The following is a 225,593-nucleotide window of genomic DNA, read 5'->3' on the forward strand; positions in this document are numbered from 1 at the left end:
ACCTTGCTCCACCTCTCCACGCGTGCCGTGATCCGGTACCGCACGGGCACCTCGGTCGAAAGGTAGCAGCCGGGCCGCTCCACGACCGGCCGCGAGGCCCTCCGCCCCCGGAGTCGTAGGCTGTTCGCGTGCTCTTGCTCGCTGTAGATACCGCCACGCCCGCCGTCACCGTCGCCCTGCACGACGGCGAGTCCGTCCTCGCCGAGTCGAACCAGGTCGACGCCCGCCGCCACGGGGAGCTCCTGCTGCCCTCCGTCGACGCCGTCCTCGCCCGGGCCGGGGTCAAGCTCGAAGCCGTCACCGGCGTCGTCGTCGGCGTCGGCCCCGGCCCCTACACCGGGCTCCGCGTCGGCCTCGTCACCGCCTCCACCTTCGCCGCCGTCCTCGGCGTCCCCGTGCACGGCCTGTGCACCCTCGACGGGCTCGCGTACGCCGCGGGCGCCGCCGGGATCGAGGGCCCCTTCACCGTCGCCACCGACGCGCGGCGCAAGGAGGTCTACTGGGCCCGGTACGAGGACCCGCGCACCCGGGTCGGGGAGCCCGCGGTCGACCGCCCGGCCGACATCGCCGAGCGCGTCGCCGGCCTGCCCGCCGTCGGCCAGGGGGCCCGCCTGTACCCCGAGGTCTTCCCGGACGCCCGCGACCCCGAGCACCAGTCGGCCGCCGCCCTCGCCGCGCTGGCCGCCGAGCGACTGGCCGCCGGGGCGGAGTTCCTCCCGCCGACCCCGCTCTACCTGCGCCGGCCCGACGCCGAGGTGCCGAAGAACTACAAGGTGGTCACCCCGCAGTGACAGCGGTACTGCGCGAGATGCGCTGGTGGGACATCGAGCCCGTGCTGGAACTGGAACACGAGCTGTTCCCCGAGGACGCCTGGTCCGCGGGCATGTTCTGGTCCGAGCTCGCCCACGCGCGCGGCCCCGGGGCCACCCGCCGCTACATCGTCGCCGAGACCCCGGACGGCCGCCTGGTCGGCTACGCCGGGCTGTCCGCCGCCGGCGACCTGGGCGACGTACAGACCATCGCGGCCGCGCGCGACCAGTGGGGCACCGGGCTCGGCGCCCGGCTGCTCACCGACCTGCTGCGCGCCGCCACCGCCTTCGAATGCGCCGAGGTGCTCCTGGAGGTACGGGTGGACAACACCCGCGCCCAGAAGCTGTACGAGCGCTTCGGCTTCGAGCCCATCGGCTTCCGGCGGGGCTACTACCAGCCCGGCAACGTCGACGCGCTCGTGATGCGCCTTTCCGATCCCGCAAGCTCCGTACCCGTACAAGGTGAGACCCATGGCTGACGAACCGCTCGTCCTCGGCATCGAGACCTCCTGCGACGAGACCGGCGTCGGCGTCGTCCGCGGCACCACCCTCCTCGCGGACGCGATCGCCTCCAGCGTCGACGAGCACGCGCGCTTCGGCGGGGTCGTGCCGGAGGTCGCCTCCCGCGCACACCTGGAGGCGATGGTCCCGACCATCGAGCGCGCCCTGAAGGAGGCCGGGGTCAGCGCCCGCGACCTCGACGGCATCGCGGTCACCGCCGGGCCGGGCCTCGCGGGGGCGCTGCTGGTGGGCGTCTCGGCGGCGAAGGCGTACGCGTACGCGCTGGGCAAGCCGCTGTACGGGGTGAACCACCTGGCCTCGCACATCTGCGTCGACCAGCTGGAGCACGGGCCGCTGCCGGAGCCGACGATGGCGCTGCTGGTCTCCGGCGGGCACTCCTCGCTGCTGCTGGCCCCGGACATCACCTCCGACGTCCGCCCGCTCGGCGCGACCATCGACGACGCGGCCGGCGAGGCCTTCGACAAGATCGCGCGCGTACTCCAGCTGGGCTTCCCCGGCGGCCCGGTCATCGACCGGCTCGCGCGCGAGGGCGACCCGAAGGCGATCAACTTCCCGCGCGGGCTGACGGGGCCGCGCGACGCGGCGTACGACTTCTCCTTCTCCGGCCTCAAGACGGCGGTCGCCCGCTGGATCGAGGCGAAGCGGAAGGCGGGCGAGGAGGTGCCGGTGCGCGATGTGGCGGCGTCCTTCCAGGAGGCCGTGGTGGACGTGCTGACGCGCAAGGCGATCCGCGCGTGCAAGGACGAGGGCGTCGACCACCTGATGATCGGCGGCGGTGTCGCGGCCAACTCCCGGCTGCGTTCGCTGGCGCAGGAGCGCTGCGACGACGCGGGGATCATCCTGCGGGTGCCGCGGCCGAAGCTGTGCACCGACAACGGCGCGATGGTGGCGGCGCTGGGCGCGGAGATGGTCAAGCGGAACCGCCCGGCCTCGGACTGGGACCTCTCGGCCGACTCCTCCCTCCCGGTGACGGACCCGCACGTGCCGGGCACGGCGCACACGCACGAGCACGAGCACGATCACGGCCACGCGCACGACCACGACCACGTCCACGAGATGAGCAAGGACAACCTGTACTCATGAGCACCGTCGCGCTGATGTGGGAGGCCCGGGCCGTCGGCGGGCGGGGCAACGAGCTGCTGGAGTGGGCCCGTTCGCAGGTGCTGGCCGAAGAGCCGGTGCGCCGTGAGGTGTTCCGGGCCCCGCAGGACCGGGTGCTCGTCATCACCTGGTGGGAGGCGGCCGAGGGGGTGGCGGCGGAGCTGCCCGAACTTCCGGAGCCCGCCGCCGACTTGATCGCGCGGGCCGTGCACCGCTGGCGCTTCGAGTCGGTGGAGGTCGGCGAGGGCTGATGCCCGGGTGCGGATATCGTCATGGGCATGCCTCGCCGTGACCTGCCGCCCCCGCCTCCGCCCGCGCACCTGCGCGCCTGGATGGACGAGCGCGCGGTACGGGCCGACCGGGCCCGGTTCCTGCGGGAACTGGGGCGCCGGGCCCTGGGTGTCGGCCAGTTGCTGCTGCTGTGGGCGGTCTCCGCGGTGTTCGCGCTCGGCTGGTCCTTCGTCGGCATGGCCCTGATGGCCTTCGAGCAGGGCGACGCGGGCTCGAACGTCCTCGGCCTCGTCTTCGCCGTGCTCGGCGTGGGCGTCCTGGTCCCGGCCGGGATCTGGTTCGCCTGGGGCGCCCGCCGGGACCGCGCGGTGCGGCAACTGCAGTGCGCCTGGGCGGAGACGGACCGGGATCCGGCCACCGACGGCCTGCTGCGGGCTCCCTGGCTGAGCCTGGCCTGGCTGCTGGCCTCCCTGGGGCCGGCCGCGCTCGGGCTCTGGCTCACCTTCGGCGTCGCGGTGTCGGCCCGGCCGGGCTCCGACACGTACAGCGAGGTCGCGTACTGCATGGGCCTCGGCATGATCCTGTGGATCACCGGCCTGCTGGGCCTCGGGAAGGCGGGCGCCCACTACCGCTGGGCGCTCCGCCTCGGCCGCACCCCTACGGCGCGGTAGTACCGGGCTCGGGCGAGGGCGCGGCCGCCGGTTCGGCCGCCGGCTCGGGCGAGGGCGCTGGCGACGGCGCCGGCGACGGTTCGGGCGCCGGCGAGCCGATCAGCATCGACGGCGCTCCCGCCACCCGGGTCAGGAACACGGTCGCGGAGTTCGGGCCCTGCGGCTTGACCTTCCTGCGCAGTTCCTCGGGCTCGATCGCGGAGCCCCGCTTCTTCACCGTCAGGATGCCGACGCCGCGCTCGCGCAGCAGGGCCTTCAGCTTCTTCAGGCCGAAGGGCAGGACGTCGGTGATCTCGTACGCCGTCGCGTACGGCGTCGCGCGCAGCTCGTCGGCGGTGACGTAGGCGATGGTCGGGTCGATGAGCCGGCCGTCGAGCTGCTCGGCGACCTCGGCGACCAGGTGGGCCCGGATCACCGCGCCGTCGGGCTCGTAGAGGTAGCGGCCGACCGGCCCGGCCTCGGGGTCGGGCAGCGGGTCGGCGGTCTCCAGCGCGCGCGGCCCGGGGAGCAGGGTGGCGCGGACGGTGCCGGGGGCGGTGCCGAACCAGAGCACGGCCTCCTTGACGTCACCGGTGTCGGAGATCCATTCGGCCTCGGCCTCCTTCGGCACCGCCTCGTGCGGGATGCCGGGGGCGATCTTGATCGCGGCGTACCGGGCCGTCAGGGCGGTCCGGACGGCCCAGGACAGCGGCGGGGAGTAGCCCTCCGGGTCGAAGACGCGGCCGCGCCCGCCGCGCCGGGCCGGGTCGATGAACACGGCGTCGTACGCGGAGGTGTCCACCTCCGTCACGTCCGCCTCCCGGACCTCGATCAGGTCCGCCAGGCCCAGCGCCTCGGTGTTGGCGCGCGCGACGGCGACGGTGAGCGGGTCGCGGTCCACCGCCAGCACCCGGATGCCGAGCCGGGCCAGGGCGAGGGCGTCCCCGCCGATGCCGCAGCACAGGTCGGCGACGCTGCGCACGCCGAGGGCCGCCAGCCGCCCGGCGCGGTAGGAGGCGACCGAGGCGCGGGTGGCCATCTCGCCGCCGCCGGGCGTGAAGTACATCCGGTACGCGTCCTCGGCGCCGAACTTCGCCACCGCCCGCTGCCGCAGCCGCGCCTGCCCGAGCGCGGCGGAGACCAGCGCGGCGGGGTGCTCGCGGCGGAGCCGGGTGGCGACGGCGAGCTCCTGGGCGGGGTCGTAGGCGCGGAGCGAGTCGAGGAGGGCGCGGCCCTCGGGGGCGAGGAGGGCGGCGAAGTCTTCGGGGGTCACCGGTTCATTGTGGGCCAGTCGGTGGAAGGTCGGCGTCCGCTCGCGGTGTCGCCCGGGCGGCGCGGGCCGCCGGTGCAAGGATCCGCTGTTATGCAGCTAGTAGGACAAAAGGGAAATCGGAAGCAATACGGTCACCGGTCCGCGGGGCGTGCGCGCGGCCGGTTCGGGGTGGTCTTGGCCGCGCTGCTGGTCGCCGGCCTGGGAACGGCGTGCGGCTCCTCGGAGTCCGCGGCGCCGGACAAGACCGAGAAGACGAAGGCCGGCAAGGGCGCCGAGTCGGGCGCGGCCGGCGCACTCGCCCAGGCGGAGAGGGCGAAGGCGGCCCAGCAGGCCCGCGTCGCCGCCGCCAAGCGCTGGGGCCTGGTCAAGACCCCGCTCATGGCTCCGGCCGCGCCGAAGGAGAAGCCGGAGATCAGCACCCGCGAGGGCTTCGAGGTGGAAGGCGGCGACGAACTGCCGCACGTCTTCACCACCGTCCCGACGGAGGACAAGGTCGTCTTCCTCACCATCGACGACGGCGCCGAGAAGGACCCCGAGTTCCTGAAGATGATGCGGGAACTGAAGATCCCGTACACCGCGTTCCTCAGCGACTACCTGGTACGGGACAACTACCCGTACTTCAAGGAGATGCAGGCCGCCGGGGTCACCCTCAACAACCACACCCTCAACCACCGGTACATGCCCGGGCTCTCCTACGACCAGCAGCGCGAGGAGATCTGCGGCCAGCAGGACACGATCCAGAGGGTGTTCGGCAAGCGCCCGACCCTCTTCCGGCCGCCGTACGGGAACTACAACCAGGACACCCTCAAGGCGGCCAAGTCCTGCGGCATCAAGGCGGTCCCGCTGTGGAACGCCGAGGCGTTCGTCAACCGCATGGACTACCGGGAGTGGGACCGGGACCTGCACCCCGGTGACATCATCCTCACGCATTTCCGCGGTAAGGACGATTGGAAGGGGTCGATGCCTGACATGATCCGTCATGTCATGAAGACCGTCACGGACAAGGGGTACGCCGTGGCTCGGCTGGAGGACTATCTGTGAAGTACGCGCGCCGGTTGGTAGCCGGAACGCTGGCGGCCGGTGCGCTCGCGCTGTCCCTGTCGGGGTGCGGGAAGAGCGCGGACCCGATCGAACGGATGGGCCGCAAGGCCTCGCAGGAGGCGAGCCCGCAGGCCGCGGGCTCGCCCTCGGCGTCCGCCCGGCCGTCCGCGGGGGCGGGGGCGGACACGGGAGACGCGTACAAGCGCTGGGGGCTCTCGGAGCCCCTCAAGTTCGCCCCGAAGCCCGACCGGAAGCCCGCCCTGCCCCCGGCGGCGCCGGGGAAGGTCCCGGTGGTGGACCGAATACCCGTCCCGCCGGGCGAGAAGGTCGTCTTCCTGACCTTCGACGACGGCGCCGAGAAGGACCCCGAGTTCCTGAAGATGGCGGCCGAACTGAAGCTGCCCATCTCCATGTTCCTGACGGACAGCGTGGCCTCGTCGGACTACGGGCACTTCGAGAAGCTCCGCGACAACGGCAGCGGCAGCACGATAAACAACCACACCCTGACGCACCCGAACCTGCGCACCCTCTCCTTCGCGGCGCAGAAGAAGGAGATATGCGGCCAGCAGGACCGGCTGGAGAAGCGCTTCGGCCACCGCCCCCCGATGTTCCGCCCGCCGTTCGGCAACTACAACGCCGACACCCTCAAGGCCGCTTCGGAGTGCGGGATCTCGTCGGTGGTGCTGTGGCGGGTGTCGATGCAGATCAACAACTTCCAGTACGCCGAGGGCTCGGCGCTGAAGCCGGGGGACATCGTCCTGGCCCACTTCCGCGGCAAGGCGGAACTCAAGGGCTCGACGGAGATCGAGATGACGACGCGCATGCTCCGCCGCATCCAGGAGCAGGGCTACGCGATAGGCCGCCTGGAGGACTACCTCTGATCCCGCGCCCCTGACGACGGCCCGCGGCCACCGCGGCCACCGCGGCTACGGCGGCTACCCCGGGGGTCCGCTGGGCAGGGCGTTCTCGGGGTGCGGCGTTACCACCACCGGGGTGATCGTCGTTTCCGCCGGGCCGCGGGCGTCCGCCTGGCGGCCGCGTTCCGCGCTGTCGCTGATGCGGAGCAGCAGGGCGATCATGATCCAGTTGGCCAGGAGGGACGAGCCGCCCTTCGCAAGGAACGGGAGGGCCTTGCCGGTCAGGGGGATCAGGCCCGTCACGCCGCCCGCGACCACGAAGACCTGGAGGGCCAGCGCCGCCGAGAGGCCGACCGCCAGCAGCTTGCCGAACGGGTCGCGCGCGCCGAGGGCCATGCGCAGGCCCCGCTGCACCAGCAGGGCGTAGAGGATCAGGACGGCCATGACGCCGGCCAGGCCCAGTTCCTCGCCCACCGTGGTCAGGATGAAGTCGCTGCGGCCCGCGAACTTGATCAGCTCCGGGTGGCCCATGCCCAGCCCCGTGCCGGACATCCCGCCCGTGCCGAAGCTGAACAGCGCCTGCGCCGACTGGTCCGAGGTGACGCCCGGCGGCCGGTCCTTCCAGTAGTAGGACAGCGGGTTGAGCCAGGCGGCCACGCGCGCCTTGACGTGCGGTTCGGTCGAGCCCACCGCGAAGGCGCCCACCGCCGCCATGAACAGACCGCACACGATCCAGCTGGTGCGCTCGGTGGCGACGTACAGCATCACCACGAACACGCCGAAGAAGATCAGCGACGTGCCGAGGTCGCGCTCGAAGACGAGCACCAGCATCGACACGATCCACACCGTGACGATCGGCCCGAGCTGACGCATCGGCGGCAGCCGCATGCCCAGGAACCTGCGGCCGGTCAGGGACAGCGAGTCGCGGTGGACGACCAGGTAGCCCGCGAAGAAGACCGCGATCATGATCTTCACGAACTCGCCGGGCTGGAGTGAGAAGCCGAACAGGATGATCCAGCGCTTCGCGCCGTACGTGTCCGCGCCGAAGAACACCGGCGCGATCAGCAGCACCAGCGCCACCGCCATGGTGATGTAGATGAACCGCTGCAGCAGCCGGTGGTCGCGCAGCAGCGCCAGCACCAGCAGGCACGCGGCGAACCCGACCACCGTCCACAGCAGCTGGTCGGGGGCGTTCGGGGCGCCCCCGTACCGCTCGATGTAGCTCTGGTCGAGCCGGTGGATCAGCACCAGCCCGAGCCCCGTCAGCAGCATGGCCAGCGGCAGGATCAGCGGGTCCGCGTACGCCGCGAACCGGCGCACGCCCAGGTGTCCCACCAGCGACAGCAGGGTCATGCTGAGCGTGAAGCCGGCGAGGTTCGGCGGCAGCTCGCCGTTCATCGCCAGGCCGGCGCTCACGTGGCCGAAGACGGCGATGGCGATGACGAAGAGGAGGAGCAGCGCTTCCGTGCGGCGGCGCGCGCCGGCCGCCGTCAGGGGCCTCAGTCCACGCACGGGATGCCGCCACCGTCCGCGGCGCCCTTCCCGGGGGAGCCGGGGGAGGGCGACGAGGCGGGCGCCCCGGGAGGCGCCGCCGATGACGCCTCACCGGATGCCGGCGGGGTGCTCGGGCTGCCCGGGCCTTCGGAAGCCTTGGGTCCGATCTGCTCGGCAATGAGGCGCTTTATCTTCATATCATCTACGACGTTGATGTCCTCCCCATGGTTCCTTCCGAAGCGCTCTATGGGGAGCGTCACGAACCTCGTTTTACCTCCGGACAGGTTTTTGGCCTGTTTCACGAAGGACAGCAGATCCCATCCGGCGTCGGTCACCACGTCCTCCTTCGCCGAGTCGATCAGCTTCATCAGCTTCGTCGGATCGGTGAAGGTCCCGACCGAATTCAGCTTGTGCGTCGCGCCCGCGAGGAAGGCCTGCTGCCGTTTCGTCCGGTCCAGGTCGCCCGCCTCCAGACCGTGCCGCTGCCGTACGAAGGCCAGCGACTGCTGCCCGTTCAGGTTCTGGCGGCCCGCCCGGAAGTCCGCTCCCGAGTACTTGTCCTTCACCGGCTTGTTCAGGCACACCGGTACGCCCTTCAGCGCGTCGGCCAGGTGGTAGAAGCCGGCCAGATTGAGCTCGGCGAAGTGATCGACCGGGACGCCCAGGAAGTTCCGTACGGTCTCCAGCTGCGCCTTGCGGCCCGCCTCGCGGCCCTTCCGCTCCAGCTCCCGCTGGTCCTTGACGCCCTGCGCGGTGAGGGCGTCCTCCCTGGCCGCCTTCGCCAGCCCGTACGCCTTCTTGACCTTGTCCTTCCCGTGCCCGGGGATCGCCACGAAGTCGTCGCGCGGGACGGAGAAGGCCGTCGGCCGCCCGCCGTCGCCCGGTACGTGCAACAGGATCAGGGTGTTCGCGTTGTAGCCGCCGATGTCGGAACTCCCGGCGTGCAGCTTGTCGAGGACCTCCTCCGGCAGTTTCTCGCCGTTCTGGTCGCGGCGGCTGTCCAGGCCCATGAGCAGGATGTTCGTATCTCCGAACTTCGACTTCTCGGCGCCCTCCAGGGCCTTCGAGCTGCCGATGCTCCCCGCCAGGTCCTGGTACGCGTACCAGGCGGTGCCGCCCGCGATCGCCGTCACCGCGCAGCCGGTGATCAGCAGCTTGCGGCCGAGCCGGCGGGACGGGTGCCGGCGCCTGGTCTTCCTGCGATGCGCGCTCATGCCAGTCGATGCTGGGGGAGCGGTGCTGAAGGAACCCTGAGGATCCTGAAACCGCCCTCAGGAGCCCAGGGGCCCGGGCACGCGTCCCGGCACGCGTTCCGGCATGCCTTCCGCCGCGCGCCCCGGCACGCGCAGCACCAGCCGCGCGCCCCCGGCGGACGAGGCGAGCGCGTGGACGTCGCCGCCGTGCGCCCGCGCGATCTCCCGGGCGATGGCCAGGCCCAGCCCGGTGCCGCCGGCGGCCCGGCTCCGGTCCGGATCCAGCCGTACGAAGCGCTCGAACACCCGGTCCCGGTCCGCCTCCGGGATGCCCGGGCCGTCGTCCGTGACCTCCAGCAGCGCCCAGCCCCCGGCCGGGTCCGCCCCGGCCCGGACGGTGACCCCGGCGCGGGCGTGCCGCAGCGCGTTGTCCACCAGGTTGGCCAGCGCCCGCTCCAGCCGCGCCGGATCCCCGGACGCCGGTACGGGCGCCCGCGCCACCAGCCGTACCGGAACCCGGGGATCCGGGCGCCGCGCCACGTCCTCCGCGGCCAGCAGCGCCAGGTCCACCGGCTCGGAGCGGCCGTGACCGGCCCCGCCCCCGCCCCGGCCGTCGGCCCCGGCCCGGCCGGCGGCCCGGTCCCCGTCGCCGTCGCCGTCGAGCCGGGCCAGCAGGAGGAGGTCCGCCGCGATGCGCTGGAGCCGCTCGGTATCGGCCAGGGCCGCCGCCACCGACTCCCGGTCGGGCCGCTCCAGCGCCACCTCCAGCCGGGACCGGACCGCCGCCAGCGGATTGCGCAGCTCGTGCGAGGCGTCCGCCGTGAACTGCCGCTGGCGGGCGTCGCTGCGCTCCAGCCGGTCGAGCGTGTCGTTGACGGTCCGGGCCAGCTCGGCGATCTCGTCCGCCCCGCCCGGGTCCGGAACCCGCCGGTCCAGCTCGCTCGCCGTGACCGCCGCCAGCCCGGTCCGGATCGCCGTCACCGGGCGCAGCGCCTGCCCGGTCACCCACCAGGCCAGGGCCGCCGCGAAGCCGATCAGCGGGGGCGCGCCGGCCAGCATCCCGACCGCGACCGCCCGGGTCGCGTCGTCGACGTCGCCGAGCACGGTGACCGCGTACACGGCGTACACCTCGCGCCCGTCGGGCGCCGTCACCACGACCACCGCGCGCCGTTCCGCGCCGGGGCGCGCGGGCGGCAGTACGGCCGAGTGGGAGTCCACCCCGGCGGCGGGACGCAGCCGGCCGAGCTCCGGGGTGTCCTTCGGGTCCCCGCTGGTGGCGACGGTCCGGCCCCGCGCGTCCTTGACGAGGACCAGGTCGACGCCGCCCTCGGGCGCGGGCAGCCGCCCGCCGGGCGGCAGGGAGCCGGTGTCGAGCTGCGCGGCGACCTTGCGGGCGGCGAGCTCGGTGCGGCCGGTGGTGTTGTCGAGCAGGTTCGCCCGCAGCAGCGTGTACAGCCACAGCCCGCCGGCGCCGAGGACGGCCGCCATCGCGAGGGCGGCGGCCAGCGCGGCGCGCCGCCGGAGCGGGCCCATCCGTGTCCGGTCAGCCACCGTCGGGGGCCATCCGGTAGCCGGTGCCGTGGACGGTGAGGATCGAGCGGCGGCCGAAGGGGGCGTCGATCTTGCGGCGGAGGGAGGAGACGTACACCTCCACGATGTTCGGGTCGATGGCCTGCGGGCCGTCCCAGACCCGGTCGAGGATCTCCTGCTTGGCGACGGCCTCGCCGGGGCGCTCCAGCAGACAGGCGAGGACGCCGAGCTCACGGGCGGTCAGCTCGATCTCCCGGTCGCCGCGGCGGCAGCGGCGGGCGGGCGGGTCGAGGACGAGGTCCCCGGCCTGGAGCACCCGCCCGGGATCGGGCGCGCCGGCTCGGCGGGCCAGGGCGCGCAGCCGCGCGGCGAGGACGACGAAGGAGAACGGCTTGGTGAGGTAGTCGTCGGCGCCGGCGTCGAGACCGTCGGCCTCGTCGCGTTCGCCGTCCTTGGCGGTGAGCATCAGGACGGGCGTGGGGTCGCCGTGGGCGCGCATGCGGGTGCATATCTCGTGGCCGCCGAGGCCGGGGAGCATCAGGTCGAGCACGACGACGTCGTAGCCGGCGGCCCCTCCGGCCGTTCCGGCGGCGGCCCCGTCGACGGCCCCGCCGGTGAGGGCGAGGTCGAGGCCGCGGTGGCCGTCGTGGGCGACGTCGACCCAGTGGCCCTCGGCGCAGAGGCCCCGCCGCAGGGACTCGGCCAGGCCTTCTTCGTCTTCGACCACCAGGATGCGCATCGCTCAAGCGTCACATATCGGGCCGTGGAGCCTCCGGGCCGCACCCGCCCGCGGGCCGGAAACAGGCGGGGTGACGTGGCCGGATCACGACCCGAACGGAGTTGGATTGGCACTCCGCTTGACCGAGTGCTAATCGCCGGAATAGTCTCGGGCCTGGCACTCGCCACTGGTGAGTGCCAACGCAGCGACAGGTAGGTCCGGCACCCGCGACGACGGAACCACCTGGTCGCCACCCCAAAACAGTTAACCCCGTGAGATCTCCGAAGGGGGAGACCGGATCGTGACGACCACCAGCTCCAAGGTTGCCATCAAGCCGCTCGAGGACCGCATTGTGGTCCAGCCGCTCGACGCCGAGCAGACCACGGCCTCCGGCCTGGTCATCCCGGACACCGCGAAGGAGAAGCCCCAGGAGGGCGTCGTCCTCGCGGTGGGCCCGGGTCGCTTCGAGGACGGCCAGCGTCTCCCGCTGGACGTCACCGTCGGCGACGTCGTGCTGTACAGCAAGTACGGCGGCACCGAAGTGAAGTACAACGGCGAGGAATACCTCGTCCTCTCGGCCCGCGACGTGCTCGCGATCGTCGAGAAGTAAGTCACTTCTCCAGTTTTGCTTTGAGCTACGCCCCTGGTCACCCCTGCTGATGCCGGGCGGCGAGGGGCGTAGTTCGTTCTAGGCGGTCGCGGTGAGCGGCCGGGGATCGCAACGAGAGGGCTGAACCGCTCCCATGCCGAAGATTCTTAAGTTTGACGAGGACGCCCGTCGCGCTCTTGAGCGCGGCGTCAACAAGCTTGCCGACACGGTCAAGGTGACGATCGGTCCCAAGGGCCGCAACGTCGTCATCGACAAGAAGTTCGGCGCCCCCACCATCACCAACGACGGTGTCACCATCGCCCGCGAGGTCGAGCTGGACGACCCGTACGAGAACCTGGGCGCGCAGCTCGTGAAGGAGGTGGCGACCAAGACCAACGACATCGCGGGTGACGGCACCACCACCGCCACCGTGCTGGCCCAGGCGCTCGTCCGCGAGGGCCTGCGCAACGTCGCCGCGGGTGCCTCCCCGGCCGCCCTGAAGAAGGGCATCGACGCCGCGGTCAAGGCCGTGTCCGAGGAGCTCCTCGCGACCGCCCGCCCGATCGAGGACAAGTCCGACATCGCCGCCGTGGCCGCGCTCTCCGCGCAGGACCAGCAGGTCGGCGAGCTCATCGCCGAGGCGATGGACAAGGTCGGCAAGGACGGTGTCATCACCGTCGAGGAGTCGAACACCTTCGGCCTGGAGCTGGAGTTCACCGAGGGCATGGCCTTCGACAAGGGCTACCTCTCGCCGTACATGGTCACCGACCAGGAGCGTATGGAGGCCGTCCTCGACGACCCGTACATCCTGATCAACCAGGGCAAGATCTCGTCCATCCAGGACCTGCTGCCGCTGCTGGAGAAGGTCATCCAGGCGGGTGGCTCCAAGCCGCTGCTGATCATCGCCGAGGACGTCGAGGGCGAGGCGCTCTCCACCCTCGTCGTCAACAAGATCCGCGGCACGTTCAACGCCGTGGCCGTCAAGGCCCCGGGCTTCGGCGACCGCCGCAAGGCGATGCTCCAGGACATGGCCACCCTCACCGGTGCCACCGTCATCGCCGAGGAGGTCGGCCTCAAGCTCGACCAGGCCGGTCTGGACGTACTCGGTTCCGCGCGCCGCGTGACCATCTCCAAGGACGACACCACCATCGTCGACGGTGGGGGCGAGTCCTCCGAGGTCCTCGGCCGCGTCAACCAGATCAAGGCCGAGATCGAGTCCACCGACTCGGACTGGGACCGCGAGAAGCTGCAGGAGCGCCTGGCGAAGCTCGCCGGCGGCGTCTGCGTCATCAAGGTCGGCGCCGCCACCGAGGTGGAGCTCAAGGAGAAGAAGCACCGCCTCGAGGACGCCATCTCGGCGACCCGCGCCGCGGTCGAGGAGGGCATCGTCTCCGGCGGTGGCTCCGCGCTCGTCCACGCCGTGAAGGTGCTGGAAGGCAACCTGGGTCTGGCCGGCGACGAGGCCACCGGTGTCGCGGTCGTCCGCCGCGCCGCCGTCGAGCCGCTGCGCTGGATCGCGGAGAACGCCGGTCTTGAGGGTTACGTCATCACCTCGAAGGTCGCCGAGCTCGACAAGGGCCAGGGCTTCAACGCCGCCACCGGCGAGTACGGCGACCTGGTCAAGGCCGGCGTCATCGACCCGGTCAAGGTCACCCGCTCCGCGCTGGAGAACGCCGCTTCCATCGCCTCCCTGCTGCTCACGACCGAGACCCTGGTCGTCGAGAAGCCGGCCGAGGAAGAGGGCGACGCCGGTCACGGCCACGGTCACGGCCACAGCCACTGATCGCGTCCCACGCCGAGAAGGCCCCGTTCCGCAGCCGCGGAACGGGGCCTTCCCCGTTCTTCCCGGATTTCTCAGGATCCGTACGGGGATCCCGACCCGCCCATCTGGCGTTGCAGTTGTCCGGGGTTGTAGTGCCACCAGCCCTCGGTGATCTCCCCGCCCTGGCAGCGGAAGGTGGTGCTCCCCGACATCTCGTACGTCTTCCCGGTCGAGGCGACCCCCATGAACTCGCCCTTCTGGGTGCCGCGCCAGTTCCACACCGTCGTGACCAGGTTGCCCTCGGACAGCTGGGCCACCGGCTCGAAGGTCATGTCGAAGGCCTTGCTCCAGGTCTCCACGTCCGACCGCATGGCGTCGCGCCCGATGACGGTCGACTCCGCCTTGCTGGCGTCGTGGTCGATGTAGTTCACCGCGTAGCACTCGTCCAGGACGCGCATGTCGCCGCCCATGAGCACTTCCCGGAACACCCGGTCGACCAGCTGCTTGTTGAGGTGCTCGTCGCGGACCACGTCGAGGTTCACGAACTTCGGCATTCCCTCGCAGAGGGCCACCATCTGCTCGAACATCCGGTCCGTCTCGGGGAGGTGAGAGTTCCTCATGGCGTCCTCGTACGAGGCGAATTCCACCATGTCCACGTAGTGGTTCCGGGCTTCGCGGTCCTGGCCGATCATCGTGTGGGTCGCGGTGCGCTTCCCGCGGCTCTGCTCCGCCCAGCGGTCGATGAGCGCGTTCATCTCGTCGAACCGCCTGGTCTCGTAATCGATCACTTGTACGAATGTCATCGCGTCGCCTCCCGCTGGAGATGGGACATGTCCAGTTTAGGGAGTCAATGCCTTTTTGTTACTGGGGGCCGTACTTGCGGCCCGTACGCGAGGACATCCCGCCCAGCAGACCGCGCGGCGTCAGCTTCACCACGCCCATCAGCGCCTTGTAGCGCGGGTCCGGGACCGACACCGTCTTGCCCCGCGCCAGGTCGGCCAGCGCCGAGGCCACCAGCTTGTCGGCGTCGAGCCACATCCAGCCCGGGATGTTGTCCGTCCCCATGCCCGCCCGCTGGTGGAACTCCGTGCGCACGAAGCCCGGGCACAGCGCCATCAGCCGCACGCCGGAGCCCGACAGGTCCCGCGCCGCGCCCTGGGTGAACTGCACGACCCACGCCTTGCTGGCCCCGTAGGTGCCGCGCGGTACGAAGGCGGCGACCGAGGCCACGTTGATGACCCCGCCGCGGCCGCGCGAACGCATCGACGCGGTGGCCGCCGAGGTCAGCCGCAGCACCGCCTCGACGTGCACCTTCAGCATGGTCAGCTCGTCGGCCATCGGGACTTCGAGGTAGCGCCCCTTGTTGCCGAAGCCCGCGTTGTTGACCAGCAGGTCCACCGGGTGCGTGCGGTCGTCGAGGCGCTGCTCGACCGCGGCGATGCCCTCCTCGGTGGCGAGGTCGGCGGCCAGCACCTCGGCCTCGATGCCGTGCCGGTCGTGCAGCTCGGTGGCCTGTTCGGCGAGCCGCTTTGTATCGCGGGCCACCAGTACGAGGTTGTGCCCCTGGGCGGCGAGCCGCCGGGCGAAAGCGGCGCCGATGCCCGCCGTGGATCCCGTAATCAACGCAGTCGTCATGTGCGCAACCTAGCCGCCCGGGCTGACGGCGCCGAGCGGGCCCGGCCCGTGGCCGCGTCGGCCGTACTTCGCCGCGCCGGCCGCAATTTCTCCGCGTACCGCGAGGATCACGGACCGTGTCGTCCCCGGCGGCGACTCAAAGAGCCGGGCGGACATTCGCGCCGCGGTCAAAGCGGGGCTTATGCTCGAAGGGTGATCGAGGCACGTCATCTCCGGGTTCTGCGCGCTGTCGCCGGGACCGGGTCCTTCTCCGCAGCCGCCCGCGAGCTCGGCTGCACCCAGCCGGCCGTCTCCCAGCAGATGAAGGCGCTGGAGCAGTCGGCCGGCACCCCGCTGCTCATCCGTACGGGGCGCGAGATGCGGCTCACCCAGGCGGGTGAGGCGCTGGTCCGGCACGCCGCCGGGATCCTCGCCGGGCTGACGGCCGCCGAGGAGGAGGTCGCGGCCATCGCGGGGCTGCGCGCGGGCCGGGTCCGGCTGGTGTCCTTCCCGAGCGGGAGCTCGACCCTGGTGCCGACCGCGCTCGCGGCGATGCGCGCCGAGCACCCGGGCACCCGTATCTCCCTGGTCGAGGCCGAGCCGCCGCGCTCCGTGGAGATGCTGCGCGAGGGCGACTGTGACGTGGCGCTGGCGTTCCGGTACGGCGGGGCGGCCCATTCCGCGGCGGAGTGGGAGGATCTCGTGGTGCTGCCGCTGCTGACCGACCGGCTCGTGGGGCTGGTTCCCGACGGGCACCGGCTGGCCGGTGCGGAGCGGGTGGGCATGGCGGAACTCGCCGACGAGCCGTGGATCGCCGGCTGTCCGCGCTGCCGCCGCCATCTGGTGGAGGTGTGCGAGGTCGCGGGCTTCACCCCGCGGATCGACTTCGCCACCGACGACTACCCGGCCGTGGTGGGCCTGGTGGGCGCCGGTCTGGGCGTCGCGGTGCTGCCGGAGCTCGCGGTGGAGTCCGTACGGGCCAAGGGCGTGAGCACCCTGAGCGTGGAGCCGGCGGTGGAGCGGGAGGTCGTGGCGCTGACGCTGCCCGATCTGGCCCGCGTGCCGGCCGTGGCCGCGACCCTGGCCGAGCTGGAGCGGGCCGCCGCGCGCTGAGCGCGCGCAGGGCCCTCGCCGTGCGCAGGGCCGGACGCGGGACGGCGCGAGCTGTTCCGGGAGACGCGCGAGGAAACGTTCCTTCAGGCGTCTCCCGGCCGCCGGTCAGTGGGGCGCGATCGGTCCGATCGAGGTCGAGGCGGGGATCAGGCGGTGCCGCGCGCGGCCCATCAGCTCTTCTCGTTCGTCTTCGGTGAGGCCGCCCCACACCCCGTAGGGCTCGCGGACGGCCAGGGCGTGAGCGGCGCATTCAGAGCGCACCGGGCAGCGCATGCAGACCTCTTTAGCCGAGGCCTCGCGCGCGCTCCTGGCCGCGCCCCGCTCGCCTTCCGGGTGGAAGAACAGGGAGCTGTCGACTCCCCGGCAGGCAGCGAGCAGCTGCCAGTCCCAGAGGTCGGCGTTCGGTCCGGGGAGGCGGGAGAAATCTGCCATGGGTAGTCCTCTTGGTGCCGGTACTGAGGCGGATACGGTCCATGTCTCCAACGGGTCTCCACACCTACTGTCGTAGTAGATGTAAATATGACTCATTGGGAATCTAGCCTCAGACACGTGCCAAACGGAAGGAAAGCCGCCAAATAGGGCATAGCTCCAGATGGAGGACAGATGACTTGCGCCTCCGGCGTTGTGATCGGGTCCTCACGTAGAGTGCCGAAGGTGTCCGTCGAACCCGTAACTCTTTCGAGTGACCATCGTTGAGAGTGCGAAGGCGGTTGAAAGAAGAAGTTCTCGGACATGTGTCCGAGAGCATCGACCGCACAGGTGACGATACGTACCAGCCTGGAGGCTCAAGGTGACGCGCATCAGCAGCTGCGGAGGGCGGTCATGACATCCGTCCTCGTCTGCGACGACTCCCCGCTTGCCCGAGAGGCGCTCCGTCGCGCGGTTGCCACCGTGCCCGGCGTCGAGCGTGTGACGACGGCTGCCAACGGCGAGGAAGTCCTCCGCCGCTGGGGTGCCGACCGCTCCGATCTGATTCTGATGGATGTACGGATGCCCGGGCTGGGCGGTGTGGAGACGGTGCGCCGGCTGCTCTCGGCCGACCCGGGCGCCCGCATCATCATGCTGACGGTCGCCGAGGACCTGGACGGCGTGGCCCTCGCGGTCGCCGCCGGCGCCCGGGGTTACCTGCACAAGGACGCCTCGCGCGCCGAACTGCGGGCCACGGTCACCCAGGCCCTGGCCGACCCGACCTGGCGACTGGCCCCGCGCCGGCTCCGCTCGGCCGAGATGGGCGCCGCGCCCACGCTCACCGCGCGCGAGATCCAGGTCCTGGAGGGCATGAGCCACGGCCGGTCCAACGCGGAGATCGGGCGCGAGCTCTTCCTCTCCGAGGACACCGTCAAGACGCACGCCCGCCGGCTGTTCAAGAAGCTGGGCGCCTCGGACCGGGCACACGCCGTGGCGCTCGGTTTCCGCTGGGGCCTGGTCCGCTGACCGTCCGCTGACCGCACGCCCACCGGCCGGCCACCGCCCCTGACCGGGGCAGACCGGCCGCGGGCCGGCATCCGGGAGCGGTCCCGCCCGCCACCGGCGGGCGGGGCGGCGCACCGCCCCTTCCGGCCGGCCGGAAGGGTCCCGTCGTACCCGGTGCGCGGCCGGGGATTGGCGGGGCACAATCCGGGGGACGTGTCGCTTCGTGCGCGATGCCGCATCCTTGAGTGTGTGGCCGCGTTTTTCGGAGATGGGGCCGCGGGGATGATTCGGGCCGAGCGGAGGGGAGGGCGCAGACGATGAGTACCGGCGCACCCGCTCACAACGCTTCGATGCACAACAGTGACGACCGCGGTGCCACGAATGCTCCGGCGTCAAGGCACCATGGATTGATGCGTGACGACGACGCCCAGGGGTCACCCGCGGCCGCAGGCCCGAGCGGCGCCGCCAAGGGCGGCAGTGCCGCCGGTGTCAGCGCACTCGTACGCCGGGCGGTGGAGGGCGACGAGCAGGCGACGCACGATCTGCTCGCCTTCGTGCACCCCCTCGCCATCCGCTACTGCCGCACCCGGCTCTCGCGGCTCCCCGGTGACGCCCGTCACTTCGTGGAGGACCTCGCGCAAGAGGTCTGTGTCGCCGTCCTGATGGCGCTGCCGCGGTACCGGGACACCGGGCGGCCCTTCGAGGCCTTCGTCTTCGCCATCGCCGCCCACAAGGTCGCCGACCTCCAGCGGGCCGCCATGCGGCACCCGGGGAGCACGGCCGTGCCCTCGGACGAGATGCCGGAGCGGCCGGACGACTCGCTGGGCCCGGAGGAGCGGGCGCTGCTCAGCAGCGACGCCGCCTGGGCCAAGAAGCTGCTGGCCAACCTGCCGGAGAACCAGCGCGAGCTCCTCGTCCTGCGCGTGGCCGTCGGGCTGACCGCCGAGGAGACCGGGCAGATGCTCGGGATGTCCCCCGGCGCGGTGCGGGTGGCGCAGCACCGGGCCCTCAGCAGGCTCCGCGCGCTCGCCGAGCAGTAGTTCCCCTCGTAGGAACAGACGAAACTTCTCCTTGACCTTGGTCGTGGAATGAGACGCGGCGGTATCCCGTTAGCATGGACATCCGCGCTGAGCAAGACCATTTGGGAAGGTGTCATGACCGACAGCGGTTCGACCGGAGTACCCGACAAATTCGCCACGCTCGGACTGACCTACGACGACGTGCTGCTGCTGCCGGGCGCGTCGGACATGTCGCCTGACGCGATCGACACCTCTTCCCTCATCTCGCGCAACGTGCGCGTGAACGTCCCGCTGCTCTCCGCCGCCATGGACAAGGTCACCGAGGCCCGCATGGCCATCGCGATGGCCCGCCAGGGCGGCGTCGGCGTCCTGCACCGCAACCTCTCCATCGCGGACCAGGCCAACCAGGTCGACCTGGTCAAGCGCTCCGAGTCCGGCATGGTCACCGACCCGATCACGGTGCACCCGGACGCGACGCTGCGCGAGGCCGACGAGCTGTGCGCCAAGTTCCGCATCTCCGGCGTGCCCGTCACCGACACCGCCGGCAAGCTGCTCGGCATCGTCACCAACCGTGACATGGCCTTCGAGTCGGACCGCAGCCGCCAGGTGCGCGAGGTCATGACCCCGATGCCGCTGGTCACCGGCAAGGTCGGCATCTCCGGCGTGGACGCCATGGAGCTGCTGCGCCGCCACAAGATCGAGAAGCTTCCGCTGGTCGACGAGGCGGGCCTCCTCAAGGGCCTCATCACGGTCAAGGACTTCGTCAAGGCCGAGAAGTACCCGAACGCCGCCAAGGACAAGGACGGCCGCCTCCTGGTCGGCGCCGCGGTCGGCGTCGCCGGCGACGCGTACGACCGCGCGCAGGCCCTGATCGAGGCGGGCGCCGACTTCATCGTCGTCGACACCGCGCACGGCCACTCCCGCCTGGTCGGCGACATGGTCGCCAAGATCAAGTCGAACTCCTCGGTCGATGTCATCGGCGGCAACATCGCCACCCGCGACGGCGCCCAGGCCCTCATCGACGCCGGCTGCGACGGCATCAAGGTCGGCGTCGGCCCCGGCTCGATCTGTACGACCCGCGTCGTCGCCGGCATCGGCGTCCCGCAGGTCACCGCGATCTACGAGGCCTCCCTCGCCGCCAAGGCCGCGGGCGTCCCGGTCATCGGCGACGGCGGCCTCCAGTACTCCGGCGACATCGCCAAGGCCCTGGTCGCGGGCGCCGACACGGTGATGCTCGGCTCGCTGCTCGCGGGCTGCGAGGAGTCCCCGGGCGAGCTGCTCTTCATCAACGGCAAGCAGTTCAAGTCGTACCGCGGCATGGGTTCGCTCGGCGCGATGCAGTCCCGCGGCGACCGCAAGTCCTTCTCCAAGGACCGCTACTTCCAGGAGGGCGTGGGCGGCGACGACAAGCTCATCCCCGAGGGCATCGAGGGCCAGGTCCCCTACCGCGGCCCGCTCTCCGCGGTCGTGCACCAGCTCGTCGGCGGCCTGCGCCAGTCGATGTTCTACGTCGGCGGCCGCACCGTCCCGGAGCTCCAGGACCGCGGCCGGTTCGTCCGCATCACCTCGGCGGGACTCAAGGAGAGCCACCCGCACGACATCCAGATGACGGTGGAAGCGCCGAACTACTCCCGTAAGGGGTAACCAGGCAGGCGGTGCCGAGCGCATGAGGGCGGGTCCGGAGCAGCCGGGCCCGCCCTTCGGCCGCCCGGCGGCCGGCGCCCGGGAGCCCCGGCGCTGCGCGCCGCGCCGGGGCTCCGCCCCGGACCCCGCGCCTCGAACATCGGCGGGGCTGAACACGGCGTCCGTACAGCGGTCACCGGAACGCGGGTCCCCGGCCTTCGGGGATACTGGACAGGCAGACCCAGAGGAAAGGCCACCACACGTGACTGAGATCGAGATCGGGCGCGGCAAGCGCGGCCGCAGGGCGTACGCGTTCGACGACATCGCCATCGTCCCGAGCCGGCGTACGCGGGACCCGAAGGAGGTCTCGATCGCCTGGCAGATCGACGCCTACCGTTTCGAGCTGCCCTTCCTCGCAGCCCCCATGGACTCGGTCGTCTCCCCGCAGACCGCCATCCGCATCGGCGAGCTCGGCGGCCTCGGCGTGCTGAACCTCGAAGGCCTGTGGACCCGGTACGAGGACCCGCAGCCGCTGCTCGACGAGATCGCGGAGCTGGACGAGGAGACGGCCACCCGCCGCCTCCAGGAGATCTACTCCGCGCCGATCCAGGCCGACCTGATCCGGCAGCGCATCAAGGAGGTGCGCGACTCGGGCGTCGTCACCGCCGCCGCGCTCTCCCCGCAGCGCACCGCCGAGTTCTCCAAGGCCGTCGTCGACGCGGGCGTGGACATCTTCGTCATCCGCGGCACCACGGTGTCGGCGGAGCACGTCTCCGGCGCCGCCGAGCCGCTGAACCTGAAGCAGTTCATCTACGAGCTCGACGTCCCGGTCATCGTCGGCGGCTGCGCCACCTACACCGCGGCCCTGCACCTGATGCGCACCGGCGCGGCCGGTGTCCTGGTCGGCTTCGGCGGCGGCGCCGCGCACACCACGCGCAACGTGCTCGGCATCCAGGTCCCGATGGCGACCGCCGTCGCGGACGTGGCCGCGGCCCGCCGCGACTACATGGACGAGTCCGGCGGCCGCTACGTGCACGTCATCGCCGACGGCGGCGTGGGCTGGTCCGGCGACATCCCGAAGGCCGTCGCCTGCGGCGCCGACGCCGTGATGATGGGCTCCCCGCTGGCCCGTGCCACCGACGCGCCCGGCAAGGGCAACCACTGGGGCATGGAGGCCGTCCACGAGGACGTGCCGCGCGGCAAGAAGGTCGACCTGGGCACGGTCGGCACCACCGAGGAGATCCTCACCGGCCCGTCGCACTCCCCGGACGGCTCGATGAACATCTTCGGCGCGCTGCGCCGCTCGATGGCCACCACCGGCTACAGCGAGCTCAAGGAGTTCCAGCGGGTCGAGGTCACCGTCGCGGACTCGCAGCACAGCCGCTGACGCCCCGTACGGCGCACGTACGACGCCGGAGGGCCGGCACCCCGCTCGGGGTGCCGGCCCTCCGGCGTGTGTCACAGCCCGAGGTACAGCGTGACGGCTTGTTCGACCTGGGCGAGCTCGTACCGGTCCAGATAGTGCACCGGGTCGCCGTGTACGAACGACACGTCGACCGTGCGGATCTGGTCGACCAGCAACCGGGTGAGCCTTCCGGCGATCTCCAGCTCGGGACGGAAGGGGGATTCCTGGGCGCTGGTCGAGGTGGGGACGATCGTCACCACGCTCCAGGCCATGCCGCTCGGGCTCAGGACGAGGCCGTAGCGCTTACCTCGCTGCTCGTGCCCGCGCTTGGCGTCGCCCAGGTCCACGCGGTAGACGGCACCCCGGATCACCAGGCGTCCGGTTCGCCGCTCAGGTCCTCGTCAACCAGCCGCTCGGCCGCCGCCCGGGCCTGTTCGAGCCACGCCTCCCGCTCCAGCAGCCGCAGGGCCCGTCTGATCACGTCGCTGGTCCGCTCGCCGTCGCGCATGGCCGCCGCGATGATGCGCTCGTCCTCTTCGGTGGGCCGAAACCCTATGGTCGTCGCCATGCCTCCAGACTACTCTCGGTGCAACATCTGTGCAACGAATGTTGCACGCCATTGCCCGGCCGGGTGAGTGTGGCGGTCACAGCCGGTGGGCGGCGCCGACGGGGCTCGCGCCGCGCGTGTCCAGGAGCAACTGGGCCTTCACCGCCAGGCCTTGGAGGTCGTACGTGCGGTGGTGCTGGAGCAGGATCGTCAGATCGGCGTTGGCGGCGGCCTCGTAGAGCGACTCGGCGCGCGGCACCGGCTGGTCGCGCACCCTCCACCCGGCGATGTACGGGTCGTGATAGCTGATCAGGGCGCCGAGGTCGAGGAGGCGGTTGGCGATCTCGCCGGCCGGGGAGCCCTCCTGGTCGGCGAGGTCGGGCTTGTACGTGACCCCGAGCAGCAGGACCCGGGCGCCGCGGGCGGATTTGCCGTGTTCGTTCAGCAGGGTGGCCGAGCGCTGGATGACGTACTGGGGCATCCGGTTGTTGATCTCCTGCGCCAGGCCGACCATGCGCAGGGGGTGCCCGGGGGTGCGGGTGGTGTGGGGGAGGTAGTTGGGGTCGAGCGGGATGCCGTGGCCGCCGACGCCGGGGCCGGGGCGGAAGGCCTGGAACCCGTACGGCTTGGTCTCGGCGCAGCGGATGACGTCCCAGAGGTCGACGCCCAGGTCGTGGCAGAGGACCGCCATCTCGTTCATGAGGGCGATGTTGACGTGCCGGTAGTTGGTTTCGAGGAGCTGGACGGTCTCGGCCTCGCGCAGGCCGCGGGCGCGGACGACCTTCTCGGTGAGCCGGGCGTAGAAGGCGTGGGCGGACTCGGTGCAGGCGGGGGTGAGGCCGCCGATCACCTTGGGGGTGTTGGAGACGCCGTGCGTGCGGTTGCCCGGGTCGAGGCGGCTGGGGGAGTAGGCCAGGTGGAAGTCCCGGCCGGCGCGCAGTCCGGAGCCCTCTTCGAGGATCGGCCGCAGGTAGTCCTCGGTGACGCCCGGGTGGACGGCGGATTCGAGGATGACGGTGGTGTGCGGGCGCAGCCGGGCGGCGAGGGTGCGGCCGGCCTCGCCCACGGCGGTCAGGTCGAGCGCGCGGTCGGCGCCGAGCTGGGTGGGGGCGCAGATGACGGCCGTGCGGACCCGGCCGAGTTCGGCGGGGTTGGTGGTGATCCGGAAGCCGGCCGCCGACATGCGGCGGATCTCGGCGGCGGTGAGGGTGCTGTCCGTGGCCGGACCGCTGTCGTAGCCGACGGTCTCGATCCTGGCGGCGACGGCCGCCTGGGCGAGGGGGAGGCCGAGGTGGCCGAGTCCGATGACGGCGAGATCTGCGGGCATGGGGGGCCGTCCCTTCCCTTCCCTGACATGCATGAGGGGGCGGTGCGCGCAAGTCCTGTGGACCGGGGGAGCGGACTGGAGCTGGCGCAATGTCAGACTAGGCGTATATATGACAGAAATGTCGCATTGCGTGGCGGTGGTCGCCCTTGTGTTGTCCACAGGCGGTGGCCGATGCGGGTGCGGGCGGTCAGAATCAGGAGAACGGGGGATGTGAGAGGGATCACCAACGGGAGGCAGTCGTGAGGACAGCGGCACTGGGACCGGTCCAGCGCGCCGAGGCGCTCGCACGGATGGCCGAGCGGGAACTGGACGTACTGGTGGTGGGCGCGGGCGTGGTGGGAGCCGGAACCGCGCTGGACGCCGTGACCAGAGGACTGTCGACCGGCCTGGTGGAGGCGCGGGACTGGGCCTCGGGCACCTCCAGCCGGTCCAGCAAGCTGATCCACGGCGGCCTGCGGTACCTGGAGATGCTCGACTTCGCCCTCGTGCGGGAGGCGCTCAAGGAGCGCGGGCTGCTGCTGGGGCGGCTGGCGCCGCACCTGGTGAAGCCGGTGCCGTTCCTGTACCCGCTCCAGCACCGGGCCTGGGAGCGGTTCTACGCGGGCTCCGGCGTCGCGCTGTACGACGCCATGTCGCTCTCCAGCGGGCACGGGCGCGGGCTGCCGGTCCACCGCCACCTGTCGCGCACCCAGGCCCTGCGGGTGGCTCCGGCGCTGCGCAAGGACGCGCTGGTGGGCGCCCTGCAGTACTACGACGCCCAGATGGACGACGCGCGGTACGTCACCACGCTGGTGCGGACGGCCTCGGCGTACGGGGCGCACTGCGCCAACCGGGCGAGGGTGGTCGGGTTCCTGCGCGAGGGCGAGCGGGTCGTCGGCGCGACGGTGCGCGACGTGGAGGGCGGCGGGGAGTACGAGGTCCGCGCGAAGCAGGTCGTGAACGCGACGGGGGTGTGGACGGACGACACCCAGGCACTGATCGGGGAGCGGGGGCAGTTCCACGTACGGGCGTCGAAGGGCATCCACCTCGTCGTCCCGAAGGACCGGATCCACTCCTCGACCGGGCTGATCCTGCGCACGGAGAAGTCGGTGCTGTTCGTGATCCCGTGGGGGCGGCACTGGATCGTGGGGACCACGGACACGGACTGGGACCTGGACAAGGCGCATCCGGCGGCCTCCAGCGCGGACATCGACTACCTGCTGGAGCACGTGAACTCGGTGCTGGCGGTGCCGCTCACGCGGGACGACGTCCAGGGGGTGTACGCGGGCCTGCGGCCACTGCTCGCCGGCGAGTCGGACGCGACGAGCAAGCTCTCCCGGGAGCACACGGTGGCGCACCCGGTGCCGGGGCTGGTGGTCGTGGAGGGCGGCAAGTACACGACGTACCGGGTCATGGCGAAGGACGCGGTGGACGAGGCGGTGCACGGGCTGGACCAGCGGGTGGCGGAGTGCGTGACCGAGGACGTGCCGCTGGTGGGGGCGGAGGGGTACCGGGCCCTGTGGAACGGGCGGGCCCGGATCGCGGCGCGGACGGGGATCCATGTGGCACGGGTGGAGCACCTGTTGAACCGGTACGGGTCGATGACGGAGGAACTGCTGGAACTCATCGCGGCGGACCCCGGGCTGGCGGAGCCGCTGGGCGGGGCGGAGGACTACCTGCGCGCCGAGGTGGTGTACGCGGCCTCGCACGAGGGGGCGCGGCACCTGGACGACGTCCTGACGCGGCGGACGCGGATCTCGATCGAGACGTTCGACCGGGGGACGCGGTCGGCGCGGGAGGCTGCGGAGTTGATGGCTCCGGTTCTGGGGTGGGACAAGCAGCAGATCGAGAAAGAAGTGGAACACTACGAGAAGCGGGTGCAGGCGGAACGGGAATCCCAGCGCCAGCCGGACGACCAGACGGCGGACGCGGCGCGGCTGGGGGCGCCCGACATCGTTCCGTTGTAACTCCGGGATCTGGAACGGGGAACCGTAGACCCGGGGCGCCCGTCCGTTGCGGAGTGAGGAACAATGAGGGTTCTGCCGGGGCGGGTTCTGCCGGGGTTGGTCACCTGACACCCCGGCCGCCGGGGCTGCCGGGGCGGCCTGAGCAGGCGGCACGATCGCAGAGGGGACGCATGTCGAAGCCGGAGCACACCGAGTCGCCGGAGCCGTCTGTCGGAGCCGGATCGCCTGCGGCGAAGCCGGGCCCGGCTCCGACGGCTCCGGGGCCCGCCGATCCCCCCGCGCCCGCGTCAGCGGCCGGGGACCCGGATCCGGCCAAGCCGACGGCCGCCAAGCCCGGGGCGAAGGGTCCGGATCCGGCCAAGCCGAAGGCCGCCAAGCCTGCGGCGAAGGGTCCGGATCCGGCCAAGCCCGCGGCCGGCAAGTCGTCCGCCGCCGCGGACGCCTCCGCCGAGCCCGAGCCCGAGGATGCGAAGCCGGTGGCCGCAGCCAAGGCCGCCGCCGAGCCCGAGGACGCGAAGCCCGCGGCTTCCAAGGGCGCGGGCACGCCCGCGGCCGCGCCGGGCAAGTCGTCCGCCGAGGCCGAGGACGCGAAGCCCGCGGCTTCCAAGGGTGCGGGCAAGGCCGCTTCCGGGGGGCTGGATCTGGCCAAGCCCGCAGCCGGCAAGTCGTCCGCCTCCGCCGAGGCCGAGGACGCGAAGCCGGTGGCTTCCAAGGGTGCGGGCAAGGCCGCGCCGGCCGCGCCGGTGAAGGCCAAGGCGAGCAACCCCGTGACCGAGAAGGCCGACGCCGTGGCCGCCGAGGTCAAGGCGCGGGCCGAGGCGGCGAAGGCCGCCGGGAACGGCCAGGACAAGGGGCGGCTGCTCGCGGGCCGCTACCGGCTCGGCGCCGTCCTCGGCAAGGGCGGCATGGGCACCGTCTGGCGCGCCGAGGACGAGACCCTCGGCCGGACGGTCGCCGTCAAGGAGCTCCGCTTCAGCACCGGGGTCGACGAGGACGAGAAGCGCCGCCTCATCACCCGTACCCTCCGCGAGGCCAAGGCCATCGCGCGGATCCGCAGCGGCGGCGCCGTCACCGTCTACGACGTCGTCGACGAAGACGGCCGCCCGTGGATCGTCATGGAGCTCATCGAAGGCCCCTCGCTGGCCGAGTTCATCCGCGAGCGCGGCACGCTGACGCCCCGTCGCGCCGCCGAGGTCGGCCTCGCGGTGCTCGACGTGCTCCGTGCCGCGCACGGCCAGGGCATCCTGCACCGCGACGTGAAGCCCTCCAACGTGCTCATCGCCGGCAACGGCCGCGTCATCCTCACCGACTTCGGCATCGCGCAGGTCGAGGGCGACCCCTCCGTCACCTCCACCGGCATGCTCGTCGGCGCCCCCTCCTACATCTCGCCCGAGCGCGCCCGCGGCCAGCGGCCCGGTCCGCCCGCCGACATGTGGTCGCTCGGCGGTCTGCTGTACGCCGCCGTCGAGGGCGTGCCCCCGTACGACAAGGGCTCCGCCCTCGCCACGCTCACCGCCGTGATGACCGAGCCGGTGGACCCGCCCAAGAACGCCGGCCCGCTGACCGAGGTCATCTACGGCCTGCTGGTCAAGGACCCGGCCCGGCGCCTCGACGACGAGCGCGCCCGCGCGATGCTCACCGCGGTGATCAACGCCCCCGACGAGCCCGAGCCCGCCCCCGAGCCGGTCCCCTCCGCGGAGGAGACCCGGCAGATCTCGCTCGTCGAGGCCAAGCAGGCCGCCGAGAAGATCACCGAGGCGAAGGCAGAGAAGAAGGAGCGCGAGCGCCGCGAGCGCGAGCAGCGCGAACGGGCCCGCGCGGTACTGAAGGCGACCCGCAAGGCCGCGGGGGTCCCGGCCGCCTCGGCGGCCGCGCCGCCCGCCGCCCGCCCCGGCGGCCCGGTCGCGGCCTCGCTGACCGATGTCATGCCGCGCCGCACCATCGCGCTCGCGATAGCCGGCGTGATCGTCGTACTGGCCGTCATCGGCTCGCTGGTCGTCTACGCGTTCAGCGGCGACGACAAGGACGGCGGCAAGAACGAGGGCAAGGGCGGTGCGACCCCGAGCGCCTCCGCCAGCGCCTCCACGGGCGCCGCCGCGGGCGGTACGGCCAAGGGCGGCGACGCCAAGGCCAGCGCGGACCCCAAGGGCGGCGGCGGGGAAGCCTCCCCGGGCCAGTCGCCGGGCAACCAGCAGAGCAGCCAGGGCCAGACGCAGGGCCAGACCCAGGGGCAGACGCAGGGACAGGGAGAGGGCGGCGACAGCCAGGGCCAGGGGGCCGCGCCCGGCACCCCCGGCGGCACCCTCCCGGCCGGCTACGCCACGGTGACGGACCCCCGGTTCCACTTCACCATGGCGATGCCCGAGGGCTTCCACCAGACCGACACGGCGGGTGAGAACTCCGGCGCGATATACAGCCGCGACGGTGGCTTCCCCCGCATCCAGGTCGACTTCAACGGCAGCCCGCTCGACGACGCGCGCGCCGCGTGGGCCTCGCTGGCCCCGGCGGTGGCGGGCAGCAGCAAGAACTACAAGGTGATCCGGATCGAGTCGGTGAAGTACCGGGACTATCCGACCGTCGCCGACTGGGAGTTCGAGCGCGACCAGAAGGGCATCCGGGTCCGGGTGCTCAACCGCGGCTTCAAGGCGGACTCGAAGCACGGCTTCGCCATCATGATCAGCTGCCCCGCCGCCGACTGGGACGGCCCGGAGTGCACGCAGTTGCGCACGACGGCATTCGAGACGTTCCAGATACTGGGCTGACGCGGAACACCCCACCCGTACGGACGGGCCTCGTCAGGCCCGGGACGCGGGCGGCCCCGGCGACGTATCGTGTCAGAGGGGCCAAGGGGAGCCCAGCCGCACTCGGGGGAGGCGATGTGGAGGACTACGCGGGCCGGATCCTCGCCGACCGCTACCGTCTGCCGCTGCCGCCGTCGGACGAGTACGAGCTGATCGAGACCCGGGCCTTCGACACGCGCAGCGGCCAGGAAGTCCTCGTCCGGCAGGTGCCGTTACCGGAGGTCGTGGACGCGGAGCTGCTGGACGGCTCGCGGACCCGGCCGGCCGGGCGCGCCGCGGCCGGGGAACTCCCGGCGGTGCGGCGGGCGATCGCGGCCGCTCAGGCGGCGGCGTCGGTACCGGACCATCCCCGGCTGGACCAGGTCTTCGACGTGTTCGCCGAGGGCGGTTCGCTGTGGATAGTGAGCGAACTGGTCCCCGCGAGGCCGCTGGCCGCGCTGATCGCCGACGAACCGCTGAGCCCGTACCGGGCGGCGGAGGTCGCGGCCGACGTGCTGACCGCGCTGCGGGTGTTGCACGCCCACGGCTGGACGCACCGGAACATCACGGTGCGGACCGTTCTGGTGTGCGACGACGGGCGGGTGGTCCTGACGGGCCTGGCGGCGGGAGCCGCCGAGGAGGCCCTGTGCGGGTACGACCCGGTCCCGCCGGACGGCTCCGCCGATGAGCCGGGGCCGGGGTCAGGGTCAGGTCCCGGGCCCGGGGACCCGTGGGGCACCCCGCAGCCCGCGCCCGGCGCCGGCCGCGTCCCGCTCGCGGGTCCGCCCGGTCCCACCGCCGCCCTGGACCCCGGGTCCGACGCCGGGCTCCCCTCCGGGGACGGCGTGGGGCTCAACCCCGGGTCTGATGCCGGGCTCGACCCCGGATACGGCGCCGGGTTCGATCCCGGGCCCGACGCCCGGTTCAACCCCGGGTCCGGCGCCGAGTTCGGCCCGGGGTCCGATGCCGGGTCTGATGCCGGGTTCAACCCCGGGTCCGGCGCCGGGTTCGAACGGGGGGCGGGCGCCGGGAGTTACGCGCCGCTCGTCGCGCCCGGGTACGACACCGGGCCGCGCTACTCCGACCACATCACCCCCGGGCGGCCCGCCGAGGAGCCCGACCCCAAGGCCGCCGCGCGCGCCGGGGCAATCGCCGCCTACCGGGCCGGGGCGCAGGCCGCCGCCGCCCGCAAGGCGCAGGCGCGGCCCGAGGGGTCGAACCTGCCGGAGGGCTACTCGTACCCGTACGGCGGCCCGGACGCCAACACCGCTCAGGCGGAGCTGCCCTGGCCCGGCATCACCCCGCGCGACCAGCCGCTCCCCGCGGCAGAACCGGAGCCGGAGCCGGAGGGGGAATCGCAGGGGGAACCGGAGCCGTCGGCCCGCCCCGCGCTGCCCGCGCAGCTGGCCCTCCCGCAGGGCTACCGCCAGGCCGAGGCGGACCTGCCCCGGCCGCTGCCGCGCGCCGCCGAGGACGGCTGGGGCGGCGGTGGCCCCCGTACCGGACTCGACGCCGAGCGGGCGCGCCAGACCCGGATGGCCGTCGTCGGGGCCGTCACCGAGCGCTGGGCCCCCGAACAGGCCCGCTCCGTACAGGGCCCCTGGCAGCTCGCCGCGCCCGTCGGGCCCGCCACCGACCTCTGGGCGCTCGGCGCGCTGCTGTACCGCGCCGTCCAGGGGCACGCCCCGTACCCGGAGGACAGCGCGGCCGAACTCGTCGAGATGGTCTGCGCCGAGGCGCCCGCCTTCGCCGAGGAGTGCGGCCCGCTGCGCCCCGTCGTGGAGTCGCTGCTGCGTCAGGACCCCACCGAGCGGCCCGACTTCGAGGAGCTGCGCGGCTGGCTCCGCTCGCTCGTCCGGTCGGCGCCCGAGCCCGACGGCGGCATGGGCATCGGCATGCTCCCGATGCCGGAACCGGACCCCGCGAAGCTGCCCGTCGTCCGCAGGCGCGGCGACCTCCACGGCCGGCACCGCAACCCGGCCGCCCCGCGCCGCCGTCGGCCCCTGGGACGGACCCTGCTCGTCGGCGTCCTGGCCCTGCTCGCCGGGGCGGTCGCGTACGCGATGGTGTTCATGCCCCGGTCCGGCGGGGCCGAGGAGCCGCAGAACGCGGGCAAGCCCGTACCGCAGCAGTCCCCGTCGCGCTCCCCGGCGGCCACGAAGCCGCAGCCGCAGCCCGAACAGAGCGGCGGCACGCCGCAGTCCAAGCCCGCCCCGCAGACCGCCCCGGAGGGCTACACGATCCAACAGGACCCGGAGCACTTCGAGATCGCCGCACCCAAGGGCTGGGAGCGCCACGGCGTCAACGAGGCCGGCCAGGTGCGCTACACCGACGGCGCGTTCACCCTGACCGTCGTCCCGGGCCGGGACAAGGTGCGGGGCAATCCGGATCCGGCGACGTACCAGAAGGACACGGAACCGGAGTTGAACGCCTACCGCAATTCCACCTGGACCACCAGCGGAGACATCAAATCCACCACGGTGGGCCAGCAGCTCCGTGTCACGGGCCGCTACACCTGGCACGATGCCAATGGCCGCAGCGTGTTCGCCCGCAACTTCGTCGTCGCGCTCGGCAACAGTTACCACGTCGTCATGGTCACGGGTCCGGAGGACGAGCAGGACAAGGTGACCGAAGTCTTCGAGAAGGCCACGGGGAGTTACAAGTCGGGCGGGTGAACGCCGCCTGACGGGCGGTCAAGTACGGTAATTGCGTCACAGTGCGGTCTCACCGACCCCGCGCGGTTCCGGCTTCGCCCGCAGGCTCCGTAATCTGGCCGCAAGTGCAAAGGGTGGCGGGGATCAGTGGAACAGCAGACAGGCGCGGGTGCGGTGCTCGCGGGCCGGTACCGGCTCGTCGAGCCCATCGGCAGTGGCGGCATGGGCAAGGTGTGGCGCGCACACGACGAGCTGCTGCACAGGACGGTCGCCGTAAAGGAACTGACGGCGGGTCTGTACGTCGCTCAGGCCGACCGGGACGTCCTGCACGCCCGGACGCAGAAGGAGGCCCGGGCCGCCGCCCGGATCCAGCACCCCGCGGTGGTCACCGTCCACGACGTGCTGGAACACGACGACCGGCCGTGGATCGTCATGGAGTACATCGACGGTCCCTCCCTCGCCGACGCGGCCAAGTCGGCCGGCCGGATCGAGCCCCGCGAGGCGGCCCGCATCGGGCTGCACGTCCTGGGCGCGCTGCGCGCCGCGCACGCGGTGGGCGTGCTGCACCGGGACGTGAAGCCGGGCAACGTGCTGCTGGCCAAGGACGGCCGGGTGCTGCTGACGGACTTCGGGATCGCCGCGATCGAGGGCGACTCGTCCATCACGCGCACCGGTGAGATCGTCGGCTCCATCGACTACCTGGCCCCGGAGCGGGTCACGGGCGGCACCCCGGGGACGGCGTCGGACCTGTGGTCGCTGGGCGCGACCCTGTACACGGCCGTCGAGGCCCGCTCGCCGTTCCGCCGTACCTCGCCGATCTCCAGCCTCCAGGCCGTGGTCAACGACGAGCCGCCGCCGCTGAAGCAGTCGGGGGCGCTGGGGCCGGTCATCACCGCCCTGCTGCGCAAGGACCCGGCGGAGCGGCCCGCGGCGCAGGAGACCGAGCGGATGCTGCTGGAGGCGATGGAGGGCCGGGAGCCGAAGGCGGCGCACGCGTACGTGCCGACGCGCGCGATGACCGCGCGGGAACTGGCCACCGCCGAGTCCGGCCCGGACCCCCGCGCCCCGCACCCCTACGATCCGCACGCCCAGGACCCGCGGTCCTCGCCGCACGCGCAGCAGCCCGGTCCGACGACCGCCCTGCCCGAACAGCCCGCTCCGGCGACGGTGACGGCTGCGGCCCATGCCCATGCCCAGGCGGCCCATGCCCAGGCCCCTGCTCCGGCCCCGTTCCCGGCCCCTCTCCCCGCGCCCGGGTCCGAGCGCCCCGGCCGGGTCAAGCGCGCGGCGGTCGTGGCGCTGGTGGCGGCGCTGATCGGCGGCGGCGGTGTGTTCGGCGTGCTGAAGCTCACCGGTGACTCGGGCGACGGCGGCTCGGGCGGTAAGGGCCAGGGCGGCTCGGGCTCGGACAAGAACGCGAGCGCCCCCGACCGGACGGGCGATTCCGCGGGTCAGGACGGCGCCGCCGGGCAGGGCGAGGAGGCCACCCCGCCGGCGGGGTGGAAGAAGGTCACCGACCCGGCCGGGTTCACGCTGTTCGTCCCCGACGGCTGGAAGCGCCAGATGGACGGCGACCAGATCGACTACACGCCGGACGGCGGCAAGCACTTCATCCGGATCGCCGTCGACGAGACCGCGGACTACGACAATCCGTACACGCACATGCTGGAGATGGAGAAGGAGCTGAAGAAGCGCTCCGACTACAAGCGGTACGACCTGCACGGGAACTCGTTCCGGGACACCACCCGGGCGGCCCTGTGGGACTTCGGCTGGACGGAGAAGGGCGCCCAGGCCGGTTCGCGCCGGGCCATCGAGCAGATGTACATGACCCCGGACAACACTGAGTACGCGGTGTACATGTCGGGGCCGGCCGCCGACTGGTCGAAGACGCGGGAGCAGTTCGACACGGTGCTCAGCGGGTGGGAGCCGCCCGAGGGGACGAGCTGACGCGGCGGCGTCCGGTCATCCTGCCAGCGTTCACTGGCGGAAAAGGCAAAATCCGGTTACCCACGGGTACCCAAAGGCCTCCCGGCGGAATACGCTCACCGCCATGACGGACTCGCAGGCCCCCGCCGCCCCCGACCGCGCCGTACCGGAGCCCACCAACCCGGTCGCCCCCGCCCCGGCAGGGGCCCGTACCGCCGCCGACGTGGTGACCCCGGAGCTGGTCGCCAGGCTGACGCGCGGAGTGATCGGCTCCGGCCGCACCGCCAACCACACCCCCTTCACCGGGGAGAAGCTGGCGGACCTGCCCGAGGCCACCCCCGAGGACGTGGCCGCCGCCTTCGAGAAGGCCCGCGCCGCCCAGTCCGCCTGGGCCGCCGTCCCCGTGCGCCGGCGCGCCGCCGTCCTGCTCCGCTTCCACGACCTGGTGCTGTCCCGGCAGGCCGAGGTCCTCGACCTCATCCAGCTGGAGACCGGCAAGGCCCGGCTGCACGCCCACGAAGAGGTCCAGGCCGTCGCCGTCTCCGCCCGGCACTACGGCCGCAAGGCCCCCGGGTACCTGCGGCCCAAGGGCCACACGGGCGCCATCCCGACCCTGACCAAGGTCACCGAGCTGCGCCAGCCGCGCGGCGTCGTCGGGCAGATCGCGCCCTGGAACTACCCCCTCGAACTCTCCGTCGGCGACGCGCTGCCCGCCTTCGTCTCCGGCAACGCCGTGGTCATGAAGCCCGACACCGAGACCGCGCTCACCGCCCTGTGGGCCCGTGACCTGCTGATCGAGGCCGGGCTGCCCGCCGAGGTGTTCCAGATCGTGCTCGGCGAGGGTCCGGTCGTCGGCCCCGAGGTGGTCCGCCACGCCGACTACGTTTCGTTCACCGGCTCCACGCGTACCGGCCGCGAGGTCGCCCAGGGCGCCGCCGCCCGCCTCGTGGGGGTCACCCTCGAACTCGGCGGCAAGAACGCCATGCTCGTCCTGCGCGACGCCGACATCGAGAAGGCCGCCGCCGGCGCCGTCCGCGCCTGCTTCTCCTCCGCGGGCCAGCTGTGCATCTCCATCGAGCGGCTCTACGTCCACGCCTCCGTCGCCGACGAGTTCACCGCCCGCTTCGCCGCCCGGACCAAGGCGATGCGGCTCGGCGCCTCCCTCGCCTACGGCGCGGACATGGGCTCCCTCGTCGGCGAGCGCCAGCTGGAGAACGTACAGCGGCACGTGGACGAGGCCGTCGCCAAGGGCGCCACCCTCGTCGCGGGCGGTGTGGCCCGGCCCGACATCGGCCCGCTCTTCTACGAGCCCACCATCCTCGACGGCGTCGAGGCACCCATGTCGGTGTGCGGCGAGGAGACCTTCGGCCCCGTCGTCTCCCTCTACCGCTTCACCGACGAGGACGAGGTCATCGCGCGGGCCAACGCCACCGCGTACGGCCTCAACTCCAGCGTCTGGACCAAGGACGCCCGCCGAGGCCACGCCGTCGCCGCCCGGCTGCGCACCGGCACCGTCAACATCAACGAGGGGTACGCGCCCGCCTACGGCAGCGCCCAGGCCCCCATGGGCGGCATGAAGGACTCCGGCCTCGGACGCCGGCACGGCTCCGAGGGCATCCTCAAGTACACCGAGGCCCAGACCGTCGCCCACCAGCGGCTCCTCCCGATGGCGCCCTCGCTGGGCATGGACGACGAGAAGTACGCGGCGTTCATGACCCGCAGCCTCAAGGTCATGAAGACGCTCCGATTCCGCTAGGCACCACCGCTCGGGGAGGCACCGCAGTGTCGGACAACACCGACGAGTACGCGTACGACTACGACGTCATCGTCATCGGATCGGGCTTCGGAGGGTCGGTCTCGGCACTGCGGCTCACCGAGAAGGGCTACCGGGTCGGCGTCCTGGAGGCAGGCCGCCGCTTCACCCGCGAGAGCCTGCCGAAGAACAGCTGGGACCTGCGCAACTACCTGTGGGCCCCCGCCCTCGGGCTGTACGGGATCCAGCGGATCCACCTCCTCGGCAACGTGATGGTGCTCGCGGGCGCCGGCGTGGGCGGCGGCTCGCTCAACTACGCCAACACCCTGTACGTGCCGCCGGCGGCCTTCTTCGAGGACCGGCAGTGGGCGGCCATCACCGACTGGCGCGAGGAACTCGCCCCGTACTACGACCAGGCCAAGCGGATGCTCGGTGTCCGGCTCAACCCGACGCTGACCCCGTCCGACGTCCATCTCAAGGCCGCCGCCGAGAAGATGGGCGTCGGGGACTCCTTCCACATGGCCCCCGTCGGGGTGTTCTTCGGCGACGGCGAGGACGGCCGGGAAGGCGCCGAGCGGCCGAGGGTCCGGGCGGGCGAGGAGGCCCCCGACCCGTACTTCGGCGGCGCCGGCCCCGCCCGCAGGGCCTGCACCGAATGCGGCGAGTGCATGACCGGATGCCGGCACGGCGCGAAGAACACCCTGGGCGAGAACTACCTGTACCTCGCCGAGCGCGCGGGCGCCGTCATCCACCCCATGACCACCGTCACCGCGCTGTCCGAGCACCCGGACGGCGGCCACCGGATCCGCACCGTCCCCACCGACCACCGCCGCTCCGGCAAGGCGAAGGTGCTGCGCGCCCGGTACGTGGTCCTCGCGGCCGGGACCTACGGCACCCAGACCCTCCTGCACACCATGAAGGACCGCGGCGAGCTGCCCCGCCTCTCCGGCCGGCTCGGCGAGCTGACCCGCACCAACTCGGAGGGCCTGGTCGGCGCGCAGACCGACGACCGCCGCTACCGCAGGCGCCACGGCGAGGGCGCCGGCAAGGAGCGGCGGGCCGACTTCACCAGGGGCGTGGCGATCACCTCGTCCGTGCACCCCAACGCCGACACCCACATCGAGCCCGTCCGCTACGGCAAGGGCTCCAACGCCATGGGGTTCATGACCATCCTCCAGGTGCCGTACGCCCCGCACCGGGTCCGGGCCTGGCTGGCGCGGACCGCCACGCACCCCGTGCAGCTGCTGCGCTCGCTGTCCAACCGGCGCTGGTCGGAGCGGACCATCATCGGCCTGGTCATGCAGTCGCTGGACAACTCCCTGACCACCTACCGCAAACCGGGCGGCCTCGGGAAGGGCCTGCTCACCGCCCGCCAGGGCCACGGCGCCCCGAACCCGGTGCAGATCAAGGAGGCCACCGAGGCCGCCACCCTGCTGGCCGAGGAGATCAACGGGTTCCCGGGCAGCAACGTCGGCGAGCTGATGGGCACCCCGCTGACCGCGCACTTCCTCGGCGGCTGCCCCATCGGCGCCTCCCCGCGGGAGGGCGTGGTGGACCCGTACCACCGGCTGTACGGGCACCCGGGCATCTCGGTCGTGGACGGTTCGGCGGTCTCCGCGAACCTCGGGGTCAACCCGTCGCTGACGATCACGGCGCAGGCCGAGCGGGCGATGTCGTACTGGCCGAACAACGGCGAGCGGGACCCGCGGCCGCAGCAGGGCGCGGCCTACGCCCGCCTCGCGGCGGTGGAACCGGTCAGTCCGGCCGTCCCGAAGGAGGCCTTCGGCGCGCTGCGGCTGCCGTTCCTGGCCGTCCCGGACGTGCCCCCGCGCACACCGGAAGCGGAGCTCTGACGGCCACGTCCGCCCGGACATGACGGCGGCGGGCACCGCGCTCCCCCTCCGAGCGCGGTACCCGCCGCGTTACTGGTGTGACAGGCGGTCACGGCGGAAGGTTGTACCGGAGTCCGGCGAGGTGGCCTGTGGTGTCCGTCACATGGCGGGACGGGCAACTGCGACGCACGTTCGGGGGTCAAGGGGGGCATGAGAAAGCGCATCTCTTTGCTGGCCGCGAGCGGCCTGGTGGCACTGGGCCTGGCCACCACCCCCGCGCACGCCGCGGACCCCGTCTTCACGCTCAGCGGCCCGGCCGAGGTCGGCCTGCGTCCGCACCCCGGACCGAGCGGGGACGCACACAAGACCACCGTCGAATTCCGCGTCGACAACACCACCGGCACGGTCTTCGACAAGCGGAGCACCTTCACGATCGACCTCGGCGCCCTCAAGGGCATCGCCGACGTGACGCTCGCCAAGGGCCACAGTCAGGGCTGCACGCAGACCGCCACCGCGGTGACCTGCGCGGCGGAAGGGCTCTACCCGCGCGACAGCGAGGTCGCGACCCTGGAACTCAGCGCCGCCAAGGACAGCAAGCTCGGCGCGAGCGCCGATCTGACGATGACCGGCAAGACCGAGGGCGCCACCTTCAAGCAGGCCACCACCAGGGTCAAGGTCGGCGGCCCCGACCTGGTGCTGGAGGAGGCCGCGCTCAAGGCGAAGATGAACCCCGGCGACACCCAGGGCCTGCCGATCGTCTTCGCCAACGCCGGCACGGAGTCCGTGAACGGCGTCGCGCTGCGGATCGACACCACGCACGGCATGGACCTGGTCGAGAAGTACGACAACTGCTCGGTGGACAAGGCGTCCGACTGGACCACCGGCACGGTCTGCGTCCTCGACGGGGAGTTCAAGCCGGGCGCGGTCTACGAGGTCTCCGGCGCGCTGACCCTCAAGGCCGCCGCGCACGCCTTCCACGACGGCATCGTCTACTCCGTGAACGCGGCCGGCAAGGAGCCCGCGGCCCGGCAGCAGCTGGGCAAGAACACCGCCGGCACCGGCAAGAAGCTGGCCGTCACGGAGCGGACGCCGGCCAAGGCGGCCCTGCGCCCGGGCGCCGACCTCGCCCCGGGCGACAACCGGCACGAGTTCGACTTCGAGGTCAAGAACACCGCCGACCTCGCGGCCGACGCCCTGTCCCTCAAGGGCAAGGCCGGCGACACCGTCCGGGCCGACCTCGGCTTCCGGAACAAGGGCCCGGCCTGGGTGTCCTACGCGCGCCGCGGCTCGGGCGTCGCCCGTACCGACATCGTGATCCCGCAGGGCGCGAAGGTCACCAAGGCCCCCGCGGGCTGCGAGGGCGTCGAGGCCGACGGAACGAGCCGCAAGCAGAACGCGGGCGCCCCGCGCTACTTCTGCTGGACGGACTCCGCGCTGGGCGAGCAGGAGAAGGTCTCCTACCCGTTCGAGCTGAAGATCGAGAAGGTCGTGGCGGACGCCAAGGGCTCCGTCACGGTCGACGGCTGGGCTCCCGACGGCATCCAGGCGGAGGGCTTCGACCCGAACAAGGCCAACGACAAGGCCGCGTTCGTGATCAACGCCAGGGACACCGGCCCCACGCCGGGCCCGACCTCCTCGACCGGCAGCCCGTCCCCGAAGCCGAGCTCCTCCACGAGCCCGTCCCCCTCCGTCTCGGTGACCACCACCGCCGCCGTCACCGGTACGGGCCCCAAGGCCAACGGCAACCTCGCCTCGACCGGCAGCTCCGTGGGACCGGTCGCCTTCGGCGCGGCCGTGCTGGTCGCCGCGGGCGGCCTGCTGTTCGTGGCGGTCCGCCGCCGCGACACCGGGCGCGCGTGACGACGTAACGCGGGAAGGGCCCCTCCCCGCACAACGGAACGGCCGGTCCGGGGACGCCCCCGGGCCGGCCGTTCCGTTGTGTGGCTGACAGAGCTGACGGGGCCGCGGTTCACACCCGGCCGCGGCACAGCTCCAGCAGGGTCATCGCGAGCGTGGTCCCGGGCTTGCCGAGGGCGTCGCTCCAGTGCGACAGCACCTCCATCTCGCGCGACAGGTGCACCCGGCGGCCGCCCGAGGTGATCCGGGCCTCCTGGATCACCGTCGAAACGGCCATCCGCTCCTGGATCAGCCCGATGATCCGGTCGTCGATGGCGTCGATGCGCTCGCGGGAACCGGCGATCAGCTGCTCGGGGGTGGTGGTGACGGTCATGGTCTCTCCTGTGGGTCGCGGCGAAAGGGGACCGGCCGACGGGAGCGGAAACGCGGAGCGCCCCGGTCCTGTCGGACCGGGGCGCTCTGGGAAGTCAGCGGCTCAAGCGAGCATCACGATGACCCATGGCGACCGGACCGGCCGGTGCCATAGGTAAAGAGGAAGCTCAGCTGCTTGCGCATGGACGGATTATTACCCTCCGAGGCGCCCCCGGCCAACCCGGTTCGGCTGGTGAGACGAATACGGCCACCCGGCCCCCGTTAGAATCGACAAAACAACCCCCTCTTCCGCCGGAAGGCCTGCCCCGTGCCAGAAGCCACCTCCGCCACCCACGACAGCGCCCCGGACACGGTTCTCGTCGTCGACTTCGGCGCCCAGTACGCCCAGCTCATCGCCCGCCGCGTCCGCGAGGCACGGGTCTACAGCGAGATCGTGCCCAGCACCATGCCCGTGGCCGAGATGCTGGCCAAGAACCCCAAGGCGATCATCCTCTCCGGCGGTCCGTCCTCCGTGTACGAAGAGGGCGCCCCGCAGCTGGACCGTGCGATCTTCGAGGCCGGTGTCCCCGTCTTCGGCATGTGCTACGGCTTCCAGCTGATGGCGGTCACCCTCGGCGGCACCGTCGACAACACCGGCGCCCGCGAGTACGGCCGTACCCAGCTCGCCGTCTCCAAGCCCGGCTCCACCCTGTTCGAGGGCACCCCCGAGAACCAGTCGGTGTGGATGTCGCACGGCGACGCCTGCTCCGCCGCGCCCGAGGGCTTCACCGTCACCGCGTCGACCGGCGTCGTCCCGGTCGCGGCCTTCGAGAACGACGAGAAGAAGCTGTACGGCGTGCAGTACCACCCCGAGGTGATGCACTCCACGCACGGCCAGCAGGTCCTGGAGCACTTCCTCTACCGCGGCGCCGGCCTGAAGCCCACCTGGACCACCGGCAACATCGTCGAGGAGCAGATCGCGGCCATCCGCGAGCAGGTCGGCGACAAGCGCGCCATCTGCGGCCTCTCCGGCGGCGTGGACTCCGCGGTCGCCGCGGCCCTCGTGCAGAAGGCCATCGGTTCCCAGCTGACCTGCGTGTACGTCGACCACGGCCTGATGCGCAAGGGCGAGACCGAGCAGGTCGAGAAGGACTTCGTCGCCGCCACCGGCGTGCAGCTGAAGGTCGTCGACGCCCAGGAGCGCTTCCTGAACGCGCTCGCCGGCGTCTCCGACCCGGAGACCAAGCGGAAGATCATCGGCCGCGAGTTCATCCGCGTCTTCGAGCAGGCCCAGCTGGAGATCCTCCAGGAGGACGGCCCCGCGGTCGCCTTCCTCGTGCAGGGCACCCTGTACCCGGACGTCGTCGAGTCCGGCGGCGGCACCGGCACCGCCAACATCAAGTCCCACCACAACGTGGGCGGCCTCCCCGACGACATCGAGTTCGAGCTCGTCGAGCCGCTGCGCCAGCTGTTCAAGGACGAGGTCCGGATGGTCGGCCAGGAGCTCGGCCTGCCGGACGAGATCGTCCAGCGCCAGCCCTTCCCCGGCCCCGGCCTCGGCATCCGCATCGTCGGCGAGGTCACCAAGGAGCGCCTGGACCTGCTCCGCGAGGCCGACGCCATCGCCCGCCACGAGCTCACCGCGGCCGGCCTGGACCGCGAGATCTGGCAGTGCCCGGTCGTCCTGCTCGCGGACGTCCGCAGCGTCGGCGTCCAGGGCGACGGCCGCACCTACGGCCACCCGATCGTGCTGCGCCCCGTCTCGTCCGAGGACGCGATGACCGCAGACTGGACGCGCATGCCGTACGAGGTGCTCGCCCGGATCTCGACCCGCATCACCAACGAGGTGGCGGACGTGAACCGCGTGGTCCTGGACTGCACGAGCAAGCCCCCGGGCACCATCGAGTGGGAGTAGTCCCCACCCGGCCCCGCCGCCCGTGACGAAGCCGCCGTTCCCCCCGGGGAGCGGCGGCTTCGCCGTGCGTACGGCTATGGCCTCTTCGGCCGGCCGCCGGTACCTTGCGCCGCGACCCGAAGCCGCGACCTGAAGGAGGGGGCCATGGCCGAGCGACCCGTACCCGTGCCCGTGGAGCGGCTGGGCTTCGAGATGCCGCCGGTGTTCGCCACCGCCGCCGAGGAACGCGCGCACCGCAAGGAGCGGCTCGCCGGGGCGCTGCGGCTGCTGGGCCGGCTCGGGTACGAGGACGGGGTGGCCGGGCACGTCACCGCCCGGGACCCGGAGTTCGAGGACTGCTACTGGGTGAACCCCTTCGGGCGGGCCTTCGCCGGCCTGACCCCCGGGGAGCTGCTGCTCGTCGACGGGGAGGGCCGCGTGCTGGAGGGGCAGCGCCGGGTCAACGAGCTGGCCTTTGCCCTGCACGCGGCCGTGCACCGGGAGCGCCCCGGGGTGGTGGCCGTGGTGCGCGCGCAGGCCCCGTACGGCAGGGCGCTGGCGGCCCTCGGCGAACTGCTGGCCCCCGTCACCCACGAGGCCTGCGCCTTCTACGAGGACCACGCCCTCGTGGACGCGTACACGGGCCCCGAGGACGCCCCCGCGATCGGCCGCGCCCTCGGCCCGTACAAGGCGCTGGTCCTGCGCCACCACGGGCTGCTGACCGTCGGGGACTCCGTGGACGCCGCGGTCTGGTGGTTCGTCGCGGCGGAACGGGCGGCGCGGGTGCAGCTGACGGCCGGCGCGGCCGGGAAACCGCAGCTCATCGGCCACCGGGCGGCGCTCGCCACCCGGGAGCGGTTCGGCTCCGATCTGGCGGCCTGGGTGAACTACCAGCCGCTGTGGCAGACGGTGGCGTCAACATCATGAACGGTTAATCACCTGCTCTGACATCGTGCGCAATCCGGAACACTGCCGCAGTGGTGCACAATTCGCTGGCATCGCACCGTAGTTCAGAGAGGCGGCACGTACGTGGCTGTCCAAGAGATGTCCCGGGGTACCCATACCGCCGCCTGCCTCTGCGAGGTGTGCGCCCGGGTGGGTCACCGGCGCGCGGTCGCCGCGTTCCTGGAGAAGCGCGACGAGTTCGCCGCCGGGCAGGGGCTGCCGGCCGCCGTCGCCCACTCCCTCGGCGCGTCCCGCCAGTGGGTCTCCGACGAGCTGACGCTGTCGGCCCGTACGGTCGCCGACCGGGGCCGGGAGGCCGGCACCTCCTGGCTGTACCTGTTCTCCCGGCGGGCCGTGCTCGCCGTGTGGATCGCCGCCGGGACCCTGCTGGTGGTGCAGGTCGGCGCCGCGCTGGGCACCGGCTGGTCCACCGCCCGCACCGCCGGGCTGCTCGCCGCGCTGGTGCTGGCCGGGCTGCTCACGGTCGCCGCCCGTGCGCAGTCGCTGCGCGGCGGGCTGCTGGCCCCGATCGTCGGCGAGGACAACCGGCTGTCCACCTCGAAGGCGGTGCCCAGCGCCTGGCTCGTGCTGACGGCGTTCGCCGCGCTGCTGCCCGCCCTGCGGCTGGCCGCGTCCTCGCCGGGGCCCGAACGGCAGGCGCTGTACCAGGGCTTCGCGCTCGGGCGGGCGCTGCCGCTGCTGGCGGTGGTGGCGCTGACCTCGGGGGTGGCGGTGCTGGTGCGCCGCGTGGTCTGCGTACGGATCATGAGCCAGAAGCTGCAGAAGCTGCCCGCGGACCGGCCCTGCGGGGCCGACCTGCTGACGGACGACGCCGGGCGCGGCAGCTTCCCCGACGCGCAGTACGTCCTGGTCTCCACCGTCGTCGTGGTCTACGCGGGGGTGTCGCTGGCCCGGTTCCCGGACCGGCTGCCGCAGCTGCCGTGGGCGCTGGCGCTGCTGGTCGCGCTGTCGGCCGCGGTGTACCTGGCGGCCAAGTACGCGGAGGGCAGCCGCCCGCTCGTGCTGTCGGTGGTGCGCAGACGGGAGCCCGGGGATCTGGACGCGGCCGTCCGGCCCGGGGACGACATCGAGATCCGGGGCGTCGGGTTCGTGCCGCCCGGGGCGCAGACGCCGGAGATGCTGGCCCGGCTGGTGGTCCGGATCGGGGCGGTCCACGTCCATGTGCCGCTGGTTCCGGTGGCCGGCGGGTTCACCAACCCCTCCGACGCGGTGCTGACCGTCCTGGTGCCCGCCGAAGTGGAACCCGGCCGTGTCGATGTCCAGGTGGTCACCGCCGCCGGAGTGGAATCCAACCGCTGCACCATCGACGTGGCGGAGTGATCGGGGTACACATGTCCCGTGACCCGAACTGACGTACTTTCCGGGCTGAGGGAACGAGCCGCCAGGCACGCCCTCCTGCCGCTGCGGATCTTCCTCGGAGTGACCTTCGTCTACGCCGGTCTGGACAAGCTGACGGACTCCGCGTTCCTGTCCGCCGACGGCCCCGGCTCCATCGGCGAGCTGATGCGCGGGGTGCGCGACACCTCCGCGGTCCCGGCCCTGGTCGACACGGCCCTGAACGCGCCCGTCGGCTTCGCCGTGGCCCTGGCCGTCGGGGAACTGCTGGTCGGCCTCGGTACCCTCGCCGGTCTGCTGACCCGGATCGCGGCCACCGGCGGGGCGCTGATCGCGCTCAGCCTGTGGCTCACGGTCTCCTGGGCGGTCACCCCGTACTACTACGGCAACGACCTGGTCTACCTGATGGCCTGGACCCCGCTGATCCTCGCCGGGGCGCCCTACCTCTCGCTGGACTCGCTGATCCGGTCACGCCGGTCCCGGCGCACCGCGTAGGTGGTCATCCCGACCAGCATGGCGAGCGTGAGCCCGCCCGCGGCCATCGGGACGACCGCGTACCAGGGCAGATCGGCCCGGCCCGTCGCGTCGAGCAGGTAGAGCACGCCCACCGCGAGCAGGACCAGCCCCGCGATCAGCCGTCCGGGCTGGAACTCATGACGCCGCACGGGCCACCTCCACCTGTCCCACACCCGCCGCGAGGTGCAGCTCGATCGTCCCGCCGGCCTCGGTGCCGGCGGCGGGCGGCAGGGTCACCTGCCGCTGTTCGCCCCCGCTGCGGACCCGTACGTCCCCTTCGCGGTCCCCGGGCAGCTGTACGTCGCCCAGCGTGCGGATGCCGATGTCGGCCCGGGCGGTGACCTCCCGGGGCACGATCACCTTGAGCCGCCCCGCGTCGATGCCGGCGCGGACCTTCAGCGTGGCGCCCTTCGGGACGTCCAGGCGGCTCAGGTCGAGCGTCGCCAGCCCCGTCCCCGCCTCGTACGCGGGCCGTACGTCCTGCACCGCGGCCGGGCGCCATTCGACGTACCGCCAGTCGGTGCCGATCTCGCGGGGCAGCGCGGAGGCGCCCGCCAGCAGCCCGGCGGTGATCATCGCCAGCAGGACGGTGCCGAAGCCGGTACGGCCCTTGAGCGAGCTGACCAGCAGCCCCAGGCCGAAGACGGCCAGCGTGGTGGCGAGACCGATCTGGAGGGCGTGCCCCAGCGCGCTGCCGTGCCACACCGTGGCGGTGGCGACGCCCCCGGCCAGCACCGCCAGGACGAACAGCCGGCCGCCGATGCCGCCCCGGGGCACAGCCGGGGTACGGACCCGCTCCCGGGCCTCCGCCGGGACGCCGGGGGCGGCGGCCGGAGCCACGTCGTCGTCGGGGCCCCACAGGTAGCCGGACGAGCCGACCGGGCCGGTCGTACCGTCCTTGACCAGCGGGTCCCGCCACCACGACGGGCCGCCGGGGGTGGGCGGCGCCTGCGTCTCGGGCGGCGCCGGACTGTGCGCGGCCCGCTGTGCGGCGCGCTGCGCGGCCGGGGCCGCCGGCGCCTGCGGGGGCTGTGCGGCGCGGCCGCGCTGCGACCAGTACGCCCCGGCGCCGACCGCCACGATCACCAGCGCCGAGAAGACCCCCAGCCCGCCGTTGTCCAGCATCGACAGGAACAGCGCGCAGCCGATCAGGGCCGCGAACACCGCCGCCAGGGTGGCGCCCTCGACCCGGCCGGTGAGCAGCTTCTTCGCCTCGCTGTCCTCCTCGCCCTCCAGGGGCAGCAGCAGCCACGCGAAGCCGTAGAAGATCAGGCCGATGCCGCCCGTCACGGCCAGCACCCCGAGCACGATCCGGAAGATCACCGGGTCCAGGTCGAAGTACCGGCCCAGGCCGCCGCACACGCCCGCGAGGACTTTGTCGCGCCTGCCGCGCCGCAGGGGCGGTCGCCCGTCGGGTGTCGAGGGGGGCCCGGGATCCACCGGGGCACCGTGAACGTCGGTCATGTGTCCATCGTGACGGCCGCAGCCGCCCCCCGGCACCGGGCCCGACCCTGGTCCGACCCTGATATCCCCCGGGGCGGACTGGGGGGATGCCCTGATGCCGGGCGCCCCTCGCGCGTGTGACCATCGGTGACATGCCCGCAGCAGCCGCGTCCCGTCCCCCGCACCCCCAGGCCCCGCCCGAGAACACCGAGACCCCGCAGCGCAAGCTCTACCGCAGCGCCGACGGCCGGATGCTCGGCGGTGTCGCGCGCGGGCTCGCCGGGCACCTCGGGCTGCCGGTGATCTGGGTCCGGCTCGCCTTCCTCGGCCTGTTCATGTTCGGGGACGGCCTCGGCGTGCTGCTCTACGCCGCGTTCTGGGTGTTCGTACCGCTCGGCGTCGGCGGCGGCAGCGGACACCGCTCCCTCTTCGAGACCCGCGCCGACGGCAGCCTGCGGCTGCGCAAACCCGCCAAGGGGCAGATCACCGCCCTGATCGCGCTGTGCGTCGGCGTCGCGATCTTCAGCGCCAAGGTGCAGGCCGGCGGCGCCGGCGGCCGCTACATCTGGCCGACGCTGCTGGTCGGCGCCGGCGTGGTGCTCGTGTGGCGCCAGGCCGACAACGCCCGCCGCGCCCACTGGAGCGCCGCCGCCGGCCGGCACGCCCGGCTGCTCCAGATCGGCCGGGGCCTCGCCGGGGTCGCGCTCGTCGGCGTCGGCCTGACCGTGTTCATCGTCGTACGGGGCTCCGCCGCCCAGCTGGGCAACGTACTCACCGCCGCCCTCGCCGTCCTCGTCGGCGTCGCCCTGCTCGCCGGACCCTGGCTGATCCGGATGACCCAGGACCTCTCCGAGGAGCGCCTGATGCGCATCCGCGCCCAGGAGCGCGCCGAGGTCGCCGCCCACGTCCACGACTCCGTGCTGCACACCCTCACCCTGATCCAGCGGGGCGCGGAGGACGCCGGAGAGGTGCGCCGGCTCGCGCGGGCCCAGGAACGGGAGCTTCGGAACTGGCTCTACAAGCCCGAGGGCACCGGCAAGGACGAGGCGGAGGAGCCGGCCACGCTCGCCGAGGCCGTGAAGAAGACCGCCGCCGAGGTCGAGGACCACCACGGGGTCCAGATCGAGGTCGTCGTCGTCGGTGACTGCCCGCTCGACGACGGGCTGTCCGCGCAGGTGCAGGCCGCGCGCGAGGCGATGGTCAACGCCGCCAAGTACGGTGGCGAGAGCGGGCCCGTCCAGGTCTACGCCGAAGTGGAGGGGCAGACGGTGTTCGTGTCCGTACGGGACCGGGGACCGGGATTCGACATCGACGCGGTACCCGACGACCGCATGGGCGTACGAGAATCGATCATCGGCCGGATGCAGCGCAACGGCGGGACCGCACGACTGCGGTCCGCGCCCGGCGGCGGCACGGAAGTCGAGCTGGAGATGGAGAGGGCGGCGAACACAGCATGACCGAGGAGACCACGACCGGTTCGGGTGCGGGGACACCGGAGACCAGGAGGGTCCGGGTGGTGCTCGTCGACGACCACCGGATGTTCCGCACCGGCGTCCAGGCCGAGATCGGCGAGACCGCCCGCACCGGCGTCGAGGTCGTCGGCGAGGCCGCCGACGTCGACCAGGCCGTCACCGTCATCACCGCCACCCGCCCCGAGGTGGTGCTCCTCGACGTGCACCTGCCCGGCGGCGGCGGGGTCGAGGTGCTGCGCCGCTGCGCCCCGCTGATGTCGGCGGCCGAACACCCGGTGCGGTTCCTGGCCCTGTCGGTGTCGGACGCCGCCGAGGACGTCATCGGAGTCATCCGGGGCGGCGCCCGCGGCTACGTCACCAAGACCATCACCGGCACCGACCTGGTGGACTCCGTCTTCCGGGTCCAGGACGGGGACGCGGTGTTCTCGCCCCGGCTGGCCGGCTTCGTGCTCGACGCCTTCGCCTCGACGGACGCGCCGCCCGTGGACGAGGACCTGGACCGCCTGACGCAGCGCGAGCGCGAGGTGCTGCGGCTGATCGCGCGCGGGTACGCGTACAAGGAGATCGCCAAGCAGCTGTTCATCTCGGTGAAGACGGTGGAATCGCACGTCTCGGCGGTGCTGCGCAAGCTCCAGCTGTCCAACCGGCACGAGCTCACCCGGTGGGCGACGGCGCGCCGGCTGGTCTGACCGGCGCCGTTGTGATCCACGACGCACGCGGCCCGGGCAACCGGGCCGCACCGCACGCTCCTCTTGGGGGGCGTGATGAGTCTGACGGGGACCCCCCTCTTCGCGACGGTGATCGCCCTGGCCGTGGTGGCCGTCGTCCTGCCGCTGGCGCTGTGGGCCAGGGTGCGCGGGCCCGCCGCCGTACGCCTCGCCACCCGGGCCCTGATGCTGCTGTTCGCCCAGGCGACCGCCATCGCGCTGGTCTTCGTCGGCATCAACAACGACCAGAACTTCTACACCTCCTGGGCCGACCTGTTCGGCACCGGGAAGTACGTCACCGCCGCCCATGACCTCGGCGCGGACGGCCTCGGCGGCAAGAAGGTGGAGGCCGAACCGAAGGTCCTCCAGGAGTTCACCGCCGTCGACGGCCTCGGCGGGCGGGTCCGCAAGACCGAGCTCGACGGGAAGATCTCCGGGGTCAAGGGCGACGTCATGGTGTGGCTGCCGCCGCAGTACGACGACCCGGCGTGGAAGGACCGCACGTTCCCCGTCGTCGAGCTGATCCCCGGCATCCCCGGCACCGGCAAGTCCTGGTTCCAGGGGCTCAAGGCCCACGAGAAGCTGGAGCCGCTGATGAAGAGCGGCAAGGTGCAGCCGTTCATCCTGGTGTCGCCGCGCGCCATGCTGCTCGGGGACACCGACACCGGCTGCGCCAACATCCCGGGCAAGGTCAACGCGGACAGCTGGTTCAGCGTCGACGTCCGCAAGATGGTGACCGACAACTTCCGCGCGTCGGGGGAGGCCCGCCACTGGGGCGTGGCCGGCTACTCGGCGGGCGCCTACTGCGCCGCCAAGCTGGCGATCGCCCACCCCGACCGCTACAGCGCCGCCGTCTCGCTGTCCGGCTACAACGACCCGGGCCAGGAGCCCACGTCGCTGATCGCCAAGGACCCGAGGACGCGAAAGAGCCACAACCTGGTCAGCCTCATGAAGGCCGCCCCGGCCCCGCCCGCGGTGGCGCTGTGGATGTCGGGCGCCGAGCACGACGGCTACCTGTCCGGGCTCGACCTGGGCGCGGTGTCGAAGGCGCCGACGGTGGTGCACGCGGAGAAGGTGGGCGGCGGCCACAACATGGACACCTGGACGCGGCAGCTGCCGCAGACCTTCGAGTGGCTGGGCACGGTGGTCAAGACGCCGTAGCCGCCGGGGCCCGGGCGGCCTACGAGGGGCGGGAGGCGCCGGCCCAGGGCATCGAGTCCACCGGGGCCAGCCGGACCGTGGAGCCGGGGCGCGGGGCGTGGATCATCTGGCCGTTGCCGACGTACAGGCCGACGTGCGTCACCCCGGAGTAGAAGAACACCAGGTCACCCGGGGCCAGTTGGTCGCGCGGGACGCGCCGGCCGGCGTTGATCTGGGTGTAGGTGGTGCGGGGCAGGGAGACCCCGGCCGCGCGCCAGGCCGCCTGGGTCAGGCCCGAGCAGTCGAAGGAGCCCGGGCCCGTCGCGCCCCAGACGTACGGCCTGCCGATCGCTCCGTACGCGAAGGACACGGCGCGGGCGGCGCGCGAGCCGTCGGCGGGCGGCGGGGTCTGGGCGACCGGTCCGGCGGGGGAGCTCCCGGCGGCCGGGCGGGTGTCGGCCGTACCGGCCGGGTTTCCGGCCGACCGGGCCTCGTACGCGGCGCGCTCCTCGGCGGTGAGCCTGGCCAGCAGCCGCCGGGCGGCGGAGAGCTTCTCCTCGATGGCGGCCTTGTGCTCCGCGAGTTCGTCCTGGCGGGCGCGGAGGTCGGCGGCCTTCCCGCCGGCCTGCGCGCGCAGCTTCCCGACCTCGTCGAGCCGGCGGCGTACGGAGGCGATCTCGGCGGCGCCGCGGTCGCCGGTGCGGGACATGAAGGCGGCCCGGTCCAGGTAGTCCTGCGGGTCCTGCGCCGTGGCCAGCTGGACGGCGGGGCCCAGGTTTCCGGCGCGGTACTGGTTCGCGGCCAGGGAGCCGAGCGCGCGGCGGGCGTCGTTCAGCCGGTCGGTCCTGCGGGCCGTCTCGTCGCGGAGGGTGGTCAGCGCGCGCTGGGCCTCGTCGGCCTTCTCCTTCGCCCCGTTGTACTGCTCGGTCGCGGCCTCGGCCTCCTCGTAGAGCCGGTCCACCTCGGCCTTGACCTGGGCGGGGGAGAGCTGGGGCTCGGCCTGGGAGGTGCCTTCGAAGGCGGTGGCGGTGGCAGCGCCCGCGAGGGCGAGGGTGGCGGCGGTCCGTACGGTGCCGCCGGACAGCGGGCGCTGCCTGGGCTTTCGATGACTGGCCACGAGGGCCTCACGTCCTTCCTCCGTCGGGGCTCGGAGGAGGACGCTAGACCCGTCGGTAACGGGCGGATGACGAGATGATCCGAAGTGACTGGACACGGCCGGATTCGACCGGATCCGACTGGCGGGGGTCAGTGCCAGAGAACGGCGATGAAGATATTGACCACGGTCAGTCCGCCGACCGCCCCGAACAGCGCCTTCTCCACCCGCTCCTCGTCACGCTTGAGGTAGACGAGGGCGAGGATGACGAAGAGGATCGCCATCTTCACGCCGATCTTGACGTTGTTGACGGCCGCGCCGTCCATCTCGCGGAAGCCGACGAGGAGCGCGCCGGTGACGAGCATGGTCAGCGCGCCGTGCAGCATCGCGGGTATGAAGCGCGCGGTGCCCGCGCTCATGGCCTTCATCTGGGTCATGAAGCCGCCGAGGAGGGCGGCGATTCCGACGATGTGCAGGCCGACGAAGACATTGATCAGTACGTTCATTCCGCCGAGCGTACGGGGCGCCTTCCGGCGCACCGCGGCGGCCTCCGGGCGGTCCGCGGAGGGCCCTCGGGCGGTCTGCGGGCGGCGTTCGCGCGGTCCGCGGGCGGCGTTCGCGCGGTCCGCGGGCGGCCGTGGCCGTTCGAGATCTGCGTACAGTGGGCGCATGGCCGCCGCGACTGAGCTGACCCACCCCGCCGCCGACCGGATCGAGCTGGTCGAGGTCCTCGCGGCGCTCGGGCACCCCGCCCGGATGGACATCGTCCGCAAACTGGCCTCCGCAGAGGCGGTCTACTGCGGCGAGGTGGTCCCGGACCTGCCCCGCTCCAGCGTCACGCACCACCTGAAGACGCTGCGCGAGAGCGGTGTGATCCGGCAGGAACCCCAGGGCCGCCGGACCTGCCTGGCGCTGCGCCGGGAGGACCTCCAGGCCCGCTTCCCGGGTCTGCTGGAGCTGGTGCTCGCCCACGCCCAGGCGGGATGACGCGGTGATTTTCCGGTGCCGGGACCGGCTGTCGGTCCCGCCCCCTAGACTCGGAATGCGATGAGCAGCCTCTTTGACGACAGTTTCCTGGCGGACCTCACCCCCTCCGACGAGGTCCCGCCGCCGCCCGAGGAGCACGCCGCCCCGGAACCGGGCGCGGACGATCTCTTCGGGGGCCGGTTCGACGTACCCCTGAGCAGGGACGAGTACTACCGGGACGGCGCCCCCCGGCCCGTCATCGACCCGGCGGCGCTCCTGGAGGGCCTGAACACCGAGCAGGCCGCGGCCGTGGTGCACGCGGGATCCCCGCTGCTCATCGTGGCCGGCGCCGGCTCCGGCAAGACCCGTGTGCTGACCCACCGCATCGGCCACCTGCTGGCCGCGCGGGGCGTCCACCCGGGCCAGATCCTGGCGATCACCTTCACCAACAAGGCCGCCGGTGAGATGAGGGAGCGCGTCGAAGGCCTCGTCGGCCCGCGCGCGAACGCCATGTGGGTCTCGACCTTCCACAGCGCGTGCGTGCGCATCCTGCGCCGCGAGTCCAAGCGGCTCGGCTTCACCTCGTCGTTCTCGATCTACGACGCGGCCGACTCGAAGCGCCTGATGGCGCTCGTCTGCCGTGACATGGACCTGGACCCGAAGAAGTTCCCGCCCAAGGCCTTCAACGCCAAGATCTCGAACCTGAAGAACGAGCTGATCGACGACGAGGCCTTCGCGGCCCAGGCAGTCGACGGCTTCGAGAAGACGCTCGCCCAGGCGTACGCGCTCTACCAGGGGCGGCTGCGCGAGGCGAACGCGCTCGACTTCGACGACATCATCATGACGACGGTGCACCTGCTCCAGGCCTTCCCGGATGTCGCCGAGCACTACCGGCGCCGCTTCCGGCACGTCCTGGTCGACGAGTACCAGGACACCAACCACGCCCAGTACACCCTCGTGCGCGAGCTGGTCGGCACCGGCTACCCCGACCTGCCGCCCGCCGAACTGTGCGTGGTGGGTGACGCCGACCAGTCCATCTACGCCTTCCGCGGCGCGACCATCCGCAACATCCTCCAGTTCGAGGAGGACTACAAGGACGCGACGACGATCCTGCTGGAGCAGAACTACCGCTCCACGCAGACGATCCTCTCCGCCGCCAACGCGGTCATCGAGCGCAACGAGAACCGTCGCGCCAAGAACCTGTGGACCGATGCCGGCAGTGGCGCGGTCATCACCGGGTACGTCGCGGACACCGAGCACGACGAGGCGCAGTTCGTCGCCGACGAGATCGACCGGCTCACCGACGCCGACGACGCCAAGGCCGGTGACGTCGCGATCTTCTACCGGACCAACGCGCAGTCGCGCGTGTTCGAGGAGATCTTCATCCGGGTCGGGCTGCCCTACAAGGTCGTCGGCGGCGTCCGCTTCTACGAGCGCAAGGAGGTCCGGGACGTCCTCGCGTACCTGCGCGTCCTCGCGAACCCGGAGGACAACGTCCCGCTGCGCCGGATCCTGAACGTGCCCAAGCGCGGCATCGGCGAGCGCGCGGAAGCGATGATCGACGCGCTCGCGATGCGCGAGAAGATCACCTTCCCGCAGGCGCTGCGGCGGGTCGACGAGGCCTTCGGCATGGCCGCGCGCTCGACGAACGCCGTGAAGCGGTTCAACGTCCTGATGGAGGAGCTCCGGACGATCGTCGACTCCGGGGCCGGTCCGGCGGTGGTCCTGGAAGCGGTGCTGGAGCGTACGGGCTACCTCGCCGAGCTCCAGGCGTCCACCGACCCGCAGGACGAGACGCGGATCGAGAACCTCCAGGAACTGGCGGCGGTGGCCCTGGAGTTCGAGCAGGCGCGGGCGACCGCGGCCGCCGAGGCCGCCGAGAACGGCGCCCCGCCGGTGGGCCCGGGCACCCTCTCCGAGTTCCTGGAGCAGGTCGCCCTGGTGGCCGACTCCGACCAGATCCCGGACGAGGACACCGAGGGCACGGGCGTCATCACCCTCATGACCCTCCACACCGCCAAGGGCCTGGAGTTCCCGGTGGTCTTCCTCACCGGCATGGAGGACGGGGTCTTCCCGCACATGCGGTCGCTGGGGCAGACCAAGGAACTGGAGGAGGAGCGGCGCCTGGCGTACGTGGGCATCACGCGCGCCCGGGAGCGGCTGTACCTGACCCGGTCCTCGATGCGCAGCGCGTGGGGGACCCCCTCGTACAACCCGCCCTCGCGGTTCCTGGAGGAGATCCCGGCGGAGTACCTCCAGTGGAAGCGGACCGGCGCGACGCAGAAGCCGGCGGGCCCGATGCGCGGTTCCGGGTACGGGGCGGGGTCCGGGTCGGGTTCCGGCTTCGGCTCGGGCTCCGGCTCCGGCTCCGGGAAGGCTTCGTTCGGGACCTCGCCCGAGGCGTTCCTGTCCTCGTCTCGCACGAAGGCGGGCCCCTCGGGGTTCGCGACGCGACGCGCGGCCGACAAGCCGGTGATCTCGCTCGTCGTCGGAGACCGGGTCACGCACGACCAGTTCGGGCTGGGCACCGTGATGGAGGTCAAGGGAGCCGGCGCGGACGCGCAGGCCACCGTCGACTTCGGGGACGACAAGCCGAAGCGGCTGCTGCTGCGCTACGCGCCGGTGCAGAAGCTGTAGGTGCGGGGGCCGGGTCCGGCGCCGGGGCCCGGGCAGGGCCCCGGGCGGGAGCCCGCGCCCGCGCCCGCCTCGGTCAGTTCGGGTCCAGGTCGTGGCTGCGCAGCCACGGCAGGGGGTCGATCGCCGCGCCGCCGCCGGGCCGTACCTCGAAGTGGAGGTGCGGGCCGGTGGAGTTGCCCGAGTTGCCGGAGTACGCGATGACGTCACCGGCCTTGACCTTGCCGGACCGGATCTTGGTGCTGCTCAGGTGGCAGTACCAGGTCTCGGTGCCGTCGGGGGAGGTCACTATGGCCATGTTCCCGTAGGCGCTGTTCCACTGGGTGCGCACGGTGCCGTCGGTGGCGGCCATGACCGGGGTCCCGTAGCCGACCGGGAAGTCGATGCCGGTGTGCACCGACATCCACATGCCGCCGGCCTGCCCGAAGGTGGCGCTCAGGCCGTGCTGCGCGACGGGGATCGCGAACTTGGGGCGGGCCGCTTCCTTGGCCGCAGCCTCCTCCGCCTTCCGCTTCTTCTCGTCTTCCTGGCGCTGGTGGAGGTCGATGCGCTCCTGCGTGCGGCTCGCGCGGTCCGCGAAGTCGCCCGCGTCGGCGCTGAGCGCGGCCAGCTGGGTGTCGAGCTTGCTGTTCGCGGCGACCGGCTTGACCGAGGCCGGGTCGGGCGCGGCGAGGGTGGTGACCTCTTCGCCCGTCTTGCCGCCGGTGTCGGTGAGCCCGCCGACGGACGCGGCGGCGACTCCGGCGACGCCCATGACGCAGACGGAGGGCACGGCGACGGTCAGCAGGGCGGAACGCTTCGCCGGGGTGCGGCGGCGGCTGTTTCCGCCCTTGGCGGCGGCGGCCCGGCGCGCGGCGCGCGACTCGGTGCTCGGCGCGGGGCTGGGGGTGACCGGCATGGCCTGGGTGGGCAGATCGTGCACGGCGGCGGGATCGAACTCGAACTCGGTGTCGAAGTCGAACTCGGGCTCGGGCTCGAACTCGTGCTTGAGCCCGGTCTCGGTCTCGGTCTCCGGTTCCGGGATGAACTCGGCCTCGGGCGCGGCGTACTCGTACGGCGCCTGCTGGTGCTCCTGGTACTCCCCGTAGGAGTAGGCGGCGGCCTCGGGCTGGGGCTGCGGCTGCTGCGGGGCCTCTTCCTGGACGACGGTGTTCCAGGTGGTGGCGTCATAGGCGCCGGTCTCGGAGGCGGTGGTGCCGTAGCCGGGCATCGCCCAGTGCCCGGTCTGCTCGCCGGAGGTGTCGTAGCCGAAACCGGCCGACGGGTACTGGGTGTTGGCCTCGTTCGCCGTGGTCCAGGCGCTCGTGTCCGTCTCCCAGCCACCGCCGGGAGGTGCCCCCAGCCCGGTGCCGTCGGCGGAGACGCCCTGGCTCGGGATGGTGGAGAGGTACGCGTCCTGCTGCGGGTAACTGTCCTGCGTGGTCCAGGCGGTGGTGTCGTACGCGCCGGTCTCATAGGAGTTGTACGCGTAGTTGTACCCCTGGCCCTGCGTTTCATAGGAAACGTAGCCGGTGTCACCAGCGAAAGTGGTGGTGGAAAGGCCGTCATACCCCAGATCGGGGTACTGGCCCGACGATGGGCGGTCGTTCACCAACTTCTCTTTCGCCTCGGCGGTGGGGGGCCTGGGTGGCCGGGGAATGGGAGGTTCCCCGGAGGAGAGCAGTGGCGTGACTGTACCCGCCGGTTACGTGCGACGACAATCTTCGGCGGGCTTCCTCCTCGCGAGAACCGGGCATTCGGCCGCCTTTCGGTCGCCGAAACACTGAGCCTTGGCCTTGAGTTCGAAATCCGTTCGACTTTTTTCGGGTTCTGTGGGCCGGGTCAGGCGGACTCGGACGACCAGTCGCCGACCTGCGGAACCGACAGTTCGCCGAGCTCTCCGGGGCGTCCGTCGAGGGCCCGGCGGATCGCCGCGATCACTGCGGGGTGCGCGGGAAGGGCGAGGTGCCCGATGCCGGTGACCTGCACGTTCTCGGTGTGCAGATCCGGATGTTCGATGCGCGCCGTCCCGGTCGGCGCCATGATCGCGTCGAACTCGCTCCAGAACGCGACGCACCGGGTTCGGCACCCGGGCGCGGGCGCGCGGAGCTCGGCCATCACCTCCGAGTCCGGGCGCATCTGCCGGACCAGCGGGTGCGCGTCCATGAAGGGGGCGACGCGGGTCCCGGAGTGCGGGGTACCGAGCGTGACGAGCGTGCGGACGCGCGCGTCCCCGCCGAGCCGCTGGACGTAGTACCGCCCGACCAGCCCGCCCAGGCTGTGGCCGACCAGGTCCACCCGGTCCTGCCCGGTGCGCTCGCACAGCTCCTCGACGCGGCGGGCGAGGAGCCGGGCCGTGACGCGCAGGTCGCGCGTCAGGAGGGAGTAGTTGTACGACTCCACCCGGCGCCGGCCGTCCGCGCCGAGTGCCCGGCGCAGCAGGACGAAGACGGAGCGGTTGTCGGTGAACCCGTGCAGCAGCAGCACCGGCGGCCGCGGCCCGGCCGGCCCGGCGGGCGGGCGCTCGTTCAGCACGCCGGTGGGATAGAGGAGCAGGTGCCCGGCGAGTACGAGCGCCTCCAGCACGGCGGCCCGCAGCGCGGCCCCCGAGGGCGGCCCGGCCGGCGGAACGGACAACGGCGTGATCGACAGACCCATCGACGGCCTCCCCTGAGCCTCTTGAGCCTCGTGAGCCTCTTGGGTACGCGTCGGTCGACCGCCCGCTGCCGTGTTCACCGCAGATGTGAATGTGGCCCCGCCCCCGTGCCGTGCGGCTGGCGGCGCGGTGGCGGGGCGACCCGGTTGCGGCTCGGTGCGGCTCCCCTGGTGAATCAGTCGCGGTGAATCAATGGCGTCCCACGTGTGATTTCCCCCTCGTGATTGACCGCGAAACGGCGGCGTGCGCGATGCTGTACTTAACGTTCGTTCACTCGGGAGGCAGTGCGATGGGTGTGACCGGTCCGATCCGTGTGGTGGTGGCCAAGCCGGGTCTCGACGGCCACGACCGCGGTGCCAAGGTCATCGCGCGTGCCCTGCGGGACGCGGGCATGGAGGTCATCTACACCGGCCTCCACCAGACGCCCGAACAGATCGTCGACACCGCGATCCAGGAAGACGCCGACGCGATCGGCCTCTCGATCCTCTCGGGCGCGCACAACACGCTGTTCGTGCGGGTGCTGGAACTCCTGAAGGAGCGCGACGCGGAGGACATCAAGGTCTTCGGCGGCGGCATCATCCCGGAGGACGACATCGCCCCCCTCAAGGCGAAGGGCGTCGCCGAGATCTTCACCCCGGGCGCGACGACGACCTCCATCGTCGACTGGGTCAACACCCACGTCCGCCAGTAGCCCCCGGCGGCGCCGTTGCCGGGGACCAGCCCCCGAACCCCCGCGCCTCAAACGCCGGCGAGGCTGAATTTCCAGCCCCGCCGGCGTTTGACGCGCCGTCCGGCGTAGCCGGGGAGGCTGAAAAATCCAGCCTCGCCGGCGTTTGAGGCGCCGTCCGGCGGCGCCGGGGAACGGTGGAAGGGCGGGGCGGGGAGAAGGGCTTCGCGCAGCGGGCTCCGGACGCGGGTCAGGCCGACGGGCTCCGGACGCGGGCCAGGACGCGGGCTCCGGACGCGGGTCAGGACGGCGGGGTCCGGACGCAGGCCAGAACGCGGGCTCCGGACGCGGGTCAGGCCGACGGGCTCCGGACGCGGGCCAGGACGCGGGCTCCGGACGCGGGCTCCGGACGCGGGTCAGGACGGCGGGGTCCGGACGCAGGCCAGGACGCGGGGTCAGGACGGCGGGGTCCGGACGCGGGTCAGGTCGGCGGGGCCAGTTCCGCGAGCATGGCCGCGCGCAGCCGGAGCGTGGCCGCCAGCCGCTGGAACGCCTCGGCCCAGTACGCCCCGGCCCCGGCCCCCGCATCGGCATCCGCGTCGGCCCCCGCCAGCGCGCCCGCCACCGCAGGGTCCAGGCAGCGCTCCGCCAGACCCATCACCCCGCTGAAGCTCCACGGGTAGCTCCCCGCCTCCCGCGCCGCGTCGAGCGCGTCCACGACGGCCCGCCCCAGCACCCCCTCCCACGGCACTCCGCACACCCCCAGCAGCTGGAACGCCTCCGACAGTCCGTGCGCCCGCACGAACTCCGCGACCCACTCGGCCCGTTCCCCCTCGGGCAGGATCGACAGCAGCTTCGCCCGCTCCGCTATCGACGCCGTCCCCGGCCCCGCCGCCGGCGGCGCCGCGGCCGAGCCGAGCAGGGCCTTCGACCATTCCGCGTCGCGCTGGCGGACCGCCGCCCGGCACCACGCCGCGTGGAGTTCCTCCGCCCAGCCCTCCGCCGTCGGCCGCGCCAGTATCTCCGCGGGGCCGAGCCCCCCGAACCGCTCCCGCCAGCGGGACAGCGGGGCCGCCTCCACCAGCTGGCCCAGCCACCACGCCCGCTCCCCGCGCCCGGCGGGCGGCCGCTTCACCACCCCGTCCCGCAGCATCCCCGCATCGCACTCCGCCGGTGGGACCACCCCCTCCGGGCCCACGCAGGCCAGCGCCCGCTCCGCCATCCGCCCCGCCAGGGCCGACCCCGGCAGCGCGGACAGCAGCTCGGCCGCCGTCGCCCGGACGTTGCGGCTGCGGTCGCCCAGCGCCGCCTCCAGGAACGGCTCGTCCCCCTCTGACAAGCCCACCCGCAGCGAATCGAGGAACATCAGCCGGTCCTCGGCCCGTTCGGTGGCCCAGGTCGTCGCCAGCAGCCGCGTCGCCCCCGCCGGCTCGTGCGCCCGTACGGCACCCAGGAGGGCCACCCGCTCCGCGAACAGGCCCTCCTGCCACAGCCGCTCCACCCCCTCCGCGTCCGTGACCTCCGGCATGGCGCCGGCGCCGCCCGGCCCGCCGCGCAGCGCGAACCGCCAGTCGGGGTTCAGCCGGGCCAGCCACAGACCCCGCGCCCCGGCCAGGGCCAGCGCCTGCGGGCGCAGGTCCGTCCGCGCCCGGGCCGCCTCCAGCAGCGCCGGGACCAGCGCCGCCGGTGCCCGGTAGCCGTGCCGCCCGGCGGCGGCCAGCCACTGCGGGAGCAGCTCCGTCAGATCCGGGGCGCTGCCCCGCCGGCCGCCCCCGCCGGCCGCGGCGGAACGGCCCGCCAGCAGCTGCGCGAGCCGCCGCCGGGCCGCCTGCGGCGGTACCGGGCGCGGATCCCGGGGCGCGGGCTCGGGGCGCGGACCCGCCTCGGCGGGCCGCAGCCCGGCTCGCCGTCGTACGGTCTGCACGGCCGCCGCGTCCAGCAGCGCCTCCGGGCTGCCCTGTCGCCGCTCGGTGCCCAGCAGCGCGGCACCGACCAGCTCCTCCCAATCCCCGCCCAGCGTTTCCATCGGACCCCTCCCTCTTTCTTTCCGTGTCGCCTCGCTCCGGTCCCGCCCCCTCCGCGGGACCGGAGCGGCTTTCGCCCCCGTGTCGACCAGCGTTCAGCTGGCGTGGCTGTCGTTCATGCATGCCCCCCGGCTTGCTCGTGTGTTCACGCGAGACGCCCCCGCGCCCCGCGCTTCCCGCGTGTGTTCACGCCGGACGCCCCCGCGTCCCGCGCTTCCTGCGTGTCGCCGCGCCCGGACCCCCGGTCGGTCAGACCAGGGCCACGGGTTCCGCCGTCTCCGGCTGCCAGGCCGTCAGCGGAGTGAAGCCGCGATGGCCGCACTCGCCGAAGACCGTGACGGGACCGCCGCCCGACAGGGCGGCCAGCTGCCACAGACCGGACCTCGAACGGGCCCCGGTGAGGGCCACCGGCAGGGCGGACGTCCCCTCCGCGTCCGCCAGTTGCCAGCCCAGCTCGCCCGGTACGGGGACCACCGGCCCCAGGACCACCGGCCAGGAATCCAGCCACGGGTCCTCGCGCAGCGCCGCCCCGTACGCCTCCAGGGCGGCCCCGGTGCTCACCCCCGCAGGAGCCCGCGCGCACGGCGTCGCCGCCGCGAAGCGCTCCCCGAGATCCGCCCGGAGCCCCGCCGACCCGGGCCGGAAGCGAGCCTCCGCCTCCAGCACCAGCCCCACCGGCAGGGCCAGCCCGGGCGGCCGCCCGGGCGGCCCGAAGTCGAGCACCAGGGCCGGGCGCCCGCTCCCCAGCCCGCGCAGCCATATCCGGCGGGTGGTGAGCCGGCCGTCCGCGGACACCGAGTCGTACTGGGACAGGACCAGCCAGTGGTCCCGTACGGCCTCCCCCTCCCCGGAGGCGCCCGGTATCCCGACCCGGCTGCGGACGGTCGCGGCCAGCGGTTCCGGCAGCGCCGAAACCCCCAGCCAGGCCCGGTCCAGCAGGTGCAGCAGCGCGGCCTCCTCCAGCATCCGGGCGGGCCAGCCGGGGCCGCAACTGGGTATCGTCCCCAACTCCCGCACCCGCGCGGCCAGTCCGGGCGCCTGGGCGTCGACCATCCGGGCGGCCGTCTCCTCCCAGCCCGCGTAACCCGTCTGTTCCTGGCCGGCCAGCCCGCCGCGCAGCAGGTCCGCGAGCCGCTGTTCCAGCTCGGTGACGCCCGCGCCGACCCGGGCGGCCCGCCGCTCGGCCCGGCGCCGGGCGGCCTCCTCGTCCACCGGCTTGGCCGCTCCGGCGGCCGGGCGCGCGGCCTTCGCCGCCCGCTCGGCGAGCCATTGCGAGGCCCAGTCCGGCGCCTCGGCGGGCTCGCCCAGACCCTCCGCCGCCCAGAGCAACAGCAGCCCCAGCGCGTGCTTGCACGGGAACTTCCGGCTCGGGCAGGAGCACTTGTACGCCGGGCCCGTCAGGTCCACGACCGTCCGGTACGGCGTGCTGCCGCTGCCCTTGCACCACCCCCACACCGATCCGGAAGCGGAACCTCCGGTCTGCGACCACGGGCCCGCCCCGCCAAGCCTGCCTCCCGCCTTGCGTGACGCATCGTCAGGAGCCAGAGCCAGTACCTGTTCCGCCGTCCAGCGGTCCCCCTGCTCAGTCATGTGTTCCACCGTAGAGACCCCCACTGACAATCGCTCTGACCTGCAACAACGCTGTGAGCGCGGGGCGTTGTCAGTGGGGTGGTGCACCGTTGTCACAGCAGTCGGGAGCGGCTGCCGAGCATTGGAGGGGGACCATGACCATGCCCGAGAACGGCACGGGCGCCGAGGCGCTGCGACCGCACGCCGAAGACGCCTTCGCGGACGAACTGAAAGCCCTGGCGGCCGCCGACGACCGGCCCCGCCCGACCCGCTGGAAGCTCTCCCCGTGGGCCGTCGCCACCTACCTGCTCGGCGGCACCCTCGATGACGGCACGGTCATCACACCCAAGTACGTCGGACCGCGCCGCATCGTCGAGGTCGCCGTCACCACCCTCGCCACCGACCGCGCCCTGCTCCTGCTCGGCGTCCCCGGCACCGCCAAGACCTGGGTGTCCGAACACCTCGCCGCGGCCGTCAGCGGAGACTCGACCCTCCTCGTCCAAGGCACCGCAGGCACCCCCGAGGAAGCCATCCGCTACGGCTGGAACTACGCCCGGCTCCTCGCCCACGGCCCCAGCCGCGAAGCCCTCGTACCCAGCCCCGTCATGCGGGCCATGGCCGACGGCATGACCGCCCGCGTCGAGGAACTCACCCGCATCCCCGCCGACGTCCAGGACACCCTGATCACCGTCCTGTCGGAGAAGACCCTGCCGATACCGGAACTCGGCCAGGAGGTGCAGGCCGTCCGCGGCTTCAACCTCATCGCCACCGCCAACGACCGCGACCGCGGGGTCAACGAGCTCTCCAGCGCCCTGCGCCGCCGCTTCAACACCGTCGTGCTGCCCCTGCCCGCCACCGCCGACGCCGAGGTCGACATCGTCGCCCGCCGCGTCGACCAGATGGGCCGCGCCCTCGACCTGCCGGCCGCGCCCGAGGGCCTGGAGGAGATCCGCCGCGTCGTCACCGTCTTCCGCGAGCTGCGCGACGGGGTCACGGGCGACGGCCGCACCAAGGTCAAGTCACCCAGCGGGACCCTGTCCACCGCCGAGGCGATCTCCGTCGTCACCAACGGGCTCGCCCTGGCCGCCCACTTCGGGGACGGCGTCCTGCGCCCCTCCGACGTGGCCGCCGGGATCCTCGGCGCCGTCGTCCGCGACCCGGCCGCCGACTCGGTGGTCTGGCAGGAGTACCTGGAGGCCGTCGTCCGCGAGCGGGACGGCTGGAAGGACTTCTACCGGGCCTGCCGGGAGGTGACGGCATGAGCGGATCCGCCGCGCGGGGGCCGCTGCTCCTGGGCGTACGGCACCACGGACCGGGCTCGGCCCGCGCCGTGCGGGCCGCGCTCGAAGCGGCCCGGCCCACGGCCGTGCTGATCGAGGGGCCGCCCGAGGGGGACGCGCTGCTGGCGCTGGCCGCCGACCCCGGGATGCGGCCGCCCGTCGCCCTCCTCGCCCACGCCGCCGACGACCCCGGCCGGGCCGCGTTCTGGCCGCTGGCCGGGTTCTCCCCGGAGTGGGCCGCCATCCGGTGGGCCCAGGCCCGGGACGTACCGGTCCGGTTCATCGACCTCCCGGCCGCGCACACGCTGGCCGCGGAGCCGGACGCCGACGCGCCCGGATCCGTACGGCTGGACCCCCTCGCGGTGCTCGCCGAGACCGCCGGGTACGACGACCCCGAGCGCTGGTGGGAGGACGTCGTCGAACACCGAGGCACCGGCGCCGCCGACCCGCTGGCCGCCTTCGAGGCGCTCGGCGAGGCCATGGGCGCCCTGCGCGAGGAGTTCGGGGACGGCGGGCACGCCCGCGACCTGGTCCGCGAGGCGTACATGCGGCAGCGGATGCGGGCGGCCTGCCGGGAGTTCGGCGAGGACCACGCCGTGGTGTGCGGCGCGTGGCACGTCCCGGCGCTGCGGGCCAAGACCACCGTCGCGGCGGACAAGGCACTGCTCAGCGGGCTGCCCAAGGTCAAGGTGGAGACCACCTGGGTGCCGTGGACGCACCGCCGCCTGGCCCGCGCCGGCGGGTACGGGGCGGGCATCGCCTCGCCCGGCTGGTACGCGCACCTCTTCGAGGCGCGGGACCGGCCGGTCGAGCGCTGGCTGACCAAGGTCGCCGGGCTGCTGCGGGAGGAGGACCGGCAGGTCTCCTCCGCCCACGTCATCGAGGCGGTCCGGCTGGCCCGGACGCTGGCCGCCGTCCGGGGGCGGCCGCTGCCGGGGCTCACCGAGACCCTGGAGGCGGTCCGGGCGATGATGTGCGACGGCTCGGAGGTGCCGCTCGCGCTGATCGAGGACCGGCTGGTCGTCGGGGACGTGCTCGGCGAAGTCCCCGACGCGGCGCCCGTCGTACCGCTCCAGCGGGACCTCACCCGCCGGCAGCGCTCGCTGCGGCTCAAGGCGGAGGCGCGGGAGCGGGAGCTGGAACTGGACCTGCGCAAGGAGACCGACGCGGCCAAGTCGGTGCTGCTGCACCGGCTGCGGCTGCTCGGCATCGAGTGGGGCACCCCGACGGCGTCCCGGGGGAGCACGGGGACGTTCCGGGAGACCTGGCGGCTGCGCTGGGAGCCGGAGCTGTCGGTACGGGTCGCCGAGGCCGGCATCTGGGGCACCACCGTCCTCGCGGCGGCCACGGCCAAGGCCGAGGCGGACGCCGAGGCGGCGCAGGAGCTCGCGGAGGTGACCGCGCTGGCCGAGCGCTGTCTGCCGGCCGGGCTCGGCGAGGCCCTGCCGGCGGTGCTGCGGGCCCTCGCCGACCGGGCCGCCCTGGACACCGATGTGGCGCGGCTGGCCAAGGCGCTGCCCGCGCTGGCCCGCTCGCTGCGGTACGGGGACGTCCGCGGGACCGACGCGTCGGCGCTGGGCACCGTCGCGTCCGGGCTCGCGGAGCGGATCTGCGTGGCGCTGCCGGCCGCGTGCGCGGCGGGGCTCGACGCCGACGCGGCGGCGGAACTGCGCGGCCATGTGGACGGGGTGCACGGGGCGGTCGGGCTGCTGGAGCGGGAGGACCTGCGGGAGCGCTGGTCGGCGGTGCTGCGGACGCTGGCCGCGCGGGACACCGTGCCCGGGCTGATACGCGGGCGGGCGGCCCGGCTCCTGCTCGACGAGGGCCGGCTGCCGCAGGAGGAGACGGCGCGGCTGATGGGGCTCGCCCTGTCACCGGCGTCCGCCCCGGCCGACGCGGCGGGCTGGATCGAGGGCTTCGCGGGCGGCGGCGGCACGCTGCTGGTCCACGACGACCGGCTGCTGAGCCTGATCGACGCGTGGCTCGTCTCGGTGCCGGAGGGGGCGTTCATCGATGTCCTGCCGCTGCTCCGCAGGACGTTCGGGGCGTACGAACCCGGCGTCCGGCGGACCCTGGGCGAACTGCTCCGCCGGGGCCCCGGCCGGGCGCCGACGGTCCCCGGCGCCGGCGCGGCCCCGCCGGGCTTCGCCCCGGCCCTGGACCCCACCCGCGCCGACGCGGTCCTCCCACTGCTCCACCTCCTCCTCACGGCCGCCCCGCCGTGACCGGCCGGATGGTGCGCGGGGGCCCGGGGCTCAGGGGGCTCGGGGGGCTCGGGGGGCTCGGCAAACGGTGAGTGGGCACGGCGAGAGAAGGGGGACGGGGAGATGACGGGAACGGGAGACACGGCGGTGGCGGTGGCGGGGGCCGACGGGGAGCGGCTGCGGCGGTGGCGGATGCTGCTCGGCGGGGGAGAGGCCGACGGCACGGGGTGCGCCCTCGCCGGGCGGGACGCGGCGATGGACGGCGCCCTCGGCGCGCTGTACGGCGGCGGGAGCGGCGCAGCCGGCCGAGGCGAGCGCTCCGCGGGGCTCGGCGGGTCCGCGCCGAACGTGGCGCGCTGGCTCGGGGACATCCGTACGTACTTCCCCAGCTCCGTGGTCCAGGTCATGCAGCGCGACGCGATCGCCCGCCTCGGCCTGTCCACGCTGCTCATGGAGCCGGAGATGCTGGAGGCCGTCGAGCCGGACGTCCACCTGGTCGGCACCCTGCTCTCGCTGAACAAGGCCATGCCCGAGACGACCCGGGAGACGGCCCGCGCCGTCGTCCGCAAGGTCGTCGAGCAGCTGGAGAAGCGCCTCGCGACCCGCACCCGGGCCACCCTCACCGGCGCGCTCGACCGCTCCGCCCGGGTCAGCCGCCCCCGGCACGCCGACATCGACTGGAACCGCACCATCCGGGCGAACCTGAAGAACTACCTGCCCGAGTACCGCACCGTCGTCCCCGAGCGCCTCATCGGCTACGGCCGCGCCGCCCAGTCGGTGAAGAAGGAGGTGATCCTCTGCATCGACCAGTCCGGATCGATGGCGGCCTCCGTCGTCTACGCCTCCGTCTTCGGCGCGGTGCTCGCCTCGATGCGGTCGATCGCGACCCGCCTGGTCGTCTTCGACACCGCCGTCGTGGACCTGACCGACCAGCTCGACGACCCCGTCGACGTCCTCTTCGGCACCCAGCTCGGCGGCGGCACGGACATCAACCGGGCGCTCGCCTACTGCCAGTCCAAGATCACCCGACCCGCGGACACCGTCGTCGTCCTCATCAGCGACCTCTACGAAGGCGGCATACGCGACGAGATGCTGAAGCGCGTGGCCGCGATGAAGCGGTCGGGGGTGGAGTTCGTGACCCTGCTCGCGCTGTCCGACGAGGGCGCGCCCGCCTACGACCGCGAACACGCCGCAGCCCTCGCCGCACTGGGCGCCCCGGCCTTCGCCTGCACCCCCGACCTGTTCCCGGAGGTGATGGCCGCCGCCCTGGAGAAGCGGCCCCTGCCCGACCCCCGCCCGGCGTCGTAAATCGGCAGATCGCACGAAGACGCAGCTCAACCGTGAGGTGATCTGTGACAGGTATCACCGCTCAGGTGTGATCCCCGATTTAGGGACCCACGTCCCACGGGGATAACCTGCGAGACGGACATGCCGCGTCCACGGTCACCGTGTGCGCCTTCCTTGTGACAGCGCCGTCACGTTGCCCTCCGCGGCACGCCCACGCAGATAGCAGACAACCGCGAATCACTGCGAATCTTTGAAGACAAGGGACGGACGCGCGTGGACCTGTTCGAGTACCAGGCGAGGGACCTCTTCGCCAAGCACGGTGTACCGGTGCTGGCCGGTGAAGTCATCGACACGCCTGAGGCGGCGCGCGAAGCCACTGAGCGACTGGGCGGCAAGTCGGTCGTCAAGGCGCAGGTGAAGGTCGGCGGCCGCGGCAAGGCCGGCGGCGTCAAGCTCGCCGCCACCCCGGACGAGGCCGTCGCGCGTGCGACGGACATCCTGGGCATGGACATCAAGGGCCACACGGTCCACAAGGTGATGATCGCCGAGACCGCTCCGGAGATCCTTGAGGAGTACTACGTCTCGTACCTCCTCGACCGGACCAACCGGACCTTCCTGGCCATGGCCTCGGTCGCGGGCGGCATGGACATCGAGCAGGTCGCGGAGGAGACTCCCGAGAAGCTCGCCAAGGTCCCGGTCAACGCCAACGAGGGCGTCACCATCGAGAAGGCCCGCGAGATCGTCGCGCTGGCGAAGTTCCCGGCCGAGGTCGCCGAGCAGGTCGCCGAGGTCCTCGTGACCCTGTGGGCCACCTTCATCGCCGAGGACGCGCTCCTCGTCGAGGTGAACCCGCTCGCGAAGGTCGCCTCCGGCGACGTCATCGCGCTCGACGGCAAGGTCTCGCTCGACGAGAACGCCGAGTTCCGCCAGCCGGGCCACGAGGAGTTCGTGGACCACGCTGCCGCGAACCCGCTGGAGGCCGCCGCCAAGGCGAAGAACCTCAACTACGTCAAGCTCGACGGTGAGGTCGGCATCATCGGCAACGGCGCGGGTCTCGTCATGAGCACCCTCGACGTCGTCGCGTACGCCGGTGAGAACCACGGCGGCGTCAAGCCCGCCAACTTCCTCGACATCGGCGGTGGCGCCTCCGCCGCCGTCATGGCGAACGGCCTTGAGATCATCCTCGGCGACCCGGACGTCAAGTCCGTGTTCGTCAACGTCTTCGGTGGCATCACCGCCTGTGACGAGGTCGCCAACGGCATCGTCCAGGCGCTCCAGCTGCTCGCGGACAAGGGCGAGGCGGTCACCAAGCCGCTGGTCGTCCGCCTCGACGGCAACAACGCCGAGCTGGGTCGCAAGATCCTGTCGGACGCCAACCACCCGCTGGTCCAGCGCGTGGACACCATGGACGGCGCGGCCGACAAGGCCGCCGAGCTCGCGGCTGCGAAGTAAGGGCAGAGGTCACAGACTCACATGGCTATCTTCCTCAACAAGGACAGCAAGGTCATCGTCCAGGGCATGACCGGTGCCACGGGCATGAAGCACACCAAGCTGATGCTGGCTGACGGCACCAACATCGTCGGCGGCGTGAACCCGCGCAAGGCCGGCACCACCGTCGACTTCGACGGCACCGAGGTACCGGTCTTCGGCTCGGTCGCCGAGGCGATGAAGGAGACCGGGGCCAACGTCTCCGTCCTCTTCGTCCCGCCGGCGTTCGCCAAGGCCGCCGTCGTCGAGGCCATCGACGCCGAGATCCCGCTGGCCGTCGTCATCACCGAGGGCATCGCGGTGCACGACTCCGCCGCCTTCTGGGCGTACGCGACCGCCAAGGGCAACAAGACCCGGATCATCGGCCCGAACTGCCCGGGTCTGATCACCCCCGGCCAGTCCAACGCCGGCATCATCCCGGGCGACATCACCAAGCCCGGCAAGATCGGTCTCGTGTCCAAGTCGGGCACGCTGACCTACCAGATGATGTACGAGCTCCGTGACATCGGCTTCACCTCCGCCGTCGGCATCGGTGGCGACCCGGTCATCGGCACCACGCACATCGACGCCCTGGAGGCCTTCGAGGCCGACCCGGACACCGAGCTGATCGTCATGATCGGCGAGATCGGCGGCGACGCCGAGGAGCGTGCGGCGGACTTCATCGCGAAGAACGTCACCAAGCCGGTCGTCGGTTACGTCGCGGGCTTCACCGCCCCCGAGGGCAAGACCATGGGCCACGCCGGCGCCATCGTCTCCGGCTCCTCCGGCACCGCGCAGGCCAAGAAGGAGGCCCTTGAGGCCGCCGGCGTCAAGGTCGGCAAGACGCCGACCGAGACGGCCAAGCTCGCGCGCGAGATCCTGAACGCCGCGAAGTAGTCGTACGCGGTAAGCAGTACGCAGTTCGTACGGGCGTGGCCCGCACCCCAGCTGGGGTGCGGGCCACGCCCGTACGCGTACCCGTCGGGTGGTCGCCCGCGTCACTCGGCCTTCGGCGCGAGGCGGGCGGGCCCGGCCTCCGGGTCGTTGCGCAGCTTGTCGTGGAGCTCCTTGCTCCGCTGGGTCAGATGCTGGGGTCCGCTGAGCGGGGGGACCCCGGAGACGCTCGCGCCCGGGGCCAGCGGGGGGATGTAGTGGGTGGGCGCGGTCGAGAGGGTGTACGAGGTCGCGACGGCGATCATCGCGGTCAGGCCGAGTACGGCGCGGCCCCAGAGCCGGGTGCGGTGTTCGCCGGAGCCGCGTACGGCCACGGCCGGGCGCGGCTCCAGCGGTACGGAGGGCCGTAGCGCGCCGAGGCGGTGGCGCAGCACCGCGGACTGCTTCTCGGGCGGTACGGCGGCCAGTTCGGGGATCCGGGCGGCGAGCTCGGCGTGCGCGCGCAGGAGGCGGTTGCCGGCGGTCGGGGTGGTGGCCTCGGTCTCGGCGGCGGTGTCGGGGAGGTCGAGCCCGATGCCGTCGTAGAGGAGCACGGTGCGGCGGTGCATCGGGGACAGCTGGAGCATCGCGTCCAGCAGGATCCGGTCGGCGGGGTCGGCCGGCGGCTTGTCGGGGTGCCGGTGGGCGCGGCGGAACTGGTGCCAGGGGGAGAGGGCGTACTCGTACGCGGCCGAGCGCACCCAGCCGACCGGGTCGGGGTCGGCGATGAGCGCGGGCCAGCGGTTCCAGGCCAGGTGGAAGGCCCGCTCGACGGACTCCATGGCGAGGGCCCGGCGGCCGGTGAGGAGGTACGCCTGCCGGAGGAGGGCGGGGGCGGCACGGTCGTAGAGGGCGTCGAACACGTCGGCCGGGGTCAGCGGCGCGGGGGGCTCCGCCGGGTCGCCGGAATCCGCCCCCGGAGCCCCCGGAGCCTCCTGCGCCCCCGGGGCGGCCGCCGGCGGAGTGTCCAGCCCCCCGGCCGTTGCCGCACCCGGCGCGTCCTCGCCGGGGGCGGCCGGGGCCGCCGGGGCGTCTGCGGGGTCCAGGGGGTTCGGGTCCCACCGGGTGGTCGGGGTGCCCGGGGACCCGGGGGCTCCCGGCGGGCCCGGCGTGGCCTCGGGGGCGTCTGCGTCGGTGGCGGCCGAGCCGTTCGCGGCCGCGGCGTCCGGGCCGTCCAAGGGGTTCGGGGTCCACGGGGTGGCCTCGGGGGTGGCGGCGGCCGAGCCGTTCGCGGTGGCCTGGGCGGCCGGGGCGTCCAGGGGGTTCGGGGTCCACGGGGTGGCGGGGGCTCCCGGGGGGCTCGGCGTGGCCTCGGGGGTGTCTGCGTCGGTGGCGGCCGAGCCGTTCGCGGCCGGGGCGGCCACGGGGTGCAGGGGGTTCGGGGTCCACCGGGTGGCGGGGGTGTCCGGGGAGTCGGGGGCTCCCGGCGGGCTCGGTGCGGTTGCGGGAGGGGACATGCCGGTGATGGCCGGGGCGCCCATGGCGGCTCGGGTCTCCGACGCGTCCGGCGCGGTCGCGGGAGGGGACATGCCGGTGATGGCCGGGGTGGCCGTGGGCTCCGGCGCGTTCGGCGCGGCCGGGGGAGTCGTGGTGGCCCGAGCCGGGTCCGGTGTGGCTTCGGCGGCGGGCGCGCCGGGGGCGGCTGAGGCCGCCGTGGTCACCGGGGCCGTTTGGGGTGACGGGGTCGCCTGGGCCGATGGGGTGGTGTGGAGGGGGTGGGCCGTTGGGGTGGTGGTGGGGGCCGGGTGGGTGCTGCGGGAGGGGGGAGGGGCCGGGGTTCTGGAGGGGGCGGTGGGGTCGTGGGGCGCGCGCTTGGCCGGGGACTTGGGGCGGGGGCGGGCGTGGCCGCCGGCCGGGTGGCCGTGGGCGGCGGCGCGTTCGGACAGGCCCGCCAGGAACGCGGCGTACGACTCGCGCTTGCGCCCGCGCGGTTCGGTGCGGCCCAACTCCCAGGAGCGGACGGTGGTTCCGGTGACCCCGACCGTCGCCGCCACCTGCTCGTACGTCAGGTGCGCCGCCTCGCGCAGCTTTCGACGCTCCCCGGGCGCGGGGAGGACGGGCTCAGGGTCCTGGCTCTCGCCGGAGGTCGTACCGACGTTTTGTGTCATGCCACGCTCCCCGCGAACCGGCGACCCTGGGCGATAAAGTACATAAACGTATCTTGAGCGACACCACGGACATTCGCCTGTTACCCGTCCATAGCGCGTGTCGTTGGCACCATGGCGGAGTGACCCAAGTAATCGAACGCGGGACCCCGTTGCCGACGCCTCAAAGGGCCGGCGGGCGGCGCCGTTCACCGGCCGCCGCCGCGTGTGTGCTGGGCGGTGCGATGGCCGCCGGACTGGGGCTCGGCTTCCTCGCCGTGCTCGTGATCGTGCTGTGGATCAGCTCCCCCTACCCCGACAGCGGCCCCGGCGGCGCGCTGCACCTGGCCGCGGGGCTGTGGCTGCTCGCCCACGGCACGGACCTCGTCCGCTACGAGACCCTCTCCGGCGTACCCGCCCCCGTCGGGATGACCCCGCTGCTCCTGGTGGCGCTGCCCGTGCTGCTGATGCGGCGCGCGGCGCGCCTCGGCAGCGCCTGCGGGGACGGCAGCGACGGCGACGAGGTGCTCCCGGCCAGCGCCGTCTTCTCGGCGGTGACCTGCGGCTACCTGGCCGTCGGATCCCTGGCCACGGTGTACGCGGCCGGCGGTCCGATGCCCGCCGATCCGCTGAGCGCGGCCTGGCACGTCCCGCTGGTGGCGGTGCTCGCCGCGGCGGGCGGGGTGTGGGTGGCCAAGGGGCGTCCGCTCGGCCCGCTGCCGGAGTGGGTGCCGAAGGGCGTACGGAGGGCAGTGGCGCGCCCCCGCTACGCGCTGGCGCTGCGGTCCGGCGCGGCCGGGGCGCTGGTGCTCCTGGGCGGGGGCGTGCTGCTGGTCGGGGCCTCGCTGGCATGGCACGGAGCGGAGGCCCAGGGCACGTTCCTGACGCTGACGGGGGTGTGGTCGGGGCGGTTCGCGGTGCTGCTGCTCGCGCTGGCGCTGATCCCGAACGCGATGGTGTGGGGCGCGGCGTACGCGCTCGGGCCCGGGTTCGCGCTGGGCGCCGGGGCGACGGCGACGCCGCTCGGCTTCGAGGGCTCGGCGGCACTGCCGTTGCCGCGGTTCCCGCTGCTGTCGGCGTTGCCGCCGCAGGGGCCGGGGTCGCCGGTGACCTGGGCGGTCGGCGTGATTCCGGTGGCGGCCGGGCTGGCGGTGGGGTGGTTCGCGGTACGGCGGGCGCGCGAAGTCTCGTACGGGGAGACCGCGCTGACGGCGGGTCTGGGCTCGACGGTGTGCGGGCTGCTGATGGCGGGGCTGGCGGGGGCGGCGTCGGGGCCGATGGGGTCGCGGGAGCTGGCGCGGTTCGGGCCGGTGTGGTGGCAGACGGGGGGCGCGGCGGCGGCGTGGACGCTGGCGGTCGCGGTGCCGTTGGCTGTCGCCGTGCACGCGTGGCGGAATCGGCCGGCGGCCGGTACGGGGGACGAGTGGCATGCGCCGGGGACGCGGGAACGCCGGTGGGACACGTTGCGCCGGGCGGCGGGGGCGCCGCTGGTTCCGGACCGGGCGCCGGTGGCTGCGCCCGCGCCTGCGCCGGTGCCGGTGGCTGGGCCCGCGCCGGTGCCGCCGGTGCCGCCCGTGCGGCCGCAGCCTCAGCCGAATCCCGTGCCGGTTCCGGAGCCCGGGCCGGAGCCCGAGCCGGATCCGGTTCCGACGCCGATTCCGGACCCGGTCCCGGCCACGCCGGTGGCTCCGCCGGTGCTTCCGGTCTCGGGCGCCCGAGTCCTCTCCCGCCGCCGCCCGCCCCTCTGACTGGCCGCAGCCCAATCGGCCGTGGCGCCGCAGGCCGCCCGCCTCTGCGGCGCCGCCCCCCGGTCCTCAATCGCCGGACGGGCTGGGTGGGGTGGGGTCGGCGTCCATGCCGGGTGCGGCGCCGTTGCCGGGGGCCAGCCCCCGGACCCCCGGTCCTCAAACGCCGGACGGGCTGGAGGGAGCCGGCGGCGGGGCCGGGTTTTCAGCCCCGCCGGCGTTTGAGGCGCGGGTCTGGGCGGAGCCCAGGGAACGGGGGAAGGGCGGGTAGGGGACAGCCCCGCAGGGCAGAGCCTGCGGGGCTGTCCCGCCGCGCGGCGGCCGGACCTCGGGTGGCCGGGGGCTTGGCGGGCGAGTCGTACGGCCCCCCGCCCGGCCAGGGACTTGGCGGGCAAGGGCGGGGGCCGGACCTCGGGTGGCCGGGGACTCGGCGGGCAAGCCGTACGGCCTCCCGTCCGGGCGGGGGCTTGGCGGGCGAGTCGTGCGGCCCCCCCCCGTCCGGGCGGGGGGTTGGTGGGCGAGTCGTGCGGCCCCCCCGTCCGGGCGGGGGGTTGGTGGGCTACGCGTGCGGCCCCCCGTCCGGGCCGGGTTAGCGGCGGGATTTGAGGACGGTGCCGATGGGGTTGTCGGGGAGGAGGGTGTTGCACTGGAGTTCCGCCGTCTTGGTGAGGGCGTCGTCGCGGCAGACGTAGAAGTCCTTGTACGCCAGCTGCACGGCGTACGAGCTCGCCGCCAGCAGGATCGCCAGTGACGCCGTCACCAGCCCGCTGATCGCCGCCGTCCGCTGCGGACGGGCGGCCGGGCCGAGGGCCGCGAGGCCGGACGGCGGCGGCGGGGTGCCGTCCGTCGGGGCGGGGGCGGCCGGGCGGCCGCGCAGGGCGGTGATGCCCCAGTAGAGCGCGAGCGCGCCCAGCAGGAGCCCCATCGACGGGATCCCGAAGATCCCGAAGAAGAAGCCCCACATGCCCGACAGCATCGCGTACCGCGCGCGCCGCTGGACCGGGTCCGTCGGGTCCCAGCGCGCGGGGCCGCCGCCGCTGCCGCCGTCGGGGTCCACGCCCCGGCGGTCGCGGTCGCCGTCGCGCCCGTCGCCGCCGCCGTCGCGGGGCTCCCACGGCTGGTCGGGCCGGCCTTCGGGGGGCGCCGCGAAGGGGTTGTCGTCGGTCGAGGGGTCGGGCTGACGGCGGTCCGGCATCGAGTGCGTTACTTCCCCTGTGTCGTGGACGCGGCATGCGGCGCGGGGCATCGCGCCGCACCGTTTGCGGCTTGTACGCCAGACGCTACCCCTCGGCCGTCCCCCCGTCCCTCGGGGGCCGTCCGGTGAGCCGGTATCGTTGCTGCCGGTCGGAGGCTTCGTATGGTTCCCCGTATATCGGTGCCCCGGAGTTTCGTACGATCACACTAAGCGAACAAGAAAGGGCCTCCCATGGCCGTCTCCCGCCTGGTCGTGCTGGTCTCCGGGTCCGGCACCAACCTCCAGGCCCTGCTCGATGCCATCGCCGCCCACCCCGGCGGCCCCGAGGGCTTCGGTGCGGAGGTCGTCGCCGTCGGTGCCGACCGCGAGGACATCGCCGGTCTGGAGCGCGCCGAGAAGGCCGGGATCCCCACTTTCGTGTGTCCGGTCAAGGGATACGCGACCCGCGAGGAGTGGGACGCGGCCCTGACGGGCGCGACCGCCGCCCACGAGCCGGACCTGGTGGTCTCCGCCGGGTTCATGAAGATCGTGGGCAAGGCCTTCATCGACCGCTTCGGCGGCCGGTTCATCAACACCCACCCCGCCCTGCTCCCCGCCTTCCCGGGGGCGCACGGCGTACGGGACGCGCTCGCCTACGGCGCGAAGGTCACCGGCTGCACCGTCCATTTCGTGGACGGCGGCGTGGACACCGGTCCGATCATCGCCCAGGGTGTGGTCGAGATCCGGGACGGGGAAGACGAAGCCGCTCTCCATGAGCGCATCAAGGAAGTCGAGCGCACCCTGCTCGTCGACGTCGTGGGGCGCCTGGCCCGGCACGGCTACCGCATTGAGGGACGAAAGGTAACAATCCAGTGACCGCCGTAGAGAGCGTTGCGAGCAACGACCCGACCACGACCCAGCGGCCGATCCGGCGTGCGCTCATCAGCGTCTACGACAAGACGGGACTGGAAGAGCTGGCCCGCGGCCTGCACGGGGCGGGCGTCGCGCTCGTCTCCACCGGCTCCACCGCCTCGAAGATCGCCGCCGCCGGAGTGCCCGTCACCAAGGTCGAGGAGCTCACCGGCTTCCCCGAGTGCCTGGACGGCCGGGTCAAGACCCTGCACCCGCGCGTGCACGCCGGCATCCTCGCCGACCTGCGCCTGGAGGACCACCGCAACCAGCTCGCCGAGCTGGGCGTGGAGCCCTTCGACCTGGTGGTCGTCAACCTGTACCCCTTCCTCGCGACCGTCCAGTCGGGCGCCACCCCCGACGAGTGCGTCGAGCAGATCGACATCGGCGGCCCCTCGATGGTCCGCGCGGCCGCCAAGAACCACCCCTCGGTCGCCGTCGTGACCAGCCCGGACCGCTACGCCGACGTGATCGCCGCGGCCCAGGGCGGCGGCTTCGACCTCACCGCCCGCAAGCGGCTCGCGGCCGAGGCCTTCCAGCACACCGCCGCCTACGACGTCGCCGTGGCCTCCTGGTTCACCAACACGTACGCCCCGGAGCCCGAGGCGGTCCTGCCCGAGTTCCTGGCCGGCGCCTGGGACCGCAAGTCCACCCTCCGCTACGGCGAGAACCCGCACCAGGCCGCCGCGCTCTACACGGACGGGCAGCCGGGCGGGCTCGCCAACGCCGAGCAGCTGCACGGCAAGGAGATGTCCTTCAACAACTACGTGGACACCGAGGCGGCGCGCCGTGCCGCCTACGACCACGAGGACCCCTGCGTCGCGATCATCAAGCACGCCAACCCCTGCGGCATCGCGATCGGCGCGGACGTCGCCGAGGCGCACCGCAAGGCGCACGCCTGTGACCCGCTGTCGGCGTTCGGCGGCGTCATCGCCGTCAACCGCCCGGTGACCGTCGAGCTCGCCGAGCAGGTCGCGGAGATCTTCACCGAGGTCATCGCCGCCCCGGCGTACGAGGACGGCGCGGTCGAGGTCCTGGCGAAGAAGAAGAACATCCGCGTGCTGAAGGTGGACGGCACCCCGCACCAGCCGGGCGACCTGAAGCCGATCTCGGGCGGTGTGCTGCTCCAGCACTCCGACGTCTTCCAGGCCGAGGGCGACGACCCGGCGAACTGGACCCTCGCCACCGGCGAGGCCCTCTCCCCGGAGCAGCTCGCCGAGCTCGCGTTCGCGTGGAGGGCCTGCCGGGCCGTCAAGTCCAACGCGATCCTGCTCGCCAAGGGCGGCGCCTCGGTCGGCGTCGGCATGGGCCAGGTCAACCGCGTCGACTCGGCGAAGCTCGCCGTCGAGCGGGCCGGCGCCGAGCGCGCGCAGGGCTCGTACGCCGCGTCCGACGCCTTCTTCCCCTTCCCGGACGGGCTGGAGATCCTGACCGCCGCGGGCATCAAGGCCGTGGTCCAGCCGGGTGGTTCGGTCCGTGACGAGCAGGTCGTCGAGGCCGCGAAGGCGGCCGGCGTGACCATGTACTTCACGGGGACGCGGCACTTCTTCCACTGAGTTCCCCGGGCCCCGGCCCACTGACGGCGAAGGCCGCGTCCCGCACCGCTGCGGGACGCGGCCTTCGCCGTGAACGCGGTGCTACGGGGTCCAGTGGCGCGGGCGATTGAACCAGGCGGTCGCCGAGCCGGTCACCATCGAGCCGAAGATGATGCCGCTGACGGTGAGGCCGATGGCGACGCCGACGAGGGCGCCGACGAGGGGCACGGTCGCCGCCGCGCCGTCGTGGGCGGAGGAACCGGCGGCGATCACGGTCGCCACGTTGGCCAGGCTGCCCAGCACGCCGAGGCCGCCGTAGACGGCCGTCAGGACGCGCACCGGGGTGGCGCCCTTGCCGAGCCGGACGCCCAGGACGAGGGGCGCGAGCGCGAAGAGCAGGAGGACGACGCCCACGACGGCGGCGCCGCCGCCCAGCATGCCCGTGACGTCGGAGTTCTCCGAGCCGGCGACCAGAGCGCCGATGACGATGATCAGGAGCGCGCCGAGCAGCTGGAACCCGCCGATGACGAACAGCAGGACCCGGGCCGTCTTCATCAGGCCCGGCATCTGCGCCGGCGCGCCCGGGAAACCGGCCGGGTAGCCGCCGCCGGGGTACCCCGGGTAGGCCTGCGGAGGCTGCTGCTGCGGGTAGCCGTAGCCCTGCGGCGGGATGCCCTGGGGGGCTTGCTGAGGGACCTGCTGGGGGGCCTGCGGCGGATAGCCGTAGCCGGGCTGGCCCTGCTGCGATCCGTACGGATTGTGGGGGTCGCCGAAGCTCATGTGGGGTGTCCCTCCGTGGAAGTGCGGGGACGCACGGCACGGCACGGAGGCTTCGCTGCGTGTTCTGCGGCCGCCCCCCGGCACTGCCCGCGGCACTCTGTGACCGTCATCGTGATCGCCGCGCGCGCGACTTGTCCAGCCGCAGCGCACACGGACGGTCACTTGTTGTGCAAGCGCAATGAATCCGCGGGGCCGGTGGAGCCCCGCGAGTGGAACCGGGGCCGCCCCATCCGGGAGGATGGGGGTATGACCGCCCAGATTCTCGATGGCAAGGCCACGGCAGCCGCGATCAAGTCCGAACTGACCGCCCGGGTGGCGGACCTCAAGGCGCGGGGTGTCACCCCCGGCCTCGGCACCCTGCTGGTCGGTGACGATCCGGGCAGCCGCTGGTACGTCAACGGCAAGCACAAGGACTGCGCCGAGGTGGGCATCGCCTCCATCCAGCGCGAACTGCCCGCCACCGCCTCCCAGGAGGACATCGAGGCGGTCGTACGGGAACTCAACGAGAACCCGGAGTGCACGGGTTACATCGTCCAACTCCCGCTCCCCAAGGGCATCGACACCAACCGGGTGCTGGAACTGATGGCCCCGGAGAAGGACGCCGACGGCCTGCACCCCATGTCGCTCGGCCGGCTGGTGCTGAACGAGCCGGGACCGCTGCCGTGCACTCCGTACGGGATCGTCGAGCTGCTGCGCCACCACGGTGTCGAGATCAACGGCGCGCACGTCGTCGTCCTCGGCCGCGGCATCACCGTCGGGCGCTCCATCGGGCTGCTGCTGACCCGCAAGTCCGAGAACGCCACCGTCACGCTGTGCCATACGGGAACGCGCGACCTGTCGGGGCTGCTGCGCCAGGCGGACGTCATCGTCGCCGCGGCCGGGGTTCCCCACCTGGTCAAGCCGGAGGACGTGAAGCCGGGCGCGGCCGTGCTCGACGTCGGTGTCAGCCGCGACGAGAACGGCAAGATCGTCGGCGATGTCCACCCCGGTGTCGCGGCGGTGGCCGGCTGGATCTCCCCGAACCCCGGCGGTGTCGGCCCGATGACCCGGGCGCAGCTGCTGGTCAACGTCGTGGACGCGGCCGAACGGACGGCGACGACCAGTGCGGGCTGAGCGCGAGCACGCCGGTCCGGCGGGCGCGGCGAAGGCGGCGGGCGCGGCGAAGGGGCCCGGCGCGGCCAAGGGGTCGGGCGCGGCCGAGGGATCCGGCGCGGCCAAGGCGACGGGCGTGTCCGGCCCGGCTGCCGCGCCCGACGGCGCGGGCGCGCCCGAGGTGACGCCGGCCGCGAGCACCGCGCCGGCCGCGAGCACCGCGCCGGCCGCGACCACCGCGCCGGCCGCGACCACCGCGGCGGACGCGCCCGAGGTGACGACCGCGCCGGCCGCCGCCCCCGCCGCCAAGGCGGGGAGGGGGACCCGGCGGTTCCCCTCCATCACGCGGGACACCGCGCGCCCCGAGGGCGGCGGCCGCGCCGCACCGCGTGACGCGTCCGCTCCGGCCCGGCAGTGGCCCATGCTCAGCGTCCTCGCGGCCACCGCCGTCGGGCTGCTGGTCACCGCGGTCGGGCACCCCCGCATCGGCTGCCTGTTCATCGGCGTCGCGCTGATCGCGGCGGCGGTGCTGCGCCGCGTCCTGCCCTCGGTGGGCATGCTCGCGGTGCGCTCCCGCTTCACGGACATGGCCACGTACGGGGTGCTGGGCGTCGCGATCACCCTGCTCGCGCTGGTCATGCAACCGAAGCCGTGGCTGGACATCCCCTCGCTGGAGTCGACCGTCCACTTCAGCATTCGCTGAACGGGGCCCCGCGCGCCTTCGAACTCCCGGGCGACATGTGCCACGCACCACACGGACCCGGGGGTTAGCCCGTGCCGGGGTCGGATAGCCTGACGGGCGGATGTCTCTTCACGTCAAGACTTAATGGGGAGCGGCGTCCTCCAGCACATGGGGCAGGGACGCCCCACCGCCAGCTGTCTAACGGAGAAGGCCATGACCCGCACTCCCGTGAATGTCACCGTGACCGGCGCCGCCGGCCAGATCGGCTACGCGCTGCTCTTCCGCATCGCATCCGGTCACCTGCTCGGCGCGGACGTGCCGGTCAAGCTCCGTCTTCTGGAGATCCCCCAGGGCATGAAGGCCGCTGAGGGCACCGCCATGGAGCTCGACGACTGCGCCTTCCCGCTCCTCAAGGGCATCGACATCTTCGACGACCCGAACAAGGGCTTCGAGGGTGCCAACGTCGCGCTGCTCGTCGGCGCCCGCCCGCGCACCAAGGGCATGGAGCGCGGTGACCTGCTCTCCGCCAACGGCGGCATCTTCAAGCCGCAGGGCGCCGCGATCAACGCGCACGCCGCGGACGACATCAAGGTCCTGGTCGTGGGCAACCCGGCCAACACCAACGCGCTCATCGCGCAGGCCGCCGCCCCGGACGTCCCGGCCGAGCGCTTCACCGCGATGACCCGCCTGGACCACAACCGCGCGATCTCGCAGCTGGCCGCCAAGACCGGCGCCGCCGTCTCCGACATCAAGCGCCTCACCATCTGGGGCAACCACTCGGCGACCCAGTACCCGGACATCTTCCACGCGGAGATCGCCGGCAAGAACGCCGCCGAGGTCGTCAGCGACGAGCAGTGGCTGGCCGACACCTTCATCCCGACCGTCGCCAAGCGCGGCGCCGCGATCATCGAGGCCCGTGGCGCGTCCTCGGCCGCCTCGGCCGCCAACGCCGCCATCGACCACGTGCACACCTGGGTCACCGGTACCGCCGCGGGCGACTGGACCTCGATGGGCATCCCGTCGGACGGCTCCTACGGCGTCCCGGAGGGCATCATCTCCTCCTTCCCCGTCACCACCAAGGACGGCAAGTACGAGATCGTCCAGGGTCTGGACATCAACGAGTTCTCCCGCGCGCGCATCGACGCGTCCGTGGCGGAGCTCGTCGAGGAGCGCGACGCGGTGCGCGAGCTCGGCCTGATCTGATCCGTACGCGGACGAACGCCCAGCGCCCCGGCCCTCCCGGCCGGGGCGCTTTGGCGTGTTTACGCCTGTCGCGGGATGTAGGTGAAATCTAAGGTCGGGCGGTGACCGAGACCCCGATTCCCCCGCAGCCCACCGCCGGCGGGGACGATCCCCGCGACGGCCGCCCCCCGGTGCACCCGTCGGTCAGCGAGGCGGGCCGGTTGCTGTGCGCGGGCACCTACCTCGACGCCGCGTACCGCGATCGGGTGATCGAGGAGCTGTACGTCCACGAGGAGCGGATCGTCGCGCCCTCCTACGGGTTCGACGCCGCACGCGTCCTCGCCCACGCCCTGCGCGCCCGCCGCACCGAACTCGGCTGGGCGGCCGCCGTGCTCGGCGCCTGGTTCGCCGGCTCCCTGCTCACCAGCGGCGCCCTCGCGGTGCTCCTCTTCCCGTTCCTGCTGCTGAGCCTCGCGGACTGGCTGGGGAAACGGGGAGGCGCGGCGTTCCGCTTCATCTCCCTCCTGGTACGGGTCTACGGCTGGTGGACCCTCCTCGTCGTCCTGCTCTCGACCATAGGGACGATGCTGGCCCTGCTCGACGACGACGCCCTCGGCCCCGCGTTCACCCTCGGCCCCCTGCTGTTCGGCCAGGCCCTCGGCGCCCCCCTGGCGGGCCTCCCCCTGGTGTGGGTGCCGGCCGTCTTCGCCGCCGTGGTCACCGTCGTCGGACTACAGCGCGGGCACGTCGCGCGGACCATCGCGGGCGACCTCAACCCGCGCCGGTACGCCGACCCGGCCTCCGACCCCGCCGAGGCGGACACCGGCGTACGGTTCGCCCGGGTCCGCAGGCGCATCCGCGCCGAGCAGCACGCGCCGGTGATCATGTACGACATCAACGACCCGTTCTGCGGCGCCGGCGACGCCTACCAGCCCTGGCAGCTGTCCGTGGAACTGCGCCCGCGCGAGGACCTCGAACCCGGGCGGGAGCCGACGCCGGTCACCAACGCCCACATGGTGGAACGCATCGTGCCGCTGCTCCAGCGGCTGCGGGTGCCCTCGCCGCACGGCTCGCCCGAAGCCGAGGCCGCCGTACTGGACCGGATGCGCGAGCTGGCCATAGACGAGTGCGTGTTCCTGCCCGCCGGCGGGCTGCGGCACCGCGACGAAGCCCCGGCCGTGCAGCAGCGGTTCGCCACGCACCGGGCCGAGGCCATCGAGGAGGGCGGCGAGCGCCGCCGGCACTTCCTGCGGATCCGGGTGGGCGGCTGGGACGAGAACCTCGTCGTCACCGTCTTCGTACGCGTCCACACCCAGGGCGGCATGCTGATGCTGGAGGTGGCGCCGCACGTGCTGCTGCCCGTCCGCACGTCGTTCCACAACGCGGACGCCGACGCCGAGCGCTACGTCAACAACAACCGGTTCGGGAAGGTGGTCTCGGCCCTGCAGAACACGCCCGGCTCCTTCGCGCACTCGCTCGCCACCCTGAGCCGGGGCGGCGGCAGCTGGGGGCGGATCGCCAGCGGCGGCCACGGCGGCGCCCGGCCCGAGGGGCCCCGGGTGTCGGTGCGGGAACTCGCCGCGCAGGACAACGGGTCCCTGTTCCACCTCATGGACCTCGACCGGTACCTGAAGACGATTCAGGACCGGGTCGTCGGCGGTATTACCGTTGCCCTGCACGAAGCGGGCTGGCACACCGAGGAGTTCGCGCAGCGCGCCGTCCACGTCGCCGAGGGCGGGGTGTACATCAGGTCGATGGGCGACATCCACGACAGCGCGTTCAGCATCGGCGGCAGCGGGCATCACAACAGCGCACACAGGGGGAGAAGCCATGGCGGCGGCAGATAGCGGGACCTGGAGCGGGAGCGGGAGCGGGGGCGCGGGCGGGCCGGAGCCCACCCTGCGGGTGGAGGGAGGCGTCCACGGCAGCGCCTTCAGCATCGGCGGCAGCCACCACACCAACACCGTCCACCACGGCGGTACGGGGAGCCCGGCCGGGCCCGGCGCGGCGGAACTGCTGGAGGCGGTGCTCGACCTTCGCGCCGCGCTCGTACGGGCGCCCCGGGGCGCCGACCGGTCCGCGCTCGACGCCGAACTCGACGAGGTCGCGGGGGAGCTGGACGGGGCGGAGACGATCCGGCCCGGGCTGGCCACCCGGCTGCGCGAGGCGCTGGAGCGGTGGGCTCCGCTGGTGGAATCGGTGAACGCGGCCGCCGCGCTCGGCGCCCTGCTCGGCACTCTGGGAGGCTGAACCGTGGCTCCTGAACCGAGGCAGTCCGGCGAACCTCGCTGGGACGCGCACGCGCAGCGCTGGGTGTGGGAACCGGCCGCCGGGGCGGCGCCGGCCCCGCCGCAGGTGTACGGGCCGCCGCCGGTGATGCCTTCGGCGCCGCCGGTGTCGCCGGTCCCGCCGGGGCAGCCCGGGCCGGCCGGACAGGCGCCGGCCGGGCCGGTGTACGACCCGCTCGGGCCGGGGGCGCCGGGGGTGCCCGGGCTGCCGCCGTACACCCCGCCGGGGCAGCAGCCGCCGTACGTCTCCAACCCCCCGTACCTGCCGCCCGTACCGCCGGGGCCGCCGCTCTCGGGCGGGGCGCGCGAGCGGTGGCTGACGCCGGCGACGGTGGGCATCGCGGTGGCCGCCGTCCTGATCGGCGCCGGGGCGGTGTGGTTCATGGCCCGGGACACGGACGACGCGAACCGGGCCGGCGAGAAGAACGGGACGGTGGCCTCGGGAGCGCCGTCGTCGCCGGGCGGCACGCCCTCGGACGCGGCCTCGCCGACGCCCGGGGACTCGTCGTCGCCGGACAGCGGCGCGAGCGGCGGCCCGAGCGGCAGCCCGAGTCCTTCCGGCACCGGGGTGCACGAGACCAAGCAGGACCCGGCGGGCTTCACCATCGCCGTGCCGGCGGGCTGGGCGCGGGAAGAGGGCAAGGACGGGGTCTTCTACCGCTCCGCCGACCGGAGCGCGCTGCTCCAGATCTTCCGGGTCACCGAGGACGTCAGCCCGCTGGACACCGTCAAGGGGTCCTCCAGCCACCGGCGTTCCCAGACCTCGGGCTACGAGGAGATCCGCGTCGGCACCGTCCCCGGCGCCTCCGGGGCGGCTGAGCTGGTCTACGAGTACGACAACGCGGAGTCGCACGGCCGCCGCCGCTGCGTCGAGCGGGTCCTCTTCGGCCCGGACGGCAGCAAGTGGGCGGTGCTGACGGCGGGCCCGGCCGGGGAATGGGCCGCCACCCAGGACCACCACGCGGCGGCCCTGGCGGCGTTCCGGCCGGGCGGCTGACGGAGCGGCCGGCGGTGCGGCCGCGTGGTGCGGCCGCGTGGTGCGCCGGCTCAGTGCTTGAACATGCCCGGGGTGTAGTGCCCCGGCACCGAGCGGGAGGTCACGGCGAACCGGTTCCAGGCGTTGATCGTGGCGATCAGGGCGGTCAGCTGGGCCAGTTCGGCCTCCTCGAAGTGCTTGGCGGCCTTCTCGAACACCTCGTCGGGTACGAAACCCTCCGTCAGGACGGTGACGGCCTCGGTGAATTCGAGGGCCGCCAGCTCCTTCTCGGTGTAGAAGTGCCGGGACTCCTCCCAGGCGCCCAGCTGCACGATCCGCTCGACGCTCTCGCCCGCGGCGATGGCGTCCTTGGTGTGCATGTCCAGGCAGTACGCGCAGTGGTTGACCTGCGAGGCGCGGATCTTGACCAGTTCCGCGAGGGCCGGGTCGAGGCCCTTACGGGCCGCGATCTCCAGGGCCACCATGGCCTTGTAGACCTCGGGGGCGAGGGCGTGCCACTGCATCCGGGAGGGCTGCTCGGGGGCGTACGCGGGGGCTTCGTTCGTCGTCGTCATGTACCCAACGGTACGGGGAAGAAGCCCGGCGATATGGTCCATATCCATGACGGATTCCTGGGCCAATTTCGGCGCCGACCTGCATCTCGACCTTTCCGCCGGGCGCGGCCGGCGCGCCGGGCTCGTGGAGGCGCTGCGCGAGGCCGCGCGCAGCGGGCGGCTCGCACCCGGCACCCGGCTGCCGTCCTCGCGGTCGCTCGCGGTGGACCTCGGGATGGCGCGGAACACGGTCGCGGACGCGTACGCCGAGCTCGTCGCCGAGGGCTGGCTGACGGCCCGCCAGGGGTCGGGGACCCGGGTCGCCGAACGGGCCCGGCCGCGGCCGGGGAAGGCGGCCGGCGCGGCGCCGGTGCGCCGCCCGGAGCGGCGCGGGCCCTCGTACAGCCTGGTGCCCGGCACCCCGGACCTGAGCGGCTTTCCGCGCGCGGCCTGGCTGGCGGCCGCCCGGCGGGCGCTGACGCACGCGCCGAACGACGCGTTCGGGTACGGGAGGGACGCGCGCGGGCGGGTCGAGCTGCGGGAGGCGCTGGCCGAGTACCTGGCGCGGGTGCGGGGCGTGTACGCCGATCCGGAGCGGATCGTGCTGTGCGCGGGGTTCGTCCAGGGGCTGAAGCTGATGTCGGGGGTGCTGCGGGCGCGGCGGGTGCGGGAGGTGGCGGTCGAGGGGTACGGGCTGAACGTGCACCGGGACGTGCTGGCGGCGGCGGGGCTGCGGATGCGGCCGCTGCCGGTGGACGGGGCGGGGGCGCGGACGCAGGACCTGGCGGGCGCGGAGCCGGCGGGCGCCGTCCTGCTGACGCCGGCGCACCAGTTCCCGACGGGCGCCGCGCTGACGCCCGCGCGGCGGGCGGCGGCGGTCGACTGGGCCCGCAGGACGGGCGGGCTGATCCTGGAGGACGACTACGACGGGGAGTTCCGCTACGACCGGCAGCAGATCGGGGCGTTGCAGGGGCTGGACCCGGACCGGGTGGTGTACCTGGGCACCGCGAGCAAGGCGTTGGCGCCGGGGTTGCGGATGGGGTGGCTGGTGCTGCCGCCGGGGCTGGTGGAGGAGGTGCTGGCGGTGAAGGGGCGGGCCGAGTGGACGTCCAGCGCGCTGGACCAGCTGACGCTGGCCGAGTTCATCCGGTCGGGGGCGTACGACCGGCACGTGCGGGGGATGCGGCAGCGGTACTTCCGGCGGCGCGAGGCGTTGGTGGCGGCGGTGGGGGCGCGGGTGACGGCGGTGTCGGGGATCTCGGCGGGGCTGCACGCGGTGCTGGACCTCCCGGCGGGCACGGAGGGGCCCCTGGTGCAGGCGGCGGCCTGGCACTCGCTGTCCCTGACGGGGCTGTCGTACTACCGGCACCCGGAGGCGGACATGCCGCCGCGGGACGCGCTGGTGGTGGGCTACGGGACCCCGCCGGACAGCGCGTGGGGGGCGACGTTGGCGGCGCTGGCGGCGACGTTGCCGTAGCGGGGGGTTGGGGGTGGGGGGTTGGGGGCTGGGTCGGGGCCGGTGGCGGGGGTGGGGTGGGGTGTTGTCCGGGACTGCATGATTTATGGCGGCTGGGCGGGCGCTGTCGCCTTGCGGCTCCCTGTGCGCCACAAATCACGTTTTACGTCCCGGCCAACACCCCACCCCACCCCCGCCACCGGCCCCTGCTGTGCGTCCGGCCCCGCCTCATTTCAGCCTCGCCGGCGTTTGAGGCGCGGGGTCCGGGGCGGAGCCCCGGGGGCTTTCAGCCCGTCCGGCGTTTGAGGACCGGGTCCGGGCGGAGTCCGGGGAACGGTGGAAGGGCGGGGCGGGGAGGTGACCTCGCTTCGCGCCACCGGGCGGGGCCACGGATTACGCCGGGTCCGGGGCTCCGGCCGGGGGCGGGGGTTCGCCGAAGCGGGCCAGGGCGAGGGCTCCGGCCACGGAGACGGCGAAGCCGGTGACGGCCAGCCACGCCAGGCCCTCGCGCGGCCGGTCGCCGAGCCACGCGACCCCGACCAGCGCCGGGCCGACCGTCTCGCCCAGGACCAGCCCGGCCGTCGCCGCCGTCACCGAGCCCCGTTGCAGCGCCGAGGTGAGCAGCAGGAACGCCGCACCCCCGCCCAGCAGCAGCGCGTACACGGCCGGGTTGGTCAGCGAGAAGCCGTCGATGAGGCGTACGGAGACCTCCACCACCCCGAAGCCCGTGCCCGCCGCCAGGCCGAGGACGAGCGCCCGGGGGCCGTCCGGCAGCCGGCCCGCCGCCGCGCCGACGAGCAGGACCAGCACCGCCGCCGCCAGCAGCCCCAGCTTCAGCGCCGGCGACCCCTCCCCGGTGCCCTCCTCGCCGGACGCCAGTCCCAGCATCAGCAGCCCCGCGCAGACCACCCCCACCGCGCCCCATTCCGTCCCGCTCAGCCGCACCCGCAGCAGCCGTGACGCGGCCACCGCCGTCACCGCCAGGCTGGCCGCCATCGCCGCGCCCACCGCGTAGATCGGGATGTGGAGCAGGGCGATGATCTGGAGGGCGAAGCCGACCGCGTCCAGCCCGAGCCCGAGCAGGTACCGCCACTGGCGCAGCGCGCGCAGCATCAGCGCCGGGTCCACCCCCGACCCGGTGCCCGGCTCCGCCGCCCGCGCGGCCATCGCCTGGAAAACCGAGGCCGTGCCGAAGCAGACCGCCGCACCGAGCGCGCAAATCATCCCAAGCAGCACGAAGCGACTCTAGAACACCGGGATGAGGACGGCTGGATTCCGTCGGTGCGAGGCCCCGCTCTACTCTGTCCGCAGCACGCCGCCGCGCCGAGGGGGAGCCACACACACATGGACAGCACCAGTAGCAGCACCACCCGTCGCCGGATGCGCTCCGGCGGCGTCGCGCTCGGCGGCATGGGCCTGCTCGCCGCCACCCTCGTCGCCTGCGGCAGCAGTGACGAGCCCGACCGGCGCTGCGCCTCCCGCAGCACGCTGGACCACCTGAACAGCAAGGAGTGCAAGAGCGGCGGCCACGGCGCGTACTACTACGGGGGCAGGGTCAGCTCCGGCAAGGTCACCGGCGGCAGTTTCGACAAGTCCGCCGTCACCCGCGGCGGCATCGGCAACGGCGGCCACTCCGGCTCCGGCGGCGGCTGAGGGACTTACGGATCCATGAAGCGGCACACCATCGAGCCCCGCCCCGACTGGCAGCGGACCGTCGAGGAACAGGGGCTGATCTACCCCCTGACCCGCTACCCCGACGACTCCCTGCGCCCCTACTGGGACGAGAGCGCGTACTACTCCTTCTCGCTCCCGGAGGTCGAGGCGCTGGAGGGGGTCGTCGAGGAGCTGCACGCGATGTGCCTCGCCGCCGCCGCGCACATCGTGGAGCACGACCGCTTCGCGGACCTCGGCATCGAGGATCCGAAGCTCGCCGCGCTGATCGCCGAGTCCTGGCGCCGCCGCGCCGAACAGCCCTCGCTGTACGGGCGTTTCGACCTGCGCTACGACGGCCGCGGCCCGGCCAAGATGCTGGAGTACAACGCCGACACCCCCACCTCCCTGGTGGAGGCGGCGAGTCCGCAGTGGTTCTGGATGGAGGACCGTTTCCCCGGCGCCGACCAGTGGAACTCCCTGCACGAACGGCTCGTCGACGCCTGGCGCCGGCAGGCCGAGCTGCTCCCGCCCGGCCCGCTGCACTTCGCGCACTCCGAGACCGACGAGCTCGGCGAGGACCTGATGACGGTCGCCTACCTCCAGGAGACCGCGGACCAGGCCGGTCTCGAAACCCATGCCCTGTCCGTCGAGCAGATCGGCTGGGACAGCCTCTCCGGCCGCTTCGTCGACGAGCGGCTGCGCTTCATCCGCGCCTGCTTCAAGCTCTACCCGTGGGAGTGGCTGGCCGAGGACGAGTTCGGCCCCCAGGTGCTCGGCACCTACGACCACGGCGGCGGCTCCGGCACCACCCAGTGGATCGAGCCGCTGTGGAAGATGCTGCTCTCCAACAAGGCGCTGCTGGCGATCCTGTGGGAGCTCTTCCCCGAGCACCCGAACCTGCTGCCCGCCTACCTCGACGGCCCGCGCGAGCTCGCGGACACCACCGGCTACGCGGCCAAGCCGCTGCTGGGCCGCGAGGGCGCCGGGGTGACGCTGCACGAGGCCGGCGGGGAGGTGCCGTTCGTACCGGCCGAGGGGGAGGCGTACGTCTTCCAGGGGCTGGCACCGCTGCCCGACTTCGACGGCAACCGGGTCGTGCTCGGCGCGTGGGTCGTCGAGGAGGAGGCGGCGGGCCTCGGCATCAGGGAATCGGCGGGGCCGGTCACGGACGAGTACGCCCGCTTCCTGCCCCACGTCATCCTCTAGGGCTGTCGGCTAGCCGCCCAGCACCGACCGCAGCTGGTCGAGGCCCCAGTCCAGGTCCTCCTTGCTGATCACCAGCGGCGGGGCGATCCGGATCGTCGACCCGTGGGTGTCCTTCACCAGCACCCCGAGCTCCATCAGCTTCTCGGAGATCTCCCGGCCCGTGCCGCGCGAGGGGTCGATGTCGACGCCCGCCCACAGTCCGCGCCCGCGCACGGCGGTCACCGCGCCGCCGCCGACCAGCAGGTTCAGCTCCCGGTGCAGGTGGTCGCCGAGCTCGGCGGCGCGCTGCTGGAACTCGCCGGAGCGCAGCATCGCGACCACCTCCAGGGCGACGGCGCACGCGAGGGGGTTCCCGCCGAAGGTGGAGCCGTGCTCGCCGGGCTTGAACACGCCGAGGACGTCGCGGTCGGCGACCACCGCCGACACCGGCACGACACCGCCGCCCAGCGCCTTGCCCAGGATGTACACGTCAGGGACGACCCCCTCGTGCTCGCACGCGAAGGTCTTGCCGGTCCGTCCCAGCCCCGACTGGATCTCGTCCGCCATGAAGAGGACGTTCCGCTCGCGCGTCAGTTCCCGTACGCCCCGCAGGTATCCGGGCGGCGGTACGAGCACCCCCGCCTCGCCCTGGATCGGCTCCAGCAGCACCGCGACGGTGTTCTCGGTGACGGCGTGGGCGAGCGCGGTGAGGTCCCCGTACGGGACGATCTCGAACCCGGGGGTGTAGGGCCCGAAGTGGTCGCGGGCGTCGTGGTCCGTCGAGAAGCTCACGATGGTCGTCGTACGGCCGTGGAAGTTGTCGGCCGCGACCACGATCTTGGCGTGGCCGTCCGGGACGCCCTTGACCTCGTAGCCCCACTTGCGGGCGGTCTTCACCGCCGTCTCGACCGCCTCCGCGCCCGTGTTCATGGGCAGCACCATCTCCTTGCCGCACAGCTCGGCGAGCTGTGTGCAGAAGTCGGCGAAACGGTCGTGGTGGAAGGCGCGCGAGGTCAGCGTGACCCGCTCCAGCTGGGCCTTCGCGGCATCGATCAGGCGGCGGTTGCCGTGCCCGAAGTTGAGCGCCGAGTACCCGGCGAGCATGTCCAGGTAGCGCCTTCCCTCCACGTCGGTCATCCACGCGCCGTCCGCCGTCGCGACGACGACGGGCAGCGGGTGGTAGTTGTGCGCGCTGTGCGCGTCGGCGGAACGCATGGCATCAGCAGTTGTCGACACGGGGTCTCCGATCGTCCGTCAGGCCTGTGACGAGGGTGGCGTCACTGTCCATCCTCGCTCGTATACCGGACGGAGAAACCTTTCTCGTGGCGCGCCCGCTAAGGTGGTCGGTACGCACGGCGACTGGCGCACGGAGAACCAACTCCGGGGGAGTCGTGCGCGGACGACCGCACACAGGGCCGCTCGCCTGGGCCTCGCGGGGACGAGATGACGACATCGACCCCGGAGGAGCCGCCATGAGCGCGAACCACCACCACCCCGCCCTGCTCGCCACCGACCCCGAGCTGGCGTCCTTCATCGCCGCCGAGGAGACCCTGCAGGCGCAGACCCTGCGCCTGATCCCGAGCGAGAACTACGTGTCCGCGGCCGTGCTGGAGGCCTCCGGCACGGTGCTGCAGAACAAGTACAGCGAGGGCTACCCGGGCCGCCGTTACTACGAGGGCCAGCAGAACATCGACCGCGTCGAGGCGCTGGCCGTCGAGCGGGCGAAGGGCCTGTTCGGGGTGGACCACGCGAACGTGCAGCCGTACTCCGGCTCGCCCGCGAACCTGGCCGTGTACCTGGCGTTCGCGAAGCCGGGGGACACCGTGATGGGCATGGCCCTGCCGATGGGCGGGCACCTCACCCACGGCTGGGGGGTCTCGGCGACGGGCTCGTGGTTCCGGGGCGTCCAGTACGGCGTACGGGCCGACACCGGCCTGATCGACTACGACGCGGTGCGCGACCTGGCCCTCGCGGAGCGCCCGAAGATCATGTTCTGCGGCGGCACCGCCCTCCCGCGCACGATCGACTTCGCGGCGTTCGCGTCGATCGCGCGGGAGGCGGGCTCGGTCCTCGTCGCGGACGTGGCGCACATCGCCGGCCTGATCGCGGGCGGCGCCCACCCGTCGCCCGCAGCGCACGTGGACGTCGTGTCCACCACCACGCACAAGACCCTGCGGGGTCCGCGCGGCGCGATGCTGATGTGCCGGGAGGAGCACGCCAAGGCGATCGACAAGGCCGTCTTCCCGGGCTTGCAGGGCGGCCCGCACAACCAGACCACGGCGGGCATCGCGGTCGCGCTGCACGAGGCCGCGCAGCCCGCGTTCACGACGTACGCGCACGCGGTGGTGGCCAACGCGAAGGCCCTGGCCGAGGCGCTCCTCGCCCGCGGCTTCGACCTCGTCTCGGGCGGTACGGACAACCACCTGATCCTGATGGACCTGACCTCGCGGGGCGTGGCGGGCAAGATCGCGGCGAAGGCGCTGGACCGGGCCGGGATCGTGGTGAACTACAACACGGTGCCGTTCGACCCGCGCAAGCCGTTCGACCCGTCGGGGATCCGGATCGGCACGCCGTCGCTGACCTCCCGCGGTCTGGCCCCGGAGCACATGCCGGTGGTGGCGGAGTGGATCTCCCGGGCCGTCGACGCGGCGGCGAAGGGCGACGAGCCGGCGCTGGCCGTCGTCCGCGCCGAGGTCGGGGACCTGATGGCCGCCCACCCGGCCCCGGGCCTCCCGCTCGCCTGACGCCCCGGACGCCCGCGGGGCCGGAGGCGTCCGGCCCCTCGGGCGGGGCGCGGCGGGGTCCGCGCCCGCGCCCCGCGGCCCGCGACGGGGACCCCGCCACCGGTGCGCCGGTGGGCCCGAGCCCGCCCGCGCACCTGAGAGAATGGAGCCATGGCTTCTGATCGTCCTCGCGCGCTCTCCGGCATCCAGCCCACCTCCGGTTCGTTCCACCTCGGGAACTACCTCGGTGCCATCCGCCAGTACGTCGCCCTCCAGGAGACGCACGACGCGTTCTACATGGTCGTCGACCTGCACGCGATCACCATGCCGCAGGATCCGAAGGACCTGCGCGCGAACACCCGCCTCTCCGCCGCCCAGCTGCTCGCCGCCGGCCTGGACCCCGAGCGCTGCACGCTCTTCATCCAGAGCCACGTGCCCGAGCACGCGCAGCTCGGCTGGGTCATGAACTGCATCACCGGCTTCGGCGAGGCCAGCCGGATGACCCAGTTCAAGGACAAGTCCGCGAAGTCGGGCGCGAACAACGCCACCGTCGGCCTGTTCACGTACCCGATCCTCCAGGTCGCCGACATCCTCCTCTACCAGGCGAACGCCGTCCCGGTCGGCGAGGACCAGCGTCAGCACATCGAGCTGACCCGCGACCTCGCCGAGCGCTTCAACACGCGCTTCGGCAAGACCTTCACCCTGCCCGCCGCGCACATCGTCAAGGAGGTCGCGAAGATCTACGACCTCCAGGACCCGGCGATCAAGATGTCGAAGTCCGCGTCCTCGCCCAAGGGCCTGATCAACCTCCTCGACGAGCCCAAGGTCACCGAGAAGAAGATCAAGAGCGCGGTCACCGACACCGAGGCCGAGATCCGCTTCGACACCGAGAAGAAGCCCGGCGTCAGCAACCTGCTGACGATCTACTCCACCCTCACGGGCGAGACGATCGCCGCCCTGGAGGAGAGGTACGAGGGCAAGGGCTACGGCGCGCTGAAGACCGACCTGGCCGGTGTGATGGTCGATTTCGTCACACCGTTCAGGCAGCGGACCCAGGCGTACCTGGACGACCCCGAGACCCTGGACTCCATCCTCGCCAAGGGTGCGGAAAAGGCCCGCGCGGTCGCCGCCGAGACCCTGGCGCAGGCCTACGACCGGCTCGGATTCCTGCCCGCGAAGCACTGAGGCCGCACCGGCACCGCACCGGCGCGCCGCGGACGCCGCACCGGCGCGGCACCGGCGTGGCACCGGCGCGGCACCGGTACCGCACCGGTACCGCCCGGGCGCCGGAGCCCGCCGAAAGAGGCCTCTGGCGTCCCGGGGGTGCTGCCGCCACACTGAAGCGACAGCACCCCGGCGCGGAACCGACCGACCGCCCACCGGCCGCTGACCGACAGACCGACGGAACAGACTGACGACGGAGGAGACAGACGTGGGGACCGTAACGCTCGGCGTTTCGATCGCGGTCCCGGAGCCGTACGGCAGCCAGCTCCAGGAGCTGCGCGCAGGCTTCGGGGACGCCGCCGCGCACGGCATTCCCACGCACGTCACCCTCGTGCCGCCGACCGAGGTGGCCGCGGACCGGCTCCCGGAGATCCGCGCGCACCTCGCCGAGGTCGCGGGCGCCTTCCGCGCCTTCGCGATGAGGCTGGCCGGGACGGGAACCTTCCGCCCGCTCTCACCGGTCGTCTACGTCCGGATCGTCGAGGGCGCCCAGGGCTGCACCCGGCTCCAGCACCAGGTCCGCGACCCCGAGGGGCCGCTCGACCGCGAGCTGGCGTTCCCGTACCACCCGCACGTCACGGTCGCCCACGGGATCTCCGAGGAGGCGATGGACACGGCGTTCTCGACCCTCGCCGACTACGCCGCCGAGTGGGTCTGCGACGGCTTCGCGCTCTATGAGCAGGGCTCCGACGGGGTCTGGCGCAAGTTGCGTGAATACCCTTTCGGCGCGGGCCCCACGGGCGTCCCGGCGCAGCTGAACTCCCCCGCCGATGACGCGGCCGAGGCGACGATACGCCCCTCCTGAGGGTGTCGGAGCGGCCGCGAGGTCAGCGGCCGCAGCAGGGTCATCCGGGCACCGAACCTGATCCTCCGCAGGACCAGGGCATGGAACGGGCGAGCCGTCGGGCGAAAAGTCACAATCGACGACCGTAGTCCCCAAAAGCGACAATCCTTGCTATTTCCGGCAGCTCTTTTACGGGGACCCATGGACTGGCTGACGAAACTCCCGGTGATCGGCCCCGTGGCGGCCTCGCTGATGCGCACGCACGCGTGGCGTTCGTACGAGCGGCTCGACCGGGTGCACTGGACCCGGCTCGCCGCCGCGATCACCTTCATCAGCTTCCTCGCCCTCTTCCCGCTCATCACCGTCGCGGCCGCCGTCGGCGCGGCGCTGCTCAGCCAGGACCAGCTCGACAAGCTGGAGAAGAACCTCTCCCAGCAGGTCCCCGGGATCTCCGACCAGCTCGACATCAACGGCCTCGTCGCGAACGCGGGCACCGTCGGGCTCGTCGCAGGCGCCATCCTGCTGTTCGCCGGGATCTCCTGGGTCGGCGCGATGCGGGACTGCCTGCGCGCCGTGTGGGACAAGGACGACGAGGACCAGGGGAACCCCTTCGCGCGCAAGGGCAAGGACACGCTGGTGCTGCTGGGCCTCGGCGCCGCGGGGCTGGCCTCGGCGGCTGCCTCGATCATCGGCGCCAGCGCCGTCGGCAAGTTCGGCGGCTGGCTCGGCATCCCGCCGCACGGCGTCGGCGGCGGGGTGCTGCGGGCGGCCGCCTTCCTCGTCGGCGTGGTGGCCGCGTTCCTGCTCCTGCTCTACGTACTGACCCTGCTGCCCGGTGTCGAACCGTCGCGCGGCCGCCTGATCCAGGCGGCCCTCATCGGCGCGGCGGGCTTCGAGCTGCTCAAGCTGCTGCTGAGCGGCTACATGCGGGAGGTCGCGGCGAAGAGCATGTACGGGGCCTTCGGCGTGCCGATCGCCCTGCTGCTCTGGATCAACTTCACGGCGAAGCTGCTGCTGTACTGCTCGTCCTGGACCGCCACCGGGGACGAGGCGGCCCCGGCCGGGGCCGAGCGCCCCGAGGACGCCGGAGCCGATGGCCCCGAGAAGGCCGGGGCCGAGCGCCCCGAGGACGCCGGGTCCCCGGCCCAGAAGCTCCCGCCGAAGTAGGGCCTGTCTTTCGGATCATGCCGGGCTCGCGGGGCCTGGCACGCACGCTCGCCGCGTTGTCGTCGGTCGCCAACGCTCCGCGTTGACTCCCTCCTCCGCCTTGCGATCGCACGCACCAGGCCCCGCTCCCTGATCCGGCCCGATCCGAAAGACGGGCCCTAGGGCAGGAGGTCGGTGTCCGGGCCCCGGCCGCCGCGCGGGCGGCGCGGGCGGCGGCGGTTCGCGGCGAACACGCCGCCCGCCGCGACGGCCAGCGCCCCGCCCGCGATGCCGAGCGCGGTCCCCATGCCGCCGCCGGCGCCCTGGCCGGACGCCGCCGGGGTGTTCTCGTGGGACTGGGCGGGCGAGCCGTGCGAGGTGCCGTCCTCGCTCTTCGGCGACACCAGCTCACCCACCGGCTTCACCTTGCCCGCCGCCGCGAAGCCCCAGTCGAGGAGGTCGGCGGTCTCCTCGTAGACGGAGTTCAGGCCGCCGGAGTTCGGGTTCATCACCGTGACCAGCAGTGTCCTGCCGTCGCGCTGGGCCGCGCCGGTGAAGGTGGAGCCGGCCATCGTGGTGTTGCCGTTCTTCACCCCCGCGATGCCCTTGTACGGGGCGAGGCCGCCGGCGCCCGTCATCAGCCGGTTCGTGTTCTGGATCTCGAAGGAGTCGCGCGCCTTGCCGACCTCCTGGCTGCCGGGGAACTGCGCGCTCACCGTGCCGCAGTACTCCTTGAAGTCCTGCTTCTGCAGCCCGGAGCGGGCGATGAGGGTGAGGTCGTAGGCGCTGGAGACCTGCTCCGGCGCGTCGTACCCGTCGGGCGACACCACGTGCGTGTCGAGGGCCTGGAGCTCCTCGGCGTGCGCCTGCATGTCCTTGACGGTCTTCTCGATGCCGCCGTTCATGGCCGAAAGTACGTGCACGGCGTCGTTGCCGGAGCGCAGGAACACCCCGAGCCACAGGTCGTGGACGGAGTACTCGTAGTCCTCCTTGACCCCGACCAGGCTGGAACCCTGGCCGACGTCGGACACCTCCTCCTCCGTGACCTTGTGGACCTGGTCCTTGGGGAGGGTCGGCAGCACGGTGTCCGCGAAGAGCATCTTCATGGTGGAGGCCGGGGGCAGCCGCCAGTGCGCGTTGTGCGCGGCCAGGACCTCGCCGGAACCGGCGTCCGCCACGATCCACGAGCGCCCGGTGAGGCTCTCCGGCAGCGCGGGCGCGCCCGGCAGCAGGTTGACCTGGGTCCCCGGCTGGCCGAGCCGGGTCCCGCCGACGGCGGACATCGACACGGGTGGCGCCGGCGCCTGCTTGGCCCCGCCCTTGCCGTCGCGGGGCTTCGGGGTCGGGGCGGGCGCGGGGTGCGCGCGCGGCAGGGCGTGGGCGGGGGCCGTGAGCATGACGGGGACCAGCAGCGCGGCGGACAGGACCGTCAGCGCGGTCTTCTTGGCAGACACGCAGGTGAAAGTACATCCCGATGCTGTGGACGGCATCGCGGACCGGCCAACCCGCCGCAACCATTGCCGGTACAGCCCACCCCCGCGCGTCCGTCCTGGGGACGAAACCGATACTGGGGGCATGAGACTCAGCCGCGCCGCCTCCTGGTTCCTGCTCGCCTTCGGAGTGTGGAGCTGGTTCATCTGGGTGTCCTTCGTCCGGAACCTGTGGAAGAACGGCAGTGGCCTGGCGTTTGACGCCGCGGGAGATCCGACGGCTTACTTCTGGGTCCACTTTCTCCTGGCCGTGACGTCCTTTCTCCTGGGGACGGCCGTTGGTGTGATCGGGCTGCGTGGCGTTCGCGCGTTGAGGCGTGCGCCGCGATGACCGTGGTGATCTTCGCGGCGGTCGCGCTGGCGGTGCTGGGGCTGCTGGTGCTGGTCCACCGGTGGCTGTGGATCCGCCTGGTCCGCGACACGACGCGGCCGGGCGGGGCCTGGCGCCGGGCGGGCACGGCCCTGGCCTTCGCGCTGCCGGCCCTCGCGGTGGCGGCCCTGACCGTCGGGCGCGCGGGCGCGCCGTTCTGGCTCCAGCGGGCCGTGTCCTGGCCGGGCTTCATGTGGCTGGCGGTGCTGCTGTACCTCACGCTGGCGATGCTCGTGGCCGAACCCGCCCGAGCCCTCCTCCTCCGGAGGTCACACCCCCGACCCCCCAAGCCCGCGCCGCCCGGCGACCCCGCCCCGGCCGTACCGGCGGGTGCGCCTGCGGCAAGCCGGAGCGCCGCCCCGGGCCCAGCGCCTCAATCGCCGGCGGGGCTGGGTAGTGCCGCCGCGGCCGTTCCGGCGGGTGCGGGGCTGGGTGATGCGGCCTCGGCCGTGCCTGCGGGGAGCGGTGCCACGGCCCCGGCCGTGCCGGGGCTCGGTGGTGCGGCCCCGGCCGTACCGGCGGGGCTCGGCGCGCGGAGCGATGCCGTGGCGGGGGCTGGGGCGGAGCCCCAGGTTCGGGAAGGGGCGGGTGGGGGAACAGCGCCGCAGGCCCCCACCGACACCCCCGGCGGCGCCGTGGCGACCGGGGTCACCGGGGTCACCCCGGTGGCCGGGGGCGGCTCCGGGGCGGGGGACGGCTTGAGTCGGCGGAGGTTCGTCGCGCGGGTCGTCGGTGGGGCGGCGGTGGCCGCGGCCGCGGGGACCGTCGGGTACGGGACGTACGGCGTCATGCGCGGGCCCCGCGTCAAGAGGGTGACGGTGCCGCTCGCCAAGCTGCCGCGCGCGGCGCACGGGTTCCGGATCGCCGTCGTCAGCGATGTCCACCTCGGCCCGATCCTCGGCCGAGCCCACACCGCCCGCATCGTCGACACCGTCAACCGCACCCAGCCCGACCTCATCGCCATCGTCGGCGACCTCGTGGACGGCAACGTGCACGACCTCGGCCCCGCCGCCGAGCCGCTGCGCGGCCTCCGGGCCCGCCACGGCTCGTACTTCGTCACCGGCAACCACGAGTACTTCTCCGGCGCCCAGCAGTGGATCGACCACGTCCGCGAGCTCGGCCTGACGCCGCTGGAGAACGCCCGCCGCCCGCTCCCCCTCTTCGACCTCGCCGGTGTCAACGACGTCCAGGGGGAGAGCGAGGGCCACGGCCCGGACTTCGAGGCGGCCCTCGGCGACCGGGACCGGTCCCGCGCCGCCGTGCTCCTGGCCCACCAGCCGATCGTCATCCACGACGCCGTCCGGCACGGCGTGGACCTCCAGCTGTCCGGCCACACCCACGGCGGCCAGCTCTGGCCCGGCAACTACCTCGCCGAGCTCGCCAACCCCACCGTCGCCGGCCTGGAGCGCTACGGGGACACCCAGCTCTACGTCTCCCGGGGCGCGGGCGCCTGGGGACCCCCGGTCAGGGTCGGGGCGCCGTCCGACATCACGGTCGTCGAGCTCGCCTCGTACCAGGCCTAGGGCCTGTCGGCCGCCGGGTCCCGGTCGGCGTCCGACGCGCGCTTGCGCGACACCGCCGTCTGGGCCATGCCCGGCAGGAAGTCCGCGAACAGTTCGTGGAGCTCCCGCACCAGCGGCCGCAGCACCCGGAACCGGGCCAGCACTATGCCCCGCGTCGTGAGCTGCGCGCCGCGCTCGGCCAGGCGGCGGGTCTTCTCGCTGTCCGGGGAGCGGTCGAAGACCCAGTACAGGACCAGGCCCATCTGCGAGAGCCACATCAGCTCCGGCAGTACGTCGGCCAGCTCCTCCGGCACCTTCGTCTTCGCGCCCGCCAGCACCTCGCGGTGCATGTCGATGGCCGCCTTGCGCGCGGGCTCCGACTCCGGCGAGAAGGGGCTGAGCGGACTCTCGGGGTCCGCGGCGTTCTTGAAGAACTGGGACGCGAACTCGTGGTAGGGGGCGGCGATGTCCAGCCAGCTGGTCAGTACGCCCGCGAGCCGCTTCTGCAGGTCGGTCTCATGGTCCAGGATGGGCCGGACCGCCGCCTGGTGCGCGGCGCCGATCCGGTCGTAGAAGCCCTGGACGAGGTGTTCCTTCGACGCGAAGTAGTAGTAGGCGTTGCCGACCGAGACTCCCGCCTCCTTGGCGATGCCCCGCATGGTCGTCTTGTCGAAGCCGCGCTCCTGGAAGAGCCGGAGCGCGGTTTCGAGGATGAGCGTGCGGGTCTGCTCGCTCTTGGGAGCCTTCTGATCAGTCACGGTGTCCGACTTTATCGGGGTGTGGCGCACTGGTCGTCACAGGCCGGTTCTTCCGGCTCCGCTTCCCCGTCGCCACGGGCCGCCGACCGCCAGGCGGAGGCCGTGTACATGGCGGCCCGGGCGAAGGGCCGGCCGGCCGGGGTGGCCAGCCAGTTCGCCCTCGGCCGGTGCTCCGCCAGCGCCCACAGGCACACGATGAAGGCGTCCGTGCCGCTCCACACCTGGCCCGAGTCCCCGACCACGGTGATCTGGCGGAGCGTCCCCGCGTGGTCCAGCAGCGGGTACCGCCGGCGTGCCGCCTCGGATCCGGCCGGGACGAGCCGGAGCGGCACCAGCAGGCGCTGCCCGAGCAACCAGTGCCGGATGTGGACGCAGAGGGGGCAGTGGGCGTCGTACAGCACCGTGAGGTGCCGTACGGCCGCCCCCGGCGTCCCCGGCGCGACCGTCGGCGTGGCCATCGGTCAGGCCCCGGCCGGCGCGGTCCAGGCGTTCGGGGCGACCGGCGGGGTCTGCTGGCGCTCCATGATCCCCCGGCGGCGCATCTTGTTCAGCACCCACACGTTGCCGAGGTGCATGAAGCCGAGGACCAGCAGGACGACGCCGAGCTTGACCGACAGCGCCTCGAAGAGGCCGCGGGCTTCGAGGATCGTCTCGCCCGAGCGCAGGTAGAGGGCCACGAAGCCGATGTTCACGAGGTAGAACCCGACCACCAGGAGGTGGTTGACGGCGTCCGCGAGCTTCTCGTTGCCCTGGAGGACGTCCGCGATGAAGATCCGGCCGTTGCGGCTGAGGGTGCGGGCCACCCAGACGGTGAGGCCGATGCTGACGATCAGGTAGATGACGTACGCAACCACGGTGAGGTCCATTGCCCCAGCCCCCTTGAACGCGTTCAATTGCTGATGGGCATGACTGTAGACCCTCTTTTGAACAGGTTCAAGCGAACGGGCGGTCAGGTCAGCGGCGCAGGAAGTCCAGCAGCAGTCGCGTGGTCTCCGCCGGGCGTTCCAGGGAGGGCAGGTGGCCCGCCCACGGCAGCTCGACGTGGCGCGCGCCGGGGACGAGCGACGCCAGTTCGGCGGGGACGTCCCGGAAATCGGGGATGTCGTGCGCGCCCCCGACGGCGAGGACGGGCACCGTGACGGCCGTCAGGTCCACGGCGGGCTCGGGGAGCTCGTGCTCCCCGGAGGCCCCCAGGGCGCCCCGCAGGTTCCCCAGCTGCATGGTCCGTACGAGGGCGTGCGCGGCCGCGTCGGCGTCCGGGCCGAGCCACTGGCGGGCGTTCAGCTCGGCCGCGCCCTCCAGGTCGCCGGCGTCGAGCAGGGCGCCCTCGGCGGCGTTGAAGGCCAGCAGCGCCGGCCCGCGCCGCTGCGCGGGGCGGGCAGGGCAGAGCAGGGCCAGGGAACGCACCCGGTCCGGGTGCAGGGCGGCCAGCCGCAGCGCGACCCGGCCGCCGTACGAGGACCCGACGAACGCGGCGCGCTCGATGCCGAGGCGGTCCAGCAGGGCCAGCACGTCACCGTCGTCGCTGTACGGGGCCTCGGCGGCGGGGGAGTCCCCGCAGGTCCGGAAGTCCGCGCGGACCACCCGGAAGCCGGCCTCGGCCAGCGGGGCCCACTGGGGCTCCCACATCCGGCGGTCGCACACGGAGGAGTGCAGCAGCAGCACGGCGGGCCCGTTCGCGGGTCCCGCCACGTCATGAGAAATGATCATGGCCTGATCGTCCCGGACCCGTACCGCGCCGGCCACCCCTTTCCGGGGCGGCCGGCCGGGCACGCCGAATCGGACGCCGGATCAGACGCTCAGCGACCGCGCGTAGTTGATCTGGTTCATCACCCAGGCGTATGAGTTGGGGTCGGTCGCCGGGATCATCGTGGAGTGGTGGCGGCCGCCGCTGTGCACGGTGACCTGGATGTAGCCGGTCGTCCGCTTCTCCTTCATCAGCAGGAACAGCAGCCCGAGCAGGCAGAACAGGAAGAAGATGATGGCCAGCACGACCGCGTGGGCCGGCATCTTCTCCTCGGTGCGCGAGAGGTCCGTGGCGTTCCACATCGCGCCGCGCAGCGGCATCGTGCCCGACGGGGTGATGATCTGGTCCCCGGCGATGCTGATGTCCCCGATGGACAGGCCCTGGCCGGGAACCGCGCCGGGCCCGGGCCCGGGCGCGTACCCGGGTGCCGGCGGCTGCTGCGGAATCGGCAACCCCGCACCGCCAACGGTCGGCTGGTGCGCCGGAGGCTGCGGGTAGGGCTGCGGGTAACCGTAACTGGCCTGACCGGGGCCCCACTTGTAGTCACCCGGCGCCTGGCCGGGGTCACTCGCGTACGGATTCGGCTGCTGCTCACTCATACGGCCGATCCTTCCACAGGGCATCCCCGCGCACCGTACCCCCCGTCAGAACCCCTTCCCCACCCACCACTTACGGCCGGGTGACCTCCTCGCCGATCACCAGGCCCTTGGCGGGCCCCTCGGGGACGGTGACGGGGGTGCCGTACGAGACGGTGGTCTTGGTGGCGTAGGTCCCCTTGTCCGGGTCAGGGGAGCTGAACACGGTCACCGTGCCCTCATCGGTGAAGTCATCGATGACGACGTAGACCGGGATCCCGGCCAGGGCGTACCGCCGACGCTTCTCGTCCCGGCTGTGGGCGTCCGCGCCGGGGGCCACGACCCCGGCGACCAGGGACACCCGGGTCGCGTCCACGCCGCACCCTTCCTTGTCGCGGATCGCCGCCAGATCCTCGGACGCCACGAAGAGGCAGGGGGCGCACACCTTCCGGCCGTGGACGACGTCGATGTCCTGGTGGACCTGGAAGCCGCTGCCGGCGAGCCGGGCATCCAGGGCTCCACGGAGGCGGTGGGCGAGGACGTCGTGGCGACGGCGGCCGGGGGGCAGCACCTCGATGGCCGCTTCGATGATCTCGGCCCGGTAGCCCTCCGGAAGGTCCATGGCCTTCCGGGCCTGCCAGAGCACCTCATCGAGCCCTCGGTCACAGCAGGCCTCTTGGGCGAGAGCGGACATCGCGGGACCTCACAGGGCGAGTGCGGACGACGATCGGACAGGGGCGACGCCGGTGACCGTACCCCCGTCCGGGCCGGGCGTCCGCCCGGTGAAAGGTTCATCCGCGCGGACTCCACCCCTACGGACGACCAGACGACGAAGGCCCCGCCCCGGTGGTGAACACCGGGGCGGGGCCCTCGTACGAGCGGGGACCGGAGGTCAGAAGCGGCGCGTGATCAGGGCGCGCTTGACTTCCTGGATCGCCTTCGTGACCTCGATGCCGCGCGGGCAGGCATCGGTGCAGTTGAAGGTCGTGCGGCAGCGCCACACGCCGTCCTTGTCGTTCAGGATCTCCAGCCGCTGCTCGCCGGCCTCGTCGCGCGAGTCGAAGATGAAGCGGTGCGCGTTGACGATCGCCGCCGGGCCGAAGTACTGGCCGTCGTTCCAGAACACCGGGCACGAGGACGTGCACGCGGCGCACAGGATGCACTTGGTGGTGTCGTCGAAGCGCTCGCGGTCCTCGGCGGACTGCAGGCGCTCACGCGTCGGCTCGTTGCCGTTGGTGACCAGGAACGGCATGACGTCGCGGTACGCCTGGAAGAAGGGCTCCATGTCGACGACGAGGTCCTTCATCACCGTGAGGCCCTTGATGGCCTCGACGGTGATCGGCTTCTCCGGGTTGATGTCCTTGATCAGCGTCTTGCAGGCGAGCCTGTTCTTGCCGTTGATCCGCATCGCGTCGGAGCCGCAGATGCCGTGCGCGCACGAGCGACGGAAGGTCAGCGTGCCGTCGAGGTCCCACTTGATCTTGTGGAGACCGTCGAGCACGCGCTCCTTCGGGTCGATCTCGATCTGGAAGTCCTGCCACTGCGGCTCGTCCGAGATCTCGGGGTTGAAGCGGCGGATCCGGAACGTGACCGTGATGAAGGGCGAGGCCGCGGCCGCCGCCTCCATCTCGTCCGTCTTGGACAGGGTCGGGGTGGCCATCAGTACTTACGCTCCATCGGCTGGTAGCGGGTGACGACGACGGGCTTGTAGTCCAGCCGGACGGAGTCCTGGCCGTTGTCGTCGACCTCGCGGTACGCCATGGTGTGGCGCATGAAGTTGACGTCGTCGCGGTTCGGGTAGTCCTCGCGGTAGTGACCGCCGCGGGACTCCTTGCGCGCGAGCGCGGACACGGCCATGACCTCGGCCAGGTCGAGCAGGTTGCCCAGCTCGATGGCCTCCAGCAGGTCCGTGTTGAAGCGCTTGCCCTTGTCCTGGACGGACACGTTCTTGTAGCGCTCGCGCAGTTCCGCGATCTTGTCGACCGCGGTCTTGATGGTCTGCTCCGTACGGAAGACCATCACGCAGGCGTCCATCGTCTCCTGGAGCTCCAGGCGCAGTTCCGCGACCCGCTCCTTGCCCGTGGAGTTGCGCAGGTGCTCGACCAGGTCGGCCACCTGCTGCGCCGGGTTCTCGGGGAGCTCGACGTAGTCGTTCTCCTGCGAGTACTTCGCCGCGGCGATGCCCGAGCGCTTGCCGAAGACGTTGATGTCCAGCAGCGAGTTGGTGCCCAGACGGTTGGCGCCGTGCACCGACACGCACGCGACCTCGCCGGCCGCGTACAGGCCCGGGACGACGGTGGTGTTGTCCGCCAGGACCTCACCCTCGACGTTGGTCGGGATGCCGCCCATGGCGTAGTGCGCGGTGGGCTGGATCGGGATCGGGTCCGTGTACGGCTCGATGCCCAGGTAGGTGCGCGCGAACTCGGTGATGTCCGGGAGCTTGGCGTCGAGCTGCTCCGGCGGCAGGTGCGTCAGGTCCAGGTACACGTGGTCACCGGCGGGACCGCAGCCGCGGCCCTCGCGGATCTCGGTGTAGATGGAGCGCGAGACGACGTCACGGGACGCGAGGTCCTTCATGACCGGCGCGTACTTCTCCATGAAGCGCTCGCCGTCCTTGTTGCGGAGGATGCCGCCCTCACCGCGGGCGCCCTCCGTCAGCAGGATGCCCATGCGCCAGATGCCCGTCGGGTGGAACTGGAAGAACTCCATGTCCTCCAGCGGCAGGCCGCGGCGGTAGCAGGCCGCCTGGCCGTCACCCGTGAGGGTGTGCGCGTTGGAGGTCACCTTGAAGAACTTGCCGGTGCCGCCGGAGGCGTAGATGACGGCCTTCGCCTGGAACACGTGGATCTCGCCGGTGGCGAGCTCGTACGCGACCACACCGGCCGACTTCTTGACGCCGTCGACCTCGACCAGGAGCTGGTCCAGGACGTAGAACTCGTTGAAGAACTCCACGCCCTCCTTGACGCAGTTCTGGTACAGCGTCTGGAGGATCATGTGGCCCGTGCGGTCCGCGGCGTAGCAGGACCGGCGGACCGGCGCCTCGCCGTGGTTGCGGGAGTGACCGCCGAAGCGGCGCTGGTCGATGGTGCCGTCCGGCGTGCGGTTGAACGGCAGGCCCATCTTCTCCAGGTCGAGGACCGCGTCGATGGCCTCCTTCGCCAGGATCTCGGCGGCGTCCTGGTCGACCAGGTAGTCACCGCCCTTGACCGTGTCGAAGGTGTGCCACTCCCAGTTGTCGTCCTCCACGTTGGCCAGCGCGGCGGCCATGCCGCCCTGCGCGGCACCCGTGTGGGAGCGGGTGGGGTAGAGCTTCGTCAGCACCGCGGTGCGGCTGCGCTTCGTCGACTCGATGGCGGCGCGCATGCCCGCGCCACCCGCGCCGACGATGACGGTGTCGTACTTGTGGATCTTCATTGGTTTCGCCTCAGCCCCGTTGCCTAGCGGATGTTCGGGTCGAAGGTGAAGATCACCAGCGTGCCCAGAAGGATGGTGAACACCGTGGCGGTGTAGAGCAGGCCCTTCAGCCACAGCCGCGTGTTGGCGCGCTCCGCGTAGTCGTTGATGACGGTACGCAGACCGTTGGAGCCGTGCAGCATGGCCAGCCACAGCATCAGCAGGTCCCAGACCTGCCAGAACGGGGACGCCCAGCGGCCCGCCACGAAGGCGAAGCCGATCTTGGAGACGCCGCCGTCCAGCACCAGCTGGATCAGCAGGTGGCCGATGACGAGCACCACGAGGACGATGCCCGAGAGGCGCATGAAGAGCCAGGCGACCATCTCGAAGTTGCCGCGGGTCGAGCGCGGCGTCTTGCCGGTGCGCTTGCGCGGGGCTTCGATGTAGGGCGCCGGGTTGTCGACGTCGTAGAGGCTCACGTCCTCCACCGCGCCGGCCGCCTGGGCGGAGGAAGCGTCAGAAACTGTGTTGTTCGAAGACATGGCGCGCGTCACTTCCCGAACAGTTCAGCAGCTGCGTGGCCCAGTACGGGGTACAGGGCGCCGATCATCAGGAAGACCCAGAGGGACACGACCCACCAGAGCATGTGCTTCTGGTAGCGCGGGCCCTTGGACCAGAAGTCCACGGCGATGACACGGAGACCGTTGAGCGCGTGGAAGAGGATTGCGGCGACGAGGCCGTACTCCAGCAGCGCGACGATCGGATTTTTGTAGGTAGCCACGACATCGTCGTACGCCTCGGGAGAGACGCGGACGAGAGCGGTGTCGAGGACGTGTACGAACAGGAAGAAGAAAATGAGGACGCCGGTGACTCGATGAGCCACCCAGGACCACATTCCTTCCCGGCCGCGGTACAACGTTCCAGCCGGCACGGAAAACCCTCCGGAAGCGGGGCGGGGGCCAGCCGGCTTCGTTGTCGGTCGGGCCCGGCCGGGTACGGTCCACCGGCCCCGGACATCGTAGCGACGCTTTGTCGGTTCCTTCGCGCGGGGGTCATCGGTGTGATCAAACAGGCACGGACGGGCTATCCCACAGGGGAAAATAGCCCGAAATCCGCTGCGAACAGCCCATTGCCCGGGGCCGCCCGGTCCAACAGCCGCGGCAGTCGGTCCATCAGGTCGGCGAGTCGGGCCTGCGCGAGGCGGCGCAGCTCGTCCGCGGAGATGGCCCGCTCCTCGTCGATCTCGTGGGTCATGCGGCGCCGGATCGCGCCCAGCAGCTGGTCCGCCCGCTCCTCCGGGGGGTGTCCGGCCAGGCAGATCACGAAGGCGTGGCCGAAGGTGCGCTCGTACTGCGCGTGGGCCGCGTCGAGCGCGAGCAGCGCCGCGTACGGGGCGCCGCGGCCCAGCTCCGCCGGGAACTCGCCGCTCAGCGCCTCGGTGAGGTCCGCCTGCGAGAGGTCGTACGAGGCCTCGTCCGCGGCGGCGAGCAAAGACGCGGCGTCGGGGTAGGGGCGGTGGGTGGCGACGCGGTGGGCCCAGCGCCGGCTTCCGCAGCAGTGCAGCAGGATGGCGTGGGCGTCTTCGTGGGAGAGGGCGTTGAACCGCGTCAGCCCGGGGCCGTGGCCGGGGGCTCCGCCGGGGACGGTGGAGCGCCCCCCGGGCTTCGCCCCGGGAGTGCCCCGCTCACCCCCAGGGGCCTGTGCCGGAAGGTGGCTGGACAGCGGGGGGCTCCTCGGTGCGCGGCGCGGGTGTGCCGCCACGCTATCGAGGCGCGGCCGGGTGTGCTGTACCCGAATGAGGTTTTCACCCGGAAGTGAGCCGAAAGGATGACGTGAGGCATGTGTGAACGCGCCGGACCCACTGAACGGGCGACCCCGCGGGGCCGTGTGAGGGGGAGGACGACCGAGGCCGCCACCCCCCACAGGAGAGGCCCCGGTCGCCATCCGTCACGGACTCGTGCGACAAGCCCGTACTCCAGTCAGCGCCTCGGGTGCGTTTTGTGTCACACCTCGCTCCGCGCAGGTTTGGTTGCAGGTTGTACAACTCGTGGACGAAGGTGCCTGAAAGCCGTAACGTGCTGATTTGCGCCACACGTACAGGACAGTGAACGGGTTGGGGACTTTGCTGGGGGACGACGCGGAGCTGACCGCCGCGGTGCTCGCGGCACAGCACGGCGATGAGAACGCGTTCCGTACTGTGTACCGCGCCGTGCACCCGCGCCTGCTCGGATACGTACGGACGCTCGTCGGCGACGGCGACGCGGAGGACGTCACTTCCGAGGCCTGGCTGCAGATCGCCCGCGACCTCGATTCCTTCACCGGCGACGCGGACCGCTTCCGGGGCTGGGCCGCCCGCATCGCCCGCAACCGCGCCCTCGACCACATCCGGATGCGCGGCCGCCGCCCCGCGATAGGCGGCGACGAGAGCGAACTCACGAACCACACCGCCGACAGCGATACGGCGGGCCTCGCGATGGAGTCCCTGTCCACCGGCCGCACCATGGCGCTGATAGCCCGCCTCCCGCAGGACCAGGCCGAGGCCGTCGTGCTCCGGGTGGTCGTCGGACTCGACGCGAAGAGCGCGGCGGAGACCCTCGGCAAGCGCCCGGGCGCCGTCCGCACCGCCGCCCACCGGGGCCTGAAGAAGCTGGCGGAGCTGCTCAGCAGCGAACTGGCCGAGGAGGGGGCTTCCGGAACCGGCCCTCCGGTCGGCCATAATGCCGGAGGCCGGACGCGGGACGGCGGAGGCGAGAGGGATCTCGATGCCGTTCCGGCGCAGCGCGGCCCCGGCGGGAGCCTCGTAGAACAAACCGGTGTGACGCATTCACGTTGGCGGACGCAGAAGGACATGTGATGGCCGACGAGCGCAACAGGTGGCTGGACCAGGCCGCGGCGGACGAACTGCTGCGCGGAGCACCGGTCGGACCTGTCGCCGACCAGCGTGCCCGGGCCGAGGCCGACCGCCTCCGCGCCGCCCTCGACACCCTCGCCCCGACCCTCCCGCACCCGGCCGCCGGCCCGGAGCTGCCCGGCGAGGCCGCCGCCCTGGCCGCCTTCCGCGCGGCGCACGGCACGGTCCGGCCCGAGGAGCCCGGGTCGGCGGCGGCCCACGAACCCCTGGTGGAACTCGGCCGCGAGGACCACCGCGCGGCCGAACTCCTCGTACGCACCCGCCCGCCGCGGCGGAATACGGCCGTCCGGTTCGGGCTGGCGGCCGCGCTGGCGAGCGTCGCCGTCGGCGGACTGGCCGCGGCCGTCGGGACCGGGCTGCTGGACCAGGGCTCGCACACCTCCGCCGGACCGCTGCCGTCGGTGTCCGTGAGCACCGGGGGGAATCCGGCGCCGACCGGGGACGGCGGTGGCCTGCGGCCGCTGCGCTCCCCGCAGGCGCGGCCCACCGAGCCGTTCGGCGGCGGCGGCTTCGCCTCCGTCGGACCCTCGCACTCGCCCGGCCAGGACGCCGGCGTGGACGCGGCCCCGGACCCGGACGGGCATGCGGCGGTGGGCGGCGCCGCCGGGACCTCCTCGCCGCCCGCCTCCGGCGGCGGCGCCGTCAAGGACGGCGGCCAGGACCGGCCGACGGCCGGCACCAAGGAGCGCGAGCGGGACCGCGACCGCGACCGGGAGAACACGGTCAAGGCCGCCGACCTGTGCGAGGCCTACCGGGCGGGGCAGATGAACGACGACCGGCGCGAGCGGCTGTCGAAGCTGGCCCGGGGCACCGCGCGGATCGCGAGGTACTGCGAGGCGCTGCTGGACGTGGCCCGCGACGGCGACATCGCCGGCGCCACGGGGACCTCCAGCGGTTCGGGGCGGTCGACGACCGACGGCCCCGGCCCCGGGAGCGACGCCCTACAGGCCCCGACCCCGACCGCCACGCGCGGATCGCTCGGCTTCCGCAGCCGGCTGTAACGCGTCCCGGCCCCCCGTCACACACGGCTGTAACACTTTTCGAGCCGCCGGCGCAGTACATATCGAGCCGACTGGTCATCGGCCGCGCATGAGCCGGGGTTCCCCCCGTACCTCTGGGCTCTGCGCAACCGGCGCGGGCGGGACACGTTCCCCCGGTCCCGCCCGCGCCCATTAATCTCCGGACCCGCCGACGACCCGGCGGGGTCCGGTCACCAGTAGACGACGACCTTGTCGCCGACCTTCACGTCGTCGAAGAGCTTCGACAGCTTGGCCTTGTCACGGACGTTGACGCAGCCGTGCGAGGCGCCGCCGTAGCCGCGGGCCGCGAAGTCCGCGGAGTAGTGCACCGCCTGGCCGCCGCTGAAGAACATCGCGTACGGCATGGGCGTGTGGTAGATCGTCGACGTCCACTCCTTGGCCTTCCAGCCCACGTCGAACACGCCCTCGCGGGTCGGGGTGTTCTCCGAGCCGAAGCGGACGTCCATCGTGGAGACCACCTTGCCGTCGATCATCCAGGCGAGGGTGCGGCTCTCCTTGCTGATGCACATCACCCGGCCCGTCATACAGCGCGGGTCCGGCGCGTCGACCTCGTTGACGGTCGGCGGGCGCAGTTCGTCCGCGGTGGGCTTCTTGGTCAGGCCCTGGATCTTCTTCCAGGTCTGCGCGTCCACGGAGCCGCTCGCGGTGAGCCCGTTCTTCGACTGGAAGGACTTGACCGCCGCCGTCGTCTTCGACCCGTAGAAGCCGGTGGGCGCGACGGCCATCAGCTTGAGCTGCTTCAGGCGGGCCTGGAGCTCGCGCACCTGCTCGCTGTCGTCGCCGTTCGCCATGATCGCCTTGACGGACGGCGAGGCCGACGGGGAGGAGGAGGCGGACGCGGAGGCGGAGGGGGAAGCCGAAGACGCGGAGGGGGACGGCGACGCGGAGGAATCGCCGGCCGGCTTGTCGTCGGAGGAGGGGGAACTCTCGGGGGTGGTGACCGCCGCGGACGCGGAGGGGGCCGTGGGAGCGGAGCCGGTGTTCTCCGTCTTCTGCGGCCCACAGGCGGTCGCGGCGAGCGCGACGGCGGTGGCCAGGCCGAGCGTGCGGGCCATTACTCTCTGGCGGTGCATGGCGGTCCCCCGAATTCCCAGTCGTGTTGTCTGCGTTTATCTAGGTGATGCCTGCCGGGCGTGGAGAGTTGCGCCCGGCCGTCCGATGTTGCGCCATTGTGACCGGGGCCCGGACCGGGCCGTCGCGGCGGAAGTACCCCCAGTGCGGAGGGTCACGGGCAGATGGCGAACACCGAGAGCGGGATCCCGATCGAACCCGTCTACGGGCCGGCGGCCCTGACGGACTGGGACCCGACGGACAAACTGGGTGAACCAGGGTCATATCCCTACACCCGGGGGGTCTATCCCACGATGTACACGGGCCGGCCCTGGACCATGCGGCAGTACGCCGGGTTCGGCACGGCCGCCGAGTCCAACGCCCGGTACCGCCAGCTCATCGAGGGCGGCGGCACCGGGCTCTCGGTCGCCTTCGACCTGCCCACCCAGATGGGGCACGACTCCGACGCCCCGCTCGCGCACGGTGAGGTCGGCAAGGTCGGCGTGGCCGTCGACTCCGTCGAGGACATGCGGGTGCTGTTCGAGGGGATCCCGCTCGACCGGGTCTCCACCTCGATGACCATCAACGCGCCCGCCGCCCTGCTCCTGCTGCTGTACCAGCTCGTCGCCGAGGAACACGGCATCCCGGGCGAGCGGCTGACGGGGACGATCCAGAACGACGTCCTGAAGGAGTACATCGCGCGCGGCACCTACATCTTCCCGCCCGGCCCCTCCCTGCGGCTGACCGCCGACACCTTCCGCTACTGCCGGGCCGAGATCCCCCGGTGGAACACCATCTCCATCTCCGGCTACCACATGGCCGAGGCCGGGGCCTCGCCCGCGCAGGAGGTCGCCTTCACCCTCGCCGACGCGATCGCGTACGTCCGTACCGCCATCGGCGCGGGCATGGCGGTGGACGAGTTCGCGCCCCGGCTGTCGTTCTTCTTCGTCGCCCGCACCACGCTCCTGGAGGAGGTCGCGAAGTTCCGCGCCGCCCGGCGGATCTGGGCCCGCGTCATGCGGGAGGAGTTCGGGGCGCGGGACCCGAAGTCGCAGATGCTGCGCTTCCACACCCAGACGGCCGGGGTCCAGCTGACGGCGCAGCAGCCCGAGCTGAACCTCGTACGGGTCGCCGTACAGGGGCTGGCCGCCGTGCTGGGCGGGACCCAGTCGCTGCACACCAACTCCTTCGACGAGGCGATCGCGCTGCCGACGGAGAAGTCGGCGCGGCTCGCCCTGCGCACGCAGCAGGTGCTGGCGTACGAGACGGACGTACCGCACACGGTGGACCCCTTCGCGGGGTCGTACGCGGTGGAGCGCATGACCGACGAACTGGAGGCGGCGGCGCTCGCGCTGATGCGGCGGGTCGAGGACCTGGGCGGCGCGGTCGCCGCGATCGAGGCCGGGTTCCAGAAGGGCGAGATCGAGCGGAACGCGTACCGGATCGCGCGGGAGCAGGAGAGCGGGGAGCGGGTGGTGGTCGGCGTCAACCGCTTCGCGCTCGCGCGGGAGGAGCCGTACGCACCGCTGCGGGTCGACCCGGCGATCGAGGCCCGCCAGTGCGAGTCGCTCGCGCGCCTGCGGGCGACCCGCGACACCCCGGCGGTGACCGCCGCCCTCACGGCCCTGCGCGAAGCGGCGGCGGGCCCGGCGAACGTCCTCTACCCGATGAAGGAAGCCCTCCGCGCCCGCGCCACGATCGGCGAGGTCTGCACCACCCTGCGCGAGGTCTGGGGGACGTACGAGCCGACCGGTTCCACATGGTGAAACCGGGTGGCGCGACAGGCGCGTACCCGTGCGACACTCCTGCACATGCTGGGTGTCACGGATCTGCCGACCTATATCGCCGGCCTCATATTGATCATTTTGTTGCCGGGGCCGAATTCGCTCTACGTGCTTTCCGTCGCCGCGCGGCGCGGGGTGCGGACCGGGTACAAGGCCGCCGCCGGGGTGTTCACCGGGGACGCCGTGCTGATGGTGCTCGCCGCCGCCGGGGCGGCCTCGCTGCTGCGGACCAGTCCGATGCTGTTCGGCGTCGTCAAGCTGCTCGGCGCCGGGTACCTCACCTGGCTCGCCATCGGCATGATGCGCGGCGCCTGGGCGCTGTGGCGCTCCCGCCACGGCGAGGAGGGCGTCGCGGCGGAGGCCGCCGCCCCGGAGGGCGACACCGAGCGGCCGTACCGGCGGGCGCTGCTGATCAGCCTGTTCAACCCGAAGGCGATCCTGTTCCTGGTCTCCTTCTTCGTGCAGTTCGTGGACCCCGGCTACGCCTACCCGGCGCTGTCCTTCCTGGTCCTCGGCGCGCTGCTGCAGACCGGCAGCTTCCTCTACCTCACGCTGCTGATCTTCGGCGGGACCCGCCTCTCGGAGGCCTTCCGCCGCCGCAAGCGGCTCTCCGTCGGCGCGACCTCGGCGGCGTCCGTCCTCTTCCTCGGGTTCGCCGCCAAGCTCGCCGTCAGTTAGCCGGCCGGTCGGCGCGGTCGGCCGGCGGACCGTCAGCCGTCGAGGAGTCTGCGGAGTTTCGGGCCCAGCGGGCGTTCCACCAGCCGGTGGATCCCCCAGGCCAGGGCCAGCATGAACACCAGCGTCAGCGCGAAGGTGGCCGGCGCCGGGATGCCCGCCCCGCGGTGCAGGGCCTTGATGACCACCCACCCCAGGTGCTCGTGCACCAGGTAGAACGGGTACGTCAGCGCCCCCGCCACCGTCAGCCACCTCCAGCGCGCCCACGCCAGCTTGCCGAGGGCGACCAGGGCGACGGCCGCGAACCCGGCCGTGACGATCGCGATGATCACCAGCGAGCTGCGGTACGAGAAGAACTTCGGGTTCGGCGCGTGCCACAGCCCCGCCACCGCGTAGTGCTGCCCGATCAGCCAGCCGGTCAGGGCCACGGCCCAGGCCAGCCGGTCGCGGTGGTCGCGGTGCACCAGGTACAGGCCGATGCCGCCGATGAAGAACGGCGCGTACTGCGGCATCAGGGCCTGGCTGAGGAACGCCTTGCCCGCCGGGTCGCCCGCGTCGACGAGGACGGCGGCGACGGTCCAGACCCCGCAGAACAGCAGGGTCCGGCGGCGGCCGCCGCCCGGCAGGACCACGCAGAGCGCGAACAGGACGTAGAACCGCAGCTCGACCCAGAGCGTCCAGCACACCCCGAGCACCCGGTCGGCGCCCAGCGGCTGCTGGAGCATCGTCAGGTTGAGCAGGAAGTCGGAGGGCGAGACCGCCTCGACCGCGACCGTGACCAGGATCAGTGCCACCCAGTACGCCGGGTAGAGCCGGGCGGCCCGCGAGGCGGCGAAGGCGCGGACCGTACGGCCCTGGGCGCTCATGCAGATCACGAAGCCGCTGATGACGAAGAAGATCTGGACGCCGAGCGGGCCGTACGCGAACCAGGTCGAGGCCTCGGGGAACATCTTGTTCGGGGACGCCCCCCAGGCCTTGGCCACCTCCCCGCCGCGCCCGCCGTAGTGGTACCCGGCGACCATCAGCGCGGCGAGCAGCCGCAGCCCGTCCAGGGCGCGCAGCCGGTCGCCCCCGGCCTTCGGCGCGGGTCCGGCCCCGGTGCGCGCGGCCGGTATCGCCGGGGCGGCGGTCATCGCCTGCCCCGCATCCGGCGGACCCGCCGGACCTGGCGGACGGCGCGGCGCACGGCCGGGCTGCGGGTGAGGAAGGTCAACTGGGCGGGGATGCCGCCGGGCAGCCCCTGGCTCGCCAGCCGGCGCCGGCTGAAGTAGCGCCAGGTGCGCTCGTCGAGGTGGCGGGTCAGGTACGCCTCGGCCGCCCCGCGGTGTTCGACGAGGATCCGCGGCTGCATCGCGAAGCCGACGGCGCTCAGCAGGCCGCCCAGCCGGGAGGAGACCTCCTCGGGGCCGGGGGCGCTCCAGCCGCGCACGGCGTCGGTGTCGGCGAGGTCGGGGAGCAGCGCGTCGACCACGGTGAGCGGGACGCGGTTGCTGTTCTGGTACGGGGAGAGGCGGCCGAGCACCGTCTTCGTGCCGGCGCGGGCGACGGGCAGCCCGAACAGGGTGGCGGCCGTCAGCAGCCCGGTGGAGAAGCAGCCGACGACCAGCGCCGGGCGGACCCGCTGGTACAGCACCTCGGCGAGCACCGGGCTGTCCAGCACGGTCAGGCGGGCGCCGAGCCGCTCGGCCTCGGCCTCGGCCCGGCGGGCGTACAGGGCGGGGGCGCTGGGGTGCGGCTTGAAGACGAGCTCCCGGTGGCCCAGGGCGAACGCGCCGCGGACCATCTCGGCGTGCAGTTCCTCCTCCTGGGCGGGGCTGATCAGGTCGAGGGCGGAGAGGTACTGGCCGAGCAGCAGCGCCGGGGCCTCCTCGGAGGCGGGCGGGCGCGCGCCGTCCGGGGCGACGGCCGCGAGCTCGGCGAGGACCTTGAGGAACTCCTCGGTCGGCACCAGCTCGGCCGGTACGCCGAACTCGGTGAGCAGCAGCGGCTCCAGCCCGGGTACGAGGTCCAGGTGCAGCACCCGCCGCACCCGCATCCCGATCTGCGGGTCGAGCCGGACGCGGGTGGGCCCGTAGCTCATCAGTCCGTCGGCGTAGACGTCGACGGCGGCGCCGGGGAAGAGCTGGCACAGGCTCTGCGCGGGCGGCACCTGGAGGGACTCCACGATCAGCTCGACGCGGTCGTCGCCGAGTCCCCACAGGGTGCGCAGGTGGCGCTCCCAGAGGGGGACGTCGTCCGCGCGCGGGGACCAGGAGCTCGGGTGCTGCGGCTCGATGACGGCGTTCCAGTCGAGGACCTCGTCGAAGCGGGTGCTCAGGGTGGCGAAGCCGGGCATGTCGGCGAGCCGGGGGCTGACCTCGGCGGCGAGGGCGTGGTCGCTGGTCAGCAGGATCCGGCGGTCGGCGGCCGGGAAGCTGCCGGCGTCCACGGCGGCGGCGAGGGTGGCCGTCCCGTAGAGGGTGGAGCCGATGAAGATCTGCGTCAGGCTCACGCTGCCGCCCCCGACGGGGTGCGGCGGCGGAGCCTGCGCAGCAGGGCGGAGCGGTCGGCGTCCATCGAGGCCAGGGCCTGGTCCAGGACGTCCTGGGGCATGCGCCCGAGCGCGGCCGCGCTCATCGAACGGAGTTTCTTGGCCACGGCCGGTTCGAACCTTTCAAGAGACCCGTTGTGGTGCGCGATGATCGCACAATACGTTCGCACGGCTTTCGGGAGCAGAAGATCACATTCCCGGTCGGCCGCGGTTTCCGAAATCACCTGGTCAAATGCGCGCATGAAATCGAGCTGGCGCTCGTCGCCGATCTGCGTCAGCGAGGTGGAAACCCCGCGACGGTAGAAGATTCCGGGCATTCCGACCGCCGCGAAGGATTTCGCCTCCCGGTGCAGCCGCCAGATCCAGGGCCGGTCCTCGGCCGTCCGCAGCCCGTCGGTGAAGTGCAGCAGGCCCCGGTCCAGCAGCCGCCGGTGGTACATCCCGGCCCAGGCGTACGGATAGTCCACCGAGGTGGCCCGGTCCGCGGGCAGGATCCCCGAACGCGGATCGGCGACGACCCCGTGCGCACCGAAGGGAACGCGCTGCACGGAGCGGGCCCGCCCGGTGACCCTGACATGGTCGTTGCGGACGAAATCGCAGTTCAGGGCCTCAATGGCGGCCACCATACGGGCCAGGTGGCCCGGCGCCAGCCAGTCGTCGCCGTCCATGAAGGCGAGGTACTCGCCCCGGGCCGCGTCCAGACCGGTGTTCCGCGCGGTCGCCAGACCGCCGTTGCGCTCGTGGCGCAGGTGCACCGCGCCGGGCAGCTCCCGCGCGGCCCGTTCCAGAAGGTCGGGAGTCCCGTCCGTCGAGTGGTCGTCGACGAGCAGGAACTCGAAGTCGTCCCGGGCGTTGAGCGCGAGACTTTTCAGGGCATCCGGTGCATATGTCTGCACGTTGTAGAACGGCACGACAACAGAGAGCTTGAACACCTGCGAGACGTTAGGCCGTCGTCCGGCATTCACCATGGCCCGCATACATATTCCATGTGAACGAAGCGGGGCGGGGGAGTTAACCGGTGCGGATTCGCATGACGTAGACGGGTTGTTAACCCGCTGTTGTGCGGTCGTTGGGCCGATCACCGAAATTGCGGAATAGCTTCTGCCGCGTGCCAGTCAGCAATCGATCAGCGCAACGCTCCGCTCCCCGCTCTCCTCTTCGGGTCGCCGTACTCGCCGATTCGGATACGCGGTGGAAATGGGGCGCCCTCACCGCCCGCCGCCTCGCGCCCGGCCACCGGCTCACCGGCCACCTGCTGCGCGGCCGGGCCACCCCCACCGCGCGCCAGCTCGGCGAGGTGGGGGTCCGGGCCGACCGGCTGACCGAGGTGACCTGCGCGGAGTTCCTCGCGGACATCGAGCGCGAGCGCTACGACGTGGTCGTCCTCGCCCTCGTCGGCGGGGCCGTCCAGGCCGTTCTGCACGGCGTCCGCGCCCTGTGGCCCGACCCGGCCGCCCGCCCGGTGATCGTCACCGGGTACGTGGGCGTCGTGTACGAGAAGCTCGCCGACGGGCTGCTGCTGCGCCACGGCGCCGACCTCGTCCTCGCCAACTCCCGCCACGACGCGCAGCGGTTCCGCGCCGTGTACGAGGGGGTGGGCGCCGACGCGGGCTGCGTCACCGAGACCGTGCTGCCCTTCCTCGGCGGGGCCGCGTACGAGCCGGCCGGGAGCCGGGCCACGACGGTCGTCTTCGCCGTGCAGCCCTCGGTGCCCGAGAGCCGCGCCGACCGCGCGTACCTGCTGGAGCGGGCCGCCGGACACGCCCGGCTGCACCCGGACCGGGAGGTGCTGGTCAAACTGCGCAGCCGGCCCGGGGAGCACACCACGCACCTGGAGGAGCAGCCGTACCAGCGGCTCGCCGCGAAGGTCCCCGGCGGCCTCCCCGCCAACTGCCGCCTCGCGTACGGGAACATGGGCGAGGTCCTCGACGGCGCCGACCTGCTGGTCACCGTGTCGTCCACCGCCGCGCTGGAGTCCCTGCACCGGGGCATCCCGACGGCCGTCCTGACGGACCTCGGCATCCGCGAGGCGCTGGGCAACCACCACTTCCTCGGCTCGGGCTGCCTGGCCTCCTGGGACCAACTGGACGCGGGGCTGCTGCCGCAGGGCGACCCGGAGTGGCTGGCGGCGCAGGGCGTGGCCCCGCTCGCCACCACCCCGCTCGCCACCACCCCACTCGCCGCCGGGGCCGTCGCAGACGCCACCGCCGCAGACGCCGCCGCAGACGCCGACGTGTTCGCCGCCGCGCGGGCCCGCCTCGCCGCGCTGCTGGAGCTGCCCGGGCTCCCGCCCGTGGCCCCGTACTACACGCTGACCACCGCCCCCCGGTACCTGCCCGGGATCCTCGCCCGCCACCACCTCGCCGCCGACGGCACCCCGCTGCCCGGCGCCGCCCGCGAGGGCGCCGAGCCGTCGCGGCTGCGCCGCCGGCTCCGCTCGCACCTGCGCGACGCCGCCCGCGGGCTCTACCGACACGGGGTCCAGCGCGTGGCCCCGCTCATCCGCCGAATGGGAGAACTGTGAGCCGCCGAGTTCTGGCCGTCATCCCCGCCCGGGGAGGGTCCAAGGGCGTCCCGGGCAAGAACCTGGCCGAGGTCGCCGGGATCCCGCTCGTCGCCCGCGCCGTACGGGCCTGCCTCGCCGCCCCGACCGTGACCGACGTGGTGGTCTCCACCGACGGCGAGGACATCGCCGCGGCGGCCACCGCCGCCGGGGCCACGGTGATCCGCCGCCCCTCCGCGATCTCCGGGGACACCGCGAGCAGCGAAGCGGCCGTGCTGCACGCCCTCGACGCCTTCGAGGAACCGCGCTCGGTCACCGTCGACGTGGTCCTCCTCGTCCAGTGCACGAGCCCCTTCCTGACCTCCTCCGACGTGGAATCGGTGGCCGCCGCCGTCGCGGCCGGCGACGCCGACTCGGCGCTGACCGTCGCCCCCTTCCACGGGTTCCTCTGGCGCACCCGGGACGGCGCCGGCCACGGCGTCAACCACGACGAGGCCGTTCGCCCGCGCCGCCAGGACCGCCCCCAAGACCTGCTGGAGACCGGCGCCGCCTACGCGATGGACGCCGCCGGATTCCGCACCGCCCGGCACCGGTTCTTCGGGCGCACCCTGCCCGTCGCGACCGACCCGGCCCGGGTGCTGGAGATCGACGATCCGCACGATCTCGCCCGCGCCCGGCTGCTCGCCCCCCTGTTCGACGTACCGCCGGCCAGGGGCGACCGATCCGACCCGACGCTCACACCCCTTGAGCACACCCCCGCACCCTCGCACCGAAGGACGTCACCTGCCATGACCGCCAACGCCAACTCCCGTCTGCGCACCTTCGGCCGGCGCACCGCCGGCCCCGGCCGGCCCGTCTACGTCGTCGGCGAGATCGGCATCAACCACAACGGCGAGCTGGAGAACGCCCTCGCCCTCATCGACGCCGCCGCCGAGGCCGGCTGTGACGCCGTGAAGTTCCAGAAGCGCACCCCGGAGATCTGCACCCCGCGCGACCAGTGGGACATCGAGCGCGACACCCCCTGGGGCCGGATGACCTACATCGACTACCGCCACCGCGTCGAGTTCGGCGAGGAGCAGTACCGCGCCATCGACGAGCACTGCGCCAAGCGCGGCATCGACTGGTTCGCCTCCCCGTGGGACACCGAGGCCGTCGCCTTCCTGGAGAAGTTCGACGTCCCCGCCCACAAGGTGGCGTCCGCCTCCCTCACCGACGACGAGCTGCTGCGCGCCCTGCGCGCCACCGGCCGCACCGTCATCCTCTCCACCGGCATGTCCACCCCGAAGCAGATCCGCCACGCGGTGGAGGTGCTCGGCAGCGACAACATCCTGCTCTGCCACGCCACGTCGACGTACCCGGCCAAGGCCGAGGAGCTCAACCTGCGGGTCATCAACACCCTGCGCGACGAGTACCCCAACGTCCCGATCGGCTACTCCGGCCACGAGACGGGCCTGCAGACCACCCTGGCCGCCGTCGCCCTCGGCGCCGCCTTCGTCGAGCGCCACATCACCCTCGACCGCGCGATGTGGGGCTCCGACCAGGCCGCCTCCGTCGAGCCGGGCGGCCTGACCCGCCTGGTCCGCGACATCCGCACCATCGAGACCGCCCTCGGTGACGGCGTCAAGAAGGTCTACGAGTCCGAGCTCGGCCCGATGAAGAAGCTCCGCCGCGTCCAGGGCGACCTCGCCGGCGTCTGACCGCAGGCCCCCTCCGGTCCGACCGCGTCCGGCCGGCCGCAGTACGACGTTCCGCCCCGCCCCTGACGAGGAGTACGTGGTGACCCCTTCAGACTCCACCCTGGCTTTCGTCGAGAGCCCGGTCCAGCTGCTCAACGTGCTGGAATGGGCGCACGCCCAGGCCGCCGCGCGGGAGGGCGGGGGAGGGCTGCTCAGCGGCGTCCCGAGCCAGCCGGCCCGGCGGACCCCGGCCGGCCGGCCGGCCGCCGAGGCCGCGACCGGAGTGCGGATCGTCGTACTGCCGCCCGTGGACCCGATGTCCCGCGGTCAGCTGCGCCGGATGGCGGGGCTGGCCCGGGACGAGGGCCACGAGGTGCACTGGCAGGAGGCCCGCGGCGGCCGCCTCGCGCCGTTCAGGGCCCTCGCGGCGCTCTCCCGCGACGTGCGGCGGGCCCGCCGGGTCGTCGTGGGCGACCCGTTCTCCCGCTACGTACAGCTGCTGCTCACCCTGGTGAGGGCGCAGGAGCTGGTCGTGGTCGACGACGGCACCGCCACCATGGAGTTCGTCGCCCAGACCGCCCGCGGCGAGCGTCTGGTGCGCTGGCACCGGGTGGGCGGCGGCGGCCTGCCCGGCCGGGTGCGCGAACTCGCGTACGCCCCGGTCTCGGCGACCGCCCGGCGCCGCTTCACCCCGGCCGTCGGCCACGGCCGCCGCGTCGAGGTGTTCAGCTCGATGCCCGTCACCGTCCACGGCGGCATGACCCTGCGCGTCAACGACTTCGCCTGGACCCGCGCCCGGTTCGGCCCGCCGCGCCTGACCAAGGGCACCGACCTGGTCGGCACCTCCCTCGTGGAGACCGGGGTCGTCGAGCCCGCCCGCTACCTCGAAGCGGTGCGGACCCTGACCCGGACGTACGGGGCCACCCGCTACTTCGCGCACCGCCGGGAGTCCCCGGACAAGCTCAGGGCGCTGAGCGAGGCGACCGGGCTGGAGATCGTCCGCCCGGACCTCCCGCTGGAACTGATCGCCCGGCGCGGCCCGGTCGGTCGTACGATCGTCAGCTTTCCGTCTACGGTCGTCCACACGCTGCCGTACGCACTGACCGGTACCGGGGTGACCGTCGCCGTATGCGGCATCGACCCCGGCTGGCTCACCGGGACGGCCTCGCCGCGCGCCCGCAGCTTCCTGGCGGGGGTCACCGACACGGCCCGTGATGTGCGCAGACTCCCCGCCCAGGCGGCTCCGGCGGCCGGATGAGCGCGCGAGTTTACCCCCGGGCGCATCCGGTCATGCGTCCAGAGGCCGGGTTTCTTTCCCCTAACGGCATGAACTTTTCGTGATCTCCAGCCAGTTGGCGGGTGGGTGGGCCTACCCTTCAACAGGTGAACCAGTTGATGTCCCGCGAGTCCCAGACCGCCCAGCCCGGCACGCCCGACCGGCCCGAGCTGCCCGGCAAGCTTCCGGACCACCTGCGTGCCGAACTGATCGCCTTCCGTCGGGACTTGCACATGCACCCCGAGCTAGGACACCAGGAGTTCCGCACCACGGCGGCGATCAAGGCCCGGCTGGAGAAAGCCGGCCTGCGACCACGGGTGCTGAAGTCCGGAACGGGCCTCGTCTGTGACGTGGGCACCTGGGACGGGGTCCGGCCGATCCTGGCCCTGCGCGCGGACATCGACGCCCTGCCCATTCCGGACGCCAAGACCCACGTCCCGTACCGCTCGACCTTCCCGGACCGCGCCCACGCCTGCGGCCACGACGTGCACACCACGATCGTGCTCGGCGCCGGCCTGGTGCTCGCGGAGCTCGACCGGCAGGGGATGCTGCCCCGCGCGGTGCGGCTGCTGTTCCAGCCCGCCGAGGAGGTGCTCCCGGGCGGGGCCAGCGAGGCCATCGAGTCCGGGGTGCTGGACGGCGTGGGCAAGATCATCGCCGTCCACTGCGACCCCCGGGTCGACGCGGGCCGGATCGGGCTGCGCGCGGGTCCGATCACCTCGGCCTGCGACCGGCTGGAGGTCAGCCTCGACGGCCCCGGCGGGCACACCGCCCGCCCGCACCTGACCACCGACCTGGTCACGGCGGCGGCCCGGGTGGCCCTCGACGTACCGGCCGTGCTGGCCCGCCGGATGGACGCCCGCTCGGGCATGTCCATCACCTGGGGCCGGATCGAGGCGGGGCACGCCTGCAACGTGATCCCGATGCACGCGGAACTGTCCGGAACCGTGCGCTGCCTGGACATCAACGCCTGGCACGAGGCTCCCGACCAGATCCACGCGGCCATCGACGAGGTCGCCACGCTGCACCGGGCCAAGTCGGAGATCACCTACGTGCGCGGGGTGCCGCCGGTCGTCAACGACCCGGTGATCACCGAACTGCTCCGGGAGTCGATGGCGGCCCGCCGCGGCGCGGAGTCCGTCGAGGACACCGAGCAGAGCCTGGGCGGCGAGGACTTCTCCTGGTACCTGGAGCACGTCCCGGGAGCCATGGCCCGCCTGGGGGTCCGCGCGCCCGGCTCCGGCACCAAGCACGACCTGCACCGCGGGGACTTCGACGTGGACGAGTCCGCGATCGGCGTCGGAGTGGAGTTCTTCACGGCCGCCGCACTGATCGACGGACGCCGCACCGGGCCGGTCCGGTGACCTGGGGGCCGGATTCCGTACAACATGCGCAGGTCCGCCGGTAGCCGTGTCCAGCCCTTGGTACGCAAGGGCTGGACACGAGCGCAGTCACCGATCGGTCACTGTCCGGTTCGCGACGATCCGATAACGACTCATGAACGGGCCTTTAACTGACATCTACGCGCGTTACGATCGCCGCGAAACCAGCGCCGGTCGTGGCGCTTCGGTCAGGTTTTGAAGGAGCCTCCCCTTGCGCCGGATCACCAGGATCGCCACCGTGGGCATCGCGTCCGCGGCGCTGGCCCTCTCGGCCACCGCCTGTGGCGGAAAGAAGTCGTCCGACTCCACCGCGTCCTCGTCGGAGTCGTCGTCGAGCAGCAAGTCCGCAGCCATCGCGTATGACATCGGCGGCCGCGGCGACCAGTCCTTCAACGACGCCGCGTTCGCGGGTCTGGAGAAGGCTCAGAAGGACCTGAAGATCAAGGGTGCCGAGGCGGAGCCCAGCGAGGGCGAGAGCGAGGCCGACAAGGTCCAGCGCCTCACCGAGCTCGCGCGCAAGGGCAACAACCCGGTCATCGGTGTTGGTTTCGCGTACGCGCCGGCCATCAAGAAGGTCGCCGCGAAGTTCCCGAACACCACCTTCGGCCTCATCGACGACACCTCGGTGCAGGACAAGAACATCGCCAACCTGGTGTTCAACGAGGAGCAGGGCTCCTACCTGGCCGGCGTCGCCGCCGCCAAGGCGTCCAAGTCCGGCAAGGTCGGCTTCATCGGCGGTGTCGAGGTTCCGCTGATCAAGAAGTTCGAGGCGGGCTTCACGCAGGGCGTCAAGGACACCAACCCGAACGCCGAAGTGCTGTCGGCCTACCTGACGCAGCCGCCGGACTTCTCCGGTTTCGCCAAGCCCGACCTCGGCAAGGCCACCGCCCAGGGCCAGCTGGCCAAGGGTGCCGACGTGATCTACGCCGCCGCCGGTCTCGCCGGTTCCGGTGCGATCGAGGCCACCGCCACCGCCGGCAAGTGGGCCATCGGCGTCGACTCCGACCAGTACAACCAGGCCGGTCTGTCGAAGTACAAGGACAAGATCCTGACCTCGGTCACCAAGGACGTCCAGGACTCGGTCTTCAACCTGATCAAGTCGGTCGAGGACGGCAAGCCGCAGACCGGTGAGATCCGCTACGGCCTCGACAAGGACGGCGTCGGCCTGGCCGACTCCAACCCCGCGTACAAGCAGATGACGGACGTCACCGCCGCGGTCGAGAAGGCCAAGGCCGACATCATCGCCAAGAAGATCACCGTCAAGACCGCCCCGTAGGGCCGTCCCTGACGTGAAGTACGTGAAGTAACGGTCTCGGGGTCCGGGAACGCGGTCTCCACCGCTCCCGGGCCCCGAACCGCGTCCGTGAACCCTGTGATCATCTACCTGGTCACAAATTTTCACTTCAGACAGTGCTACGCGCGTAGAGGCATCGTGGACGCGATACCTTCTCTCCCCGCCCTGTCCCCCTGCCGCAAGGCATTTTCCAGCTCCTTCCGCGCCAAGGAGAGTGCGTCATCAACGCGTCCAGCCCCCCCGCCGTAGAACTGCACGGCATCACCAAGCGTTTCCCCGGCGTCGTCGCCAACAAGGACATCGCCATCACCGTCCGCAAGGGCACGGTCCACGCCCTCATCGGTGAGAACGGTGCCGGCAAGTCGACCCTGATGAAGATCCTCTACGGCATGCAGAAGCCGGACGAGGGCACCATCGCCATCGACGGGGAGCAGGTCACGTTCTCCAGCCCCGGCGAGGCCATCGCCCGCGGCATCGGCATGGTCCACCAGCACTTCATGCTGGCCGACAACCTCACCGTCCTGGAGAACGTGGTTCTCGGCGGCGAGAAGCTGTACGGCATCGGCGCCAAGGCCCGTAAGAAGATCAAGGAGATCTCGGACGCGTACGGCCTCGGCGTACGCCCCGACGCCCTGGTCGAGGACCTCGGTGTCGCCGACCGCCAGCGCGTGGAGATCCTCAAGGTCCTCTACCGCGGCGCGCAGATCCTCATCCTCGACGAGCCGACCGCCGTGCTCGTGCCGCAGGAAGTGGACGCGCTCTTCGACAACCTGCGCGAGCTCAAGGCCGAGGGCCTGACCGTCATCTTCATCTCGCACAAGCTGGGCGAGGTGCTGAAGGTCGCCGACGACATCACCGTCATCCGCCGCGGCACCACGGTCGGCACCGCCGACCCGAAGACCGCCACGACCAAGCAGCTCGCCGAGCTGATGGTCGGCAGCGAGCTCCCCTCGCCGGAGACGCGCGAGTCGACGGTCACCGACGTGGCGATGCTCAACGTCCGGGACCTGCGCCTGACCGCCACCGACCCCGACGGCGTCGTGCGCGAGGTGCTGGCCGGCATCGACTTCACCATCCACAAGGGTGAGGTGCTCGGTGTCGCCGGTGTCGAGGGCAACGGCCAGACGGAGCTCATCGAGGCCCTCATGGGCATGAGCATCCCGGACGGCGGTGTCATCACCCTCGACGGCAAGGACATCTCCACCACGCCGACGCGCAAGCGCCGCGAGGGCGGCATCGGCTACATCCCCGAGGACCGCCACCGTCACGGCCTGCTGCTGGAGTCCCCGCTCTGGGAGAACCGGATCCTCGGCCACGTGACCGAGCAGCCCAACTCCAAGCGCGGCATCCTCGACCCGAAGGCCGCCCGCAAGGACACCGAGCGGATCGTGCGCGAGTACGACGTGCGCACCCCCGGCATCGAGGTCACGGCGGCGTCCCTGTCCGGCGGCAACCAGCAGAAGCTGATCGTCGGCCGCGAGATGAGCCACAACCCCAAGTTCCTCATCGCCGCCCACCCCACCCGCGGTGTGGACGTCGGTGCGCAGGCCCAGATCTGGGACGCCATCCGGGAGGCCCGTCACGAGGGCCTCGCCGTGCTCCTGATCTCGGCCGACCTGGACGAGCTGATCGGCCTGTCCGACACGCTGCGCGTCATCTACCGCGGCCGCCTGGTCGCGGACGCCGACCCGGCGACCATCACGGCCGAGGAGCTCGGCACCGCCATGACGGGTGCCGCCCGCGGCCACCTGGAAGCCACCGACAACCCTTCCGCCGCTGCCGACGGTGACACGACGGAGGACGAGGCCCGATGAAGAAATTCGACAAGGACCGGGTGCTGCTCGCGATCGCCGGCCCGGCGCTCGCGCTGGTCAGCGCCTTCCTGCTGACCATGATCGTGCTGGCCGCGTCGGGCGTGGACCCGATCGACCCGCTGCGCGTCATGATCGACCAGGCGAGCTACGAGGACGTCCAGGTCCTCATCGTCAACCAGGCGGGCATCTACTACCTGGCAGCCCTGGCCGTCGCCATCGGCTTCCGGATGAACCTCTTCAACATCGGCGTCGACGGCCAGTACCGTCTCGCGGCGATGATCTCCGCCGTGGTCGGCGCCTCGGTTTCGCTGCCGGGTCCGCTGCACGTCGCGCTGATCGTGCTCGTGGCCATGGTCACCGGTGCCTTCTGGTCCGGCATCGCGGGTGTCCTGAAGGCCAAGCGCGGAGTGAGCGAGGTCGTCTCGACGATCATGCTCAACGCCATCGCCACCGCCGTGATCGCCTGGCTGATCCTGCCGAAGAACCTCGGCGTCCAGCCCCCCGGCTCGAACAACCTGACCACCGGCGACATCCCGGAGTCCGGCTGGTTCCCCGCCCTGACCATCGGTGACGGCCTGGAGGTCTACGGCTTCACCTTCGTCGCGTTCGCCCTCGGCATCGTCTACTGGTTCGTGCTCAACCGGACCCGCTTCGGCTTCGACCTGCGGGCCACCGGTGCCAGCGAGTCCGCCGCACAGGCCTCCGGTGTGGACGCCAAGAAGATGATCATGACCTCCATGCTCATCTCGGGCGCGGTCGCCGGTCTCGCCGGCATGCCGCTGCTGCTCGGTGAGTCGCACACGTACAACCTGTCCTTCCCCGTGGGCATCGGCTTCACCGGCATCACCATCGCCCTGCTCGGCCGCAACAGCCCGATCGGCATCTTCTTCGCCGCGCTCCTGATCGCCTTCATCGACAAGGCCTCCGCCGGTCTCGACACCGCCGGTTACGCCAAGGAGATCGGCACGATCATGCAGGGCCTGATCGTGATCGCGGTCGTCGTCAGCTACGAGCTCGTCCGCCGCTACGGCATCCGCCGCCAGCAGCAGAAGGTCGGCCAGGAACTGGCCGCCGGGCACGCCCTCAAGACCGACAACAAGGAGGTCGCGGCGTGAGCACCAGCACCGTTTCCGCGACGAGTGCCGCGCCCAAGAAGGACGGCGGCCGACGCAAGCTCACCCTCCCCTGGATCCTGCTGATCATCGCGGGCGGCCTCGCCCTGATCTCGCTGGTCCGGGTCATCTCCGGCGCCGACGACCTGACCTCCGCCGGCCAGATCTCCGGCGCGCTCCAGCTCGCCGTCCCGATCGGCCTCGCCGGCCTCGGCGGTCTGTGGGCCGAGCGCGCGGGCGTCGTCAACATCGGCCTCGAAGGCATGATGATCCTCGGCACCTGGTTCGGTGCCTGGGCCGGCTACCAGTGGGGTCCCTGGACCGGTGTCCTGATGGGCATCGTCGGCGGCGCCCTCGGCGGCCTGCTGCACGCGATCATCACGGTGACGTTCAACGTCAACCACATCGTCTCCGGTGTGGCGGTCAACATCCTGGCCGTCGGCTTCACCCAGTACCTCTCGAACTTCACCTTCGACGAGGCCCCCGGCGGCTCCTCCAAGCAGTCGCCCCGGATCGAACCCATCTCGGAGATCACCATTCCGGGGTTGTCGGACTGGCTGGCCACGCTCCAGGGCAAGCACTGGTTCCTGATCTCGGACATCGCCGGCGTGCTCGGCGGCCTGGTCACCAACCTGTCGCCGCTGACCGTCATCGCCGTCCTGCTGGTCCCGGGCACCTGGTGGGTGCTGTGGCGGACCTCCTTCGGCCTGCGCCTGCGCTCCTGCGGTGAGAACCCGGTGGCCGCCGAGTCCCTCGGCGTCAACGTGTACAAGTACAAGTACATCGCCGTGGTGGTCTCCGGCGGGCTCGCCGGCCTCGGCGGCGCGTTCCTCGCGATCGTCTCCACGGGCATCTACCAGGAGGGCCAGACCGGCGGCCGCGGCTACATCGGTCTCGCCGCGATGATCTTCGGTAACTGGATGCCGGGCGGAACGGCCCTCGGCGCCGGCCTCTTCGGCTTCACCTACAGCCTCAAGCTGCGCGGCGGCGCCGAGAACGTCCACGCGATGCTGCTGCTCCTGGCGATCCTGCTCGTGCTGGCCTTCGGCTGGTACCTGTACAAGAAGACGCACGTCAAGGCCGGTGTCGCGGCTGTCTCCGCGGCCGCCCTGTTCCTCTGGTACGCCCTGACCGACGCCGTTCCGAGCCAGTTCGTCGAGGCCGCGCCGTACGTCACGACGCTGCTGGTCCTCGCACTGTCCGCGCAACGCCTGCGGATGCCGAAGGCGGACGGCTTGCCGTACCGCAAGGGCCAGGGCAAGTGACGGCCGCTCCGGCCGTGGACTGGGAAGTCCTGCGCGCGGCGGCCCGGGACGCGATGTCCCGGGCGTACGCCCCGTACTCGGGCTTCGCGGTCGGCGTCGCCGCCCTGGTGGACGACGGCCGGGTCGTGACCGGCTGCAACGTCGAGAACGCCAGCTACGGACTCAGCCTGTGCGCCGAGTGCGGTCTGGTGTCCTCCCTCCAGGCCACCGGCGGCGGCCGTCTGACGCACTTCACGTGCGTCGACGGCAAGGGCGAGGCCCTCGTGCCGTGCGGCCGCTGCCGCCAGCTGCTGTTCGAGTTCGGCGGGGCGGAACTGCTGGTGGACACCCCCAAGGGGATCCTCCCGCTGGCCGAGATGCTGCCGCAGGCCTTCGGGCCGGACCACCTGAGATAGCCGTGCCGACGGCCCTTCGCCCCTGCCGGGCGAAGGGCCGCCGTCTTCTCCGGAACCCCTCACCCACACCCCCCTCTATGCGCGTAGAAGGAAGCACCACATGGACGTCATCTCCGTCATCCGTACCAAGCGGGACCGCGGCGAGCTGAGCCCCGAGCAGATCGACTGGGTCATCGACGCGTACACGCGCGGTGTCGTCGCCGACGAGCAGATGTCGGCCCTGGCGATGGCCATCCTGCTGAACGGCATGAACCGGGCCGAGATCAAGCGCTGGACCGCCGCGATGATCGCGTCGGGCGAGCGGATGAACTTCGACTCCCTGTCCCGCCCGACCGCCGACAAGCACTCCACCGGCGGCGTCGGCGACAAGATCACCCTGCCGCTGGCCCCGCTCGTCGCGGCCTGCGGCGCGGCCGTACCGCAGCTCTCGGGCCGCGGCCTCGGCCACACCGGCGGCACCCTGGACAAGCTGGAGTCCATCCCCGGCTGGCGCGCGCTGCTCTCCAACGAGGAGATGCTGCACGTCCTCGACACCACCGGCGCGGTCATCTGCGCGGCGGGCGACGGCCTGGCCCCGGCGGACAAGAAGCTGTACGCGCTGCGCGACGTGACGGGCACCGTCGAGGCCATCCCGCTGATCGCCTCCTCGATCATGTCGAAGAAGATCGCCGAGGGCACGGGCTCGCTCGTCCTCGACGTGAAGGTCGGCACCGGCGCGTTCATGAAGAACATCGAGGACGCGCGCGAGCTCGCCTCGACGATGGTCGCCCTCGGCACCGACAGCGGCGTCAAGACGATCGCCCTGCTGACCGACATGTCCACCCCGCTCGGCCTGACGGCGGGCAACGCGCTGGAGATCCGCGAGTCCGTCGAGGTCCTCGCCGGCGGCGGCCCCTCCGACGTCGTCGAGCTGACCCTGGCGCTGGCGCGCGAGATGCTGGACGCGGCGGGCATCAAGGACGCCGACCCGGCCAAGGCGCTGGCCGACGGCTCCGCCATGGACGTCTGGCGCCGGATGATCGCGGCCCAGGGCGGCGACCCGGACGCGGCCCTGCCGGTGGCCCGCGAGCAGCACGTCGTCACCGCCCCCGAGTCGGGCGTGCTGACGCGCCTGGACGCGTACGGCGTGGGCGTCGGCGCCTGGCGCCTGGGCGCCGGCCGCGCGCGCAAGGAGGACCCGGTGCAGGCGGGCGCCGGCATCGAGATGCACGCCAAGCCGGGCGACACCGTGACCGCGGGCCAGCCGCTGATGACGCTGCACACCGACACCCCGGAGAAGTTCGAGTACGCCCTGGCCTCCCTGGAGGGCACCTTCGACATCGCCCCGGCCGGCACGGCGTTCTCCGCCACGCCGATCGTCATGGACCGCATCGCGTAGTACCCCGCGCTCACCCGCACGACTGAACGGGACCGGTGGACCCCCACCGGTCCCGTTCGGCATACCTGAGGCGGGCCCGTCCGGCCGATGAGTTCCGGGCGGCGGGGGAGTCATCCCCCTGTGGAGACCCCCCGAATCGTGCTGCCCGGACCCAGCCCGACCGCGCGCGATGCCGTGCCGCTGTGCGCGCGCCTGTCCCGGCTGTACGAGGACGGCGCGCGGACGGTGGAGTGCGATGCCGCCACCGTCACGGCGCCGGACCTGGGCGCCGTCGAGGCACTGGCCCGGCTGCGGCTCGCCGCGCGGGGGCGGCCGCTGCGGGTGACCGGGGCCGCCCCCGCGCTACGCGCCCTGCTGGACCTCGTAGGACTCGTCGAGCTGCTCGGGGAGACCGAAGAGCGGGAACCAGCGGTCGGTGTCCAGGAAGGCGTTGAGCCCGACGATCTTGCCGTCTGAGATCTCCAGGACCTGGAGCGCCCACGGGGTGTGGCCCGCCCCGGAGGCGGCCGGCCGGTACTGGGCGAAGGCCGGCAGGCCGTTCGCCGTCGTCGGGAGCAGGCGGGAGCCCCGGCAGCCGCTGCCCTGGTTCAGGTGCCAGGCGGCGATGTCCTCGCGGCCCCGCAGCCACAGGTCGAACGGCGGCATCGACAGCACCGCGTCCTCGTGCAGCAGCGTGGTGAGCCGGGAGATGTCGTACGCCTCGAAGGCCGACAGGTACCGCTCCAGCAGCTTCACCTGCTCCGCGTCCAGCGGATCGGCCGCCTCCCCCTCGCGGATCCGCAGCGCGGACAGCGTCGCCCGGGCCCGCTGGAGGGCGCTGTTCACCGACGCCACCGTGGTGTCCAGCAGCGTCGCGACCTCGTCCGCCTTCCAGGCCAGCACCTCGCGCAGGATCAGCACGGCCCGCTGCTTCGCCGGCAGGTGCTGGAGCGCCGCGACGAAGGCCAGCCGGACGGATTCCCGCGCCAGCGCCGTCTCCGCCGGGTCGGCGGTCTGCGGGAGCACCCGGCCGTCGGGCACCGGCTCCAGCCAGGTCACCTCGGGCCGCTCGTTCAGCACGGCCGAGGCCTGGTGCTGCGGTGCGCCGAAGTCCATCGGGCGGGCCCGCTTGTTCCCCGCGCTCAGCAGGTCCAGACAGACGTTGGTGGCGATCCGGTACAGCCACGACCGCAGCGAGGACCGCCCCTCGAACCGGTCGAAGGCCCGCCAGGCGCGGACGTACGTGTCCTGCACGGCGTCCTCGGCGTCGAAGGAGGAGCCCAGCATGCGGTAGCAGTAGCCCGTCAGCTCGACCCGGTACCGCTCCATCGCCGCATCCAGGTCCGGGCTGGTCGCGAGGTCAGTCATGGCCGTCATCCCCCAGGTCGCTCTCCGATACCCCGGAAGCTACCGGAGGGGTCTGACAACCGCAGCCGGGACGGCCCCCGAGCCGACGAGGCGGGCCGTGCGGGCCGCGTGCGAGCCGTACAGGGTGATCCCGGCGACGCCGACGACCGCGAGCAGCGCGATCCCGACCGTGGCCGCCCATCCGGAGGAGTGGTAGGCCAGCGCGCCCAGCGTGCCGCCCGCGCTGGAGCCCAGGTAGTACGCCGACTGGTACAGCGCGGAGGCCTGCGCGCGGCCCGTCTTCGCGGTCCGGCTCACGGCGGCCGAGGCCACCGCGTGCCCGGCGAAGAAGCCCGCCGTGATCAGCACCAGCCCCGCCAGGATCGCCGCCAGCGAGTCCGACAGCGAGAGCAGCAGCCCCAGCGCGGTCGTGGTCACCGCCAGGTACAGCGCGCCGCGCCGGCCCGCCCGGGCCACCAGCCGTCCGGCCGCCGCCGAGGAGACCGTGCCGACCAGGTAGACGAGGAAGACCGACCCGACGACGCCCTGACCCAGCGAGAACGGCTCGTCCACCAGCCGGTAGCCGATGACCGTGTACACGGCGCCGAACACCGTCATGAACAGCGCGCCGATCCCGTAGAGCCGCAGCAGCAGCGGGTCCCGCAGGTGACCGGCGACGGTACGGCCCACCGCGCGCGGGTTCAGCGACGCGGGGCGGAAGAACCGCGCCCGGGGCAGCAGCACCAGGAAGGCCACCGCGCAGACCAGCGCCATCAGACCGACCGTGAGCAGACCCGCCCGCCAGCCCCACAGCTGCGCCGCCCACCCGGTGACGATGCGGCCGCTCATGCCGCCGATGGAGTTGCCCGCCACGAACAGGCCGATCGCCGCCACCAGGGCCTTCGGCTTGACCTCCTCCGCCAGGTACGCCATCGCGGACGCCGGGATGCCGGCGATCGCCGCGCCCTGGACGGCGCGCAGCACGATCAGCCACTCCAGGTTCGGCGCGAGGGGGACGAGGAGCCCGACGCCGACGGCGATCACCATCGACCAGGTCATCATCCGGGTCCGGCCGAACCGCTCGGACAGCGCGCTGAGCGGCAGGACGAACAGGGCGAGCGCGCCGGTGGCCGCGGACACCGTCCAGCTGGCCTGACCCGCCGTCACGCCGAAGCCGGCGGAGATCGCGGGGAGCAGGGCCTGGGTGGAGTAGAGGAGGGCGAACGTCGCCAGTCCGGCGGCGAAGAGCGCGAGGCTCATCCGGCGGTAGCCGGGGCGGCCGGGGGAGTGGGGCTGCGGTGCGGGGGACGACGGGGTGGAGGCACCCGGGATGACGGGTGCCCCGGTATGAACGGGAGGCATGCTTCGACGGTAGGCCCGTCTTTTTTATGCGTCCAATGCACAGAATCGCGATAATCGATCCACTGTTGCATCAACCCAGCTCAGGGGCGTGGATGTCGATGAACCGTTACGTGGAAGACATGGCTGTGACAACTTTGCTGGCCCCTCGGCTGGCGTATTTCGTCGCGGTCGCCCGGCACGAGCACGTCACCCGCGCCGCCCACGAGCTGGGCGTCCCGCAGTCCACCCTGTCCCGCGCCATGGTCCGGCTCGAACAGGACCTGGGCGTCACGCTGTTCGCCCGCAAGGGCCGTACGGTCGCCCTCACCACGGCGGGCCGTACCTTCCTGGCCTCGGCCGAGCAGGCCCTGACGGAGATCGACCGGGCCGCCGAATCGGTGCAGCAGGACGCCGATCCGGCCGCCGGGAAGGTGGCGTTCGGCTTCCTGCACACCCTGGGCTCCGAGACGGTGCCCGGACTGATCCGGGCCTTCCGCGCCGACCATCCGCGGATCCGGTTCTCGCTCGTGCAGAACTACGGCGAGGCGATGCTGGAGAAACTGCGGGCCGGGGAACTCGACCTGTGCCTGACCTCCCCGCTGCCGGACGCGCCCGACCTGGTGGCCCGCCGGCTCGACGAGCAGCGGCTGCGGCTGGTGGTCCCGGACGACCACCGGCTCGCGACCCGCAAGCGGATCCGGCTCGCGGAGGCCGCGGAGGAAACGTTCGTGACGCTGGAGCCGGGGTACGGGATGCGCCGCATCACCGACGACCTGTGCGCGGAGGCCGGGTTCACGCCGAGGATCGCCTTCGAGGGCGAGGAGGCGGAGACGCTGCGCGGGCTGGTCGCGGCGGGGCTCGGCGTGGCGCTCCTCCCGCCGCCGGCCGTGCCCCGGCCGGGAGTCGTCGAACTCGGCGTCACCGCCCCGCGCGCGGTCCGCGAGATCGGTGTCGCCTGGCTCGACGGCCACCCCGACACACCGCCGGTCGCGGAGTTCAAACGCTTCCTCCTCTCCCGACGCGGCCGCCTGATCCCGGACCTGGAACCGCTGCCCTAGGTCCGTCTTCCGGATCAGGCCGGATCGTGCGGCGAGGGGGACAGCAAGTAGCCCGCCTGGAAGCGGGACTTGGCGCCGATCGCCCGCATGATCTCCGCGATGTGCCGCTGACAGGTCCGCTCCGACATCCCCAGCCGGCGCGCGATCACCTTGTCCTCCAGCCCCTCCGACAGCAGCCGCACGATCGTCTGCCGCAGCTCGTCCGAGATCGACCGCGCCGCTTCCGGGCTCACCGTCGCCGGGAACGGCTCCGCGCCCACCCAGGACCGCTCGAACGCCGCCGTCATGAAGTGCACGACGTTCGGCTCGCGCACCACCAGCGCCGCCCCGCTGCGCTCCGGCACCGCCATCAGCCCGGTGTGCTCGTCGAAGATCAGCATCCGCATCAGCCCGTCGCCCAGCGTCCGCACCTGCGCGCCCAGCGCCGTCACCCGTTCCACGTACGCCGCCGTCGGCCGCGAGTACCGCGCCGTGTGCTGGTAGATCGTCCGCATCCGGACCCCCCGCGTCAGCAGCGACTCGTCCCGCCCGATCGCCTCCTCCAGCGACTCCAGCGGCCGCCCCCCGCCCGGCTGCGAGGTCAGCAGCTCCCGCTCGCACCCCGCCGACAGCTCCGCGATCAGCCCGCGCACCGCGCCCAGGTCCGTCATCAGCTCCAGGTGCCCCGACCCGTTCAGCTCCCGCAGCGCCGCCCCCGCCTCGTACGCCGGGACCAGCGCCTCCAGCCGCCCGCGCAGCCGGTCCATCTCGTCGTGGGTCTCCCGTACGAGCAGTGCCAGCGGGGCCAGCGCCCGGGCCGCCGCCGCCCGGGGCGCGACCGGGCTCCACCGGTCCGCGCCGCCGCCGGGCGCCCGCTGGAGCAGGTGCGCGGCCGCCAGCTCGGTGATCGCGGCGCCCGCCCGCGCGCCCAGCGCCGAGGTGGCCTCCGCCGCGTGGAAGGCGTGCCGTTCCACCGCGTACGCGTACAGGCGCCGCGCGGCGGGGCTCAGGTCCCCGTACGTCTCGGCAACGCCGTCGGCCTCAGCTGCCATATGCGTATTCGTCCCGGCCTGTGACTGTTTGCAAACCCCTCGTGTTCCCGCAAGGCGGCAAGACGACGCCCGTCCGGACGCTATCGGCATATGCCGAACCGGCACAGTGGACGCACGGCGTGAAGGGGGAGCGCGGTATGGGGCAGCGGACGGTCATCGAGGGGCGGGGGCCCGTGGCGGTCCTGCTGAGCCCACGCCCCGCCGTGGTGGCGGCCGCCCGCCGTGCGGGCGCCCGCACGGTGGTGGTCGCGCCGGATCCATCGGTGCCATCCGACCGTGAGGGGGCGGAGCGGCGGGTACGGACGGACTGGCGCGACCACCACCGGCTGGTCGGCGCCGTCGGCCGGCTGGAGGACGTCCGCCGGGGCCGCGCCGCCGTCTTCGGGTTCGACGCGGCGGGCGCCCTGGCCGCCGCCCGCGCGAACGAGGAACTCGGCCTGCCCGGCACGCCCGCCGCCGCCGTCACCGCCCTCATGGACAAGGCCGCCCTGCGCGCCCGCTCCAACACCCTGCACGCCGCCCGCCCCGTCTCCTTCGCCCGCTGCGGCCGCGCCTCGCTGCTCCCCTTCATCACCACCCTCATCGGCTACCCCTGTGTCATCAAGCCCCGCGCGGGCGCCGACGGGGAAGGCGTCCGCCTGGTCCGGGGCGCCGCCGAGGGCGAGGCCGCCGCCCGCGACTACCCCGCCGTCACCGACCTGCTCGTCGAGGAGTACCTCGAAGGCCCCGAGCTCGCCGTCGAGTCCCTCTCCCGCGCCGGCCGCCACCGCGTCCTCGGCTGGTCACGGCGACTGCCCGGCCCCGGACCCGGCCTCGCCGCGGCCGCCGGCCACGACCTGCCCGCGGCCCTGGACCCGGCGACCGCGGCGGCCGTACGGGCCCTGGTGCGCGGCGTCCTCGACCTCGCCGGGCACCGCGACGGCCCCTCCCACACCGAGGTCGTCCTCACCGCCCACGGCCCCCGGCTCGTCGAGGTCCACGCCCGGCCCGGCGCCGAGGAGCTGACCCAGCTGCTCCGGCTCGCCCACGGCACCGACGTGCTCGGCCTCGCCCTGGCCGCCGGACTCGGACTCCCCGGCCCGTTACGCCGCCCGCACGCCGCGCACGCGGCGCTGCGGTACGTCGACTTCCCGCCCGGCCTGCGCGTCGACGGGCTCGGCCCGGCCCTCGCCGCCGCCCGCTCACTGCCGGGCGTGATCCGCGTCGGGCTGCGGATACCGGCCGGGGCCACGGTGCGCCGGGCCCCGACGGGCGCCCTGCACCACGCGCACATCCTGGCCGCCGCCCCGACGGCCGCCGCCCTGGCTCGCACCCTCGACCTGACGGCCGCGCTGCTCGCCCCACCGGGACCACCGGGACCACCCGGACCCCGCACCCCCGGTTCGCGCGGCGTTCGCGTACCGCCGCCACCGGGGCGGAACGGGCCCGGGTAGACGCGAACCACCGGCGGGCGGCGCCGCGGCCGCGTGCCACGGCGGGCTGACCGGTCAGCCCGAAGGGGGTTGCGCGTAGCCCCCGAAGCCCGTCCAGTCGACCACCACGCACGTCTCGTCGCCCACCACCCAGGCGTCGTGTCCGGGGGCGATCTCCATGAAGTCGCCGGGGCCGTACTCCTCCTCGCCCGCCCCGTCGTCCATGACGACCTTCATCCGGCCGCTCACCACGTATCCGGTGTGGGCGGCCAGGCAGCTGTCCGTGCCCGCCATCGGCTTGATGTGCTCCGTCCAGCGCCAGCCCGGCTCGAACACCGCACGGCCGACGGGACCGCCGTCCGTCTCGATCAGGTCGAGCCGCCCCTTGCCTTCGGCGAAGGGACGCGTCTCGTCGGCCTGGTCGAAGCTCTTGCGCACGATCGCGGCCATACCGCATCGCCTCCCGCGCAGCAGGGCCCCGAGTCCACTTTCACTCTACGCTCGCGGGCCCTTCCCGCCCGGCCGGTCAGCCCCGCAGCGACCGGCCGAACCCGGAGGCCAGCGGCATCCGCAGCCCCAGCGGCGGCGGCGCCGCCAGCGCGTCCGTCACCGGCCGCGAGTACCGGCCGGTGAACATCGCGCCGAGGACGAAATCGACCGACAGGGCCACCACTTCGGCCTGGTGGTCGCGCAGCCCGTGCCCGTCCGAGTGGACCTCGAACCGGCACGTGGAACGATTCGCCTTCTTCGCCCGGGCCGCCAGCAGGAACGAGGACTCCGGGTCGCAGCGGGCGTCGTTGGTGCCGTGGACGATCAGCACCTGCCGCCCCGCGAGCTGCTTCACCGGCTCAGGGGGGTCCGCCGACGCCGCCCGCCCCGGGCAAGGGGCCAGCGCCAGAACCGAGTTGACGGCCCCGTGCCCCGCGGCCCGCAGGGCGGCCTGGCCGCCGGCGTCGTAGCCGGCCAGGCACACCGGCACGTCCCCGTACCGGCGCACCGCCTCGTCCGCCGCCCACCCCGCGTCGTCCTCGCGGGGCCCCGAGCCGTGCATGACCTGGTGGGTGACCAGCCCCTGCGCCCCGCCCGCCCGGCCCAGCGCCCGCGCGAGCGCGCGCAGTGGACCGGGGGAGAATCTGGATGCCCCGGGAAGCAGGAGCACCACACCGTTTACCGTGCTGTCCGTCGAGACCGAGCCGGTCGCGCCGGCCGCCCGCCCCAGGCGGGCCCCGCGCGCCGGCGGCGCATGCTGTGCCATGGCGGAACAGTCTCAGACTGACAGGTGTACGCGACCCGTCCGTACGGTCTCTGTTACGTATCGACCGCTGTTGCCAACGCGCTGCTCTACGCGCGTAGGAGTAGAGTGCCCGGATGACGAGCGAGACCCCCAACCTGCCCACTCCGGATCAAATCCGCCGCTCCCCGAAGGTCCTGCTGCACGACCACCTCGACGGTGGACTGCGCCCCGGGACCATCATCGAGCTGGCGCACAAGGTCGGCTACGAGAACCTTCCCGAGACCGAGGCCGACAAGCTCGGCATCTGGTTCCGCGAGGCCGCCGACTCCGGTTCCCTGCCGCGCTACCTGGAGACGTTCGCGCACACCTGCGCCGTCATGCAGACGAAGGAGGCCCTCTTCCGGGTCGCCTCCGAGTGCGCCCAGGACCTGGCCGAGGACGGCGTCGTGTACGCCGAGATCCGCTACGCCCCCGAGCAGCACCTCGAAGCCGGCCTGACCCTCGAAGAGGTCGTCGAGGCGGTCAACGAGGGCTTCCGCGAGGGCGAGCGCCGCGCGCGGACGAACGGCAACCGCATCCGCGTCGGCGCCCTGCTGACCGCGATGCGCCACGCGGCCCGCGCGCTGGAGATCGCCGAGCTGGCGAACCGCTACCGCGACAACGGCGTGGTCGGCTTCGACATCGCCGGCGCCGAGGCCGGGTTCCCTCCCACCCGCCACCTGGACGCGTTCGAGTACCTCAAGCGCGAGAACAACCACTTCACCATCCACGCGGGCGAGGCCTTCGGCCTGCCGTCGATCTGGCAGGCCCTGCAGTGGTGCGGCGCCGACCGCCTGGGTCACGGCGTGAAGATCATCGACGACATCGAGGTCGCCCCCGACGGCTCCGTGAAGCTGGGCCGCCTGGCCTCGTACGTACGGGACAAGCGCATCCCCCTGGAGATGTGCCCGACCTCGAACCTGCAGACGGCCGCGGCCGCCTCGTACGCCGAGCACCCCATCGGCCTGCTGCGCAAGCTGCACTTCAGGCTGACGGTCAACACCGACAACCGGCTGATGAGCGGCACCAGCATGAGCCGCGAGTTCGAGCACCTCGTCGACACCTTCGGCTACACGCTCGACGACATGCAGTGGTTCACGGTCAATGCGATGAAGTCCGCGTTCATTCCTTTCGATGAACGACTGGCCATGATCAACGAAGTGATCAAGCCCGGTTATGCGGAGCTGAAGTCGGAATGGCTGTTCCGGCAGACCGCCTCCACCAGCGGTTCCGTCTCGGTCTAGGCCATGGCGTGACGTTCTGAGAGCGCCCGGGAGGAGCAATTCCCGGGCGCTTTCTCATATCAAAGGATGTTTGCGGGCGGGGGTTTGACGTGACTAGTTTGCGGAGCCGCTCAATTCCCCGTCGCAAGGACGAATCCTTCATGAAGAAGTCAGCTGCCAAGATCGTCGGTGCCGCCGCCCTCGGTGCCGCCTTCGCCGCCGTCGCCGCCGGTTCCGCCTCCGCCGCCCCCGCCGTCGGCCTCGCCGACGCGCTCGGCACCGCCACCGGTGCGGTCGAGGGGCTCACCAGCCAGCAGCAGGTCAGCCAGGACGGCCGGCAGTCGAGCGACCCCGCCGCCGCGCTCGCCCCCGTCACCGGTCTGCTCGGCGGTCTGCCGACCAGCAACCTCGGTGCCTGATCCACGTCTGATCCACGTCTGATCCACGTCTGATCGGCGCGGCGGAGCCCGTGGGACGCCGGCGCCGCCCGTGGAATTCGTACGCACGCACGCACGGCGCACACCCTTTCGACCAGGTGTGCGCCGTGTCGTCGCGTGTGCCACGATCACCCCCAACTGCCCGCCGACGCATTGGGTATGAGGTCTCCGTCATGCGCATCACGGCACGAGCGACCACGGTCGCGCTGCTCCCCGCCCTGCTCTTCGCAGCCGTGGGCTGCGGCAGCACGGACACACCCGCGACGGGCAAGGCACCGGCCCCCAGCGGGTCCGCCGCCTCCGGCGCGCCCGGTACGGGCACCTCGGCGGGCACCTCCACCGGAGCCGCCTCCGGCGCGCCGGCCGCCCCGAAGACCGGCGCCACCAAGCTGGAGCGGGCCTCCCTGGAACAGGGCGACCTGCCCGGGTACCAGATCTCCTCGCAGAGCAACCCGAACGCCCCCCACGGACAGCCGCAGGCCGACAAGAAGGCCTGCCAGCCGCTCGCCGACGCCATGGGCGACAAGCCCGACCCGGCCGCGCGCGAGAGCGTCAACCGGGGCATCGGCTCGCAGCGCCAGGTGGGCCTCGCGGTCGCCGCCACCGTCAGCTCCTACTCCGAGAGCGACGCCAAGCGGCTCGTCTCCCGGCTGAGGCAGGCGATCACCGCCTGCGGCGGGGGCTTCTCGGCCACCATCGAGAAGCAGACCGGCAGTTACAAGGACGTCAAGGCGGCCGAGTACAAGACCGGCGGCGACGAGAGCGTCAGCTGGACCACCACCGCCGTCGCGGGCGACACCTCGGCGCAGGTGCACCTGGTCGTCGTCCGCCAGGGCGGCACCGTCGTACGGCTCACCGCCCTCAACGTGGCCGCGGCCGGCCAGAAGGCGCAGGTCCCGCAGGAAGTGGCGGACAAGCAGCTGGAGAAGGTCAAGCGCGCGGGCTGACCGGCTGCCCCGTCACGCCCCCCGGTGAACCGGACCGGACCGCCAGGCCGGACCGGTTCACCAGGCGGCGTTCGCGTCGGCCTTCTCGTTCGGCAGCAGCACCCACAGCGCCAGGTAGACCAGGAACTGCGGGCCGGGCAGCAGGCACGAGAGGACGAAGATGACGCGCATCGTCTTCGCCGACATTCCGAAGCGTCGCGCGAGACCGGCGCAGACTCCGCCGATCATCCGTCCGTCGCGGGGGCGGGCAATCGCGCTCATGGGGTTCTCCTTCGTATGGGATCGCTTTTCCTTGCGATGCCTCAATACTCGCGCGGTACCGCCGACAGGACCTCGGTCCACGGGCCGAGCCCGACCCTGGTAATTCTCGGGGTGGGCCCCTGAGAGCGCCGGAGCCGGGAGCGCAGCGCCGGTACGAAGGCCACGTGCGCCAGCACCACGCCGGCGGTGCTCAGCAGCACCGAGTCCACGTCCACGACCCGCCCCGGGATCGCGCTCTGGAGCATCTCGATGCTGACGGAGAACAGCACGGCGACGGCCGCCGTGCGGGCCAGCGAGGACCACGCGGCCAGCGGCGACGGCGCGAGCCGCCCGCCCACCAGCGGCAGCAGCACCCCGAGCGGAGCGAGCAGTGCCAGGCCCTCGCCGATCCGCCGGGCCCCGCCCAGCGGGCCGTACGCGAGGTCCGCCTTGATCCCCTCCAGCGGGGTCAGATTGGCGGCCGCCGCCCACGGCACGTCCAGGGGCCGCAGCGCGAGCCAGCCGACGAGGACCAGGTGGGCGGTGAGGAGGACCCAGCCGGCGAGCCGGAGCCGGAACCGGATCGCCTGGGCGGTGGGGGCGGAGGCGGCGCTGTCGCCGGCCTTGAGTCGCTGCACACCTGCGAGGACGCGTTGAGCGGTAGCGGCGGTTCCGGACGTACGGGAGGTGCTCACGCGACCCGCTTACCCGCGCGCCGGAACCGGAACCGGACCTGGAACCGGAGGCGGCCCCGGACCCGGACCCGGATCAGCGCGTCGCGAGGAGGACGACCAGCAGGACCGCGCCGATCGCGGCGGGCGCGATGATCTCGTAGGCCCAGCGGACCGTGACACCGCCCTGCGCCCCGGCCCGGGCGGCCCCGCGCTCGGCCAGCTCGCGCAGCTCGTCCACGACCTTGTCGGCGCCGGCCCGCTGCGGCCCGGCGGCCGCGCCCTCGGGCTTCTGCACCTGAAGGCCCTTGCCGGTCAGGCCGCCGCGGCGGCTGAACTGCTGCCGGTTCGCCTTCTTGCGCTCCCGCAGCGAGACGGGCACCGACCACAGCTGGAACTTCCGGCCCTCCGCGAGCACCTCGGCGGAGTAGCCGGCCCGTACCGCGTCCACCGCGGCCCAGGGCAGCACGATGGTCCGGAAGGGGTTGCGGATCCGCAGCCGGTCGTCGTTGGCGAAGACGGCGGCGCGCAGCGTGAACGCCACGATCAGCGGTACGGCGCAGAGCGCGACGGCCAGCGCGGTCCAGCGGGTGGCCCCCGTCCCGCGCACCACGGCGTCGCCGCAGAGCCACGCGGCCAGCGCGAGCAGCAGCACCCCGGTGATCACTGCCATGGGGGAGCGGTAGACCCGGTCGTCGTAGACCGGCTCGTCGGTGGGCTGCTGGCTGCTCATGCGCCCGATTGTGCCTCACGCCGTCTCAGCCCACGAGATCGGCGTACAAGATGATGTTGTCCGGGCGGTGACCTGCGGTGATCTCGCCGCCGCAGGTGATCACGCGGAGTTCCGGCCGGGTGGTGTTCCCGTAGACCTTGGCGGTGGGGAACTCCGATTTGTCGACCTGCTCCAGCTCGCGCACCCGGAAGACGGCGGAGCTGCCGTCCGCGCGGGAGACGGTGATCTCGTCGCCGGTGCGGACCTTGGAGACGTCCTTGAGCACGGCCGGGCCGCGCGCGGTGTCGAAGTGGCCGATCAGCACGGCGGGCCCGGTCTGGCCGGGGGTGACGCCCTTGGTGTACCAGCCGATCTTGTCCCCGTCCGCCACGGAGGGCACCTCGACGGTGCCGTCGGCCTCCAGGCCGAGCCGGAGCACCGGGGAGGCGTCGACCCCGGCCGCGGGAATCCGTACGCGGACGGGCTCCGAGGCGGGCAGCGGCGCGGCCGCGCGGGCGGTGGAGGCCGGGGCCGGGGCGGCGGAGCCGGCGGCGATGTGCGCCGGCGCCGCCGAGCCCGACGCGGCGGGCTCCGCGGCGGGAGCGGTACCGCTGCAGCCGCCGACGGCGGCCAGGGCGAGCAGCGCGAACGCGAGGGCGGGGCCGCGGCGGGCGGCGCGGGAGCGGCGGGGCGGGTGGGTCGGGCGGGGCATGGGGGAGCTCCTGAACGGAAACCGGCGGGCCACCGCGAGGGTGACCCGCCGAAGGGGCAGGGGGAGGCGTGTGCGCGGAGGGCGGAGCGTCAGCCGTGGTTGCGGCGACGGCGCAGGACGCCCGCACCGAGGGCGGCGACGATCGCGACCAGGCCGGCGCCCGCCGCCAGGGTGGTGCTGTCGTCGGTGTCCGCGACGGTCTCGACCGGGAGCTCGGCGCCCGCCGCGACCGCGCCCTTGGGGACCACGGCCGTCTGGGCCCGGACCGGGGTCTGCGCCTGGGTCTGGGTCGTGACGCCGGTCGTGGCGGAGTTCGGCTTCGGCGCGGGCTTGGCGCCGGTCTGCTCCTGCGTGACCTTGTAGTTCAGCTCGCAGCCCTTGGGGAGCGAGGGGAAGGAGGTCCGGCCGAGCGGGGTCCCGCCGCCCTGGGTCTGCCACTCGAAGACCGGCTTGGAGCCGCTCGCGTTCACGATGCGGGCGATGATGCCGTCCGACTTGTTCAGCGCGGGGAAGTCGCGGTCCAGGATCCGCCAGAAGGTGTCCGAGCCGGAGGAGCGCAGGACGACCTTCGGGCCGTTGGAGGACATGTACAGCTCGGCGGTCGTGCCGGCGCCTATGTCCTGGATCTTGGCGTCGGCCGCGCAGGTCTGTCCGGCCTTGCCCTTGGGCAGCGGGTAGGACTTGGCGACCCCGTCGGTGGTGACGACGAGCACTGGGGCGGTGGTCTCCGCCTTGGTGAGCTTGAAGGACGCCCCGAATGCCGAGTCGGTGGTCTGCTGGCGGTCCAGCACGGTCAGGACGCGCGACATGTAGTCGTCGCCCGGCTTCCACTGCGGGCCGACGGCGCGGATCCAGGCCTCGGGGCCCTCTGCCCGGTTGCGCAGCACCGCGACCATCCCGTTGCCGATGTAGACGGCCTGGCCCGCGTAGCGGCCGTTCTCCGAGGGGGCCGGGGCGGCGGCCTTGCCCTTGGGCAGCGGGAACGAGGTGGTGACGCCGTTCTCGAACACGGTGAGGACCGGCTCGGCCGTCTCCGCCTTGGTGAGGGTGAAGACCGTGCCCTGGACCGACTGCTCGGTGTGCCCCCGGCCGAGGGACGCCAGCGCCTTCGGGCGGGTGGTGCCGTCCTCGTTCACGATGAAGATCTTGACGGCAGGGGCCTCGGTCGCGGAGTTGATCATGTCTGCGACCAGGTGCTTGTTGATGACGACCCGCTTGGCCTGGGACGCGGCCGCCTTCGTTGACGTCACTGCCCGCGGTGCGGGCGCCGCGAAGGCGGAGCCGGCGGCGGGGACGAGCATCGCGCCGGCGAGGGCGGCGGTGACGATCGAGGTGCGGAGGGCGGTACGCATAACGACTCCTGAAGCGTGGGTGAGGAAAGTGGAGGAGAGTCGCATGCCGCGTTGAGTCTGTTCGGTCTTTTTCACCGGGTCAGGTGTGGCGGGCTGCTGAAGAGAAATCTATTGATCGTTTACGGCCGGAGGATGCGCTTCCTGTCACCGGATCGTCACAGCGAATGATTCTACGACCGGGAGGAGATTTCGGCTGATTTCAGGGGTGGGGGTGACAGGCCGCTACGCGCGTAGATATGCTCATGTGGTGACCATGCCCACCACCCTCCCCGCATTCGCTGACGTGACGACGTCCGACAGCGCACTGCGCCGCTTCCTTCACGGGCTCCCCGGCGTCGACGCCGTCGGCCTGGAGGCTCGCGCGGCCGCGCTCGGCACTCGCTCGATCAAGACCACGGCCAAGGCGTACGCCATCGACCTGGCCATTTCGATGATCGACCTGACGACGCTTGAAGGCGCGGACACCCCGGGCAAGGTCCGGGCGCTCGCCGCCAAGGCCGTCCATCCCGATCCCATCGACCGCACGACGCCCACGACCGCCGCGGTCTGCGTCTACCCCGACATGGTGGCCACCGCCAAGGCGGCCCTGAACGGGGCGGACGTCAAGATCGCCTCCGTCGCCACCGCCTTCCCGGCGGGCCGTGCGGCCCTCCCGGTCAAGCTGGCCGACACCCGGGACGCCGTCGCCGCCGGAGCCGACGAGATCGACATGGTCATCGACCGTGGCGCCTTCCTCGCCGGCCACTACCTCGACACCTACGAGCTGATCAAGGCCGTCAAGGAGGCGTGCGTCCGCGAGGACGGCACCGCCGCCCGCCTCAAGGTCATCTTCGAGACCGGCGAGCTGTCGACCTACGACAACATCCGCCGCGCCTCCTGGATCGGCATGCTCGCGGGCGCCGACTTCATCAAGACGTCCACCGGCAAGGTCGGGGTCAACGCCACCCCCGCCAACACCCTGCTCATGCTCGAAGCCGTCCGCGACTTCAAGGCGCAGACCGGTATCCAGATCGGCGTGAAGCCGGCCGGCGGCATCCGCACCACCAAGGACGCGATCAAGTTCCTGGTCCTGGTCAACGAGACCGCGGGCGAGGACTGGCTGACCAACCACTGGTTCCGTTTCGGCGCCTCCAGCCTGCTGAACGACCTGCTGATGCAGCGCCAGAAGCTGAGCACCGGCCGCTACTCCGGTCCCGACTACGTGACGGTGGACTGATCACCATGGCATCTGTTTTCGAGTACGCACCCGCCCCCGAGTCGCGGTCCGTCGTCGACATCGCGCCCTCCTACGGGCTCTTCATCGACGGCGAGTTCACCGACGCCGCCGACGGCAAGGTCTTCAAGACCGTCTCGCCGTCGTCCGAGGAGGTCCTCGCCGAGGTCGCCCAGGCCGGCGCCGCCGACGTGGACCGCGCCGTCAAGGCCGCCCGCAAGGCCTTCGAGAAGTGGTCCGCGCTGCCCGGCTCCGAGCGCGCCAAGTACCTCTTCCGCATCGCCCGGATCATCCAGGAGCGCAGCCGCGAGCTGGCCGTCCTGGAGACCCTGGACAACGGCAAGCCGATCAGGGAGACCCGCGACGCGGACCTCCCGCTGGTCGCCGCGCACTTCTTCTACTACGCGGGCTGGGCCGACAAGCTCGACCACGCGGGCTACGGCGCGAACCCGCGCCCGCTCGGCGTGGCCGGCCAGGTCATCCCGTGGAACTTCCCGCTGCTGATGCTCGCGTGGAAGATCGCCCCGGCGCTCGCCACCGGCAACACGGTCGTCCTGAAGCCCGCCGAGACCACCCCGCTGTCCGCGCTGTTCTTCGCGGACATCTGCCGCCAGGCCGGTCTGCCCAAGGGCGTCGTCAACATCCTCCCGGGTTACGGGGACGCGGGCGCGGCCCTCGTCGAGCACCCGGACGTCAACAAGGTCGCCTTCACCGGCTCGACCGCCGTGGGCAAGAAGATCGCCCGCCACGTCGCCGGCACCGACAAGAAGGTCACCCTGGAGCTGGGCGGCAAGGGCGCCAACATCGTCTTCGACGACGCCCCGATCGACCAGGCCGTCGAGGGCATCGTCACCGGCATCTTCTTCAACCAGGGCCAGGTCTGCTGCGCGGGCTCGCGCCTGCTGGTTCAGGAGTCGATCCACGACGAGCTGCTGGACTCCCTCAAGCGCCGCCTCTCCACGCTGCGCCTGGGCGACCCGCTCGACAAGAACACCGACATCGGCGCGATCAACTCCGCCGAGCAGCTCGCCCGGATCACCGCGCTCGCGGAGACCGGCGAGGCCGAGGGCGCCGAGCGCTGGTCCCCGGCGTGCGAGCTGCCGTCCTCCGGCTACTGGTTCGCCCCGACGCTGTTCACCAACGTCACCCAGGCGCACACCGTCGCCCGCGACGAGATCTTCGGCCCGGTGCTGTCCGTGCTGACGTTCCGTACGCCCGACGAGGCCGTCGCCAAGGCCAACAACAGCCAGTACGGCCTGTCCGCCGGCATCTGGACGGAGAAGGGCTCGCGCATCCTCGCGGTCGCCGGCCAGCTCCGCGCCGGTGTCGTCTGGGCCAACACGTTCAACAAGTTCGACCCGACCTCGCCCTTCGGCGGCTACAAGGAGTCGGGCTTCGGTCGCGAGGGCGGCCGCCACGGCCTGGAGGGCTACCTCGATGTCTGAGTCGTCGTCGGCGCGTCTGAGCGTCTTCAAGACCTACAAGCTGTACGTCGGGGGCAAGTTCCCCCGCTCCGAGAGCGGCCGGGTGTACGAGGTGACCGACTCCAAGGGCAAGTGGCTGGCCAACGCCCCGCTGTCCTCCCGCAAGGACGCGCGTGACGCGGTCGTCGCGGCCCGCAAGGCGTTCGGCGGCTGGTCGGGCGCGACCGCGTACAACCGCGGGCAGATCCTCTACCGCGTCGCCGAGATGCTGGAGGGCCGCCGCGAGCAGTTCGTCCGCGAGGTCGGCGAGGCCGAGGGGCTGTCCAAGTCCAAGGCCGCGGCGGTCGTGGACGCGGCCATCGACCGCTGGGTCTGGTACGCGGGCTGGACCGACAAGATCGGCCAGATCGTGGGCGGGGCCAACCCGGTCGCGGGCCCGTTCTTCAACCTCTCCACCCCGGAGCCGACCGGCGTCGTCACGGTCGTGGCCCCTCAGGACTCGTCCTTCCTGGGCCTGGTCTCGGTGATCGCCCCGGTCATCGCGACGGGCAACACGGCCGTCGTGATCGCCTCGGAGAAGGCGCCGCTCCCGGCCCTCTCCCTGGGCGAGGTGCTGGCCACCTCCGACCTGCCCGGCGGCGTGGTCAACATCCTGTCCGGCAAGGCCGGCGAGATGGGCCCGCACCTGGCCTCGCACCAGGACGTCAACGCGATCGACCTGGCGGGCACCGACGCGGCGCTGGCCAAGGAGCTGGAGATCGCGGCGGCCGACAACCTGAAGCGCGTCCTGCGTCCACAGCCTGTGGACGACTGGAGCGCCGACCCGGGCACGGCCCGCATGACGGCGTTCCTGGAGACCAAGACGGTCTGGCACCCGACGGGTTCGCTGGGCGCGGGCGGGTCTTCGTACTAGACCCGGATCGAAGTCCCGGATCGAAGTCCCGGATCCAAGACCCGGATCCATGACCGGATCCGGACCCGGATCCGGATCCGGTCATGGAAGAGCAGGCCCCGGTGGCGTCCCCCGCGCCGCCGGGGCCTTTTCCGTGCCCGCGCCCGGCAGGGCCTAGTGCTGTGACCCGCCGGCGGCGCCCGGGAGCAGCGGGCCGAGCAGCGAGGACGCGGCGGCGGCCGGCAGTTCGCCGACCGAGGGGCCGCGGGTGAGGGCGCCGGTCACCATGCCGGTGCCGAGGGCGGGGAAGTCCGCGACCTTGGTGCCGACGCCGTTGTCCAGCGGGTCCACGCCGGTGTTCGCGAGGGGGTTCACCTTGAGGTTCGCGATCGGGTCGGTGACCCCCGCGAGCGCCGCCGGAACCGAGAGTTCACCGGCCTGGGCGCCGCCCGCGGCCATCGCGAGCGCGGCGCCGGCCATCGAGAGCGTGAGGCCTGCGGAGCGCAACGTGGAGGTGTGCGGAGCTGCGTGACGTGCCATGGGTTTCCCGCCTGTGGTCGTAGTCGCGTGCGCACGCAGCGTAGTTGAGGTGTGATCCTGGATACCAACCGGGCGCCGGTGGCATCCCCTGCGCGGGGGAATGGTTCACACTGGTGTCCCGTGAGCTCCTCCTCTCCTTTGCCTACGCGTGTCGTTCTTCTGACCGGTCCCTCGGGATCCGGCAAGTCCTCGCTGGCGGCCCGCTCGGGCCTGCCCGTACTGCGCCTGGACGACTTCTACAAGGAGGGGGACGACCCGACCCTCCCGCTGGTCGAGGGGAGTTCGGACATCGACTGGGACTCCCCGCTGTCCTGGGACGCGGACACCGCCGTCGCGGCGATCGAGGAGCTGTGCGCTTCCGGCCGTACGCAGGTCCCGGTCTACGACATCGCGACGTCCTCGCGGACCGGGGCGGAGGCGCTGGACATCTCCCGGACGCCGCTGTTCATCGCCGAGGGGATCTTCGCGGCCGACATCGCCGCCCGGTGCCAGGAGCTGGGGCTGCTGGCCGACGCGCTCTGTCTGCGGGGGCGGCCGTCCACGACGTTCCGCCGCCGGCTGGCGCGCGATCTGCGCGAGGGCCGCAAGTCGGTCCTGTTCCTGCTGCGGCGGGGCCTGCGGCTGATGCGGGCGGAGCGCGGCATCGTGGCCCGCCACGCCGCCCTGGGCGCGCACCCGTGCGGCCGGGACGAGGCCCTCGGCCGCCTCGCCGCCGCGGCCGCCGGCCGCCACCGCGCGACCCCGGCCGCGGCTTAGGTCCTGGCTCAGGCCGTCTCTTGGTCGACGGCCAGGCGGGCCAGGAGGGATACCGCGGCCTCGATGGGGGCCGGGGCGAAGAACCGGGCGTCGACCTCTTCCACCGCCGCGATCGCGCGGGGGGCCAGGTCGGCGCCGAGGGCGGTGACGCGCAGCCGCTTGGCGCGGGTGTCGGCCGGGTCCACCTCGCGTTCGATCAGGCCCTTCTTCTCCAGGGTGCGCAGCACCTGGGAGGTCATCTTCACGTCCGTGCCCGCCTGACGGGCCACGGCCAGCTGGTTGGGCCGCTCGCCCTGCCCGTTCAGCCACCAGGTGCACGCGAGCAGGACGAACTGCACGTGCGTGAGGTCGAGGGGGGTCAGGGCCGCCGCGATGTCACGCTGCCAGCGCAGCGTGACGTGCCACAGCAGGAATCCGGGGCTCTCTCCGGGCTTCACCGCGCCGCGAGCTCCACGAGCGCGGCCATCGTCTCGGGCCAGTCCGCCGTGATGCCGGGGCCGATCTGCGGCCCGGCCTCCTCCGCGCCCTCGCCGCTGATCTCCATCCGGTAGAGCACCCGCGTGCGGTCCTCGCCGAGCGGGACGAGGCGGTGGGTGGTGCGCAGGACGAGCCCCCCGAAGCGGGCCTCGTCGGTGAAGTGTTCGCCCTCGCCGAGCGCGGTGACCCGCAGGAGCACCGGGTCCTCCCCGGGCGGGGTCATCGCGATCTCGGCGCCTTCGGCGAACGGGCCCCGGAGTTCGATCTTCTCGATCCCGCCGTTCCAGGCGCCCCAGTTCTCCACGTCGCTCCAGAGCCGCCAGATCGCCCCGCGGTCGGCGTCGGTCTCGACGGCGTGCTCGTACTCCCACATGGGGGCCTCCTTGGACCAGAAGTTCATCTGCGAAGAGATTATCTCTGCGGAGACTATTCGTCCAGTCGTCACCACCGGGCCCGCGCATGCGAGAAGGCGGGACCCCGGCCCCCCGGCCGCGTGGTCCCGCCTTCTCTTTCCCCCGCCGTGACCCCCGTCCCACCCCCGTAGGACGGTCCCCCTGGCCCCGTGGTCCGGTTACGCGACGAGCTCCTCGAAGGACTCCGCCTCGTCGCGCCCGAAGCTCAGCGCCTCGTCCTCGCGCAGCCGCCGCAGCGACCGCCAGATGCTCGACTTCACCGTGCCGACGCTGATGCCCAGGATCTCCGCGATCTCCGGGTCCGTGCGGCCCTCGTAGTACCGCAGCACCAGCATCGTCCGCTGCGGCTCCGGAATCCGGGTCAGCGCCTGCCACAGCACCGCGCGCAGCTCCGTGCCCCGCATCGCGTCCGTGTCGGAGGCCGTCTCCGGCAGCTCCTCGGTCGGGTACTCGTTCAGCTTCCGCCGGCGCCACGCGCTGATGTGCAGGTTCGTCATCGTGCGCCGCAGGTAGCCGCCCACGGCCGCCTTGTCGCTGATCCGGTCCCACGCCCGGTACGTCGAGAACAGCGCGCTCTGCAGCAGGTCCTCGGCCTCGTAACGGTCACCGGTCAGGTGGAAGGCCGTCGCGTACAGGGCGGCCCGGCGCTCCCGGACGTACGCCGTGAACTCGGCCTCCGAGGCGGAGGACGGGGCCGGCGCGGGCAGCGGCGCGACGGAGGAGGACTGGTACGTGTTCGCGTCGATGGCCACTACGTGTGCCGCGCGGGGACGGGTGACCGTCGCCGTACGGACACCTGCCCGGCGGTTCACATCGTGCAGCCGCGTGACAACCGCGCTGGTGGTGGTGCTGTGCAGCGTGTTCATCTCGCGCCCCCCGTCGTGGAGTCTGCTCTGGTTCGGTGTGGTGCTTGGTGCGTTGAGTAGAAGCCTGCCCCCGGGAGATAACCGGGTTGTCCGCCGACTGTCACAGCACTGTCACAGGCACCCCGGAAGCCCCGCCGCGCACGCGGGTACAAGTCCCAACGGGCGATGGGACAGAATGAGCCCGTGCCTTTTCTGCTGCTGATCGAGGACGACGACGCCATCCGCACGGCCCTCGAACTCTCCCTGTCTCGCCAGGGCCACCGTGTGGCCACCGCGGCGACGGGTGAGGACGGCCTGAAACTGTTGCGCGAGCAGCGGCCGGACCTGATCGTGCTGGACGTCATGCTGCCCGGGATCGACGGCTTCGAGGTGTGCCGGCGGATCCGTCGCACCGACCAGCTGCCGATCATCCTGCTCACCGCGCGCAGCGATGACATCGACGTGGTGGTCGGCCTGGAATCGGGCGCCGACGACTACGTGGTCAAGCCCGTCCAGGGCCGGGTGCTCGACGCCCGGATCCGGGCCGTGCTGCGCCGCGGCGAGCGCGAGGCGAGCGACTCCGCCACCTTCGGGTCCCTCGTCATCGACCGCTCCGCCATGACCGTGACCAAGAACGGTGAGGACCTCCAGCTCACCCCGACCGAGCTGCGGCTGCTGCTGGAGCTCAGCCGGCGGCCCGGCCAGGCGCTCTCCCGGCAGCAACTGCTGCGGCTGGTGTGGGAGCACGACTACCTCGGCGACTCCCGGCTCGTCGACGCGTGCGTGCAGCGGCTGCGCGCCAAGGTGGAGGAGATCCCGTCCTCGCCGACCCTGATCCGTACCGTGCGCGGCGTCGGCTACCGGCTGGACTCCCCGCAGTGATCCGAGCCCTGTTCGCGGGCCGGCGCTGGACCAGCCTGCGGCTGCGGCTCCTCGTCGTGTTCGCCCTGGTCGCGCTGACGGCCGCCGTCTCCGCCTCCGGGATCGCCTACTGGCTCAACCGCGAGGCGGTCCTCACCCGCGTCCAGGAAGCCGCCCTCGGCGACTTCCGCCAGGAGATGCAGAACCGGGCCGCGGCGCTGCCCGGCGACCCGACGCCCGAGGAGATGCAGCGCACCGCCGAACTGATGGCGGGCAGCAGCCCCGGGTACAGCGTGCTGCTGGTCGACGAGCGGGGGGACGGCCGCAAGGTCTTCGGCGCGGCCGGTCCCGACTCCTTCGGGCTGGACGACGTACCCAAGTCCCTCCAGCACGCGGTGAACGACCGGCAGAAGACGACCACGGCCAACGACGCCGAGTACCACGTGTACTGGCAGCGGACGAAGCCGCAGGGCAACCCGTACCTGGTCGGCGGGACGCGGATCGTGGGCGGCGGGCCGACCGGCTACATGTACAAGTCCCTCGCGCAGGAGCGGGACGACCTGAACGCGCTGGGCTGGTCGCTGACCATCGCGACGGGCCTCGCGCTGCTCGGCTCCGCGCTGCTCGCGCAGGCCGCGGCCCGGACGGTGCTCAGGCCCGTACAGCGGCTCGGTGACGCGGCGCGGCGGCTCGGCGAGGGCGAGCTGGACCACCGGCTCGACGTGTCGGGGACCGACGAACTCGCCGACCTGTCGCGGACCTTCAACAGGACCGCGGAGGCGCTGGAGAAGAAGGTCGCCGACATGAGCGCGCGGGAGGAGTCCAGCCGGCGCTTCGTCGCGGACATGTCCCATGAACTGCGCACGCCGCTCACGGCGTTGACGGCGGTGGCCGAGGTGCTGGAGGAGGAGGTCGACGACCTCGATCCGATGATCGCACCGGCGGTGGCGCTGGTCGTCAGCGAGACGCGGCGCCTGAACGACCTGGTGGAGAACCTGATGGAAGTCACCCGCTTCGACGCGGGGACGGCGCGGCTGGTGCTGGACGACGTCGACGTCGCCGACCAGGTGACGGCGTGCATCGACGCGCGGGCCTGGCTCGACGCCGTCGAACTCGACGCGGAGCGGGGCATCATGGCCCGGCTCGACCCGCGCCGGCTCGACGTCATCCTCGCCAACCTGATCGGCAACGCGCTCAAGCACGGCGGTTCGCCGGTGCGGGTGTCGGTGACGGTCGAGGAGGAATGGCTGGTCATCGCGGTCAAGGACAACGGTCCGGGCATCCCTGAGGAGGTCCTGCCGCACGTCTTCGACCGCTTCTACAAGGCGAGCGCGTCGCGGCCGAAGTCGGACGGGAGCGGGCTCGGCCTGTCGATCGCCATGGAGAACGCGCACATCCACGGCGGAGACATCACGGCCGCCAACGCGGCGGAGGGCGGGGCGCTGTTCACGCTGCGGCTGCCGGTGGACGTGGGGAAGGTGATCGCCGGTGAGGTGGACGCGTAGGGCGCTGTCCGGGGTCGTGCTGGCGACGCTGGCGTACGGGACGTCCGGCTGCGGCATCCGGGCCACGACGGTCCCGGTCGACGTGGGCCCGGCGCCCTCGCGGGTGTCGTGCGACACCCCGGAGGCGCCGTCCGGCGCGCAGAGCGGGGTCCAGGGGTTCCGGGCCACGGTGGAGCTGGTCTGCGGCTCGCAGCTGGTCGGTGTGGAGCGCGTCGTCCCGGTGCCGGAGAAGCGGATCGCCCGCGACCCGGTGGTGCTGGCCGCGCAGGCGCTGCTGGAGGCGCTGGAGCGGACGCCGTCCGCCGGGGAACGGGACGCGGGGTTCACGACCGGGGTCCCGGGCGGGCTGACCGTGGCCCCGCCGCGGACCGGCGACCCGGCGGGGACGCTGCGGCTGAGCCGGCGGCCGGAGGACCTGCCGCCGGTGGCGCTGTCGCAGATCGTGTGCACGCTGGCCGGCAGCGAGGCCGTGGCGGCGGGGCCGGGGCCGGTGGTGCTCGGCGGGCCCGACGCGGATCCGCCGCGGGCGTGGGAGTGCACGGACGCCGTCCGCTCCCGGCCGGAATCGGTCCCGACCCTGGGCGACGTGGTCCGCCCGAAGCCGACGGCTTCGTAACCGGACCCCGCGCCTCAAACGCCGGCGGGGCCGGAGCCGCCCGGCCGGCGCGGGTCCGGGCGGCGCGGGTCCGGGCGGAGTCCGGGGAACGGTGGAAGGGCGGGGCGGGCAGTGGCTCCGCGCAGCGGTGGGCCGCCGGGTGGCGGCCCGGGAACGGGGTCGGCCCCCTGAGGCGGGCTCAGGGGGCCGATGGGCGTCCGGTCCGGCGGACGGGCCGGGCCGGGCACCGGCTGCGGGATCCGGCGGGCGGGACCGGGTCGGCGGTGGAGCCGGGGGTACCCGCCGGGCGCGCGGGGGATCAGATGCCGGCCGCGGCCGCCAGGTCCTTCTTGATGGCGTCCAGGACGTCCTGGCCCCGGCCGCGGGCCGGGGTGAGGTCGGCGGCGTCCGCGACCGGGACCACGACCTCCAGGTAGCACTTCAGCTTCGGCTCCGTGCCCGACGGGCGGACGATCACCCGGGCCTTGTAGTCGCCGTCCAGGTAGTACCGCAGGCCGTCCGTCGGGGGCAGCGTCGCCGTCCCCCGGGCGAGGTCCTCCGCCGAGACGACGCGCAGGCCCGCCAGGGACGCCGGCGGCCGCGTGCGCAGCGCCGCCATCGCGTTGGCGATGACCGACAGGTCCGAGACGCGGACCGACAGCTGGTCGGTGGCGTGCAGCCCGTGGGCCATCGCCAGGTCGTCCAGCAGGTCGGTCAGCGTGCGGCCCTGCTCCTTGAGCTCCGAGGCCAGCTCCGCCACCAGCAGCGCTGCGGTGATGCCGTCCTTGTCGCGGACGCCCTCGGGGTCCACGCAGTAGCCGAGCGCCTCCTCGTAGCCGTAGCGCAGGCCCTCGACGCGCGAGATCCACTTGAAGCCCGTGAGGGTCTCCTCGTAGCCCACGCCCGCCGCTTCCGCGATCCGGCCGAGGAGGGAGGACGAGACGATCGACTCCGCGAAGACGCCCCGGGCCCCCTTGTGGACCAGGTGGGCCGCCAGCAGCGCGCCGACCTCGTCGCCCCGCAGCATCCGCCAGCCGCCGTCGGCGGTCGGGACCGCCACGGCGCAGCGGTCCGCGTCCGGGTCGTTCGCGATGACGATGTCCGGGCCGGCCTCGGCGGCCTTCGCGAAGGACAGGTCCATCGCGCCCGGCTCCTCCGGGTTGGGGAAGGCGACCGTCGGGAAGGCCGGGTCCGGCTCCGCCTGCTCGGCCACCAGCACCGGGGTCGGGAAGCCGGCGCGGGCGAACGCCGCCATGACGACGTCCTTGCCGACACCGTGCATGGCCGTGTAGACGGTCCGCACGCCCCGGGGGGAGCCGGGGGTCAGGACCGCGTCCGTACGCGCCAGGTAGGCCTCCAGGACCTCGTCACCGAGGTCCTCCCAGCCGGACTCCGGGCGGGGGACGGAGGCGAGCGAGTCGATGCGCGCGATCTGCGCCGCGATCTCCTCGTCCGCCGGGGAGACGATCTGCGAGCCGTCGCCGAGGTAGACCTTGTAGCCGTTGTCCCGGGGCGGGTTGTGGCTCGCGGTCACCTCGACGCCGGCGACGGCACCCAGGTGCCGTATGGCGTACGCGAGGACCGGCGTCGGCAGTGGCCGGGGCAGGACGGCCGCGCGCAGCCCGGCGCCGGTCATGACGGCCGCGGTGTCACGGGCGAAGTCCGCGGACTTGTAGCGGGCGTCGTAGCCGACGACGACCAGGCCGTCGGCGTGCCCCTGGGCCCGCAGGTAGGCCGCCAGGCCCGCCGCCGCGCGGATGACCACGGAGCGGTTCATCCGCATCGGGCCCGCGCCGATCTCGCCGCGCAGTCCGGCGGTGCCGAACTGCAGGGTGCCGGAGAAGCGGTCCGCGAGTTCGGCGGTGTCGCCGGACTCGATGAGCTTGGCGAGCTCGTCCGCCGTCTCCTGGTCCGGGTCCTCGGCCAGCCAGGCCTGGGCCCGGGTGATCAGGTCGTCCTGTTCCTGCACTACTTCCGCCTTGTCTCTCGTACGGTGCCGGTGCCTGTGCCGTGTCAGATGCGGGCGAGCACCTGGGTGAGCAGCTTGCCCATGCGCGCGGCCGAGTCGCGGCCGGCCTGGAGCACCTCTTCGTGGTTCAGCGGCTCGCCGGAGATGCCCGCCGCCAGGTTGGTGACCAGCGAGATGCCGAGCACCTCGGCGCCGGCCTCACGGGCGGCGATGGCCTCCAGCACGGTGGACATGCCGACCAGGTCGGCGCCCATGACGCGGATCATGTTGATCTCGGCCGGGGTCTCGTAGTGCGGGCCGGGGAACTGGACGTAGACGCCCTCTTCGAGGGTCTCGTCGATCTCCTTGCACATCGCGCGCAGGCGGGGCGAGTAGAGGTCGGTGAGGTCCACGAAGTTGGCGCCGACGATCGGCGAGGTCGCGGTGAGGTTCAGGTGGTCGCTGATCAGGACGGGCTGGCCGGGGGTCATGCCCTCGCGCAGGCCGCCGCAGCCGTTGGTCAGGACGACGGTCTTGCAGCCGGCGGCGACGGCGGTGCGGACACCGTGGGCGACGGCGGCGACGCCGCGGCCCTCGTAGAAGTGGGTCCGGCCGAGGAAGAGCAGCGCACGCTTGTCGCCGATCTTGTACGAGCGGATCTTGCCGCCGTGGCCCTCGACCGCGGGGGGCGGGAAGCCGGGCAGCTCGGTGACGGGGAACTCCGCCTCGGGCACGCCCAGCGCCTCTGCGGCGGGGGCCCAGCCGGAGCCCATGACGAGGGCGACATCGTGGGTTTCGGCGCCGGTCAGCTCACGCAGACGGGCGGCTGCGGCGGTGGCGTCGGCGAAGGGGTCGGTAACAGATGCGTTCACGCTGACGAGCGTAACCGAGCATTGCCTACGCGCGTAGATGGCGCAGCTCACGGTGTTCGGATCGTTGCCTTGTCGTTTCCGCCGAAACGTCCCTCCGCGTTCCCCCGGCGTCAGCAGGGGCGCTTGCGCACCTCCATCACGTAGTCGTGCGGGGCGCCCGCGGATTCGGCGGCGTCGGCGATCTCACCGAGGTAGCGGGCCGAGGGGAGCCCGCCCTCGTAGCCGTTGAGGACGTAGCACCAGGCCGCCTCCTCGCCGTCCAGGGTGTGGACGCGGATGCGCATGCGGCGGTAGATGTCCAGCCCGACGCCCTCCCACCGGTCCATGGAGTCCTCGTCCAGCGGCGCGATGTCGTACAGGGCGACGAAGACCTGGTGGCGCGGGGCTTCGACGATCGTCGCCAGCGCGCCCTCCCAGCCCATCTGCTCGCCGCCGAAGGTCAGCCGCCAGTCGTTGATCCAGCCCGTGCCGCGCAGCGGCGAATGGGGTGCGCGGCGCGTCATCAGCCGCGGGTCGAGGTTGCCGGCGTACGCGGCGTAGAGCGACATGAGACCGAGGGTACGGGAGGGGCGGCGCGGGCGGCGTGTCCGGCCGTCCTCACGGATGGCCGGACCGGGGGAGAAGCACCTTGAAGCGTGCGGGACAATGGAGCACGGAATGCATCCCCCGGGGAGACCCCCGGAAGCCCCGGCCGGGGCGGCAGCCGGCCGGGTAGACGTGAGGCGGAGTTTTCGTGACCCGGATCGTGATCATCGGCGGCGGACCCGGCGGGTATGAGGCGGCCCTCGTAGGGGCCCAGCTCGGCGCGGAGGTGACCGTCGTCGACTGCGACGGTCTGGGCGGGGCGTCGGTACTGACCGACTGCGTGCCCTCGAAGACCCTCATCGCGACCGCCGAGGTGATGACGACCTTCGACTCCTCGTACGAGGAGCTCGGCATCGTCGTCGCCGACGACACCCCGCACATCGAGCAGGCCGCGCGCGTCGTCGGCGTGGACCTCGGCAAGGTCAACCGCCGCGTCAAGCGCCTCGCGCTGGCCCAGTCGCACGACATCACCGCCTCCGTCACCCGCGCCGGCGCCCGCGTCATGCGCGGCCGCGGCAAGCTCGGCGGCCCGCAGGGCATCGACGGCACCCGGGACGTCATCGTCACCGCCGCCGACGGCACGGAGACGATCCTGACGGCCGACGCCGTGCTGATCGCGACCGGCGGCCACCCCCGCGAGATCCCGGACGCGATGCCCGACGGCGAGCGCATCCTGAACTGGACCCAGGTCTACGACCTCGAAGAGCTCCCGGAGGAGCTCATCGTCGTCGGCTCCGGTGTGACCGGCGCCGAGTTCGCCGGCGCGTACCAGGCCCTCGGCTCCCGGGTGACCCTCGTGTCCTCCCGCGACCGGGTGCTGCCCGGCGAGGACCCGGACGCCGCCGCCGTCCTGGAGGACGTCTTCCGCCGCCGCGGCATGAACGTCATCGGCCGCTCCCGCGCCGAGTCCGCCAAGCGGGTGGGCGACCGGGTCGAGGTCACCCTCTCCGACGGCCGGGTCATCACCGGCACGCACTGCCTGATGGCGGTCGGCGCGATCCCGAACACCGGGAACATGAACCTGGAGGAGTCCGGGGTCCGGCTCAAGGAGTCCGGCCACATCTGGACCGACAAGGTCTCCCGCACCTCCGCCCCCGGCGTGTACGCCGCCGGAGACGTGACCGGCGTCTTCGCGCTGGCCTCCGTCGCCGCCATGCAGGGGCGCATCGCGATGTACCACTTCCTGGGCGACGCGGTGGCCCCGCTGAACCTGAAGACGGTGTCGTCGAACGTCTTCACCGACCCGGAGATCGCCACCGTCGGTTACACGCAGGCCGACGTGGACTCCGGGAAGATCGACGCCCGTGTCGTGAAGCTGCCGCTGCTGCGCAACCCGCGCGCCAAGATGCAGGGCATCCGGGACGGCTTCGTGAAGATGTTCTGCCGCCCGGGCACCGGCATCGTGGTGGGCGGCGTCGTCGTCTCGCCGCGCGCGAGCGAGCTCATCCACCCGATCTCGATCGCGGTCGACAACAACCTGACGGTCGAGCAGATCGCAAACGCGTTCACCGTGTACCCCTCCCTGTCGGGCTCGATCGCCGAGGTGGCGCGCCAGTTGCACACGCGGAAGGCCGCCGGGGAGGCCTGATCCCGGGCAACCGCCTTGCGCCGCAGGGGGTTTGGGGCGGGGCCGACCGTGGTGGTGAGAAGTTCACGCAGTCTTCGAAACGCGTATACCACTAGTCGCCCCGCCTTATGAACAACTTCGGTATTCCGGCGTAAAGAGCTGAAACCAGACGGTCGTTGGCGTTACTGTCAGTTTCGTGTTCGCTGCAGAACGTCGCCAATTGATCCTCGAAATGGTGCGGGCCAACGGAGCGGTATCGCTCCGGGAGCTCGCCCGCGTCGTCCAGACCTCCGAAGTGACCGTACGGCGGGACGTGCGGGCACTGGAGGCAGAAGGACTCCTCGACCGCCGGCACGGCGGTGCGGTTTTGCCGGGCGGTTTCACGCGGGAGTCCGGCTTTCCGCAAAAGTCCCATCTCGCGACGGCGGAGAAGACCGCCATCGCCGATGTCGCGGCGAGCCTCGTCGAAGAAGGCGAGGCCGTGGTCGTCGGCGCGGGTACCACCACCCAGGAGCTGGCCCGCCGGCTCGCGCGGGTGCCCGGCCTGACCGTCGTCACCAACTCCCTGCTGGTCGCGCAGGCCCTGGCCCACGCCAACCGGGTGGAAGTGGTGATGACCGGCGGCACCCTGCGCGGGTCCAACTACGCGCTCGTCGGCAGCGGGGCCGAACAGTCCCTCCAGGGCCTGCGGGTGTCGCGGGCCTTCCTGTCGGGGAGCGGTCTGACCGCAGAGCGCGGGCTCTCCACCTCCAACATGCTCTCCGCGAGCGTGGACCGGGCGCTGGTGCAGGCGGCGGCGGAGGTGGTGGTGCTCGCCGACCACACGAAGCTGGGCACGGACACCATGTTCCAGACCGTGCCGACGGACGTGATGACGCGGCTGGTGACGGACGAGCCCCCGCCGCACGACGACCGGGCCGGTACGGAGCTGCAGGCGCTGGCGGACCAGGGCGTCCAGATCACCGTGGCGGGCGCCGCCGCCGCCCCCGGCGGGGACGGCGCCATGGTGGGCCGGCGGCCGCGCCGGGAGTCCCCGTTGCCCGTCCAGCGGCGGGGTGGCCCGACGGCCCAGCTGCGGAGCGCGCCGGCCGGGATGCTGGAGCAGCAGGCCGCCGGCGACCGCGTCCGCGTAGCCGACATGCGACGCCGCTAGGCCCTGTCGGGCGGTTCGGCACCGCCGCACATGAAAAACGGGGTTCCCGGGGCAGACGCCCCGGGAACCCCGTTGTCACGCGTGTCAGTCCTTGATCTCGCAGATCGTGGCGCCCGAGGTGAGGCTCGCGCCGACCTCGGCGGTGAGACCCACGATGGTGCCCGCGCGGTGCGCGTTCAGGGGCTGCTCCATCTTCATGGCCTCCAGGACGACGATCAGGTCGCCCGCGGCCACCTGCTGGCCCTCCTCGACCGCGACCTTGACGATCGTGCCCTGCATCGGCGAGGCGAGCGTGTCGCCCGACGCGGCCGGGCCGGACTTCTTCGCGGCGCGGCGCTTCGGCTTGGCGCCGCCGGCGGCGGCCGTACGGGCCAGGGTCATGCCGAGCGAGGACGGCAGGGAGACTTCGAGGCGCTTGCCGCCGACCTCGACGACGACCGTCTCGCGGCCCGGCTCGTCCTCCGCGTCGTCCACGGCGGGAGCCGCGAACGCCGGGATCTCGTTGACGAACTCGGTCTCGATCCACCGGGTGTGGACCCGGAAGGGGTCCGAGGTGAACGCCGGGTCGACGACGACCGCGCGGTGGAACGGCACGGCGGTGGCCATGCCCTCGATCTCGAACTCGGCCAGCGCGCGGGCCGCGCGCTGCAGGGCCTGCTCGCGGGTGGCGCCCGTGACGATCAGCTTGGCGAGGAGCGAGTCCCACGCCGGGCCGATCACGGAGCCGGACTCGACGCCCGCGTCGAGGCGGACACCCGGACCCGACGGCGGGGCGAACCGGGTGACGGTGCCCGGGGCGGGCAGGAAGCCGCGGCCCGGGTCCTCGCCGTTGATGCGGAACTCGAACGAGTGACCGCGCAGCACGGGGTCCCCGTAGCCGAGCTCCTCGCCGTCGGCGATGCGGAACATCTCGCGGACCAGGTCGATGCCGGTGACCTCTTCGGTGACCGGGTGCTCGACCTGGAGGCGGGTGTTGACCTCCAGGAAGGAGATCGTGCCGTCGGTGCCGACGAGGAACTCGACGGTGCCGGCGCCGACGTAGCCGGCTTCCTTCAGGATCGCCTTCGACGCGGCGTACAGCTCCGCGTTCTGCTCCTCCGTCAGGAACGGCGCGGGAGCCTCCTCCACCAGCTTCTGGTGGCGGCGCTGCAGCGAGCAGTCACGCGTGGAGACGACGACCACGTTGCCGTGGGAGTCGGCCAGGCACTGGGTCTCGACGTGCCGCGGCCTGTCGAGGTAGCGCTCGACGAAGCACTCGCCGCGGCCGAAGGCGGCCACGGCCTCGCGCACGGCGGAGTCGTAGAGCTCGGGCACCTCTTCGAGGGTGCGGGCGACCTTGAGGCCGCGGCCGCCACCACCGAAGGCGGCCTTGATCGCGATGGGCAGGCCGTGCTCCTTCGCGAAGGCCACGACCTCCTCCGCACCCGAGACCGGGTCCGGGGTGCCGGCGACCAGCGGGGCGCCGGCGCGCTGCGCGATGTGACGGGCGGCGACCTTGTCACCGAGATCGCGGATGGCCTGCGGCGGCGGGCCGATCCAGGTCAGGCCCGCGTCGAGGACGGCCTGCGCGAATTCGGCGTTCTCCGACAGGAACCCGTATCCGGGGTGAATGGCGTCGGCACCCGAATCGGCCGCGGCCTGAAGGACCTTCGCGATGTCCAGGTAACTCGCGGCCGGGGTGTCACCGCCCAACGCGAAAGCTTCGTCGGCCGCGCGGACGTGCAGAGCGTCCCGGTCCGGATCGGCGTAGACGGCTACGCTGGCGATCCCGGCGTCCCGGCAGGCCCGGGCAACGCGGACAGCGATTTCGCCACGGTTGGCGATGAGCACCTTGCGCACGATGGCTCCCTCCTTGGAACAAGCTGAGTTTAGGGACAGCCCACACGGCCTTTCGACCCTTCCCCATAGGTGAGCTTGCCCACACGGAGTGTGATTCGAGTACACCTTGAGTCCGGAAAACCCTTGTGGCGCCCCAGGTCAGGGGGATCCCCGACTGCACAGTAACCCCGTCGCCCATACGAGGTCTCTGTCCACCGGGCCAGCGGGCCGCGCCGATTCTTTGTGGAGTCCCTACGAACGGCCTAGGCATTCTTTGCTGCCGGGCCCCCGCGCGCCGCCTTTCGGGGCCGTGCGCGAGGGGGTGAGGAGGCGGCGCCGCGCAACGAACAGGCGCCGAACCCTTGTCCACCGGATTACCCGTTAGTAGCCTCCAGGCGTCGAACGGGCTTGTGCCGTGCTGTGCCGGGTGGGAGTGGGTGCGTCGTGCTGCTGCGCAGAATCGTGGCCGGGCTGGCCGCGATCGTGCTCGTCGCGGAAGCGGCCGTGCTCGTCCTGGTCCACGTCGTCCTGGGCCGGACCACCGCGAACCAGTCGATGTCCATCGCGGGAAGCGATCCCGATGTCATGTCGAAGGCGACCTACGCGCTGGGCGCCGTCATGGGCGCCTTCCTGCTGCTGTGCGCGGTCCTGCTCGCGGTGGCCGCCGTACGGGACCTCGGGCCCGGGCGTGTCGCCCGGGTCGTGCTCATCACCGCCGCCGTCGTCCACGGAGTGCTCGGCGCCCTCGCCGTCGGGCTCGCCGGCTGGGGCGTCTTCGCCGCGGTGATGCTGATCTTCTGCCTGATCGTCCTGTCCCTGACGCTCTACGCGGTCAGGGGGACGGGCGAGGGCCGGCTCGGGGAGGTCACGCCCACAGGTCCGTGATGGACACGCCGAGTTCGCCCAGCAGCGAGCGCAGCAGCGGCAGCGACAGCCCGATCACATTGCCGGGGTCGCCGTCGATCCCGTCGATGAACGGCGCCGACAGCCCGTCCAGGGTGAACGCGCCCGCCACGTGCAGCGGCTCGCCGCTCGCCACGTACGCCGCCACCTCCGCGTCCGTCGGCTCACCGAAGCGGACCGTCGTCGAAGCCGTCGCCGAGACCCGGCGCCCGCTCGCCGTGTCGATCACGCAGTGCCCCGTGCGCAGCACCCCGGCCCGCCCGCGCATCGACTTCCAGCGGGCCGTGGCCTCCTCGGAGTCCGCCGGCTTGCCCAGCGCCTCGCCGTCCAGTTCCAGCACCGAGTCGCAGCCGATCACCAGGGCGCCCGCGGCCTCCTCCAGGGCGGCCACGACGGCCGCCTTGGCCTCGGCCAGCGCCAGCGCCAGCTCCGCCGGGCTGTCCGCGTTCAGGGTGTCCTCGTCGAAGTGGCTGACGATGACGTGCGGGGCGAGCCCGGCCTGCCGCAGCAGGTTCAGCCGGGCGGGCGAGGCGGAGGCGAGGACGAGGGCACGGGGTTCGGCAGTCATGGGAGCCATCGTAGGGGCCCCCTCGCGGCCGCCCGGCCGGGCTCAGAAGCCGACGCCGAGGACGTACACCACCACGAGCATGGCGAGCGCGAGCACCACGATCAGCCGCCGGAGCATGGCCTGCGCGTCGCGCATGTCCTGGGGCGGCTCGTCCTTGGGGTCAGACCAGAGCATGCCCCGATCCTGACCCCGCGGCGGCCGTGGCGCCTGAGTACGAGTACTCAGGCGCCACCGTCCGTTCACGCCATCTTCCCTACGCGGGCCAGTACGTACGCCCCCACGCGCGCGGCCCCGGCTGCGGCAGGTGCCGCCGGGCCACGCGGGACGGCGCCGCCCACTCGTCCGCCACCGGGGGCGCGCCCGACGGCGCCGAGGCCAGCGCCGCCGCGCGCGCTTGGACCACCGCCAGTGCGGCGGCCAGCTCCTCCGGGGTCGGGTTTCCCTTGACGACCTTGATCACCACAGGACTGACCTCCTACAGGGGGATGTTGCCGTGCTTCTTCGGGGGCAGCGACTCGCGCTTGGTGCGGAGCTGGCGCAGCCCCTTCACCACGTGCGCGCGGGTCTCGGACGGCATGGTCACCGCGTCGATGTAACCGCGCTCGGCGGCCGTGTACGGGTTGAGCAGCGCGTCCTCGTACTCGGTGATGAGCCGGGCCCGGGTCTCCTCGGCGGTGCCCGCCTCCTCCGCCTCGGCGATCGCGCGGCGGTGCAGGATGTTCACCGCGCCCTGCGCGCCCATGACGGCGATCTGCGCGGTCGGCCAGGCCAGGTTCAGGTCCGCGCCGAGGTGCTTGGAGCCCATGACGTCGTACGCGCCGCCGAAGGCCTTGCGGGTGATGACGGTGATCAGCGGAACGGTGGCCTCGGCGTAGGCGTAGATGAGCTTCGCGCCGCGCCGGATGATTCCGTTGTACTCCTGGTCGGTGCCGGGCAGGAAGCCCGGGACGTCGACGAAGGTCAGCACCGGGACGTTGAAGGCGTCGCACGTGCGGACGAACCGGGCGGCCTTCTCGGAGGCGTTGATGTCCAGGCAGCCGGCGAACTGCATCGGCTGGTTGGCGACGATGCCCACCGGGTGCCCCTCGACGCGGCCGAAGCCGGTCAGGATGTTCGGCGCGAACAGCGACTGCGTCTCCAGGAACTCCCCGTCGTCGAGCACGTGCTCGATCACGGTGTGCATGTCGTACGGCTGGTTCGCGCTGTCCGGGATGAGGACGTCGAGCTCGCGGTCGGTGTCGGTGACCTCGGTGTCCGCGTCCTCCGGGAAGGCGGGCGGCTCGGAGAGGTTGTTCGACGGCAGGTACGCGAGGAGGGACTTGACGTACTCGATGGCGTCCTTCTCGTCGCCGGCCATGTGGTGGGCGACGCCGGAGGTGGAGTTGTGGGTGCGGGCGCCGCCCAGCTCCTCGAAGCCCACGTCCTCGCCGGTGACCGTCTTGATGACGTCCGGGCCGGTGATGAACATGTGCGAGGTCTGGTCGACCATCACGGTGAAGTCGGTGATCGCGGGGGAGTACACCGCGCCGCCCGCGCAGGGGCCCACGACCAGGCTGATCTGCGGGATGACCCCGGAGGCGTGGACGTTGCGGCGGAAGATCTCGCCGTACATGCCCAGCGCGCTGACGCCCTCCTGGATGCGGGCGCCGCCGGAGTCGTTGATGCCGACGAGCGGGCAGCCGGTCTTCAGCGCGAAGTCCATGACCTTCATGATCTTCTGGCCGTAGACCTCGCCGAGGGCGCCGCCGAAGACGGTGAAGTCCTGCGAGAACACCGCGACCGGGCGGCCGTCGACCGTGCCGTAGCCGGTGACGACGCCGTCGCCGTAGGGACGGGTCTTCTCCAGCCCGAAGTTGGTCGAGCGGTGCCGGGCGAACTCGTCCAGCTCGACGAACGATCCCTCGTCCAGCAGCAGGGCCACTCGCTCACGCGCCGTCAGCTTGCCCTTGGCGTGCTGCTTCTCCACCGCCCGTGCGGAACCGGCGTGGGTGGCTTCGTCGATGCGGCGCTGCAAGTCCGCGATCTTGCCCGCGGTCGTATGCATGTCGATCGGCTCTGAGGGTTGTGACATCGGGGTCGCGGCTCCCTGCGTGGTGTCGTCAACTGCCTGGTCAATTGAATGACTACTGCTGGCTACTGGTGCGTAGCGTATCGGCGGGCAGGGCGCTCGACAGTGCGGCGTTTGACACACCTGAAGTGCCTTGCTTGGCCCCGCCGCCTTGCCTAGGGGGCGTGTCGCGCCGCGCGCCGGCCGGCGGCCGCGTCGCACCGCGTCCGTGACGGCCGCGCGGGCCGCGCGTCGGTAGGGTTGTCGCGGAACTTCACTGCCCGCTTCGCCGGAGAAGACGCGCTTGCGCCCGGCCCGGGGCCGGGCATCCAGGCAAGGGGAACTTTGATGCCGTCAGACGCTTCCGCAGGCCACTGGTCGAGCCTCGACCGGCCGCCGCTGAACGCCGCCGCGCTGCGGCGGGCCCTGGTGACCGACGGGGGGCTGTGGACCTCCGTGGAGGTGGTCCCCTCGACCGGGTCCACCAACAGCGACCTCGCCGCCCGCGCCGGGGACCTGCCCGAGGGGGTCGTGCTCGTCGCCGAGGAGCAGACCGCCGGGCGCGGCCGGCTCGACCGGAGCTGGGTGGCCCCGGCCCGGTCGGGGCTGTTCTTCTCCGTCCTGCTCAAGCCGGGCGCGGCCGTCCCGCAGGAGCGGTGGGGCTGGCTGACCCTCCTCGCCGGGGTGGCCGCCGCGACCGGGCTGTCCCGGGCGGCGGGCGTGGACACCGCGCTCAAGTGGCCCAACGACCTGCTGGTCATCGTGGACGGCGAAGAGCGCAAGACCGGCGGGATCCTCGCCGAGCGGGTCGGCGACGGCGTCGTCCTCGGCATCGGGCTCAACGTCACGCTGACCGACGCCGAGCTGCCGGTGCCGGAAGCCGGGTCGCTGGCCCTGGCGAAGGCCTCCGTCACGGACCGGGAGCCGCTGCTGAAGGCCGTACTGCGGTCCCTGGAGGAGTGGTACGGCGAGTGGCGCGCCGCCGGCGGCGACCCGGCCGCCAGCGGCCTCCAGGAGACGTACGCGGCGGGCTGCGCCACCCTCGGCCGCCACGTACGGGCGGAGCTGCCGGGCGGCCGCCGGCTCACCGGAACGGCCGAGGCGGTGGACGCGGACGGACGGCTCGTCGTCAGGACGGCTGACGGGGAGCGGGAGCCCGTGGGCGCCGGGGACGTGGTCCACCTGCGGTCGGTGCGGTAGCGGCTGACGGGGAGCGGGCCGGGGAACCGGACCGGGGAGTGAGCTACGGCACACCTGCCGTATGGTTTAGGCGATCCCGGCCTTCCCGGCGATCACCCGGTTCGGCAGTGCGCACGGAATGGACAGGAGGCGGCCCTTGACCGTCGACGACTCTACGTCCAGCGCGTCGTCCGGCGGGGGCTCCGGCCCCGGCGGACCCACCGGGCCGACCGGACCCACCGGGCCGACCGGCGCCGGTACGGGCGGTGGCGCGGGTACCGGGACGCCGATCGGGCGGGACCAGCACACCCCCCACCACGAGGTCGACCACACCGCCCAGCCCACGGCCGACCCGCTCGCCATCCGCCTGGAGCAGCTCATCCTGGGCGCCGAGCGCCGCTACACGCCGTTCCAGGCGGCCCGCAGCGCCGGAGTCTCGATGGAGCTCGCCTCCCGCTTCTGGCGGGCGATGGGCTTCGCGGACATCGGCCAGGCCAAGGCCCTCACGGAGGCGGACGTACTGGCGCTGCGCCGCCTCGCCGGCCTGGTCGAGGCGGGGCTGCTGAGCGAGCCGATGGCGGTGCAGGTGGCGCGCTCCACGGGGCAGACCACCGCCCGGTTGGCCGAATGGCAGATCGATTCCTTCCTGGAGGGCCTGACGGAGCCGCCGGAGCCGGGGATGACCCGTACGGAGGTCACGTACCCGCTGGTCGAGCTGCTGCTGCCGGAGCTGGAGGAGTTCCTCGTCTACGTGTGGCGGCGCCAGCTGGCGGCCGCGACCGGGCGGGTCGTGCAGGTCGCGGACGACGAGGAGATGGTCGACCGGCGGCTCGCGGTGGGCTTCGCGGACCTGGTGGGCTTCACCCGGCTGACCCGGCGGCTGGAGGAGGAGGAGCTCGGCGAACTCGTCGAGGCCTTCGAGACGACGGCGGCGGACCTGGTGGCGGCGCACGGCGGCCGGCTGATCAAGACCCTCGGCGACGAGGTCCTGTACTGCGCCGACGACGCGGGAACGGCGGCGGAGATCGCGCTGCGCCTGATCGAGACGATGGAGGCCGACCCGCAGATGCCGGAGCTGCGCGTCGGCATCGCCTTCGGGACCGTGACGACCCGGATGGGCGACGTCTTCGGGACCACGGTGAACCTGGCCTCGCGGCTGACGTCGATAGCGCCGAAGGACGCGGTGCTGGTGGACGGCGCGATGGCCGAGGAACTGGGCCGCACGGGCGCGGCGCCGGTGTCGGAGAAGGAAGCCGAGTCGGAGGAGGGCGGCGGCGCGTACCGCTTCGCGCTCCAGCCGATGTGGCAGCGCCCGGTACGCGGCCTGGGCGTCGTGGAACCCTGGTCGCTGACGCGGCGGAAGCCTAAGATCCCCGGGTAACGTTCGTTAACCGGGAGGGTCCGCTGTGCCTGAGGTATCGGAGTTCGTGGCAGTGCGCCGGCACGACGGCGGGGTCGCCGAGCTGGTCCTGGACCGGCCGAAGGCGATGAACGCGGTGTCGACGCAGATGGCGCGGGCCATCGGTTCGGCGTGCGCCTCGCTCGCGGCGGACGCGTCGGTGCGGGTGGTCGTGGTGTCCTCGACCGCCGAGCGGGCGTTCTGCGTCGGCGCGGACCTCAAGGAGCGGAACTCGCTGTCGGACGCGGAGCTGGTGCGGCAGCGGCCGACCACGAGGGGCGCGTACGGGGGTGTGCTGGAGCTGCCGATGCCGACGATCGCGGCGGTGCACGGGTTCGCGCTGGGCGGCGGCTTCGAGCTGGCGCTGGCGTGTGACGTGATCGTGGCCGACGAGACGGCGGTCGTCGGCCTGCCGGAGGTCTCGGTCGGGGTCATCCCGGGCGGCGGCGGTACGCAGCTGCTGCCGCGGCGCGTGGGCGCGGCGCGGGCCGCGGAGCTGATCTTCACGGCGCGGCGGGTGGAGGCGGCCGAGGCGCTGGCGCTGGGCCTGGTGGACTCGGTGGTGGCGGCGGGCACGGACCGCGAGGCGGCCCTTGCCCTGGCCGGGCGGATGACGGCGAACTCCCCGGTGGGGCTGCGGGCGGCCAAGCGGGCGCTGCGCCTGGGCCACGGCATGGACCTGGCCGCCGGCCTGGAGATCGAGGACGCGGCCTGGCGCACGGTCGCCTTCTCCGCCGACCGGGCGGAGGGCGTGGCCGCGTTCAACGAGAAGCGCCGCCCGGAGTGGCCGGGCATGTAGCCGACACCCCGCCCCCGCCCCCGGTGGTCCGGGGGCGGAAGTGGGGAAACTCCCTAACCTGGGGTGATGGGAGTCGACGGGCGGCTGCGGGCCGTCGTGGAGCTCGCGCAGGCCATGGCGGCCGCCTGCGCGCCGCGGGACAGCGTGCGCGCGGCCGCGCGCGGGGCGCGGCTGGCCATGGACGGGTCGTTCGCCGCGATCTCCGCGTGGGAGCGCGAACGCGGCCGGCTCCGGGTGCTCGTGAACGAGGGGGCGCGCCGCCTCGGCGAGGAGGAGTTCCCCGAGGACGAGTCGTATCCCGTGCACGACTTCCCCGAGATCGCCGAGTTCCTCCACGAGCGCTGGGTCGGGGGCGGCGGGCCCCATGCGTGGGTGGTGGGCGTGGGCGGCGGCCGGCGCGGCGAGGCGCTGCGGCGGCGGGGGCGCGGGAGCTGTGTGGTCGCGCCCATCGTGCTCAGCGGGCGGGCCTGGGGGGAGCTGTACGTCGCGCGCGATCAGGGGCTGCCCGGGTTCGATGCGGACGATGCCGAATTCGCGACCGTGCTGGCCGCCGTGGTCGCGGCGGGGCTCGCGCAGAACGAGCGGCTCGAAGAGGCCCGGCGGCTCGCGTTCACCGATCCCCTGACCGGGCTCGCCAACCGGCGTGCCGTTGACATGCGGCTGGACGAGGCCCTGGAGGAGCACCGGCGCGCGGGGGTCGTCGTGAGCCTTGTCGTGTGTGATCTGAACGGGCTCAAGAAGGTCAACGACACCCTCGGGCACGCCATGGGGGACCGGCTGCTGGAGCGGTTCGGGTCCGTTCTGAGCCTGTGCGGCGCGATGCTGCCCGGCGCGCTCGTGGCCCGGCTGGGCGGTGACGAGTTCTGCCTGGTGAGCGTCGGGCCGTCCGCCGACGAGGTGGTGCGCGTCACCGAGGAGGTGTGCCGGCGCGCCGCCGGGCTGGAGCTGGGCGAGGGCGTGGCCTGCGGGGTGGCCTCCACCGGGGACCCGATCGGGCTGGTGAAGTCCTCCCGGCGGCTGTTCCGGCTGGCCGACGCCGCCCAGTACAAGGCGAAGGCCGCCCGCTCCGTGCAGCCGGTCGTGGCGGGCCGGGACACCGCCGTCGTACGCCTCGCGGATGCCGCCCAGGAAGGTGCGGGCGAGCGGCGCCGCTTCCGCGGCCGTGCCTGAGGCTTGCTAGTGACATGAAGCGATTCAGTCCGTAGGGTGCTGAATATGGATATGCACACTGTCGTGGTGGGGACGTCCGGGACCACCGCCGAGGATGTCATCGCCGTCGCCCGCGGCAACGCGCGCGTCGAGCTGTCCGGCGAGGCGCTCGACGCCCTGGCCCGCGCCCGCGGGATCGTCGACGCACTGGCGGCCAAGCCCGAGCCGGTCTACGGGGTTTCCACCGGGTTCGGCGCCCTCGCCTCCCGGCACATCAGCCCCGAGCTGCGCGCCCAGCTCCAGCGCAACATCGTCCGCTCGCACGCCGCCGGCATGGGCCCGCGCGTCGAGCGGGAGGTCGTGCGCGCCCTGATGTTCCTGCGCCTGAAGACCGTCGCCTCCGGTCACACCGGCGTGCGCCCGTCCGTCGCCCAGACGATGGCCGACGTACTCAACGCCGGCATCACGCCGGTCGTGCACGAGTACGGCTCCCTCGGCTGCTCCGGCGACCTCGCGCCGCTCTCCCACTGCGCGCTCGCGCTCATGGGCGAGGGCGACGCCGAGGGCCCGGACGGGGTCGTCCGGCCCGCCGGGGAACTGCTCGCCGAGGCCGGCATCGAGCCCGTCGAACTGCGCGAGAAGGAGGGCCTGGCCCTCCTCAACGGCACCGACGGCATGCTCGGCATGCTGATCATGGCCCTCGCCGACCTCGGCAAGCTCTACACGTCCGCCGACATCACCGCCGCGCTGACCCTGGAGGCGCTGCTCGGTACGGAGAAGGTGCTCCAGCCCGAGCTGCACGCCATCCGGCCGCACCCCGGCCAGGGGGCCTCCGCCGCCAACATGGCCGCCGTCCTGAAGGGTTCCGGGCTCGTCCGCCACTTCCAGGAGGAGACCGCGCCGCGCGTGCAGGACGCCTACTCGGTGCGCTGCGCCCCCCAGGTCGCCGGCGCCGGCCGCGACACCATGGCGCACGCCGCCCTGGTCGCCTCGCGCGAACTGGCCTCCGCCGTCGACAACCCGGTCGTGCTGCCCGACGGCCGCGTGGAGTCCAACGGCAACTTCCACGGCGCGCCGGTCGCGTACGTCCTGGACTTCCTGGCCATCGCGGCCGCCGACCTCGGCTCGATCGCCGAGCGCCGCACGGACCGCCTGCTCGACAAGAACCGCTCGCACGGCCTGCCGCCGTTCCTCGCGGACGACGCCGGCGTGGACTCCGGCCTGATGATCGCCCAGTACACGCAGGCCGCCCTGGTCAGCGAGATGAAGCGGCTCGCGGTGCCGGCCTCCGCCGACTCGATCCCCTCCTCCGCCATGCAGGAGGACCACGTCTCCATGGGGTGGTCGGCGGCGCGCAAGCTCCGTACCGCCGTCGACAACCTGACGCGGATCATCGCCATCGAGCTGTACGCGGCCACCCGCGCCATCGAGCTGCGGCACGGGCTCACCGCGGCCCCGGCGAGCCTCGCGGCCATCGCGGCGGCCCGCGCGGCCGGTGTGCAGGGCCCCGGGCCGGATCGTTTCCTCGCCCCCGACCTGGCGGCCGCCGACGAGTTCGTCCGCTCGGGCGGGCTGCTCGCCGCCGTCGAGCCGGTGACGGGCCCGCTCGCCTGAGCGGCCCCGTGACGGTGGAAAGGGCCGCCCCCGGGATCATTCCCGGGGGCGGCCCTTCCTTCGTGTACGGGGACCCGCGCGGGCCGCTACCCGGCCTGGGAGCGGCGTACCGAGAACGCCACGAACCCGGCGCCGAGGCCCAGGCAGAGCGTGCCGCCCAGCAGGTACGGGGTGGTGTCCACCCCGCCGGTGTCGGCGAGCGCGAGCGCGGTCGCGCTCGCGGGGCGCGGCTCCGGCGCGCCGGGCCCGGCGACGGGATCCGTGGCGGGGGCGGTGGCGGGATCGGCGGCGGGATCCGTGGCGGGTCCGGCAGCGGGATCGGTGGCGGGCTCGGCGGCGGGATCCGTGGCGGGTCCGGCGGCGGGGGCGGTGATGGGATCGGTGGCGGGGGCGTCCAGGGTCTGGGTGGTCAGCGCGTTCAGAGTGGTGTGCGTATCGGCGTCCCCGGGGGCGGTGGCGTTCGCCGAGGGGACGAACCAGAGGGCGGCGAGGAGGCTGGTCGCTCCCAGAGCGGTGAGCAGCGGTCGACGTGCGGACACGTGCGATCCCCCTTGGTGCAGCAGCGAATTGGCCGTGTGCGGTGATGCTAAGCAAAGGGGCGGGTCGCGGGAAAGTCGGGGGTCCCACGGGCTTACGCTCCGTTGTATGAACCCTTCTGAAGCATCACGATTTGTCCGTCTCCAGGTTGATTTGGTGCTTGAGGTGCCTGACGCTGAGGCACTCACCGGAGCGGCGCTGGAACACATCAAGGCCGACGAGTTCATGCCCGACGAGGAGCGCGGCCACGCCGAGTCCGCCGTCCGGCAGGACGAATCGGAGGCCCTCGCCTACCTGATCGACCCCACTGACCTGGTCGCGGGCATCCCCGGAGTGGAGCTCGTACAGGCCTCCTGGAGCAGCGAGCCCGTCGAATACGACCCCGAGTCCATGGAGTGGGACATGGACGGGGAAGATGGGGAAGAAGAAGAGACCGACAACGCCTGACCGTGCGGTGGCCCACATTCGAACGGGATGTGGAACCGGCCCGGGCCGATCATGCGTCGTCGGACGAGGCAGGGGGGTGCACCCCCCTGCCGGGTGGGGATGCCTTCCGGCGAGAGCCGGGGGCTCTCGGGGTTCCGGCAACGATGGAGTGACGTGTGAGGACGGACAGCAAGCGACGGAGGAGGTCCCTGGTGGCCATCTCCGCCGTACTCGGTGGCGTGCTGGTGCTTTCGGCGTGCGACGGCGGCGGAGACGACCCGAAGGGCGCCGGCGAACCGACCGCCAAGTCCCAGGCGGAGGTCGACGCCGCGGCGGCCAAGGACGCCTCTAAGGCGAAGATAGTCATCACCCCCAAGGACGGCGCGACCAACATCGCGCTGAACGAGGGCACCACCGTCGCGGTCACCGACGGCACGCTCACCCAGGTCGAGCTGAAGACCTCCGAGGGCGCTGCCGTGACCGGCAAGATAGCCGCCGACGGAAAGACCTGGAAGCCGGACGCCGCGCTGAAGCGCTCCACGAAGTACGCCCTGTCGGCGACCGCGAAGGACACCGAGGGCAAGGAGGCGCACGAGAACGCCTCCTTCACCACCCTCTCCCCGGAGAACACCTTCGTCGGCTCGTTCGTGCCGGAGGCCGATCAGACCGTCGGCGTGGGCATGCCGGTCTCGATCACGTTCAACAAGCCGATCAAGGACAAGAAGGCCGTCCAGGCGGCCATCAACGTCTCCTCCAGCAGCGGCCAGGAGGTCGTGGGCCACTGGTTCGGCGAGCAGCGTCTGGACTTCCGCCCGGAGGAGTACTGGAAGGCGAACTCCACCGTCACCCTGAAGCTCGCGCTCCAGGGCGTGCAGGGCGCGCCGGGCATCGCGGGCGTCCAGAACAAGACGGTCAACTTCAAGATCGGCCGGAGCCAGGTCTCCACGGTCGACGCGAAGACGAAGAAGATGACCGTCACCCGGGACGGCGCGGTCCTCAAGACCATCCCGATCTCGGCGGGCTCCCCGGCGAACCCGACGTACAACGGCCAGATGGTGATCTCCGAGAAGTTCAAGGAGACCCGGATGAACGGCGCCACCGTCGGCTTCACCGACGGTGACGGCAAGGGCGAGTACGACATCAAGGACGTCCCGCACGCGATGCGGCTGTCGAACTCCGGCACCTTCATCCACGGCAACTACTGGGGCCCCGACTCGGTGTTCGGCTCGGCCAACACCAGCCACGGCTGCGTCGGCCTGAACGACAAGCAGGGCGCGAACGACCCGAGCCAGCCCGCCGCGTGGTTCTTCGACAACTCGCTCATCGGCGACGTGGTCACCGTGGTGAACTCCCCGGACAAGACCATCAAGCCGGAGAACGGCCTCAACGGCTGGAACCTGAGCTGGGCGGACTGGAAGGCCGGCTCGGCCGCCTGACACATCCGTGAGCGGTGACGGCGGGGACCCCCGGGGGGTCCCCGCCGTCCGTCGTTTCCGGGTGGCGGTGCCCGCCGGGGCGCGGCTAGGCCCTGTCGTCAAAGTGGCGCCTGGCCCGCGACGCCCGGCACCGCACCTCGCCGCGTTGTCGGGACGCCCGAGTACGTCCAGTACACGGGCGTCCCTCCGCCTTGCGATGCACGGCGCCGGACGCCGCGGGCCTGACCGGCGCCACTTTGACGACAGGACCTAGGATCCCGCGCATGAAGATCCGTTCCCTCGCCGTGCCCCCGTCCGACGCCGAAGTGGACGCCTGGCGGGCGGTGTTGGCCGCCGCCCGCGCCGCCGACCTGCCGGGGCGGACCGGCCCCGCCCGCGTCGAGGTGGCCGGCCGGCTCCAGGTGGCGCCCGCGCGCGGCCGCGCCGCGCTCTGGGCGGACGGGGACGGCAGGGGCGTGGCGGGGCTGTTGCTGTTCACGGACGGCGCCAACGACCACACCGCGTTCCTGGACGTGCTCGCCGTACGCCCCGACGCGCGCCGCCGCGGTGTGGGCACGGCCCTGTGGGCGCGGGTCCGCGAGGAACTGCTCGCCCAGGGCCGTACCTCCGTCTCGGCCGTCCTCGACGCCGGGGGGCCGGGCGAGGCGTTCGCGCGGTCCCTCGGGTTCGAGGACGTCCTGCCGATGGCCTGGTACGCGCAGGAGCTGCCCGAGCTGCCCGAGCTGCCCGAGCTGCCCGAGGTGCCCGAGGTGCCCGGCGGGCCGGAGACCGGCCCCGGCTACGCGCTGCACTGCTGGCCCGGCCTGAGCCCCGACGGCCACGCGGCGTCGCTGGCCGCCGCCCACGGGGCGATGGAGGACGCGCCGAGCGGGGACATGGACGAGAAGGTCGTGTCCTGGACGGCGGATCGCCTGCACGCCGCGCAGCGCCTCGTCCTCGACCGCGGCGGCCGCTTCCTGACGGTCGCGGCGCTCACGCCGGCCGGGGAGGTCGCCGCGTACACGGAGCTCGTCCTCGCGGACCCGGAGGGGACGCGGGCCGTGCAGTACGACACCGTGGTCGTCCCCGCGCACCGGGGCCGGGGCCTCGGCCGGGCGGTGAAGCTGCGGATGCTGGCGGAGGCCCGGCTGCGCCACCCCGGGCTGCGGTACGTCGACACGACGGTGGCGGACGAGAACACCCCGATGCGGGCGCTCAACGAGGCCCTCGGCTACCGCCGCGAGCGCGGGGCGGCGGTGTTCCAGCTCAGGCTCTGACGGGGCCGGAGCCGGGGGGCTTCGTCGCGCGCCCGGCGGGCTGTTCCGAGGCGCCGGAGGAGGCCGGGGAGCCCGAGGAGGCGGAACCGGCCATCGGCGCCGACCAAGAGGCCAGCAGGCGCAGGGCGTCCGCCGAGGGGGATCCCGGGGGCGCGTGGAAGGCGACCAGGGACTGCGCCGAGCCGTCGGGCAGGGCCAGGGTCTCGAAGGCCAGGTCCAGCTCGCCCACCACCGGGTGCCGCAGCGCCATCACCCCGCGCGTCTTGTTGTCCGCCAGCGTGTGCGCCGCCCACAGCTCGCGGAACCGCTGGCTCTTCACCGACAGCTCCCCGACCAGCGCCGACAGCTGCTCGTCCTCCGCGTGCCGGCCGGCGTAGATCCGCAGATTGCTCACCACCTGGCAGGCCCGGCACTCCCAGTCCCGGTACAGGTCGCCCATCGCCTCGTCCAGGAACACCTGCCGGACGAGGTTGCGCTCCTGCGGCGGCAGCGCGCCGAAGTCCCCGAAGACCGCCGCGCCCAGCCCGTTCCAGGCGATGACGTCCAGCCGCCGCCCCACCAGGTACGCCGGTACGCCCTCCATCGCGTCCATGAGCGCCCGCAGCTCCGGCCGGACCTGTTCCGTACGGGCGTACGGGCGGCGCATCCGGGTGCGCGGGCTCGCCAGGTGGGTCAGGTGCGCCGACTCCGTGCCGTCCAGGCGCAGCGCCCGCGCGATCGAGTCCAGGACCTCCGCCGACACGTTCTGGCCGTGTCCCTGCTCCAGCCGCGTGTAGTACGCGACGGAGACCCCCGCCAGCTGAGCCAGCTCCTCCCGGCGCAGCCCCGGCACCCGGCGGTGGCGCCCGTAGTCCGGCAGGCCCACGTCCTCGGGGCGCAGCCGCGCGCGGCGGGAGCGGAGGAACTCGCCCAGTTCGGCTCGCTGATCACGCTGGTCCATGCCCCGATTATCCCCGGCCGGGACGGGCCCGCGGCGGCTTGTTCCTGACCCCGCCAGTGGTAGGAACGCCGGTCATAGGCAGGACAGGGGGCTGGGAGGCCCGCCCCGGACCGGGCATCGTTCGATGCGGCACCACCCATGGCCACGCCACACCCCGAGGAGCACCCCCATGACCGTCACCCAGGTCGCCGCCTACGCCGCACCGGCCGCGAAGGCCCCGCTGGAGCGCACCACCGTGCCGCGCCGGCCGGTCGGCGCGCACGACGTGCTCATCGACATCAAGTACGCCGGCATCTGCCACTCCGACATCCACCAGGTCCGCGACGGCTGGGGCGAGGGCCTGTACCCGATGGTCCCGGGGCACGAGATCGCCGGTGTGGTCGCCGAAGTCGGCCCGGAGGTCACGCGGTTCGCGGTCGGCGACCGGGTCGGCGTCGGCTGCATCGTCGACACCTGCCGGGAGTGCGAGTACTGCCTGGCCGGGCAGGAGCAGTACTGCGTCGAGGGCATCACCGGCACGTACAACGCCGTCGACCGGCGGGGCGAGCGCACGTACGGCGGCTACTCGTCGCACATCGTCGTCGACGAGAACTACACCGTCCGCATACCCGACGGCCTCGCCCTCGACGTCGCCGCCCCGCTGCTGTGCGCGGGCATCACCCTCTACTCCCCGCTGAAGCACTGGCAGGCGGGCCCGGGCAAGAAGGTCGCGGTGGTCGGCCTGGGCGGCCTCGGCCACATGGGCGTGAAGATCGCGCACGCCCTGGGCGCGGAGGTCACCGTCCTGTCGCAGTCGCTGCGCAAGCGCGAGGACGGCCTGAAGCTGGGCGCCTCGCACTACTACGCCACGAGCGACGAGACCACCTTCGAGAAGCTCGCCGGCAGCTTCGACCTGATCCTGTCGACGGTCTCCGCGCCGCTGGACCTGGGCGCGTACCTGGGCCTGCTGCGGGTGGACGGCGCGCTGGTCAACGTGGGCGCCCCGGAGGAGCCGGTCGCGCTGAACCTGTTCTCCGTGATCGGCGGCCGCAAGACCCTGGCCGGCTCGATGATCGGCGGCATCGCCGAGACCCAGGAGATGCTGGACTTCTGCGCCGAGCACGGCCTCGGCTCGGAGATCGAGCTGATCCGCGCCGACGAGATCAACGAGGCCTACGAGCGCGTCCTGGCGAGCGACGTCCGCTACCGCTTCGTGATCGACACCTCGACGATCTGATCCCCGGCGCCCCGCACCCCGCCCACCGAAGAGCGGGCGGGGCGGGGTCGGGTCACATCACTCGGCAGCCGGCGCCTGGGCCACGCCGATCGGGCAGGAGACGCCCGTGCCGCCGATGCCGCAGTAGCCCGCCGGGTTCTTGTCGAGGTACTGCTGGTGGTAGGCCTCCGCCGGCCAGAAGGGGCGCTCCGCGGCCGGCAGGACCGCCGTGGTGATCTCCCCGTGGCCCGCGCCCGTGAGGACGCGCTGGTAGGCCGCGCGGGAGGCCTCGGCCTCCGCCTGCTGGTCGGGGGAGTGGGTGTAGATCGCCGAGCGGTACTGGGTGCCCACGTCGTTGCCCTGGCGGAAGCCCTGGGTCGGGTTGTGGGACTCCCAGAACAGCTTCAGCAGGGTGGCGTACGGGACCAGCTCCGGGTCGAAGACCACGCGGACGACCTCCGTGTGGCCGGTCATGCCGGAGCAGACCTCCTCGTACGTCGGGTTCTCGGTGAAGCCGCCCTGGTAGCCGGCCAGCGTCGTCCACACCCCGGGGGTCTCCCAGAACTTGCGCTCCGCGCCCCAGAAACAGCCCAGGCCGAAGTCCGCGACCCGCAGCCCCGCGGGGTACGGGCCGGCGAGGGGGTTGCCCAGGACGGTGTGCGTGGCGGGGAGGTCGAACAGGGGGGTCGCGCGGCCCGTCAGGGCCTCCTCGCGGGTGGGGAGCTCGGGCGTGCGGCGGTACGAGAACATGATTCCCTCCTAGTGGTCTCCCGTTAACGGGAGACGGCGGCCCGGGATTCCCCGGACCGCCGCCACCGCCGCCTCGACCGTCCGCTCAGCCCGGCGCGGTGACCCGTACCGCCCAGTCCCGCGCGTACACGTACCGGGACCTCGGGCTGGCCGCGTACGACCACGGCGGCGCCCCGATGTGCCCGTCGACGTGCCGGAACTGCTCGACGGCCGCCGCGTCCCGGTCCTGCCAGAACAGCAGGTACGCCAGCATGTGCCGCATCCGCACGGCCCGCGGGTCGTCCGGGTCGGCCGCCGCCAGGTCGGCGAGGGCCGCGTCCACCGCCTCGCGGATCTCCGGCGCCTTGTAGAACACCTCCGCGGTCAGCTCCGGGTCGTGCGCGTCCTGCTCGAAGTAGGCGAGGAGCGGGAGCAGCGTCAGCAGTTCGCCCGGCTCGCCGCCGGCCGCCGACTCCCGGGCGAAGGACAGCGCCAGCTCGTGGGAGCCGTGCCACTTGCGGCACCAGTACTGCAGGGCGTGCGTGTGCGCCGTCAGCACCTTCGGGCCGCGCGCCGTGATCTGCGCCCACAGCTCCTCGTAGTCCTCGTGGGAGTAGGCCAGGCCGATGCCGACGGACTGCTCGACCATGTACGGGACCGGGTCCGCCGGATCCGCCACCCGCTGGGCCTGCCGGGCGGCCGTCTTCGCCTTCTCCAGCAGGTCGTGGAAGATCCGCAGCCGCTCCTCGGCGATGTCGCCGGCCGCCCCCTCGCCGCGCGCGTTCCACGCGACCATCACGGCCGTGTCGGCGGCGACCAGCGCCATCGCCGGGTGGGAGGGCTTGGCCTCGCGCCAGGCCCGGAGCCAGCCGTCGTCCCCGGCGGCCGCCCCGGCCAGCACGCGCACGCGCAGCCAGCGCTCCTCCCAGTCCCGGCCGGCCGCTTTCAGGTAGGCGGCGCCGACCTCCCAGTCCCCGTCGGCCAGCGCCGCGAGGACCGCGGTCCGCTCCGCCGGTACGGGCGCCGGGTGGGCGGTGTCGAGCTCCGCCTCCGGTACGAAGCCCAGCGCGACCACCTCCGCCGCCCGGCGGGACTTCAGGCCGGCCTCGTCGGCCGCGACGGCTGCTCCGGCTTCCCCGGCCCCGGTGACGGCCCGGGCCGGGCGGACGCCGCGCAGCGCGTACAGGGCGGCGGCGCCGGCGAGCAGCAGCACGCCGAGCAGCAGCACGCCGAGCAGGATCGGGAGGGTCACGGGGCAAGCACCGGCTTCCGCAGGGGTTCGGTCTCGGACTGGTCCGCGAGGGCCGCCGGCGGGACGGGGCCGGGCGGGCGGAATCCCGCGTGCAGGACTGGAGCGCGCTCGGCGCGCAAGGTTGCGCCCATATGAAAGATCCCCCCACGGGCTGGTGCGTTGTTACGCGCACCCTATGAGCTGTGGTTTTGCCCCGTGGGGGCCGGGTCGCCGGAGCCTGTTCGGCGGAGCCTGTTCGTCGTTGGAGCCGGGCCGTCAGAGCCGGGGCGTCACAGCGGCAGTGTCGCCGGGGACCCGCCGTTCGCCTCGTAGCCCGCCACCGCCAGGGCGCGGTAGACCGCGTACATCTCCGCCGGGTCGTCCGAGAAGGACCACGGCAGCGCGCCCACGTAGCCGTCCACGTGGCGCACCTGCTCCATCGCCTCCGCCCAACGCCCCATCGGCACCAGGCACCACAGCAGCATGTGCCGTACGTGCGCCGACATCGGGTCGTCCGGGCGCGCGGTGCCCACCGCGTACAGCGCGCCCTCCACCGCCCGCGTCACGGTCGCGCTGCCCCAGAAGTTCGTCAGCACCACCTCCGGGACGTGCTCGTACACCGCGAACAGCGGCAGGGCCGCCAGCAGCGAGCCCCGCGGCGCCCGGGCGGCCGCCGTCTGCGCGAACGCGTCGGCCTTCTCCCGCGAGCCGTGCCACTTCTCGCACCAGTAGTGCAGGGCCGCCAGGTGCGCGCCCATGTGCTCCGGCGCCCGGTCGATGATCTTCGCCCAGAGGGCGTCGAACTCCGCCTCCGAGTACCCCAGCGCCCGCGCGACCGCCAGCTCCGTGATGTACGGGACCGGGTCCCCCGGCGCCAGCAGCGCGGCCTTGCGGCAGGCCTCGCGGGCCTCCTCCAGGATGATCCGGTGGTCGGCCGAGCCGACCCCGCCCGAGGCCCGCCAGGCCTGCTGCACCAGCAGCTCCGCGTGCACCTGCGCGCCGCCCGGGTCCTTCTCCGCCTCCAGCCGCCACGCCTTCAGCCACGGGGCGCCCGCGCCCGGCTGTTCCACCAGCTCCAGCGCCGCCGCGCCGCCGAAGGCCTGCACGCGCTGCCAGCGCCGCTCGCCCTGCCTCGGGGTCCCGGCCAGCAGCTGCGAGGCCGCCTGCCACTGCCCGGTGCGCCGGACGTTCTCCAGGGCGTCCATCAGGTCCTCGTCGGGCCCGGGGACGCGGATGTCGAGCTGCTCCTGGCGGGCGAAGCCGTAGTTCTCCGGATCCGCCGCGTCGCTGCTGCCGGGCACGGCCAGGCGGATGCCGGCGCGCCTGCGCCTCAGGTACGGCCCCATGATGACCACGAGCATGGCCATCGCGATCAGGATCCAGAGAATCTCCATGGCCCCAAGCGAACCAGACGTACCCGGCCGAAGGCCAATGCCCGACCGACGGGGCATAGCATCAGCCCATGAGCGACGACAGCCACGAGCACCAGAGCTTCGAGACCCGCGCGATCCACGCGGGCAACACCGCGGACCCGCTGACGGGCGCGGTCGTACCGCCCATCTACCAGGTGTCCACCTACAAGCAGGACGGCGTCGGCGGGCTGCGCGGCGGTTACGAGTACAGCCGCAGCGGCAACCCGACCCGGACCGCGCTGGAGGAGAACCTCGCGGCGCTGGAGGGCGGCCGGCGCGGCCTCGCCTTCGCGTCCGGGCTCGCCGCCGAGGACTGCCTGCTGCGTACGCTGCTCTCCCCGGGCGACCACGTGGTCATCCCGAACGACGCGTACGGCGGCACGTTCCGCCTCTTCGCCAAGGTCGTCTCCCGCTGGGGCGTGGAGTGGTCGGTGGCCGACACCTCCGACCCGGCGTCCGTACGGGCCGCCCTCACCCCGAAGACGAAGGTCATCTGGGTCGAGACCCCCTCCAACCCGCTGCTCGGCATCACCGACATCGCCGTCGTCGCCGACATCGCGCGGTCGGCCGGCGCCAAGCTGGTCGTGGACAACACCTTCGCCTCCCCCTACCTCCAGCAGCCCCTCGCGCTCGGCGCGGACGTGGTCGTGCACTCGCTGACCAAGTACATGGGCGGCCACTCCGACGTGGTCGGCGGCGCGCTGATCGCCGCCGACGCGGCGGTCGGCGAGGAACTGGCCTACCACCAGAACGCGATGGGCGCGGTCGCCGGTCCCTTCGACTCCTGGATCGTGCTGCGCGGCATCAAGACGCTGGCCGTGCGCATGGACCGGCACTCGGACAACGCGACGAAGGTCGCCGACATGCTGACCCGCCACCCGAAGGTCACGAAGGTCCTCTACCCGGGCCTGCCCGACCACCCGGGCCACGACATCGCCGCCAAGCAGATGCGTTCCTTCGGCGGCATGATCTCCTTCCAGGTCGCCGGCGGCGAAGAGGCGGCCGTCGAGGTCTGCAACCGCGCCAAGCTGTTCACCCTGGGCGAGTCCCTCGGCGGCGTCGAGTCGCTCATCGAGCACCCGGGCCGCATGACCCACGCCTCGGTGGCCGGTTCGGCGCTGGAGGTCCCGGGCGACCTGGTCCGCATCTCCGTCGGCATCGAGAACGCCGACGACCTCCTCGCGGACCTGACCCAGGCCCTGGGCTAGACCCGCCGGGGCGCGCCCGCCCGCCCGGCCGCGCCCCGCGCCGGGCCGGCCCTGGGCTCGCCGCCTGGGCTCGTCGCCCGGGCCGTGCCTCGGGTTCGCTGCCCGGGCCGGGCTCCGGGTCCGTCGCCCGGGCTCGCCGCCCGGGTTCGCCGTGGGGCCGTGTCCCGGGTCCGCCGCTCGGGGTTCGCCGTCGGGCCGGACCCTGGGCCCGCCGCCCGGGCCGGGCTGCGGGTTCGTCGCCCGGGCTCGCCCCGGGTTCGCCGCCCGGCCGGGCTACCAGCCCTCCAGGGGCGGGGAGATGCCGCTCGGCGGGACGGTCCAGGGGTGGGTCAGCACGGCCCAGACGGTGAAGGCGGCCACCGCCGCCAACAGCACCGTCCAGCCGAACCGGCCGGCCGCGCGGCGGCGCCGCAGCAGCCGGTCCCCGCGCTCGGCGGCGCTCGCCGCCAGCCCGGCCGGGACCACCGGGTGCGGCCCCTCCAGCAGCTCCCTGACCTGGATCTCCTTGCGGTCCGGCATGCTCATGCGGCGCCCGCCGCACCCCGGCCGGAGGCCGGTGCCCCGGAGGCCGACGTCCCGCCGGAGGCAGGCCGCATGGCCGACACCGCCCGGTTGCACAGCACCCGCACCCGCTCGGGCGTCAGCCCCAGCTGCGCCGCGGCGACCTCCTCCGCGACCCCCTCGTACACCCGCAGCACCAGCACCAGCCGCTCCGGCGGGCTCAGCCGGGCGAGGATCCCCGTACCGGCGGGACACCTGCGCGCGGTGCGGGCGTACCGGGCGCACAGCTCCCGGCGGGTGTCGTCGTACGGGTCGTCGCCGCGCACCCGCCCCCAGTGCGCGTACGTCCGCGCCAGCGCCCCCGCGAGGAGCCGGCGCGCGACGGGGCACTCGGCGCCCGACGCCGGGTCCGCCTCGGCGGTCAGCAGGACCGCGACGTGCAGCAGCCGCCCCGCCGCGCCCGCGACGAAGGCCTCGAACTCCGCGTAGGGGCCGGCTCGGTGGTCCACGGCCTCATACTGCGGCCGGTGGGACCACCCGGGTCAAGAGGCGGGACGCACCCGCCTCGACCGGTTCTCAGGAGGCGGGTCCGGCGTCGGCGACCGCGGCCATCAGCTCGGACAGCGAGACGTTGAAACGGGTGAGGAGCCCGGTGAAGGACTCGCGCTCGCCCTCGCTCCAGCCGTCGGTCACACGGGCCATCAGCTCGCGCCGCGAGGACCGCACTTCCTCCAGCCGGGCCAGCCCGCGCGGCGACAGGGCGAGCACCACGGCCCGGCCGTCCTCGGGGTGCGAGGTGCGCTTGACCAGCCCGCTGTCGACCAGCGGCGCGACCTGGCGGGTGACGGTGGACGAGTCGATGCCCATGCCGCACGCGAGCGCCTTGACGCCCATCGGGCCTTCCAGGTCGAGCCGGTTGAGCAGCAGGTACGCGGCGCGGTCCATCGAGTTGCGGGCCTGGCCGACCCCGCCCAGGCGGGTCTGTTCGGCCCGGCGGGCGAAGACCGCCACCTGGTGCTGGAGCGCGTCGAGGAGACCGGCTCCGGCGGGTGCCTCGGTCTGCGCGGGCAGATCGGAATTGGCCGGGTTGGAGGGCATGGCCGTGGGCTCTCTTCGCGTGGTCGGACAAGGATGGGGGACAGAGTACGCGGCCGTACGGCGGCCCGTACGGCTCGTACGAGAACTCGTGCGGGCACTTCAGAACCGACCGGAGAGGCTGTTCCGGCTGGCGGGATTTCGCCCCTGCCGGACCTGTCGGACACGTCCCGCCGGGTTCCGCGCGGGCTGCGAGACTGGCGGCATGAACTACCGCGTGCCCACGCCCGTCCCCCAGGTCATCCTCGACGACGTCCGGGGGGCCCAGAAGATGCTGTCGGGCGTCTCCCGGGTCACCGCGATGGAGGGCAGCCGGCACCTCTCGGCCCTGACCGGTTCCCCGGTGCACCTCAAGTGCGAGAACCTCCAGCGGACGGGTTCCTTCAAGCTGCGCGGCGCGTACGTGCGCATCGCGGGCCTGCGCCCCGAGCAGCGCGCCGCCGGCGTGGTCGCGGCCAGCGCCGGCAACCACGCGCAGGGCGTCGCGCTGGCGTCCTCCCTGCTCGGTGTCCGCTCGACGGTGTTCATGCCCGTCGGGGCGCCGCTGCCCAAGGTGGCGGCCACGCAGGAGTACGGCGCCGAGGTGGTCATGCACGGGCAGGTCGTGGACGAGACGCTCGCGGCCGCCCAGGACTACGCCGACCGCACCGGGGCGGTGTTCATCCACCCCTTCGACCACCGCGACATCATCGCGGGGCAGGGCACGGTCGGCCTGGAGATCCTGGAGCAGTGCCCCGAGGTGCGGACGATCCTGGTCGGCATCGGCGGCGGCGGGCTCGCCGCGGGCGTGGCGGTCGCGGTGAAGGCGCTGCGGCCGGACGTGAAGGTCATCGGCGTCCAGGCGGCGGGCGCGGCCGCCTACCCGCCCTCGCTGAAGGCCGGGCACCCGGTGTCGATCGACAACCCGGTGACGATGGCCGACGGCATCAAGGTCGGCCGCCCCGGAGACGTCCCCTTCCACATCATCGGCGAGCTCATCGACGACGTCCGCACGGTCTCCGAGGACGCCCTCTCCAGTGCGCTGCTGCTCTGCCTGGAGCGGGCCAAGCTGGTCGTCGAACCGGCGGGGTGCAGCCCGGTGGCGGCCCTGCTCAGCGAACCCGGGCTGTACGGGAACGGCCCGGTGGTCGCGGTGCTGTCCGGCGGGAACGTCGATCCGCTGCTGCTCCAGCGGGTCCTGCGGCACGGCATGGTGGCGGCGGGCCGCTACCTGTCGCTGCGGCTGCGCGTGGCCGACCGGCCGGGGGCCCTGGCCGGACTGCTGGGGGTGTTGTCAGTGGTGGATGCGAACGTGTTGGACGTGAGTCACGTACGGACCGACCCGCGGCTCGGGCTCACCGAGGTGGAGGTGGAACTGCACCTGGAGACCAAGGGCCCGGAGCACTGCGCCGAGGTGGCGCGGTCGCTGCACGGCGCGGGATACACGGTGGTCGGCTGAGGCCGGTCCGGACCACGACCGCGAAGGCGGTGACAGTCGCGGACGCTCACGCGGGATCTGTGACGCCGGAGTTCCAAGGCGTTGCGGCCGTTCCCGTGGTGTGACGCGACATGACGCGATACGGTTTTCCGGCCCGTGGATCCTCCATTCGGCCGGGCGCGGCCCGCCCGGCAATCCTAGGATCCGCCTAGGACCGCGGGTGATTCCGCTCGCCCGATCCGCTGGGAGAACCCATATGCCAGGCGCCATTTACGCCGAGGGTCTGGTCAAGACCTTCGGTGATGTCCGGGCTCTGGACGGCGTGGACCTCGATGTCCCCGAAGGCACCGTGCTGGGCCTGCTCGGCCCCAACGGCGCCGGCAAGACCACCGCCGTGCGCGTCCTGACCACCCTGCTCCAGCCCGACAGCGGCAAGGCCGTCGTCGCCGGGATCGACGTCCTCAAGCACCCCAACGAAGTCCGCCGCGCCATCGGCCTCTCCGGCCAGTTCGCCGCCGTGGACGAGTACCTGACCGGCCGGGAGAACCTCCAGATGGTCGGCCAGCTCTACCAGATGAGGAGCAAGGCGGCGAAGGCCCGGGCCGGCGAGCTGCTGGACCGCTTCAACCTCGCCGACGCCGCCGACCGCACCGCGAAGACGTACTCCGGCGGCATGCGCCGCCGCCTCGACCTCGCGGCCGCCCTCGTCGTCCGCCCGCCCGTCATGTTCATGGACGAGCCGACCACCGGCCTCGACCCCCGCAACCGCCAGCAGCTGTGGGAGGTCATCCAGGAACTCGTGGCCGGCGGCACCACCCTGCTGCTCACCACCCAGTACCTGGAGGAGGCCGACCACCTCGCGGACGACATCTGCGTGGTCGACCACGGCAAGGTCATCGCCCGCGGCACCTCCGACCAGCTCAAGGCCCGCACGGGCGGGGAGCGCGTCGAGGTCGTCGTCCACGAGCGGGACCGGATGCCCGAGGCGCGGGCCGTCCTGGCCGGCTTCGGCAAGGGCGAGGCGACGGTCGAGGAGCACACCCGCAAGCTGACCGTGCCGGTCGCGGGCGGCGCCAAACTGCTCGCCGAGGTCATCCGCGAGCTGGACGGCCGGGGCATCGAGATCGACGACATCGGCCTGCGCCGCCCGACCCTCGACGACGTCTTCATCTCGCTCACCGGCCACGCGGCCGCGCTGGCCGGGGAGGAGCCGGGCGAGGGCCCGGCGGGCACCAAGGGCCACGGCCGCAAGGCCCACAAGGCGGCGAAGGAGACGGCCCAGTGACCACCACCACGTCCCCGACCCCGGAGCTCGCCGCACCCCGGCCGCGCGGCGGCGTCGTACAGAGCGTCAACGACTCCCTGGTCATGGCCAAGCGGAACCTGATCCGCATGTCCAGGATCCCCGAGATGATCATTTTCGGGGTCATCCAGCCGGTGATGTTCGTCGTGCTCTTCAGCTACGTCTTCGGCGGCTCGATCAGCGTCGACGGCAGCACCTCGCCGGCCGCCTACCGCGAGTTCCTGATGGCCGGCATCTTCGCCCAGACCGTCACCTTCGCCACCGCCGGCGCGGGCGCCGGCATCGCGGACGACATGCACAAGGGCCTGATCGACCGGTTCCGCTCGCTGCCCATGGCCCGTGGCGCGGTCCTGACCGGCCGCACCCTCGCCGACCTCGTCCAGACCACCCTCACCCTGGTCGTCCTGGCCGTGGTCGCCCTGCTCGTCGGCTGGCGCACCCACACGAGCCCCGTGGAGGTGCTGGGCGGCTTCGCCCTGCTGCTCCTGCTCGGGTACGCCTTCTCCTGGATCGGCGCCCTGATCGGCCTGTCGGTGCGCACCCCGGAGGCGGCCACCTCGGGCGGGCTGATCTGGCTGTTCCCGCTGACGTTCATCTCGAACGCCTTCGTCCCCTCCGAGAACATGCCGCCGTTCCTGCGGCACATCGCGGAGTGGAACCCCTTCAGCGCGACCGTCCAGGCGGCCCGCGGGCTGTTCGGCAACTTCCCGCCCGGGTACGAGGCGCCGGCGGCCTGGCCGATGCAGCACCCGATCATCGCTTCGGTGGTGTGGTCGGTGCTGATCATCGTGGTCTTCCGGACCCTCGCGGTCCGTAAGTACCGCTCGGCGACGGCCTGAGCCCCGGACGCACGGGAGCCCCCGCCCGGACCGTGGTCCGGAGGCGGGGGCTCTCGTACGTACGTCTTCTCGCGCGGGGGTGATCAGCCGGTGAAGGGCTTGACGTCGAGGATCTTGACGGTGGCCTTCTTGCCGTTCGGCAGTTCGTACTCGGCGTCCTCGCCGATCTTCTTGTTCAGCACCCCGCTGCCCAGCGGGGACTGGGGGGAGTACGTCTCGAACTCCGAGGACGCGTACTCGCGGGAGGCCAGCAGGAACTCCATGGTGTCGTCCTCGTCGCCATCGAAGGCGATCTTGACGAGCGTGCCCGGAGCCACCACACCGTCGGAGGCGGGCGCCGTCCCGACCTTGGCGTTCTCCAGGAGCTGCGTCAGCTGCCGGACCCGGAGCTCCTGCTTGCCCTGCTCCTCCTTGGCCGCGTGGTAACCGCCGTTCTCGCGCAGGTCGCCCTCCTCGCGGGCGGCTGCGATCTTGGTGGCGATCTCCGTGCGTGCGGGACCAGAGAGGTAGTCCAGCTCGGCCTTCAGCTGGTCGTACGCCGCCTGGGTCAGCCAGGTGACGCTCTCGCTCGTCTGGGTCACGGGTGCTCCTCGTCGGTACAGGGGACTACAAAGCCGCCAGCGGCGGGCGAAACCACGAGCCTAACAATTCGGGAAGAAAAGGGGGAGGACACCCACTGTATGAAGTGTGTCATTGACCGCGCGTGGCATTCCAGATCTCGCTCGTGCCGAAGTGGCTGTCGTACAGCTCCTGCACCTCCAGAAGGCTTTCCGGAGGCACCTTTCCGTACCGGATGCGCTCCAGGTGACGGAAGTACTCGAACCGCTCCACACCGGGCGTGATGATGACCAGCATGTCGGCGATCTCCCCGGGCGCGGCGGCGAAGGCGTGCTGCTGCCCGGGCGGCACGATCACCACGTCGCCGCGCTCGGCGGTGACGACCCGCTCGCCCGCGAGCAGCTGGGCCGTCCCGTCCAGGATGTAGAACATCTCGGCCGACCGGCCGTGGTGGTGCGGGCGGGCGCCGTTCGCGCCCTTGCCGAGGGTCACGCGCATGCTGGACAGCGCCCCGCCGACCGCGTCGCTGTCGACGAGCAGCCGGTTCGTGGAGTCGGGCGCCGACCGGATGACCTCGGCGTCGGCGGCCCGGACGACCACGGAGTCGTCGAAATCCGGAATGAACAGGGACATGGCGTCTCTCCTCGCGGGGCGGGGCGGGGCGGGGCGGGCAGGGAGATCCAGTCGACCGCAGGGGCGGGGCGATCCGCCCGTCCGGCGGACGTCTGTGTCAGGTCGCCGCGGTGCCGGGGCGGGGCCGCCGGGGCGGGAGAGCGGGGTCAGCCCGCGGAGGTGGTGGCGGTCGACGGCTGGCAGCCGACCAGATCGATCATCGTGGCGCGGCCGGTGGTCTTCAGCGTGACCACCTCGTCGACGCGGCTCTCGCGCTGGCCGAACCTGTAGTCCGCGCGGCCCACCTCGGCGTGCTCCTTGTCCTGCGAGATCAGGGTGCAGACACCGGTGACCGAGGCCTCCTTGCGGACCTCCAGGTGCACCTTCACCTCGGAGTCCGAGACGACCTGGAACTTGATCACCTCGGCGCTGACGGCCTGGCCCGCCACGTAGTCCCAGCCGATCCAGCCGACCACGCCCAGCAGGCCCACGCCCAGCACCGAGCCGACGATCTTGAGCTTCCGGTCGGCGCGCTCGTCCGCCGACCGGCCGTAGCGGCCCTCGGGGAGTCCCTCGCGCACCGAGCTCATGATCGTTCCTTCCATGGAATTTTCCGTCCCCCGATTCGGTCAGTATAGAAACCGCCCACGCTGACGAATCACAGAGGATCCTGTCTTGACCGAGCAGCTTCGACTGATGGCCGTCCACGCCCACCCCGACGACGAGTCGAGCAAGGGCGCGGCCACCATGGCCAAGTACGTGTCCGAGGGGATGCCCGTGCTGGTGGTGACCTGCACCGGCGGCGAGCGCGGCTCGATCCTCAACCCCAAGCTCCAGGGCGACAAGTACATCGAGGAGAACATCCACGAGGTCCGCGCCAAGGAGATGGACGAGGCGCGCGAGATCCTCGGCATCGAGCAGGAGTGGCTCGGATACGTCGACTCCGGCCTCCCCGAGGGCGACCCGCTGCCCCCGCTGCCCGACGGCTGCTTCGCCCTGGCGGACGTGGAGGAGGCCGCGGGCCGGCTGGTGAAGAAGATCCGCGCGTTCAAGCCGCAGGTCATCACCACGTACGACGAGAACGGCGGCTACCCGCACCCCGACCACATCATGACCCACAAGATCTCGATGGTGGCCTTCGACGGCGCCGCCGACACCGAGAAGTACCCGGAGGCCGAGTTCGGCCCGGCGTACCAGCCGCAGAAGCTCTACTACAACCAGGGCTTCAACAAGCCGCGCACCGTCGCCCTGCACGAGGCGCTGCTCGCGCGCGGCCTGGAGTCCCCCTACGGCGAGTGGCTGGAGCGCTGGAAGGAGTTCGAGCGCACCGAGCGGAACCTGACCACGCACGTGCCCTGCGCGGACTTCTTCGAGATCCGTGACAAGGCGCTCATCGCGCACGCCACCCAGATCGACCCGGACGGCGGCTGGTTCCGCGTTCCCCTGGATCTCCAGAGGGAGGTCTGGCCCACGGAGGAGTACGAGCTGGCGAAGTCGCTCGTCGACACTTCCCTCCCCGAGTCCGACCTCTTCGAGGGCATCCGGGAGAATGCGTAGTCATGAGCGCTACGCAGGCAGCACTGAACGAGCTCCTTCCGCTGGCCGGTGACACCTTCGACAAGAACAAGGTGACCCCCGGACTCCTGGGGTTCCTGGTGTTCGCGGCCCTCGCCCTCGGGGTGTGGGGCCTGATGAAGTCGATGAGCCGGCACATGGGGCGGGTCGACTTCCAGGAGGCCCCCGAGCCGGGCACCGCGTCCCCCTCGCCCGACCGGGCCCCGTAGGCCCCACCCCGCGGTGACGCCCGAGCGCCGCCCACCCCCAACGGGCCGGGCGGCGACTCCGACCTGCGCGCCCGTGGGCCCGCGCCGCCTCGGCTCACGCGCCGCAGGCTCAGGCGGCGGGCGGGCTCGGGCGGCCGTGGGCCTCAAGCCGTCGCGGCCGGTACGCCCATGACCTCCCGCGCCCGCAGGTCCGGCACCATGCCCAGCCGCCACGCCTGCCAGCCCTCCGCCGGGTCCACGCCCCGGCCGAGGACCACCGCGTACGTCTCCAGGCAGTCCTCCAGCCGCGGGTCCCGCGCCGGGTGCGGGGCCCCGGACAGCCGGCCCAGCTCCACCTCCGCCTCCTCCGGCGCGCCCGGGAGCGCGTACGGCAGCAGCGTGCAGCGCAGGAACCGCGCCCAGTCCTCCCCGCGCCGGTCCCCGTACGAGATGAACAGCCGCACCGCCTCCTCGCACAGGTCCAGCGCCTGCGGCACCCGGCCGTTGCCCGCGTCGACGACGGCCAGCTCCAGGCAGGTCCACGCCTCGCCGTGCGCCAGCCCGATCCTGCGGAAGTCCGCCCGGGCGTCGACCAGCAGCTGCCGCGCGAACCCGGAGTTCTTCAGGTTCCCCGTCTGCGCCGCCCGCTGGTCCCGGGTCACCCGGCCCGAATGGTGGCGGGCGTGCGCCAGCCCGTACACGTCCCGCATCCGCGAGAACATCGTCCGGGCCCGCTCCAGCTCCCGCACCGCCGGATCCAGCTCGCCGCCCTCCTCCAGCGCCTGCCCGAGGTAGTACAGCGTCCACGCCTCCCCGCGCGCGTCCTCGGCCTCCCGGTGGCGGGCCAGCGCCTCACGGAGCCGCTCCACCGCCAGTCCCGGCTCGCCGTCCAGTACCCGGGCCCGGCCCAGCTGGGTCAGGGCCCAGGCCTCTCCGCGGTCGTCGCGCGTGCGCCCGTACAACTCCAAGGCCCGGCGCAGCTCGGCCTCCGCGCGCTCGACCCCGCCCATCCGCAGGTACACCTGGCCGAGCTGGAAATGCGCCCAGGCCTCCCCGTGCACGCTCTCGCTCTCCCGGTGCAGCTCCAGCGACCGCTCCAGCAGCCCCACCGCCTCCCCGAGCCGCGCCCGGTCCCGCTCCACCGCGCCCAGCGCGTGCAGCCCCCACGCCCGGTCGCCCGCCAGCTCCGGCGGCTCCTGGAGCACCAGCGCCTCGCGGATCCGGGCCGACGCCTCCGTCAGCTGGCCCTGGTGGTGCAGGGTGATGCCGAGGGAGATCAGCGCCATCCCGGCACCCGCGTCCTGGTGGGCCTCCCGGTACTGGTCCACCACCGAGGTCAGCGTGGTGCGCGCCTTGTCCAGCTCGCCCAGCTGGCGCGCCGCGATACCGGTGCGCCACTGCACCGAACGCGCCAGCCGACCCTGGTCCACCGCCCGCGTCAGCTCGTTGATCTCGCCGAGCCGGTACAGGTCCCCGCGCAGCAGGCAGAAGTCACAGAGCGCGCCCAGCAGGTCCAGGACGGCCTGCTGGTCCACGCCCTCGGAGTGCCGCAGGGCCGCCGTGATGAAGCTGGACTCGTCGTCCAGCCAGCGCAGCGCCGCGTCCAGGGAGGCGAAGCCGTGCCCCCCGAACTGGTTGGACCGGGTCGACATCTTCCCGTCGACCATCCGGATCACCGAGTCCGCGAGCTGCGCGTAGTTGCGTATCAGCCGCTCGTGCGCGGCCACCGACGACGCCCGGTCCTCGTCCGCCGCGAGCCGCTCCGCCGCGAACGCGCGCACCGCGTCGTGCATCCGGTACCGCTCCCCGCGTACGTGGTCCAGCAGGCCGGCCTGCGCCAGCTCGCGCAGCAGCCGCCCGGCCTCCGAGCGGTCCGCGTCGATCAGCGCCGCCGCGGCCGACGGGCCGAGGGAGGCCCGGCCGGCCAGGGTGAGCCGGCGCAGCAGCCGGCGCCGCTCCTCGGACAGGTCCGCGTAGGCGAGGGCGAGCGCCCGGCGCACGGGGTCGGCCGCCTCTTCCCCTTCCGCGTCCGCGTCCGCGTCGGCGTCCGCGTCGGCTTCCGCTTCCGCGAGCGCGGCCTTCGGGCCGAGCGGCGCCAGCACCCGCAGGGCCAGCGGCAGCCCGGCGCCCAGCGCGAGGAGCCGGCCGAGGACGCGCTCCTCGTCCTCGTACGGGGCCAGGCCCGCCTCCTGCGCCACCGACAGCACCAGCTCCGCCGCCTCCGCCTCCTCCAGCCGCGCCAACGGCAGCTGGTGCACCCAGGCGGAGAGGCCCGCCGGGAGCTCCAGCGGCTCCCGCGCCGTCACCAGCACCAGGCTGTCGGAGCGCTCCGGCACGAGGATCCGCAGCTGCGCCGCGTCGACCGCGTCCTCCACCACCACCGTCACCGGCTGGTCCTGGAGGTGCTGGTGGTACAGCTCGGCGAGGCGCCGGACCTGCTGCTCCGCCGAGGAGCCCTCGCGGAACAGCAGCTGCTCGCGCGGGGCGCCCAGCCGGTTCAGCAGGTGCAGCAGCGCCTCCCGCGTCGACAGCGGGGCCTCCCCGGGGGAGCCGCCGCGCAGGTCCACCACGCAGGCGCCCTTGAACTGGTCCCGCAGGCCGTGCGCCGCCCGCAGCGCGAGGGCGGTGCGGCCCACGCCGGGTTCGCCGTGCAACACCACCACGACCGGGCGGGTCTCGGTACTCGCCCGGGCGGCCCGCACCCACTGCTCGATCCGGGTCAGCTCCGGCCGCCGCCCGGCGAACGTGCCCGCCGTGCCCGGGAGTTGCCCGAAGGACTGCTCCAGCGTGCTGCGCCGGCGGGCCTCCGCGCTGCGGTCGGAGCGGCGCGGCTGCGGGACGGCCGGGCGGGGCGCCCGCGCGGCGGCGGCCACGGTGCGCTGCTGCTCCAGGAAGGGCCGGATGCCGCGCACCTCCAGCGCCGTCAGCCACTGGAGCTTCAGCTGCTCGGGCCCGCCCGGCCGGCCGAGGGCTCCGGCCCGCCGGTTCGCGGCCGGCAGGTGCAGGGCCGTCACCTTGGCCACCGTCGTGGCCGCCCCCGCGACGCCCACGACGGCCCCGGTGGTCAGCGCCGTGCCCGCCGCGACGCCGAACGCGAGGTCCGCGCCGATCGCGGCGGCCGCCGCGACGGCCGTCACCAGTAAGGCCGTGGAGGCGTTGCCGCGCCGGAACGCCTCGCCGAGGGACTCGTCCCCGGCGGCCGCCTCGTCGAGGGCCCGGACGTAAGCCTCGTACTCGGCGGCGGCGCTCGTCGCCAGCCCGTCGAGCGCCTCCCGGCCCCGCGCCAGCAGCGCCTCCCGGTCGGCGGGCGCCCCCGTCGCCGCCGCCCGCCGCACCTCTTCCCCGACGGCCCGCTCCAACAGCCGCTCGGCCTCACCGCGATGGCTGTCCCGCATCGGCATCCTCCTGAGAGAGCTCCGGCAACGTGCGCCAAGTGTCCGCCGGGAGGTCCGTGAACGCGAGAGAATCTGAGCTAGTTCAGAGGGAGCGCTCCAAAATTGCCAAGTTTCCCCGCTCAAACAGGAGTTGTGCCGTTCCAGGCACTGATCCGGTGGCCGTGTGCGCGCGGCGCTGCCGCCGCTGACGCGCTGCGAACGGGATCCGCCCGCAAGGGGCTTCACGGCGTCATCCGAGGAACCGCCGACCGCGCCAGCGCCCGCAGGCCGCGGCAACCCCGCGACACCGAGCCGGCCGCGGCACCTCGACGTCCCGCACAGGGCCGCCCCGACACCTGGACCCGCGCCGTGCCCCCGCTCCTCCGCCGGAGCGCGCGGGCCAGCGCATAGATTGGGGCCATGCCGAACCACCTCGCGAACGAGACCTCGCCGTACCTGCTCCAGCACGCCGACAATCCGGTCGACTGGTGGCCGTGGTCGCCGGAGGCGTTCCAGGAGGCGCGGGAGCGGGGCGTGCCCGTCCTGCTCAGCGTGGGCTACAGCAGCTGCCACTGGTGCCACGTCATGGCGCACGAGTCCTTCGAGGACGGGGTGACGGCCGCCTACATGAACGAGCACTTCGTGAACGTCAAGGTGGACCGGGAGGAGCGGCCGGACGTCGACGCCGTCTACATGGAGGCGGTGCAGGCGGCGACCGGGCAGGGCGGCTGGCCCATGACCGTGTTCCTCACCGCCGATGCCGAGCCGTTCTACTTCGGGACCTACTTCCCGCCCGAGCCCCGGCACGGGATGGCCTCCTTCACGCAGGTCCTCGAAGGTGTGCACACCGCCTGGGAGGGGCGGCCCGAGGAGGTTACGGAGGTCGCGCGGCGCATCGTGGGGGACCTGGCCGGGCGCCGGCCGGACTACGGCAAGGCCGCCGTCCCCGGCCCGGAGGAGCTCGCGGGGGCGCTGCTCGGGCTGACCCGCGAGTACGACGCCGCGCGCGGCGGATTCGGCGGCGCGCCGAAGTTCCCGCCGTCCATGGTGCTGGAGTTCCTGCTGCGCCACCACGCCCGCACCGGTTCCGAGGGCGCGCTCCAGATGGCCGCCGACACCTGCGAGGCGATGGCCCGGGGCGGGATCTACGACCAGCTCGGCGGCGGGTTCGCCCGGTACTCCGTCGACCGGGATTGGGTCGTGCCCCACTTCGAGAAGATGCTCTACGACAACGCCCTGCTGTGCCGGGTGTACGCGCACCTGTGGCGTGCCACGGGGTCGGAGCTCGCGCGGCGCGTCGCGCTGGAGACCGCCGACTTCATGGTCCGGGAACTGCGCACCCGCGAGGGCGGCTTCGCCTCCGCGCTCGACGCGGACAGTGAGGAGCCGGGGACCGGGAAGCACGTCGAGGGGGCCTACTACGCCTGGACCCCCGACCAGTTGCGGGAGGTGCTGGGCGAGGCCGACGGGGAGCTGGCCGGCGGCTGCTTCGGCGTCACCGAGGAGGGCACCTTCGAGCACGGCACCTCCGTACTGCGGCTGCCCCAGGACGGGCCGGCGGTGGACGCGGAGCGGTTCGCGTCCATCAGGGCGCGGCTGCTCGCCGCGCGCGGGGGGCGGCCCGCGCCCGGGCGGGACGACAAGGTCGTGGCGGCCTGGAACGGGCTGGCCATCGCGGCGCTCGCCGAGTGCGGGGCGTACTTCGAGCGCCCGGACCTGATCGAGCGGGCGACGGAGGCCGCGGACCTGCTGGTCCGGGTGCACTTCGACGCGGCGGCCGGCGGGCCGCGGCTGGCGCGGACCAGCAAGGACGGGCGGGCCGGCGCCAACGCCGGGGTGCTGGAGGACTACGGGGACGTCGCCGAGGGGTTCCTCGCGCTGGCGGCGGTGACCGGTGAGGGGGTCTGGCTGGAGTTCGCCGGGTTCCTCGTGGACCTGGTCCTCGACCTGTTCGCCGCCGAGGACGGCTCCCTGTACGACACCGCGCACGACGCGGAGCGGCTGATCCGGCGCCCCCAGGACCCCACCGACTCGGCGGCCCCCTCCGGCTGGACGGCCGCCGCCGGGGCGCTGCTCTCGTACGCCGCGCACACCGGTTCGCAGGCGCACCGTACGGCGGCCGAGCGCGCGCTCGGGGTGGTCCACGCGCTGGGTCCGCGCGCACCCCGCTTCATCGGGCACGGGCTGGCGGTGGCGGAGGCGCTTCTGGACGGTCCGCGCGAGGTGGCGGTCGTGGGCGACCCGGACGATTCCCAGTGGGCGGCGCTGCACCGCACCGCGTTGCTGGGGACGGCCCCCGGGGCGGTTGTGGCGGCCGGACCGCCGCGTGCGGCAGACGGGAGCGGTGGGGAGTTCCCCCTCCTGGCCGAGCGCACACGCGTAGACGACCTCCCGACGGCCTATGTGTGCCGACACTTCGTCTGCGCGCGGCCCACGACGGATCCGGTCGAGCTCGCGGAGCAGCTGGGTACGGTTCGCCCCTGAAGGAACGGGAGTACCGTCAATTCCGTTTCTTCCCGGGCGTGTTGAGGAACGCGATCGCTAGTGCTGGTACGCCGCGAGGGAGATGCCGACGTAGTGCGCGACGAAGGCCGCGAGGGTCAGCGAGTGGAACACCTCGTGGAACCCGAAGAAGCGGGGCGAGGGGTTGGGCCGCTTGATCCCGTAGATCACGCCGCCCGCGCTGTAGAGCAGACCGCCGACGATCACCAGGACCAGCACCGCGATACCGCCGGTCCGCAGGAAGTCGGGCAGGAAGAAGACCGCCGCCCAGCCCATCGCGATGTAGCACGGGGTGTACAGCCAGCGCGGGGCGCCGACCCAGAAGACGCGGAACGCGATGCCGGCCGCGGCCGCGATCCAGACCGCCCACAGCAGCGTCCGCCCGGTGGACGGCGGCAGCAGCAGGACCGTCAGCGGGGTGTACGTCCCCGCGATGATCAGGAAGATGTTGGCGTGGTCGAGGCGGCGCAGGATGGCCTCGCCGCGCGGCCCCCACGTCCCGCGGTGGTAGACCGCGCTGACGCCGAAGAGCAGGCAGGCCGTGAGGATGTAGACCCCGCAGGCCACCCGGGCCCGGGTCGAGCTGGTGAAGGCCATCAGCACCAGGCCCGCGACCACCACGGCGGGGAACATCCCCGTGTGCAGCCAGCCGCGCATCAGCGGCTTAATCTCCGGTCCCGGCACGGCCACCGCGGCGGCATCAGAAGTCATGGCCGCCATGGTACCTACGGGTCCGTAGGTTTCTGTTAGTCCTCTTTACGGAAGATTGACGGGAGTGGCGATGCTCACGTGAGAGGCCCTCTGGACATATGCGCACATGCACCGGATGATCAGATGAGTGCGGTCGGCACCGGATGAGCGGAGCGCGAAGCGTCCGGGTCGCAGCCCCCACGGGGCAAACACCAAACAAACCCCTCAACAAGGAGCAATCGTGGCGCGCGACAACGCGGCTCCCACTTCCGTCCCGACGACCCGCCCGACGGAGCACGCAGAACTGATCTCCTGGGTCGACGAGATCGCAGCCCTCACCCAGCCGGACCGCGTCGTCTGGTGCGACGGCTCCGAGGCCGAGTACGAGGCCCTGTGCGAGGACCTCGTCTCGAAGGGCACGTTCAAGAAGCTCGACCCGGCGAAGCGCCCCAACTCGTACTACGCCGCCTCCGACCCCTCCGACGTCGCGCGCGTCGAGGACCGGACCTTCATCTGCTCCGAGAAGGAAGAGGACGCGGGCCCGACCAACCACTGGAAGGCCCCTTCAGAGATGAAGGAGCTGTTCGCGGGCGAGCAGGGCATCTTCCGCGGCTCCATGAAGGGCCGGACGATGTACGTCGTCCCGTTCTGCATGGGCCCCCTCGGCTCCGAGCTCTCCGCGATCGGCGTCGAGATCACCGACTCCGCCTACGTCGCGGTCGCCATGCGCACCATGACCCGCATGGGCAAGCCCGTCCTCGACGAGCTCGGCACCGACGGGTTCTTCGTCAAGGCCGTCCACACCCTCGGCGCTCCGCTCGCCGAGGGCCAGGCCGACGTGCCGTGGCCCTGCAACACCACCAAGTACATCTCGCACTTCCCCGAGACCCGCGAGATCTGGTCCTACGGATCCGGCTACGGCGGCAACGCCCTCCTCGGCAAGAAGTGCTACGCGCTGCGCATCGCCTCCGTCATGGCGCGTGACGAGGGCTGGCTCGCCGAGCACATGCTGATCCTCAAGCTCACCCCGCCGGCCGGAGAGGCGAAGTACATCGCCGCCGCGTTCCCGAGCGCCTGCGGCAAGACCAACCTCGCCATGCTGGAGCCCACGATCCCCGGCTGGACCGTCGAGACGGTCGGCGACGACATCGCCTGGATGCGCTTCGGCGAGGACGGCCGCCTCTACGCGATCAACCCCGAGGCCGGCTTCTTCGGCGTCGCCCCCGGCACCGGCGAGCACACCAACGCCAACGCCATGAAGACGATGTACGCCAACACCGTCTTCACCAACGTCGCGCTCACCCCCGACGGCTCCGACGTCTGGTGGGAGGGCATGACCGAGGAGGCCCCGGCCCGCCTCATCGACTGGAAGGGCAACGCCTGGACCCCGGAGTCCGAGACCCCGGCGGCCCACCCCAACGCCCGTTTCGCCGTCCCGGCCTCCCAGTGCCCGACGATCGCGCCCGAGTGGGAGGACCCCAAGGGCGTCCCGATCTCCGCGATCCTCTTCGGCGGCCGCCGCGCCTCCGCCGTCCCGCTGGTCACCGAGTCCTTCGACTGGAACCACGGCGTCTTCATCGGCTCGAACATCGCCTCCGAGAAGACCGCCGCCGCCGAGGGCAAGGTCGGCGAGCTGCGTCGCGACCCGTTCGCCATGCTGCCGTTCTGCGGCTACAACATGGGCGATTACATGGGTCACTGGGTCGACGTGGCCAAGGGCAAGGACCAGGCCAAGCTCCCGAAGATCTACTACGTGAACTGGTTCCGCAAGAACGACGCGGGCAAGTTCGTGTGGCCCGGCTTCGGCGAGAACAGCCGCGTCCTGAAGTGGATCGTCGGGCGCCTCGACGGCACCGCCGAAGGCATCGAGACCCCCATCGGCGTCCTCCCGACCGTCGCGTCCCTGGACACCGACGGCCTGGACCTGCCCGCCGAGGACCTCGACTTCCTCCTCACCGTCGACAAGGAGATCTGGCGCGACGAGGCCGCCCTGGTCCCCGAGCACCTCAACACCTACGGCGACCACACTCCGAAGGAGCTGTGGGACCAGTACCACGCGCTCGTCGAGCGCCTGGGCTGAGCCCCGACCGCCCGGACCACGCTCCGGGCCCATGAATGTGGGAGCCCCCGACCAAGCGGTTCCCACCGCAGCACCGGCCAAAAGTCATATCTGCCAGGAGTGTTGTCCGCTCTCCTGACAGGTAGGCCGTGTGCGTCTTCTGACGGCGGGTCTCTGCTTCGCGGAGGCCCGCCGTCAGGCGTTTCCGCCTCCTTCGAACTCCTTCGAAATGCTGTGTGAGTCCGTGGGTGCTGGTGGGCGGGGCGGGAGGCCGGGAGGATCGACGCCATGGGCGTGAGTGCGTTGAAGTGGCAGGGGTGGCTGGTCGGGCTGCTGGTTCTGGCCGGGCTGCTGGTGTTCGCCCCGCTGGGGCTGTACGTGTGGGCCAGCGGCGAGCCGGCCCCGCAGGCGCCCGCGACGGCGGCGGGGTCGGTACGGGTCACCGGATGCCGAATCGATCCGGCGAGCCGCCGGGTGGTGGCGGGGGTCGAGGCCACGGGCCAGGGGTCTTACGTCGTCACGGTCGAGTTCCGCGACCAGGCGGACCCGGGACCGGGAGTCCGCTCGGCGCAGGCCCTGGTCAAGATCCCGGGCGTCACCCCCACCACCCCGGAACGAGCCGAAGCCATCGGCCCCGTCTGGCCCCCGGCAACCACCCCCTGGTGCGGGGTGGCCCACTCCACCCGAACCGAAGGCGAGACCGCCCCGGGCACCGGCTGAGGGCGCGGGGGCCAGGGGCGCCGGAGGGCGGGGGCGGGGCGGTTGCTGAGGGCGCGGTGCGCGCGGTGGCGGTGCCGAGGGGGCGCGGTGCGGAGTGCCGGGGGGTGCGGGGCCTGCCCCGGGCCCGGTCAGCGTCCCCGCAGGGGCCATGGCGCCCGGTCCGGAGCCTCCGCGGCACCGGACCGGGGCCGTCAGTGGGCGCCGGCCATCCCGACGGAGTCAAGGGCGGCGGCGTGCGCGTCCATCCGCTCGGCGGCGAGGATCGCGGCGGTGGTGTCCGCGCGGGACGCGGCGACGAGCAGCGCGCGGGCGGCGAGGTCGTGCGCCCGCTGGTGCAGCGTCACGGTGTCCCCGGTGGGGGCGTGCGACAGGCGGGCGGGCTGCGCCCCGCGCAGCCGCGCTACCTGGCCGGCGATCCGCTCGGCGCTCTCGACGAGCCCGAGCTCGTCGGTGACGGCGAGCAGGGCCGCCAGATGCCCGGCGAGCTGGATGTCCAGCGCCTCGCCGCGGCTGCTGTGGGGGTAGTCGGGGTGGTCGCCGTGGCCGGTGCCCAAACGGTGGACGACCGACTTGGTGCGGATCGGCTCGTACATGAGGGGGCCTCCTGCGTGGTCAGGAGGCCAGCCTACATTGGATTGGTTCTAAAGTTGAGCCGTATCCGGATATGAGACGGCGTCTGTCTGACGGTGGCCGGATGGCTACATCTGTCCGTAACCGTCGAGGAAGTTGCCGATCCGGGTCACCGCGTCCGCCAGGTCCGTCGCGTTCGGCAGCGTCACGATCCGGAAGTGATCGGGCTCGGGCCAGTTGAAGCCCGTCCCGTGCACGACCATGATCTTCTCTTCCCGCAGCAGGTCGAGGACCATCTGCCGGTCGTCCTTGATCTTGTAGACGGACGGGTCCAGCTTCGGGAACAGGTACAGCGCGCCCTTGGGCTTCACGCAGGTGATGCCGGGGATCTGGGTGAGCAGGTCGTACGCGGTGTCGCGCTGCTCCAGCAGGCGGCCGCCCGGGAGTACCAGCTCGTTGATCGACTGCCGGCCGCCGAGGGCGGTGGCGACCGCGTGCTGCGAGGGCATGTTCGCGCACAGGCGCATGTTGGCCAGGATCGTCAGGCCCTCGATGTACGAGGAGGCGTGCTTCTTCGGGCCGCAGACCGCCATCCAGCCGGCCCGGTAGCCGGCGACGCGGTAGTTCTTGGAGAGCCCGTTGAAGGTGAGCGTCAGCAGGTCCGGCGCGATCGCGGCGGTGTTCGTGTGCGTGGTGCCGTCGTAGAGGATCCGGTCGTAGATCTCGTCCGAGCAGACGACCAGGTTGTGGCGGCGGGCGATGTCCGTGAGCCCGCGCAGCATCGCGTCGTCGTAGACGGCGCCGGTCGGGTTGTTCGGGTTGATGATCACGATCGCGCGGGTGCGGTCGGTGACCTTGCGCTCGATGTCGGCGAGGTCGGGCATCCAGTCGGACTGCTCGTCGCACCGGTAGTGCACGGCGGTACCGCCGGCGAGGCTGACGGAGGCGGTCCACAGCGGGTAGTCCGGCGCGGGGACGAGGACCTCGTCGCCGTCGTCGAGCAGCGCCTGCATGGACATCTGGATCAGCTCGGAGACGCCGTTGCCGAGGTAGATGTCCTCGACGTCCAGGTCGATGCCCTTGGTCTGGTAGTGCTGCACGACCGCGCGGCGCGCGGACAGCAGCCCCTTCGCGTCCCCGTAGCCGTGGGCGTTGCCCAGGTTGCGGAGCATGTCCTCAAGGATCTCCGGCGGGCACTCGAAGCCGAAGGCCGCGGGGTTGCCGGTGTTGAGCTTGAGGATGCGATGACCTGCTGCTTCGAGCCGCATGGCCTCTTCGAGGACGGGGCCGCGGATCTCGTAGCAGACATTGGCGAGTTTCGTTGACTGGATCACCTGCATGACGGGAGCTTACGGGCCCTGCGGGAGGCTCGCAGCGATATTGGGGTCGGAGAGCAAGGTTGATATGCCCCGTTTCGCGCGATGTGGAGGCGCTACCCCGGCACACCCTTGGAAAGGGTGGCCGCGCCGGCGCCCTGGCCTGCGGAATGGGTGGGTCCGGGAGACGGGCGGGGGACGGTGTTGCGCTCGTCACCCCGGGAGGGTGGGTGCGCCGTATGAGTACGTGGCATGAGTACGCCGGATGAGTACGCGCACTCATGCGGCCGGGTGCCCTCACGGCGAGGCTTGCCGGGTGAGCCGGCGCGGGTCGTGGGTCGGGGGCCGGGGGTCGTGGGTCGGGGGCCGGGGGTCGTGGGTCGGGCCTGATGTTCGTGCTGGTGGCGCTGGTGTTGGCCAACTAAGGGGTAGGCAGTGAAGTTCGTAGTCGGTGACATGGCGATCACCACGGCGGGTATGGACGGCGACGACCGCGCGATCGAGTTCCAGGTGACGGCGGAGTCCGAGCCGGAAGGCATGACCCGCCCGGGCCACTTCGCGATCCACCGCGACCACGAGGCCGGCTGGGAAGCCGCCCGCCTGACGGTCGACCCGGACTCGGGCGGCATACCGGTGGCGGCGGTGGAATGGGCGGTGGAGTTCGCGCGGGAGTACTTGTAGGCGGGGTGGGGGCGGGGCGGGGGTAGGGGCGCGCCACTGGGCCGGGATCGGACAGTGCTGGGGACTTCCCGCCAGTCTCACTGTCCTTCCGTGTCGGTCCGCCCTGTCAAGGGCGCTCCCTCCGGTCGCGTCGCTTCGCGATGGCCTTCGGCCACCCTTGACAGCCCGGCCCGCCCCGGAACGCCAATAAGCCTGCCGGGAACCCCCCAAAGAAACGGTCAGGGGGGAACTGGACCACCGAACCGCACCGAGACGCCCGGCCGGGGCTCCTGCTTCGCGGAAACGCCGCCCTCCGGGCGGGAACCCTTCCGAACCTGCACCAAACGGTGTCCAGATTGACCAAGGCAGCGGTCAGGCGCCCCAGATCGCTACCCGCCTACCTCTCGGCTCAGCGACTGCGGACCGGCCGTGGCTGGACACAAGCCGCCCACGATCGCTACCCGCCTGCCTCTCGGCTCGGCGTCTGCGACCCGTCTGTGGCTGGACACAAGCCGCCCACGACCGGAACCACAGTGCGGACCGGCCGGCGGCCGCAGGTAGTCGGGTGGTGTGACCTGAGACGGTCGGATGCGTCATTTCATGCAGGTTGGAGGCCATCGGACCTCCAGAGACCCCAATCCCACCCCAATCCTGTCCGGATTGGGGTGGTTTGGTGGGTGGGTGTGGGCTGTCTGGTCGCCCTGACCGCAATCCAGGCTGATCTCTTCGTCTTCTGGCTACAAGAAGCCACAGACAAGCCGCAGCCGCGTGAGGTGAGGAGCATGTCGGGGCCGTGGGCGGCTTATGTCCAGCCGCAGACGGGCCGCAGCCGCGTGGGGCGAGAAGTGCGTGGCAAGTGTGGGCGGCTTGTGTCCAGCCACGGCCGGGTCGCAGCCGCGTGGGGTGAGAAGTGCGCGGCGAGGGTGGGTGGCTTGTGTTCAACCGCAGACGGGCCGCAGCCGCGTGAGGCGAGAAGCATGCCGGGGCCGTGGGCGGCTTGTGTTCAGCCACGGCCGGTCCGCAGTCGCTGAGCCGAGTGGTAGGCGGGTAGCGATCTGATGCGCCTGACCGCTGGCTTGATTGATCTGGACACCGTGGGGTGCAGGTTCGGAGGGGTTTCCGCCCGGAGGGCGGCGTTTCCCGCCGAGCAGGGCTCCCGCCCAGGCGTCTTGCGATGGCTCCGTGGTCTCGTTCCCCCCTGACCGTTCTTTGGGGGGTTCCCGACAGTCTTTGGCATTCCGGGGCGGGCCGGGCTGTCAAGGGTGGCCGAAGGCCATCGCGAAGCGACGCGACCGAAGGGAGCGCCCTTGACGGGCCGGACCGAACCGGAAGGACAGTGAGACTGGCGGGAAGCCCCCAGCACTGTCCGATTCCGGTCCGGTGGACCCCGCACAGCCCTACCCCGCCCGACGGGCACCGCCGCCGCCGTCCCCATCCCGCCCCGCGCGGATCCCGCACACCCCCACCCCGCCCGACGAGCGCACCCGCCGCCGTCCCCATCCCGCCCCGCGCGGATCCCGCACACCCCCACCCCGCCCGACGAGCGCACCCGCCGCCGTCCCCATCCCGCCCCGCAGGGACCCCGCACACTCCCGCGCCGCCGGTGACAATGGCCCCGTGAAGCCACTCAAGATCATTGCGGGGGATGCGACCTGTCCCCAGGCCAAGGGGCCGAAGATCATCGCGCACGTCTGCAACGACGTCGGCGGCTGGGGCAAGGGCTTCGTGCTGGCGATTTCGAAGCGCTGGCCCGAGCCCGAGGCGCGGTACCGGGAGTGGCATCGCGGGAGAAGCGGCAATGACTTCGGGCTCGGCGCCGTCCAGTTGGTGCGGGTGCAGCCGGACGTGTGGGTGGCCAACATGGTCGGCCAGCGCGGCACCCGGACCGGGAGCAGTGGCCCGCCGATCCGCTACGACGCGGTGGAGCGCTGCCTGGCGGCGCTCGCCGACCATGCCGTCGAGCTGGGCGCCTCGGTCCACATGCCGCGCATCGGGTGCGGGCTCGCCGGCGGCAAGTGGTCCCGTATCGAACCGCTGATCACCGGCGCGCTCTGCGCGCGGGACGTGGACGTGACGGTCTACGAGGTCACGTGAGCCGCCCGAGCCGGGCCGCGCCGTGTCGCCAGAGCCGCAGCAGGTGCGGGGCCTTCGGGGGCGCGCCCAGCGGGCACACGGCGAAGTGGGTGATCCGGCAGGTGCCATCGGGGGCGGCGGGGGCGAGGTTCGCGGCGGTGCCGTCGCCCGCGATGCGCCAGCGCTGACCGGTGGGGACCAGGTGGTACGGCACGCCGCCGGGCTGCATCAGGACCCACCGGCCGTCCGCCGTGCGGTGCCAGACCGCCGGATCGCCGCAGGCCCGGCAGGTCGCGGGGCGGCCGGCGCGGGCGTCGGGTCTGCCGATGTCCGCGAGGGCGTCCGCGAGGACCTGCCCCAGCAGCACCGGGCCTTCCGGCTGCACCGGGCTCGGCATCGTCGCCATCACGGGATCACCGGAGTCGGGGTACGTGGCCACCGTGGCGCGGTCGCCGATTGCCTCCGCGCCGGCATGCGTCACTCATCGCCCAGCCCCCCCTGCTCCCACTGATCCCGCGATCCCCTGCCCCGAGCGGGTGTTCGCGGAGACACCTACCCATGCGGCCGGTGGGCGGAACATCGATCACCGCACCGGGTGCGGGCGGTGCGGGCCTCCTGCTCAGGGGTCGAGCAGGCCCACGGCGATGCCGCCGCCGAGCAGCAGGCCCACGTGCGTACCGAGGAGGGCGAACCATTCCCAGGGGCCCATCCGGAAGCGGATGCGGGCCGACACGGACCACTCGTACGCCGTGACGAGGGCGGCCAGGATCAGCAGCGGTGCCCACAGGGCGATCCACCAGCCGCTCGTGCCGCCGTGGCGGACGCAGGCGAGCAGGCCGCCGGAGAAGAGGACCGCCAGGCCCCAACCGGTCTTCTCGGTCTTCTCGTTCTCGTCGGTGCGCGGGGGCTCCGCTGTCGTGTCCATGCTTGGCACGCTACCGAGAGCCCCGGGGCGCTTCCCAGGCATTGCGGCCCGATCCCCGTACGTGGCGGGCCGGGCGGCGGTGATCCCGTCCGGGTCGACCACGACGGCGGCGTCGAACTCCGGGCCGCGACGACGGGCGATTCGGGGGCCGCGCCAAGGGGGCGGGGTGCTTCGCCGCGCTCGCCCGGCAGTTCAGACACGCCTGCCCGCGCGCTCTGGCGTCCCGCACGCCGACGGGAGGGTGCTGAGCGGCGGTTCGGCCTCGCCGGCGTGTGAGGCGTCCTTTCGCGGAGCCCGGGGTGTTACGGGAGGTAGCGCTCGATGACCTGCGGGCCCTCCTTCTCGATCAGCTGGCGGGCCTTTTGGATCCGCTCCGGAGTCGGGTCCGCGCCGGTGGCCATCACGAGGTCTTCGGGGTCGTACGGGCGCTCGCCGCCGGTGTAGAGCTTCGCCGGCCGGCCGGGCTGCTGGTCCGATTCAGTGTCCATCGCATGCTCCCTCCAGTCGCCCCCTGGCCCCCATCCTGCGGCGACATCGCCATGAACGCACTTCGGCCGCCCCGCGCCCGCGCTCAGGTGGTGACGGCCACCAGCGCCGTGAGGGCCGCGATGGCGGCGCAGATGCCCAGGTTGACCACCCGGTGCTCCCAGAACACCGCGACGAACTCGCGGATCGTGGCGCTCGGCCAGAAGTACGCCGCCGTCGGCGAACCCAGCACCTGGCCGTTGACCCCGGCCCTGCGGGCGGTCATCGCCGCCCGGAAGGCGTGGAAGCTGTTGGTGACGACCACGCAGCGGTACCCGGGGTTCTCCTCCCGCATCAGTTCCCGGCTGAAGCGGAGGTTCTCCTCCGTGGTGCGGGAGCGGTCCTCCAGCCGTACGTGTTCCTGCGGAACGCCCCGCGCGATCAGCCAGTCCGCCATGGCCCGGGCCTCCGGGACCCGCTCGCCCGGCCCCTGCCCGCCCGAGGCGAGCAGCAGCGGCGCCGGGCCGCCGCGGGCCAGCTGGGCGGTGTGGATCCGGTGGCCCTTCCCCAGGCGGGAGGCCAGCAGCGGCGGGACGTCCTCGCCGCCGATGAGGCCGGAGCCGAGCACCACCACGTAGTCGACGTTCCCGCGCACCGTGATCCGCCCGTAGAGGTAGGCGTAGGCGAGGAAGCAGACGAAGAGGAAGGAGACGTACCCGGCGAGCAGCACCAGGCACACCACGAGAGAGTCCACCAGGCGCGAGCCCCGGTCGGGGACGATGACGACCAGCGCGATCAGGGCGAAGATCCCCACCCCCGCCGCCAGGGACAGCAGGTTGGCCGGGCTGCCGCCCTCCTTGCGGACCATCGTCAGGCCGTTGCCGATCAGGAAGGCGCCGAGTGCGAGGATGCCGAGGGACGGTACGAGGAAGACCAGCAGCATCGCGATCGTGTCGAGCGGCGACGGCAGCCCGGGGAGCAGGAGCAGCACTCCGACCGAGGCGAACATGAGCGTGAGGCCGAGGAGGACGGCGTTCTGGAAGCGCCTGCGGTCCGCCCGCGCGCTCACGCAGAAGAGGAAGAGGAAGAGCGCGGCGGGGACGAAGGCGATCATGGCGCCCATGGTAGGCGGGGGCGGTGCCCCCTCAGCGGCCGTCGTGCGGTGTGCGGCGGACGGAGCGGCCGGCGAGGACGTCGGTGCGGCGGCCGTCGCGCATGACGAAGCGGCCGTCGATCAGGACGTACGGGATCCCGGCCGGCAGCACGCGCGGGTTCTCGTAGGTGGCGCCGGCCGCGACGGTCTGCGGGTCGAAGAGGACCAGGTCGGCGCGGTACCCCTCGCGGACCAGGCCCCGGTCGGGCAGCCGCAGCCGGGCCGCCGGGCGGCCGGACAGGTGGGCCACGCACTCCTCCAGGGACAGCACGCCGAGTTCGCGGACGTAGCGGCCGAGGTAGTGGGGGAAGGTGCCGTACGCCCGGGGGTGCGGCTTCGCGCCGCGCAGGATGCCGTCCGAGCCGCCGGTGTGGACGGGGTGGCGCATGATCGCCCGGACGTTCTCCTCGTGGCCGACGTGCTGGAGGACCGTGGACCCCAGGCGGTCGCCGAGGAGCAGCCGGCGGGCGCTCTCCCAGCCGTCGAGGCGGGTGCCGACGTACGCCCCGTACGCGGGGTCCGCCGTCCCCGAGATCTCGATGGCCGACCAGTCGACGGGCACCCCGTGGCAGCCGTCGGCGCCGGTGACCTCCAGCGCGTACCGGATCCGCTCGGCCTCGGCGTCGTCGCGCAGCCGGGCCAGTACCGCCTCGGGGCCGCCCTCGCCCGCCCAGCTGGGGAGCAGTGCGACGAGGGTGGTGCAGCCCGGGGTGTACGGGTAGGAGTCGAGGGTGATGTCGGCGCCGCCGGCGAGGGCGTCGTCGAGGAGGGCGAGGAGCTCGCCCGCGCGGCCCTCGTTCTCGCCGAAGTTCATGGTGGCGTGGGCGAGGTGGAGCGCGCAGCCGGCCCCGCGGGTCAGCTCGACCATCTCCGCGTAGGCGCCGAGCGCGCCGCGCCCGTACGAGCGGTGGTGCGGGCAGTAGTAGCCGCCGTACGCGGCCACCACCCGGCACAGCTCGGTGAGTTCGGCGCCTGAGGCGTACATGCCGGGGGTGTAGGTGAGCCCCGAGGACATGCCGACGGCGCCCTGCGCGAGGCCCTCGGCGACCAGCCGCCGCATCCGGTCGAGCTCGGCCGGGGTCGCGGGGCGGTCGTCCCAGCCGAGAGCGTACGCGCGGACGGTGCCCTGGGGGACGAGGTAGGCGGCGTTCACCGCGATGCCGGTGGCGTCGAGGCGGTCGAGGTACTCGCCGACGGTGCGCCAGCCGAAGTCGAGGTCGTCGTCCGGGTCCCAGGGGGCGCCGCCGTTCCAGCCGGCGATGGCGGCGCGGACCTCGGTGAGCGTGCGGTCGTCCACGGGGGCGTACGAGAGCCCGTCCTGGCCGAGGACTTCGAGGGTCACGCCCTGCGCGGCCTTGGCGCTGTGGTCCGGATCGCGCAGCAGCGCGAGGTCGCTGTGGGCGTGCATGTCGATGAACCCGGGTGCCAAGGCGAGCCCGTGGGCGTCCAGGGTGCGCCGGCCGCCCGCGCGGACGCGGCCGATCTCGGCGACGCGGCCCGCGTGGACGGCGACGTCCGCGGTGTAGGAGGGCCCGCCCGTGCCGTCGACGACGCGGGCCCCGCGGATGACCAGGTCCACCGGCGCGGCTAGAAGAAGGTGCGGACGTAGTCGGTGACGGTGCCGTCGGCCGCGACGACCGGGATCAGCGGCCACTTCTCGAAGATGGTGCAGGGGTGGGACATGCCGAGGGCCACCCAGTCGCCGACGGCCACGTCGTCGGCGGAGTCGGTCTCCAGCCAGGCGTGCTGGTCGGAGAGCTTGACGAGGCGGATGCCGGTGGCGGGCCGCTCCTCGCCGGTCAGCGCGTCGCGCACCAGCTCGGCCTCGGGCAGGCCGAGGTCGTACGCGACGTCGCGCTTGCCGGCGTTGACGAAGGCCTGGGTGGGGGAGGGGCGGGAGACGACCTGGGTCCACAGGCGGAACGCGGGGCGCAGGCCGCCCTCTTCGGGGACCCGGTTGAAGGGGGTGAGGCGGGTGTACCAGCCGTGGTCGTGGGAGACGTACGCGCCGGAGCGCAGCAGCCGCAGGGTGGGCCGGGACAGTTCGGGCAGTTCGGCGAAGACGTCGGCGACGGCGTCGAACCAGGCGGAGCCGCCGGCGCTGACGACGATCTCGTCGAGACCGGCGGGGAAGCGGCCGGCCTCGTCGAACTCGACGACGAGGCCCGTGAGGCGGCGCAGGTAGGCGTGGACGGATTCCGGGTCGGCGCCGGGGACCTCGGCCTCGTACCCGGCGATGCCGACGAGGCGCAGGGTGGTGGCCCGGGCGACGGCGTCGGCGACGGCGCGGACGTCTTCGTCGCTCCGGGCGCCGGTACGGGCCCCTTCGCCGGCGCCGAGTTCGACGACGACGTCGACGGTGGCGCCCTGCCCCTGGAGGGCCCGGTCCATCAGCTGGACGCCGCGCACGGAGTCGACGTAGCAGACGAAGCGGAAGCCCGGGTCGGCGGCGAGCTCGGCGGCGACCCAGCGCAGGGCGGCGGGGTCGACGAGCTCGTTGGCGAGGAAGATCCGCTGGATGCCGAAGGCGCGGTAGACGCGGGCCTGGTGGGGCACGGCGGCGGTGATGCCCCAGGCGCCGTGGTCCAGCTGGCGGCGGAACAGCTGCGGGGCCATGCAGGTCTTGCCGTGGGGCGCGAAGGCGAGGCCGTGGCGGCCGGCGTACTCGCCGAGGGCGGCGAGGTTGTGCTCCAGGGCGTCCGCGTCGAGGGTGAGCACCGGGGTGGTGAACCCGCCGGTGTACAGGTTCCGGCGCTCGGCGGCGAGGTCGCCGACGGTGAGGCCGAGCGACGCGGCGTCCGGGGGCAGGCCCTTGAAGCGGTGGTCTGCCGGTTCGGCCGCGAGGGCCTGGACGGGGTCGCTGGGCATGTGCGGTGCCTCCCGGGGCGTTGCGGGTGGTGCAACGGTCGTTGCGTATGGCGCTGCGAGCTGTCTAACATCCCGCGTGACGGCGGGTCAACGTCCGCCCTGCCGCACGCTCCCGCCGCGCAGCGGTGCGCGGAGCGGAAACGGGAGGGGCACGGCGTGAGCCAGTCGGTGGAGCGGGCGCTGGGGATCCTGCCGCTGCTCGCGCGGGGCCCGGCCGGGCTCGGCGAGGTGGCCGAGGAGCTCGGCGTGCACAAGAGCACCGCGCTCCGCCTCCTGCGCACCCTCGGGGAGCACGGCTTCGCGTACCGGCAGCCCGACGGCCGCTACCGCCTCGGGTCCCGCCTCTTCGCGCTGGCCGCCGAGGCCGTTGAGAACCTCGACGTCCGCGCCGTCGCCCACCCCCACCTCGTCGAGCTGGGCCGGCTCACCGGCCACACCGTCCACCTCGCCCTCCACCAGGACGACGAGGTCGTGTACATCGACAAGGTCGAGAGCCGCTACCCCGTCCGCCTGTACTCCCGCATCGGCAGGCCCGTCCCCCTCACCGTCGCCGCCGTCGCCAAGCTGCTCGTCGCCGACCTCCCGGAGGGCGACCGCGAGGCGCTGGCGGGGCGGATCGAATACCCCCGCTACACCGCCCGCTCGACCCCGGGACCGGAGGCGTTCCTGCGCGAGCTGGCCCTCGTGCGGGAGCAGGGCTGGGCCACCGACCTCGGGGGGCACGAAGAGGCAGTCAACTGCGTCGGCGCGCCCGTCCGCGGGCCCGACGGGCGGGTCGCCGCCGCCCTGTCGATCTCCGCGCCCACCGTGGTGGTGGCCGCCGAGGGGCTGCTCGAACTGCTGCCCCTGGTGCGCCGTACCGCCGACACCATCAGCCGGGAGTACTCCGGCTCCGCACAGAGGGATCCGTTGCCGTCATGACCGAGAAGACCGCCGTCACGCCCGCCACCCACACCGCCCCGCCCGCGAAGTTCTCGCACGGCGTCCGCAAGGGGAACATCCTCCAGGTCGCCGGCCAGGTCGGCTTCCTCCCGCACGTGGAAGGCCGGGGGCCCACGCCCGCCGGGCCGACGCTGCGCGCGCAGACCCTCCAGACGCTGGAGAACGTCCGCTCGGTGCTGGAGGCCGGCGGCGCGAGCTGGGACGACGTGATGATGATCCGCGTCTACCTGACCGACACCGGCCACTTCGCCGAGATGAACGACATCTACAACGCCTACTTCGAGGAGCAGGGCCTGAAGGAGGCCCCCGCCGCCCGGACGACCGTGTACGTCGGCCTGCCGGCCGGGCTGCTCATCGAGATCGACGCGCTCGCCGTCCTGTCGTAGGGCGCGCGGAGGGGGCGCCCCCCTGGCGGTGGGGCGCCCCGGATCACCTGAGCGCTGAGCGCTGAGTACTACGCGTTACGCGTTACGCGCCCGTGCAGTACTGCGCTTCCTTGCCGATCGCGCGGTACATGCAGTCCGCGTTCTCCAGCAGCTGGAGCACCGCGTCCTTGTTGCGCGCGGTCTCGCGGTCGATCACCTCGTCGGGCGGGTAGAAGCCGCCGCCGCCCGAGGACGGGTACATCTCGAAGGTGTAGGAGAAGATCTTCTGGTTGCCCCACAGCCAGTCGTCGATCGTGCCGTCGGTGATGTAGAGGTCGCTCGACTGCTCCGCCGTGTAGCCGTTGCTGGCCGCCATGCTGAGGCCGGTCTTCTTGTACGCCGCGAGGTCGTCGGCGGTCATGCCCGGCGCGGTGTCGTTGTACGTCCACCCGAACGGCCACATCACGAGCTCGCTGTACGTGTGGAAGTCGATCGCGGCCTTGATCTGCTGCTTGCCGCCGACCACCCGGCTGCGCACGAAGTCCGCGACCACCTTCACCTCGGGCGCCGACTCGCCGGCCGCGCCCCGGTAGGTCTCGGAGCTCTTGCTGCCGCTGGAGCCGCCGCAGCAGCCCCACTTGTAGTCCCAGTTCCGGTTCTCGTCCGTGCCCACGTACGAGGAGCCCGAGTTCGGCTGCCGGTTCTTGCGCCAGGAGCGGTACGAGCCGGTCGCGATGTCGTACTCGCCGCCGTCCGGGTTGAGGTCCGGGATGATCCAGATCTCGCGGCCGTTGACCATGTTGGTGACCCGGCTGTCGGTCCCGTACTTGGAGCCGAACTCCTTGAGCAGGTACAGGGCCATCTCGACGGTCAGGTGCTCGCGGGCGTGCTGGTGGTGCGTGAAGAGCACCTCGGGCTCGTTCTCGTCGGTCGCGACGTTGTCGCTGATCTTGATCGCGACGAGATCGCGGCCCTGGTACGACTTCCCGATGACCCGCTTGCTCATGATCCCGGGGTACTGCGCGATGCGCTGGTCGATCTCCGCGTTCGCCTCGGCGTAGTTGTGGTACTTCGAGTCCGCGGACGGGAAGTCCATCGGGCTCGCCGCGATGCCGGGCAGGGAGCGGTCCGGCGGGCCGGGCAGGGCGGTCATCTGGTAGCCGAGCGCCTTCAGGCTCCTGGCCTGCATGGTGTCGGCGCTGACGACGACGGTGTGGTCGTCCACCTCGTCGATCGAGACGCCCGTGCGCAGCAGGGCCGTGCGGTCGGCGACCGTGGACGGGCCGTGGATCCGGTACTGGACGACGGCCTCGTCCTGGGTGGCGGTGGACGGGGTGGGCGGTGGCGACGCCGTGGCGCTCATTCCGTAGGCGGGCGCGCCGAGTGCGAGCGCCAGGAGGGCGGCCGTGACGGCTGCCCTTCGGCGGGTGTGGAGCCGCATGCGATCTCCTGGGTGGGGAGTGTGGGGGTAGCCGTGCGGACGTGCGCACAGCGTGCTCTCGTGGCATGTCACGGTCAAGAACCCGGTGTGTTCGCCGGGCCGATTCAGGCCACCCCCACACGTACCGCCTACGGGAGCGCGTGGACCTTCGGACCCACCGCGTTCGACCAAGCGTGACCCGCCTTGGCGTCCCAGTTGGTCGACCAGGTCATCGCGCCGCGCAGCCCGGGGTATGTCTTGGACGGCTTGAAGGACCCGCAGCCCGTTCCGCGCGCCAGGCAGTCGAGGGCGTTGCCCACGACGGTCGGGGAGACGTAGCCGCTGCCCGCGCCGCTCGGCGAGGCCGGTACGCCGATGCCCACCTGCGAGGGGTCGAGGCCGCCCTCCAGCTGGATGCAGGCGAGCGCGGTCAGGAAGTCCACCGAGCCCTGGGAGTAGACCTTGCCGTCGCAGCCGTTCATCGAGCCGCTGTTGTAGTACTGCATGTTGACGACGGTGAGGATGTCCTTGATGTTCAGGGCCGTCTTGAAGTAGCCGCCCTGGGTGGACTGCATGTCGATGGTCTGCGGCGCCATCGTGATGACGAGCGAGGGGCCCGCCTTCGACGACAGCGAGCGCAGCGCCTGCGTCATGTAGGTCGGGTTCAGGCCGTTCTCCAGGTCGATGTCGATCCCCGAGAACCCGTACTCCTGCATCAGCGCGTACGCCGAGTTCGCCAGGTTGTTCGCGGAGGCCGGATCGTTGACCGAGATGGTGCCCTTCTCGCCGCCGATCGAGAGGATGACCGACTTGCCGGCCGCCTTCTTCGCGGCGATGTCGGCCTTGAACTGGGCGACCGTGTAGCCGCCGAGGCCCGCCGAGTCGAGGTTGAAGGTGATGGCGCCGGGCGTGGTGGTGGCGTCGGCGAAGGAGACGGCGATGATGTCGTACTGCGCGGAGACGTCGGAGAGCTTCTGGACGGTCGCGCCGTTGTCGAAGTTCTGCCAGTACCCGGTCAGGGCGTGCCTCGGGACCGACGGGTTGGGGTTTGGGTTGCCGCCGCCGGTGGTGGTGCCGGTGACGGGCGCCGACCGGGGGCCCTCGCCCGCCGCGTTGTACGCGCTCACCTGGAAGGCGTACGAGGTGGCCGGCGCGAGCCCGGTGATCTGGGCGGAGGCCGAGGACACGGTCTGGACGTGGACGCCGTCCTGGTAGACGTGGTACCCGCCGGCCCCGCCGACCGCGTTCCACGAAAGGGCGAGCCCGTTCGCGCTCTGGCCGGAAACGGCGGCCCCGCCCGGGGCGCCGGGAACCGACGGGCCGGGGTCGGTGCCGCCGCCCCCGTCCGGGCCGAAGACGCTGAACTCGTCGACGGTGTAGGCCGGCTGGCCGTACCAGCCGTGCGTGTAGACGGTGACCTGGGTGGTGTTCGGGCCGGTGGAGAAGGTGGTGGAGAGCTTCTGCCAGCCGGAGCCCGAGCCGGGGGTCCAGGTGGAGACGTCCTGGGTGCCGGTCCCGGTCGCGCCGAGGTAGACGTAGGAGCCCTGCACCTGGGCGCTGAGCGTGTACGTCGAGTTCGGCTTGACCGTGACGCTCTGGCCGCAGCGGGCGTTGTCCGAGCCCGCCGGGGTGGCCTTGAGGGCGCCGGCCCCCGTGTGGACGGGCGAGGAGACGGCGGCGCCGCTGCCGGCCGAACACGACCAGCCGGCGAGGCCGGACTCGAAGCCCCCGTTGCGGGCGACGTTGACGTCGGCGGCCTGGGCGGTGCCGGTGGCGAGGACGGTCAGGCCGCCGGCGGTCAGGGTGGCGGCGCCCAGCAGGGCGAGGGAGCGTATGCGGTTCACGTGGGCTCCGGTGGGGGGAGAAGGGGATGTGAAGAACGCGCCGGGGGCATGTGGGGTGCCCCGCAGCCAAGTTGGTCTAGTCCAATCCCCGTGTCAAGGGTCTGTGCGATGTGGCTTGGAACGACCGGCCGGCCGATCCCTGTTGTCCGGATTTCCCGCCACCTGTGACAGGTGCTCAGGGCACGGGAATTCCCAAGGCCCTGCCCTGCCAGGGGTGACGCGGATATGGTGCTGGGGCAAGGGGGAAGGGCGCCGATCGGGTGCGGTCGCGCAGCACGTGCGCGTACGCGCCGGCCATCGGGAAGGCCCGGGGCGTACAGGGTGAACGGGGGGATCCGCGTGCTGACCGCCATCGCTGTCACCAGCGCCGACCTGGTACTGCCGGCCCCTGACCGGCACACTCCGGCGGCCGCCGTCCTGCACCCGCCGGACCGGCTCGACCTGGAGGGCTCGCTCGCCGAGACCGCCGCCCTGCTGGAGCGGTACGGACACCTCGTGGTCGTCTTACCGCCCTGGCTGCCCGCCGCGACGACCCGGCGGCTGCACACCGTACGGGCGATCCTGGAAACCGACCGGATCGCGCTCCTCGACATCGACCTGCCACCGCTGGCCACCGCCCTGCTGGTACGCCAGCTGCGCCAGCTCAGCGTCTGCGACTTCAGCCCCGGAGTCATCGCCTCCGCCGCCCGGCTGCTCTCCCACTACATCTACGCGGGCGCCCTGCTGGGCTCGGTCGCCAAGCTCGACCGGGTCCCCGTCGGCCTGGGGGCCCACGCCCGGTCCTGGTCCCCGAGCGCGCAGTTCGCCGTACTGGCCAACCCCGCGCCGCACCTGCTCAAGCTGGGCGGCGGCGGCGGCAGCGGCAGCGGCAGGGGCGGGGGCGGGGCGCACGCCGGGGGCGCGGGACTGCCTCCCGGGCCCGAGTTCGCCACCCACCTCACCTTCGCCCGGGGCCAGCTCGCCTCCGACTGGGTGACGGCCGAACTCGCCCCCGCCTGGCAGGTCCAGGGCGTCATGGAGAACCCGCTGCCCGCCGACTCGCCCGGCTGGTGGGCCACCGGAAAGCTCGTCGAGTTCGCCGCGGCCATCCCGGATCCCGCCGTGCTCTACCAGCTGGTGGCCTCGGTCCGCCGCGAGGAGTGCCGCTGGTGCGGCGCGGAGCTGATCGGCGACCGCTGCGGCTTCTGCTCCGCCCCGCTCACAGCGCCGCCGCCGCCGCAGGCCGCCGCCGACGCCACCGCCCCGTACAGAGCCAGATCCTGACCGCCCGAACGATCGAAGAACGGCGAGGTAGTACGGCACATGAACTCACGCCAGCGCCGCGGCGTCATCCTGTTGCTCCTCTCGGTCCTGTGCGCCCTCGCGGCGTTCGCCGGGGTGCTCATGGTGATCGGCGACGTCAACTCCAAGGTCGGGTCCGAGGTCGTGGCCTACCGCGTGAAGGGTGACATCGCGCCGTATAGCCCGCTGTCGGCCGGGCAGTTCGAGCAGATCACGGTCCCCAAGCGCTGGCTGTCGGACACCGCCGTCACCGACCTCGGCGCGCTCAAGGACAAGATCGCGCTGACCACCCTCAAGAAGGGCTCGCTGCTCCAGACGGACATGTTCGTCGCCCGGCCGCAGCTCCAGGCCGGGGAGCAGGAGATCGCCATCATGATCGACGCGGCGACGGGGGTGGCGGGCAAGATCACCCCGGGGGCCAGGGTCAACATCCTGGGCACCTTCAAGGGCAAGAAGCCGACCGACCCCGACCAGTCCCTGGTCATGGTCGCGGGCGCCCGGGTCATCAACGTCGGCAAGCTCACCCCCCTCGACAAGGCCAGCGACAAGAAGGGCCCGAGCGAGGCCGTCCCGATCACCTTCGCCCTCAGCACCAAGGACACCCAGCGCGTCGCGTACGCCGAGTCCTTCGCGGAACACGTCCGCCTGGCCCTGGTGGCGGCCGGCCCCGAATCGCCGGTGAGCCCGGGCGACCGTTCGTACACCCTCGAAGGGGACAAGTGAGGCCCGGATGACGACCCGAATCCTCCCCGCGGTCGGCGACCCGGACGCCGCCCGCGCCATCTCGACCCTCCTCAGCCAGCTCCCGGCCGCCGAACCGGCCGTGCCCGTCACCGACTCCACCGCGCTGCTCGACACGCTGGGCCGGCTGGCCACCGAGTCGATCGACGAGCTGCCCGAGGTGGTCCTCGTACACGAGCGGATCGGCCCCCTGCCGGCCCTGGAGCTCATCCGCGAGGTCGCCCTCCGCTTCCCGGCGGTGGGGGTCGTCCTGCTGTCCTCCGACGCCGGGCCCGCCCTGTTCTCCGCCGCCATGGACTCCGGCGCGCGGGGCCTGATCGGCCTGCCGGTCGCCTACGAGGAACTCGCGTCCCGGGTCCAGGCCGCCGCCCAGTGGTCCGTGGGCGTACGCCGCCACCTGGGGCGCGGCGCCGACGTGTTCACGGGCCCCGGCGGCCGGGTGGTCACGGTGACCGGTGCCAAGGGCGGCGTCGGCACCACCTTCACGGCGGTCCAGTTCGCGCTGGCCGCGGCCGCCTCGGGGCGGCGCACCGTGCTGGTCGACATGGACCTCCAGGCCGGGGACGTGGGCTCGTACCTCGACGTGCGGTTCCGGCGCTCGATCGCCGACCTCGCCGGGATCCAGGACATCTCGCCGCGCGTGCTCCAGGACGCGGTGTACGAGGACCGGACCGGCCTCGCGCTGCTGCTGGCCCCGGGCGACGGGGAGCGGGGCGAGGAGGTCGACGACCGGGCCGCCCGGCACATCGTCGGCGCCCTGCGCGGCCGCTACGAGCTCGTCGTCATCGACTGCGGGACCCAGGTCACCGGCGCCAACGCGGCCGCGGTGGAGATGGCGGACGTGGCGGTGCTGGTGACCACCCCGGACGTGGTCGCGGTGCGGGCGGCGAAGCGGATGGTCCGGATGTGGGAGCGGCTCCAGGTCCGCAAGGCGGAGGACACCTCGATGGTCGTCAACCGCTGGAGCAAGCACACGGAGATCCAGCCCTCGCTGATCCAGAAGATCACCAAGACCCGGGCCACCCGCACCCCGGTGCCCGCGGCGTTCAAGGAGCTCCAGGCCGTCGTGGACGCGGGGCGGGTGCAGGACCTGGACAACCGGTCGAGCGTGAAGCAGGCCCTGTGGACGCTGGCCGGGGAGCTGGGGCTGCTGTCGGCGCCCCAGGACGCGGCGGCGGCGGCCTCCGCCTCCGGGGCGGCGGGGGCCGGTGGGCCGGCCGGGGCGGCCGGGGCCGGAGCCGCGCTGGCGGTGCGCGCCGGCGGGCCGGTGGCCCGGCTCGGCCGCGGCGACCGGGGCGCGCTCGGCATCTGGTCGCGGCGCGGGCGGGAGGGCTGAGGCATGCCCCCACGCGGACGCGGACGGGTACGGGACGGGGGGCAGGTGGCGATCGAGTTCGTCGGCATGCTGCCGCTGATCCTGCTGCTCGTGGCGGCGGTGTGGGAGTGCGTCCTGATCGGGTACGCGTTCTCGCTGGCGGGCAACGCGGCGGACGAGGCGGCGCGGGCCGGGGCGGTGAAGGGCGGCCCCGCGTGCCAGGAGGCGGCGGCGCGGCACGTCGGCGGCGCCTGGCAGGCCTCGGCGGTCTGCGGAACCTCGGGCGACCTCTACACGGTCACGGTCACCCTGAAGGTCCCCGTGCTCGTCCCGGGTCTCAACACCGGGCTCACCGTCCAGGGCCACGGCGGCTCCCCGAACGAGAAGGAGGAGTGACATGGCACCGCACCCGTACTCGTACCCGCACTCCACTCGTAGCCGTTGCCGTCGCCGGGACGGTGGCGACCGGGGCCAAGTCGCCCTGGAATACCTCGGCTTCGTCCCCATCCTGCTGCTCGTCGCGCTGTGCGGCATCCAGCTCGGCTGGGCCGCGTACGTCGTCCAGCAGGCGGACACCGCCGCCCGTACCGCGGCGCGCGCGGAGGCCCGCGAGCCCGGCGCCGGCGCGGCGGCCGGCAAGCAGGCGATCCGGCCGAGCCTCGCGGGCGTGACGAACGTGGCCGTCGCGAAGACGGCCGACGCCGTGACCGTGACCGTGACCATCCCGATCAAATCGATCGTGCCCGGCGTGGCCGCGACGAGCGCCGTACGCACCGCCGTCATGCCCAACGACGACCCGGAGGTGACCGGACCATGAGCCTGCGCTCCCGGGTCAGCACGCCCGACGACCGGCACGGCCCGCGCGAGGACGGCCGGCTGGTCTCCTCGTACCGCGCCAAGCTGCTGGAGGAGATCGACCTCGCCGAGATGTCCGCGCTCGCGCCCGCCGAACGCCGGGCGCGGCTGGAGCGCGTACTCGGGCACATCATCAGCCGCGAGGGCCCGGTCCTGTCCACCGCCGAACGGGCCCAGCTGATCCGCCGGGTCGTGGACGAGGCGCTCGGCCTGGGCGTGCTCGAACCGCTCCTCGAAGACGCCTCGATCTCCGAGATCATGGTCAACGGCCCCGACCAGATCTTCGTGGAGCGCGGCGGGCGGGTGGAGCAGCTGCCGCTGCGCTTCGCCTCCAACGAGCAGCTGATGCAGACCATCGAGCGCATCGTCTCCACCGTCAACCGCCGGGTCGACGAGGCCAATCCGATGGTCGACGCCCGGCTGCCCAGCGGCGAACGCGTCAACGTCATCATCCCGCCGCTCTCGCTGACCGGCGCGACCCTCACCATCCGCCGCTTCCCGCGCGCCTTCACCCTGCACGAGATGATCGGCCTCGGCTCCCTCGACGAGCAGATGCTCCTGCTGCTGTCCGGGCTGGTCCAGGCGAAGACGAACCTGATCGTCTCCGGCGCCACCGGCACCGGCAAGACCACCCTCCTCAACGCCCTCTCCGGTCTGATCCCGGAGGGCGAGCGGATCATCACCATCGAGGACTCCGCCGAGCTCCAGCTCCAGCAGGCGCACGTCATCCGGCTGGAATCCCGCCCGGCGAACGTGGAGGGCAAGGGCCAGATCACCATCCGCGACCTCGTCAGGAACTCCCTGCGGATGCGCCCCGACCGCATCATCGTCGGCGAGGTGCGCGGCGGCGAGACGCTCGACATGCTCCAGGCGATGTCCACCGGCCACGACGGCTCCCTGGCGACCGTCCACGCCAACAGCTCCGGGGACGCCCTGATGCGGCTCCAGACCCTCGCCTCCATGTCGGAGGTGGAGATCCCGTTCGAGGCGCTCCAGGACCAGATCAACAGCGCCGTGAACGTCGTCGTCCAGCTCACCCGCTTCGGCGACGGCTCGCGCCGGATCACCGAGATCTCCGTCCTGGAGTCGCACGGGCGCGAACCGTTCCGCATGACCACGGTCTGCCGGTACGCGGCCCGGCCGATGGGGCCCGACGGGCGCGTCCAGGGCCACTTCGAGTACTACCCGCTGCCGCGCCGGATCGCGGACCGGCTCTACATGAACAACCAGCCGATTCCGCAGGCCTTCGGGGTCGCGCCGGAGGACGCCCTGAACGACCCGCTGACCGGACACTTTCCGTACGCCCCGCACACCTCGTACGCCCCGCAAGCCCTCCCCCCGCACCCCCGGAACCCCCGGACCGCCCTGTGAACCCACTGATCCTGCTCACCCTCGGTGCCACGGTGCTGGCCTGCCTGCTCGTCGTGCTGGGCCTGCACACGTACGCCGCGGGCCGCGCCCAGCGCGCGGCGCTCATCGAACGGCTGTCGGCGAGCGGGGCCCCGCCGCCCCTGGGGCGCAGACGCCGCTTCCAGGGCGTCGACCGGCGCCTGCGGAAGACGGAGCTGGGCCGACGGATCGAGCGGAAGCTCGGCGTCACCGGCCTGGACCTCACCCCGGGCGAGTTCCTCGTCTACGTGCTGGCGGCCGTCGTCGGCGTCTGGCTGGTCTCGGCCTCCTTCCTGGCCCCCTTCTTCGGCCCGGTCGCCGCCGTGATCGGCCTGTGGGCGGCCAACGCCTTCCTCAACTGGCAGCGCTCGCGCCGCAACGAGCGGTTCATCAACCAGCTCCCCGAGCTCGCGCGGATCCTGGCCAACGCCACCCAGGCCGGTCTGGCCCTGCGCACCGCCATCGGAATGGCGGCCGACGAGCTGGAGGCCCCGGCGGGCGAGGAACTGGCCCGGGTGGCCGACCGGCTCGCCATCGGGCACTCCATCGAGGAGTCCCTCGGCGAGATCACCGAGCGGCTGCCCTCGCGCGAGCTGGTCGTGCTCGTCTCCACCCTCGTGCTGTCCGCGCGGGCGGGCGGCGCGATCGTGGGCAGCCTGCGCAACCTCACGGTGACGCTGGAGCAGCGCAAGGAGACCCGCCGCGAGATCCGCACCCAGCTCTCGCAGGTGACGGTGACGGCCTATCTGGTACCGGTCATGGGGCTGGGCTCGCTGCTGCTGGTGGACGCGATGATGCCGGGCGCGCTGGACCGCATGACGGGCGCCGTCATCGGGCAGAGCGCCGTCCTGGTCGCCATCGGGCTCTTCACGCTCGGGTTCGTCCTCATCCGCCGCCTGTCCAAGATCGACGTATGAGGAGGCCGGCATGATCGCCCTGCTCCTGGCCTTGGCCGTGGCCCTCTCGGTCCTCGGCGCCTTCCACGGCATCCGGCTCTACCGGGCCGACGTCAAACTCCCCACCGACCTGGAACTCGCCCTCGAAGTCGGCGCCACCCGCACGACGGCGGTCGGCTCGGCCGTCGACCGCGCCGGCATCCGCTACGCGCCGCTGGTCCTGCGCCTGATGGGCCCGGACCGGGTGGCCCGCAAACGCCGCCAGATCGACACCGCGGGGAACCCGTCCGGCCTGACGATCGACCGCTACGCGGCCCGGCGCGCCGTCTACGCCTTCCTGGGGGCGGTCGGTGCCTTCGCGATGCTGCTCAACGGGCAGCTGGTGCTGGCGCTGCTGATGGTCGCGTTCGGGCTGTTCTGGATCGAGTTCGGCCTGTGGTCGGCGATCCGGATCCGGCGCGACCACATCGAGCGGACCCTGCCCGACTTCCTGGACGTGCTGGCGGTCGTCGTCAGCGCCGGACTGGGCTTCCGGCCCGCGCTGGAACGGGTCGCGGACAAGTACGAGGGGCCCTGGTCCGACGAGATCCGGATCACCCTCCAGCAGATGACCATGGGAGTCAGCCGCCGCCAGGCCTTCGACGAGCTGCGCCGGCGCAACGACTCCGAGCAGGTCGCCCAGTTCGTCACCGCGCTCCAGCAGGGCGAGGAACTGGGCTCCCCGATCGTGGAGACCCTGATCGCCCTCGCCGAGGACATGCGCCGCACGGACGCCCAGAACGCCCGCCGCAGGGCGGCGCGGGCGGTGCCGAAGGCGACGCTGGTGGTCACGATGTTCATGCTGCCGGGCACCATGATCCTGCTGATCGGCGGATTCGTGTACGGCGCGGACGTCGACTTCGGCGCGATGTTCGGGGGCGGCTGAGCCATGGCGGTACTCGACGTCACCCTCGGCTCCCGGGACCGGCCGACCGCCGCCCGCGCCGCGGAGCCCTCACCGGCGCTCCAGGCCAACGCGTTGCAGGCGCTGTGCCGCCAGGTGTTCGCCTTCCGGCTGGTGATGATCGCGCTGGGCACGCCGCTCGCCCTGGGGCGGACGGCGCCCGGGGGGCCGACGTACCTGGTGGGCGGGGCCGTCCTGGTCACCTTCATGCTCTCGTACGCGCTCTTCCGCGACTGGGAGCGGTGCGGGCCGCTGCTGCTGAGGCACCGCTGGCTGCTCGCCGCGGACATGGCCTTCAGTGCGCTGTTACTGATCGCGGCGCGGCCCGAGTCGCCACTCGGCCTCGTCGCGGTCTGCACCCCGCTGCTGGCCGGGCTGGTCTACGGCTGGCGCGGCTCGGCGGTGTACGCGGCGGTCCAGGCGGTCATCGTGGCCCTGTCGGCCGAGGGGCTGACCCTGGCGGTCCTGTGCGTACTCGCGGGCGCCGCCGGTGCCTGCCTACGGGACCTCCTGTTCCGTTTCGGCTCGGCGAGCCAGGCCCTGACGGAGACCCTGGCCCGGCTGGCGGTGGCCGAGGCGGTCCGCGGCGAACGGGAGCGGCTGGCCCGGGAGATGCACGACTCCGTGGCCAAGACCCTGCACGGCCTGGCCCTGTCGGCGGACGCCCTGGCGCGGACGACGGACCCGGCGGCCATCCGCCGGCAGGCCGAGCTGCTGTCCGGCGCCGCCCGCCGGGCCGCGGCCGAATCCCGCGAGCTCCTGACGGACCTGCGCCGCGACCTGGACGCCCCGGGCGTCTCGCTGCTGGGCGAAATGCGCCGCCTCGCGCCCGCCGGTACGGAGATCCGCGCGACGGGCACCCTGCCGGTGGTGCCCGGCGTGGTGGCCCGGCAGCTGCTGGCGGTGACGGCGGAGGCGCTGGAGAACGCCCGCCGGCACGCGGGAGCCGCGCGCGTCGAGGTCGAGGTGGGCGCCGACCACACCCGCCTCACCCTGGCGGTACGGGACGACGGCCGCGGCCTGCCGGCCGCCGGGGCCGACCTCTCGCTCCTGCGGGAGGCGGGCCGTTTCGGGCTGCTCGGCATGACGGAACGCGCCGCCTCGATCGGCGCCCGCATCCACATCGGCGCCCGCCCGGACGGCCTGCCCGGCACCGAGGTCCGGCTGGACCTCCCGCTCGCCGCTCTGACCGGGGAGGGTGGCGCATGACGCCCCTGCGAGTCCTGGTCGCCGACGACAACCCGGTCGTCCGCGCGGGCCTGACCGCCCTGCTGGCCACCGCCGAGGGCATCGAGGTGATCGCCCAGGCCGCCGACGGCGGCGAGGCCCTGCACCTCACGCGGCTGCACGCCCCGGACGTCATCCTGCTGGACGTGCGGATGCCCGGCGTGGACGGCATCTCGGCGCTCCCGCACCTGGTGCGGCTGGCGCCAGTGCTGATGCTGACGTACAGCCGCGAAACCGAAATCGTCCGGGAGGCGCTGCTGTTGGGTGCGGGCGGCTACCTGGTCCACGGCGAATTCACTCCGGACCTCCTGGTCACAGCCGTCCACGACGTTCACGCGGGCCGCCCCCACCTCAGCCCGACGGCGGCGGGCACCCTGCTCTCCGACCTACGGGCCTCTTCGCATCCGCAACGAACTGTGGCACAGTCTTCTCAGCGCCTGCCCAACCACATTGCTTTCGGGTTGAGTTCACGCGAGGAGGAGGTCATGGATCTCATCGCGTCCGGGATGAGCAACCAGCAGATCGCGGCCACCTGCTTCATCAGTGAGAAGACGGTCAAGAACCACATCAACCGGATCTTCGCGAAGCTCCAGAGCGCGACGCGCAGCGAGGCCATAGCCCGCTGGCTGGGAACCGCCCGTCCGGGGGTGTCCGGTCATGGGTAGACGGAGTGCGCGATGGGTCCGTAAATGGGTCTCGGGGCCCTTGGCTACGGGTGGGCACAGGCCGTACGGTCCGCGAATCCACAGCCGTACCGGACCGGGAGGGACCCCCCATGCCGAACAGTGCGCTGCTCAAGGCAATGATCGAAGCGAAGCTCTGGATGAACGGTCGCAAGGGCGACGACAGTGGTCAGACGGCGTTCGAGTACCTGGGGATCATCCTGGTGGTCGTAGTGATCATCGGGGCGATCGTCGGTTCGGGGATCGGTACGGCGATCACGGACCGGATCGCCGAGGCGGTCGAGAGCATCACGGCCGGGTGACCGGACGGGGCACGGGCGACCGCGGGCAGGCCTTTCCCCTATACATCGTGGCGATGACAGGCCTGCTCTTCGCCGTGTTCCTCTTCGTGGTCGTGGGAATGGCCGGTGACACGCGCAGCGACGCACAGGGCGCCGCCGACGCGGCGGCGCTCGCGGCCGCCCGTGAAGCGAGGGACACCGTGTTCGTGGGCGGTGACCTCCTTGCCCTCACCTCGGCCGACTGGGAGAGGATCCTCGGCGGTGACCGCTTCGAGCTGACGGGAGCGTGCGCCAAGGCCGCGGCCTTCGCCGCGTCGAACGGCGCCACCGCCGAGTGCGAGCCGCACCTCCCCAAGTTCACCGTCGCGGTGACCACGGAGGGCACCGTCGGGAAATCGGTCGTCCCGGGCAGCGAGAGCGTGCACGGCAAGGCCACGGCGACCGCTGAGATCGAGCCGCGCTGCACCCTGGTCTCCGGGCCTGCTCCCAGTCCCACGCCGGAGCCCACCCCCACCGGAACAGCGAGTCCGTCGCCTTCACCGAGCGCCACACCGAAGCCCAGCGTGGTTTCCCTGAGCTGCAAGGGCGGCGGATCCGTTGATGTGGACCCTTCGAAACCAGGTCCGTTGACCCAGCTGGCGAGGAAACTCTTCAGCGTCCGACTGACCGACTGACAGCGAACGAGAGACAAGGAACCGGCGTACATGGGCATTCGGCAGAAGGTGAAGGTCCGCGGGGGAGCGGCCGTTGCGGTTGCGGCGGTCCTGTCCCTCACGTTGGCCGGGTGCGGCGGCGGTGATGAGAAGCCGACAAAGGAGGCGCAGAAGTCGGCTGCTTCCCAGCCGCAAGGGAGTGGTGCTCAGAAGCCCTCACCCACGGGTGGGGGCAGCTCAGAGCCGCTTGAGGTGATCGCTACGTCGGCCGGACCGGCCGGCATCGTCCTGACGCTCAATTCCGCGGTCCGGGACCAGGGCGGGTTCCTCACGGTCAGCGGCCAGATCAAGAACGGTGGATCAGACACGTTCGTGCGGGTCACGGCCTGGAAAGGCGACGAGAAGGGTGCGAGCGCCACCTCGGTTGCCGGGGCCACGCTGACCGACAAGGCGGGCAAGAAGCGTTACTACGTGCTGCGGGACACGGAGGGGAGATGTCTGTGCACCATCGGGATCACGAAGATCTCGGCGGGGGAGACCATCCCGTTCTTCGCCCAGTTCCCGGCACCGCCTGCCGGCACCACGGAGGTTGACTTCAACCTGCCGACCTTCGCCACGGCCACCATCAAAGTCTCCGGGTGACCTCATGACCACACGCCATCGTGTTGCCGCAGCCGTTGCGGTGTCCTCCGTAGTCATCGCCGGGGCGCACCTCATCGGTGCCACGGCCGCCTACGCAGCGGACAATCCGACCGCGCCGCCCGGCACGGAGCCGTCCGCGTCGGCGCCCGTGCCGATCGACTCCAGTGCGCCGGGACTCAAGATTCCCCAGGGTGGAACGCTCGCTCCTGTCAAGGTGCTGGACATCGCCGAGGTCGTCGAAGACCTCGGCGGTGAGCAGCGCCGGCAGGAGACCAATCAGACCGTCATGATGGCGCTCCAGTCCGAGGTGCTCTTCCCGGAGGACAGCTCGGTGTTCAACGCCCAGGCGGCCGCCCGGATCCAGGCCATCGCCAACGAGATCAACCAGCAGAAGGCGACCCGCGTCCGGGTCTTCGGGTTCACCGACGACCAGGGCAGCTACGAGCACGGCAAGGAGCTGTCCAAGAAGCGCGCCGACGCCGTGCAGGTCGAGCTGGCCAAGACCGTCACCAACCCCAGCGTCATCTTCGACGTCCGGGGCTACAGCGAGGACTACCCGATCGCCGACAACGGCACCGAGGAGGGCCGCAAGAAGAACCGCCGGGTCGAGATCACCTTCCCGCGCGGCGCCGCCGGCTAGGCGCTCGGCGGTCGCGGGTGGATGGACGGTGGTCGGGCGGATGGCGGATCATGGTGTGATGCCGCTCCGTTCGCACGAGGTCGATCTGTTCGAGAAGTCCAGGGGCCGTCTGGAGGCGATCGCCTACCGGCTGTTGGGGTCGGCCGGGGATGCCGAGGACGCCGTGCAGGACGCGTTCCTGCGGTGGCACGCGGCGGACCGGGAGCGGATCGAGACGCCCGAGGCGTGGCTGACGAAGGTGCTCACCAACCTCTGCCTCAATCAGCTCACCTCGGCGCGGGCCAGGCGCGAGACCTACGTGGGGCAGTGGCTCCCGGAGCCGGTCCTGGCGGGGGACCGGATGCTCGGTCCCGCCGACACCGCCGAGCAGCGCGAGTCGGTGTCGATGGCGGTGCTCACCCTGATGGAGCGGCTGTCGCCCAATGAGCGCGCGGTGTACGTGCTGCGCGAGGCGTTCGGCTACGCGCACCGTGAGATCGCGGAGATCCTCGACCTCACCGAATCGAACTGCCAGCAGATCCACCGCCGCGCCAAGCAGCACCTCGGCGCCGAGCGGTCCCGCACCGAGGTCGACGGGGCCGCCGCGGAGAAGGTGGTCCGGGAGTTCCTCGCCGCGGCGCTCAGCGGCGACACCGAGCCGCTGATCCGGCTGCTCACCGCAGACGCGGTCAGCGTGGCCGACGGCGGCGCCGGGGTTCCGGCCCGCAGGACGGCGGTCATCGGCGCGCTCGGCATCGCGCGCTACCTGCGCGGCCTGTTCCGGCCGGGCAAGGCGAAGCGGGACCACGTCGGCGGCAGCGTCGCCCTCCATGCCGCCGTCGTCAACGGCGGTCCCGCCGTGGTGATCGTGGCCGGCGGGCGCGTCCTCGGTGTCCTGTGCCTCGATACGGCGGCCGACGGCGCCGTCGGGGCGATCCGCATCCAGGTCAATCCCGACAAACTGGAGCGCATCACGCGCCAGTGGGCGGCCGCGGGCCCCGGCCAGGCCCTCGCCGAGGCGTGGTGACCCACGTCACTTCCGTGACCTGTCAGGGATCGCGGGGCTGTCCGGTTCAAGGGGGGAGTCCAACCGGATAGGGAGCCAGCCATGAAGCACCGCATAGTCGTCCTCGGAGCCGGGTACGCCGGAGCCGTCACCGCCGGTCGCCTCGCCAAGCGGCTGCACCGCGACGACGTCGAGATCACCCTGGTCAACGGCGACCCCGAGTTCGTCGAGCGGGTGCGTCTGCACCAGCTCGCGAGCGGGCAGGAGCTGCGCAGCCGCCCGCTGCGCGACCTCTACGCCGGCACCGGCGTCCGGGTCCGGTCGGCGTGGGTCACCGCGCTCGACGCGGACCGCAAGACCGTCGACCTCACCGGCGAGGGCCTCGCCGGTGAGACCCTCGGCTACGACAGCCTCGTGTACGCCCTGGGCAGCACCAGCGCCGACCAGGGCGTCCCCGGGGTCGCCGAGTACGCCCACAACGTGTCCGGGAAGCGGGACGCGCTGCGACTGCGGGCGCGCCTGGCCGAGTTGGAGCCGGGCGGGACCGTCCTGGTCGTCGGCGGCGGCCTGACCGGGATCGAGGCGGCCGCCGAGTTCGCCGAGGCCCGCCCGGACCTCAAGGTCGCCATCGCCGCCCGCGGCGGCGTCGGAGACCGGCTCAGCGACAAGGCGCGGCGCCACCTGCGCGGAGCCTTCGACCGCCTCGGCGTCACGGTCCACGAGGGCGCCGACGTCACGCGCGTCGAAGCGGACGGGGTGGTCACCGGTGCGGGCGTCCGGCTCCCGGCCCAGGTGACCGTGTGGACCGCGGGGTTCGCCGTCCACCCGATCGCGGCCGCCACCACCCTGGAGGTCTCCGGCACGGGCCGGATCGTCGTGGACGCCACCATGCGTTCGGTCTCGCACCCCGATGTGTACGCCGTCGGTGACGCCGCCCTCGCCGAAGGGGCGGGCGGCAAGCCGCTGCGGATGGCCTGCGCGACGGCGTCGCCGATGGCCTGGCAGGCGGCGGACGCCCTCGCCGCGCGCCTCACGGGACGCAAGGTCCCCGAGACCACGATCGGGTACGTCACCCAGTGCGTCAGCCTCGGACGCCGCGACGGAATCCTCCAGAAGGTGACCCCCGAGGACGAGGTCACACCCACCGTCCTCACCGGCCGCGCCGGCGCCCGCGTCAAGGAACTCATCTGCGCGGGCGCGGCCTGGAGCGTCTCGCACCCGACGCTGATGCTGCCGAGCCGCCGCCACCGCCTCGCCCCGGCCCGCGCCCGGGAGACCCGTCTCGCCGCCACCTGACGGACATCGCCTAGCCGACGCGGCTCGCGTTCAGCAGGACGTGGGCCGCCTCGAGGGCCCGGATGGCCGGGGCGGGGCCCGGGGTGAGGGCCGCGACCGCCGTCGCGCCCTCGGCCAGCAGCAGGAGCTGGTCCGCCAGCTCCTCGCGGTCCGGGCCGACCAGGTCGCCCAGCAGGGCCCGTAGTTCCGCCTTGTGGCGGCGCACCACGTCCAGCACCCCGGCCGGGCCCGCACCCAGTTCCCCGTACGCGTTCAGGAACGCGCAGCCCCGGAAGTCCGGCTCGGAGAACCATCGGCCGAGCCAGTCGAAGACGGCCGCGACCGGATCGGCGGAGCCCGTCACCGCCTCGCGCAGGCTCGCCGTCCAGCGCCGGTCGCGGCGCTCCAGGTAGGCCGTGACCAGGGCTTCCTTGGCGGGGAAGATCCGGTAGAGCCGTTTGAGCGGGACGCCCGACTCCGCGCGGATGCGGTCCATGCCGACGGCCTGGACGCCCTCGGCGTAGAACAGCGCCTCGGCGGCGTCCAGCAGGCGGGTCCGCGCCTCTTCGTCGTCCATGGCAGCAGCGTAATGCAGATCCCTTGTCAGGAGAACGGTCGTTCTCTAGGGTTGAGAACGATCGTTCTCGCAGCTCGTCCCGAGAGGTTCCGCCATGACCGCTGCCGCCGCCCGCCCGCCCCTGCCCCCCTTCACGGAGGAGAGCGCCCTCGCCAAGGTCCAGGCCGCGGAGGACGCCTGGAACAGCCGCGACCCCGAGCGCGTCGCCCTCGCCTATACGGAGGACTCCGTCTGGCGCAACCGCGACCGCTTCCTCTCCGGCCGCGCCGAGATCCGCGCCTTCCTCGCCGACAAGTGGCGGCGCGAGCTCGACTACCGGCTCCGCAAGGAGCTGTGGGCGTACACCGGCAACCGCATCTCCGTCCGCTTCGAGTACGAGTGGCACGACGAGGCCGGCCAGTGGTGGCGCAGCCACGGCAACGAGCAGTGGGAGTTCGACCCCGACGGCCTGATGCGCCGCCGCGAGGCCAGCATCAACGACGTCCCGATCGCCGTCTCGGAGCGCCGCCTCCGCTGAGCCGGACCCGCGAGCGGGCGTGACGAGCGCGGCGAGGGCTGCGGCGGCCGCGGTCGCCGTCGCTGCGGCGAAGGCGAAGGTGAGGGCGAAGGTGAAGCGGAAGCGGCGTGACATGGCGGCGTCCTGTCCTGGGGCAGTGCGCCGAGGTCGGTCCCAATGGCGCGCATGTCACCGAAGGTAGCCGATTTGGTTACTGAGCGTAATTACTTCTGCCCTGAACCCCCCGATCGGGTGAGGGGGGAGCCCTGGGCCGCTACTCGTGGGAGTGGGCTTGTGTGATGAGGTCCATGGCGATCGTGAGGGCCGCCTGCCGGGTCTCCTCCGGGTCGGCCTCCACGTGCTGGAGGAACATCATCCCGGCGTGCAGCGTGAACAGGGCGCTCACGCACCGCACCTGGTCCTCCAGGGGCCGGTCCGCCGCCTGCAGGAGGCCCACCAGGAGGAAGAGCCGGCGCTTCATGGTCTCGCCGATGCTCAGCTCCCGCATCGTCGCCTGGTTCTCCTGCATGAAGCGGAACAGCGACGCGCCCGCCGCCATCGCCTCGCTGTAGCGGCGCAGCACTTCCCGCTTCATCTCCAGCGTCTTCGGCTGCTGCTGCGCCCACTCGATCAGCTCGTCGATCGGTCGCGTCAGGTCGTCGAAGAGGCTGATGATGATGTCTTCCTTGGTCTTGAAGTGGTAGTACAGCGCCGCCTTCGTGACCTCCAGCCGTTCCGCGATCTCCCGCAGCGACGTCTTCTCGTAACCCTGTTCGGCGAAGAGCTCCAGCGCTACGTCCTGGATTCGCTGGCGCGTGTCGCCCCGCCGCTGCTGCGGACTGCTGCTGGTGGACATGACGCTCTCCCCAAAAGTTACTTACTTGACGACCGGCTAGTGACCGGTTTACCTTCCCCAGTGTAGAGAACTAGCCGGGCGACAAGTAAGTGCCCGGCGCTCGGGTATCAGGGGAGTGGGACAACATGGGCGACGTGACGAACAAGGCGGAGACCTCGGAGGAGGTGAAGCCGCGCAGCGTACGCGTCGTACTCATGGCGCTCATGATCGCGATGCTGCTGGCCATGCTCGACAACATGATCATCGGCACCGCGATGCCGACGATCGTCGGTGAACTCGGCGGTCTGGAGCACCTGTCGTGGGTGGTCACGGCGTACACGCTCGCCACCGCCGCCTCCACCCC

The 225,593-nt window shown here is 72.7% G+C and carries 214 protein-coding genes and 1 pseudogene (2 of these 215 cut by a window edge); 125 read left to right on the plus strand and 90 right to left on the minus strand.

The annotated features are described in order from the left end of the window. Window positions 1–2: a 2-nt sliver of a hypothetical protein gene (locus EES41_RS21950; protein WP_164495904.1), read on the minus strand. Its footprint begins 568 nt before the window's first position; only 2 of the gene's 570 nt are visible here; only part of the start codon is in view: it crosses the left edge, with 2 bases visible at window positions 1–2; its stop codon lies beyond the left edge, outside the window. 126 nt (window positions 3–128) lie between these two features. Between EES41_RS21950 and tsaB the strand changes: the two genes are divergently transcribed. The 5 genes from tsaB to EES41_RS21975 are packed head-to-tail and all read left to right on the plus strand — an operon-like array spanning window position 129 to window position 3,334. Then, complete coding sequence (tsaB, locus tag EES41_RS21955; protein ID WP_123079973.1) at window positions 129–791, plus strand: tRNA (adenosine(37)-N6)-threonylcarbamoyltransferase complex dimerization subunit type 1 TsaB; 663 nt, start codon at window positions 129–131, stop codon at window positions 789–791. A gap of 17 nt (window positions 792–808) precedes the next feature. After that, a complete protein-coding gene (gene rimI, locus EES41_RS21960) occupies window positions 809–1,288 on the plus strand; it encodes a ribosomal protein S18-alanine N-acetyltransferase (protein WP_100581990.1) in 480 nt (159 codons plus the stop codon). Further along, on the plus strand, window positions 1,281–2,414 hold the full coding sequence (gene tsaD, locus EES41_RS21965; protein WP_123079974.1) for a tRNA (adenosine(37)-N6)-threonylcarbamoyltransferase complex transferase subunit TsaD: 1,134 nt from the start codon (window positions 1,281–1,283) through the stop codon (window positions 2,412–2,414). Before rimI ends, tsaD begins: the two co-directional genes overlap by 8 nt. Continuing rightward, window positions 2,411–2,683 carry a hypothetical protein gene (locus EES41_RS21970; RefSeq protein ID WP_123079975.1) on the plus strand — a complete coding sequence of 91 codons (273 nt, stop codon included), beginning with the start codon at window positions 2,411–2,413 and terminating at the stop codon, window positions 2,681–2,683. The genes tsaD and EES41_RS21970 overlap by 4 nt, the downstream gene beginning before the upstream one ends. Window positions 2,684–2,710: 27 nt before the next feature. Beyond that, entirely contained in the window at window positions 2,711–3,334 is a 624-nt protein-coding gene (locus tag EES41_RS21975; protein ID WP_250568366.1) for a hypothetical protein, read from the plus strand. On the opposite strand, the gene EES41_RS21980 is transcribed toward EES41_RS21975, so the two are convergent. Then, complete coding sequence (locus tag EES41_RS21980; protein ID WP_123079977.1) at window positions 3,321–4,586, minus strand: methyltransferase domain-containing protein; 1,266 nt, start codon at window positions 4,584–4,586, stop codon at window positions 3,321–3,323. The two genes, EES41_RS21975 and EES41_RS21980, sit on opposite strands and share 14 nt — an antisense overlap. Before the next feature lie 168 nt (window positions 4,587–4,754). Here EES41_RS21980 and EES41_RS21985 point away from each other — a divergent pair, with 168 nt between their 5' ends. Both EES41_RS21985 and EES41_RS21990 read left to right on the plus strand, forming a co-directional pair. Beyond that, on the plus strand, window positions 4,755–5,627 hold the full coding sequence (locus EES41_RS21985; protein ID WP_123079978.1) for a polysaccharide deacetylase family protein: 873 nt from the start codon (window positions 4,755–4,757) through the stop codon (window positions 5,625–5,627). A gap of 14 nt (window positions 5,628–5,641) precedes the next feature. Further along, complete coding sequence (locus tag EES41_RS21990) at window positions 5,642–6,508, plus strand: polysaccharide deacetylase family protein (RefSeq protein WP_123082624.1); 867 nt, start codon at window positions 5,642–5,644, stop codon at window positions 6,506–6,508. Between the two features lie 54 nt (window positions 6,509–6,562). On the opposite strand, the gene EES41_RS21995 is transcribed toward EES41_RS21990, so the two are convergent. Genes EES41_RS21995 through EES41_RS22010 form a run of 4 tightly spaced genes read right to left on the minus strand, consistent with a single transcriptional unit; the run spans window position 6,563 to window position 11,440 of the window. Further along, window positions 6,563–7,996, minus strand: coding sequence for an FtsW/RodA/SpoVE family cell cycle protein (locus EES41_RS21995; protein WP_123079979.1), 1,434 nt, complete (start codon window positions 7,994–7,996; stop codon window positions 6,563–6,565). Next, complete coding sequence (locus tag EES41_RS22000; RefSeq protein WP_123079980.1) at window positions 7,984–9,192, minus strand: LCP family protein; 1,209 nt, start codon at window positions 9,190–9,192, stop codon at window positions 7,984–7,986. Before EES41_RS22000 ends, EES41_RS21995 begins: the two co-directional genes overlap by 13 nt. A 57-nt stretch (window positions 9,193–9,249) precedes the next feature. Next, window positions 9,250–10,722 carry a cell wall metabolism sensor histidine kinase WalK gene (locus EES41_RS22005; protein WP_254211536.1) on the minus strand — a complete coding sequence of 491 codons (1,473 nt, stop codon included), beginning with the start codon at window positions 10,720–10,722 and terminating at the stop codon, window positions 9,250–9,252. Beyond that, entirely contained in the window at window positions 10,715–11,440 is a 726-nt protein-coding gene (locus EES41_RS22010) for a response regulator transcription factor (RefSeq protein ID WP_123079982.1), read from the minus strand. The genes EES41_RS22005 and EES41_RS22010 overlap by 8 nt, the downstream gene beginning before the upstream one ends. A gap of 280 nt (window positions 11,441–11,720) precedes the next feature. Between EES41_RS22010 and groES the strand changes: the two genes are divergently transcribed. Both groES and groL read left to right on the plus strand, forming a co-directional pair. Further along, window positions 11,721–12,029 (plus strand): co-chaperone GroES, encoded by a 309-nt coding sequence (gene groES / locus EES41_RS22015; protein ID WP_008739621.1) that lies wholly within the window; start codon window positions 11,721–11,723, stop codon window positions 12,027–12,029. Window positions 12,030–12,162: 133 nt separating this feature from the next. Next, window positions 12,163–13,791 carry a chaperonin GroEL gene (groL, locus tag EES41_RS22020; RefSeq protein ID WP_123079983.1) on the plus strand — a complete coding sequence of 543 codons (1,629 nt, stop codon included), beginning with the start codon at window positions 12,163–12,165 and terminating at the stop codon, window positions 13,789–13,791. 71 nt (window positions 13,792–13,862) lie between these two features. Here groL and EES41_RS22025 read toward each other — a convergent pair whose 3' ends face one another. Together EES41_RS22025 and EES41_RS22030 are read right to left on the minus strand one after the other, a co-directional pair. Next, window positions 13,863–14,573 (minus strand): ester cyclase, encoded by a 711-nt coding sequence (locus EES41_RS22025; protein ID WP_123079984.1) that lies wholly within the window; start codon window positions 14,571–14,573, stop codon window positions 13,863–13,865. Between the two features lie 58 nt (window positions 14,574–14,631). Then, complete coding sequence (locus EES41_RS22030; RefSeq protein ID WP_123079985.1) at window positions 14,632–15,405, minus strand: SDR family oxidoreductase; 774 nt, start codon at window positions 15,403–15,405, stop codon at window positions 14,632–14,634. Between the two features lie 192 nt (window positions 15,406–15,597). Here EES41_RS22030 and EES41_RS22035 point away from each other — a divergent pair, with 192 nt between their 5' ends. Beyond that, complete coding sequence (locus EES41_RS22035; protein ID WP_123079986.1) at window positions 15,598–16,497, plus strand: LysR family transcriptional regulator; 900 nt, start codon at window positions 15,598–15,600, stop codon at window positions 16,495–16,497. Between the two features lie 105 nt (window positions 16,498–16,602). Here EES41_RS22035 and EES41_RS22040 read toward each other — a convergent pair whose 3' ends face one another. Beyond that, window positions 16,603–16,929, minus strand: coding sequence for a WhiB family transcriptional regulator (locus EES41_RS22040; protein ID WP_008739615.1), 327 nt, complete (start codon window positions 16,927–16,929; stop codon window positions 16,603–16,605). Window positions 16,930–17,319: 390 nt separating this feature from the next. Here EES41_RS22040 and EES41_RS22045 point away from each other — a divergent pair, with 390 nt between their 5' ends. From EES41_RS22045 to EES41_RS22060, 4 genes are all read left to right on the plus strand, one after another. Further along, complete coding sequence (locus EES41_RS22045) at window positions 17,320–17,931, plus strand: response regulator transcription factor (RefSeq protein WP_003948568.1); 612 nt, start codon at window positions 17,320–17,322, stop codon at window positions 17,929–17,931. A gap of 389 nt (window positions 17,932–18,320) precedes the next feature. Further along, on the plus strand, window positions 18,321–18,950 hold the full coding sequence (locus EES41_RS22050; protein WP_008739613.1) for a sigma-70 family RNA polymerase sigma factor: 630 nt from the start codon (window positions 18,321–18,323) through the stop codon (window positions 18,948–18,950). Window positions 18,951–19,064: 114 nt separating this feature from the next. After that, window positions 19,065–20,573 (plus strand): IMP dehydrogenase, encoded by a 1,509-nt coding sequence (guaB, locus tag EES41_RS22055; protein ID WP_123079987.1) that lies wholly within the window; start codon window positions 19,065–19,067, stop codon window positions 20,571–20,573. 241 nt (window positions 20,574–20,814) lie between these two features. Continuing rightward, window positions 20,815–21,939 carry a GuaB3 family IMP dehydrogenase-related protein gene (locus EES41_RS22060; protein ID WP_123079988.1) on the plus strand — a complete coding sequence of 375 codons (1,125 nt, stop codon included), beginning with the start codon at window positions 20,815–20,817 and terminating at the stop codon, window positions 21,937–21,939. A gap of 71 nt (window positions 21,940–22,010) precedes the next feature. Here EES41_RS22060 and EES41_RS22065 read toward each other — a convergent pair whose 3' ends face one another. The 3 genes from EES41_RS22065 to EES41_RS22075 form a co-directional block, all read right to left on the minus strand. Further along, on the minus strand, window positions 22,011–22,328 hold the full coding sequence (locus EES41_RS22065) for a type II toxin-antitoxin system PemK/MazF family toxin (protein ID WP_123079989.1): 318 nt from the start codon (window positions 22,326–22,328) through the stop codon (window positions 22,011–22,013). Continuing rightward, the gene (locus EES41_RS22070; RefSeq protein ID WP_123079990.1) at window positions 22,325–22,525 is read right to left on the minus strand and encodes a hypothetical protein; all 201 of its coding nucleotides are present in this window, start codon (window positions 22,523–22,525) and stop codon (window positions 22,325–22,327) included. Before EES41_RS22070 ends, EES41_RS22065 begins: the two co-directional genes overlap by 4 nt. A 76-nt stretch (window positions 22,526–22,601) precedes the next feature. Further along, window positions 22,602–23,831, minus strand: a complete 1,230-nt coding sequence (locus tag EES41_RS22075; RefSeq protein WP_123079991.1) for a nucleotide sugar dehydrogenase — start codon at window positions 23,829–23,831, stop codon at window positions 22,602–22,604. A gap of 239 nt (window positions 23,832–24,070) precedes the next feature. On the opposite strand from EES41_RS22075, the gene EES41_RS22080 reads away from it, so the two are divergent. The 7 genes from EES41_RS22080 (at window position 24,071) to EES41_RS22110 (ending at window position 38,582) form a co-directional block, all read left to right on the plus strand. Beyond that, window positions 24,071–25,777, plus strand: a complete 1,707-nt coding sequence (locus EES41_RS22080; protein ID WP_123079992.1) for a glycerol-3-phosphate dehydrogenase/oxidase — start codon at window positions 24,071–24,073, stop codon at window positions 25,775–25,777. A gap of 170 nt (window positions 25,778–25,947) precedes the next feature. Further along, a complete protein-coding gene (locus EES41_RS22085; RefSeq protein WP_123079993.1) occupies window positions 25,948–28,539 on the plus strand; it encodes a serine/threonine-protein kinase in 2,592 nt (863 codons plus the stop codon). Window positions 28,540–28,655: 116 nt separating this feature from the next. Then, window positions 28,656–31,232: a protein kinase gene (locus EES41_RS22090; RefSeq protein ID WP_123079994.1), complete on the plus strand. Its 2,577-nt coding sequence runs from the start codon at window positions 28,656–28,658 to the stop codon at window positions 31,230–31,232. Window positions 31,233–31,358: 126 nt separating this feature from the next. Beyond that, on the plus strand, window positions 31,359–33,158 hold the full coding sequence (locus EES41_RS22095; protein ID WP_123079995.1) for a serine/threonine-protein kinase: 1,800 nt from the start codon (window positions 31,359–31,361) through the stop codon (window positions 33,156–33,158). Between the two features lie 103 nt (window positions 33,159–33,261). Further along, complete coding sequence (locus tag EES41_RS22100; RefSeq protein WP_123079996.1) at window positions 33,262–34,893, plus strand: succinic semialdehyde dehydrogenase; 1,632 nt, start codon at window positions 33,262–33,264, stop codon at window positions 34,891–34,893. A 26-nt stretch (window positions 34,894–34,919) separates the two neighbouring features. Continuing rightward, window positions 34,920–36,743 (plus strand): GMC oxidoreductase, encoded by a 1,824-nt coding sequence (locus tag EES41_RS22105; RefSeq protein ID WP_164495905.1) that lies wholly within the window; start codon window positions 34,920–34,922, stop codon window positions 36,741–36,743. A 189-nt stretch (window positions 36,744–36,932) separates the two neighbouring features. Beyond that, a complete protein-coding gene (locus EES41_RS22110; RefSeq protein WP_164495906.1) occupies window positions 36,933–38,582 on the plus strand; it encodes a peptidase in 1,650 nt (549 codons plus the stop codon). Window positions 38,583–38,691: 109 nt separating this feature from the next. On the opposite strand, the gene EES41_RS22115 is transcribed toward EES41_RS22110, so the two are convergent. Further along, window positions 38,692–38,952, minus strand: a complete 261-nt coding sequence (locus EES41_RS22115; protein ID WP_073773758.1) for a chorismate mutase — start codon at window positions 38,950–38,952, stop codon at window positions 38,692–38,694. 306 nt (window positions 38,953–39,258) lie between these two features. Between EES41_RS22115 and guaA the strand changes: the two genes are divergently transcribed. The 4 genes from guaA to EES41_RS22135 all read left to right on the plus strand — a co-directional run bounded on the left by guaA (window position 39,259) and on the right by EES41_RS22135 (window position 43,620). Beyond that, window positions 39,259–40,845 (plus strand): glutamine-hydrolyzing GMP synthase, encoded by a 1,587-nt coding sequence (gene guaA, locus EES41_RS22120; RefSeq protein ID WP_037798048.1) that lies wholly within the window; start codon window positions 39,259–39,261, stop codon window positions 40,843–40,845. Window positions 40,846–40,989: 144 nt separating this feature from the next. Next, a complete protein-coding gene (locus tag EES41_RS22125) occupies window positions 40,990–41,751 on the plus strand; it encodes a class II aldolase/adducin family protein (protein ID WP_123079998.1) in 762 nt (253 codons plus the stop codon). A gap of 102 nt (window positions 41,752–41,853) precedes the next feature. Beyond that, window positions 41,854–43,110: a hypothetical protein gene (locus EES41_RS22130; protein WP_174261718.1), complete on the plus strand. Its 1,257-nt coding sequence runs from the start codon at window positions 41,854–41,856 to the stop codon at window positions 43,108–43,110. 18 nt (window positions 43,111–43,128) lie between these two features. Then, window positions 43,129–43,620 carry a DoxX family membrane protein gene (locus tag EES41_RS22135; RefSeq protein ID WP_008739580.1) on the plus strand — a complete coding sequence of 164 codons (492 nt, stop codon included), beginning with the start codon at window positions 43,129–43,131 and terminating at the stop codon, window positions 43,618–43,620. Here EES41_RS22135 and EES41_RS22140 read toward each other — a convergent pair. After that, complete coding sequence (locus tag EES41_RS22140; RefSeq protein WP_037791967.1) at window positions 43,566–43,790, minus strand: hypothetical protein; 225 nt, start codon at window positions 43,788–43,790, stop codon at window positions 43,566–43,568. The genes EES41_RS22135 and EES41_RS22140 overlap by 55 nt on opposite strands. Continuing rightward, window positions 43,777–45,105: a PspC domain-containing protein gene (locus EES41_RS22145; protein ID WP_123079999.1), complete on the minus strand. Its 1,329-nt coding sequence runs from the start codon at window positions 45,103–45,105 to the stop codon at window positions 43,777–43,779. Before EES41_RS22145 ends, EES41_RS22140 begins: the two co-directional genes overlap by 14 nt. A 131-nt stretch (window positions 45,106–45,236) precedes the next feature. Between EES41_RS22145 and EES41_RS22150 the strand changes: the two genes are divergently transcribed. From EES41_RS22150 to EES41_RS22160, 3 genes are all read left to right on the plus strand, one after another. Further along, entirely contained in the window at window positions 45,237–46,541 is a 1,305-nt protein-coding gene (locus EES41_RS22150) for an ATP-binding protein (RefSeq protein WP_008739578.1), read from the plus strand. Further along, complete coding sequence (locus EES41_RS22155; RefSeq protein WP_123080000.1) at window positions 46,538–47,245, plus strand: response regulator transcription factor; 708 nt, start codon at window positions 46,538–46,540, stop codon at window positions 47,243–47,245. Before EES41_RS22150 ends, EES41_RS22155 begins: the two co-directional genes overlap by 4 nt. 75 nt (window positions 47,246–47,320) lie before the next feature. After that, window positions 47,321–48,424: an esterase family protein gene (locus EES41_RS22160; protein ID WP_254211537.1), complete on the plus strand. Its 1,104-nt coding sequence runs from the start codon at window positions 47,321–47,323 to the stop codon at window positions 48,422–48,424. A gap of 19 nt (window positions 48,425–48,443) precedes the next feature. Here EES41_RS22160 and EES41_RS22165 read toward each other — a convergent pair whose 3' ends face one another. Then, window positions 48,444–49,520, minus strand: coding sequence for a C40 family peptidase (locus EES41_RS22165; protein ID WP_123080002.1), 1,077 nt, complete (start codon window positions 49,518–49,520; stop codon window positions 48,444–48,446). Window positions 49,521–49,648: 128 nt separating this feature from the next. Continuing rightward, complete coding sequence (locus tag EES41_RS22170; protein ID WP_123082626.1) at window positions 49,649–50,002, minus strand: hypothetical protein; 354 nt, start codon at window positions 50,000–50,002, stop codon at window positions 49,649–49,651. Window positions 50,003–50,165: 163 nt separating this feature from the next. Between EES41_RS22170 and EES41_RS22175 the strand changes: the two genes are divergently transcribed. Both EES41_RS22175 and pcrA read left to right on the plus strand, forming a co-directional pair. Continuing rightward, window positions 50,166–50,483, plus strand: a complete 318-nt coding sequence (locus EES41_RS22175; RefSeq protein WP_073773753.1) for a helix-turn-helix transcriptional regulator — start codon at window positions 50,166–50,168, stop codon at window positions 50,481–50,483. Between the two features lie 60 nt (window positions 50,484–50,543). Then, window positions 50,544–53,099 (plus strand): DNA helicase PcrA, encoded by a 2,556-nt coding sequence (gene pcrA, locus EES41_RS22180; RefSeq protein WP_123080003.1) that lies wholly within the window; start codon window positions 50,544–50,546, stop codon window positions 53,097–53,099. A gap of 73 nt (window positions 53,100–53,172) precedes the next feature. Here pcrA and EES41_RS22185 read toward each other — a convergent pair whose 3' ends face one another. Then, window positions 53,173–54,687, minus strand: a complete 1,515-nt coding sequence (locus EES41_RS22185) for a peptidoglycan DD-metalloendopeptidase family protein (RefSeq protein ID WP_164495907.1) — start codon at window positions 54,685–54,687, stop codon at window positions 53,173–53,175. 230 nt (window positions 54,688–54,917) lie between these two features. Next, window positions 54,918–55,733 carry a triacylglycerol lipase gene (locus EES41_RS22190; RefSeq protein WP_254211538.1) on the minus strand — a complete coding sequence of 272 codons (816 nt, stop codon included), beginning with the start codon at window positions 55,731–55,733 and terminating at the stop codon, window positions 54,918–54,920. Window positions 55,734–56,020: 287 nt separating this feature from the next. On the opposite strand from EES41_RS22190, the gene EES41_RS22195 reads away from it, so the two are divergent. Beyond that, on the plus strand, window positions 56,021–56,422 hold the full coding sequence (locus tag EES41_RS22195; RefSeq protein WP_008739554.1) for a cobalamin B12-binding domain-containing protein: 402 nt from the start codon (window positions 56,021–56,023) through the stop codon (window positions 56,420–56,422). A 457-nt stretch (window positions 56,423–56,879) separates the two neighbouring features. Here EES41_RS22195 and EES41_RS22200 read toward each other — a convergent pair whose 3' ends face one another. Continuing rightward, on the minus strand, window positions 56,880–58,424 hold the full coding sequence (locus EES41_RS22200) for a DUF5691 domain-containing protein (protein WP_123080005.1): 1,545 nt from the start codon (window positions 58,422–58,424) through the stop codon (window positions 56,880–56,882). A gap of 247 nt (window positions 58,425–58,671) precedes the next feature. Then, window positions 58,672–60,012 carry an SWIM zinc finger family protein gene (locus EES41_RS22205; protein WP_123080006.1) on the minus strand — a complete coding sequence of 447 codons (1,341 nt, stop codon included), beginning with the start codon at window positions 60,010–60,012 and terminating at the stop codon, window positions 58,672–58,674. Window positions 60,013–60,146: 134 nt separating this feature from the next. Here EES41_RS22205 and EES41_RS22210 point away from each other — a divergent pair, with 134 nt between their 5' ends. The 5 genes from EES41_RS22210 (at window position 60,147) to sucD (ending at window position 67,126) form a co-directional block, all read left to right on the plus strand. Then, window positions 60,147–61,253 (plus strand): AAA family ATPase, encoded by a 1,107-nt coding sequence (locus EES41_RS22210; RefSeq protein WP_123080007.1) that lies wholly within the window; start codon window positions 60,147–60,149, stop codon window positions 61,251–61,253. Then, entirely contained in the window at window positions 61,250–63,496 is a 2,247-nt protein-coding gene (locus EES41_RS22215; protein ID WP_123080008.1) for a DUF5682 family protein, read from the plus strand. The genes EES41_RS22210 and EES41_RS22215 overlap by 4 nt, the downstream gene beginning before the upstream one ends. Before the next feature lie 102 nt (window positions 63,497–63,598). Beyond that, window positions 63,599–64,783 carry a VWA domain-containing protein gene (locus EES41_RS22220; protein ID WP_123080009.1) on the plus strand — a complete coding sequence of 395 codons (1,185 nt, stop codon included), beginning with the start codon at window positions 63,599–63,601 and terminating at the stop codon, window positions 64,781–64,783. A 252-nt stretch (window positions 64,784–65,035) separates the two neighbouring features. Continuing rightward, window positions 65,036–66,214, plus strand: coding sequence for an ADP-forming succinate--CoA ligase subunit beta (gene sucC / locus EES41_RS22225; protein WP_037798055.1), 1,179 nt, complete (start codon window positions 65,036–65,038; stop codon window positions 66,212–66,214). Between the two features lie 21 nt (window positions 66,215–66,235). Continuing rightward, a complete protein-coding gene (sucD, locus tag EES41_RS22230) occupies window positions 66,236–67,126 on the plus strand; it encodes a succinate--CoA ligase subunit alpha (RefSeq protein WP_030154828.1) in 891 nt (296 codons plus the stop codon). A gap of 101 nt (window positions 67,127–67,227) precedes the next feature. On the opposite strand, the gene EES41_RS44225 is transcribed toward sucD, so the two are convergent. Beyond that, on the minus strand, window positions 67,228–69,270 hold the full coding sequence (locus EES41_RS44225; protein ID WP_367995783.1) for a helix-turn-helix domain-containing protein: 2,043 nt from the start codon (window positions 69,268–69,270) through the stop codon (window positions 67,228–67,230). Window positions 69,271–69,389: 119 nt separating this feature from the next. On the opposite strand from EES41_RS44225, the gene EES41_RS22245 reads away from it, so the two are divergent. Further along, entirely contained in the window at window positions 69,390–70,994 is a 1,605-nt protein-coding gene (locus EES41_RS22245) for a DUF6350 family protein (protein WP_164495908.1), read from the plus strand. A 586-nt stretch (window positions 70,995–71,580) separates the two neighbouring features. Here EES41_RS22245 and EES41_RS22250 read toward each other — a convergent pair. Beyond that, window positions 71,581–72,186, minus strand: coding sequence for a hypothetical protein (locus EES41_RS22250; protein WP_073794708.1), 606 nt, complete (start codon window positions 72,184–72,186; stop codon window positions 71,581–71,583). Window positions 72,187–72,417: 231 nt separating this feature from the next. Between EES41_RS22250 and purN the strand changes: the two genes are divergently transcribed. Then, window positions 72,418–73,041 carry a phosphoribosylglycinamide formyltransferase gene (purN, locus tag EES41_RS22255; protein ID WP_123080011.1) on the plus strand — a complete coding sequence of 208 codons (624 nt, stop codon included), beginning with the start codon at window positions 72,418–72,420 and terminating at the stop codon, window positions 73,039–73,041. Beyond that, window positions 73,038–74,630, plus strand: a complete 1,593-nt coding sequence (purH, locus tag EES41_RS22260) for a bifunctional phosphoribosylaminoimidazolecarboxamide formyltransferase/IMP cyclohydrolase (protein WP_123080012.1) — start codon at window positions 73,038–73,040, stop codon at window positions 74,628–74,630. The genes purN and purH overlap by 4 nt, the downstream gene beginning before the upstream one ends. An 81-nt stretch (window positions 74,631–74,711) precedes the next feature. On the opposite strand, the gene EES41_RS22265 is transcribed toward purH, so the two are convergent. Further along, window positions 74,712–75,389 (minus strand): hypothetical protein, encoded by a 678-nt coding sequence (locus tag EES41_RS22265; RefSeq protein WP_123080013.1) that lies wholly within the window; start codon window positions 75,387–75,389, stop codon window positions 74,712–74,714. Window positions 75,390–75,635: 246 nt separating this feature from the next. On the opposite strand from EES41_RS22265, the gene EES41_RS22270 reads away from it, so the two are divergent. The 6 genes from EES41_RS22270 (at window position 75,636) to EES41_RS22295 (ending at window position 81,630) form a co-directional block, all read left to right on the plus strand. Then, window positions 75,636–76,502, plus strand: a complete 867-nt coding sequence (locus EES41_RS22270) for a bifunctional methylenetetrahydrofolate dehydrogenase/methenyltetrahydrofolate cyclohydrolase (protein WP_123080014.1) — start codon at window positions 75,636–75,638, stop codon at window positions 76,500–76,502. Continuing rightward, complete coding sequence (locus tag EES41_RS22275; protein WP_123080015.1) at window positions 76,492–77,184, plus strand: DUF3017 domain-containing protein; 693 nt, start codon at window positions 76,492–76,494, stop codon at window positions 77,182–77,184. The genes EES41_RS22270 and EES41_RS22275 overlap by 11 nt, the downstream gene beginning before the upstream one ends. 192 nt (window positions 77,185–77,376) lie before the next feature. Next, entirely contained in the window at window positions 77,377–78,366 is a 990-nt protein-coding gene (locus tag EES41_RS22280; protein ID WP_123080016.1) for a malate dehydrogenase, read from the plus strand. Window positions 78,367–78,467: 101 nt separating this feature from the next. Next, window positions 78,468–80,192, plus strand: a complete 1,725-nt coding sequence (locus EES41_RS22285; RefSeq protein WP_123080017.1) for a hypothetical protein — start codon at window positions 78,468–78,470, stop codon at window positions 80,190–80,192. Further along, window positions 80,176–80,595: a hypothetical protein gene (locus tag EES41_RS22290; RefSeq protein ID WP_164495909.1), complete on the plus strand. Its 420-nt coding sequence runs from the start codon at window positions 80,176–80,178 to the stop codon at window positions 80,593–80,595. The genes EES41_RS22285 and EES41_RS22290 overlap by 17 nt, the downstream gene beginning before the upstream one ends. Window positions 80,596–80,598: 3 nt before the next feature. Next, window positions 80,599–81,630, plus strand: coding sequence for a hypothetical protein (locus tag EES41_RS22295; RefSeq protein ID WP_164495910.1), 1,032 nt, complete (start codon window positions 80,599–80,601; stop codon window positions 81,628–81,630). Window positions 81,631–81,680: 50 nt separating this feature from the next. Here EES41_RS22295 and EES41_RS22300 read toward each other — a convergent pair whose 3' ends face one another. Beyond that, on the minus strand, window positions 81,681–82,184 hold the full coding sequence (locus EES41_RS22300; protein WP_123082628.1) for a carboxymuconolactone decarboxylase family protein: 504 nt from the start codon (window positions 82,182–82,184) through the stop codon (window positions 81,681–81,683). 46 nt (window positions 82,185–82,230) lie between these two features. On the opposite strand from EES41_RS22300, the gene EES41_RS22305 reads away from it, so the two are divergent. Then, complete coding sequence (locus tag EES41_RS22305) at window positions 82,231–83,640, plus strand: PLP-dependent aminotransferase family protein (protein ID WP_123080020.1); 1,410 nt, start codon at window positions 82,231–82,233, stop codon at window positions 83,638–83,640. Between the two features lie 372 nt (window positions 83,641–84,012). Here the strand turns inward: EES41_RS22305 and EES41_RS22310 are convergent, their stop codons facing one another. Further along, on the minus strand, window positions 84,013–84,843 hold the full coding sequence (locus EES41_RS22310; RefSeq protein ID WP_123080021.1) for a hypothetical protein: 831 nt from the start codon (window positions 84,841–84,843) through the stop codon (window positions 84,013–84,015). A gap of 120 nt (window positions 84,844–84,963) precedes the next feature. On the opposite strand from EES41_RS22310, the gene EES41_RS22315 reads away from it, so the two are divergent. Together EES41_RS22315 and EES41_RS22320 are read left to right on the plus strand one after the other, a co-directional pair. Then, on the plus strand, window positions 84,964–85,272 hold the full coding sequence (locus tag EES41_RS22315; protein WP_123080022.1) for a hypothetical protein: 309 nt from the start codon (window positions 84,964–84,966) through the stop codon (window positions 85,270–85,272). 15 nt (window positions 85,273–85,287) lie between these two features. Beyond that, entirely contained in the window at window positions 85,288–86,478 is a 1,191-nt protein-coding gene (locus EES41_RS22320; protein ID WP_123080023.1) for a glutathionylspermidine synthase family protein, read from the plus strand. 9 nt (window positions 86,479–86,487) lie between these two features. Here the strand turns inward: EES41_RS22320 and rocD are convergent, their stop codons facing one another. Beyond that, window positions 86,488–87,693: an ornithine--oxo-acid transaminase gene (rocD, locus tag EES41_RS22325; protein ID WP_123080024.1), complete on the minus strand. Its 1,206-nt coding sequence runs from the start codon at window positions 87,691–87,693 to the stop codon at window positions 86,488–86,490. A gap of 236 nt (window positions 87,694–87,929) precedes the next feature. Between rocD and glyA the strand changes: the two genes are divergently transcribed. The 4 genes from glyA to EES41_RS22345 all read left to right on the plus strand — a co-directional run bounded on the left by glyA (window position 87,930) and on the right by EES41_RS22345 (window position 92,355). Then, entirely contained in the window at window positions 87,930–89,201 is a 1,272-nt protein-coding gene (gene glyA, locus EES41_RS22330) for a serine hydroxymethyltransferase (RefSeq protein WP_123080025.1), read from the plus strand. Window positions 89,202–89,351: 150 nt separating this feature from the next. Continuing rightward, the gene (gene trpS / locus EES41_RS22335; protein ID WP_008744016.1) at window positions 89,352–90,365 is read left to right on the plus strand and encodes a tryptophan--tRNA ligase; all 1,014 of its coding nucleotides are present in this window, start codon (window positions 89,352–89,354) and stop codon (window positions 90,363–90,365) included. Between the two features lie 247 nt (window positions 90,366–90,612). Beyond that, on the plus strand, window positions 90,613–91,209 hold the full coding sequence (locus EES41_RS22340) for a 2'-5' RNA ligase family protein (RefSeq protein WP_073773728.1): 597 nt from the start codon (window positions 90,613–90,615) through the stop codon (window positions 91,207–91,209). Window positions 91,210–91,389: 180 nt separating this feature from the next. Then, window positions 91,390–92,355 (plus strand): YihY/virulence factor BrkB family protein, encoded by a 966-nt coding sequence (locus tag EES41_RS22345; RefSeq protein WP_123080026.1) that lies wholly within the window; start codon window positions 91,390–91,392, stop codon window positions 92,353–92,355. A gap of 158 nt (window positions 92,356–92,513) precedes the next feature. On the opposite strand, the gene EES41_RS22355 is transcribed toward EES41_RS22345, so the two are convergent. Beyond that, window positions 92,514–93,788, minus strand: coding sequence for a D-alanyl-D-alanine carboxypeptidase family protein (locus tag EES41_RS22355; RefSeq protein ID WP_254211540.1), 1,275 nt, complete (start codon window positions 93,786–93,788; stop codon window positions 92,514–92,516). A 121-nt stretch (window positions 93,789–93,909) separates the two neighbouring features. Between EES41_RS22355 and EES41_RS22360 the strand changes: the two genes are divergently transcribed. Both EES41_RS22360 and EES41_RS22365 read left to right on the plus strand, forming a co-directional pair. Further along, window positions 93,910–94,155 (plus strand): SCO4848 family membrane protein, encoded by a 246-nt coding sequence (locus EES41_RS22360; RefSeq protein WP_008744012.1) that lies wholly within the window; start codon window positions 93,910–93,912, stop codon window positions 94,153–94,155. Continuing rightward, window positions 94,152–95,717: a metallophosphoesterase gene (locus EES41_RS22365; protein WP_123080028.1), complete on the plus strand. Its 1,566-nt coding sequence runs from the start codon at window positions 94,152–94,154 to the stop codon at window positions 95,715–95,717. Before EES41_RS22360 ends, EES41_RS22365 begins: the two co-directional genes overlap by 4 nt. On the opposite strand, the gene EES41_RS22370 is transcribed toward EES41_RS22365, so the two are convergent. From EES41_RS22370 to EES41_RS22420, 11 genes are all read right to left on the minus strand, one after another. Then, window positions 95,714–96,454 carry a TetR family transcriptional regulator gene (locus EES41_RS22370; RefSeq protein ID WP_123082629.1) on the minus strand — a complete coding sequence of 247 codons (741 nt, stop codon included), beginning with the start codon at window positions 96,452–96,454 and terminating at the stop codon, window positions 95,714–95,716. The genes EES41_RS22365 and EES41_RS22370 overlap by 4 nt on opposite strands. A gap of 11 nt (window positions 96,455–96,465) precedes the next feature. After that, complete coding sequence (locus EES41_RS22375; protein ID WP_123080029.1) at window positions 96,466–96,912, minus strand: thiol-disulfide oxidoreductase DCC family protein; 447 nt, start codon at window positions 96,910–96,912, stop codon at window positions 96,466–96,468. 3 nt (window positions 96,913–96,915) lie between these two features. After that, window positions 96,916–97,320: a hypothetical protein gene (locus EES41_RS22380; RefSeq protein ID WP_123080030.1), complete on the minus strand. Its 405-nt coding sequence runs from the start codon at window positions 97,318–97,320 to the stop codon at window positions 96,916–96,918. An 88-nt stretch (window positions 97,321–97,408) separates the two neighbouring features. Then, window positions 97,409–98,164 carry an alpha/beta fold hydrolase gene (locus EES41_RS22385; protein WP_123082630.1) on the minus strand — a complete coding sequence of 252 codons (756 nt, stop codon included), beginning with the start codon at window positions 98,162–98,164 and terminating at the stop codon, window positions 97,409–97,411. Between the two features lie 81 nt (window positions 98,165–98,245). After that, entirely contained in the window at window positions 98,246–98,800 is a 555-nt protein-coding gene (locus EES41_RS22390) for a hypothetical protein (protein ID WP_164495911.1), read from the minus strand. Window positions 98,801–98,870: 70 nt separating this feature from the next. Next, on the minus strand, window positions 98,871–99,470 hold the full coding sequence (locus tag EES41_RS22395) for a Uma2 family endonuclease (RefSeq protein WP_123080032.1): 600 nt from the start codon (window positions 99,468–99,470) through the stop codon (window positions 98,871–98,873). A 198-nt stretch (window positions 99,471–99,668) separates the two neighbouring features. Then, window positions 99,669–100,436, minus strand: a complete 768-nt coding sequence (locus EES41_RS22400) for a succinate dehydrogenase iron-sulfur subunit (RefSeq protein WP_123080033.1) — start codon at window positions 100,434–100,436, stop codon at window positions 99,669–99,671. Further along, a complete protein-coding gene (gene sdhA, locus EES41_RS22405; RefSeq protein WP_123080034.1) occupies window positions 100,436–102,190 on the minus strand; it encodes a succinate dehydrogenase flavoprotein subunit in 1,755 nt (584 codons plus the stop codon). The genes EES41_RS22400 and sdhA overlap by 1 nt, the downstream gene beginning before the upstream one ends. Before the next feature lie 23 nt (window positions 102,191–102,213). After that, window positions 102,214–102,711, minus strand: coding sequence for a succinate dehydrogenase hydrophobic membrane anchor subunit (locus EES41_RS22410; RefSeq protein WP_073773720.1), 498 nt, complete (start codon window positions 102,709–102,711; stop codon window positions 102,214–102,216). A gap of 8 nt (window positions 102,712–102,719) precedes the next feature. Further along, complete coding sequence (sdhC, locus tag EES41_RS22415; RefSeq protein ID WP_123080035.1) at window positions 102,720–103,100, minus strand: succinate dehydrogenase, cytochrome b556 subunit; 381 nt, start codon at window positions 103,098–103,100, stop codon at window positions 102,720–102,722. A gap of 152 nt (window positions 103,101–103,252) precedes the next feature. Then, complete coding sequence (locus EES41_RS22420; protein ID WP_241845916.1) at window positions 103,253–103,930, minus strand: 2-oxo-4-hydroxy-4-carboxy-5-ureidoimidazoline decarboxylase; 678 nt, start codon at window positions 103,928–103,930, stop codon at window positions 103,253–103,255. 361 nt (window positions 103,931–104,291) lie between these two features. Here EES41_RS22420 and EES41_RS22425 point away from each other — a divergent pair, with 361 nt between their 5' ends. Beyond that, on the plus strand, window positions 104,292–105,023 hold the full coding sequence (locus tag EES41_RS22425; protein ID WP_123080036.1) for an RNA polymerase sigma factor: 732 nt from the start codon (window positions 104,292–104,294) through the stop codon (window positions 105,021–105,023). Beyond that, the gene (locus EES41_RS22430; protein ID WP_123080037.1) at window positions 105,023–106,081 is read left to right on the plus strand and encodes a hypothetical protein; all 1,059 of its coding nucleotides are present in this window, start codon (window positions 105,023–105,025) and stop codon (window positions 106,079–106,081) included. Before EES41_RS22425 ends, EES41_RS22430 begins: the two co-directional genes overlap by 1 nt. A 209-nt stretch (window positions 106,082–106,290) precedes the next feature. Here EES41_RS22430 and EES41_RS22435 read toward each other — a convergent pair whose 3' ends face one another. After that, window positions 106,291–107,193, minus strand: coding sequence for a L,D-transpeptidase family protein (locus EES41_RS22435; protein WP_164495912.1), 903 nt, complete (start codon window positions 107,191–107,193; stop codon window positions 106,291–106,293). A 162-nt stretch (window positions 107,194–107,355) separates the two neighbouring features. Between EES41_RS22435 and EES41_RS22440 the strand changes: the two genes are divergently transcribed. Next, on the plus strand, window positions 107,356–108,936 hold the full coding sequence (locus EES41_RS22440; protein ID WP_123080038.1) for a methylmalonyl-CoA mutase: 1,581 nt from the start codon (window positions 107,356–107,358) through the stop codon (window positions 108,934–108,936). Window positions 108,937–108,981: 45 nt separating this feature from the next. After that, the gene (gene leuE, locus EES41_RS22445) at window positions 108,982–109,632 is read left to right on the plus strand and encodes a leucine efflux protein LeuE (protein WP_123080039.1); all 651 of its coding nucleotides are present in this window, start codon (window positions 108,982–108,984) and stop codon (window positions 109,630–109,632) included. Window positions 109,633–109,664: 32 nt separating this feature from the next. On the opposite strand, the gene EES41_RS22450 is transcribed toward leuE, so the two are convergent. Genes EES41_RS22450 through EES41_RS22460 form a run of 3 tightly spaced genes read right to left on the minus strand, consistent with a single transcriptional unit; the run spans window position 109,665 to window position 113,091 of the window. Beyond that, window positions 109,665–110,762, minus strand: coding sequence for an acyltransferase (locus EES41_RS22450; RefSeq protein ID WP_073773714.1), 1,098 nt, complete (start codon window positions 110,760–110,762; stop codon window positions 109,665–109,667). Further along, window positions 110,759–112,114, minus strand: a complete 1,356-nt coding sequence (locus EES41_RS22455; RefSeq protein ID WP_123082632.1) for a polysialyltransferase family glycosyltransferase — start codon at window positions 112,112–112,114, stop codon at window positions 110,759–110,761. The genes EES41_RS22450 and EES41_RS22455 overlap by 4 nt, the downstream gene beginning before the upstream one ends. A gap of 2 nt (window positions 112,115–112,116) precedes the next feature. Continuing rightward, window positions 112,117–113,091 (minus strand): glycosyltransferase family 2 protein, encoded by a 975-nt coding sequence (locus EES41_RS22460; protein ID WP_123080040.1) that lies wholly within the window; start codon window positions 113,089–113,091, stop codon window positions 112,117–112,119. 176 nt (window positions 113,092–113,267) lie between these two features. Between EES41_RS22460 and EES41_RS22465 the strand changes: the two genes are divergently transcribed. The 12 genes and pseudogenes from EES41_RS22465 to EES41_RS22515 all read left to right on the plus strand — a co-directional run bounded on the left by EES41_RS22465 (window position 113,268) and on the right by EES41_RS22515 (window position 126,710). Continuing rightward, complete coding sequence (locus EES41_RS22465) at window positions 113,268–114,683, plus strand: DUF6716 putative glycosyltransferase (protein WP_123080041.1); 1,416 nt, start codon at window positions 113,268–113,270, stop codon at window positions 114,681–114,683. Next, window positions 114,680–115,063: pseudogene (locus EES41_RS43120) on the plus strand (NTP transferase domain-containing protein); the annotation flags it as partial. The gene EES41_RS22465 and the pseudogene EES41_RS43120, both read left to right, overlap by 4 nt. Window positions 115,064–115,450: 387 nt before the next feature. Further along, complete coding sequence (locus tag EES41_RS43125; RefSeq protein ID WP_008742058.1) at window positions 115,451–116,359, plus strand: N-acetylneuraminate synthase family protein; 909 nt, start codon at window positions 115,451–115,453, stop codon at window positions 116,357–116,359. Between the two features lie 79 nt (window positions 116,360–116,438). Continuing rightward, window positions 116,439–117,596, plus strand: coding sequence for a hypothetical protein (locus tag EES41_RS22475; protein WP_123080043.1), 1,158 nt, complete (start codon window positions 116,439–116,441; stop codon window positions 117,594–117,596). A 137-nt stretch (window positions 117,597–117,733) separates the two neighbouring features. Beyond that, a complete protein-coding gene (locus tag EES41_RS22480; RefSeq protein WP_123080044.1) occupies window positions 117,734–118,978 on the plus strand; it encodes an amidohydrolase in 1,245 nt (414 codons plus the stop codon). A 229-nt stretch (window positions 118,979–119,207) separates the two neighbouring features. Continuing rightward, window positions 119,208–120,272: a BMP family protein gene (locus EES41_RS22485; protein ID WP_123080045.1), complete on the plus strand. Its 1,065-nt coding sequence runs from the start codon at window positions 119,208–119,210 to the stop codon at window positions 120,270–120,272. A 269-nt stretch (window positions 120,273–120,541) separates the two neighbouring features. Continuing rightward, the gene (locus EES41_RS22490; protein WP_250569001.1) at window positions 120,542–122,104 is read left to right on the plus strand and encodes an ABC transporter ATP-binding protein; all 1,563 of its coding nucleotides are present in this window, start codon (window positions 120,542–120,544) and stop codon (window positions 122,102–122,104) included. Further along, on the plus strand, window positions 122,101–123,219 hold the full coding sequence (locus EES41_RS22495) for an ABC transporter permease (RefSeq protein WP_123080047.1): 1,119 nt from the start codon (window positions 122,101–122,103) through the stop codon (window positions 123,217–123,219). The genes EES41_RS22490 and EES41_RS22495 overlap by 4 nt, the downstream gene beginning before the upstream one ends. Beyond that, on the plus strand, window positions 123,216–124,481 hold the full coding sequence (locus EES41_RS22500) for an ABC transporter permease (protein ID WP_123080048.1): 1,266 nt from the start codon (window positions 123,216–123,218) through the stop codon (window positions 124,479–124,481). The genes EES41_RS22495 and EES41_RS22500 overlap by 4 nt, the downstream gene beginning before the upstream one ends. After that, entirely contained in the window at window positions 124,478–124,876 is a 399-nt protein-coding gene (locus EES41_RS22505) for a cytidine deaminase (RefSeq protein ID WP_123080049.1), read from the plus strand. Before EES41_RS22500 ends, EES41_RS22505 begins: the two co-directional genes overlap by 4 nt. Before the next feature lie 100 nt (window positions 124,877–124,976). Further along, the gene (locus EES41_RS22510; protein ID WP_008742050.1) at window positions 124,977–126,254 is read left to right on the plus strand and encodes a thymidine phosphorylase; all 1,278 of its coding nucleotides are present in this window, start codon (window positions 124,977–124,979) and stop codon (window positions 126,252–126,254) included. A 120-nt stretch (window positions 126,255–126,374) separates the two neighbouring features. After that, window positions 126,375–126,710, plus strand: a complete 336-nt coding sequence (locus tag EES41_RS22515) for an STAS domain-containing protein (RefSeq protein WP_254211541.1) — start codon at window positions 126,375–126,377, stop codon at window positions 126,708–126,710. Here the strand turns inward: EES41_RS22515 and EES41_RS22520 are convergent. Together EES41_RS22520 and EES41_RS22525 are read right to left on the minus strand one after the other, a co-directional pair. Further along, window positions 126,597–127,601, minus strand: a complete 1,005-nt coding sequence (locus EES41_RS22520) for a sigma-70 family RNA polymerase sigma factor (RefSeq protein ID WP_174261720.1) — start codon at window positions 127,599–127,601, stop codon at window positions 126,597–126,599. The two genes, EES41_RS22515 and EES41_RS22520, sit on opposite strands and share 114 nt — an antisense overlap. A gap of 39 nt (window positions 127,602–127,640) precedes the next feature. Next, a complete protein-coding gene (locus EES41_RS22525; protein ID WP_008742047.1) occupies window positions 127,641–128,942 on the minus strand; it encodes an MFS transporter in 1,302 nt (433 codons plus the stop codon). A 62-nt stretch (window positions 128,943–129,004) separates the two neighbouring features. Here EES41_RS22525 and EES41_RS22530 point away from each other — a divergent pair, with 62 nt between their 5' ends. After that, a complete protein-coding gene (locus tag EES41_RS22530) occupies window positions 129,005–129,979 on the plus strand; it encodes a LysR family transcriptional regulator (protein ID WP_174261832.1) in 975 nt (324 codons plus the stop codon). Window positions 129,980–129,993: 14 nt separating this feature from the next. Here EES41_RS22530 and EES41_RS22535 read toward each other — a convergent pair whose 3' ends face one another. Then, on the minus strand, window positions 129,994–131,010 hold the full coding sequence (locus EES41_RS22535) for a helix-turn-helix transcriptional regulator (RefSeq protein WP_123080053.1): 1,017 nt from the start codon (window positions 131,008–131,010) through the stop codon (window positions 129,994–129,996). A 137-nt stretch (window positions 131,011–131,147) separates the two neighbouring features. Between EES41_RS22535 and EES41_RS22540 the strand changes: the two genes are divergently transcribed. Continuing rightward, window positions 131,148–132,443: an acetyl-CoA carboxylase biotin carboxylase subunit family protein gene (locus tag EES41_RS22540; RefSeq protein ID WP_123080054.1), complete on the plus strand. Its 1,296-nt coding sequence runs from the start codon at window positions 131,148–131,150 to the stop codon at window positions 132,441–132,443. Between the two features lie 54 nt (window positions 132,444–132,497). On the opposite strand, the gene EES41_RS22545 is transcribed toward EES41_RS22540, so the two are convergent. Both EES41_RS22545 and EES41_RS22550 read right to left on the minus strand, forming a co-directional pair. Beyond that, on the minus strand, window positions 132,498–132,872 hold the full coding sequence (locus EES41_RS22545; protein ID WP_123080055.1) for a cupin domain-containing protein: 375 nt from the start codon (window positions 132,870–132,872) through the stop codon (window positions 132,498–132,500). Between the two features lie 76 nt (window positions 132,873–132,948). Then, the gene (locus EES41_RS22550) at window positions 132,949–133,677 is read right to left on the minus strand and encodes a prolyl oligopeptidase family serine peptidase (RefSeq protein ID WP_123080056.1); all 729 of its coding nucleotides are present in this window, start codon (window positions 133,675–133,677) and stop codon (window positions 132,949–132,951) included. Window positions 133,678–133,790: 113 nt separating this feature from the next. On the opposite strand from EES41_RS22550, the gene EES41_RS22555 reads away from it, so the two are divergent. The 3 genes from EES41_RS22555 to EES41_RS22565 all read left to right on the plus strand — a co-directional run bounded on the left by EES41_RS22555 (window position 133,791) and on the right by EES41_RS22565 (window position 136,302). Beyond that, window positions 133,791–134,939 carry an adenosine deaminase gene (locus EES41_RS22555; RefSeq protein WP_123080057.1) on the plus strand — a complete coding sequence of 383 codons (1,149 nt, stop codon included), beginning with the start codon at window positions 133,791–133,793 and terminating at the stop codon, window positions 134,937–134,939. A 140-nt stretch (window positions 134,940–135,079) separates the two neighbouring features. Further along, complete coding sequence (locus tag EES41_RS22560; protein WP_037793701.1) at window positions 135,080–135,337, plus strand: hypothetical protein; 258 nt, start codon at window positions 135,080–135,082, stop codon at window positions 135,335–135,337. A gap of 191 nt (window positions 135,338–135,528) precedes the next feature. Continuing rightward, on the plus strand, window positions 135,529–136,302 hold the full coding sequence (locus EES41_RS22565) for a hypothetical protein (RefSeq protein WP_123080058.1): 774 nt from the start codon (window positions 135,529–135,531) through the stop codon (window positions 136,300–136,302). A gap of 57 nt (window positions 136,303–136,359) precedes the next feature. Here EES41_RS22565 and EES41_RS22570 read toward each other — a convergent pair whose 3' ends face one another. The 5 genes from EES41_RS22570 to EES41_RS22590 form a co-directional block, all read right to left on the minus strand. Then, on the minus strand, window positions 136,360–136,563 hold the full coding sequence (locus EES41_RS22570) for a PspC domain-containing protein (RefSeq protein ID WP_123080059.1): 204 nt from the start codon (window positions 136,561–136,563) through the stop codon (window positions 136,360–136,362). A gap of 41 nt (window positions 136,564–136,604) precedes the next feature. Next, a complete protein-coding gene (locus tag EES41_RS22575; RefSeq protein WP_123082633.1) occupies window positions 136,605–137,126 on the minus strand; it encodes a VanZ family protein in 522 nt (173 codons plus the stop codon). 184 nt (window positions 137,127–137,310) lie between these two features. Further along, entirely contained in the window at window positions 137,311–137,946 is a 636-nt protein-coding gene (locus EES41_RS22580) for a PH domain-containing protein (protein WP_123080060.1), read from the minus strand. 25 nt (window positions 137,947–137,971) lie between these two features. Then, entirely contained in the window at window positions 137,972–138,637 is a 666-nt protein-coding gene (locus tag EES41_RS22585) for a class F sortase (protein WP_123080061.1), read from the minus strand. An 89-nt stretch (window positions 138,638–138,726) separates the two neighbouring features. Then, complete coding sequence (locus EES41_RS22590) at window positions 138,727–139,989, minus strand: hypothetical protein (protein ID WP_123080062.1); 1,263 nt, start codon at window positions 139,987–139,989, stop codon at window positions 138,727–138,729. A 253-nt stretch (window positions 139,990–140,242) separates the two neighbouring features. Between EES41_RS22590 and deoC the strand changes: the two genes are divergently transcribed. From deoC to EES41_RS22605, 3 genes are read left to right on the plus strand one after another with little or no spacing between them, the layout of a single operon-like run. Next, on the plus strand, window positions 140,243–141,205 hold the full coding sequence (gene deoC / locus EES41_RS22595) for a deoxyribose-phosphate aldolase (RefSeq protein WP_123080063.1): 963 nt from the start codon (window positions 140,243–140,245) through the stop codon (window positions 141,203–141,205). Between the two features lie 5 nt (window positions 141,206–141,210). Continuing rightward, window positions 141,211–142,647: an aldehyde dehydrogenase family protein gene (locus EES41_RS22600; RefSeq protein ID WP_123080064.1), complete on the plus strand. Its 1,437-nt coding sequence runs from the start codon at window positions 141,211–141,213 to the stop codon at window positions 142,645–142,647. Then, window positions 142,640–143,539 (plus strand): aldehyde dehydrogenase family protein, encoded by a 900-nt coding sequence (locus EES41_RS22605; protein WP_123080065.1) that lies wholly within the window; start codon window positions 142,640–142,642, stop codon window positions 143,537–143,539. The genes EES41_RS22600 and EES41_RS22605 overlap by 8 nt, the downstream gene beginning before the upstream one ends. A 153-nt stretch (window positions 143,540–143,692) precedes the next feature. Here EES41_RS22605 and EES41_RS22610 read toward each other — a convergent pair whose 3' ends face one another. Beyond that, window positions 143,693–144,058, minus strand: a complete 366-nt coding sequence (locus EES41_RS22610; RefSeq protein WP_123080066.1) for a hypothetical protein — start codon at window positions 144,056–144,058, stop codon at window positions 143,693–143,695. 54 nt (window positions 144,059–144,112) lie between these two features. Here EES41_RS22610 and EES41_RS22615 point away from each other — a divergent pair, with 54 nt between their 5' ends. Next, window positions 144,113–144,814, plus strand: a complete 702-nt coding sequence (locus EES41_RS22615) for a uridine kinase (protein ID WP_123082634.1) — start codon at window positions 144,113–144,115, stop codon at window positions 144,812–144,814. An 8-nt stretch (window positions 144,815–144,822) separates the two neighbouring features. On the opposite strand, the gene EES41_RS22620 is transcribed toward EES41_RS22615, so the two are convergent. The 3 genes from EES41_RS22620 to EES41_RS22630 all read right to left on the minus strand — a co-directional run bounded on the left by EES41_RS22620 (window position 144,823) and on the right by EES41_RS22630 (window position 146,570). Next, the gene (locus EES41_RS22620; RefSeq protein ID WP_123080067.1) at window positions 144,823–145,251 is read right to left on the minus strand and encodes a MarR family winged helix-turn-helix transcriptional regulator; all 429 of its coding nucleotides are present in this window, start codon (window positions 145,249–145,251) and stop codon (window positions 144,823–144,825) included. Next, the gene (locus tag EES41_RS22625) at window positions 145,248–145,691 is read right to left on the minus strand and encodes an SRPBCC family protein (RefSeq protein WP_214354662.1); all 444 of its coding nucleotides are present in this window, start codon (window positions 145,689–145,691) and stop codon (window positions 145,248–145,250) included. Before EES41_RS22625 ends, EES41_RS22620 begins: the two co-directional genes overlap by 4 nt. A 171-nt stretch (window positions 145,692–145,862) precedes the next feature. Then, the gene (locus tag EES41_RS22630) at window positions 145,863–146,570 is read right to left on the minus strand and encodes a SigE family RNA polymerase sigma factor (RefSeq protein ID WP_073795096.1); all 708 of its coding nucleotides are present in this window, start codon (window positions 146,568–146,570) and stop codon (window positions 145,863–145,865) included. 183 nt (window positions 146,571–146,753) lie between these two features. Between EES41_RS22630 and afsQ1 the strand changes: the two genes are divergently transcribed. The 3 genes from afsQ1 to EES41_RS22645 are packed head-to-tail and all read left to right on the plus strand — an operon-like array spanning window position 146,754 to window position 149,531. Continuing rightward, window positions 146,754–147,431: a two-component system response regulator AfsQ1 gene (afsQ1, locus tag EES41_RS22635; protein WP_008742024.1), complete on the plus strand. Its 678-nt coding sequence runs from the start codon at window positions 146,754–146,756 to the stop codon at window positions 147,429–147,431. Continuing rightward, window positions 147,428–148,915, plus strand: a complete 1,488-nt coding sequence (locus EES41_RS22640; protein WP_123080068.1) for a cell wall metabolism sensor histidine kinase WalK — start codon at window positions 147,428–147,430, stop codon at window positions 148,913–148,915. Before afsQ1 ends, EES41_RS22640 begins: the two co-directional genes overlap by 4 nt. Further along, window positions 148,899–149,531 (plus strand): hypothetical protein, encoded by a 633-nt coding sequence (locus tag EES41_RS22645; RefSeq protein WP_037793692.1) that lies wholly within the window; start codon window positions 148,899–148,901, stop codon window positions 149,529–149,531. Before EES41_RS22640 ends, EES41_RS22645 begins: the two co-directional genes overlap by 17 nt. Before the next feature lie 298 nt (window positions 149,532–149,829). On the opposite strand, the gene EES41_RS22650 is transcribed toward EES41_RS22645, so the two are convergent. From EES41_RS22650 to EES41_RS22660, 3 genes are all read right to left on the minus strand, one after another. Continuing rightward, a complete protein-coding gene (locus EES41_RS22650) occupies window positions 149,830–151,479 on the minus strand; it encodes a phospho-sugar mutase (protein ID WP_123080069.1) in 1,650 nt (549 codons plus the stop codon). Window positions 151,480–151,523: 44 nt separating this feature from the next. Beyond that, complete coding sequence (locus EES41_RS22655; protein WP_008742020.1) at window positions 151,524–152,330, minus strand: purine-nucleoside phosphorylase; 807 nt, start codon at window positions 152,328–152,330, stop codon at window positions 151,524–151,526. 110 nt (window positions 152,331–152,440) lie between these two features. Beyond that, window positions 152,441–152,878: a gamma-glutamylcyclotransferase gene (locus EES41_RS22660; RefSeq protein WP_008742019.1), complete on the minus strand. Its 438-nt coding sequence runs from the start codon at window positions 152,876–152,878 to the stop codon at window positions 152,441–152,443. Between the two features lie 185 nt (window positions 152,879–153,063). Here EES41_RS22660 and EES41_RS22665 point away from each other — a divergent pair, with 185 nt between their 5' ends. Further along, window positions 153,064–154,503 (plus strand): NAD(P)H-quinone dehydrogenase, encoded by a 1,440-nt coding sequence (locus EES41_RS22665; RefSeq protein ID WP_123080070.1) that lies wholly within the window; start codon window positions 153,064–153,066, stop codon window positions 154,501–154,503. A 175-nt stretch (window positions 154,504–154,678) separates the two neighbouring features. Then, complete coding sequence (locus EES41_RS22670; protein WP_123080071.1) at window positions 154,679–155,635, plus strand: DeoR/GlpR family DNA-binding transcription regulator; 957 nt, start codon at window positions 154,679–154,681, stop codon at window positions 155,633–155,635. 84 nt (window positions 155,636–155,719) lie between these two features. Here the strand turns inward: EES41_RS22670 and EES41_RS22675 are convergent, their stop codons facing one another. Beyond that, window positions 155,720–157,474 (minus strand): biotin carboxylase N-terminal domain-containing protein, encoded by a 1,755-nt coding sequence (locus EES41_RS22675; RefSeq protein ID WP_123080072.1) that lies wholly within the window; start codon window positions 157,472–157,474, stop codon window positions 155,720–155,722. A 423-nt stretch (window positions 157,475–157,897) separates the two neighbouring features. Here EES41_RS22675 and EES41_RS22680 point away from each other — a divergent pair, with 423 nt between their 5' ends. Further along, window positions 157,898–158,338 carry a hypothetical protein gene (locus EES41_RS22680; protein ID WP_254211542.1) on the plus strand — a complete coding sequence of 147 codons (441 nt, stop codon included), beginning with the start codon at window positions 157,898–157,900 and terminating at the stop codon, window positions 158,336–158,338. Here the strand turns inward: EES41_RS22680 and EES41_RS22685 are convergent. The 4 genes from EES41_RS22685 to EES41_RS22695 form a co-directional block, all read right to left on the minus strand. Beyond that, window positions 158,319–158,933: a nucleoside triphosphate pyrophosphatase gene (locus EES41_RS22685; RefSeq protein ID WP_123080073.1), complete on the minus strand. Its 615-nt coding sequence runs from the start codon at window positions 158,931–158,933 to the stop codon at window positions 158,319–158,321. The two genes, EES41_RS22680 and EES41_RS22685, sit on opposite strands and share 20 nt — an antisense overlap. A 33-nt stretch (window positions 158,934–158,966) precedes the next feature. Then, the gene (mmpB, locus tag EES41_RS43855; RefSeq protein ID WP_086025410.1) at window positions 158,967–159,098 is read right to left on the minus strand and encodes a morphogenic membrane protein MmpB; all 132 of its coding nucleotides are present in this window, start codon (window positions 159,096–159,098) and stop codon (window positions 158,967–158,969) included. 79 nt (window positions 159,099–159,177) lie between these two features. After that, window positions 159,178–159,387 carry an acyl-CoA carboxylase epsilon subunit gene (locus EES41_RS22690; RefSeq protein WP_037798083.1) on the minus strand — a complete coding sequence of 70 codons (210 nt, stop codon included), beginning with the start codon at window positions 159,385–159,387 and terminating at the stop codon, window positions 159,178–159,180. Window positions 159,388–159,399: 12 nt separating this feature from the next. Continuing rightward, window positions 159,400–160,995 carry an acyl-CoA carboxylase subunit beta gene (locus tag EES41_RS22695; RefSeq protein ID WP_123080074.1) on the minus strand — a complete coding sequence of 532 codons (1,596 nt, stop codon included), beginning with the start codon at window positions 160,993–160,995 and terminating at the stop codon, window positions 159,400–159,402. Window positions 160,996–161,319: 324 nt separating this feature from the next. On the opposite strand from EES41_RS22695, the gene EES41_RS22700 reads away from it, so the two are divergent. From EES41_RS22700 to hutH, 5 genes are all read left to right on the plus strand, one after another. Beyond that, entirely contained in the window at window positions 161,320–162,171 is an 852-nt protein-coding gene (locus EES41_RS22700) for a biotin--[acetyl-CoA-carboxylase] ligase (RefSeq protein WP_123080075.1), read from the plus strand. 136 nt (window positions 162,172–162,307) lie between these two features. Beyond that, a complete protein-coding gene (locus EES41_RS22705; RefSeq protein ID WP_123080076.1) occupies window positions 162,308–163,531 on the plus strand; it encodes an adenylate/guanylate cyclase domain-containing protein in 1,224 nt (407 codons plus the stop codon). A gap of 25 nt (window positions 163,532–163,556) precedes the next feature. Further along, window positions 163,557–164,348, plus strand: a complete 792-nt coding sequence (locus EES41_RS22710) for an enoyl-CoA hydratase/isomerase family protein (protein ID WP_123080077.1) — start codon at window positions 163,557–163,559, stop codon at window positions 164,346–164,348. A gap of 66 nt (window positions 164,349–164,414) precedes the next feature. Next, window positions 164,415–165,518, plus strand: a complete 1,104-nt coding sequence (locus EES41_RS22715) for a GGDEF domain-containing protein (RefSeq protein WP_123080078.1) — start codon at window positions 164,415–164,417, stop codon at window positions 165,516–165,518. A gap of 51 nt (window positions 165,519–165,569) precedes the next feature. Further along, a complete protein-coding gene (hutH, locus tag EES41_RS22720) occupies window positions 165,570–167,111 on the plus strand; it encodes a histidine ammonia-lyase (RefSeq protein WP_123080079.1) in 1,542 nt (513 codons plus the stop codon). A gap of 86 nt (window positions 167,112–167,197) precedes the next feature. Here the strand turns inward: hutH and EES41_RS42355 are convergent, their stop codons facing one another. Then, window positions 167,198–167,650: a hypothetical protein gene (locus tag EES41_RS42355; protein WP_216827264.1), complete on the minus strand. Its 453-nt coding sequence runs from the start codon at window positions 167,648–167,650 to the stop codon at window positions 167,198–167,200. A 163-nt stretch (window positions 167,651–167,813) separates the two neighbouring features. Here EES41_RS42355 and EES41_RS22730 point away from each other — a divergent pair, with 163 nt between their 5' ends. The 3 genes from EES41_RS22730 to EES41_RS22740 all read left to right on the plus strand — a co-directional run bounded on the left by EES41_RS22730 (window position 167,814) and on the right by EES41_RS22740 (window position 170,766). Beyond that, on the plus strand, window positions 167,814–168,095 hold the full coding sequence (locus EES41_RS22730; protein ID WP_254211543.1) for a hypothetical protein: 282 nt from the start codon (window positions 167,814–167,816) through the stop codon (window positions 168,093–168,095). A 155-nt stretch (window positions 168,096–168,250) separates the two neighbouring features. Further along, window positions 168,251–169,510 (plus strand): Ig-like domain-containing protein, encoded by a 1,260-nt coding sequence (locus EES41_RS22735; protein ID WP_123080080.1) that lies wholly within the window; start codon window positions 168,251–168,253, stop codon window positions 169,508–169,510. Window positions 169,511–169,773: 263 nt separating this feature from the next. Continuing rightward, window positions 169,774–170,766 carry a GNAT family N-acetyltransferase gene (locus EES41_RS22740; protein ID WP_123080081.1) on the plus strand — a complete coding sequence of 331 codons (993 nt, stop codon included), beginning with the start codon at window positions 169,774–169,776 and terminating at the stop codon, window positions 170,764–170,766. On the opposite strand, the gene EES41_RS22745 is transcribed toward EES41_RS22740, so the two are convergent. Next, window positions 170,756–171,706 (minus strand): helix-turn-helix domain-containing protein, encoded by a 951-nt coding sequence (locus EES41_RS22745; protein WP_123080082.1) that lies wholly within the window; start codon window positions 171,704–171,706, stop codon window positions 170,756–170,758. The two genes, EES41_RS22740 and EES41_RS22745, sit on opposite strands and share 11 nt — an antisense overlap. Before the next feature lie 169 nt (window positions 171,707–171,875). Between EES41_RS22745 and EES41_RS22750 the strand changes: the two genes are divergently transcribed. After that, on the plus strand, window positions 171,876–172,922 hold the full coding sequence (locus EES41_RS22750) for an NAD(P)-dependent alcohol dehydrogenase (protein ID WP_123080083.1): 1,047 nt from the start codon (window positions 171,876–171,878) through the stop codon (window positions 172,920–172,922). Window positions 172,923–172,979: 57 nt separating this feature from the next. On the opposite strand, the gene msrA is transcribed toward EES41_RS22750, so the two are convergent. From msrA to EES41_RS22765, 3 genes are all read right to left on the minus strand, one after another. After that, window positions 172,980–173,651, minus strand: a complete 672-nt coding sequence (gene msrA, locus EES41_RS22755) for a peptide-methionine (S)-S-oxide reductase MsrA (protein WP_123080084.1) — start codon at window positions 173,649–173,651, stop codon at window positions 172,980–172,982. An 85-nt stretch (window positions 173,652–173,736) separates the two neighbouring features. Beyond that, window positions 173,737–174,882 carry a hypothetical protein gene (locus EES41_RS22760; protein WP_123080085.1) on the minus strand — a complete coding sequence of 382 codons (1,146 nt, stop codon included), beginning with the start codon at window positions 174,880–174,882 and terminating at the stop codon, window positions 173,737–173,739. Between the two features lie 269 nt (window positions 174,883–175,151). Beyond that, window positions 175,152–176,255, minus strand: a complete 1,104-nt coding sequence (locus tag EES41_RS22765; RefSeq protein WP_123080086.1) for a hypothetical protein — start codon at window positions 176,253–176,255, stop codon at window positions 175,152–175,154. A gap of 68 nt (window positions 176,256–176,323) precedes the next feature. On the opposite strand from EES41_RS22765, the gene EES41_RS22770 reads away from it, so the two are divergent. Beyond that, on the plus strand, window positions 176,324–177,481 hold the full coding sequence (locus EES41_RS22770) for a cystathionine gamma-synthase (RefSeq protein WP_008737495.1): 1,158 nt from the start codon (window positions 176,324–176,326) through the stop codon (window positions 177,479–177,481). Window positions 177,482–177,754: 273 nt separating this feature from the next. On the opposite strand, the gene EES41_RS22775 is transcribed toward EES41_RS22770, so the two are convergent. The 3 genes from EES41_RS22775 to EES41_RS22785 all read right to left on the minus strand — a co-directional run bounded on the left by EES41_RS22775 (window position 177,755) and on the right by EES41_RS22785 (window position 179,080). Beyond that, on the minus strand, window positions 177,755–178,006 hold the full coding sequence (locus EES41_RS22775) for a hypothetical protein (RefSeq protein ID WP_123080087.1): 252 nt from the start codon (window positions 178,004–178,006) through the stop codon (window positions 177,755–177,757). After that, window positions 178,003–178,491, minus strand: coding sequence for a sigma factor-like helix-turn-helix DNA-binding protein (locus EES41_RS22780; RefSeq protein WP_123080088.1), 489 nt, complete (start codon window positions 178,489–178,491; stop codon window positions 178,003–178,005). Before EES41_RS22780 ends, EES41_RS22775 begins: the two co-directional genes overlap by 4 nt. Before the next feature lie 67 nt (window positions 178,492–178,558). Next, window positions 178,559–179,080, minus strand: a complete 522-nt coding sequence (locus EES41_RS22785) for a MarR family winged helix-turn-helix transcriptional regulator (protein WP_123080089.1) — start codon at window positions 179,078–179,080, stop codon at window positions 178,559–178,561. Window positions 179,081–179,282: 202 nt separating this feature from the next. On the opposite strand from EES41_RS22785, the gene ilvA reads away from it, so the two are divergent. The 3 genes from ilvA to EES41_RS22800 all read left to right on the plus strand — a co-directional run bounded on the left by ilvA (window position 179,283) and on the right by EES41_RS22800 (window position 182,636). Continuing rightward, complete coding sequence (gene ilvA / locus EES41_RS22790) at window positions 179,283–180,515, plus strand: threonine ammonia-lyase (RefSeq protein WP_123080090.1); 1,233 nt, start codon at window positions 179,283–179,285, stop codon at window positions 180,513–180,515. A 235-nt stretch (window positions 180,516–180,750) separates the two neighbouring features. After that, window positions 180,751–181,779 (plus strand): ATP-binding cassette domain-containing protein, encoded by a 1,029-nt coding sequence (locus tag EES41_RS22795; protein ID WP_123080091.1) that lies wholly within the window; start codon window positions 180,751–180,753, stop codon window positions 181,777–181,779. Continuing rightward, window positions 181,776–182,636, plus strand: coding sequence for an ABC transporter permease (locus EES41_RS22800; RefSeq protein ID WP_123080092.1), 861 nt, complete (start codon window positions 181,776–181,778; stop codon window positions 182,634–182,636). Before EES41_RS22795 ends, EES41_RS22800 begins: the two co-directional genes overlap by 4 nt. Before the next feature lie 83 nt (window positions 182,637–182,719). Here the strand turns inward: EES41_RS22800 and greA are convergent, their stop codons facing one another. The 3 genes from greA to EES41_RS22815 all read right to left on the minus strand — a co-directional run bounded on the left by greA (window position 182,720) and on the right by EES41_RS22815 (window position 184,396). Next, window positions 182,720–183,217, minus strand: a complete 498-nt coding sequence (gene greA, locus EES41_RS22805; protein ID WP_008737482.1) for a transcription elongation factor GreA — start codon at window positions 183,215–183,217, stop codon at window positions 182,720–182,722. A 109-nt stretch (window positions 183,218–183,326) separates the two neighbouring features. Continuing rightward, window positions 183,327–183,827, minus strand: coding sequence for a cupin domain-containing protein (locus EES41_RS22810; protein WP_073795109.1), 501 nt, complete (start codon window positions 183,825–183,827; stop codon window positions 183,327–183,329). Window positions 183,828–183,973: 146 nt separating this feature from the next. Next, a complete protein-coding gene (locus EES41_RS22815) occupies window positions 183,974–184,396 on the minus strand; it encodes a DUF4307 domain-containing protein (protein ID WP_123080093.1) in 423 nt (140 codons plus the stop codon). 85 nt (window positions 184,397–184,481) lie between these two features. On the opposite strand from EES41_RS22815, the gene mca reads away from it, so the two are divergent. Continuing rightward, entirely contained in the window at window positions 184,482–185,363 is an 882-nt protein-coding gene (mca, locus tag EES41_RS22820) for a mycothiol conjugate amidase Mca (protein WP_123080094.1), read from the plus strand. 2 nt (window positions 185,364–185,365) lie between these two features. Further along, window positions 185,366–185,590, plus strand: a complete 225-nt coding sequence (locus tag EES41_RS22825; protein ID WP_008737473.1) for a hypothetical protein — start codon at window positions 185,366–185,368, stop codon at window positions 185,588–185,590. A 143-nt stretch (window positions 185,591–185,733) separates the two neighbouring features. Here EES41_RS22825 and EES41_RS22830 read toward each other — a convergent pair whose 3' ends face one another. Next, window positions 185,734–188,964 (minus strand): tetratricopeptide repeat protein, encoded by a 3,231-nt coding sequence (locus tag EES41_RS22830; protein WP_123080095.1) that lies wholly within the window; start codon window positions 188,962–188,964, stop codon window positions 185,734–185,736. A gap of 399 nt (window positions 188,965–189,363) precedes the next feature. On the opposite strand from EES41_RS22830, the gene EES41_RS22835 reads away from it, so the two are divergent. Further along, entirely contained in the window at window positions 189,364–191,427 is a 2,064-nt protein-coding gene (locus tag EES41_RS22835) for a thioredoxin domain-containing protein (protein ID WP_123080096.1), read from the plus strand. Between the two features lie 57 nt (window positions 191,428–191,484). Here EES41_RS22835 and EES41_RS22840 read toward each other — a convergent pair whose 3' ends face one another. Further along, window positions 191,485–192,156: a hemolysin III family protein gene (locus tag EES41_RS22840; protein ID WP_037790999.1), complete on the minus strand. Its 672-nt coding sequence runs from the start codon at window positions 192,154–192,156 to the stop codon at window positions 191,485–191,487. 220 nt (window positions 192,157–192,376) lie between these two features. On the opposite strand from EES41_RS22840, the gene EES41_RS22845 reads away from it, so the two are divergent. Both EES41_RS22845 and EES41_RS22850 read left to right on the plus strand, forming a co-directional pair. Continuing rightward, window positions 192,377–194,215: a phosphoenolpyruvate carboxykinase (GTP) gene (locus EES41_RS22845; RefSeq protein WP_123080097.1), complete on the plus strand. Its 1,839-nt coding sequence runs from the start codon at window positions 192,377–192,379 to the stop codon at window positions 194,213–194,215. 273 nt (window positions 194,216–194,488) lie between these two features. Then, on the plus strand, window positions 194,489–194,914 hold the full coding sequence (locus tag EES41_RS22850; RefSeq protein ID WP_164495914.1) for a hypothetical protein: 426 nt from the start codon (window positions 194,489–194,491) through the stop codon (window positions 194,912–194,914). A 191-nt stretch (window positions 194,915–195,105) separates the two neighbouring features. Here EES41_RS22850 and EES41_RS22855 read toward each other — a convergent pair whose 3' ends face one another. Beyond that, the gene (locus tag EES41_RS22855; RefSeq protein ID WP_123080099.1) at window positions 195,106–195,507 is read right to left on the minus strand and encodes a hypothetical protein; all 402 of its coding nucleotides are present in this window, start codon (window positions 195,505–195,507) and stop codon (window positions 195,106–195,108) included. Window positions 195,508–195,612: 105 nt separating this feature from the next. Beyond that, window positions 195,613–196,824: a pyridoxal phosphate-dependent aminotransferase gene (locus EES41_RS22860; RefSeq protein WP_123080100.1), complete on the minus strand. Its 1,212-nt coding sequence runs from the start codon at window positions 196,822–196,824 to the stop codon at window positions 195,613–195,615. 411 nt (window positions 196,825–197,235) lie between these two features. Between EES41_RS22860 and EES41_RS22865 the strand changes: the two genes are divergently transcribed. Both EES41_RS22865 and EES41_RS22870 read left to right on the plus strand, forming a co-directional pair. After that, the gene (locus EES41_RS22865; RefSeq protein WP_164495915.1) at window positions 197,236–197,481 is read left to right on the plus strand and encodes a hypothetical protein; all 246 of its coding nucleotides are present in this window, start codon (window positions 197,236–197,238) and stop codon (window positions 197,479–197,481) included. A 1,596-nt stretch (window positions 197,482–199,077) separates the two neighbouring features. Then, a complete protein-coding gene (locus EES41_RS22870; protein WP_123080102.1) occupies window positions 199,078–199,554 on the plus strand; it encodes a macro domain-containing protein in 477 nt (158 codons plus the stop codon). Here the strand turns inward: EES41_RS22870 and EES41_RS22875 are convergent. The 6 genes from EES41_RS22875 to EES41_RS22900 form a co-directional block, all read right to left on the minus strand. After that, window positions 199,547–200,014 carry a DUF6083 domain-containing protein gene (locus tag EES41_RS22875; protein ID WP_123080103.1) on the minus strand — a complete coding sequence of 156 codons (468 nt, stop codon included), beginning with the start codon at window positions 200,012–200,014 and terminating at the stop codon, window positions 199,547–199,549. The genes EES41_RS22870 and EES41_RS22875 overlap by 8 nt on opposite strands. 138 nt (window positions 200,015–200,152) lie before the next feature. Further along, on the minus strand, window positions 200,153–200,458 hold the full coding sequence (locus tag EES41_RS22880; protein WP_123080104.1) for a hypothetical protein: 306 nt from the start codon (window positions 200,456–200,458) through the stop codon (window positions 200,153–200,155). A gap of 302 nt (window positions 200,459–200,760) precedes the next feature. Further along, window positions 200,761–200,946, minus strand: a complete 186-nt coding sequence (locus EES41_RS22885) for a hypothetical protein (RefSeq protein ID WP_123080105.1) — start codon at window positions 200,944–200,946, stop codon at window positions 200,761–200,763. An 83-nt stretch (window positions 200,947–201,029) separates the two neighbouring features. Continuing rightward, the gene (locus EES41_RS22890) at window positions 201,030–202,037 is read right to left on the minus strand and encodes a YdcF family protein (protein WP_123082637.1); all 1,008 of its coding nucleotides are present in this window, start codon (window positions 202,035–202,037) and stop codon (window positions 201,030–201,032) included. A 31-nt stretch (window positions 202,038–202,068) separates the two neighbouring features. Next, window positions 202,069–203,655: an amidohydrolase family protein gene (locus EES41_RS22895; RefSeq protein ID WP_123080106.1), complete on the minus strand. Its 1,587-nt coding sequence runs from the start codon at window positions 203,653–203,655 to the stop codon at window positions 202,069–202,071. An 8-nt stretch (window positions 203,656–203,663) separates the two neighbouring features. Beyond that, entirely contained in the window at window positions 203,664–204,944 is a 1,281-nt protein-coding gene (locus tag EES41_RS22900) for an alanine racemase (RefSeq protein ID WP_123080107.1), read from the minus strand. A 156-nt stretch (window positions 204,945–205,100) separates the two neighbouring features. Here EES41_RS22900 and EES41_RS22905 point away from each other — a divergent pair, with 156 nt between their 5' ends. Together EES41_RS22905 and EES41_RS22910 are read left to right on the plus strand one after the other, a co-directional pair. Then, window positions 205,101–205,865, plus strand: a complete 765-nt coding sequence (locus EES41_RS22905; RefSeq protein ID WP_123080108.1) for an IclR family transcriptional regulator — start codon at window positions 205,101–205,103, stop codon at window positions 205,863–205,865. Further along, on the plus strand, window positions 205,862–206,272 hold the full coding sequence (locus EES41_RS22910) for a RidA family protein (protein ID WP_123080109.1): 411 nt from the start codon (window positions 205,862–205,864) through the stop codon (window positions 206,270–206,272). Before EES41_RS22905 ends, EES41_RS22910 begins: the two co-directional genes overlap by 4 nt. A gap of 82 nt (window positions 206,273–206,354) precedes the next feature. On the opposite strand, the gene EES41_RS22915 is transcribed toward EES41_RS22910, so the two are convergent. Together EES41_RS22915 and EES41_RS22920 are read right to left on the minus strand one after the other, a co-directional pair. Then, entirely contained in the window at window positions 206,355–207,692 is a 1,338-nt protein-coding gene (locus EES41_RS22915) for a M14 family metallopeptidase (protein ID WP_123080110.1), read from the minus strand. A gap of 128 nt (window positions 207,693–207,820) precedes the next feature. Continuing rightward, complete coding sequence (locus tag EES41_RS22920; protein WP_123080111.1) at window positions 207,821–209,515, minus strand: chitinase; 1,695 nt, start codon at window positions 209,513–209,515, stop codon at window positions 207,821–207,823. Window positions 209,516–209,854: 339 nt separating this feature from the next. On the opposite strand from EES41_RS22920, the gene EES41_RS22925 reads away from it, so the two are divergent. From EES41_RS22925 to EES41_RS23000, 16 genes are all read left to right on the plus strand, one after another. Further along, a complete protein-coding gene (locus EES41_RS22925; RefSeq protein WP_254211544.1) occupies window positions 209,855–210,778 on the plus strand; it encodes a hypothetical protein in 924 nt (307 codons plus the stop codon). A gap of 39 nt (window positions 210,779–210,817) precedes the next feature. Further along, a complete protein-coding gene (cpaB, locus tag EES41_RS22930) occupies window positions 210,818–211,519 on the plus strand; it encodes a Flp pilus assembly protein CpaB (RefSeq protein ID WP_123080112.1) in 702 nt (233 codons plus the stop codon). Between the two features lie 7 nt (window positions 211,520–211,526). Further along, window positions 211,527–212,873, plus strand: coding sequence for an AAA family ATPase (locus EES41_RS22935; protein ID WP_123080113.1), 1,347 nt, complete (start codon window positions 211,527–211,529; stop codon window positions 212,871–212,873). Window positions 212,874–212,876: 3 nt separating this feature from the next. Further along, window positions 212,877–213,248 carry a TadE/TadG family type IV pilus assembly protein gene (locus EES41_RS22940; RefSeq protein ID WP_123080114.1) on the plus strand — a complete coding sequence of 124 codons (372 nt, stop codon included), beginning with the start codon at window positions 212,877–212,879 and terminating at the stop codon, window positions 213,246–213,248. Between the two features lies 1 nt (window position 213,249). Then, window positions 213,250–213,669, plus strand: coding sequence for a TadE/TadG family type IV pilus assembly protein (locus EES41_RS22945; RefSeq protein ID WP_123080115.1), 420 nt, complete (start codon window positions 213,250–213,252; stop codon window positions 213,667–213,669). After that, window positions 213,666–215,078 carry a CpaF family protein gene (locus EES41_RS22950; RefSeq protein WP_123080116.1) on the plus strand — a complete coding sequence of 471 codons (1,413 nt, stop codon included), beginning with the start codon at window positions 213,666–213,668 and terminating at the stop codon, window positions 215,076–215,078. Before EES41_RS22945 ends, EES41_RS22950 begins: the two co-directional genes overlap by 4 nt. Next, window positions 215,075–216,013, plus strand: coding sequence for a type II secretion system F family protein (locus EES41_RS22955; RefSeq protein ID WP_123080117.1), 939 nt, complete (start codon window positions 215,075–215,077; stop codon window positions 216,011–216,013). Before EES41_RS22950 ends, EES41_RS22955 begins: the two co-directional genes overlap by 4 nt. A 13-nt stretch (window positions 216,014–216,026) precedes the next feature. Beyond that, window positions 216,027–216,917 carry a DUF5936 domain-containing protein gene (locus tag EES41_RS22960; protein WP_079195939.1) on the plus strand — a complete coding sequence of 297 codons (891 nt, stop codon included), beginning with the start codon at window positions 216,027–216,029 and terminating at the stop codon, window positions 216,915–216,917. Between the two features lie 3 nt (window positions 216,918–216,920). Next, window positions 216,921–218,144: a sensor histidine kinase gene (locus tag EES41_RS22965; protein ID WP_123080118.1), complete on the plus strand. Its 1,224-nt coding sequence runs from the start codon at window positions 216,921–216,923 to the stop codon at window positions 218,142–218,144. Then, window positions 218,141–218,827 (plus strand): response regulator transcription factor, encoded by a 687-nt coding sequence (locus EES41_RS22970; protein ID WP_123080119.1) that lies wholly within the window; start codon window positions 218,141–218,143, stop codon window positions 218,825–218,827. The genes EES41_RS22965 and EES41_RS22970 overlap by 4 nt, the downstream gene beginning before the upstream one ends. A 137-nt stretch (window positions 218,828–218,964) precedes the next feature. After that, a complete protein-coding gene (locus tag EES41_RS22975; RefSeq protein WP_123082639.1) occupies window positions 218,965–219,147 on the plus strand; it encodes a hypothetical protein in 183 nt (60 codons plus the stop codon). Then, complete coding sequence (locus EES41_RS22980) at window positions 219,144–219,800, plus strand: pilus assembly protein TadG-related protein (RefSeq protein WP_123080120.1); 657 nt, start codon at window positions 219,144–219,146, stop codon at window positions 219,798–219,800. The genes EES41_RS22975 and EES41_RS22980 overlap by 4 nt, the downstream gene beginning before the upstream one ends. A 30-nt stretch (window positions 219,801–219,830) precedes the next feature. Next, a complete protein-coding gene (locus EES41_RS22985) occupies window positions 219,831–220,421 on the plus strand; it encodes a hypothetical protein (protein ID WP_123080121.1) in 591 nt (196 codons plus the stop codon). A 4-nt stretch (window positions 220,422–220,425) separates the two neighbouring features. Further along, window positions 220,426–221,061, plus strand: coding sequence for an OmpA family protein (locus tag EES41_RS22990; protein WP_123080122.1), 636 nt, complete (start codon window positions 220,426–220,428; stop codon window positions 221,059–221,061). A gap of 58 nt (window positions 221,062–221,119) precedes the next feature. Then, the gene (gene sigJ / locus EES41_RS22995; RefSeq protein ID WP_123080123.1) at window positions 221,120–222,067 is read left to right on the plus strand and encodes an RNA polymerase sigma factor SigJ; all 948 of its coding nucleotides are present in this window, start codon (window positions 221,120–221,122) and stop codon (window positions 222,065–222,067) included. Between the two features lie 81 nt (window positions 222,068–222,148). Continuing rightward, window positions 222,149–223,342, plus strand: coding sequence for an NAD(P)/FAD-dependent oxidoreductase (locus tag EES41_RS23000; protein ID WP_123080124.1), 1,194 nt, complete (start codon window positions 222,149–222,151; stop codon window positions 223,340–223,342). A 10-nt stretch (window positions 223,343–223,352) separates the two neighbouring features. On the opposite strand, the gene EES41_RS23005 is transcribed toward EES41_RS23000, so the two are convergent. Then, window positions 223,353–223,898, minus strand: a complete 546-nt coding sequence (locus tag EES41_RS23005; protein ID WP_123080125.1) for a TetR/AcrR family transcriptional regulator — start codon at window positions 223,896–223,898, stop codon at window positions 223,353–223,355. Between the two features lie 94 nt (window positions 223,899–223,992). Here EES41_RS23005 and EES41_RS23010 point away from each other — a divergent pair, with 94 nt between their 5' ends. Continuing rightward, entirely contained in the window at window positions 223,993–224,415 is a 423-nt protein-coding gene (locus tag EES41_RS23010) for a nuclear transport factor 2 family protein (protein WP_123080126.1), read from the plus strand. Between the two features lie 253 nt (window positions 224,416–224,668). On the opposite strand, the gene EES41_RS23015 is transcribed toward EES41_RS23010, so the two are convergent. Then, window positions 224,669–225,250 (minus strand): TetR/AcrR family transcriptional regulator, encoded by a 582-nt coding sequence (locus EES41_RS23015; protein WP_123080127.1) that lies wholly within the window; start codon window positions 225,248–225,250, stop codon window positions 224,669–224,671. Between the two features lie 125 nt (window positions 225,251–225,375). On the opposite strand from EES41_RS23015, the gene EES41_RS23020 reads away from it, so the two are divergent. Next, window positions 225,376–225,593 carry the 5' end (the start) of an MDR family MFS transporter gene (locus EES41_RS23020; RefSeq protein ID WP_123080128.1) on the plus strand. It continues 1,399 nt past the right edge of the window, so only the first 218 of its 1,617 coding nucleotides appear in the window; the start codon lies at window positions 225,376–225,378; its stop codon lies beyond the right edge, outside the window.

The organism is Streptomyces sp. ADI95-16, assembly GCF_003721495.1.
Taxonomy (GTDB): domain Bacteria; phylum Actinomycetota; class Actinomycetes; order Streptomycetales; family Streptomycetaceae; genus Streptomyces; species Streptomyces goshikiensis.

Excerpts from the sequence above, each read along its gene's own strand:
- rimI (WP_100581990.1), top strand. The coding sequence starts at position 809 with ATGCGCTGGTGGGACATCGAGCCCGTGCTGGAACTGGAACACGAGCTG.
- tsaD (WP_123079974.1), top strand. The coding sequence starts at position 1,281 with ATGGCTGACGAACCGCTCGTCCTCGGCATCGAGACCTCCTGCGACGAG.
- EES41_RS21970 (WP_123079975.1), top strand. The coding sequence starts at position 2,411 with ATGAGCACCGTCGCGCTGATGTGGGAGGCCCGGGCCGTCGGCGGGCGG.
- EES41_RS21975 (WP_250568366.1), top strand. The coding sequence starts at position 2,711 with ATGCCTCGCCGTGACCTGCCGCCCCCGCCTCCGCCCGCGCACCTGCGC.
- EES41_RS22000 (WP_123079980.1), bottom strand. The coding sequence starts at position 9,192 with ATGAGCGCGCATCGCAGGAAGACCAGGCGCCGGCACCCGTCCCGCCGG.
- EES41_RS22010 (WP_123079982.1), bottom strand. The coding sequence starts at position 11,440 with ATGCGCATCCTGGTGGTCGAAGACGAAGAAGGCCTGGCCGAGTCCCTG.
- groL (WP_123079983.1), top strand. The coding sequence starts at position 12,163 with ATGCCGAAGATTCTTAAGTTTGACGAGGACGCCCGTCGCGCTCTTGAG.
- EES41_RS22025 (WP_123079984.1), bottom strand. The coding sequence starts at position 14,573 with ATGACATTCGTACAAGTGATCGATTACGAGACCAGGCGGTTCGACGAG.
- EES41_RS22030 (WP_123079985.1), bottom strand. The coding sequence starts at position 15,405 with ATGACGACTGCGTTGATTACGGGATCCACGGCGGGCATCGGCGCCGCT.
- EES41_RS22040 (WP_008739615.1), bottom strand. The coding sequence starts at position 16,929 with ATGGCAGATTTCTCCCGCCTCCCCGGACCGAACGCCGACCTCTGGGAC.
- EES41_RS22045 (WP_003948568.1), top strand. The coding sequence starts at position 17,320 with ATGACATCCGTCCTCGTCTGCGACGACTCCCCGCTTGCCCGAGAGGCG.
- EES41_RS22050 (WP_008739613.1), top strand. The coding sequence starts at position 18,321 with ATGCGTGACGACGACGCCCAGGGGTCACCCGCGGCCGCAGGCCCGAGC.
- guaB (WP_123079987.1), top strand. The coding sequence starts at position 19,065 with ATGACCGACAGCGGTTCGACCGGAGTACCCGACAAATTCGCCACGCTC.
- EES41_RS22070 (WP_123079990.1), bottom strand. The coding sequence starts at position 22,525 with ATGGCGACGACCATAGGGTTTCGGCCCACCGAAGAGGACGAGCGCATC.
- EES41_RS22075 (WP_123079991.1), bottom strand. The coding sequence starts at position 23,831 with ATGCCCGCAGATCTCGCCGTCATCGGACTCGGCCACCTCGGCCTCCCC.
- EES41_RS22085 (WP_123079993.1), top strand. The coding sequence starts at position 25,948 with ATGTCGAAGCCGGAGCACACCGAGTCGCCGGAGCCGTCTGTCGGAGCC.
- EES41_RS22100 (WP_123079996.1), top strand. The coding sequence starts at position 33,262 with ATGACGGACTCGCAGGCCCCCGCCGCCCCCGACCGCGCCGTACCGGAG.
- EES41_RS22110 (WP_164495906.1), top strand. The coding sequence starts at position 36,933 with ATGAGAAAGCGCATCTCTTTGCTGGCCGCGAGCGGCCTGGTGGCACTG.
- EES41_RS22115 (WP_073773758.1), bottom strand. The coding sequence starts at position 38,952 with ATGACCGTCACCACCACCCCCGAGCAGCTGATCGCCGGTTCCCGCGAG.
- EES41_RS22125 (WP_123079998.1), top strand. The coding sequence starts at position 40,990 with ATGGCCGAGCGACCCGTACCCGTGCCCGTGGAGCGGCTGGGCTTCGAG.
- EES41_RS22145 (WP_123079999.1), bottom strand. The coding sequence starts at position 45,105 with ATGACCGACGTTCACGGTGCCCCGGTGGATCCCGGGCCCCCCTCGACA.
- EES41_RS22150 (WP_008739578.1), top strand. The coding sequence starts at position 45,237 with ATGCCCGCAGCAGCCGCGTCCCGTCCCCCGCACCCCCAGGCCCCGCCC.
- EES41_RS22155 (WP_123080000.1), top strand. The coding sequence starts at position 46,538 with ATGACCGAGGAGACCACGACCGGTTCGGGTGCGGGGACACCGGAGACC.
- EES41_RS22160 (WP_254211537.1), top strand. The coding sequence starts at position 47,321 with ATGAGTCTGACGGGGACCCCCCTCTTCGCGACGGTGATCGCCCTGGCC.
- EES41_RS22170 (WP_123082626.1), bottom strand. The coding sequence starts at position 50,002 with ATGAACGTACTGATCAATGTCTTCGTCGGCCTGCACATCGTCGGAATC.
- EES41_RS22175 (WP_073773753.1), top strand. The coding sequence starts at position 50,166 with ATGGCCGCCGCGACTGAGCTGACCCACCCCGCCGCCGACCGGATCGAG.
- pcrA (WP_123080003.1), top strand. The coding sequence starts at position 50,544 with ATGAGCAGCCTCTTTGACGACAGTTTCCTGGCGGACCTCACCCCCTCC.
- EES41_RS22190 (WP_254211538.1), bottom strand. The coding sequence starts at position 55,733 with ATGGGTCTGTCGATCACGCCGTTGTCCGTTCCGCCGGCCGGGCCGCCC.
- EES41_RS22195 (WP_008739554.1), top strand. The coding sequence starts at position 56,021 with ATGGGTGTGACCGGTCCGATCCGTGTGGTGGTGGCCAAGCCGGGTCTC.
- EES41_RS22200 (WP_123080005.1), bottom strand. The coding sequence starts at position 58,424 with ATGGAAACGCTGGGCGGGGATTGGGAGGAGCTGGTCGGTGCCGCGCTG.
- EES41_RS22205 (WP_123080006.1), bottom strand. The coding sequence starts at position 60,012 with ATGACTGAGCAGGGGGACCGCTGGACGGCGGAACAGGTACTGGCTCTG.
- EES41_RS22210 (WP_123080007.1), top strand. The coding sequence starts at position 60,147 with ATGACCATGCCCGAGAACGGCACGGGCGCCGAGGCGCTGCGACCGCAC.
- EES41_RS22215 (WP_123080008.1), top strand. The coding sequence starts at position 61,250 with ATGAGCGGATCCGCCGCGCGGGGGCCGCTGCTCCTGGGCGTACGGCAC.
- EES41_RS22220 (WP_123080009.1), top strand. The coding sequence starts at position 63,599 with ATGACGGGAACGGGAGACACGGCGGTGGCGGTGGCGGGGGCCGACGGG.
- sucD (WP_030154828.1), top strand. The coding sequence starts at position 66,236 with ATGGCTATCTTCCTCAACAAGGACAGCAAGGTCATCGTCCAGGGCATG.
- EES41_RS44225 (WP_367995783.1), bottom strand. The coding sequence starts at position 69,270 with ATGACACAAAACGTCGGTACGACCTCCGGCGAGAGCCAGGACCCTGAG.
- EES41_RS22250 (WP_073794708.1), bottom strand. The coding sequence starts at position 72,186 with ATGCCGGACCGCCGTCAGCCCGACCCCTCGACCGACGACAACCCCTTC.
- purN (WP_123080011.1), top strand. The coding sequence starts at position 72,418 with ATGGCCGTCTCCCGCCTGGTCGTGCTGGTCTCCGGGTCCGGCACCAAC.
- EES41_RS22265 (WP_123080013.1), bottom strand. The coding sequence starts at position 75,389 with ATGAGCTTCGGCGACCCCCACAATCCGTACGGATCGCAGCAGGGCCAG.
- EES41_RS22270 (WP_123080014.1), top strand. The coding sequence starts at position 75,636 with ATGACCGCCCAGATTCTCGATGGCAAGGCCACGGCAGCCGCGATCAAG.
- EES41_RS22280 (WP_123080016.1), top strand. The coding sequence starts at position 77,377 with ATGACCCGCACTCCCGTGAATGTCACCGTGACCGGCGCCGCCGGCCAG.
- EES41_RS22290 (WP_164495909.1), top strand. The coding sequence starts at position 80,176 with ATGGCGGCGGCAGATAGCGGGACCTGGAGCGGGAGCGGGAGCGGGGGC.
- EES41_RS22300 (WP_123082628.1), bottom strand. The coding sequence starts at position 82,184 with ATGACGACGACGAACGAAGCCCCCGCGTACGCCCCCGAGCAGCCCTCC.
- EES41_RS22305 (WP_123080020.1), top strand. The coding sequence starts at position 82,231 with ATGACGGATTCCTGGGCCAATTTCGGCGCCGACCTGCATCTCGACCTT.
- EES41_RS22310 (WP_123080021.1), bottom strand. The coding sequence starts at position 84,843 with ATGATTTGCGCGCTCGGTGCGGCGGTCTGCTTCGGCACGGCCTCGGTT.
- EES41_RS22315 (WP_123080022.1), top strand. The coding sequence starts at position 84,964 with ATGGACAGCACCAGTAGCAGCACCACCCGTCGCCGGATGCGCTCCGGC.
- EES41_RS22320 (WP_123080023.1), top strand. The coding sequence starts at position 85,288 with ATGAAGCGGCACACCATCGAGCCCCGCCCCGACTGGCAGCGGACCGTC.
- glyA (WP_123080025.1), top strand. The coding sequence starts at position 87,930 with ATGAGCGCGAACCACCACCACCCCGCCCTGCTCGCCACCGACCCCGAG.
- trpS (WP_008744016.1), top strand. The coding sequence starts at position 89,352 with ATGGCTTCTGATCGTCCTCGCGCGCTCTCCGGCATCCAGCCCACCTCC.
- EES41_RS22345 (WP_123080026.1), top strand. The coding sequence starts at position 91,390 with ATGGACTGGCTGACGAAACTCCCGGTGATCGGCCCCGTGGCGGCCTCG.
- EES41_RS22360 (WP_008744012.1), top strand. The coding sequence starts at position 93,910 with ATGAGACTCAGCCGCGCCGCCTCCTGGTTCCTGCTCGCCTTCGGAGTG.
- EES41_RS22365 (WP_123080028.1), top strand. The coding sequence starts at position 94,152 with ATGACCGTGGTGATCTTCGCGGCGGTCGCGCTGGCGGTGCTGGGGCTG.
- EES41_RS22375 (WP_123080029.1), bottom strand. The coding sequence starts at position 96,912 with ATGGCCACGCCGACGGTCGCGCCGGGGACGCCGGGGGCGGCCGTACGG.
- EES41_RS22380 (WP_123080030.1), bottom strand. The coding sequence starts at position 97,320 with ATGGACCTCACCGTGGTTGCGTACGTCATCTACCTGATCGTCAGCATC.
- EES41_RS22385 (WP_123082630.1), bottom strand. The coding sequence starts at position 98,164 with ATGATCATTTCTCATGACGTGGCGGGACCCGCGAACGGGCCCGCCGTG.
- EES41_RS22390 (WP_164495911.1), bottom strand. The coding sequence starts at position 98,800 with ATGAGTGAGCAGCAGCCGAATCCGTACGCGAGTGACCCCGGCCAGGCG.
- EES41_RS22395 (WP_123080032.1), bottom strand. The coding sequence starts at position 99,470 with ATGTCCGCTCTCGCCCAAGAGGCCTGCTGTGACCGAGGGCTCGATGAG.
- EES41_RS22400 (WP_123080033.1), bottom strand. The coding sequence starts at position 100,436 with ATGGCCACCCCGACCCTGTCCAAGACGGACGAGATGGAGGCGGCGGCC.
- sdhA (WP_123080034.1), bottom strand. The coding sequence starts at position 102,190 with ATGAAGATCCACAAGTACGACACCGTCATCGTCGGCGCGGGTGGCGCG.
- EES41_RS22410 (WP_073773720.1), bottom strand. The coding sequence starts at position 102,711 with ATGTCTTCGAACAACACAGTTTCTGACGCTTCCTCCGCCCAGGCGGCC.
- EES41_RS22430 (WP_123080037.1), top strand. The coding sequence starts at position 105,023 with ATGGCCGACGAGCGCAACAGGTGGCTGGACCAGGCCGCGGCGGACGAA.
- EES41_RS22435 (WP_164495912.1), bottom strand. The coding sequence starts at position 107,193 with ATGCACCGCCAGAGAGTAATGGCCCGCACGCTCGGCCTGGCCACCGCC.
- EES41_RS22440 (WP_123080038.1), top strand. The coding sequence starts at position 107,356 with ATGGCGAACACCGAGAGCGGGATCCCGATCGAACCCGTCTACGGGCCG.
- leuE (WP_123080039.1), top strand. The coding sequence starts at position 108,982 with ATGCTGGGTGTCACGGATCTGCCGACCTATATCGCCGGCCTCATATTG.
- EES41_RS22450 (WP_073773714.1), bottom strand. The coding sequence starts at position 110,762 with ATGACCGCCGCCCCGGCGATACCGGCCGCGCGCACCGGGGCCGGACCC.
- EES41_RS43125 (WP_008742058.1), top strand. The coding sequence starts at position 115,451 with ATGACCGCCAACGCCAACTCCCGTCTGCGCACCTTCGGCCGGCGCACC.
- EES41_RS22480 (WP_123080044.1), top strand. The coding sequence starts at position 117,734 with ATGTCCCGCGAGTCCCAGACCGCCCAGCCCGGCACGCCCGACCGGCCC.
- EES41_RS22495 (WP_123080047.1), top strand. The coding sequence starts at position 122,101 with ATGAAGAAATTCGACAAGGACCGGGTGCTGCTCGCGATCGCCGGCCCG.
- EES41_RS22510 (WP_008742050.1), top strand. The coding sequence starts at position 124,977 with ATGGACGTCATCTCCGTCATCCGTACCAAGCGGGACCGCGGCGAGCTG.
- EES41_RS22520 (WP_174261720.1), bottom strand. The coding sequence starts at position 127,601 with ATGACTGACCTCGCGACCAGCCCGGACCTGGATGCGGCGATGGAGCGG.
- EES41_RS22525 (WP_008742047.1), bottom strand. The coding sequence starts at position 128,942 with ATGCCTCCCGTTCATACCGGGGCACCCGTCATCCCGGGTGCCTCCACC.
- EES41_RS22535 (WP_123080053.1), bottom strand. The coding sequence starts at position 131,010 with ATGGCAGCTGAGGCCGACGGCGTTGCCGAGACGTACGGGGACCTGAGC.
- EES41_RS22540 (WP_123080054.1), top strand. The coding sequence starts at position 131,148 with ATGGGGCAGCGGACGGTCATCGAGGGGCGGGGGCCCGTGGCGGTCCTG.
- EES41_RS22545 (WP_123080055.1), bottom strand. The coding sequence starts at position 132,872 with ATGGCCGCGATCGTGCGCAAGAGCTTCGACCAGGCCGACGAGACGCGT.
- EES41_RS22550 (WP_123080056.1), bottom strand. The coding sequence starts at position 133,677 with ATGGCACAGCATGCGCCGCCGGCGCGCGGGGCCCGCCTGGGGCGGGCG.
- EES41_RS22555 (WP_123080057.1), top strand. The coding sequence starts at position 133,791 with ATGACGAGCGAGACCCCCAACCTGCCCACTCCGGATCAAATCCGCCGC.
- EES41_RS22560 (WP_037793701.1), top strand. The coding sequence starts at position 135,080 with ATGAAGAAGTCAGCTGCCAAGATCGTCGGTGCCGCCGCCCTCGGTGCC.
- EES41_RS22565 (WP_123080058.1), top strand. The coding sequence starts at position 135,529 with ATGCGCATCACGGCACGAGCGACCACGGTCGCGCTGCTCCCCGCCCTG.
- EES41_RS22570 (WP_123080059.1), bottom strand. The coding sequence starts at position 136,563 with ATGAGCGCGATTGCCCGCCCCCGCGACGGACGGATGATCGGCGGAGTC.
- EES41_RS22580 (WP_123080060.1), bottom strand. The coding sequence starts at position 137,946 with ATGAGCAGCCAGCAGCCCACCGACGAGCCGGTCTACGACGACCGGGTC.
- EES41_RS22585 (WP_123080061.1), bottom strand. The coding sequence starts at position 138,637 with ATGCCCCGCCCGACCCACCCGCCCCGCCGCTCCCGCGCCGCCCGCCGC.
- EES41_RS22590 (WP_123080062.1), bottom strand. The coding sequence starts at position 139,989 with ATGCGTACCGCCCTCCGCACCTCGATCGTCACCGCCGCCCTCGCCGGC.
- deoC (WP_123080063.1), top strand. The coding sequence starts at position 140,243 with ATGCCCACCACCCTCCCCGCATTCGCTGACGTGACGACGTCCGACAGC.
- EES41_RS22600 (WP_123080064.1), top strand. The coding sequence starts at position 141,211 with ATGGCATCTGTTTTCGAGTACGCACCCGCCCCCGAGTCGCGGTCCGTC.
- EES41_RS22605 (WP_123080065.1), top strand. The coding sequence starts at position 142,640 with ATGTCTGAGTCGTCGTCGGCGCGTCTGAGCGTCTTCAAGACCTACAAG.
- EES41_RS22610 (WP_123080066.1), bottom strand. The coding sequence starts at position 144,058 with ATGGCACGTCACGCAGCTCCGCACACCTCCACGTTGCGCTCCGCAGGC.
- EES41_RS22625 (WP_214354662.1), bottom strand. The coding sequence starts at position 145,691 with ATGAACTTCTGGTCCAAGGAGGCCCCCATGTGGGAGTACGAGCACGCC.
- EES41_RS22630 (WP_073795096.1), bottom strand. The coding sequence starts at position 146,570 with ATGAACACGCTGCACAGCACCACCACCAGCGCGGTTGTCACGCGGCTG.
- EES41_RS22660 (WP_008742019.1), bottom strand. The coding sequence starts at position 152,878 with ATGTCGCTCTACGCCGCGTACGCCGGCAACCTCGACCCGCGGCTGATG.
- EES41_RS22685 (WP_123080073.1), bottom strand. The coding sequence starts at position 158,933 with ATGGCTCCCATGACTGCCGAACCCCGTGCCCTCGTCCTCGCCTCCGCC.
- mmpB (WP_086025410.1), bottom strand. The coding sequence starts at position 159,098 with ATGCTCTGGTCTGACCCCAAGGACGAGCCGCCCCAGGACATGCGCGAC.
- EES41_RS22695 (WP_123080074.1), bottom strand. The coding sequence starts at position 160,995 with ATGTCACAACCCTCAGAGCCGATCGACATGCATACGACCGCGGGCAAG.
- EES41_RS22700 (WP_123080075.1), top strand. The coding sequence starts at position 161,320 with ATGCCGTCAGACGCTTCCGCAGGCCACTGGTCGAGCCTCGACCGGCCG.
- EES41_RS22715 (WP_123080078.1), top strand. The coding sequence starts at position 164,415 with ATGGGAGTCGACGGGCGGCTGCGGGCCGTCGTGGAGCTCGCGCAGGCC.
- hutH (WP_123080079.1), top strand. The coding sequence starts at position 165,570 with ATGCACACTGTCGTGGTGGGGACGTCCGGGACCACCGCCGAGGATGTC.
- EES41_RS22740 (WP_123080081.1), top strand. The coding sequence starts at position 169,774 with ATGAAGATCCGTTCCCTCGCCGTGCCCCCGTCCGACGCCGAAGTGGAC.
- EES41_RS22745 (WP_123080082.1), bottom strand. The coding sequence starts at position 171,706 with ATGGACCAGCGTGATCAGCGAGCCGAACTGGGCGAGTTCCTCCGCTCC.
- EES41_RS22750 (WP_123080083.1), top strand. The coding sequence starts at position 171,876 with ATGACCGTCACCCAGGTCGCCGCCTACGCCGCACCGGCCGCGAAGGCC.
- msrA (WP_123080084.1), bottom strand. The coding sequence starts at position 173,651 with ATGTTCTCGTACCGCCGCACGCCCGAGCTCCCCACCCGCGAGGAGGCC.
- EES41_RS22765 (WP_123080086.1), bottom strand. The coding sequence starts at position 176,255 with ATGGAGATTCTCTGGATCCTGATCGCGATGGCCATGCTCGTGGTCATC.
- EES41_RS22770 (WP_008737495.1), top strand. The coding sequence starts at position 176,324 with ATGAGCGACGACAGCCACGAGCACCAGAGCTTCGAGACCCGCGCGATC.
- EES41_RS22775 (WP_123080087.1), bottom strand. The coding sequence starts at position 178,006 with ATGAGCATGCCGGACCGCAAGGAGATCCAGGTCAGGGAGCTGCTGGAG.
- EES41_RS22785 (WP_123080089.1), bottom strand. The coding sequence starts at position 179,080 with ATGCCCTCCAACCCGGCCAATTCCGATCTGCCCGCGCAGACCGAGGCA.
- ilvA (WP_123080090.1), top strand. The coding sequence starts at position 179,283 with ATGAACTACCGCGTGCCCACGCCCGTCCCCCAGGTCATCCTCGACGAC.
- EES41_RS22795 (WP_123080091.1), top strand. The coding sequence starts at position 180,751 with ATGCCAGGCGCCATTTACGCCGAGGGTCTGGTCAAGACCTTCGGTGAT.
- EES41_RS22810 (WP_073795109.1), bottom strand. The coding sequence starts at position 183,827 with ATGTCCCTGTTCATTCCGGATTTCGACGACTCCGTGGTCGTCCGGGCC.
- EES41_RS22815 (WP_123080093.1), bottom strand. The coding sequence starts at position 184,396 with ATGAGCTCGGTGCGCGAGGGACTCCCCGAGGGCCGCTACGGCCGGTCG.
- EES41_RS22825 (WP_008737473.1), top strand. The coding sequence starts at position 185,366 with ATGAGCGCTACGCAGGCAGCACTGAACGAGCTCCTTCCGCTGGCCGGT.
- EES41_RS22830 (WP_123080095.1), bottom strand. The coding sequence starts at position 188,964 with ATGCGGGACAGCCATCGCGGTGAGGCCGAGCGGCTGTTGGAGCGGGCC.
- EES41_RS22835 (WP_123080096.1), top strand. The coding sequence starts at position 189,364 with ATGCCGAACCACCTCGCGAACGAGACCTCGCCGTACCTGCTCCAGCAC.
- EES41_RS22840 (WP_037790999.1), bottom strand. The coding sequence starts at position 192,156 with ATGACTTCTGATGCCGCCGCGGTGGCCGTGCCGGGACCGGAGATTAAG.
- EES41_RS22855 (WP_123080099.1), bottom strand. The coding sequence starts at position 195,507 with ATGTACGAGCCGATCCGCACCAAGTCGGTCGTCCACCGTTTGGGCACC.
- EES41_RS22860 (WP_123080100.1), bottom strand. The coding sequence starts at position 196,824 with ATGCAGGTGATCCAGTCAACGAAACTCGCCAATGTCTGCTACGAGATC.
- EES41_RS22880 (WP_123080104.1), bottom strand. The coding sequence starts at position 200,458 with ATGGACACGACAGCGGAGCCCCCGCGCACCGACGAGAACGAGAAGACC.
- EES41_RS22885 (WP_123080105.1), bottom strand. The coding sequence starts at position 200,946 with ATGGACACTGAATCGGACCAGCAGCCCGGCCGGCCGGCGAAGCTCTAC.
- EES41_RS22890 (WP_123082637.1), bottom strand. The coding sequence starts at position 202,037 with ATGATCGCCTTCGTCCCCGCCGCGCTCTTCCTCTTCCTCTTCTGCGTG.
- EES41_RS22900 (WP_123080107.1), bottom strand. The coding sequence starts at position 204,944 with ATGCCCAGCGACCCCGTCCAGGCCCTCGCGGCCGAACCGGCAGACCAC.
- EES41_RS22910 (WP_123080109.1), top strand. The coding sequence starts at position 205,862 with ATGACCGAGAAGACCGCCGTCACGCCCGCCACCCACACCGCCCCGCCC.
- EES41_RS22915 (WP_123080110.1), bottom strand. The coding sequence starts at position 207,692 with ATGCGGCTCCACACCCGCCGAAGGGCAGCCGTCACGGCCGCCCTCCTG.
- cpaB (WP_123080112.1), top strand. The coding sequence starts at position 210,818 with ATGAACTCACGCCAGCGCCGCGGCGTCATCCTGTTGCTCCTCTCGGTC.
- EES41_RS22935 (WP_123080113.1), top strand. The coding sequence starts at position 211,527 with ATGACGACCCGAATCCTCCCCGCGGTCGGCGACCCGGACGCCGCCCGC.
- EES41_RS22940 (WP_123080114.1), top strand. The coding sequence starts at position 212,877 with ATGCCCCCACGCGGACGCGGACGGGTACGGGACGGGGGGCAGGTGGCG.
- EES41_RS22945 (WP_123080115.1), top strand. The coding sequence starts at position 213,250 with ATGGCACCGCACCCGTACTCGTACCCGCACTCCACTCGTAGCCGTTGC.
- EES41_RS22950 (WP_123080116.1), top strand. The coding sequence starts at position 213,666 with ATGAGCCTGCGCTCCCGGGTCAGCACGCCCGACGACCGGCACGGCCCG.
- EES41_RS22965 (WP_123080118.1), top strand. The coding sequence starts at position 216,921 with ATGGCGGTACTCGACGTCACCCTCGGCTCCCGGGACCGGCCGACCGCC.
- EES41_RS22970 (WP_123080119.1), top strand. The coding sequence starts at position 218,141 with ATGACGCCCCTGCGAGTCCTGGTCGCCGACGACAACCCGGTCGTCCGC.
- EES41_RS22975 (WP_123082639.1), top strand. The coding sequence starts at position 218,965 with ATGATCGAAGCGAAGCTCTGGATGAACGGTCGCAAGGGCGACGACAGT.
- EES41_RS22985 (WP_123080121.1), top strand. The coding sequence starts at position 219,831 with ATGGGCATTCGGCAGAAGGTGAAGGTCCGCGGGGGAGCGGCCGTTGCG.
- EES41_RS22990 (WP_123080122.1), top strand. The coding sequence starts at position 220,426 with ATGACCACACGCCATCGTGTTGCCGCAGCCGTTGCGGTGTCCTCCGTA.
- sigJ (WP_123080123.1), top strand. The coding sequence starts at position 221,120 with ATGCCGCTCCGTTCGCACGAGGTCGATCTGTTCGAGAAGTCCAGGGGC.
- EES41_RS23000 (WP_123080124.1), top strand. The coding sequence starts at position 222,149 with ATGAAGCACCGCATAGTCGTCCTCGGAGCCGGGTACGCCGGAGCCGTC.
- EES41_RS23005 (WP_123080125.1), bottom strand. The coding sequence starts at position 223,898 with ATGGACGACGAAGAGGCGCGGACCCGCCTGCTGGACGCCGCCGAGGCG.
- EES41_RS23010 (WP_123080126.1), top strand. The coding sequence starts at position 223,993 with ATGACCGCTGCCGCCGCCCGCCCGCCCCTGCCCCCCTTCACGGAGGAG.
- EES41_RS23015 (WP_123080127.1), bottom strand. The coding sequence starts at position 225,250 with ATGTCCACCAGCAGCAGTCCGCAGCAGCGGCGGGGCGACACGCGCCAG.